The following is a 180,027-nucleotide window of genomic DNA, read 5'->3' as shown; positions in this document are numbered from 1 at the left end:
AAGGTCCCCTCCTTTCCCCCGTAGGGCGTATGCGGTATTAGCAGTCGTTTCCAACTGTTATCCCCCTCGACTGGGCAGATCCCTAGGCATTACTCACCCGTCCGCCGCTCGCCGGCAAAGATAGTAAACTACCTTCCCGCTGCCGCTCGACTTGCATGTGTTAGGCCTGCCGCCAGCGTTCAATCTGAGCCATGATCAAACTCTTCAATTAAAGTTTTGTTGTTTGACTTGCGTCAAACGGCTCAACGAATTCTGTTCGACTTCTACTTATCCGAAAATAAGTAGTAAGTCTTTGTACATATTGCTATGAACACTCATCACTCTCGTGAAAGAATTGGTTGATTTAAATTTTTGACTGCCAACCCGAGGGTTAAGCAGTTTCGATTAACTCAACACCTGTGAGTGTCCACACAGATTTGCTTGATAAATTGTTAAAGAGCGTTGACCACACACTGAGTTTTCAGCGGGTCAGGGCTGCGTATTCTACGCATTCCCGTTAATGCGTCAAGTAGTTTTTTCAACTTTCTCAACACTCATCGTTTAGCTCGCTAACCGATGAACTGCTTGGCTTTCTTTGCTTAACTTGCGTTACGCTGTCTGCCGTGTCAGTGGATGCGCATTATAGGGAGATTGAGAAAGTCCGCAAGGGCTTTTTAGCGATCATTGAATCGTACGTCGATATTTTAAACGTTATGACCATTTTTTAGCTTGTAGACCTTATTTATCAGAGATAAGTCAGCTTTTTTAGCTAATAATTGATAATTCACGCTCAATATTTCAGCAATGGTCTAGTGTAAAAGTAAATAATTCATTACCATATACTTGCTGTTAACAGTTATTTATCAATTTTCCATTCATCAGAGAGCATTCTTATGCAAAAGTCATTTCTTATTGTTTTGATTGTCGCCATTGTTGGCGCCTTTGTGCTATTTCAGTTTGCACCTACGCTGCCGGCTTATATTGCCTTCGTTGCAGGCGTTATTGTGACTAGCCTTATCTTTAAACTTGTTCCAGAGACTTCATCATCTCATGCTACAGAAGAACAATATGTTGGTCCTACTATGACCTTATATGTAGGTAACCTGCCTTATCGTGTCCATGAAGGTGAAGTAAAAGTATTGTTTGGTGAGTTTGGCCCAGTAAACTCTGTGCGTTTAGTCAGAGATCGTAAGACTGGTCGTCGTAAAGGTTTTGGTTTTGTGGAGATGTCAGAGTCTGGCGCTCAGAAAGCCATGGTTAAACTGAATGACTATAGCTTCCAAGAAAGAACCTTAAAAGTAAGAGAAGCAAAAACACAAGATTCGGAAGCTGCCGACCGTACTGGTACTGACGAGTAGCATTACCGTTTAAACTGTTTTGTTTGACGTTGTAAATTTAGTTGGTTGTGGTGATTCGTTCGATAGTTGAAAAGCCACAATCAATTAATGTTGTTGTTAAGCCTTCACTGATTTCCGCTTTAGTATAGAACGCCTGCATTGCTGACTCCCCTAATGCTTCTCTCTCATTTGTTACTCTGCGCTGTTCCACAATAAGATTCTGTTGCGTTAAAAGAGTCACGACTCGCTTAGCTATCGCAGCGCCAGAATCCATTAGCGTTACGCCCGCACCGAGCACTTGTTGTAATTCAGCTTGGATCATCGGGAAGTGAGTACAACCCAGTACGAGCACGTCCAATTGCGCGGCAACGACTGGCGCGAGTAAATCTGCCAGTCTGTGCATGTCCATTTCACCTGTCGCTATTTTCTGCTCCGCCATCATGACAAGTTCAGAACAACCAAAAAGTTCGACATGGCAATCATCGGCAAATTGGCTGATGAGCTCATGGGTATAATGACGCTTAACTGTGCCAGGGGTAGCCAAGAGTCCAATACGTTTACTCTTAGACATCTGTGCCGCGGGTTTGATAGCGGGTACAACGCCCACAACAGGAATACTGAGGTTTGCACGTAATGCCGGTAGCACAACAGTGCTCGCGGTATTGCAGGCGACGACCACTATCATTGCATTGGTGCGAGCTACAAGATCACATACTAATGCGACACAGCCAGCAATTAATACCTGCTCTTCTAACTCGCCATAGGGCAACCTCGCATTGTCGAAAAGATAACAATAATCGCTATGGGGCAAACTCTTGCGGATTTCAGCCAATACGGATAGGCCACCAATCCCAGAATCAAACACTAATATAGGTCGCGACAAGCGAGTCTCCCGTTTCGGTTATAACAAATTGGCTATACAGATTGAACGCATTACAACATTAACTGATTCGATGTTTGATGACTGAATGAATCCAACCAAATACTCATTGAATATCCATAGAATCACACTCAAGCGCGCAGATTTTCCCACAGCTTTGCATAAACAGCAAAAGCAAGATGCTGGACATTCGTGTCACCTAGTATAATATTTGCGCCCCAATTTACAGCAACGGTGAATCAAACAATGAACTTAGCAGCAATGGACCCTCAGACTTATGATACGCAGTTAGAACACAAGCGTATCAAGCTAGAACAAGCCTTTGCCCAATTTGAAACACCGAGTGTTGAAGTTTTTGCCTCAGAGCCTGCCAACTACCGTATGCGTGCTGAGTTCCGCATGTGGCATGACGGTGACGACTTATACTATTACATGTTCGATAAAGTATTGAATGAGAAAGTGCGATGCGATCAATACTTGCCAGCCAGCGTGCTCATCAATCAAATGATGTCGGCCTTAATCGCCGAACTAAAACCGAATCCTAGTCTAAGACATAAACTGTTCCAAGTGGATTTTTTGTCGACCTTAAGCGGCGAGATTTTAGTGTCCTTGCTTTATCACAGACAGCTTGATGACCAATGGCGCGCCGATGCGGCTGCACTAAAAGCCAAGTTAAGCAGCCAGTTTAACGTCAACATCATCGGCCGTGCCCGTAAGCAAAAAATCGATTTAGATAAAGACTTTGTGGTCGAGTCATTACAAGTGAATGATAAAACCTTCTTATATAAGCAAATCGAGAACAGCTTTACTCAACCGAATGCCAAAGTTTCCGTAAAAATGTTGGAGTGGGCTATCGATGCAACTCAGAACAGTCAGGGTGATTTACTAGAACTCTACTGTGGTAATGGCAATTTCTCTATCGCACTGGCGCAAAACTTTAATCGCGTATTGGCCACCGAACTCGCTAAGCCCTCAGTCGATGCGGCGCAATATAATATCGAAGTGAATGGTATTGAGAACCTGCAGATTATTCGCATGTCGGCCGAAGACTTTAGCGATGCCATGGCGAAGAAACGCAGCTTCAGACGTTTAGAAGGTATCGATCTCGACAGCTATGTGTGCAACACTATTTTTGTCGACCCACCACGCGCAGGGATTGATCCTGATACATTGGCGTTAGTACAAGGTTACGAGCGGATCTTATATATTTCCTGCAACCCTGAAACCTTAAAAGACAATCTGCAGCAACTGAACGAAACCCATAAAGTCACTCGCTTCGCCTTGTTTGATCAGTTCCCTTATACCGATCACATGGAAACAGGTGTCCTACTAGAGCGTCGTTAGTCACCTCAAATGCATTGAGCTCGACTGCATAGCAGTTAAACGCTGCACAGCACTCAAACATAAATTCGCAAAAATAATGGAGCCTCAGGCTCCATTATTTTTTGCGACTCTACATATTTCTCAAATCAGCGATGTTCGACCTTATGCTGCAAAGCCTCGGCGCCTTTGGCGACCATACGCAGTTGCATGACTAATTGATCGGCCAAGATTTTTCGATCGGCGCGTTTCATATCTAATGCTGAAGCGCCGGCGTTAAACACCAAAGTTACTAAGGCTTCTGCCTGTGCCCGAGCTAATAACGGGGTTCGGCCCGCTTTCGCTTCGGTATAGTGAGCCAATTCAGAAATAAAATGTTCAATTTCGCGGGCAACCGCCGCACGGAAAGCTGCTGAAGTTCCTGAACGTTCATGCAATAAGATACGGAATACGTTTGGATTAGAATCAAGCACTTCCATAAAAGTATCAACAGAGATACGGATCACACTGCCACCGGCTTCGGCTCGCTGACGGCCTTTTCGCATCATCTGCCTGAGTGTTAATCCGCCCTCGTCCACCATAGTGAGACCGAGTTCGTTCATATCTTTAAAATGGCGATAAAAAGATGTCGGCGCGATATTGGCTTCCCGAGCAACCTCTCGCAAACTCAGACTTGAGAAACTGCGCTCAGCACTTAGCTGATTAAAGGCCGCATCGACTAAAGCTCGACGAGTTTTCTCTTTTTGCTGTGCTCGAATACCCATTCTTAAATCCGCTAACTGAATGTAATGACGCGATAATACCGCTTTTAGGCATTAAACACAGCCCCATCGTCCTTGACCAAACAATATAGCTAGGCTAAATTAGCTTACAGATGTACGCTCAAAAGCGAATTTTGGAAACCTATAATGAAAAAACCCCCTATCATCTGGCTTAATGTCAGTCTGTTTGCCATCACTTTCCTCAGTGCGGTGATCTTAGTTCCATGGCGCGGTATTGTTCACGGCTACGGTGCCAGTGAATGGATCGCTTTTATTGTCTTAGCCTTTGCCAGTGGTCTGTCGATCACCGCAGGTTATCACAGACTGTGGTCACACAAAGCCTATAAAGCCCATCCAGCTGTGCGTTTCATGTATGCACTCGGTGGCGCTTTAGCATTACAAAACAGTGCATTACACTGGGCATCCGATCACAGAGTGCACCATAAGCACGTCGATGATAACGACAAAGATCCGTACTCGGCCAACATGGGATTCTGGTACAGCCATATCGGTTGGATGCTGCGTGAGTATCAGTCGCAACGCTATCATGATTATCAAAATGTGCGCGATCTGCAAAATGACCGTATCGTTATGTGGCAACACAAACATTACCTCGCACTCGTATTACTGATGAACATTGGACTGCCTGCCCTGCTCGGCTGGTTAAATGGCGACGTGCTGTCTATGTTATTGATGGCGGGTTTACTGCGTTTAGTGGTGGTGCATCACTGCACTTTCTTCATCAACTCTTTAGCGCACGTCTGGGGCAGCCAGCCTTATACCGATAAGAACACCGCCCGCGACAATGGCTTTCTCGCCATGTTGACCTACGGTGAGGGCTACCATAATTTCCATCACATCTTCGAAAATGACTATCGTAATGGCATTAAATGGTGGCACTACGATCCAACTAAATGGTTGATTAAGTCATTATCTTGGTTGGGGTTAGCCAAGGACTTACGTACGAGTCCACAGGAGCGTATAGAGAGCGCACGTTTGCAGATGCAGCTACTGCGGACAAAGAACAAAGTCGTGCACTTACCCAATGCCGATGAAATTATTGAAAAAGTCCAAGCTGAGTATGAATTACTCAAACTTCACTTAATGGATTACTACCAAGCGAAGAAAACCTTGCTTGAGGCCAAGCGTAAACAACTTGTCGATCAGCAGCTATTGCAGCAAGTTGAAGAGCTAAAAGCGCGTTTCTTAGTCCAGCAAAAACATTGGCGAAGCCTAACCGCAACTTATAGCTAAACCACAATTCTGCCCGAAAGTCATACGGCCACCTTGCATGGTGGCCGTATCTGATTATGATGATGCCTTAATCACTTAAATAGGCTGTTGAGATCATGTCAGATTCCCCAGTTACACTCCCAGAATCAATCAAACTAACAGAATATAGTCATGGTGCAGGTTGTGGCTGCAAGATATCCCCTAAAGTGCTCAGCACTATCTTGGCCTCACAGTTACCCGTGTTTACTGATCCTAATCTGCTGGTCGGCAATCAAAGCCGTGACGATGCCGCAGTGTATAAACTCAATGACGACATAGGCATCATCAGCACTACCGATTTTTTCATGCCAATTGTTGACGATCCCTTCACCTTTGGCCGCATCGCTGCGACTAATGCGATCAGTGATATTTATGCCATGGGCGGCACGCCTATCATGGCGATCGCTATTTTAGGCTGGCCAATCAATAAGCTACCCGCAGAAGTCGCACAACAAGTGGTCGATGGCGGCAGACAGGCCTGTATGGAAGCCGGGATCATGCTAGCCGGTGGCCACAGCATAGATGCGCCTGAACCGATTTTTGGGCTCGCAGTGACAGGACAAATTGCGTTAACTGACTTAAAACAAAATGACACTGCTAAAGCAGGCGATCGTTTATATCTCACTAAACCTATCGGCATTGGCATTTTAACCACGGCGCAAAAACAGAAAAAACTCCAAGATGAAGACTGTCACATTGCGGTTAATGCTATGTGTCAGCTGAATACTATAGGCACGAAGATTGCCAAAATTAGCGGTGTAAACGCCCTGACCGATGTCACAGGATTTGGACTGGCGGGACACTTACTCGAAATGTGCCAAGGTGCCAAGCTCACGGCAAAACTCAAATTTGATGCGGTGCCGTTACTGCCACGCGCCTTAGATTACTTAGCCTTAGGTTGCGTTCCTGGCGGGACTCACCGAAATTACGACAGTTATGGCGAGCATCTCCCCGAGCTCAGCGAGCATCAAAAAGCGATTCTGTGCGATCCGCAAACCAGTGGTGGTCTGTTAGTTGCCGTATCGGCCGAAGCCGAAGCGGAATTGATTGCTCTACTCGATGCGCATCACATCGCCCCAATTTGCATTGGATCATTGGAAACACCCACCACTGAAGCGAATGTGGTGTTGTGCTGATGTCAAACGCGATCGTCGCTGCAGAACAATATCGGGAAATTTTCCTTAATCAACATCCCATCATGGATGTGCGAGCACCCATAGAGTTTACTCGAGGTGCGTTTCCCAACTCGACCAACTTACCCTTGATGCTGGATAGTGAAAGGGAAAAAGTCGGCACTTGTTATAAGCAATCAGGTCAGCAAGCCGCGATTGCATTGGGTCATTCACTGGTTAATGGCCCCATCAAGCAACAGAGAATCGAAGCTTGGGCAAGCTATGTGAAAGCCAACCCCAACGCCTACCTTTATTGTTTTCGTGGCGGCTTACGCTCGCAACTCACGCAACAATGGCTTAAAGAAGCCGGTGTAGAAGTCCCTTATATTCAGGGTGGCTATAAGGCCATGCGCCAATATCTGATCGGCGTGATTGAAGCGGCACCAGCTCAGCAGCCGTTATTGAGTTTGAGCGGGATGACGGGCTGCGGTAAAACCGATTTCTTATTGCAGCGTAAAGAAGCGGTTGATCTTGAAGGGATAGCCAATCATAGAGGCTCTAGCTTTGGGAAGAATATCGACCCACAGCCGACGCAGATTAACTTTGAAAATCAGCTTGCCATTGCCTTGCTACAACACCAAACGAGTGACGCAGCCTGTTTACTACTCGAGGATGAAAGCTTCCTGATTGGGCGTTCGGCGCTGCCGCAGACATTTTACAATGCCATGCAAGCCGCCAATGTCTTAGTGCTAGAAGAGTCGGACGATGCGAGGCTCGAACGCTTACGCAATGAATATGTGCATAAAATGTATAGTGGCTTCTGTGAGCGCCTAGGGCCGGAAGCGGGTTTTGCGGCATTTAGCGACTATCTATTGCAAAGTTTAGTGAGCATTCGTAAACGTTTAGGCGGGAAGCAGCATCAAGAACTGCAAGATTTGATGCAACAAGCACTCGATCAGCAAATCAACCAGAATGACACTTCGCTGCACTTAGTCTGGATAAACTTGTTATTGCACAAGTATTACGACCCTATGTACCTATACCAATTACAGAATAAGTCCGAACGAGTGCTCTTTAAAGGTTCGCATCAAGCTATGCATGAATGGCTGGATAGCTATCAGACACGATAAATCACCACCCTAAAATAACCGCGAACATTAGCTTCGCGGTTATCATTTTATTTCACACTGACATAACGGATTTAAGATTTACCCAGCAGACTCGCCACTTGGACTCTCAAAGAATCCTTATTCGCGAGCTTGCCATCGACGGCATCCGTTAAATCCACCGACACCCTTGACCAAAAACGCTTGGGCATTTTAGCTAAGGCATGCCCGCCCTTGTGGCTAAAGTAAGAGCCCCATAATCCGTGTAATGCCATTGGAATGACAGGCACGGGATCTCTGGCTAAGATCTTATCAATTCCGGGACGAAAATCGCCAAGTTCACCGTCAGGGGTGAGTCGACCTTCCGGGAAAATACACACCAACTCGCCATTGGCGAGCGCCACATGAATTGCCTCGAAAGCACGATTATAGGTCTCTTCACTTTGCTTAGGCGAACAGATAGGGATCACCCCAGCGTGGCGGAACACATACTTCAGCAGAGGAATTTCGCTAATGGATTTATCCATCACAAAGCGGATCGGCCGTGTCGAGGCTCCCATAATAATCAATGCATCCACATAACTCACATGGTTACAGACTATGATGCCAGCCCCTTCCTTTGGAATTTTTTCACGGCCTGTAACAGTCACGCGATACATAACATGGCTAAGTAAGTAACTGATAAATCGCTGAGTAAATTCTGGCACTTGCGAATAAACATAAAGGGCAACGACAAAGTTCATTACGGCAAGCAACAAGAATAACTGCGGAATAGTCCAACCTGCAACGCCCAGTAACAGCATAGATAACAGTGCCGAAACCACCATAAACAATGAGTTCATAATGTTATTGGCTGCAATCGCCTGAGCACATTCACCCTTAGCCGAACGCGATTGAATAAAGGCGTATAAGGGGACGATGAACAGCCCGCCGCTAACGCCGATCATAAAGAAATCTAGCATCACCCGATAATGTTGCGACTCGGCAATAAAGGCTTTTAATCCATAGACAAAACCAGCATCCACTGGCGCAGGTGGAATAGCCCAAAGCAAATCGACACCAAAGATAGTTAATCCCAATACCCCAAATGGCAGCAAACCGAGTTCCACATGGCCGTAGGAAAAACGCTCACAAACGAAGGAGCCAACGGCAATCCCGATGGAAAACATGCCCAACAATAACGACACCACAGTCGCGCCAGAATGCAGATGCAGCTTAGCAAAGTTAGGGAATTGAGTCAGATAGGTCGCGCCTAAAAACCAAAACCAACTGATAGCGAGGATTGCCATCCAGATTGAAGGTGTTTGACGCGCTTTTTTAATACTGCGCCAAGTACCCGATAACGGCCTGAAACGTATTTTTTCGATGACGCCCTGCGGTGGTAAAGCAGGAATGGCCCGACTCGACAAGTATCCCGCTAAAGACAATACGGCGACGGTAATGGCAGCCCAAAGCGTACCGTTTACTTCAGAAACTAAGATCCCCGCACTTAACGTGCCGACCAGAATAGAGAGAAAAGTGCCCATTTCAACCCACGCATTACCTGTGACTAACTCGTCCTCTTTCAACGCTTGGGGTAACAAGGAATATTTGACCGGACCGAAATAAGCCGACTGACTACCTGTTAAAAATAACAGTAATAACATCATCATGTAGTTCTCACTCACTATCGCGATAGCGGCACAGGACATGATAATAACTTCGAGTAATTTCAATCGACGGATAAGTTTGGCCTTATCCATATTATCGGCAACCACACCTGCGTGGGCCGAAAACAGGAAAAACGGCAGGATGAACACCCCAGCGGCTAAATTCACAAACATATCGACGCTTATGGGTAAATCTTTGACTTGGCTGAAGGTCACTAACAGCAGCAACACATTTTTATAGATATTGTCATTCAAGGCGCCGAGGCACTGAGTCGCAAAATAAGGTAAAAAACGTTTTGTTAGCAACATGATAGTTCCCTCTGGTAACCCATTCCTTGTAGATAAGCCTTCACATGGCTCTCGAGTAAATCCCGCAGTGATAACGATTCAGCAAAGAGCTTATTATCGAGGGACAAAGCAGTTAGCCCATGAATCCCCCCCCACAACACACGGCTCATACTGAGATGCTGCTCCGGTGTCGCCTCAGGGAAAAGCTGCGCTAACTCACGTTCAATCAGTATGAATAACCCTGTAATCAATTGTCCTTGTGATTGCGGCAGCGGCTCAGAATCGAGTAATTGCAACTCAAAAACCAGCTTGAAAGCTTGCCGCCGCTCATTAGCAAACTGACTATACTCCCACGCCATTGCAATGATTTTACGCAAACTGTCGGCAGCACACACACCCGCTAATCGATCGTGTAAAGTCCTAAGCGTTGCCTCAGAAACCGCCAGCAACAAATAGTTATAACTGCCGAAAATATTGATCAAGGTGCTAGGGACATAGCCAATTTGGCTAGCCACTTTGCGTAAGCTCAGCCCTACAACACCTTGTTCGGTCAATAACTCAGTTGCCGCTTGTATTGCCATAGCGCGAATTTCATCATGGCTGTGTTCTTTTCGTCTGGCCATAGGTCTCACTCCCTGTTGGATAGCAAGAGACTAACAGTAGTCAAAATAAAAAACAACGTTCAAAATAAGTTTGTTTTACGTACAGTCGCGGATAAATAGTGAAGGATATCATTGAGAATGATAAATAAAGATAGACGCTCGAAATCGATTCACTCAGTAAAACTGAACTATATATGTGGGATTACACCACACAAAATAGCATAAAAAACGGCGCACTCAGTCAGCACGCCGTCCATTATTTTGGTTTAAAAATCATTCTTAATTCAAAGGTGTTTTTAATTAAAAGTGACCATGGAATTTAAGGCCTACGATAAGTCATCACCACTCTATCAGCACCAGCGCCAAAATAATCGGCCTCAAAAGCCGAATCAACGAAACCTAAATGCTGATATAAGCCATGGGCAGGATTACTCGGGTCAACCGTTAGACACACACGTTCAACAGAGACGGGTAACTCAGCTAAACACTGCTGCATCAAACGTTTGCCTAATCCCTTTCCGCGAGCATCTTCACTTACGGCAACAGATAAAATCCACATACATGTAGGATCGCTACTCTGGGCACTGAGCAAATAACCTTGCAGAAGATTATCTTCATCCACGGCAACTAAAAATTGCTCTGGCCAACAATCAAATCCCTGACGGAAGAAAAAATCGGGATAGCTATGTTCGCCAAAAATGGCCTGCTCAAGCTGATAAACCGCGAATAAATCTGACTTTAATACCGGACGTATAGACTGCATTCGAAAATCATTCACCTATTAAAATCTTATCCCACTCTAAGTTGGGTGCGCCCACTACGATAAAGTTAGGGTTTTCTAACGTCTCGCGCTCATTATAGGTTAACGGTTGCAGCTCAGTATCCATCAACTGTCCACCCGCTTCTTCGACTATGATTTGCGCCGCTCCCGTATCCCACTCGCCCGTTGGGCCAACTCGCACATAACAATCGGCTCGACCTTCGGCGACAAGACAACTCTTTAACGCTGCGCCGCCCATAACGACTAACTCGCAGTGTTTGGGATGGTTGAATAGGGTCAACACAGATTGAGGATCCTGACGACGACTCACGGCTAATCTTAGGGATACCTTTTCACGGTGCTCAATTTGGCGGCTACTAATACGCACTTCCTGTTTATCCGTGCGTTTATATGCGCCTAAACCTGCAATCGCGTAATAACACACTTGCGTCATAGGCACATACACCACGCCCATCACGGGACGATTGTGCTCGACGAGTGCAATAATCACCGAAAAATCACCACTACCAGCAATAAACTCACCCGTGCCATCGAGTGGATCAACCAACCAATAGCGCTTCCAAGATTCACGCACGCTCAGAGGAATATCGGCCGCCTCTTCAGATAACACAGGAATATCAGGCGTTAAAGCAGTTAATCGGTCACAAATGATCTGGTTCGCCGCTAAATCTGCGGAAGTGACAGGGGTATTGTCAGACTTCATTTCTCGCTCAAAATTACCTTTGAGATAAATGTCACGGATAGTTATCCCTGCATCGGTCGCAATCGCAATAACTTCGTCGATCAACTCTTCTGGCTTCATAACAACTCCAATCGCAAAGTTCGCGAATGTTTTGCAAGCGTTCCAGCTTTGAACGCTTAAAAGGAAAAAGATTATTTAAGGTATATACCCAAGCTACCTGAAGATACGAGTTTCAGAGCGCCTAGGGTGCTTCAATTCAAGGCGCATCAATGACAGAATGTCGGCTACCTTTTGAATTGATGCAACACGGAAGTGGAGTGCCCTAGGCGCTCCGTCCCGGCGGGTTTTAACGCACTTTATGCTGTGTTGGTTATTTTTAACTTAGCCCGCTAGGTCTGTAAATAACCGCCTTGCCTAAAGTGCGTTAAACTCCCGCTGAATCCTGCATCTTCAGGTTGTTTGGGTATAAATACTTTTGCGCTAAAAACAACGCGCTCACACTACGGGATTCTGAAAAATCGACATCATCGAGCAAGGCCTCCCAATCGGCGAGCGCCCAAGGCACCACATCAATGGGCTCTGGCTCATCACCTTCAAGGCGACTCTCATACAGATCTTCTGCAAGAAAAATTTGCATCTTACTGGAGAAATACCCCGGCGCTAGGCTAAGTTCTTTCAATAGCGTGAGCTTATTCGCCCCAAAGCCAATTTCTTCCTGCAATTCACGATTAGCAGCTTCGATTGGCGATTCACCTGGGTCGATAAGACCTTTAGGAAACCCGAGCTCGTAATTATCGGTTCCTGCAGCATATTCGCGTGCCAGTAGCATTTGCCCTTGATGAATAGGCACTATCATCACAGCGCCACGGCTGCCACCTTTCATGCGCTCGTATTGGCGCTCGACACCATTTGAGAACTTAAGATGCACTTGCTCAATTTGAAATAATCGGCTTTTCGCGACAACTTCGGTATGCAATATTTCCGGCTTATTCTGCCGCTGCGACATAACTGCCTCTAGATAAAAAAGCGATAAATTAAATAAGATAAGTGACAATCTTACTATCCTGTCTTTAATCTACAACCTGAATTTGTTACATGCTCCTAAGGGTAAGCCACAAATCCTTTGCGATATGCATCACAAACCAAGCCCAGCCTTAAGTGAACACCTTCAAAATATTCTCAAATATGATGTTTCTATTAGAGAGTAAAAAGGGGCGAATGCCCCTTTTGATATGCTAACGCTTAAAATTGATAACGTAGATTGAGCTGGTAACTGAGGAAGTCATTCGGCTCGATATCCACATACTGATACCCCAAGCCAACTGACCAAGCGTCGCTCACTTGATAGCTAAACCGCACACCGGCATACCAATCAATGCCATCAAGCTCTGTGGTTAAACGGCTATTGCCCATAGTGCTACTGATATCTGCTTGCCATCGAAATAATCCGATAGGTACTTCAAACCGCCAAGCATCATGCTGCAGTAAGGTTAAACGCAATCCCAACATCACGCCATCAGCCAGTACGGGGGTCACGGCTTTGACCTGCTCATGATATTGCGCCGGAGTCAGACTTGCACCCTCAATCCGCGCACTTCCATTACCAAAGTCGGCATAGCCTAATTCGATTGCCACCATGGGAGTCCATTGATAACCCACACTTAAGCCAAACGCAGTATCTTTGTCATCAACCGATGTCACTACGCCCGCTGCAGCGTCAGACTGTAACTCTCGTCTGCCGCTATCAACCTGAGCTTGGCCGACAAAGCCCTCGACATACCAGTTATCAGCGGCATTCGCTTGAGTCACTGTGCTGGCGAGCAACACAGCACCCAAGACCACTTTATGTAATTCACGGCGGCGAATTAAACCCGTCGCAACGATCAAGCCTAATGCCCACAAGGCCATACTACCTCCACCCGATTTGTTATCAATCACCACTTCTTGATAGGCTTTAACAGTAATCAACACTTGTCCTATTGCCTCACCACCCAGCCCATCACTAATCCGATAGCTCACAGTATCGACACCATCGAATCCTGTTTTAGGGATATAACGCAGCTTGTTAGTCTCAATGGATACTGTCCCTTGCTGCGCGGTTGCGCTGACTAAGGTTAAAGCATTGCCATCTGGATCGCTGTCATTACTCAACACATCGAGTAGCAAGCTCGTTCTGTCGTCGGTTGCGGCGCTGTCGTTGACTGTCGTTGGCGCGGTATTGCCACTCACTATCACAGTCAACTCACTACTTGCAGTACCACCTTTACCATCAGTAATGCTATACACCAGCACATCCGTACCGATGAAATCGGTTGCTGGCGTGTAACTTAGTTGCTGATTAGCCAAGATGACGGCGGTACCAAACTCGCTAGTCACTTGTGTAACTGTCAAGGCATCACCATCACCATCGGTATCATTGGCGAGCACATCAACATCGAGGCTCTGATTCCAAGGTAAAGAGGCCGTATCTGGGTTCGCCACCGGTAAATGGTTGCCATTGAGTATCACGGACACGCCACTTGGATCGACGATAGTACGGTTAGCGACGCCATCGTCATCGTTTGGTCCACCATCTTCTATGGTTAACTGCACACACCAATGGCCTTCAGTTAATCCAGAAGTCCAACGACTGTCTCCCGGTGGAGGACAGAAACCACGCTCACCTTCACTACTGGCGACACTATTGCGCGTATCAATCACAAAATCCTTCCAACCATTTTGGGCTTGATACTTACGATATACCGCATTGGCAGGAACTGGCGAACGTTGTGGTATCACCAGACTGTAACTCTGCCCTTGTTGTGGCAATCCCGTCGCGATGAAGTCAAAAATACCGCCGACATTGGCCGCTATGCTGTCTTCTGGGACAAGATCAGGTAATAGTTGAATACCACTTTGCTCTTGCATCAGTGCAATATTACCTAAGCGTAAGCACACGCCAGCCTGCCCCTCAGCCAAGAAGTACACAGGCTGTAATTCACCTTCGGGCATAATGTTACAGTCGTTGACCGCATCCAAATAATCAGGAATACCGTCACCATCCGTATCGGTAAAGCCTTCTTGAACATCAGGGATCAAATCACCGTCCGTGTCTGCGCCAGTCAATACAGGTAAGCTTGAACGCACCACAATGTAGACTTTCTCTGTGGTAGACAGCGCTGGCAAACCATTATCAGTAACCGTCACACTCACAGTGTAAATGCCCGGCAGGACAGATACTGGAGAGAAGAACATGCCCGCGTCATCGGATTGTAAGTTCAGCGAACCGCTTGCCCATGTTGCCGTTAAGCTATCCTGCATATTGGCGTCAGTGATATCGGCATCAATGCGTACATCACCGCCATTTTGCGCCACAATAAATTGGTGCACTCCCGCTTGAGTCACATCCAACGTTACCTTAGGCGCAATATTCGCTTCGGTGATCAACACCTGAGATTGCTGCTTACTGCCCAAGTTCAAGCTAGGATCTAGATTAATCAGCACATCCTCATCCACTTCGACCTCACCATCTTCAAAGGTGCTAAAGCGGATCTCAGCTTGTTGGCCCGATATCACTTCGACCACCCCATCAACCAAATCATGATCACTGCTACCTGCAGAGCCTGAAACGGTATAAGGCACAGAAAGTGGATATACGGGTGCGGCGCCATTAAGGTGCACACTCACCACTACCTCATTGCCCTCACCCACAAGCTGATCTTTACTCAAGGAGATCAGTGGATGTACTTTCACTTTTTGAGCCTTGATCGCCTTATTACCATCGCGGTCTACAGCTTGCCAGTAAGCTAAGTAGCTGCCAGGTGCGAAGAATAGACTCTTATTCACCAGAGAAACGGGCAATGGATGACCGTTACGATCGACCGCTTTTGCGAAGCCAAGCTTAACGCGAGTAAATAGGCCCGTCGCATTCACATCGACATCGTCAGGCAAAGTGATCACTGGCTGATTTGCCGACTCAGCGCCTTCAATTAGTACATTCACTTTGGCACTTGCACGCCCCTTGTTACCATCACTGATGGTGTAGCGAAGCGCCACAGGCCCGACATACGCTTCAGGCGCAGTAAAGCTCAAGCCCTCACTGGTGATTTGCACACTGCCGATATCCGCAGCCGCACCATCAATCGTTAAGGTATCACCATCGACATCAACATCGTTCGCGAGCACCGCAAGCGCATAAATATCGTTGGCGGTACTTGTTAAGGTGTAGTCGTCATCAACCGCTTGCGGATCATCATTCACTGGCGTGACATTAATAGTGACAGTTGCAGGCTCTGAACTCAGCTCGGCATCCTTAGCAATAAAGCTAAACACGTCTGTTCCATTGAAATCCTTCTCAGGGGTATATAACCAAACAGTGCCATGTTGCTCTAATGTGCCGGATTCTGGCTGACTCACCACTTCATAGGTGAGCGGATCATTATCCACATCCTTTGCCGCAAGGGTGATAGCCACAGAACTATCTTCCTCTAACGTCACAGTTAAACTTGTCGCCACAGGCGCATCGTTGACGTTGGTCACAGTGATGCTGAAGCTTTGCTCTGCCGTTAAGCCGTCCGTGTCGGTGACTTTCAGTGTCACCGCATGGCTGCCCACATCGGCATTGCTTGGCGTACCACTTAACACGCCCGTAGCCGCATTGAAGCTCAACCAACTCGGTTTAGTCACCGCGCTCAAGGTCAGTACATCGCCCACATCGGTATCACTCGCCACAAAGGTGTAGCTGTACGCCGCATCTTGAGTGGCAGCTGTGATGGCCGTTGAACTGATGATCGGAGCGTCATTGACGTCTACCACAGTTAAATTAAATGCAGGTAAACTCGCAGACAAAGTGCCATCGGAGACACTAATAATAATCCCGTTAGTTACACCAACATCTTGATTAGATGGCGTACCTGATAGGGTGCCTGTTATTGGGTTAAAAGTCGCCCACACTGGTTTATTTAGGATGCTAAAGCTTAGTGTATCTCCCGGAGAATCAGCCGCTGTAGGCGTAAACAGATACGAAGCACCTTGGTTAATGGTTAATATGGGTGAACCCGTAATCGTGGGCGCAGAATTGGATGGCTGAGGTGTCACACTGTTTGATGCCGCAGAAACAGCACTTGTTCCTGCAGCATTAGTTGCGGTAACGGTAAAGGTGTATGCAGTGCCATTCGTCAAGCCTGAAAACGTGATAGGCGAAGCAGTACCATTCACCGTTGCGCCCCCAGGACTCGCTATCACGGCATAGCTCGTAATTGCAGAACCACCGTTAGAGATTGGAGCTGTAAACGAAACAGACGCTGAACTATCACCTGCGACCGCAGTAACGGCAGTGGGCGCGCTAGGCTGTACAGGATTAACCGCAAATGTTCTGCTCACCTGTGTAGCAGGTAAATAGCTACTATTACCTGCTTGATCTGCATTAATAGTACAGCTACCTGCCGTCACAAAGGTCAGCACACCACCGGAGGTAATTGTACACACGCCCGTAGTGGATGAAGTAAAGACAGGTGTTAAGCCTGAATCTGACGTTGCCGTAAGTGTTGGCGTAGTACCAAAGTTTTGTGCACTAGGAGTTGCAAAAGTAATGGTCTGGGTTGCTGCCGGAGTAATCGAGTTAGATGCAACCGATGCCGCACCTGATCCAACTATGTTATTTGCTGTTACTGTAAAAGTGTAGCCCTGACCATTAGTTAAACCCGCTATCACAATTGGAGAAGCTGTACCATTTACCGGCGCCACATGTGCTGGGTTTGTTGTCACTGTATAACCTGTAATCACAGAGCCACCAATATTTACCGGAGCCACAAACGCAATGCTGGCTAGGGTATCGCCTGCCGTAGCCACTACCGACGTCGGCACACTGGGAGCAACTGGGTTAACGCTGAAAGAGCGGCTCACTTGCGATGCAGGCAGGAAGGAGGAATCTCCGGCCTGATCGGCATTAATGGTACAGGTGCCAGCAGTAACGAATGTTAGTGCACCACCGCTGGTGATGGTACAAACAGCGGTAGTCGATGACGTGAACGTTACCACATAGCCAGCGCCAGCTGATGACGTAGCCGTCAACGTCGGCGAAGTACCAAAATTCTGCGCGCCCGGATTATTAAAGGTTATGGTCTGTGGCGCCGCTGGTGTAATGGAGTTTGAAGCCGCAGATGCCGCGCCAGGGCCTGCTGAGTTGGTGGCCGTAACGGTAAAGGTATAGCTAACACCATTAGTTAACCCGGTTACCGTAATCGGAGATCCCGCCCCAGTGCCGATAAAGCCGTCTGGCGAGGACGTTACGGTATAACCGGTAATATTGGCGCCCCCTGCGCTGGCGGGCGCGACAAAGCTGATACTCGCCTCACTATCGCCTGCGGTTGCAGCGCCGATAGTCGGTGCGCCCGGAACGATGGCATTAACAGCGAAGGATTGGGTAACTTTTGTCGCCGCATTGGTTGCGGCATCACCCGCCTGGTCGGCGTCAATCGTGCAGCTGCCCGCGGTAACAAAGGTTAGGGCGCCGCCGGTGGTAATAGTGCAAACCCCGGTAGTTGCGCTGGAAAACGAGACAGCGTATCCGATGCCTGCAGATGAAGTTGCTGTCAGTGTTGGCGTCGCACCAAAGTTTTGTGCCCCCGGATTGGCAAAGGTAATTATCTGATTAGCTTTGGGGGTTACGGCGTTGGATGCACCAGAAGCAACACTGGCTCCAATGGCATTGGTCGCGGTAACGGTGAAGGTATAAGCAGTACCGTTGTTAAGCCCGGATACCGTAGCTGTACAAGCTGCCGGGCCGGCGCAGGTGCCAATGGCGCCATCAGGGCTTGCGGTAGCGGTATAAGTGGTAATGGCTGAGCCACCGTTATTCCCGGGGGCAGTGAAAGTAACGCTGACTTGTCCATCGCCTGCGGTAGCAGTGCCTATGGTGGGGGCATCGGGGGCTGTTGGAATCGCTACTGTGTGTGTCAAGCCGCTTGTATAGGCCGCGGGGGCGGAATTCCCCGCTGCATCGCTGATATTGGTAGAACCATTCAGATTGAGCTTGATGGTGCCATTACCTATGATACCGCTGACCGTCACTGTTACACTTGAGCCCGAGTTTGCGGAGACACTGGAGATAGTGCCCGTCGCTGTGCCTGTGGTACCAAGCGCAAAGTCATCCGTTGAAATATTGCTGACCGATTCACTGAACTGCACTGTGAAACCCACACTGGTGTCGGTTGATGCCGCACCACCATCAGGGACAGTACTGTTTACAAAGGGCACTGCACCATCCACAACTATCGCTTTATTATTACCCAAGGAGTTAGCAGCGCCGGGTGAAGCCAACGTAAGAGTCGCATTGTTAGTAGCGGCATCGCGGATGGTTCCGCTATTCAATGCCAAGGAGTTAGTGGCGGCATAATCTAGGTCACTGGACGTATCGCCGGACTGAATGGTGTAGTTGAATGTCAGCGCACTGGAACCACTACCACTTGCGTAGTCAATCGTTCTATCCGTTGTACCCGTATCCAGCGTTAGTTGCGGGGTACCAGTGACGATCACCACTTCGCTAAAGTTAACTTGGATACTAATGATATCGCCCAGTTTGTAAGTGCCGTCCGCGGTGCTGGCATTAACAGATGAAACCGTCGGGGCGACGCCATCGATAGTGATATTTCTATTCGCACCCAAAGAGTTTGCTGTACCGGGTGAAGGCAAGGTCAAGGTGGCGTTGTTACTTGCCGCGTCGCGAATAGTGCCACTATTTAGCATCAATGAATTGGTAGCAACATAATCTAAATCGGCCGAAGTATCGCCAGACTGAACGGTGTAATTGAATGTTAACGTACTGGAGTTACTACCGCTGGCGTAGTTAATGGTGCGATCAGTGGTGCCTGTTTCAAGTGTGAGTTGAGGTGTACCAGTCACCAATACTGCTTCATCAAAATTAACCTCTACACTAATAACATCCCCGACTTTGTAAGTACCGTTTGCAGTGCTGGCTGTGATAGAGCTTACTGTAGGGGCGACAGAATCGGTAACAAATGCACCCGTTGCGTTATACCCGATACCGCTGCTAGTACCTGTTAACATGGAGGAATTAGTCTGGCTATCGTTGACTGTCGTACCGCTGGCTTCATTCAGCTTCCAATACCCCAGCAGGCCGGATTCATTGCCTACCAACTCGATACTGCGGTTATTTTGAATCTGCACTTGCGTGCGCGCACTACTCCACATACGTATATCATCGATACTACCGACGAAATCATCTACCGCTCCGAGGTTCTGCAACCCAAACACAAGATTGGTCACTCCAAATCCCGTATAATTAGGAACGCTACTACGGGCGCCTTGATCTAAAACGTTTATTCCCTGTGCGACGCCATCAACATAAAAATCCCAAGTTCCATTATCAAATACAACTGCAATGTGATACCAGGTTCCTGTGCTTAACGACAACACATTACTTTCTGTCAGGCAACCAAAATCACACTCAAGATCGACAGTTAGTTTACTTGAGTTAAATATGAGGCCACCGGCATCGGCACCGCCAGTGAAATCCACTAAATTGATAGTCCCACTGACGTTAGTAAATTTGGCCCAAAACTCCAGTGTAAATGTTGTTCGATTAGATAGCGCAGATCCCGCATTTGTCAGCGTTACGGTATCACCAGTTGTAAAGTCAAAAGAACGGTTTTGTGCGCTAGCATAGAGGGAGGTCATCGCAAAAAAACTGCCTACAATGAACATTTTCAAATAAGAATGACAGAATCTAGTCATAATATGCTTAAAAGCATGAATCATTTTGTAAGCATGTTGCAGCATGACACATCCCCTAAATTAGCTTGTTTTAAATACAAGTAGCGCACAATCCTTGCGCGCATTTGCACTTACAGATTTAAACCATATTGTTTCAGATTTAATTACGAGAAGGGAAAAGCCCCTCAAGAGCAATAATGAAATTAACAACTTGGTAAGGTTGTACGATATGCACTGGCATATTATTACCGGCAATACCAGTATTTCCATTTACGTTAACCGTTGTGGTGGCAGTCGCAGGCGACAGTGTGGTGTCTGGTGCGGTAGTGCTAAAAGCATTAAGAGCAGTTAGCCCACTAACCACTTTGGCGGGTACCGTGGTTGGCCCTGGAATAGCGGTATTACCGTTAGCGGAGGAGGCTCCCAATGCAACGCTCGTATTTCCTGTTCCATTTAGTGCCACGGAATGAACATGCGCGGGTAATTCATTGGCAGTCAATGTCACATTTTCAGTCCCACCCGTTTGTCCAAGGTTATATTGACTCATGCCAGGGCTTTGGCCTTGATGCACAGGCACACGCCCTTGCAGGTTAGGCAGTGCAAAAGTCGTTTGGCCATTGCCACCATATGTGGTGCCTAGAATTGCAAAAAGCGCAGAGTTTTGCGAGACGGACAATAATTGCCCATCACAAAAGGCCCAACCACGGGGAGCGAAATTACCAGCGAACATAGAGATTTGACCGATAAATGGATCTGACATTGTTTTTCTCCTTAAAATCACGATTTTGTCTATTTAACGTTTTTCAACGAAATGATTACTCACGACATTTAATCGACAGCGAGTTCCTTTTGCTGATTACAACATCATCCACATCACACGATGAGAGGACTATATAGATAACCTAAATCAAAAACAAAACAAATTGATTACAATTAAACATACATTAAAAATCAATAAACACAATTATACAAAAATGAATCAGTGTAAATTATCACTCTCCACTTAACGCCATAGCATAGATTCATAGGCGCCAGAGTAACTTTCGAGCTTAAACCCATGCTGTAGATAGAGCTTTTTAGCTTGAGTATTTTCACTCTCCACAGATAAACCGACTGGTAAATGGCGTTTCATCGCTTCTTGCTTAATGGCCGCTAAAATGGCCGAACCAAAACCGCGTCCCTGCATACTTGGTATAATAATAAAATCAATAAGATGAATCCTATATTCACTGATATCAAGCATCACTTTCCCGATGGTTTGCTGTTGATAGAACAAGATATAAGTGTTGGCATTTGGATATTGTTCCCGATAAGAGGCTTGCTGCAGTTGATATTGTTGCGCCAACATAGTGTCAACCACTTCACGGGGTAAACCCAGTCCATAAAAGAAAGGTTTTGTAGAATAAAAAAGCTGCGCCATAAATAGGTTGTCGTTTGCATTAGCGGCTTTAGCACTTAAACCTATTCGTGAATTGAACTCATCAAATATCATGCTTTTTATCCCAATATAAACGCTGCAACAGTTGGTTATAGGTCATAAATAATTGCTGCCACGATGGGCTTTGCAATTCACGAAGAGGGACTGGTTCATTTGATACAACAGGCGTAAATAGTTGCCCCTGCTGTTTTGCATCAAAACGCCAATGGTGTTGCCAGCGCTCAATCTCACCTTCAGATAATGGCCATCCTAAGATGGTAGAGAATGTTGTGGGTTTAAAATCTTTTAATTGATGATAATCAAGTAGAATAGCTCGAGAAGATTGGTATAAAGCGGCAGATAATTGCGCAAAATGCTGTAAGACGGTGGTACGAAATTCATCTAAGCTAGGCTCAGTATTTTCCATCTGTTGAGTATGCAGTTCAGTTGGAAGTAAACTTTGCCCTCCAGCCATATGTCTCCCTGCAACTCGTTGATGAGAAAACATAATATCCTTAGGATTGCGTATCAAGCATAACACTCGGCTCTTAGGGTAAAGTTCGAGTAACATGGGCCAGCAGGCCAGATCCCATGCATTCCACTTGATCACTAACTCACGCTCGCCCAGCCTCAATCGCCCCTGTAGTCTTAAGCATAAATCGACGAGCTGAGGTTTTAGTGCCAAAGGCCAATGGTCATCATGCATAACATCGCTACATAGCATAGATTCAGAGAGCACTCGGCAAGTTTCTAGCAGGGCAAAGCTGCTCGACACTAGCGTCGAACCACAACGCGACCAGTGAAAAATCATCAAACTTGGATTTACGATAGGCAAACTTTCGCGTTGGGATAATAGGGGTTCGAGCAAGGTTTTAGGTTGGATAAAACTGGCGAGCAAACAACGACGAGCATCACTGATATCGTCCTCTAAGAAGGGTTTAGATAACCTATGAAATGCGGGAACCCAACTCACCGTTTTATGTTGTGAGTGATAACGACAAGGGAACCAGGCTTGACTGAAGCGATCTAAATCTGGAATAAAGCTATCTTGCTGCAAAGCAATAAATGCGAGCATGTGTTCCAAACTAAGCTCTGGCCAAGCAAGAAAATCCGTCATCAGCGCGATAAAATGTTCCACATCATTCGCTCGATGCAGTAAAAACAATGACTCTGGTTGATGTAACAATTGCCAATAGCGTTGCTCCTGTTCTTTAAAATCAACCATTAGCAAGCCATAGGATAAAAGTTAATGTATTGCACCATTCGCGGTATCGTCCCACGATTAGGACTGGCGCCGTGGGGCAAGGCATGGTGCCAAATGATTAAATCACCTGCATTTGCGGCTATGGGTTTAATAGGCCACTTGCTCCAATCCTGTTGCTGAAGCTCGATATCCGTCTTGTTTTGCTTTTTGTTTTGTTCGAGAAGCCATTCTTCTATCTTGAGATGAAATCCTGGGACACAAGAAAATGCGCCTTGGTCAACACTGGTATCGGTTAAGTAAATTAACCCTTGAGTGCCAAACTCAACGGGTAGCTGCAGTGGCATATCCCAGTGCATATCTGGCCCGGGAAAACGCCAAGTTGGCGTTTCAGGTGGATTAAAGCTGACTCTATCGGTTGTCATGACTAAATCCGTTCGCTGCCACAACTGTTCAAACACTTGACGGATTTTGGGGACTTGTCGATTCGCGTCCAGTTGAGGATGGCGAAACAGTTGTAGCATTATTTTCTGCATAAACTCATGAGCTTGATACCAAGTGGCTGGATCTTGTTCATTGGCACCTAACTGCTGCCAAATAAAATCTCGAGTTGCGGCGCATTGCTCTGCCGAGAGCACATGCGGGATCACTAAGTAGCCTTCACTACGCCAAAAATTGAGTTGTGACTCGCTGAGTACTGCAGCCGGATTTGAGTCTTCAACCTCTATTGAATTTAAATCATCGACTTCTGGCATTGTGAGCGCAAGCGTTAATCCATGGGAAATAGTGCTTAATTGCTGATTAATTCCAGCAATATCCGCGGCTGTCAGCTTGGCTATTTGCTGAATGTAAGCAACAAAAGCTGACTGATGATCGTGTTGGTATAAAGCTCTTAGACCCGGCTCTAGCCCTATGCCACAAAGATCCAGCAAGGTTTTATCTAAGTGCCATTCATTTGCCCGTTCAGTGAATGGCACTCCCCGCTTACGTAGCTGTATCTTTTGCCAAAGCCGCTGTAAATGATAAATGCCTAAGCAGCTCAGATCGTCACTCGACACCAGTACTGGTTTTTGCTCTATAACATCAAAAACAAAATCGGGATAAGCGCCCTGCTCATATCGAAAAGCAAGGCATGAAAGAGGCTTAAGCCATTGCTTACGTCGATATCGAGGTAGAGTGAGTTGGGATTGGTGTTCGCTCAGCGTGGAATTACCATAGACTTGAATGGAAGTCGTGAACTTAAGCGTTACCGCACTCGGGCTGAAATCGGGGAGCAGTAAAGTACCAGCCAAGAAGCTACGATCTCCATCGGCAAGTAAGCGCGCAGTTTGCAGGTTGAGTGCAAACAAAGGCCCTAAATAATGCGTCTCAGCTAAATCCTGCACAGTACAACACTCAAGCCAAGCGTCTAGTTCAATGTTTTGCGGAATCAGCACGCCGCCATCCGCAAGATACGCCTGTAAGTGGCTGAATATCTGGACTTGAGGCTCCTGTTGCAGCAGATGCTTCATGGTTTCAGAGACTATCATATCGAACTTTACTGCAGCTTCTGGTTGCCAAACTGTGGCGTCGGCGCAGACATACGTTGCCACACGATCTGCTAAATCAAAGTGTTCAATAAGCTTGGTGACTTTATCTAACGAGGCAGGGTGAATGTCGAGCAAGGTGACTTGAATCTGACTGGCAGAAAACAGCGGCAGTAATGGTAATAACAACCAGGCAAAAGGTCCTGTACCCGCATACAAAATCTGTATTGGCCGTTGCGGATTTAGCGCCAACTTATCCTGTATGGCCTGATAAATGCCCTGAATAAACACTCGCCCACGCTCAGGATCTTCAGCACACTGCGCCGCAGTAGTGAGCGACACAGCTTTACCAAAAGGTGTAGTACTCGCCTCAGTATCCAAAAAATACTCGGGGTGTAATTCAATCTCGGTCATGGCACATAATTGCGCCAGCATAGGGTCGATAAGTCGTTTAGCCTCCCCTGCCGAAGAGGCCTGTAATAGCGCGTTGGCGAAGTGAATTAACGCTTTAATATCTGCACTTTGTCCTGATTCAAGCTCTGATCTTTGCGGCATAGACTAACTCCCTTAGCCAAGTATTCACTTCGCAATCAATCACTAAGTTGATCCGCGCATCCTGCCCTTTATTTTCAACCCAATGGACTTGGTCGGCATTGATATACCAAAGCTCTCCGGCCTGCATAGGTACACGTTTATCGTCCACGTAAAAATTGAGTTGTTTATTCGTTTGCAGTGGCAAATGCAGTCTTGCCTCACCTTGCTCTAGGCAGAGCCCTTGATCTCTATGGGGTTTGATTTCAGCCCCCGCATGTAAGCGCATCAAACGCACTGATTTCACTGGGCAGGCTAGGGATTGCAGAAAACGGCATAATGCAGGGCTCGATTCGAGACGAGGCAGATCATGCCAGTGATCCGGTGTAGAGATTGAGAAGGCTTGCAAGATAGGATGTGCTGTTTGATACTCGGCGGCGCAGCGCAAAGGCAATACATCCCAACCGCCCAGACCCCCTTGACGATAATCACGCTGATTTACGTGGGGTAGCCAGTCTTGCAGCAGCAAAGCATTCAGCTCTTGCTGTAAACTAAGGGAGTTTGGAACTTGAGCTAATAGGGCAAAAGAACAGATATCCATATCCAACCGCTTAATTTTCACACTAAAAATAATTAGTCATCCAAGACTAGCACAAAGATGTAAGCATACAAGTTACGGGAATAATCATCATAGCGACCACTGAGAATTACCCTGCTCATACGTCAATCGCAGGCGTTGTTCATCATGCAAAGAATAGGAAATACCCAATGTTTAACTGGAAGACTATCGATACGGTTCTGCTCGACATGGACGGCACGCTATTGGATTTGCACTTCGACAACCATTTTTGGCTGAGTTTAGTGCCACTGGAATTAAGCAGGCAACGGGGTTTGAGCACGGACGAAGCGCAGCAGTTAGTTGTAAATGCCTATGAGAAAGTCGTCGGCACACTCGATTGGTACTGCCTCGATTATTGGCAGGAGCAGCTACAACTCGACATTATGGGTTTGCATCGCACTTTGGTGGATCGCATTCAGCTGCGCCAAGACAGTATGCCGTTTTTGGCGGCCTTAGCCGCTGCGGGTAAACAGCGCATTCTGGTGACCAATGCCCACCCTAAGAGTCTCGCCCTAAAGCTTGAACATACCGAGCTGGCCGCAGGGCTTGATGCCATGATCTCCAGCCACGAGACGGGCTATCCCAAGGAACACCCACAATTTTGGCTGACCTTGTTTGAAAAGTTTCAACTTGAGCCGAGTCACTGTCTCTTTATCGATGACAGCGAACCCATACTCAAGGCCGCTAAACTTGCCGGTGTGGGTCATCAATTAGGGATTGCTAACCCAGACAGTAAAAAGCCAGTCAAAGTCTTTCAAGATTTCCCCGCGATTACCGACTATCACTCGCTACTCAATGATCTAACACGATAAAAAGACAATAAAAAAGGCACCTAAGGTGCCTTCGTTTTCATTCATAGTGCAGATCTATCATCGCGCGCTGAAACAGCGCTATAGCCCAGGAATACGACCCTGATATATCACAGGGAAATAACCGTCGCTGCCGCGTTTGCCTAGCATACCCAGTGACTTACGCATATCTTCTGGTTGCTCAGCCGTTTCTTTAATCTTAGCTGCTACTTTGACCATATTGCCTTCGTCTAACTGCAAAGTGCCGACGATGCCGAGCTGATTTTTAGCTTCATCTGTGGCTAATTGCGCTTTGCCATCAACGCAACTCAGGCCAAGTTCAATATTGCCTAGTGGATAGTTGCCAAACTGGTTTTTAACATTGGTTTGATTCAAAAACAGCTTACCAGACAACTGCTCGCACCAAGGTTTACCTTGCTCTAACGTCTCGACTAATAGGCTAACTTCACCGGATATTTCGGTTTTAAAGGGCAGTTTTGCATTGCCGAGTAAAAAGCTATCTGGCGCTTCGAAACGTAAACCCTGCGCACTTAAGCCGCCCATGGACCAAGAGATTAATCCTTTAGCGCTAACCGGCGTTGCACGGCTGCCCACTTGAAAATCAACTTTCACTTTACCTAACAACAAGGCCCAAGGGCTGAGATCCCAACGCACTTGTTCTAACTGGCGTTGCGGCATACTTAAGGTTTCTATGCTGCCAGACCAAATACTGCCGCTCACACCCGAAACACTGATATTTGCAGGTAATGGCGCTAACGCTATCGCAATCTTAGCGGGAAATAGAACGACTAAAAATACTAAATAAATCAGTACGCCTATGATGACTTTTTTTATCAAACTCACAGCTACACCTTAATTTATTGCGACAGTTGGATACGTCTAACTTTGACATAGCCAGGGGCATCGGCCTCTGCCAAATCAACACTTTCGAGTGAAAGTCCTTTTTTCTGCACTAACTCACTCAAATAACCTAACAAGGCATCAAAAGGAACATCGTCCATCCACACTTGGATCTTATCGCCTTGGGGCTGCATACGAGTAATCACTAACCCATAACTGCCCGCAGTTTGGTTAACCACTGAGCTTAAACTGCCCGACATAGTCGGTTTAGCACCGTTCTGCTTCAAACCCGCAATTTTATTCGCCGTTTGTTTTACATAGTTCAACGTCTGTTGCTGTGCAGTAAGGTTACGTAATGCATCGGCCTCGGCAGTGGCGATTGGTGTCCAAACACCCCAATAAAAAATACCTATGACTAAGAATACCGAACCAAAACCGACTAACTGCTGCTCGCGCGATGCGAGCCCTTGCCACCAAGTCCGCAAATTATCCATCTTATTTGCTCCTCAAGGTTAAGGTACTGGTGACTTGATCTTCACCGCTATTCATAGTGCCGCCGTCGAGTTGGAAACGACGTCCAACGATCTCTTTAAACTTCTCGATTTGCGCGTAGTTTTTCGCACTCACTTGCATGCGGATCTCATTACGCGCGCTTTCGAATCTTAAGCTATTAGGTTTAAGTTCAGGTACTTGCTTAAAGGCATCCTGCAAACCATCGAGCATGGCAAAAAACTCGGCACCAGTGCCCTGTCCTTGCAATGCGCGTAATTGACTTTCCATCTGCGAACGCAGGTTAACAATGCGCGAATTCCCCGGCACCAGTTGCTGATAAATGGATTCGCTCTGGGCTTTAAGATCGGCAATCTGACCATTGACTTGATGTATGGTCAGCCCTTTATTCACTAAGGCCAGTACACAAGCGATGGCGATAACGATGGCAGCACTCTTCCACATCATCAACTGCTTGCTGTATTCGCGCTTAGGCGTGTAAACGCCGCCCAGTAAGTTCACTGGCGCATGCAAAATACCGCGGGCTAACACTAACATAGGCAGCTCGAGTGATTGTGGCTTAAGCTCAACACCTTCGAGTTGCATATCGGTATAACTGGCGACAGACACTTCGCCCTGTGCGGGCCTAAGTTGTTCCAGCGCAATCGGTAACCAAGGCAAAGGTAAACTCTGGCCCGTGGCTAATCCGGTACGCAGTAATAGTTCATTACCAAAATTCATTGCCGCCCATTGGCACTCTTGCAATGGTAAGGCTAAGCAGTCGGGTACGATGCGCTTCACTTTTAAACCCGCTTCGGTCAAACAACTCAGCCAAGTCTGCATTTGCTCATGGGCCACGGCGACCACGCTTAAGGCATCACCATCACGCGGGCCGACGGTAAAATGCATGGCATCGACGTCCTCGGCTAAGGCTTCTTCGAGCATAAAGGGCAAGGCTTTCAAGGCTTGGCGTTGGCCTTTTTCGGGCAAATGCACGCTAGTGAGTGTCATTGCCGCGGCGGGCACTAACACATCGACGGGACGATTACCCGCACGCTCAGTCAAGGTCGACAAACCTTGGGCATTGGCGAGCTCGCCAGAGGCGATAATTTCCTGTTCTTGCTCAGACCAAACGAGCCAAGAGCATGCTTGCTCTGCTGTTCTGCCTAAGCGAATAAATAGCCGTTCACTCACAGTTTTTCTCCACCAGTCCCAGTCAAGAAAGCGTGACTGAGCTCGTTGCTATTATTTTTGTCCACCAGATTCTGCCGGGTGAGCACTGCCATTATTTTTGGCCACCAAACTGACGGGTGAGCACTTCCATTTTGTTGCCGCCGCCCTTTTTGAGCACGCTTTCCATTCTAAACACGGCGTTATCGACTTTAGCCCCCGAGGCCAACAGAAAATATTGGCTATCGATGACAAAACTCGACTTCATGGCACCTTCCCACTTGATCGAGCCCATAGACGAGCTTTCATAAAAATCTTCGATTTTGGCAAAGCCATCGCTGGGGCGTTGGTTGATGATACTTTCTGCTTCGCCGACCGAAATCTGATTATCGAGCATGCCAGCTAATAACGCCGCTTGCTCAACTTCTAAGGTATTGACGTTAAGCAATTGACTATCATTGCCTGGGATCACACAAACATAGGGCAAGAGTTTCAAATAGATATCTTGGGTGTATCCCATCACCGCCCGTAACTCACTGCGATGATTCATCAGCGTATTGGCCGCACGGTAAGGTACATTACGCGCTTCGTATTCGGCATCTTCGGCACCATAAGGGCTGGCCGTGGTGTCATCGTCGATATAATCTTTTAAGGTCTGAGTCAGACGGTCCGCACTAAAGTCGTCCATCCCTAAGCTCACCAACAAAGCCTTATATTGCTTCGCCGCCAACGGCAGCTTAGGTTGACCGTTTTCCACCTCTTTCGTGGTCGCGGACAAGGCATTTAAATTAAAACAGGCACGCATGTCAGTGATCTTGCCCGCGATTTCACCGTATTCCGTTGGAAACACCACATCGGCCATGGCCCAATATTGTTGCCTGTGGACTCGACCTTCAGAGTCATCTAAATCTTGTTTTAAAATCTTCTTCGCCAATTCTTCGGCGGAAATCGCATACCAATAAGCTTGATCGTACTGGGCCAAGTTTAAGGTTCGGCGCATGGACAACTGATTACGGCCAGTGATATTTGTCGCGATGATCACCACCATAGCCACTATCAAGAGCACAACGATCAGTGCAACGCCGCGCTGTTTAGACCGAGATTGGGTTCTCATTCGCGGCCCTCAGCATCAGGATCACCGTCTCCGGTATCGCCAGAATCTGGGTCACCAGAACCATTGCCTGTTCCACTGCCATCGTCGTTTTTATCTTTGTTAGCATCGTCCGGATTTTCGTCTTTATTATCATCATCCTTAGACTTGTCAGGTGCGACAGCACCTAGCGGCAGCAAGAACTTACGTTGGATCTTGCCTAAGCCTTCAATCTCAATTTCCATGGCGATCGCTTTAGGCAACTTAGTCGCCTCGACTTTGCGCTCCCACTTGTCATCCATAAAGAAGGAATATTCCACCGACAATACTTTATCTATGACCACTGTCTTAATCGGCTCGGCACCAAATTCAGGCTCAGGATAAGGAAAATACCAACGCTCCAGTCGCCCTTCGTGCACCACATACGCCACAGACTGTAAGCTGCCCCGCGGTAATAAACCGTCGGGATTTAACCAACCTAAACGGTAAAACACTAAGGCTTCCGATTCCGAGTCTAAGATATCATTGCCCGTTTGGAAGACGGTCGAACCTCGACCCCCTTCAAGTAATCTGGGTGTGCGTGCCACCATTTGGGCGAGATCCCGCTCAATCGCACCAAAACCTTGCTGTAGAGCTTTAAGCCGAGTTGAAAACGCGCGCGTCACTTCATCGTTAGTCAGCACAGTGCTGAGTACCGCATTAGAAGCCAAACCTATCATGGCGAAAATCGCGATAGCGATCAGCATTTCTAGCAGGGTAAATCCCCGCTGCACACTAGTCAGTTTTAAGGACATAACTGCTCACTTGTGCTGCAATACGCTGATATCGTTCGTCTTCACTCACGCTAATCCGGATCATGCGAAAATTATCGTCCGTGGTTTTCACCACTTCTTTACGCCAATACCAATCCTTTCCTGCGAGTTCAACTTGGCCTTCTTTTTTACCGATTTCAGGAAACTGCGGCTCAAGTCTGGCATCGACCATCTGATTATCGGCCACCCACTGTGCCAAAGTGCGCGATTCCAGAATCGGCATGTTGGCCATCTGCTCACCCAAACTTTTAGTGATGGACACGGCCGCAATCGAAAACACGGCAAGGGCCACAATCACTTCGAGTAAGGTCATGCCCTTAGCGCGTTTCATCGGGACGCCCTATGGTTAATCTGCCCAGCGCATCGCCGACCACTAACGCTTCGGCCTGCTGACCTTTGTCAGTTTTGGCGATAAACGTCAGCTCAAAAGCGCTCATTTCGCCGCTCGGGAATAGCATGACCTGTGGCTCAGGATGTTTCTTCTTGTCATCGGCAGAGGGCTCAATCAGTGGTTCTTCAAACCAAGAATCGTCTTCTTCATCGTCTTGTACCAAAGGCAAACCATCGAGCACTAAGTTCATCACGACACCCGGCTCCATCTGCTTTTCAGACAAGAGCCTGTCTTTATCCAAAGGCTCCCACTTACCGTCTTTATAAAAAACAAACTGATAACTGGTTTTCTCAATCACAATACCAATAAATTGGCCACTCAAAACGGTCTCATCGAGCACCATTTCAGTGGCAGCGATAAACTGCCGCGCCGTTCTATCTAAGGCCTGTTGTGGGCCCGAATTACCGATAGACATAGTCACGGCCGCTGCCGTGAGTCCCATCAACAAGATCACTAGCATCACCTCCATTAAGGTGAAACCAGCGTGGCGCAGCTTTAACATCTTATTGGAAATTCTGTAAATTCCAGTTACCGATGTCATCTTCGGTACCTGGTTGACCATCTGGGCCTGCTGTGAATATATCTAGCTTGCCGTTTTCGCCAGGGCTGAGCAGCAAGTACTTATTGCGCCATGGATCTTCTGGCAGACGTTTTACATAACCATCTTCACGGTAATTACGTGGCTCAGGTGAAATCGTTGGCTTTTGCACTAAGGCTTCTAAACCTTGTTCGGTAGTTGGGTAGATGCCGTTATCTAACTTGTACATATCTAAGGCATTTTCGAGCGCGACTATGTCAGATACCGCTTTTTGTTGGTCAGCTTTATCTTTGTTACCCATTAAGTTAGGCACCACCATAGAGGCTAAAATCCCTAAAATAACGATAACTACCATCACTTCGAGTAAGGTAAAACCTTGATGTTTCTTGTTCATTTGCATCGACTACTTCTCCTAAAAAATCCTATGCCAATCGACTTGGTCATAATCCATAAATTCAAAAAATTAACCGCTAATCAAGTTATTCAAGGCTAAGATTGGCTGCAGAATCGCCATCACGATAAACAGCACCACACACGCCATACTCACCACCAGCATGGGTTCAAATACCCCCAGTGCTATGTTGACGTTGCCCTCGAATTCCCTGTCTTGGTTATCGGCGGCGCGTTCTAACATTTGCTCAAGCTGACCACTCTTTTCGCCCGAGGCAATCATGTATAACATCATTGCCGGAAACAACTTAGTATTAGTCAATGCCACACCTAAGCTAGTTCCTTCACGCACCCGCGCAGTCGCATCATCCACTGCAGCCCGCACACGCACATTCTGCAATACTTCACTGGCGATACGCATACCGTCGAGCAAAGGCACAGAGCTTGCGGATAAGATACTTAAGGTTCGCGCAAAACGTGCCGTATTTAAGCCCTTACTCACGCGGCCCACAACCGGCATGCTCAATAGAAAATTGTCGTACTTCATTCGAAACGCAGGCGACTTTAACATGCGGCGAAAGAGTGCGAATAGCATCACGAGGGCGATAACGACAAACACACCGTAGTTTTGTACAAAGTCAGAGGCCGAAATCAAGAAGCGTGTCGAAGCGGGTAACTCGGCGCCCATGTGTTCAAACTGTCCAACCACTTTTGGCACCACCGCCGCCAGCAGGATGGAAATCACCCCAATCGCCACTGTGGTCAATACCGCAGGATAAATCATGGCTTGAGTCAACTTAGATTTAAGCTGTTGGCGTCGCTCTGTGTAATCCGCCAATCGATTGAGCACCACTTCTAAGTGACCGGACTTTTCACCCGAGGCCACCATGGCACGGTATAAATCATCGAAAATGTGTGGAAATTCGGCCAAGGAATCGGCCAGACTATAACCTTCAACCACCCGTGAACGTACCGCCATGATCATACTCGCAAGGCGATCTTTCTCGCATTGCTGACCAACGGCTTTAAGGGATTCTTCAATCGGTAAACCCGCGGCCACTAAGGTCGCGATTTGACGGGTGATCAAGGCTAATTCAGCGACCGAGATACCCCGTTTGAAAAACGAAAAGCTGCTGCTCTTAGCTTTGGCTTCTTTTTCGGAAACAGGCAGAATTTCCAAGGGCATCATGCGCTGATCGCGCAACTGGCTACGGGCGTGTCTGGCGGTATCCGCCTCGATTACGCCCTTAAGCTGCTTTCCCTTGGCATCCAATGCCTTATATTCAAATGCTGGCATAAATTACTCCTCGCGAGTCACACGTAGCACTTCTTCGAGAGTGGTGATGCCCGCAAGCACTTTGCTCATGCCATCGTGACGAATGCTCGGCACAAACTGACGGATATACTTTTCGATAGCTAACTCACCGCGGCCGCCATGGATCAATTCGCGGACATTGTCGTCAACCAGCAATAACTCATGAATACCCGTTCGACCACGGTAGCCATTGTTACCACAGGATTTACAGCCATTGGCACGGAAAATACGTCTGTCGTCATCGGCAGCGATGCCCAGTAACTCACGCTCACGCGCATCGGGCACGTGCTCGATTTTACATTTTGGACAAAGGGTACGGATCAAACGTTGCGCCAACACACCGAGCAAACTCGATGATACGAGGAATGGCTCAACGCCCATGTCTTGCAGACGCGTTATCGCGCCAGACGCTGTGTTGGTATGCAGGGTTGAAATCACCATGTGACCAGTGAGTGATGCTTGCACCGCAATTTGTGCGGTTTCCAAGTCACGGATTTCACCTATCATCACCACATCGGGATCTTGACGCAAAATCGCGCGCAGACCTCGGGCGAAGGTCATGTCAGCCTTAATGTTAACTTGGGTTTGACCGATACCGTCTAGCTCGTATTCGATTGGGTCTTCCACGGTAAGAATGTTGGTATCTTTTGAGTTGATCTCAGTCAGACCCGCATACAAGGTGGTACTTTTACCCGAACCCGTTGGGCCAGTGACCAGAATGATGCCGTGGGGGCGACGGATAAGATCTTCAAACTTAACCCGAATACCATCGGTCATCCCCAATTGTTCTAAATCGAGGTTACCGGTATTTTTATCCAGCAAACGCAGCACAACACGCTCGCCGTGGCTCGATGGCATGGTCGATACCCGCACATCCACGGCACGACCTGCAATACGCAGGGAAATACGGCCATCTTGTGGTACACGTTTTTCGGCGATATCGAGGCGCGCCATCACCTTAATCCGCGACACTAATAGCGACGACAACTTACGGTTTGGCTTGAGGACTTCCTTGAGCACACCATCGATGCGGAAACGCACCACCAGCTGTTTCTCGTAGGTTTCGATGTGGATATCCGACGCTTCTTCTTTAATCGCTTCAGATAACAAGGCATTAATCAGTTTGATGATAGGCGCGTCATCATCACCTTCGAGCAAGTCTTCGGTCTGCGGCAGCTCTTCGGCAAGGGTGAATAAATCCATCTCGTTGCCGATGTCTTCCATCAACTGCTGCGCTTCAGACGAGTTCGCCTGATAGGCTTGAGTGAGTTTGGCCTCAAACTTCGCGACTTCGAGCTTAACCAAAGGCAAATCGACACCCGAATAACGCCGTGCTTCGAGCATGGCCGTTAACGGTGTTTTGCTGGTATAAAACAAGCTCAACTCGCCCGTTTCACCCGGCGCAAGCACCACATCGTGGCGATGGGCAAAGGCAAAGGGTAAACGCTCTTTACTGCTCGAACGAAACACCTCATCACCTTCAGCTTCCAGACCTAGCTCATTGGAGACTTGGCTGAGGTCATCGACTTGGGATAATTGTATTTCACTCATTGGTTTTATCTTTATTCTTGTTTTCTTCCAGTGACTTTAAGGTCGGATCCGTTTGGCGCATCTGGGCATCTAAACCTTTGCCTTCTTTATAACGCTCTAAAATCGCGTTAACTTCTGGCGGTAAATACTCTGATTGATTCCATTCTTCCAACACAGGCACTTTAGTATTTGGCATTAAGCTGACGCCACGTTCTTGCTGCTCAAGTTGTAATGCTCTGAAATAGTTATATTTGCGCCCAGCAATCCCTTCCATTGTGATGCCATCACGGATAATGGTTGGTTTGATGAAGATCATCAGGTTTTTCTTGGTCTTTTTGCTCGAAGAAGATTTAAATAAGTGGCCAATGATGGGGATATCCCCCAAAAACGGTACTTTTTGTATGCTTTCTTGCACTTCTTCGTTGATCAAGCCACCCAGAACCACGATTTGCCCTGAATCAGCCATAACAGTGGTGGTTAAACGGCGAGTCGCAAAGGAAATATCCACCCCTGTGTTACCGTTAACCCCTGACACTTCCTGCTCAATCGTCAGCTTAACCGCATTACCTTCGTTGATCTGCGGCACCACTTTCAGCTTAACCCCAACCTCTTTACGTTCAACGGTTTGGAATGGGTTACTGTTGCTCGAACTGGCGGTAGAGCCCGTCAGAATAGGCACTTCATCACCGACGATGAAAGACGCTTCTTGGTTATCTAAGGTGGTAATCGACGGTGTCGCCAGTACGTTTGAGTTAGTGTCACTCGACACGGCTTGAATTAAGGCACCAAAGTCGCCCATGGCCACGCCCCATGCCATACCGTTCACTTTACCCAAAGCTTGGGCGAGCAAGGTAACATCACCTTGTTTATCTGGATTTCGCTTACAATTGTCTAAATTAGTGCCAGAACAAACAAGATCCCCCTCGGTAGGCTGTGCAGCCCAAACACCCGCACCAATCTCACCGATAGTTGGGCCTAAGTTATTAAACTGAGTGCCGCCGCCCGCTTTAGCCGCCCATTGCACCCCGAAGCCAACGTTATCGCCCTCAGCCACTTCCACGATAATCGCTTCAACTAACACTTGAGCACGGCGAATATCGAGCTGATTAATCACGCTCTCGATAGTGCGCATTTGATCGGGCTCGGCGCTGATCACTAAGGCATTGGTTTCAGTATGCGCCATAATATTGATTTCATTACGGCGTTTACCACCAGCAGCCTGAGCACTTGGGTCTTTATCACCCTCTAATTTTTGGGCAAACCCTGTCAGCACTTCAACCAAATCTTCGGCCTTGGCATAACGTAAGTAACGCACCTTAGTGTTGCCCGTACTGGCTTGCTCGGCATCGAGACGATGGATAAGCTCGACCACACGTTGGCGACTCTTTTCATCACCGCTAACAACCACTGCGTTGATGCGTTCGTCGGCAACCACTTTTGGCGCTTGGCCTGGCAATTGAGCCTGGTTAGCCGTGGCACGGTAAAGGGTATCGATAATTCGTACCATTTCACCGGCGGAGGCGAACTCTAACGGCACCACTTGTACTGAGGTGTCGCCCTGCTTATCTACGCGGCGGACAATTTCAACCAACTTATTCACCACAGCAGCGCGACCAGACAACATCAAGACGTTGGAGGGATCGTAGTTCACTACGTTACCGCCACCCGCGTTATCATTTAATTGGCGTAACAGCGGAGCTAATTGCTTGGCCTCAGTGTTATACAGCGCCACGATACGCGTGACCATCTCATCGCCTATCCCAGGTTCTGCATCGTTAGCCACTCGGATTGCTGCAGTTTTGGCGTCTTTGTCTTTGATGACTTTGATGACGTTATTTTCCATCTCGACGATGGCATAACCGTAGACTTGTAATACGTTGAGGAAGAACTGGTAATACTGTTCATCGTTCAGCAGATCATAACTGCGAACGTTAATTTTGCCGCGGATCGTCGGGTCGACTATGATGGTCTTGTTCAAGTTTTTACCAACTATGTTGATAAACTCTTGAATATCCGTGCCCTTAAAGTTGGCCGCATACTGTTCAGACCAAGCGAACTGGGAGGAGAACATGGCTGCACCCGCAACAATCCCTGCAATCAGCTTGCGTCGAATCCTTTTGTTATTCATTCTTTTTCTTTCCTCTAACGCGTGTTATTGCGGCAAACTAAACATGATTTCAACCAATTGTCCTTCCCGTTCAACCATAATTGATACTTCGGTTAACTCGGATAATTGGCTCATCATTTCTAACGCCTGACTCATTACGGTCAAGTCGTATCCATTAATCGATTTGGCTAAATCATTGGCTTTAAAACCCGCCTGCTTGAACAAATTGGCGTCTTTACCCGGATTCAAACGATAACCCGCCACAGAATCGCCCTGTCTCACAGGTGAAATGGCAATGTAATCGGTGATCTTACTGGGGTCGGCTAACAATTCGGTGCGGGATTCGGCGAGTTCTTGGGAGATTTCGGCATTTTTACGTTGATCGACACGGCTCACTGCCGAGTCCGCCTTATTGCTTTTAGCTTGTTGTAATTGCTGATTAGCAGGGCTTTGGCTGGTATAGACTAAGCCATCGAGCATTAAGGTCTCGTAACGGCCAGCGTTAGTGATGATGATACGGTCGGCATAGACTTCTTTGAGTGATGCAGAAGTGCCCTTGATCTTATCACCTAAACTGTAGGTTTCTTGGCTGCCGCTGGACTCAATAATCGCTAAGCCTTTTTGGTCGGCCGTCGATGCGACAACCCCAGTCAGCTGAATTGAAAGTGTAGTCTTAGGTGCGTCGGTCACAGTCTCAACGACTTCGACTTTAGGTTTATCAGATGTCGCATCCGCCTTACCAAAGAGTCCAAGCTGCTGCAGACCTGCGAGATCAACCTGACCGGCACCTTTGCCATTCACGCTTACGGGCGTTGGGGACCAAGCACTGGCAGATGAGTGAGTAGGCACTAATTTCCATGTAATTTGCGCAGCTAACAACATGATCACAATAAAGCCCAACCAGAAGACAATCCGGCTTAGGAGTTTATGGGGCATGCCAATGGCTTTTGCGATAACTTTATCTAATAAATCCATATTTTATGTGGACCCTCGATACAGGTCTCTGTTCTGATTATAATAATTAGGCAATAACCGCCTCATGCTAACCTAGGCTGCATTTGGCAACAAGCCCATAACAGCATTCAAATTGGCGAAAATAGGCCAATTATGCTAACTTTGCCCGCCACAAAAGGGTGTGAAGCACGCCACCCTTTAACATAATAGAAATGCACTTCACGCATTTTCTTACTCGGCATGTGAACTCATCGATCTTTTAGCTGGAGACACTATGACGCAAAGTCAAAGCGACAAAACAGACATTCGACTCGATAAGTGGCTTTGGGCTGCACGTTTCTATAAAACCCGTGCCATCGCCAAAGAAATGATTAACGGCGGCAAAGTACATTACAACGGCCAGCGCGCCAAATCTAGTAGGAATGCCGAGATAGGCGCCGTCCTTAAGATACGCCAAGGATATGACGATAAAGAGATCGTCATAAAAAAATTATCGCAATTACGCCAAAGTGGTGCGATTGCACAAGAATTGTACGAAGAAACCGCGACAAGTCTGGCTAAACGGGCCATTAATGCTGAGCAACGACGTCTCCACATGCTCAATAACCCGATACCCGATCAGAAACCAGATAAAAAGCAACGACGTCAGCTCATGCGCTTTAAAGACCTTTAACAGTGAGATACACGATGAACCAAGATACTTTACACCGCTACTTGTTCGACAATGCCGATGTGCGTGGTGAACTGGTGCAGTTACAAGACAGCTATCAACAAGTGATCAGCGCCCAAGAATATCCAGCCGTACTGCAAGTGCTGTTGGGTGAATTAATGGCGGCCACCTCGCTATTAACCGCGACATTAAAATTTAGCGGCGATATCAGCGTGCAGCTACAAGGCAACGGCCCTGTTTCTTTAGCGGTGATCAACGGTAACAATCTACAAGAGTTACGCGGTGTGGCTCGCTGGAATGCTGAACTTGCCGATGATGCTAGCCTTACCGATCTGTTCGGTCAGGGCTATATGGTCATCACCTTAACACCCGACGAAGGTGAGCGCTACCAAGGTGTGGTCGCACTGGACAAGCCAACACTTGCGGCCTGTGTTGAAGAATACTTCAATCAATCTGAACAGTTACCAACAGGCATTTGGTTATTTGCCGACGGCAAACAAGCGGCGGGCATGTTCCTACAAATTCTGCCAAGCCAGCAAGATCACAACGCCGACTTCGAACACTTGAGCCAACTAACGTCGACCATCAAGGCCGAAGAGTTATTCACTCTTGATGCAGAAAGCGTATTACATCGCCTCTATCATCAGGAAGAAGTGCGCCTATTCGATCCTATCGATGTGAGCTTTAAATGCACCTGTTCCCATGAACGCAGTGCCGGCGCGATCAAGACCTTAGATCAAGCTGAAATCGAAGCCATTCTCGCCGAAGACGGCAAGATCGAAATGGGCTGCGAATATTGCCACGCAAAATACATTTTTGATGCCATAGACGTAGCGGCATTATTTGCGAACGGTCAGACGTCAACGACCCAGCAATAATCGGTTAAACGGATCATCAAAGTTAAACAATATGGGCGCCCGATTCGGCGCCCATTTTTTATTCATACCCACAATCCCCTCACACATTGCACTCGGCTTAGGCTACAATCGCCTCACTTTGTTACCTAGCAAAGCTTAGGTAATAAATAAAATAAAATCGGCAGACGATCGATAACAAAAAATAACCTTACAAATCAAATGGAGACCTCACTATGGCGGATGGATTAAACCGCGTTCACTTTAACCCCTCAACAGCACAACTTGTCGAATTTGCCCTGCTACGCGGCGAAGGTGAATTGACAGCCAATGGCGCATTAGTCGCTAAAACAGGCGCTCGCAGTGGTCGCTCACCCGGCGATCGTTTTATCGTAAGAGAACCCAGTTCAGAAGCAGACATCGAATGGGGCCCAGTCAATCAAGCTTTCGACCCCGGTGCTTTTGAAGGTTTATGGGCGCGGGTAGAAGCTTACCTAGCCGATAAAGAACTGTTTGTATCTGACCTCGAAGTCGGTGCCGATACTGAGCATTACCAACCAGTACGTGTCACCACGCAATACGCTTGGCACCAACTGTTCGCCCGCAACCTTTTTATCATCCCAGAAGAATTTAACCGTAAAGACAAGCCAGTGTGGCAGATCATCAATGCCCCTGACTTTGTTTGCGATCCCGCGCGTGATGGCACTAACTCAGATGCAGCCGTGATTTTAAACTTCGCCGAACGTAAAGTGCTGCTAGCTGGCCTGAAATACGCTGGCGAAATGAAAAAGTCTATGTTTTCTGTACAAAACTTCCTGCTGCCAGCCCAAGGCGTGCTACCTATGCACTGCTCGGCTAACGTGGGTAAAGATGGCGACACTACGCTATTTTTCGGTTTATCTGGCACAGGTAAAACCACACTCTCTGCCGATCCAAAACGCTTCCTGATCGGTGACGATGAACACGGCTGGGCACCTGGCGGCGTATTCAATATTGAAGGCGGTTGCTACGCCAAATGTATCGACCTGAGCCAGAAGAATGAGCCTGTTATTTGGGATGCGATTCGTTTCGGTACTGTGCTCGAAAACGTCGTTATGGACGAACACCGCGTACCCAACTACAAAGACAGCAGCCTAACGGAAAATACTCGCGCAGCGTATCCGCTGGAGCACATCGCCCAACGTAAAGAAGACAACTGCGGCGCCGAGCCACATGCGGTTGTGTTCTTAACCTGCGACGTGTCTGGCGTATTACCACCGGTTTCTATCCTGACCAAAGAACAAGCGGCATACCACTTCTTGTCTGGCTATACCGCTAAAGTGGGCTCGACTGAAATCGGCTCAACCTCGGCGATCCAATCGACCTTCTCAACCTGCTTCGGTGCACCTTTCTTCCCACGCCCTGCAGGCGTGTACGCAGAACTGTTAATGAAGCGCATTGAGTCATTCGGTAGCCAAGTGTACTTAGTTAACACTGGCTGGACTGGCGGCCCACACGGTGTGGGTAAACGTTTTGACATCCCCACCACCCGCGCCATCGTCGATGCGATTGTCAGCGGTGAGTTGAAAGATGTTGAAACCGTCCACTTAGACACGCTGAATCTGGCCGTGCCTGTGGCAGTCACAGGCGTAGACAGCAACTTACTCAATCCAATCAACACTTGGGGCGATAAAGCGCTATATGCTGAATACGCCCAAAAACTGGCCGAAGCTTTCACTAAGAACTTCGCTAAGTACCAAGTGTCAGATGCCATCCGTAACGCAGGCCCAAAGGCATAAGCGGTTAGCGGATTCATTTAGATAATGTAATCAAACACATTGTTGAGTAAAAAAGCGCGGGTTCAGTCATGAACCCGCGCTTTTTATTTGCCTATGGATTTTATGACTAATAGCCAGCCGCACTAAAGTCACTGCGATAGATTTTTATGTGTTTTATTTCTTATCGATTAGTTAAACCAAGCTTAAATTAATGCTGCGTTTTTATAATCACAGATAACAATCATCATTTTTTAGGAAGCGGCACCCAAATGGAAAACCATAAACCTGTCACTGGATTCCAGCGATTTCTCAATGGCGTCGAAGTCGTCGGCAATAAACTGCCCGATCCGGCGGTGTTATTTGCGATGTTTCTGGGCCTAGTCTGGCTGATCTCTTGGGGATTATCGGGTGTCAGTTTTGATGAAATCGACCCTCGTACGGGCAACCCCATTCAAGTCGTGAATATGCTCGAAGGCGGCGCACTGACTGCATTTACCTCGAACATAGTCTCCACTTTTGTGACTTTCCCGCCGCTCGGTGTCGTGCTAGTTGCTATGCTGGGGCTTGGCGTGGCTGAGCATACTGGCTTTATTAATGCTGGCCTGCGCTCGATTTTATCGGTGACCCCCAAGATGTTACTCACCCCGGTATTGATCGCCGTGGGTATCCTTAGCCATGTCGCGGTTGATGCGGGTTATGTACTGGTGATCCCACTCGGCGCGGTGATCTTCTATGCCGCGGGTCGTCATCCTCTAGCCGGTATTGCCGCCGCTTTTGCTGGCGTATCCGGCGGTTTTTCTGCAACCGTTGGCGTGCCATCGAGCCTTGACCCTATGTTAGCTGGCTTAACTCAGGCGGCGGCAAGATTATCGGCCGACCCAGCGGCTGCCACATTAACGATTAACCCACTGAATAACATCTTTTTTACTTCGGCTTCTGCCATTTTAATTATCTTAGTTGGCTGGTTCTTAACGGATAAAGTGATTGAGCCGCGCCTAAAAAACACAGCTGTGAATGGCGATCCCAGCACGCTCCCAACCCTAGATGAACTGCAACCCCATGAGCGCCGCGGTCTCAAATTCGCTATGGGCGCCATGTTGTTATGTGCCCTAGGACTGGTGTTTAGCGCCTATGGTGACAACTCTGCCTGGCGTGGTACTGACGGCGCCTTAACCAGTGCCTCGGCTCCCTTAATGCGCTCCATTGTGGCGATTATTTTTGTGTTCTTCCTCGTGCCAGGCATAGTCTATGGTTACGTCGCTGGCACGGCAAACAACCACAGAGCCATTATTCAAGGCATGAGTAAGTCCATGAGCGGTATGGGTTATTACATTGTCATGGCCTTCTTCTGCGCCCAATTTATTTATGCCTTTGGTCAATCCAATTTAGGCGCATTAATGGCGATTAAAGGCGCGTTGGCGCTAAAGGAATTGGCCCTTCCTATGGGTGTAACATTAGTGGGGATTGTGTTTCTCACCGCGTTAGTCAATCTATTAGTCGGCTCGGCGTCGGCCAAATGGGCCTTGATTGGTGCCATCATGGTGCCCATGTTGATGGAGCTGGGCGTATCGCCCGATCTGACTCAAGCCGCTTACCGCGTGGGCGACTCATCGACCAATATCATCACCCCGCTGATGCCTTATTTTCCGCTGATAGTGGTGTTTTGCCAAAAATACGTTAAGGAATCAGGCATAGGCACCCTTGTGGCGCTGATGCTGCCGTTTTCAATCAGTTTTCTGCTGCTTTGGAGCGGTTTCTTACTCGCTTACTGGGCCCTAGGCCTGCCATTAGGAATTGGCAGTTCACTCTCCTTCCCAGCACTATTTTAGCCTTAGCCTGAATATCGCTTAGCGGATACGTCGGCTGAGCGATCGCAGATAAACAAAAATGGCGCCAACTCGACAAGAGCTGACGCCATTTTTATATTCATTGAATCAAACGATTGGGCTTACTTAGTATCCGATCTCAGCACTAACTCCACTCGACGATTCTGTTGTTGCCCCGCCTCATCATTATTGCTGGCAATGGGAGCATGTTCACCAATACCCACAGCTTCAAGCTGTTGAGCTTTAATACCATGACTCGTGGTAAGCAACTTGACGACTGCAACAGCGCGGCGTTGGGATAGACCTTGGTTATAGGCTTGATTACCTTTGTCATCGGTATGACCCACCACATAAAATGCACGCTTAGGATTTGCCTTTAAGTAACTCGCAAGCACCTCGACAACGGGCTGCGCCTCGGGCAGCAACTTGTCGCTATCGTACTCGAATAGCAGCCCTTCTAAGGCAACATGCCCCTTGGCTTCGATTTGGTCGGTCAGCGCCTCAAGATTGATCCCCACGCGATCATCCTTAAGCTCAGTCTCCTCTAACACCCGCAAGTCGGTCCATAAGCCATCAATATAACCAAGGGTATAAGTGCTCACATGCACATTCCCCTCGGGGCGCGTTAAGGTATACCAAGCATAAAACTGGCTGTCTTCGTTACCAATGTTCACTAGAGAATCGATGGCTTTGATAAACCTATCCTCCCTACCACAGGCCTTTCCCTGACATTCAAATTGCGTCTCGAATCCGAGTTTAGTCAATGCCACCTTGTAGTTAGTGAACACCTCGTAACCCGAATATTCCTTTGGTATTGAATAGCCATTTTGAGTCAACTTACCCGCACGCTCCACCAGCACAGGCTTATTGCTTGCATCCATTGAAGACACAAATACTGTGCTGGCAAAGCCTTGGCGTTTAAAGTCCTGGATGTAGCTTCCATTTAGGCGGCTGATAAGCGGATGATCCTCGGCGCCATTCGTATCCTTCTTTTGATTATCTTTAAACTCGATTTGCTTAGGCGCCTGCTTTAAAAATGCGGCATTAACCGTGACTAAATCTAACGGCTCGGGGATCACCTCGAGCGTCGTAATATGAAGACCCGCAGAATCATCCATAACTGCTGCTTGTATGGCGGAATAAAACTCTTTTTGCTCATTCTTCACTCGAGCAAACAAGTAACCACTTTCAACACCAATAACACCATCCAACAGCGCAATTTTCTCTCGTAATAAGCGAGAATCACCACAAGCCTCAAGCAGACACTCGAATAGGACTTCGCCACCAAGCTTTTTAATCTGCTCACGGTAATTATCGAGAATATGCGCAGGGCTATATTCGGGCGCTAATTTGTATTTTTGCTGATGGACCTGACCGAAGATAGGCTTAAAACGATAGTCAGACCTTTGTTCACCCGCGCTGATAATAAAGGGATATTCGGCATAATGGCGCGTCAATTCATCCTTTAATTTCGCCGTAGGAAAAGGCGTAAATAATCCCTCATCCGCCGCCATTAACGACAAAGGCATTAGGCTCGTCGAAATAGCCAACAACCCCGCTAAATAACTCCGCTTAGAAACACGCATCAATATTTACCCTCCATAGAAATACTGCGGCGAAAAGTAACACTAAACGGAATGGTTCATAAGAAACATACAGAAAGTTAATACTTATGAATGACAATTAGGATAAGTATAATGAGAATCACACTAAGGCTATTGAGCACATATTACAGCTAAAACATCTCAATTCCCCTTCAACAAACACTCTCAACAATGATAAAAAATTTCAGTTCAACTTAAGTACTACAAACGAAGTAAACTTCTCATTTAGTAATGATTCATCAAACACCATGTAGATATCAAAAAACAATTGAAACAAATTGAAATAACTTAATACTTATGGTTGATTGTGTTCATTTGTTACGCAGTTAAAAATATACGCCGTATATTAATTCATCAATGGAGTGATTATGTTAAAAAGAAAATCCCGTGGTCAGGGCATGACCGAATATATCATTATCGTGGCTTTAATCGCAGTAGCCGCAATTGGCGTATATAGCTTCTTTGGCCAAACCATTCGTAACCAAGTAGCTGGTTTGTCGGCAGAAATGTCAGGTAATAGTTCATCAACACAAATTGGGGCTGCACAGAAATCGGCTACTAGTGCAACGAATGTGGCCAAAGAAAATTACAATTTAGGTAACTACGATAAAGCGGCCAATAGCAGTGCTGCTGGCACTAAATAAACGATAACTGCAAGAAGAGTACATAAATACTCTTCTTGCAGTTGTTTATTCCTATGGGTTTTCAACTTATATTCAAGATTAAAATGGATTTTAAATCATGATCTTAAAAAGACAATATGGTCAAGGCATGACCGAATATATCATCATCGTAGCTTTAATCGCAGTAGCTGCAATTGGCGTTTACAGTTTCTTTGGACAAACCATCCGTAACCAGGTAGCTGGATTATCTGCAGAAATGTCTGGAACTTCTGCCAGTCAACAAATCAGCGATGCAAAAGACTCTGCAAGTGCAGGAGCGGGTGTAGCGAATAAACAATATAACCTAGGCAACTACGATCAAGGTGCAAATAGCGCTAGTGGCGGTGCATCGAGTGGTGGCGGTGGTGGTAAAGATTAATCTTTAGTTTTATAGGGAATATGCACTAGCAAAGGAACTGTGATAGATGCTGATTCAACAAAAGGGACAAGCCATGGTACTGTCCCTCATTCTCATGTCATTTGCGATTATGGTAGTGCTGTTTAGCTTCAATTCCGCTCAATTGAACCTCAAAAGTACCAAGCTACAAAATACCGCAGATAATACAGCTTATAGCGTTGCAACAATTGCAGCTCGCGATTTTAATTATAAGGCCTATACCAATAGAGCTGCAGTTGCGAATCAAGTTGCAATCGCACAACTTGTTGGCCTGTCATCTTGGTTTAATATGACAGAGCAATTTTCAGAAACAGCCTGCGATTATTTCTGTAGTGTCCCATATATTGGTCAGGCAATTGCGGCAGTCAATAAGGTTATTACCGTTGTAAATACAGGGGTTCAACCTTTTCTGAGCGTAATGGTTACACTTGAAAATGCGATCCTTCATGCACTGAGCATGTCACAAAACATTATTCACTATGCTGGACTAATATCGACGATGTCCACAGCACAGGAAATTGTTGAAGCCAATGATCCTAAAGCAAAGCTAGATCTGATGCAAAATCCACAAATGCTGGGTGACATAAAAGATCTCTGGGTTAATTTCCAAGAACAACACACTCGAAATAATCAAAAGAATAAAACTCAATATTCTGACTTTATTGCAGTCACCCTTAAGTCTAGAGACTCATTTAGCACCAGACGAACCTACAGTCTCGACCGTCCATGGCATGGAAATTTAGGGATTGTTAAGTGGAATACAATCAAAGCAGGTGGAAGCGATTTAATTTCTAATGGAAAAAATAAAGCTGAAACGTGGACCGCCATGGATACGATCAGCACTCACTGGCGAAAATGGGGTTGCCGTCGATTTAGATGTGGCTGGCGTCACTCAGAATATACTCTTGGTTGGGCATCTACACGTGCAAATGAAGAAGTCAGCATTCGGAATACAGGTAACAACACCTCGTGGGGTGAGAGTCGACACTATAATAAACAATCTTCTAGGTATGCAGCCCGAGATGAACAAACCAGCGGTACCTATAGTGGAGTTCAACCTTTCTTTGGTCTGTCGAATACCGCCAAGGGTATCAATCAAACAGGTAATATCTCTGTTGTTGTTTCTAAACCACAGAAAGATGTTGGCACCACAAGCTCGGTAAAAGCTGGAGAGCAAAACACTAACCCAGCATTAAATGAGAAAATGCTCGGCAAGCGTTTAAATGCCCTTTCAACTGTGCAGGTTTATTATTCTCGTCCAAGAGATTTAATGCTCACATCAAGCTCTTGGAGTCGTTCGGATAACCGACATGAATACGGCAACCTATATAACCCCTTTTGGCAGACTCGATTAACCGATTCAACAAGTACTGAGCGTAGTGTTGTGCTGGCATTAACGAGGGCTTTGTAAATGACTGCACGTCACAAGCAAAAAGGGCAAGCCCTTGTTGAATCAGCTATTGGCTTAACCTATGTTGCTGTACCGCTATTACTACTTTTGCCATTTATGGCAAAGCTCACAGGGGTCCAACATCGAGTAGAGCAAGCATCACACTATACTGCTTGGGAACGTACTGTCTGGAAAGAAAGTGCACCCAGTCGCCTACCAAATCGCTCGGATCTATATCTGGCAAAAAAGACCGAAATCGACCTCGCCAAGCAAATCCCATGGCGACTTTATCAACAGGATGGCATCAAACTAAGCAGCACGAATAAGCAAGCATGGGACTGGTCAAAACAAGTACACCCAATGCTCAAGCATCAAGTAAAACAAGATGACGCTCAACAAGTAGCGATTAAATCACATAGTGAAACACCTCAAAATAGCAATGAACTCGATAGAGTGACTCAATCAAATCGTGGTCAGAAATTACCAGGTAATGTCGGTAGTGCTGTTGATAAAGCAGTAGGCCTATTGTCATATACAGGATTCGACCTTGAAACAGACCAGTTTTATCGCACAAAAGTTAACCATCAAATGGAAAATTTCTATTTAGCACCATTTGATAAGTTAGATCTAAAAGTTCAGGGTAGTAGCGCCCTACTCGCTTCAGGTTGGAATGCTGCAGGTCCTCATCATGTCAAAAATCGTGTAGAGCGCTTAGTGCTAACCAAAACGATGGATATGGGATTAATTCAGGCAGCCCAGAAAGCGCTAGCGATAATACCATTCGGCAAAGAGCTTAGTCCCAGTAAACTTAAGTTTGGGTATGTAGAACCTAATATTTTGCCTCAAAACAGGCTGTGCACATATGGCACAGCTAACTGTGGAGGATAGTGCATGAAATACTTGTTCCTTACCACGTTACTATTTTCTGGCATAGCACAATCTTCTGATTGGCCAGAGATCCAATTTCCTGATACGGCTAAAGTTGAAATTGTCGCAGATAACATGACACATAATGGTTATCCCATGAAAACATGGTTAATGACAGATAAACAAAGCCAAATGATGACCGCGAGTTATTTTAAGAATCTTTGGAAAAATAACAGTTTTCGCTTCGATGCCAGAATGTTCAACGGCGATTACATTATTAACAGCCTTCAACCCCCTTATCTACTTACAGTGAGAATACAGAGCAATTTTGATGGTGTAATTGCTTATGTTGGCATCACAAAAGATATGGATGAACAATCACTAAATCAGGCAAGGAAAAATAGCTTTCCAACACTAATGAATAGCGATGTGATTTCAGACATTCATTCTAATGATATTTACAAAAATGGGCGCACTCTCACTATTGCTAGCAAACAAAGTGTTAGCGCCAACTATTACTTCTACCGAAATCATTTTCTGCAAAAAGGTTGGATTGAAAATATTGGACTACTAGAGGCATCAATAGGTACCGCTGCACTACAGCTCAGTAAGGGAACTGATATTGTAGACATAAGTTTCAATAAAGAAAATGACGTGACATATATAGTTGCAAATCAAGTCATGGAAAGACAATAAATGAAACAGTTCAAAACCTTTAATCAAGGTCAGGCCAGCATTGAATACTTAGTTGTTTGCGGAGCTTTAGTTGCCGCCTTGTTGGTTCCTTTAGAAAATCAAAAGAACATCATGGAAATATGCATTGAGGCACTTCGAGAGTGGTATACCGCCTTTGCTTATGCCAAGTCTTTATCAGCACTCCCAAATTAAATTCAGGTATTTTAATGAAACTTAAATCGTTTGACTTCAATTGGATTTTACTTCTTATCGCACTCATTCTTGGCGGTATTAGCGCTTGGGCTACTAAAAACTATTTCATAGTAAAAGAACAAGAATTAAGAGCCGAATTATCTAAAGATAATATTCAGATGACGGATGTGGTCGTGGCGACACAAGAATTACGTAAAGGCGATATTATTTCACAGCAAAACATGTCCGTGCGAAGTATTCAAGCTGACACTCTGCCACTTGATGCTGTACCTCCGAGTCAATTTGGAGAAATTGAGGGACAAATGTTACTCGAGCCAATGTCACCTGGTCGCCCACTATTAAAGACCTATCTCCCAGGACAACGAATCTCACAATTTTCAGATATGCTAAAAGATGGTGAAAGAGCGGTAACCATCAATATCGACGATATTAATTCAAACGCAGGTATGTTAGTTCCATCTGACCATATAGATTTGCTTCTGTCTTACAAAGATCAATCCGCTAATGAAGAACGCAATAAATTACATATTTTATTAGAAAACGTCACCGTTCTAGCTACCGGAAGACAGAGCATAGATGTTAATCCCGAATTAGCAGATACCCTATTCGATAACCCAAATGCCTATAACACCGTCACCTTAGCGCTATCTATCGATGATGCTGCAAGAGTCTCCCTCGCGAAACTAAAAGGTAGCTTTATAACTTTGTTGCGTAATCAAACGGAGGAGCTACCTCTTGAATTCGTCTCCTTACACGAAGGCCAATTATTCCAAAATACAACCAATGCCTTGAATCAAGAAGTTGAAGTAATTACTGGCGGTGGCGGCATAACAACCAGCATTCAGGAATATCCTTTAACCCCGACTCACTACGAACAACTCAGCCAACATGAGCATAAAACCGCACTATGAATATTAAAAAAATAATTATCCTGTTTTGGATATTCTTCTCTATGTCTTCCATTTGCTATGCACATAACAACACGCCACTAAAACTCTATGTGGGTGCTGTTGAACTCTATAAAGCAACAGATGTAGAACGTATCGTAGTTGGTAATGGCAAAATCATCAGCGCCAAAGTAGTCGATAATAAAGGAGTTTTACTTATTGGTGAGACAGCTGGGGAATCTGACCTACAGTTGTGGCAAAAAAACGGCAAACTCGTGAAGTTAAGCATAGTTGTAACCCAAGACAATTCATTACGCACAATTAATACGGTTAAAACTATGCTCGCTGCGTTTCCCACACTTACGATCACTGAGTCTGACGGTCTTATCGTCGTTCAAGGCGAAGCTGATTTAGACCAAAAAGAACAATTAGAAAAAATAATTGAGGCAAGTCCCAATATTGTGTCCTTAGTGAAATATCTGAAATTTGCGAAGACATTAGCCCCTATGGTCAAAATGCAGGTGAAGATAGTTGAGTTCAACAAGTCAACCCTGAACAATATTGGTATCAAATGGGAAACCGCCATGTCAGGACCGGCTTATGGAGCAGCCAAAGCCTTCAGCGCAAATCCTATTTTCAGTGTAGCCTCACCGGGTCAATATTCTGGTGCGATCAGCGAAGCTATCTCAGACAGTATAGGCGTTTTGGATACTCGGGGCTGGAGCTCCTTTGGTATCGTTACAGGCATAGGATCACAAATCCAACTGCTATCAGAGAAAGGCGATGCCAGAATGCTAGCAGAACCGAATCTCACTACCCGCAGCGGCGAATCCGCAACATTTCTTGCAGGTGGAGAATTTCCTATTCGTAGCGTGAGCGGGCTCGGGGCTGTCGATGTACAGTTTAAAGAATACGGCATAAAACTGGACATAGAGCCTCTAGTTGATAGTGAACAGAATATCGTTTCCAGAGTCATGGCTGAAGTGAGCTCAATCGACCCTTCCATGTCAATCGACGGCGTCCCAGGCATGCTCACTCGACGCACCGAATCAGTTATTAACGTCAGAAATAACGAAACTATTGTTATTTCCGGCCTAGTTAATAGTGAGATGTCCAAAATAGTTAATAAATTCCCCCTATTAGGAGACATTCCTATTTTAGGCGAACTGTTTAAGTCTAGAGATTTTAAAGACAAGAAAACAGAGTTAGTAATATTCGTTACCCCTACCATCGTTTTCCCTGGAGAAGAGAGCCACGATAAACAACTAGCGAAAGGACTCGAGATGGCGCAAGACGCTACAAAACTTGAAGCGTTTTATATCTTAGATTAGGGACAGGATTAGGAGAAAGGCATGTTTAGCGTCATCGTCAGCACGACCAAAGGGACAAAAGTGGGTGAGTTCCAATGTATTCACTCCGAATGCCAAATAGGCAAAGACCCAAGCCAATTAATCGTACTCAGAGGGCTTAAAATTTCAAAAAACCATGCCACTCTGAGACAAGATAAAAATGGTATTTTCATTGAAGATAATAAAAGTATTACGGGACTAAAAGTTAACGATCAAAGATATAAATCCTATGGACCGATTGTGACTACTGACAAAATACAGGTAGGTGACTATCAACTAAGAGTACATACCAGCGATCCACAATATGATGCACAATCAGCTCCACATGAAGCTGCAGGAAACAGTGTTCATTCCGGAGTCCCAAGCCCACAGGAGCAGAGTGCGCTAGATTCAATTGTCCCTCAGGCTGAAAAACAACAATCTTCGGTAATCGACCATGAGTTGATACAGAAGATCAAAGTAAGAAATGAATGGCGCCGTAAAGTGCATACTGAGTTGCTCAAGCTTATGGACTTGCGTAGGGTCAATGTCAACGAAATGAGTGATATAGAGTTACGCACTCAGAGTGAATCTCTAATCAATCAAATTATCGCAGGTTTTAGCTTACCCGCAGATATTGAAGTTAGCTCCCTAGTCAAAGAAGTTTTAGATGAAACTATAGGCTTAGGCCCACTAGAAGCCTTAATCGCCGATCCAGACGTTAGCGAAATCATGGTTAACAGCCACGATCAAATCTTTTACGAAAAGGCCGGTAAACTCTACCTGTCTGACATAGCCTTTTCCGATGATCAAGCAGTGCTTGGAGCCATTGAGCGCATCGTAACTCCAATAGGCAGGCGAATTGATGAAAGTTCACCTATGGTTGATGCTCGCTTGAAAGACGGCTCTCGAGTCAACGCAGTTATTCCGCCATTAGCATTAAAAGGGCCTTGCATTACAATACGAAAATTTATGCAACGGCGATTAGGCTGTGACGATCTAGTAAAATTCGGCTCAATGAACACCGCCATGGCAAGCTTTCTCGAAATGGCTGTCAAACAGAAACGCAACATTGTTATCTCCGGCGGCACAGGATCAGGCAAAACGACTTTACTCAATGTATTGTCGAACTTTATCCCAGATAACGAACGCATTGTTACTGTAGAAGATGCCGCCGAACTACAACTGTATCAACCTAACTTAGTATCACTAGAGGCTCGCCCTCCGAACCAAGAAGGTAAAGGCGCAGTAGAAATTCGAGATCTGGTAAAGAACTGCTTGCGAATGCGCCCTGACAGAGTGGTGATCGGTGAGTGTCGTGGCGGTGAGGCTTTAGATATGTTGCAGGCAATGAACACTGGCCATGACGGCTCGCTCACAACGGCTCACTCAAATTCCCCTAGGGACTGCATATCACGTCTAGAAGTCATGGTTATGATGGCTGGAATGGATTTACCTGTGCTTGCTATCCGTGAACAAATCACCTCTGCGGTAAACATCATAGTACAACAATCTCGCTTTTCCGATGGATCAAGACGTGTCACTAGCATATGTGAAGTTACGGGCTTAGAAGGCTCTATAGTCCAACTATCAGAAATTTTTAAGTTTGAACAAACCGGATTTAATGAACAAGGTAAAGTCCAAGGTTACTACACTGCGACTGGCACTATGCCAGAGTTCTACGAGCAACTACGTAGGCAAGGCGTAAAAGTCCAGCTGGATATATTCGACAAGGAAGCTCGATATGAATAGCGCCCTCATTGCCGCAGCACTGGTCTTCCTGGCTGTCACACTCTTAGTTTGGTCATTGAAACATCTGTCGGAAAAGCTCGCCCACAGATATCAGGAAACCTTTACCACATCGGCCCGAACAAACCTGTTTGATATGTTCTTATTTATCGAACCTCATCAATTATTTTTGCTCAACATGGCAACGCTAATATCGGTGCCAATACTACTAAAAATCTTTTTAGGATCCTGGGTAATAGGTATAACAATCAGTATTATACTTGCTATAGTCCCACGATTTGCTTATCAGTTTCTCCATAAACGTCGCCGCCGAAAATTTGTTCATCAATTGCCCGACGGACTTAACATGATCGCCTCATCGATGCAGTCAGGCTCTAACGTCAGCAGCGCAATTGAATTTATGGCCGAGGAAATGGAGGCGCCTATGCGCCAAGAGTTTCAACTGTTTCTTCGGGAACAGCGTCTTGGTGTCGAGTTCAACCAAGCATTAGACAACATGCTCAAGCGTATCCCAGAAGATGAGTTTCAATTGGTCGTCGCAGGGATGCAAATATCAAGAGAAGTCGGCGGTAATCTCGCTGAAGTATTACTCAGGCTATCTGCAACCTTGAGACGTAAGATTGAAATGGAAGGCAAAATTGATGCACTGACCTCCCAAGGGAAAATGCAGGGCGTGGTGATGACTCTCCTGCCTATCTTCATCGGTGTAGTGCTCTATCACATGGAGCCAGAATCAATGGGCAGAATTTTAACTGAACCTCTGGGATGGGCACTTATCGCTCTCATTACAATCATGCTCATTAGCGGATATATGTCTATCCGTAAAATTGTCGCCATTGATGTATAAGGAGGCAATGCAACATGGTTAACCTAATAATTTGCGTTTTTACTCTCTCTGTAGTCTTTCTGGCAGTCAGTTGCATCCGCATTTACCGAAGAGTTCCTGCAGATAACCGTGAGTTTATGGATCCGCTATCACCCGGTCTCAAGTTATTGTGGCCGCTCGTACGCCTATTTGCTTTCTATATCAGTGAAAATCTTAGCGTTGATTATCTCGAACGTGTCGCCAAAAAATTACAATTATCTGGCTTATCCTACATGATGACCGCAGAGCAGTATTTTGCTATCAGAATCATTAGCACACTGTTCTCCGTTAGTCTGACATTCTTGTGTTGCTTATTACTCGACAACATCAGTATCAACTACATACTGCTCTCAGCCCTATTTGGCTACTTTCTACCCGTTTTGACACTCAACGATCTTCGTAAGAAACGTCAAGGTCAAATAATCAAAGCCCTCCCCGTATACCTCGACTACTTAACAATGTCGATTGAAGCGGGATTGAACATGGCAGGTGCACTTAGCCAAGCCGTTGAACGCGGTCCTGCTGGGCCACTTAGAATTGAATTTGAAAAAGTCATCCGCGACATGCGCGCTGGTATGTCCCGTGCGCAGTCGTTCCGTAACATGGCAAATCGTATCCAAGTGACCGAAGTCAACAGCCTAGTCAGTGCCCTCGCCCAAGCCGAAAAAACGGGTGCGAGCCTTGGCCATACACTTAGAATTCAGTCAGATCAACGACGGGTAGAAAGATTTCAACGAGCCGAAAAAAAGGCGTTAGAAGCACCAGTAAAATTAGTGTTTCCGCTGATTATTTTCATTTTCCCAGTCACATTTATGATCCTAGCCTTCCCTATCGCGATGAAGTTTATGTATGAGTTATAAAATGCCACACGCCATATTAAAAACTGAAACAGGCGAGAAAGTTGATGTTTTTATCGCCAATACTCCATTGCTCCGTCTGCGTGGTTTATTAGGACGACAACAACTGACACAAGAGCAGGGCCTACTCATTGCACCTTGTAATTCTGTTCATACATTAGGCATGACTTACGCATTAGACATTGTCTACTTGGATAAGCATGACGTAGTAATCAAGATTGAACCACATCTCAAACCCTATCGGGCCAGTGCTTGTTTTGGCGCGACGAAGGTACTTGAGCTTCTTGCTGGCACAACAACACAAAAAAACATCATAGAGGGAAGGGTTCTGACATGGCACGTAAGTTAATCTTGTTACTTTGCTTTATGGGTCTGAGCAATATCGTAGGATGTGCATCGACCGCAGAGCAAGAAGAAGCGAAGAACAATACGCAAATAGTGGCAATACAGGCAGAGGCAGAGCATGCCTATAAAATGGCAATGCTAGATCAAGCTGAAAGCCTGTATTTACAAGTGCTGAACAGCGTCCCTAACTATGCCCCAGCATGGTTTAGATTGGGGAATATCTATACGCGAACAAGTCGCCATGAGGCCGCTATAGAAGCCTATATGCGCTGTTTGCAACTCGAACCAGAAAACCAAAAATCCTGGTACAACATCAGCTTAGTCAGGCTCAAACAAGCCACTCAAGTCTTAGCATCAGCAAAACGTCAGGGCGATGGCAATACTCCAGTAGGACGACAAATAAACGCTTTACTAGACGCACTCAACGATCTGCAAAGTAATGATCGCTCGCCCGAGCCCCAGGAAGCACAATGAAGTTGGACAGACATAAACAACGGGGGCAGAGCATGGTTGAATTCAACCTTAGCCTGCCCTTCTTGATGCCAATCATATTGGTTGCAATGATGCTAATAGCCCAATGGGGATTTATCTATTCAGCCAAAAGCACATTAGATTCCGCCACAATTAAAGCAGTTCGAGCGGGCACCTTGTATAACGGCAACATAGTAGAGATACGTAAAGGTTTAGCTGAAGGCATGATGCCGCTCTTTGCCCACGGCACTGACATGGCCGACATCATTAAAGCGCTTGCCAATGCAAAGATCGCCACCGCTATCCAAAGTGAGATACGCATCCTAAGCCCTGACAAAGTGGTATTCGATAAATTCAAGGTTCGGAGTAAATATCCTAAAGGGTATATATATGAAATGCCGAATAATAACTTAATGTATCGCAACCCAAAGGTTGAAAACATTAGCAAGGACCGGAACCTAAATATCCAAGATGCCAATCTGTTGCAAATAGAAGTCAGGTGGTGTCAAAAACTAATAGTGCCATTCGCTAACTATGTAATAGAAAGCATAGTGACTTCACCACTATACCAACCAAACGGTGATCAAATTGCCTGTAATGCAATAGGCGTAGCAACTGGAGATATTTACCTCGCTCTTGTCTCACAAGGGCTTATGCGTATGCAAAGTCCCTTTAGGTACTAGGGTCATAAAAAGTAATCATTTAACTGAATATAAATTCAAGCTGAAACTAGGAAAATTGTTAAAAGGGAACTATGACAATGAAATATAAATCCGTCTGGCTGGCCATCCTCATCGCCAGCACTTTAAACCTCAGTGGCTGTAATGAAGATTTGCAACCAGGTGAAGGTCCTAATACACCCACAGATCCAATAATACCTCCAGATCCTATCGATCCAACAGATCCAACTGACCCTACGGATCCGAGTGATTTTGTTGGAACGTGGGTAAATAAAGATGAAGATGGTGATGGGGTACCAGATGAATTGGATGATTATCCATTTGATGCGAGTAAAAGTAAATATCCGCTATTTATCGAGCAGGAACCTAATGATAATCCTAGTGTAGCGACAGTGATTGCATTTACCGCCGGTGTAAGAGTTCAAGGTGTTATTAGTTCGGAGCTCGATAAAGGTGACCTGTTTAAATTTGAGGTTGCAGAACGTCGCTCGTTAACTGCGATCTTTAAAACACCATCATCTCGCTTTCAACCACAAGTATATGTATCAAATGCCGATGGTTTGGTTATAGATGCGATATTTTTATACAAATATGCCGCTCCTAATATCTATGTAGTTAACTTTCCTCTCTATGAACCAGGAACTTATCAATTAAGTGTTATAGATGAAAACTTTGCTGGTGGCCCTGACTTGTCTTACGAAATCATATTCTTTAATGACGAAGATGTGGATTCGTTTGATGATATAAAAGAGCGTGCTTTTGCATCTAATTTAATTAAAAATGACATGGACGAAGATAAAGTACTTGATGGCTTGGAGTACTTATTTGGTTTAGATACCGATGGGGATAATTTACCTAATTGGACTGATGAAGATGCTGATGGTGATACATTCTCTGACATACTTGAAGGTGATAGTGATATTGATGGCGATGGTATACCTAATTTTTTAGATAGGGATTCTGACGGCAACAATTTGGACGATCAACTAGAAAGCGGTTCTGCTAATTCACCATTAGACTTTGATGACGATAATATTATCGATCACCTTGATATTGATGATGACAATGATGGTATTTTTGATGTTAATGACTTGCAAAGGCTTTCACCGGCTAAAGTACAGCTATGGCAAAAACCAGGTGACTTATTTATTGAGACGATAGCAACCTTGTATGAAGATACAAAGGTTAAGTATTTTGTCAGGTCTGGTGACAAATTTGAAATTGAAGTTGATGGTTATCCAAGTTCCTCTAATTCGCCAATTTTAGTTGTAAATATTCAAGGAAAACTGTTTAATTTGCACCCTATTACAACTCGCACTGATGATGGATTAACCTATCTAAGTTTTTTAATGCCAACAGTCAAAGGCAGCGGAGAAGTTTCGCTAGCTATTGGTCAGGTTAAGTCAGAGTCATACCCTATTGAAGTTGGTAGCGCTGATTTACCTTTACTTAAAGTGAATAATGTAAAGGAAGTTACCGCAGGCGATGTGATTACACTGCAGGGGGACAATTTTGATGATGATACCTTAGTCTTTTTTAATTCAATTCCAGCTGTAACTCAATACCTTAATCGTCATGAATTAAGATTAACCGTGCCAGAAGGTATTACTGGCGGTAGTTATTCTGTCAATAATAGTGTGGGTAAAAGTAATTACATTACTTTTATCGTACAACAAAACGTACAAGTTAATGTTGACGCTCCAAATGCGAAAAAAATTACAGCTATTGGTGGGATTTATCCGGAGTTAGCTTTACCACTATCATCCGATAACTACACGATTCAGAAAATGGGGACAAGCGCTGAAGTTGTTTTTACTTATACCAATAATGGTTATGAGTTAGTTAGCTACTTAAGCGCTATTCATTATATTGGTGATACAAACCTCGAATTTTCATATCGTTCAACAGCATTGGCCAATATGGTTTTGCAGTTAAATTATTACCTTGAACCTAGAGGGCTAAATACGAAGCAAATTGCACAATTTATTGAAAAAACATCGGTATATGAAGAGTATGTTTCTGAGGTCGAAGCGCACTTAACTGAGAGCAGTGACTTTTTTAGTTTTAAAAATCGTTCAGATGAAACCGTAAAATTTTTAGCTAATTACGAAGCACGTATGCTTAAAGAATTAACGAGCATTCAAAAATCCCCCCCAACAAGTCGAAGCCAAGTTAACCCTTCTAATTATACGCTCAATGATAGAAATAACTCTGTATTATCAGCTTTAGAACCCACTATTGTCTCATACCCAGAAACCGTTGGAACCTGGAATGCTTTTGATATGACGATGGAGGCTACAACTTTTCTTGAAAACCAAGGCGAATTAGCGAATAACTGTGGTGAAGGGGTTGACCCTAAATGGTACCAAGTGCTCAATTTAGATGGATGTATAGAGTTAAAAAATCGCAGTCAGTTATATCTAAGTGCTCGAGTTTATGCGTTAGACCCAAAGACTGGATTAATGAAACAAGACTTAGCATCATTAAACTCACCTATTGAAAATCATGTTTCACAGCCTTGGGATAACGCTATGCTCGGGCCGATTACTGGGACGTTTCTTGGTGTTGATGTTTGGTCTAGTGACTCACTTATTGATAAATGTGTTTATAAAGACTGTTTATATCAAATAGTAACACCAGGTGTTGACGGTGTTTTTGGCCCAAGTCCATATCAGTTTAATGGTACTGAAGACTATAATATAAAAGCCAATAAAGCTCGCCAATACCTCGCCATAAGAACGATTATTGACAACATAGTTATTCGTTTTTATTCCATATTGTTTGATGCAGCAGGCATCGATTTAGATGCTCCGGAGCATCGCTCTAAAGATAAAGTATTAAAAATCATCAAAGCGGTTTATACCGGTGTGCCAAGTATTGGCCAAGAAGTGGCTAAGATTTTATCTAAAGATACAATTACAGAAGCGGATTGGACGAATCTTGCTAGCGCAATAGGCCAAGGCTTGTATGAGAGTGAAATTAAAAAGGTACTTAGTAATCCTTTAGATCTTGGTTCTTATGGCCCAGTGACAAAAGCAATTCTATCTACGTTAGAAATTACCCCAGAACAGTTTGCTTTAAAAATAGCTCAAAAAGTAGCAGAGAAGTTTATTCCTGGTTGGGGGCAGGTTACTGCGGCATATGAAGCAAGTACTCTCGCTTCTTCAATGATAGATATGGTGGCGACGATTAAAGATTTAATTGTGGTACCTACTAAACTTGATTTTCTTGTTACGTGGGGCCTTAAAGCATCTGACATTACCCCGCGTATGATCCAAAAAACAGGCCAGACTAAAGGTTTTACCATTGTTGGAAGTGGCATGGCAAAAATACCTAGTAGCTTAGGTTTTCCACCAACTCCGCCCCAAGTTAGGGTTTACGACCTTGGTAATAGTGAAAAGGAATTGTCTGCAAAGGTATCTGATGTTAATACGCAAGGTACGGAGTTGACGTTTTATTTGCAGTATATGAGTGAAATAGAAGCCGCTGTTGGCCCATTAAAAGTAGAGGTTGAACATCTTGATAAAATTGCAACTGTGCCTTATGACATACTCATAGGCAATGATTTAACGATTGCGGATATTACCCCCGCTAAAGCCAGTGCGGGTGAAGAAGTTGTTATTACGGGGGTTGGCTTTAGTCGCTCAGTTTCAGGTAATCAAGTCACTTTTAGTGGTGCAAATGGTCAACGCCTAACTGCCCCAGTCAAATCTGCATCTACTGACTCACTAACGGTTGTTCTTCCTAGTGGGGTTGCCTCTGGTTATGTCACAGTTGAAGTAGCTGGTGGTTTAAGCAATGAATATCCATTCTCAGGACCAGGATCTGTACTTATTACTTTTGGAGATAACGGTAATTTGAACGATGATGTGTTTAAACTGAGTGTGGATAACCGGGTAGTGTATGATAATAATCAACCAGAACGAAAGGTGGGCCCATTAACAGTTGCATTAGATGATGGTGATCACACTGTGAAATTAACGGGTATTAGGGCTGATGACGGTATTGCAACTTATTATATCGAATTTGCAGGTGATGTTATTAGTGTCAGCGGAGATGAGTTATCTGGACGAGATTTATGCCCTAATACACATAAGACGTATCAGCTAACGGTTAAAAGTGGCTCTAATGTTGTCAGTAAAAGTAAATCTAAGCTTTCAGTACCATTAGTATTATTGAATGAGTCTGCAACTGAGCCAACAGAGTGCCCTACGACTGGTAATTAATTTAACTCGCCCCGAAAGGGGCGCAGTTTTATGTATTAAACGCTTATTCGCATTATGTGGCATACATTAACCGCTGTTTACTTGTTGTCGTTTTATCTCTGCGATGGTCAGTGTAAAACTATTATGAGAATAAATTTATAGAAAGAACAAATAATCAGAAGTAAATATGGCTAAAAAAATAGAGTTAGATGATAAATCTTGGTTTTATAACCTGCACATTAAAGGGATGCGTAACTTTAATGCACAGAGTGATGTGAGTTTATATGTCGCTAATATAGCTTACCCTCTGCCTTTCGGTATTTCGCTGTCATTGCTTATTTTTATGGTCGGTTTGACTGTGTTACCTCTTAACTTCCCTAATACTGAGCTTGCTCGTGCATTAGTATTAATCAACGTGGGATTATTACCTGTCTATTTAATAGGGCGGTATTGGCTGGTGAGGCGGCATTACGGTATTAGCGGGACATTACGTTGCTATGTGAGCCAGCAGCGTCTAGCCATTCCAGCTAATGCAATAATCAAAAAAACATTGGGGACGTTGGAGTTACAACGCGATGACATTGCGCGCCTCACGGTAAAGTATAAATCTCAAATGCATCGTCTACATGTGCGCAATCATATTACCGCGTGTGATATTAAGCTAAAAAACGGTGAAGTCATTACCCTTAATGCGATGTATTTCCCGCTTAAGCAGATTGTTTATCTGCTGCGTTTTTTTGACTATCCAATGACAACGCAGCACGGCAATTGGTCATGGACTTTTTTGCCTAATATAATAGCCCTCACACTTCCTGTTTTAACCAATGTCGTTGTCACAGGCATGCTAGTGAAACATTATTTTTTTTAGTGTATATTCAACTGATTACATATATGATTGATTGTGAGTTTTTAAGAGTTAGTAAAGCAATAACGTAAAATTAAAAGGATGTTTTATGTACAAATTGATCGCTATTATTTCATTTCTACTTATATCGACGCCTTCAATGGGTTCTCCTGATGATGAAGATTTAATTCAGTGGTTGGCAGCAGCAAAAAAAATTGATCAGTCAGTGCCGAATGCATTGTGTAAAGCGTCAGTCGATGTTGTTAGAAATCAAGATGTAAACTTATTCAGAAAGGTGTTTGCTGCAATACCAGCAACGGATGAGCAAGTAAAAGTATATTTATCTGAGTTACATGATAAATATTTTAAAATCTCATATTTAGGTATCGATAATTATCAAATAGATGAAAATGAGGCGTTAGCGTTTGAAGATGCTAAAAATTCTAGCAGCAGTTTAGTTAGCGAAAACGCTAAGCAGCGTGGACATGACTTAGAGTTGTGGGTTACATACCGTTTCGACACGATATCACCAAAGACTAACAAGGCTATACAAGGGTTTGGAACTTGCAAGCTAGCCTATTTACAAAACCAGTGGAAGGTTATTACGTTATTGTAGGTAATCATATGGTACCAGATTATGCTAATTGCTGATTACCGCGAGATTAATATGGCCATATATGGACGCTCCCGGTGAGTGAAGGCACCCACTATTAAAATAATCAAGTATTGACTTAGGTCTATCGCACCGAAGCACAGGCCTCTTTCAATTTGGTTACAAAGGGCCTTATAGCCATTAGGCTATTTATTCATTACGTTAGCCATTAGTTTACCTCTTAAGTGATAATACCTCTGCTATGCCAGTTTTGATAAAATAAGCCTCACTTAGATTTTTGGTACGATATGGAATTGATAAAAAAGGATTTTAATATCAAACAACAATCACTGCAGCTGGTACTTTTAATCGCACTCAGTCTAGGCTTAAGCGCCTGTGGCGGCGAGTTGGAACCCAGCGAGGGTGGCACGCCACCGACACCTCCAACAACCGATCCCATAACACCCCCCACCACAGATCCTGTGGAACATCTGGGCAGTTGGGAAAATAAAGATGAAGATGGTGATGGGGTGCCAGATGAATTGGATGATTATCCGTTTGATGCAAGCAGAAATAAATATCCAGTATTTATAGAGCAGGAACCGAATGACAACCCATCAGTGGCCACACCAATCGAAATAGATCAAGGAGTCATAGTACGAGGGGTTATAAGCTCTGAATTGGACAAAGGAGATCTGTTTAAGTTTGTAACAACCGAACTTAATACACAGCTGTCTTCAAAACGTCATCAGCTCGATTTAAACCACAAGTGTACATTTCAAATAAAGATGGTCTTGTTATGAATGACATCTTTTTATATCGATACGCAAAACCGAATATCTACGTAGTGAACTTTCCAATATATGACCCTGGTGCATATCAATTAAGTTTAATTGATGAAAACTTTGCCGGCGGGCCAGATCTTTCCTACGAAATTGTATTTTTTAACGATACTGACGTTGATTCATTTGATGATATTAAAGAACGAGCACTGGGTTCTTACCTACTAGAAAATGATATGGACAAGGATAAAATTTTAGATGGACTCGAGTTTATCTTCGGCACTATAAATAAAAGTTTAGATATTGATAATGACTCTATTCCAAATTGGTTAGATTCTAACTCTGATGGCGACGGATTTAGCGATAAATTAGAGGGAAGTAATGATTTAGATAATGACGCCATTCCAAATTTTTTAGATAGAGATGCTGATGGCAATGGCGTCGAGGATAAGTTAGAAAGTGGTTCTAGCACTCTTGGCTAATGCCTTTTTAAATAAATGGCATATAAATCAATTGTCATTAATAACATTCTAAATTCTATCATGAATTACTTATGGTGCCGTCAAATAAAATCACTATATTAATAAGGAAGTTAAATGCTAAAACCATTGTTGTCTGCCACACTAATGCTGGTATCTAGCCATACTATGGCCTCTGAATATGATTTGGTTGCCCCCCCTGCCGAGCTTGATATCTCAGTACCACAAGCCAACTGTTTAAAAGCCGTTGATGTTGTAAAAAACCAAGATGTTGCACTTTTTAAATCGATTTTTTACCCTGTTGCGGTAACGGATACACAAGTCGCACAACATCTAAAAATAACACATGATAAATACTACACAAAAAATCATTTCGGGATAAATAATTTTAATTTAGCCGAGTATGCTAATTATTATTTCGAAGATGCTAAAAATTCAAAAATAATACAGTAAGCTCTGAAGCAAAACGTCGAGATCATAACATTCAACTCTGGATAGGTTACCATTTTGACTCAATTAACCCCCAAACCAATAAAGAAGAAGGGAGTTCAGGTCATTGTCGCTTCGCCTTAGTGGAAGATAATTGGTATCTGCTTAACTTGTTATAAAGCGTTAAATTGCGAACAACTATATTGACTCAGTTAGACTCACTATATTAAATTTAGCATTACAGTAATCCATTGGATTACTGTAGCAAAGGCGAGAGTATGCAAGAAAAGTTAACTATCAATGACAAATCTTGGTTTGAAACAACTCATTTTAAAGGAATGGAAACCCTTAGCACCACTAGCGATATGTCACTTAAAGTGGTTTCTTTTTTCTATCCCCTGTCTATGCCTAAGCAGTTACTGCTATCTTTGGGCTTGCTATTAATGTGCTTAGTGCCTTTTATCACCCCTGGTGCAATTGCGTTATTCCCACAGTTCCCGACAGTGCCACTGACACTTGTTATTATCAATATGTGCCTAGTCCCTGGACATTTTATAATCAGGCATTACTTAATCAAGAATCAATACAAATTGAATGATGCACAGCATGTGTACATCAATAGCGACAGAATTTCATTACCTGTCAACAGTCTAGTCAATGAACCAAATGGTCAATTAGAGCTAACAAAAAAAGATATCGGTCATATCGATATTGTGTATTGGGTGCAAACCAATAAGGGGGTAACCACTCGTACTATTTATGAGATCGACATCAATTTAGTTTCAGGTAAATTATTAAAGCTAGACGCTCTTCATTACCCGCTGAAACAGATGTTTTATTTGATGGTGTATTTCGACTATCCAGTGAATACAATCAAACGACATTTCTCTGCTAACTATGTTGATGGTCTAGATGACTCATTAGAGCCTGCATTCGGATTGTCAAACATAGTCATTGATACTGACAATGATAAAATATTTGATGCCAATGAATTCTATGCATATGATTATTCAAACATATACTCTCACGACGTTGACAAAGATGGGATCCCGAATTGGTTAGACGATGATAGTGATGGTGATGGCATTCTCGACAGTGTCGAAGGAGTGTTTGATTTAGAGCGGGATGGCTTTGCCAGCTTTGTCGACCTTGATTCTGATGGCAACGGAGAGAATGATGATTCCGAAGTCGGAAGCACGAATATGATGCCAAAAGACTCTGATAATGATGGTTTATACGATTTTTTGGATGTCGTTGATGACAATGATGGTTTATTGGATATCCATGATAACGATCCCCTTAACGCCTTAAAAGTTGCCATGCCTGGCGAGCCAGGTTATAGAAATATTGTATACACATCTTATATTTATAATAGGGAAGCGATACATGACATACACATTGCAGAAGAAGCCCACAGCATTAGTGGCCGCGGACTAATAGGTACAGGGTTCCTAGTATTTGATATGGGAAAAGAAATTCCACCGCTGAACATACCTGTTACCAGTAATAATTCTGAGAATATTACATTTTTAATGCCCAGAAATGCCAAGAGCATCTATTTTGTCGCTGACGGCTTTCGTTCGAATCGAGTTGCAGTTAACTATTCCAACGAACGAATTGCCATTATTAATGCACTTAATGAACAGTACTTTACTGAAGGAACTACAATAGAATTAACTGGCAAGAATTTTTTCGAAGACACAAAAGTTTTGATTGATGATTTAATAGTCGAACCTTCTATTAATTCTACATCAAGTTTGACTTTTATTTTACCTTCAGGTTTATCACCAGAAGTTAAAATATCTTTAAAAACAACCTATGGTAATAGTAATAGCCGAGTCATAAAAGTTGGGAAAAATATAGCACTAACGATTGTTGAACCAAACAGTATAAATATAGATACAACAAAACTTTTCGCAGTGTCATACCAGTCACCAACGAAGAAGCGGTATCCTGTATCCTCTATGCATTCTACTAGTGTTATCGTTGGCAGTGGTTACGATATTATTGTTGTCATGCATCAAGATGAACATGGAGTCAACTTCCCCTATCTTTACCGTGCTGTTTTTGACATACCGCTAGAGACAAGCATTTCCCCTTTAGACAGTGCTATATCAGTCGCTTGGTATAAATCGGGTATTAGACGAAGCGTTCCAACGACTGAATGGATTAATACATACAAAGCCATTGGTGAATTAGCAGCGACAAGAACTCTGGCTGAATATATTGCCAGCCATATGGACAACCTAAAATATACAGCAAACCCAGACTATATAGCGTTGGAAAGATTTGCAGTAGAAGCAACTAGATTTTTTAGTCGGGAATTATACAATGCACAAAAAGAAAACCTCAAAGCGAAAATAAATAATGTTGCTTCGTAAAATAACCAGTTGCGCAAAAGCGGAAATACTACCGAGTAAGAACGGTATATATTCAGCAGTATTTGTAGATTAAAAGAGATTAAACCTATGAAATTAAATTATCTAGCTCTAAGCCTTATATGTATTTTACCAGTTTTCGCAGTCTGCGCCGCAGACTACGAAGAACTAAATCAAAAATGCATCACACTACAAAAAGGCTTTGTCAATGGTGACCTAAATACCGTATTGAGTTATTATCACCCAGATCTTGAAAAAGACAAAACGGCATTAACTCTCCTCAAAAAAAGAGTCAAGAAAAAATCGGATGCACAAATAAAATATCAAAGAGGCGAGTTTTCTACCATCAAGATATTGAGTTCACAAGAAGAGGCCATTACAGAAAGAGATCATAGACTTCCATATGATATAAATCAAAAAATCGGAGTAAGACTACAGATTACTTTTGTCAATGACGAATTAACATGGGAACCTTATTGTTTGTTCATCCATGATAAAACAGACAATAACTGGTATGTAATCAATTAGAATACATAGTTGGCTTGGACTGTAAAATCACAAATTACATCCAAGCCTTTACCTTTAACCATATTAAAGTTAAGGATTTAAAATATAATGATTAATGACTCCCTATATAAATTCCTTTCTAAAACCAAACCCAACCTACATCATGGTATGTTCTGGTCTACTTCAACGATCCAATCACTCTGCAAAAGCGTCGACACTCATTAGCCGTTGTCGCTCGCAGCATGTTTATCACTTTTCCCTTAGTAGCCCTAGTGGCGGTAACAGGCTTGCTGTTTAAAGAGTATTTTCTGTAGATTTAACAGAACCCCAAATAGACTAATGACTTAACTATAAAGTCACGCTATATAGCGTTATGCCCACCAACTTAGGCAGGGATTTGGCAAGATGAATAACCCATTAATGAACAATCGCTTATTCTGGTGAGCAAGTTAATACTTTAGCGTGATTGTGATGACGAACTCTACACGCAAAAATAACTGACTAAAAAAACGGCAACCTGACATTAATGGTCAAACACTTAATCACTCTCTTCGCCAAGAGCAGCTTCATCACAAGGACGTTTATTTTGCCATCTTCCCGCTTAGCTCGGATCCTATCCTTAATCGCCCTTTTAACCATGCCGCTATTTGCGCAAGCAACTACTGTCACCCCCTCAGAGCATCAAGGCACTTGGGAGAACAAAGATGAAGATGGCGATGGAGTGCCCGACGAATTGGATGATTATCCGTTTGATAAATCAAGAAGTCAGTACGTCTTGGTCACTGAGGAAGAATTCAATAATAACCAAGATGTTGCGACTCATGTAGATCAAATCCCATTGCGTATATCTGGGGTTGTGCAACAAGTCAACGATCTCGATTTTTATAGGATAAAACTAGAGGCAGGTAAATCAGTCACGTTTTTATTATCTTCCAAAAATGATGATTTCTCACCAGGCATGGCAGTGCTAGATAGCAAGGGGTTAGCTATCCTTGCATGGGCGCCAAACTATCAGCCTGTCGGTCAATATAAACGAGCAATTCAGGTAAAACCAAGAGAATCAGGTGTTTACTACTTGGCCATCAATGACAAGTTATTTCGTGGCAGATCGGACTTTGATTATTCGATAGCGGCATTCTTTGATAATGACTTAGATGCCATTGATGACGCAATAGAACCAGCCTTCGGTTTTGAGTCCTATTCTCAGGATACTGATAAGGATGGTATTTATGACGGAGAAGAGTTCTATGTATATAAATCTGACAATCTGATGCTTCATGACGTCGATGGCGATGGCTTACCCAACTGGCTCGATGATGATACTGATGCAGATGGAATAAAAGATGGCTTGGAGGGTGCGGCTGACTTAGATAATGACGGATTAGCAGCGTTTGCTGACCTTGATGCCGATGGAAACTCGGTATTGGATGCAATGGAAGTAGGTAAGAATAGTCAATCTCCGCTCAATTTTGATGGCGATGCACTGGCTGATTTCATCGATCTCGATGACGACGACGATCTTATTTTAGATGTCAATGATATAGAACCTCATTCAAGAGTAAAATCTGCGGCTTACCCTTCTGAAAATTATAAAGAAATTAGAACTATCTATTATCTACACGATGGACTAATACCAATAAAAGACGTTTTCATCGCGAATAAAAAACATCGAATACTGGGTGAAGGTCTGAGTGATGGTTTACTTGTATTTGCCCGTAAGTCTGGTGGACCAATCAATATGCCAGTCGAAGTAAATCAAGATGCAAGTGTGGATTTCATTTTGCCGGCTGATGTAACCCAAATGTATTTTGTTGCCTCGAATCTAATCAGCGCCAATGGCATTGATATCCTTTATCGTAATGAAAATATCCCCATAATACTCGAGCAAACGGCTCTGCGGGCAAAACCGGGCGCTGAAATGTTACTGAGAGGCAGCCATTTTAATGAACAGACTAAAGTGGTTTTCTCTGGACAAGAGATTGTGCCTCGCTCAATCAACCCAGTTGAATTAATTTTTGATATTCCCAATACCGCTGTTTCGGGAGAATTATATGTCAAAAATACCTACGGCAAGAGCAATACCCTTAATGTGCAAGTTAATCGCTCAGTGTTACTAAAAATAGCCTCTGATGTATCCCTCAACGCCTCGACATTATCTGCGCTATCAATGGGTAGTGATAATGAAGACTCCCTCTTTTTTAGTGTTCAAAGAGAGTTACTACTGCCAGTCTCCAACAAAGGTTACGACCAAATATTGGTATTCTTAGGCGAACAACAAATACTTAATGCCGTCTATTATGGTCAGTCTGAAATCACTATTGATTATGCAACTACAGCGGTATCACGTGCTTGGCAATTTAGTGGCATTAAAAGCACGACATCCATCCCTGACTATCAATCATTCTTTGTACAAACCCAATCTCTACCCGAAGTTAAACAACTCGAAGACTATATTCGTAACCACATTACACAACCCGAAACGTTTAATCAGCCGCCTTTTTTTCAGAGGGTCGCAGCGGCAGGCGATGCAGTGAACAAATTACTCAATACGTTATAGCGAGATAACTACCTGAAATGATGAGATACCAATTAGAACCATGGCGCACTCGCAAGCTGATGCAGTAACGCGATGTTATTATTTTCAATTACAGAAATACCTTCCCCTGTTTGTAACAGCATAGCGATGACAAGCAGAGAAGAAATAGCGTATTTCTTACGAAATATAAGTCAGCTATACGGGCCTCAACCCTGTGGCATTAAACTCTTGATATTGGAACTCATATGAAATTACAGAAACTCTACCTATTTAAACTCGGTAAACCTATATCTCTACTGCTAGGGCTTGCAGCGATATTCCCCATGTACGCCACAGGTTCAGAGTTACCTGCTGAATTAATTGCCGAGCTTAAACCCCGTTGTGACAAAATGATGCAGGATATTCGCGATAACAAAATGGATGACATCATTAAAGAGTTTCATCCCATGTTACAGACATGGAATGAGGGCAAGTTAGCGAAGAAGATGGCCATGCTAAGCATCAATGGTTATAAAAATGAAATGTTCGGTCAAATTCCATTAGATAAAATCGTATTCTCCGAGCAAGAATCCAGTTTTCGAGACCCCAGTAAAGATAACATAGGGCAATATCCCGATATGACAAACATGGCAGATCTGCATTATAACTTTTACTTTGTGAGACCTGATGGCAGAAAACAAAAAGGAAGCGTGAACTGCATTCTGTTTGAAGCTGCCGGTAAATGGTATTTCGAAGATAAGCTGCCGTTTTAACCAAACCGTACCTAACACAAGTTAATACTTTAGCGTGATTGTGATGACGAACTCTACACGCAAAAATAACTGACTAAAAAAACGACACACTGACATAGGTGTCAATTACTTAGCCTGTCTATTCGCCGAGATTCGCTTTCATCACAAGGACGTTTATTTTGCCATCTTCCCACACAGCTCGGTTTCTCTCTTTAATTGCCCTATATAGTTTACTTGCCTGCAGTATTTTTCCTGCTAGCGCCGCGCTGGATAGAGATCAGGCTTTGGCGACTTTTGACAGCCAAACAGTACCACTCATAGAGCAAGCCATTGCATTAGGGGAAACAGCACCAGAGGACAGAATTGACGATGCGTTAGATCGTCACCAAGGCGATGCACTTGCCGTTATAAGGGAAGGCATTCCTCAACGTCTGGCGATTAAGGCAAAGCAACAACTCATGTTAGCGAATGAGTACCTTAGGTATTTTAAAGAATTACAGCAGCAAGTTCCGCATGCGAGTCAATGCCATCAACCAGAACTTGTGGCAGATTTCAGAGCACAAATCAAAGAGCTCAACGCCTATGTGGATAGGCTCAACACTTACCCTAAACTCCAAAACCTAGGCGACGCTTTTCCAGCCTTAATGGACATGAATATTAATCAGGCACGGGTAAACACCTTAACGAGTCTGTTTCATCGATTTCGGCTCTGTGTTTTAGGCGATGATACACCAGCCTTGGTCGAGGGGCTCAGCGGCGAGAAAGGAGATGCAATAGCCAATGCCTTTATCAGTACATTTGCAGCCAAACAGGGAGTGATTCCGCCTACTGCACCCGAATATATATCAGAGAATGATACTGAAGATATTTCCCAATTCAGTGAGATAGACGAGCCTGGGCTTATCCAAGAAAAACCAGAGCAAGATTATGGCACCTTTGATGGGCCTCAAACAGAGGCCACAAGTGAGATTTCACAGCCCATTTCAGCCCTAAAATTTAGCAACAAGCCACTGGGTGACTGTATTCAACAACAGGCGAAACTGCTCGCGATTCAACAAAGCCAAGAACTCAGCTTACTGAATTGTCAGTTTAATCCCACCGATATGGTGGCATTAGACGACCTCAACGCCTTTAGTCATCTTGACACCCTTAGCTTGAAAGGTGGCACGCTCACTTCACTTTCTAATCTGAATAACAAGAATCTGAAAACACTAATGTTAAACAATATGAAGGTTACTGATTTTAAATCGAAAAACCTACAGCTAGATAGTTTGCTAATCAGCCAAGTGAATTCTAACAATTGGTCAAGCTTGCTCTCCCTTAACGCCCAGACAATTAGTATTGATAACACCGTTGATTGCAATCAACTCAAGCCTCTATTGAGATCGGAAAAGCTGATCCCTATTCATCCAGGACTTAGCCCAACAGAAATGGCCGAACGTATGCAACAAGCAGAAGCTAATGGCATACCACTGTTAATGCTCGAATGTGCAATCTAAAAATGTATTTAACCGACATAAGCCGCTAAGAGCCCTTATCATACCTTTGTATAGTTGTATGATTTTTAAACAAAAAGGAAAATATACGCGCTACTAACTACAGCAATTTTACTCCGCTGTGTTACGACAGGAAGGATGCCAAACGTTGTCGTGAAAGGGATATCTCCAATATGCAGGGCGCGTTAGCGCACATGCTGCCAATTTATATCCCTCAGACTGATACTTACCAACCTTCTTAGCAACAGAAACTCAAGTTAACACCATTTGGCTTGGTAGTGATTAACGCTGTAACACTTTGAATAAGCAAAGTGATCAGATGGCTTCACCCTCAATAAGCACAATGGAAATTGCCGAATTAATGTAAGGACACAAGATGTTTAAACCTAAACTGCTCTCTTTGCTAATCGCCACCAGTTTGCTGACGGCATGTTCTGGCTCAGACGATAAAGATGACACCACCACGACGCCAGAGCCGACGCCTCCTACAGAATACGCACATAAAGTCACAGGTCAGGTCACTTATATCGGCGCTATCGCCGGGGCCAACGTGTGCGTCGATCTCAACCAGGACTTAAGCTGCTCTGAGGGCGAACCTAGCACAACGACGGATACCGATGGTAAATATCAAATAGATTGGAAAAGCGAGACCGAAAAACCGAACTATTACCTGCTGGCAAATTGGGTTGATAGCGCGCCGTCATCTGCACGCTCAGCATTGGCGATGAGCTCCGCCGCAGCTAACACCAGTGCCACCACTGGCGGCATGAATATCGTTGCCCTGCCCGATCATGCGGGTCATATCAACGCGCTGACCAATATTGAGTTTTCACGCTATCGCAAGATGATTGAGGCCGACTTAACGCCACAGCAAGTGATTGAGTTCCGCGCCAAACTCAAAAACCTATACGCCACTGGATTTAAACAAGTCGAAGCCGATTTATTTAGTCTTTCGCCCGAAATCACTCTGCAACCCACATTTCTCGACACCCTGCTGTTACACGATTACCTGCTAAACCTCACCAATGAGCGCACAGTGGAAATTTTGGCGGCCATCGAAGTGTTAATCGCCGCATTTGAAGCCTTCGAGAATTTAATCCTAGGGTATGGTTTTGGCACTGAGGCCTACCTGCAAACTAATCCTGTCGCCGTCACCAATAAGGTGGAGAGCACCTTAGTGTCCTTCGGTTATATGGAAGCGCCGGTTGATGACAAGGCGATGAACAGCACTGACTGGGATACAGTGTTTAGCAGCATGCTCAATCAAACCGACGCATCTCATGTGCTCAATATCGCAACCGTTCGTAACAGCCATTTTGTCAGCTTAGATTATGGTAATGCTGACCAAACTCTTACTGGGGTATTTTCAGGTGACGCTGTGATGATCTTCGACAACACATCGGGAGAGGAGGTCCCTACAGAATGCTGGAATGAGCCGATGAAGAAATGGATCAATGCCTCGCGTAACGACCAAGGGTATGTCCTTAAAGAACCTGTGATTGAAGGCAATCAATTAAAAACCGTTTATGCCGGCACTGAAGTTCCTGTCGAAATAAATTTCCATAAGTATCAAAACACGGCCGCTGACTGGCAAGATTTGCTGGCAAACCTCCCGAGCGACCTCAAACTGGCGTCACTCAGCTGGCCTTCACAAATATATCGCATGGATATTAAGCAAACGGCCGACGTGTTATGCCGCGAAGAAGATCCCACCACCTATGAAACGGGCGTAGAAACCGCGAGCGAGCTTTCTACTGGCTTGATCGTGGAGCTATTGTGGCCCTTCGCTTACCCCGAGAGTTACGTTGAGGACTCAACGAATAAGTTCACCATTCTCGATAGCTTCGGTCAGCCTGAAAGCCAACATGAATGGAGCATTAGCACCAGTCAAAATGGCGGCAAGCTGCTAACTATCACTGAAATTGTGGAGGATCCGATTGCTAGCCAGATGGTGCAACCGAGCTACTACCTTGTGACCTCAAACTTGCTGACTGAAGTTGAGCTAAACACGGCATTTGATACGACTGACAATAAACAGTTATATCGCTTTACCTACGACCAAAGCTTCAGCAATACCCTGCACAACCACTTTAAGTCGCTAGCAAAGTAAAGCTTACTCCATCCGCGCCCCTGAGTTGATTCCTCGGGGGCGCTTGTCTCAGCTTAAGTCGCGACGCCCCACAAAGAACCCATCAGAGGCTGATAAACGCATCTCGCTCATAGTAAAAGATAATAGCTTCAAGTAGTTCCTGTTCACTGGGCTGAGCTTTTTGCTGCTTAAGATTATCGATTACATCTTCGATTTGATCCATATTGAGCAGATAGCAATAACCATTGTTTATCAGACTATCTTCAAACTCATCGATTTCTTCATTAGACCAATCCCTCATATCATCGACAATTGGCAGTAGCCGCGTGGTCAGTTGGAGAATTTCATTTTCCGCAGTATCTTGATAAACAAGCCAATATTGTAAGCCTCGCTGAGTAATACACTTATTAACCCAGCTTTTTAACGGCTCTGATTCGCCAAGGAATGATCCTATATCCACCAATGTCTCCTTCATATTAACGTCAGAGTGACATGTTAACTTGCTTAAAAAATATAAGTCTATGGCTTTGAGTTAATCTGCTCCTTCCAATCACTTGCAGTCAGTTCATCCATAAATAATGGAAAAAACGGGTTGTATACCACAGAAAAAACTACGCAAAGGTTAAAATTGATACTTTCAACAGTCGTTATATCTACCCAACGCGACTGTGCAACCTAACGAAAAATCACAATTCATCAATCTGGCAACTAAAATCGCACCATTAAATAAACTTTATTCATTTTTAAGCCGCTAAATTTAAGTATTATTCATTTAATGTTGGCGTGATTTAGACTTTGGTTATTTTGAAACCAAGGTTGGTGATGTTTCACAATCCCCTGCTATGCAATTGTGGTACTTTAGCCGGACAAAAAAAGTGTCGGGCATTGGCTTTTAGCCTAGAGTAGGCCTTAATCACTAAGGTTTACGGCGTCTAGATTCAAATCTCCTACATCACACAAAATGCTGCGGCAACTGGGGAGTTTCGCAAGAATGAAGAGCAAGAGTTTATTAGGCAACATTGGTGTGCAAGTGGTTATTGCCATGATTATCGGCGCGCTAGTCGGTTTTATCATGGGCGAGAGTGCAAGCGTGTTTGCACCACTCGGAACCATTTTTATCCATTTAATCAAAATGCTAGTGATACCACTGGTGTTAGTTTCTATCATCAGCGGCGCGGCAAGCTTAGGCGATAGCCCATCGGCAGGTAAGATAGGCATTGGCACTTTTGGCTTCTTTATCGTGACATCAGGCATCGCCGTAGTACTGGCGTTGGTGATGGGCAATCTGTTCCAACCGGGCGCGGGGGTCGATTTCACTGCCCATAGCAGCCCAGATTTGATGGAAGTGACTAAGGAACACGGCGCATTGCCAGGGGTAATGGATACCTTTATCGGCATGATCCCAACCAATGTGTTCGAATCGCTGAACGGCGGTAACATCTTACAAATCTTAGTCTTTAGTATCTTCTTCGGTATCGCGCTGACCAAGGTTAAAGGCGATGGCGCTAAGCCAATTTTAGCCGCACTCAACACTGTTGTTGACGCCTTTGTGTGGATGATCAACTGCGTGATGATCATTGCGCCTATCGGTGTATTTGGTTTGATGGCCGATTCTGTCGGCACCTTCGGTTTCGATGCCTTAGAAGTCGTATTTAAGTTATTCGCCGTGTTTGTGGCCGCGATTCTGATTTACGGTTTTATCTTCTTCCCATTGGTGGTGCAGCTCTTCTCGAGAGCCTCGGCACGCCAGTTTATTTCGGCGATGAAAAAACCTCAGGTGATGGCATTATCGACCGCCTCTTCAATGGCGACACTGCCGGTGAATATGGAAACCTGCGAAGAAGATCTTAAAGTCTCTAAGGCAACCACAGCCTTCGTGCTGCCGTTAGGCGCCACGATCAATATGAGCGGCAATGCGATTTATTATGGTTTAGTGGCCATGTTCTTCGCCCAAATGTATAACGTCGATTTGTCGATGACAGCCTATGCAGCCATCATCTTCACCTCAACCTTAGGCGCAATTGGCCAAGCGGGTGTGCCCGGTCCATCATTCTTAGTGGTGGCAGTGTTGTTAGCGGCTGGCATCCCTATCGATGGCTTACCTTTGCTGTTTGCCTTAGACAGAGTGTTTGACATGATCCGCACCGCACTTAATATTACTGGCGATGCGGCTTGTGCCTTGATCATGGATAAATACACAGAAGTTAACGTTAAAGCGGATAGCGAGCGCAGCTTAAGCTAGCGAAACAGTCACTCAAGGCTTCAAATATCGGCTTGAATAGGCAAGGCTTATTCAAGCCTTTTTTATGCCCGCTGTTAGATATACCGAACTCTATCCTACTGATTTATTATCACTTAATTGAAATTAATGTGATCTTGGCGGCGCCTTGGACTAAGCTCAAACGGCGCTGCCTCGCAATTCGTATTTCTTTATCTGCCAAGCCACACGGACGCGACGTCTTTCTGCGATAATAGTTTGGCTATCATCAGCCCAAAGGAGTGTTGCATTATGTCCGTATTTGCCCCTGCAAGCCCTTTTGCCGACTTTATCTATCGCCATTTCCGCGCCATTCATGCCCTTAAACTTGGCCTCGCCTTGCTGATTGCCGTCACCATTAATGCCATTTGGTCGCCGCCACATTTTATTTGGAGCATGGTGACGATCGTGATCATTATGATGAGCCTGCCACAGGTGGGTGGTGCGATTGAAAAGTCCCTGCAAAGGGCGGTAGGCACTTGTTTAGGTTCTGCTTATGGCGTGATGTTAGTCGCCACTATCGACAGTTATTGGCTGATTATGGGGCTACTGATCTTAGCCGTCAGCTTGATTTGTTTTATCTCGGCGGGACGCTACAGCTACGCCTATCTCGTGGCAGGATTTACCATCATCATAGTGGTCGGCGATGCTAACCATGATACTTCTGAAGCGCTGTGGCGCACAGCCAACATACTCTCAGGCTGCGTGATTGCTATTTTAGTCTCGCTATTTATTTTCCCAATCAAGGCCAAACAAGACTGGCGCAGCCAGCTCGCCAATGCCATCGACAATATGGCAAAGGTGCTCACCCAACATTTACACGCTCCCGCTAACCATGATTTAGATTTTCGCGCCGAACTCGAAGCGGCCATGAAAGCGGTATTAACCCAAAAGAAGCTGTTTTTCTCCCTAGAGTGGGAAAGCCAAACCTTAAAAAAACATAAAATACTGCTGGCGGAATTGGTCAATAAACAGGTTCGGCTGATCACCCTACTCGAATTGTTGCCTTTGAGTCGCTGGCAGGAAGCCGACAAAGAGGCATACCACCAAATCAATCGCGTCGCCGCCGAGCTTACCGCCCATCTTCAAAGGCTGAGTGAATTTGTCGCAGGTAAAACCGCATCTTTACCCACGCTGCCCACCGCCCTAGGGCAAGAGTTGCAACTCAGATTACAACTCAGCTTGGCCGCCCAGACGCCGAATTCAGCCCCTTTGACAAATGAAGTCGCGCAGGGATTTGCCCTCACGGGATACGGCTGGCTTATCTATCAACTCGCCATCGCCGTCGAAGCCCTCTACGCCGATATCGAGATTATCGAAATCGCCTATAGCGGACAAACCGTGTTACACAAAACTGCCAAGCGTTCATAAGCCGTTACCACGGGGAATCACAGCTAAAAATCACTCTCGCGAACCAAGATAACCCCTTGACCGCCCTTGCGTTAACGGGGCGTTTAATGAAAAGATACCGTCCTAATAAAAATTCGATATATGGACTCTTTTCATGCGCTTATTTTCCCTTTCCGTTATCGCTATTGCCTGCCTTTCTGCGGGCAGTCTCTACACTGTCGATGCTGTTGCCAACGATGCAAAAACCTTAGCTCAAGCATCTACTGATTTGCCAACCTCAACGCCAGTCGCTGCGGCGCAAACCGTCACCGACAAAACGCCAGTTGAAACCCCAGTAGCAACAGCGCCACAAGATGTAAGTCCAGCTGCGAATACCCAAGCAACCGAACCCGCTGCGGCTGTCGCAACCGATGCCACCACTGTAGCGCCAGAGCCCGCGCCTAGCCCTGAGCGAGCCAACACCTTTGTCAACGATGCCATTTTACCGCCGAGTATCACTTGGCATGGCGCCAGCGAATCGCTCATGTTGAGTGTCGATAACGAGTGGGCTACGCCCTTTGAGCAAAGTAGTGGCATTGAAAGTCCGAGCTACGATGCCACTATCGCTTGGCTCGACAAACTTGCGGGCGAGTCAGATAAATTACAAAAGGTTAGCTTAGGTAAGAGCCCACAGGGCCGCGATATTTGGATGTATATCGCCAGCAGTGAAGGCATTAATGAGTCGGCGCGCCTCAAGCAAAACACTAAGCCAACGGTTTTAGTGCAAGCAGGGATTCATGCAGGAGAAATCGACGGTAAAGATGCCGGCATGATGCTGCTACGCGACATCATCAAGGGCGATAAAAGCGCCCTGCTGGATAAAACCAACCTCTTGTTTGTGCCTATGTTTAGTGTCGATGCCCATGAGCGCAGCGGCGAATTTAATCGCGTGAATCAACGTGGCCCAGTGAATATGGGCTGGCGCACTACCGCAAATAATCTCAACCTTAACCGCGATTATGCCAAGGCCGACAGCTTAGAAATGCAGCACATGCTGCGCGCAATCAACGTGTGGCAGCCAGACTTGTATATCGACGTGCATGTCACCGACGGCATCGATTACCAATACGATGTCACCTTTGGTTATAACCTTGCCCAAGGGTTAAGCCCAGCCAGTTACCGCTGGCTCGAAAACAGCTACAGACCCGCAGTTGAAGCGGCATTAACCGAGCAAGGCCATATTCCCGGCCCGCTGATTTTTGCCGTGGATAACGCCGATATCACCAAAGGCATGTCGCTGTGGAATCCAAGTCCGCGCTTCTCTAACGGTTATGGTGATGCGCGCCATTTACCGACTATTTTGATTGAAAACCACAGCTTAAAATCCTTTAAACAAAGAGTGCTCGGCACCTATGTGATGTTAGCGCAAACCCTCAAAACCGTGGGTGAACAGGCGACGAAACTTAAGAGTGCGATTCAAGAAGATAAATACCGCGCCTCACCGCTAATCACCCTTACTTGGAAATTAGCACCATTAGAAAAAGGCTGGGATTTTAAAGGCATAGATTATCTACTTGAAAAGAGCCCCATCAGTGGCGCTGAAGTTGTGCGCTGGACAGGTGAACCAAAAATTTACCCTAACTTGCCTGTGATGGCTGAAACAGTGCCCGACATTAAGGTCACTCGTCCGAGTGCTTACTATATTCCAGCGCAATGGACTCAAGTGATTGATCGTCTTAACGTGCATGGCATTCGCATGACCACGCTCAAAAAGCCAACCGAGTTGAAATTGCAGCAATATACCCTCAGCAATCCCGTGTTTAGCACTAAGGATTTTGAGGGGCGCCAAACGGTCAAAGCCGAGTCAGAGTTAACCAAAGTCAGCACCACTCTGCCCGCTGGCACCATTAAAATCAGTACAGATCAACCGCTAGGCGATCTGGCGATTTTACTGCTTGAGCCGCAATCACCAGATTCTTTACTGCAATGGGGTTTCTTCAATCCTATCTTCACTCGTACTGAATACATTGAAGATTATGCGGTAGAGCCACTGGCGGCCAAGATGCTGAAGGAAGATCCTAAGCTACAAGCGGAGTTCGACAAAGCACTGACCAATGCCGAGTTTGCCGCCGATCCTGAGGCACGCCTACGCTGGTTCTATGAACGTAGCCCTTACTACGATAACCAATACCTTAAGTATCCGGTTTACCGTAGTCGTTGATCATCGCGATTACAAAAGGCTGTGATTAAGCGGGTTTACGCGCACTGATGCTATACACCAAGGGCACCTTCTGCCCTTGGTGTGTTAACACATAACGACCATCGGCTTGCGCTTCGAGCCCTTCAAAGCAGTTATAGGGGCTGAAATCAAACTCGTGGAAGAACTCCAACACTAAGCCCGCCTGCAATAACGCATTGATCACTTCAGATAGACTGTGCGACCAGCACATTAAGGTTTGCTGATCATCACCGGTATTTTCGGTATATGTGCCTTCCTGCTCTATGTCTGGCTCACCCCGATTAAAATAGCTATAGCCATCGAATAGCTGCTGCGCAGGATGGAACTCGGCTATGTAAAACTGTCCGCCGGGTGTTAAACAGGCAGCCACTGTCTGCGCCCATAGAGTTAAATCCGGCAACCAAACAATGGCACCATAGGACGTAAACACAATATCGTGAGGCTCAACCTTGCTCGCCACACTGTAAACATCGCTACAGATAAACTCGGCGGACAACTGTGTCCGTTCTGCCAGTTTTTGCGCTTCAACAATCGCGACCTCTGACAAATCGACGCCTGTGACTCTGGCTCCCATTCGCGCCCACGACAAGGTATCTAAGCCAAAATGGCATTGCAGATGCAGCAAGCTTTTACCTGCAACCTCGAGTTCACCTAGCTCAATTTCCCGCAGCGAAGTCTTACCACTAAGAAAGCCCGCCACATCATAAAAATCAGAAGTTAAATGTACCCGAGTGCGCGCATCCCAAGCCGTCTTGTTCGTCGTTAAATAATCCATCTGCATCCCTTCTTATGTTTTTTGTATTTTCTGTATGTTTGCCCGGCCAGACCTATGAGGCTCAAGCTAACTTAATAAATGAGCAATTTCACTAATCTGTGAGTAAATCCCTCATTCGGCGGACATGTCCGCACAGCCAAGTGCGGACACTTTTAGGTTAACTAATTGATTATGAATGAAACTTAAAATTGGCATGGGCTGTGCAATGTCTTGTCCATCGCAAGACGACTCAGCGCTCACCCGAATAACGAGTGCCAGATAAACAAGGAAGCTAACATGTCACTACGCCCATTTATATTCACCCTCGCTTTTATATTGGTGTTTACCGCAGGGGTATCGCTCACTGGCTGCATTATTAATGTCAACGCCGCTGGCATGCCCGATTTAGACCACCAGCAACGCGAACTCACACTCGATAGCCAAGACTTACAAGGTCTGATTGCCGAGACTGGCGCAGGCAGCCTCGAAATTATCGGTGTCGAAGGGCTAACCCAAATTAAACTCGTCGCCGACATCTATAGCAATAAGGACGGCAACGACGACAGCAAAGTCATTCTCACTCTTGAAAAAAAGGCCAACAAGGCCAAGCTCAAGGCCGATTTTGAACAAAGCGGTTTTAATAATTACTCGCCCTATATCGACCTAAAACTGCAAGTACCTGCGAATTTAGCACTGGATATCGATGACGGCTCAGGTGCCATTTTGATCAGCAAGATGACAGCAGATATCAATGTCAAAGACGGTTCAGGCGAACTCATCATCAACGGCGGTAACAATGTCAGCATTGATGATGGTTCAGGGGATATTGAAGTCAGCCGAATCAACGGCAGCCTCACGATTGACGATGGCTCTGGCGCAATCAAGGTAACTGATATTCGCGGCAATATCGCCATCGATGATGGTTCAGGCAACATCGAAGTCGCCAATGTGCAGAGTCCTGTGACCATCACAGACGGATCAGGCGACATTAATGTCTTTAACACTAAGGGATTAACGATTCTTGCGGCAGGTTCTGGTGATGTGAAATTTAACAAAATCGACGGCCCAGTAAGCATGGAATAACGCGCCGTTTTACCACCCTACACCCAAAGGTTTTACCCACTTCCCGGCGTAGAGACTGATGTTGCAACGGTTCCCAGCCAAGATGTCAGTCTTCTACCCACCCTTTTAAGCGTATGCCCGACTTATGCATTTATGCCACTAACCCCTTGTAGTGGCATTTTTTTAGCTCTCGATTCTTACTTCTTCAGCTCAAAATCAGGCCTAAATTTGATGGCGACGAAATCTTAAAAAATTGATTTATCATGGAATTTAATCGTTAAGCTATTAAGCACTGTCATTCCAGTGACTCGCCGTGAATATGTCCCTATAGGCTCGACCGTGGCATCCATGCCACGAACGGTCACTTCCATGACAGTGCTTAATTCCGCGAGCTAAATCGTATTCTGTTAGCCTTAAACGGCGCCTAAGTGTAAGGTGAGAACCGAGCTAAAAATCTCAGAAGGTGCCATATCTTTGAGCAAGTTAGCCCTCCGAGCAGCGCTCGCTGTTTACTGAACTCGTTTGATAATAGCTTTAAATACATTGCCAGCCTTGTCGTCAATAAATTCAATATCGGGGTAAGCTCTTATCGCCCGTTTTATGCCGCTCCCCAAACCACGATATGGCAACACTTTTGGAGCGAAAGAAGCCAAAATTGGGTTTCTAACGTTTGAGTTGCCCATCTTAATATTTTCTATCGTTAAATTATTAGGCAAGTGACCTGGGCTAACTATTTCAATCCGATCTGTAAACACCAAAACCTTAACTGGTGCAGATACGAAGTAGTCACGATGAATAAGCGCATTGGCAATAAGCTCTTCAAGCACTATTCGCGGTATTTCAGGCTCACCCACAGAGTTGATGCTTTGCTCATTCTGTACATGGCGAATGTTAGACAGCACAAAGCCGAGAACCTTTTGGAACACATCCGAAAGTTTGCCGTTAATATCCTGACTGTCGATGTAATGCTCATCTTCAATATCAACACCAGGGAAAGCGACCGCTTTTACAATAAAAACGGGCAAGCGTACTTGCGGTCTTGAAGCGAATAGAAGAGAACCACAAATGTTTAGTTGACCGTTTTTTGCCAAGTTCATGTTTTCAAGTAATTGAACGCGAGATACTTCTTGGTCTTCAACCCGTTCGCTGTATTCTCTCTCGAAAAATGCGTCAAAAAACTCTTGGTCGATGTCCGCAACTGAACTTCCGCCTACAGGGATCTCATCAGCATGTATCAGTGCTGCTTCTTGAAACATTCGTTGGAGCTCTTCGCGTGCTGTCACTCTGCGTTTATCAGAGCCACTTTTAACCCAGATATACCCATTAGTATCCATGTAAGGCTTGTTCAAACCAGCTTCGACGGTTACTAGCAGCACCTTCCCAGTTGGCAAAGTGAAATTTTGAGTCATTGGATTTATTGCTGGCCTAACGTTATTAGATGCAGCATTAGAGATCCGATTATTAATCTCTCGGATATTTTCGTCAGTCAACCCTGAAATAGATCCATCGTCGTTTACACCAACGAGAATGTAGCCACCTTTAGAGTTGCAAAATGCGGCCATTTCAGAGGCCAATGAGTTCTCATTATTAATGGTGGCTTTAAACTGATGCCTTGAGTCTTCACCGTTGGCAATAATAGCTAAGAGTTCTTCGGTTTCCATGCTTCATATACCTGCTTACGTTTTTCGAAGGCTTCGGCACCGCCTTCCATAATACTAACAATGCGTTGCTGAACTTCAGCACAGTCAATGCTGCCAGTGACTAACGCGATGTGGTCATCTTGATACTCACAGGCTATCACCTGTTCCGCATCACCCAGTACAGGAATATTGGCGTTGTGTGTTGCAAAGATAAACTGAGTAAAGGGCTTGATCTCTCGAATAAGCTTGATGACATCATCATAGATGGTTTGGTTATCCAAATCGTCTTCTGGCTGATCAATAATCACCACATCATTTTCTTGCTGGCTCAACACAAACAGCATCAAGGCAGATGCTCGCTGCCCCAAAGAGTGGTGTGCCAGTGCTTTACCATGATATTCAATAGTGAACACATTAGGGACTTGCCAAGTTAATAAAGAGTTCAAATGTTCTTCAAAGTGCTGCCAAAAAGTATCAGAAGAACCACCAAGTAAGATATCTACTTCTACTTTATCGCGATAGACAGCAGCAAAATCACTAAAACTATTCACCACTCCCTGCAACGTTGCTTCACGAATACGGCTCCCTCGATACAAATCTTGTATGTGCTTCAGCATGGCGGCTTTATTCGCCTTAAACTGCGGCACAATTTTAAGTGGAGAATCAACCCGATTTATCTTGCCCAGCACCTGCTCAATGGTGCGGTACTCTTCCAGCCATAGATCGTTAAGCTGTGCTAATTCACGTTCCAGCGATTGATTCAAATCCGCATATTGCTGCTCGCTTTTGTCTAGCACGGTTATCATTTGTTCGGCTTGATCTAATAGGCTTTTAAGCTGCTTAAACTCCTGTGGGCTAATTGCCTGTGCACCAGCTTGCTTAAGCTCTGTGGCCAGCTTGCGTTCAATCTCCGCGAACTCTTCCTTCAGCGCCTGCTTTTGTTGCACAAAACCAGACAGCTTCTGCTGTAATAGCGCAACAGTATTGTGACCATTTAACACCGTTTGCTTGATGCTATCAAAGCCTGCAATCAACTGCTGATAAGTTTCAAAAAAATCATCAAAAAACACCTGATTCTGGGCAGATTTATACAACGCCTGATTCTTTAGCTCATCCTCAAAGCTGGCGACAAAACTATTGAGATCAGAAAGATAATGCTCGGCACCTTGAATAACTTGCTGCGCTTTGCGTTCGTCGCGGTCAAAATCAATTTGCTTTTGCAGCTTGCTCTCTACACCGTGTTGCTGATAGAACTTGAGCTTAAATACAGCATCTTGCTTTTTCTGCAACCATTCTTGCTTTTGCGTTGCCGCTCGGGTGAGGCGTTTAATCTGATTAATCACATCAACCACACGTTGACGGCCTTGCTCAATTTTTTGCCGAACGGGCACCAGCGCTTCGCCAAGTAGCTTTTCAATCAAATCCTTTTCAAAGCCAGCACCCGTGCTGGAAAGATCTTTCTGGCCAAAATAAATCGGCTGATGCAATACCGTTTCACGTACCGACACTCCCGGTTGCAACTGACCATTCACATACACATCGGGGCGCTCACCCAATATACGGCGAATTTGATAGGGCTGACCGCGGCGGTCAATGGCGTCGATGGTAATTTTTCCACCACTGCGCAGTAAGTGCTTTACTAGACTCTCTTTGTATTCCACATCCGACGACTTATCGCCAAAGGGAATATTCAGCGCGTAACGTACCCCTTCCAACACGGATGATTTACCACTGCCACGAATGCCAATCAGGGTATTGAGCTCAGGCGAAAGGCAAATTTCTGTGCCACCTAAAGTACCAGCCCCTTCAAAGCAGATTTTTTGAATATAAGAATGCTTATAGCTGGGCAACTCGGTCCGGACTCTGGAAGCTTTGTCGCGCAGCGCAAACTTCACCGCTTCAAAGCTGAATGAACCAAGTTTTAGGTAGCTTGCCTCTTTACGGGCCGCCATATACGAAAGGTTCTTGGCATCACAACCTTCCACTTCCGCTGGGTATAAATTACCTAATACCTGCAGAACCTTCGCGCGCTCATCACGGGTTCGCACTTTTTGAAAAGCCAACGCTCTGCGTCTTACTGCCGCGTTATCAAATAGCTCTTTTATGCGCCCTGGTGCAAGGCCGCCCCATAAGCCATTGGGCGCTTCAACGTGAGCAAAAATGAGAAAATAATCTTTATGGAATTTATCTAACTCTCGAACAGAGTCGACAATATCATGGTTCGATCGTGCATTTTCTTGTTCAAAGTTTGCTTGGCCTGCGAATGTAACACTAAGAAAACTTTGGATGTAATTCTCATTCTCTTTGTTATGAAACCATTCATCGGAAAATACCACTAAAGTATGCACACCAGCTTGTCCATCTTTAATGGATAGCTCAATGCCAGGCAACAAACCAATGCCTGACTTTTTGGCATTCTTGCGCAGAACTTTAAATTCATGCAGATCGAACTTATTGTGGTTGGTAATCACACCAAGGCCAATACCAGCGTTAGCTAGCGCCGTGACATACTGGTTTGCATAGTCGTTCTCCTCACCACTATAAGTAAACTCTTTATCGGCGCGAGTATGGAGGTGGAAGTCAGCCTTTAACCAGCGACTTCCATATTCAAAAACTTCACTATTCATCATCAAACTCCTGCAATCCAATCAAGCTATTTCGAGTTAAAGTAGCTTCATATTTAGCTCTGCCGCTTCAAATCTAGGAGTTAAGTTCCTCATTCTACTAAACTCAGCACAGAAACTTTGACTAATTCCTGCACCTTCACAGAACTATTTTGCTGTAACATGATTAAGAACATTCGCATATTTCAACATTTGTAAATTCAACTAAACGCTGGACGGGTTACGCGGGCAGTGTTCGGAGCGACTCGAGTATTCTTATAGATTTCAGCTCCATCATTCTACGATGTCCCACTGTTTTTATGTAATTTATATAAAAACAACTAAGTATGAATAGACTAATTAAATTGAACCGAAATATACAAAGATTTTGACTTGCCTTTACTCGGATGCGAGAAAGTGCTCACTATTGCTCTATATTTGTCCTATTGAATAGCAACCGGCACAATTTATCGCTACGACAATTGCTAAATTCTACTACTTAGCAACAGAGTTGGAATATATGTAAGCTTACAGAATACTCTGTGCTTAATCATTGTATTCAAATACCAATGACTTAACCGGATTTTGCTCTTTTATATCGCACTACGATCGACAATATCAATCAACGCCAGCTTTTGAGCACGACTCAGCTTTTTAACTGCTATTTCACGGCGCAGTGCATCGCCGTGACTACCAACCTGCTCTTGATACATCAGCGTTAATGGACCTTTACCCCGCAGATACTTAGCGGATTTGATGCCACCCGACTGATGCTCACTAAAGCGTCGCGCTACGTCAGTGGTGACGCCTGTGTATAAATGCCCGTTGGCGCAGCGGACTATATACAAGTACCAAAGGGCTGATTCGGTCACTTACGAATGACCTACTTCGCCATGCCTAACAGACTCAAGAAGAAGGCATATTCTTGGGCTGTGTCTTGGTATTGGCGATAGCGACCACTCTTACCGCCGTGTCCGGCTTCCATATCCACGTTAAGTAACAAGACTTTATCGTCGCTCTTATACCATTGGTTTTTAACATCGCGCAGCTTAGCGACCCACTTGGCGGGTTCAAAATACTGCACCTGTGAATCATGCAAACCCGTCGTCACTAACATGTGTGGGTATTCTTGCTCGGTGACATTGTCATAGGGCGAGTAACTCAGCATGTAATCAAAATAGGTTTTCTCGTTCGGATTGCCCCACTCGTCGTACTCATTGGTCGTCAGCGGAATCGACTCGTCCAGCATAGTGGTCACCACATCAACAAACGGCACATGAGCGGCGATGGCAAAATACTTATCCGGCGCTTGGTTAGCAATTGCGCCCATTAGTAAACCTCCCGCGCTGCCGCCAGAGGCGACGACCTTGTTTTTATCGCCATAACCTTGTGCCGTTAATGCCGTTGTTACATCGATAAAATCATTGAAGGTGTTTTGTTTATTCAACAGCTTACCGTCGTCATACCAAGGGCGGCCGAGCATTTCTGAACCGCGCACATGAGCGATGGCATACACAAAGCCACGATCGAGCAGACTGATAACAGATGATGAAAAATCGGGTTCAACTGTGTAACCGTAAGATCCATAACCGTATTGATACAGAGGGTTAGTGCCATCTGTCTTGAATTTATCTTTACGATACACCAAAGAAACGGGCACTTTCACACCATCACGGGCGGTAATAAACACACGTTCGGCACGATATTGGCTGGCATCGAAGCCACCTAAGACTTGATCTTGTTTCAATAAATCCCGTCTATCTGGATTCACTAGCGAATATTCGTATACGGCTTCTGGCGTTGTCAGGCTAGAGTAGAAAATGCGTAACTTATTGCTGTCTTGCTGAGAATTAACATCTAAACCCATCACATAGGCAGGTTCATCAAAACTCAGTTCGAAAGGCTTTTGACCATTGAACGGCATCACTTTAATTCGCGTCAGGCCATTTTCGCGGGTCTGAATAATCAGATAATCCTTGAGTACCAACTCGTCTTCAATACGGGCATTGGGGTTATGCGCAACCACTTCTTGCCACTTAGATTTGTCCGCCGCATCTTTGATGGCGACTTTCATCAAACGGAAGTTAGTCGCCTGCCAGTTGGTGAGAATGTAATAAGTATCACCCAGCTTAGACACACTGTATTCGTGGCCTTCTTCCCGCGCTAACACTGGCTTGAATAAACCCAAAGGTTCGCTGGCATCGAGCACTGACACTTCGCTCGTCGTGGTGCTCTCTTGGAACAACACAATTTGCGACTCATCTAAGGTTTTGCCCAGCGAGATATAAAAAGAATCGTCTTGTTCTTCATACACTAAAACATCGCTCGACTGCTTAGTGCCCAGCTCATGGCGATACACTTGGTAGCCAAGTAAGGTCTGCAAATCTTTGGCGATATAGAACACATGTTTGTTGTCGTTCGCCCACACTACGCGACCTTCGGTGTTTTCAAGCACGTCGACGATCATGTCACCCGAGGCCAAATCTTTAAAATAGATGTGGTATACACGGCGACTGAGGACGTCTTCGCCAAAGGCCAACATGGTTTCATCTGGGCTCACACTCGCGCCGCCTAAGCCATAAAACTCATGGCTCTTAGCTCGCTCGTTAACATCCAGCATCACTTGCTCAACGCCATCGGCGCCCTTACGGCTGATTAGCGGATATTCGCCGCCTTCTTTATAACGACTGTAATAGCTGTGCTGGTGCCATTGGTACGGCACGCTCGACTCATCGGCAACTAAGCGCTCAGTTAACTCTTTAAAAAGGCCATCTTGCAGCGGCTTTAAGGGTTTGAAATAAGCCGCAGTGTAGCGATTCTCAGCTTCGAGATGGGCCAACACTTTAGGATCTTTGCGTTCATCGTCACGCAGCCAATAGTAATCATCGGTGCGCGTTACGCCATGCAAGGTCATCACATGGGGAATTTTTTCAGCAACTGGGGCGGGTACTTGCCCTTTTGAGGTCGAACAACCGGATAACAACATGGCAATACCTAAAGTTAGCAGCAGAGATCGCATTTATACGTCCTTGTGACGTCCATAACGACCGTCGCAGAATGCAACGGCAAGTCAATAAGCTTATGTGTTCAATATGATAGTGGTCAGGTGTGCACTAGCGCAAACATTGAACGCGAGAAGTTGCCATTCGCGGTAAATAAGAGCAACATAACGGCGTTTTTGAGCGCAAACGGCTCAAAAGCAAATTCTCAGGGCGGGGTGAAACTCCCCACCGGCGGTAAATGGGTAACGCTAAGTGATTATTTAACTGAGCATCCCCAAAGCCCGCGAGCGCCCGAAATCACTTTCGGGGTCAGCAGATCTGGTGCCTTAGATTTTGCCTAGTGCAAAACTGACTATTCCAGAGCCGACGGTAATGGACTGTTTGCTTTAATGGCGACAGTGCTGAGTCCGGATGGAAGAGAATGTAAGACAACATTGTGGTATTTAAGTGCAACGCGCTTGTGTATCGCAGTGTTAGCCTCATGTTTTGCAATAACTTCACCCCAAGTGAAGCGATATTGCTACAGCAAAATCGAGCCATTAGGTTTGATTAAGTTGTATTTCTGCACGCCCTGATTCTGGATATTCCAATGTCGTATTTTTTAAGGATATTAACCATGAATCAGTCTTTACTTGCTCCTTTTGGTACTGCTATCGAACGCGTTGAAGCGGGTCTTAATGCCCTGCGTCAAGGCCAAGGTGTGTTAGTGGTCGATGACGAAGATAGAGAAAACGAAGGCGATTTAATTTTCGCTGCCGAGACGCTGACGAACGCCCAAATGGCCATGCTCATCCGTGAATGTAGCGGTATTGTTTGCCTGTGTTTACCCGATGAAAAAGTCAAAGCCCTCGAACTGCCTGCTATGGTCGAGCACAACTCGAGCCAATACGGCACAGCTTTTACTGTGAGTATCGAAGCAACTGTCGGTGTAACGACTGGGGTTTCTGCCGCTGACCGCGTGACCACCATTAAAGCCGCGATTGCCGACAACGCTAAACCAAGCGATCTCGCTCGCCCTGGCCATGTGTATCCACTTCGCGCCCAACAGGGCGGCGTGCTAACCCGCCGCGGCCACACCGAAGGCACGATCGATTTAGTGCAACTCGCTGGCTTAAAACCCGCTGGCGTGTTGTGCGAAGTCACCAATCCCGACGGTACTATGGCGCGTTTACCCGAAATTATCGCCTTCGGCGCACTGCACAATATGCCTGTGCTGACGATTGAAGACATAGTGGTCTACCGTAAATCGTTATTGGCTAAGGTCGGTTAAGTCAGACCTCAATGGCCTAAACTTGGGTCATTAGCTAAAAAATAAAGGACGTTTCGCTGCGGCAAACGTCCTTTTTATTGGGCGTTATTTGCAGCCCAACTTCGCCTATCCCACTTTTTAGATCTTCCCTAAATCACTGCCCATGAAACATGAAATAAAGTCATTCTTTCGAATGATTAAAAACAGCCTCACATCACAGACAAATGAAATGTTTGTTTGATAGGCAAAAAATACACTAATAAAAATAGTTGCTTAGCTCGATATATAACAATCTGCTTAATTTCGTGACCTAGATTAGATATCCATAAACTAAAGGTCGCCGTGACTGGCCGCCTATGTTAAATATTCTCACCCTGTGCCTAGTTCCATTTTCAACTCAAGTTCAACGTGATGACGTTGAATTTCTTTTTTAGCTAGGCGAACGAGTGGAGTGATCTTTAATGCCGTCAGCGCTACACCACCTCAGTTTGAAGCAAAAGCTCATTCTGTTTTCGCTTGTCCCCTTGTTGATGATGAGTTTTTTTATTCTGACTCGCATGCATGGCTTAATAAATGAATCACACTCGGCCAAGCACAACCATCTTGCAGTGCAGACGACGGTACAAATCACTGAATTACTTTATCAGTTGCAGAACGAATATGGTCTGAGCACCAATCAACTGCCCGCCGATAACGCGCTAGTCGCGCAACAACAGGCGACCTCCAACGCATTCAATACGTTACTTAATAGCGAACCTTTAGCCCACCTCAGTGAGGCGCTCGATCCTAGCAGTATTGAAGCCAGTCAGATGAACGCATTATTAGATGCCATCACACTCACAGGCCACAGACTCGCCAACGCACGCCAAACCCTTGCGAGCGAAACACAAAGCCCGTTTACTGACCTCTATAGTCAACTGCACACTCAGCTGTTGCAGCTCATTCAGTTATTGCAGTTACTGACCAACGAAATCAGCCAATCCCGCGCCTATACCGATTTATTAAACCTGCTAATGGTGCAGGAACTCGCCGTAAAAGAACGTAGCGCAATTAATCATTTGCTGCTCAGCGACTCACTCAATCTGAATGATTACCGCACCATAGGCTCCTTCATGTATGAATATGGCCGAGCTGTGATGCACGCGAGCAATGCAGCGATTTCCGATAGAAAATCGTTACTGAAAAACCTGCAAGATTCGCCAGAGAATCAACGTATTCTGCAGATAAGCCAACAAATTGAGCAGCAAACCCGCATTAGCGCACTGGCACAAAATATTAATGCCAACTTAGGTTACGGTGGCTTAATGGGGAGTTTTCAGGACTATCTGCTAAAGGGCGATGACGTTTCACTGCAAAAATTTAATAGCGCGCTGGCGACGATTCACCTCAACTTAGATGAACTCAATCACGAGACCCGCTTTCTTCCCAAATTTAAGCCAGCGCTGAAAACCCTTGAGGACAGCATAGATCAATACCAATTCAGCATGGCCAAGCTGCAGCAACTGAAGCAGCAAGGCTTGCCGATGGCGGAGATCAACGCCATTGCGCAAGTCCCAGCCAGTGAGGACAAGTTAAGCCAAGCGATGACACAGTTGCTAATGCCGCCACATCCGATTGACAGCCAAAAATGGTGGGCGCTCACCACCCAGCGTATCGAACAACTGCATCAACTCGCCAAAGACATCACCCAGACCATGGCGCAGCAGAGCGAGTATCAACAAAACCAAGCCCTGACCTTCCTTGGCCTGTACTTGTTATCAGCCCTATTTACCGCAACCGTTACACTCTGGCTCGGACAGAAGATCATTCGCAACTTTATGGATAAAATCACTAAGATTGCCAATGATATGCAGCAAATGGCGGAAGATCCCAAGCTCAATATCAATATTCGCGTCTCAGGTACCGATGAACTGGCTCGCATGGCTCGCGCCATGAACCGCATGATCAGCGAACGGCAGAAGGCAAACCATGCCCTCACCCGCGCCGCTGCGGTATTTGACTATTCTGCCGAGGGCATAATGGTGACTGATGCCGACAACCATATCGAACTGGTCAATCCGGCTTTCTGCAATATTACTGGCTATACATTGGAAGACGTGAAAGGCCGCAGTCCATCCATCCTCAGTTCTAGCCGCCATTCGCAGCACTTTTACACCACCATGTGGGAGTCGCTTCAAACAGAAGGAAAATGGGAGGGCGAGGTTTGGAATAAGCGCAAAAATGGCCAAGTGTATCCCGAGTATTTAGCCATTACTGTGGTGCGAAATGAGCAAGGACAAATAATCCAACACATTGGTTTATTTATGGATATCAGTAAGCGTAAGCAATATGAGCAAGATCTTTGGTATCAAGCCAACTTCGATACGTTAACGGGACTGCCTAATCGTAAGCTGTTTAATGAGCGCCTGCAGCACGAAATCCATGTGGCGCAGCATGACTCACGCAAACTGGCGATTCTGCTGATAGATTTAGACCAATTCAAATACATCAACGATGTGCAAGGCCATGCCACGGGCGATCTATTACTTAAAGATGTGGCCAAACGCTTAGAAGGCATTGCGGGTAAAACCGACTTTATCGCCCGCATCGGGGGGGATGAGTTTGTGCTTATATTGCCGCGACTGACCAACGAACTCGCCATCGAACACATGGCAACGCGTATTATCGAAGCCTTAGGCATACCATTTGACTTAAATGACCGCGAGATCCAGATTTCAGCCAGCTTTGGTATCGGCGTCTATCCCGAAGATGGTTTGGATACCAGCTCACTCACCCGCAATACCGAAACCGCCATGTATCAAGCCAAAGATGCGGGACGGAATAATTTTAAATACTTCACCGCGGGTATGAATCAAGCCATGTTCGCCCGGATGGAATTAGAGCAACGCCTGCGCCGCGCCGTGGCACAAAATGAATTTGCCCTGCATTATCAACCCATAGTGGATATGCAAACTGGAGTGGTCTGCAGCGTCGAAGCCCTTATCCGCTGGCAAGACCCCGACTTTGGCCTGATCCCACCGGATCAATTTATCCCGCTGGCCGAAGAAACCGGACTGATAGAACCTATGGGCGAATGGGTGCTCAACCAAGCCATGCATGATCTCAGGCAGTGGCAAAAAAGTGGCTTAAAAATCAATGTCGCGATTAATGTTTCCGGTCGCCAATGCATCAACACCCGCGGCATGGGATTCGACCAAGTGCTGCAGGAATGCTTTAACCGCCACCATGTAAACCCACGCAATGTGCATATTGAGATCACTGAGAGCATGCTGATGGGCGATGCCAGCCATTGCTTGAGCACGCTCGAATCGATTCGCCATTTAGGCTCGCAAATCTATATCGATGATTTCGGCACAGGTTATTCTTCCCTGAGTTATTTGAAAAAATTCCCGATTTCAGTGATTAAAATCGATCGTAGCTTTGTGGAAAATGCCCTCGAAAGTAACGCTAATGCTAACTTAGTCAAAGCTATCGTCATGATGGGGCAAAGTCTCGAAATGGAGTTAGTGGCCGAAGGCATAGAAACCGAGGCCCAGTGGCACTTCCTGCGGGATCTAGGTTGCCACTTTGCCCAAGGATATTTGATCTCTAAACCACTGCCCTTCGACGAGATCACGCCCTTGCTGCACATCAAGCACACAGCACTGCTCAATCATGATTACCAAGATAGTTGTGTGAATATCTAAGCTTATAAAAAATAAAATGATAAAGAACAAAAAAGCAGCCTAGGCTGCTTTTTTGTGGCAAATAAAACGGACTTAAGCCTGTGGTTGGCCTTGACCGTTCATTATGCTTTCGCCGCCCTTAGAGGCTAACTTAGCTAAATCTTTATCAATAAAGAACAGCGCCTTACCATCTTCACCCACTAAACGTATCTTATCGACAATCGACTTAAACAGCTTTTCTTCTTCGTGCTGCTCGGCCACATACCATTGCAGGAAGTTGAAGGTTGAATAGTCTTGATTCGAAAAGGCAGCATGGGCCAAGGCATTGATCTGACTGGTAATCAACTGCTCATGTTCATAGGTGAGTTCGAACAGAGCCAGCAGCGAATCAAACTGTGACTGTGGCGCTTCAATCGCCCCCAACAAAGGTAAGCCACCGGTTTCACTCACATAAGTGAACAAACGACGCATATGGCCCATCTCTTCGTCCGCGTGCTCGCGCATAAATTTAGCTGCACCTTCAAATCCCTGATCTTCACACCAAGCGCTCATTTGCAGGTATAAATTTGAGGAGAAGAACTCCATATTAATTTGTTCATTCAACTTTTCGATCATAGTGGCTGACAGCATAGTAAATCCTCTTTTGCGTTCGAACTGAATCATGGGGCACATTGTCATCAAGGGGGTCGACAAAAGCAACAAAATTTACCTTTAGATTTTTAGCTAAGTTAATGATTCATTGATAAAAATGATTTTCATTTGTCCAGCGACTCGCGTTCAGCCTTCGACTTAGCTGCGCAAATTGCGTTACTTCTTGCTAGGTTATCATCCAAAGTGGCAGGAAAAACTGACTGGCCTATCACAGAAACTCACATGCAAATCATAGCCATCGCCGATCACCGTGGCATAATAGCCAATCATAGTCAGGTGGAAATTCATTCAGCGTCATCACGACCCATTGCATATAAGGCAGACCCTCATGTCCGTAAAAGCCGATCCTTGTTCGCAACCTAGCTTAATGCATCCAGATCAAGCTATTCCCCTTTTGCTCGAACAAGTTAGCCCAGTGTCAGAGACAGAAGTCGTATTGCTTCCCCATGCTCTTGGCCGCGTCCTTGCAGAAGATCTCGCTTCCTGTATAGACCTGCCCCCCTTCGACAACTCCTCAATGGACGGTTACGCCTTCCGTTTTGTCGACTTGAATACGCAAACCAATCGCACCTCATTACGCCTCATCGGCACTTCCTTCGCCGGCCATGGTTTTGAAGGTGAAGCCAAACCTAATACCTGCATACGGATCATGACGGGCGCCCCCATGCCTGCGGGTTATGACACAGTGCAAATGCAGGAAGAAGCCGAAGTTGAAGGTGAGATTATTCATATTCGCCACCCTAAGGCACAAGGTGCCAATGTGCGTTGCCGTGGCGAAGAACTGACCCAAGGCACTAAAGTACTTACTGCTGGTATTCAAATTGGTGCTGCCGAACTCGGCGTATTGGCCACTATTGGTATCAGCCAAGTGCGAGTCTATCGTCAACTTAAGGTGGCGTTTTTCTCCACGGGTGACGAACTGCGTCCTGTTGGCAGCGAACTCGCGCCGGGGCAAATTTACGATTCAAACCGTTACTCGATTCAAGGTTTACTCAGCCGCGCTAATGTGGAATGGCTTGATTTAGGCGTAATAGCCGATGATCCTGAAGCCATACGTCAGGCATTTCGCCAAGCCGCCAGCCAAGCAGATATGGTGCTAACCTCGGGCGGCGTGTCGGTAGGCGAAGCGGATTTCACGAAACAAATTCTCGATGAAGAAGGCAAAATCACCTTCTGGAAACTCGCCATCAAACCAGGCAAGCCCTTCGCCATGGGAAAAATTGGCAAGGCGGTATTCTGTGGTTTACCGGGCAATCCCGTGTCTTCTATGGTGACGTTTTATAAGCTCGTTTGGCCTATCCTGAACAAGATGCAGGGTTTAACCCCAGTTGAACCTTTGATGTTAGACGCCATACTCACCACACCGGTGCGTAAACAACCGGGCCGCGTCGAATATCAACGGGGCATTTTAAGCCGTAATGCAGAGGGCAAACTCGAGGTTGCCATTACTGGTAGCCAAGGTTCTGGCATGTTGACTTCAATGAGCCTAGCGAACTGTTTCGTTTTATTGGAACAATTCCAAGGGGATACTGCCGCTGGCACGCAAGTGACGGTCGAGCCCTTTAACAGCGTGCTCTGCTAGGAAAATCTCTATGAATGTGCCTGACGATATTCTCAGCGACAGCGAACTCTTAAGATACAGCCGTCAGATCTCCATCAAAGCCATGGATATCGACGGCCAAGAACACCTAAAACAAGCGAAAGTGTTGATGATAGGTGCAGGCGGATTAGGCTGCGCCGCCAGCCAATACCTCACAGTTGCAGGGATTGGCGAGCTGACCTTGGTCGATTTTGATCACGTTGAACTCTCTAACCTGCAGCGCCAAGTGCTGCATCAAGATACCAATGTCGGCCAGCCAAAAGTCGAATCGGCCAAACAGAGCCTGAGTCAGCTCAATCCCTTTATTAAGATCAACATTATCAATGCAGTATTAGATGATCATGAGATTGACGCCCTTGTCGCCAATCACAATCTAGTGCTCGACTGCACCGATAATGTCAGTGTACGCGAACAACTCAACCTCAGCTGTTTTAAGCATAAAGTGCCCTTAGTCTCCGCAGCGGCAATTCGCATGGAAGGCATGGTCACAGTGTTCGATTATCACAGCGAAACACCTTGTTATCATTGCTTTAGCGCCCTATTTGGCGAGCAACAACTCAGCTGTGTCGAGTCGGGCATCCTAGCCCCTGTGGTCGGCATGATAGGTTGTTTACAGGCGGTTGAAGCCATCAAGGTCATCACTGGCATGGGTAAAACCTTAGCGGGCCGCATTTTGATGATCGATGCGATGACGATGGAGTTTCGTGAGATGAAACTACCGAAACACGCCAACTGCAGTGTCTGTGGTACTCAGGCTTAAGATATTCTCGCTTGAAAAACGGCTTTACTTGCCTTAACTTAGCTCGACGCTGGTGAGGCTGAACGACCAGTTAATATAAGGAAATCACAAGGAAAACATATGGATTCGGAAAACAGTGTATTTGATCGCATGACCACAGACGATCCCATCGTTGGCGCAGGCATGTACAACCTCGTTATCGGCCTCACGCTGATTTGGGGTTTTGCGGTTAACTATTGGATGGTCACCAATATCGACCCAGAAGCGATTGCCAGCGTGAATCCTTGGATTTTCTTTATCGGCTATTTTGCCTCCTGTTTTTTCGGGATTTATCTGTTTCAAAAATCGAGCAATCCCGTCGTCAGCTTTATTGGCTACAACTTTGTAGTCGTCCCCTTCGGCTTGATTATCAATATGGTAGTCAGTCAATACGACCCTGAGTTAGTGACGGAAGCCATTCGCATCACAGGCCTAGTGACCATTGCCATGATGTGTTTGGGCACACTCTTTCCCGCCTTTTTCCAAAAAATTTCCGGCGCACTCACGATTGCTTTGGTACTCGTCATCGTCGTCGAACTGATTGAAGTATTTATCTTTAATACCCACCACGGGATTTTAGATTGGATCGTCGTGCTGATTTTCTGCGGGTATATTGGGTACGACTGGGGACGGGCGAATCAAATTCCGAAAACCATAGATAATGCCATCGATAGCGCAGCCGCTTTGTATATGGATATCATCAACTTATTCCTACGCATTCTGCGAATTTTAGGGCGTAAATAAGTGTTCAAGGAGGGTCTATGAAAGTCCTATTACCGCTTGCTGCAACTTTACTGCTGGCAACTGTGGCACTCGTGGGTTGCGGCGAAGCTGAAAAGCCTGCTGCGCAAGTTAAAATTGCCAATCCAGCCTCAGAGTATTGCATCTCCCAGGGTGGTAGCTTGGCAATAGAGAAAACCGCCGAAGGTGAGCATGGCATCTGTACCTTGCCAAACGGTGAAGCCATGGAAGAGTGGGCGTTATTCCGCCGAGATCATCAGGAAGAAAAGCCGCAGTAACAGTGGTTATTTTTACCTTTAATCAAAACAGGCGCCATTGGCGCCTGTTTTGTTATTAAGTAAACTGAAAATCTTAATTGGCTAAGTGTTCAGCGCGCCAGATTTTGCGCTTAGCGGCCGACTGAAAGCTCCACGCTAAGACCCGCGTAATTTTATTGCCTTGCTGCATTTCAATCGTCTTTACGGTATCGACGTTCAACTGTGCTAAGGCTTGATAACAAGGTTTCAGGTTTTCTTGCTTCGATACTAGGCTAGTAAACCACAAGCATTGGTCTGCAAACATCTGACTCTCACGGATCATGGTCGCCAAGAACTGTCGCTCTCCACCTTGGCACCAAAGTTCTGCCGCTTGGCCGCCGAAATTCAGCTTAGGTGCAGCCTTTACTGAGTTCCCCCGATTAAGCTGTAGATTATTCACCTTACGCTTTGTACCTTCGCTCGCTTCGGCCATAGAGGCATGAAACGGAGGATTACACAGGGTTAACTCAAAACGTTCTTCGGCTTGAATAACTCCCTTGAATACCGCCTTGTCATCTGGCTGTAATCTTAAGCTTATCCGCCCTTGCAGCACTGGGTTTTGCTCGATAATACTCTGCACATTGGTGAGTGAATGGGCATTGATATCCGAGGCAACATATTGCCAGCCGTACACTTGGCAGCCCAATATGGGATAAATGCCGTTCGCGCCTGTGCCAATATCCAGCACCCTCGCCTTATCCATGGCACATGACTTATCGCCTTCGGCTAACAGATCTGCCACGTAATGCACATAATCGACGCGACCGGGGATCGGAGGACATAACGCTCCTTCAGGAATATTCCAAGAACCAATTCCATAGTGATGTTTGAGTAGCGCCGCATTGAGGGTTTTAACTGCCAGCGGGTCGGCAAAATCTACCGATAGCGCGCCATAGGGCGTGGGCCGCACAAAGGTTTTCAGCTGAGGAAATGCACTGATTAGCGCCGGAAAATCATAGCCATTCAAGTGGGCGTTACGCGGATGCAGGGCTTTTTTGATTTCTACTCTTGGTTTGTCTTTGCTTGGCCTTACTCTGCCTTTAGCTTCAGGTTTAGCCTGCTTTGGTGCTTTAACTTTTTGGCGGATGTTAACTGCACGGGTTGCGGTTTTCGCAGTCGCTGATTGAACGGATTTCACGGCAGGTTTTGACATAGCAGCTCTTGTAACGCAATGGGCCGAAATAAGTCAGCCCATAGAATAAGACAATGAATTAATCGTACAGATAAGAGGTAAAGAGTAAGTTTACAATCAAGGCCTTGCCCGCTTCTTTGGTGAGCAGATTATTGACCATATCGAAGCACTCACGACGGATTTCTTCACGGCCAGTGAGTGACTTAATCTTTTCTTCTGATTGATTACCTAACACTTCAACAATCGCGGCGCGCAATAGCGGATCGTGACGCTCAACTGTGACCAAATCATCTGGGCTCTTAACCATTAACTCGACGCTGATCTTCACAAAACCTAATTTCTTGCGGTTAGAAATGTAGTTAGTGACGATTTCGGGCTCAAAACCATAGTAGGCGTACTCACCCGTAGGCGTCGCTGCAGGTGCCGCTTCTTTTTCATCGGCCGCATAAACACTGAAAACACTGGTAAACAGGATCAGACAGACTGAGAGTAATTTTTTCATAGCGGCTTACGGCTCCCTAAAAACAATAATGGTAATGGAAGAAACTTCCCAATCTATCTGCTCGCGTCGCGACATGTTAAACTGCCGACGTTTGCCTATATTGTAACGAGTATTTAATGAATGTGACTAGCTTAAGCTTCCCCTATGGTGAATCTATTCAGTGGTTTTCAGCCGAACTAGCCGACAAACTCCCAAAATCGCCCTTGAAAGAATGGTTGCTAGCTACAGGCAGCCTAACTCAAAAACTCAAAACTTGCTGCACTCAATTTGAAGTCAAAGTCCTTGGCGAAGGGCTGCATGCGCCCTTAGATGGCGAATATCCCCAGCAAGGCTCAGTATGGATCCGCGAAGTGTTACTTTGCCTCGACTCAATCCCTTGGGTGTTTGCCAGAACCTTGATCCCCGAAAAGTTAATGGCCGAGCGCCAAGCGGATTTTTTAGGGCTGGGCACCCGCCCCTTAGGTGAACTACTGTTTAGCCAAGATCATTTTGTCCCTGGCAGAATCGAAGTCGCCAGTTTTGAGACCTGTAGTCGCCTAGCGCATTTAGCCGAAAGTTTAGATCAGAGTGTCGAACATGAACTCTGGGGACGCCGCCGCTATTTTCACCACGGTGAACACGAAATGATTGTCAGTGAAATCTTTCTGCCTGCGGCCGAGCAAGCTATCCGTAAGCTTGAATCCGAGCTTTAGCCAAAGCTGCACTAATGACTGATGACAAATAAAAATGCCTCTAAATTAGAGGCATTTTTGATCTGCTATCACGCGATTCACTTAGCGAATATTTAACTGGCGACGCCAAGTCAATAAGCCAAGGAAAACAAGGCTCAACCAACCTAGACTACCACCGCCAGAACTCTCATTCGCCGGCGGAGTCACAGGAGGTGTGACAGGGGGCGTAACTGGTGCGGTAACAGTCACTATCAAACTACTAATATCCTTAGTATTTTGCGCATCAGTTACTGTAAGCGTCACAGTATAAGTGCCCGCCTTCGCATAGGTATGGGTTGGCGAAGCCGCTGTACTTGTGGTGCCATCACCAAAATCCCAAGCGTAGGTTAATGCCCCCATACCACCATTAATATTACTGGTGAAGTTTACAACTAATTGATTGACTGTATTAGTAAAACTGACTGTTAACGGCGCTACAGCATCAGAATTTGCATTTGCTAACCGAATAACCGCTGTGCTGTTATTACTGGCTTGCGATAGTACCTGCATCGTCAAACCTAACTGCTGCAATACCATACCTGACTGGGGTTGTAGCGGCGCACTGTAATCTAGACTATCATCAAATAAACTGACAGCATCGCGATTATTGTCACCTGCATAGAAGGTTTGTTTTACTGTGCTAAAGGCTGCATCGCGGATTTGTACCTCGGTAGAGCGAGTGCCAATCAGGTTTTGGTCAGCATCAATCACGCCAATCAAGCCATGGCCCGCATGATCCGAGACATTATTGTCACTGTAACCAAAATCTTCTAACCAGACTAATACACCAGGATCAAAACTTGCCACGTTTAAGCCAGCATCGACACCGTTATGGCTACGCAGTTGGATAAGATAGCGAGATGCTGGCCCAGGACGTGAGTCCTTAATCCGACTATAACCATAGAACGTCACTTTATCCGCAACTTCGGCGTTATCACTATAGAACTCAGTGGTATTTTGTTTAACGCTGATGTTATCGAGGGTGATCCCTGACCCTCCGGTATAGTCATCGGTGACATAATTGATCTCGACCGCAATCGTTTTCCCTGAATAGGCAGATAAATCATACTCTAACGTTACCCAAGCATCATTGCCTTCCGCCTGAGCAATCGCAGACGACTCGCCAGTAATAATATGACGAGCGCTATTTACCCCATTGTTAAACTTAGTGTAATTACCCGCAATAGCCTCACCATCCACTTTCACCTGCATGTAGTCATAGTCACGTTCAATACTCCAACTGGCTTTCATACTCAGGATCAGTTTATCTGTCGTGACTGCGGGCAAAGTAACATTGAAATTCATGCTGTTATTCAGCATATCCCCTTGACCAGAATAATACTGATAACTGCCCTGATAAGGTTTTTTAAAGGGGATTGGCGTTGGAGGAAGTGGAATAGAGACTTGGTTAACCGCCTGATGATTAACCGCTTCATTCAACGTTACTTCCATGCCTGATTTAGGAATGCTATCTAAGGTGATTTCACGCTCATTCAACCACTTACCTTTATATCTTTCCTGTAGGTAAGAGCGCGCATAGGGACTAAAGCCACTCGGCTGGGCACCAGCGATAGCGCCAGCCCAACTTCCACCAGACATCAAAGACCATAACCCTACTGGCGAGCCGTCTTTATTATCATTTTCAGTGGTATCGTATTCATCTGGCAGACCTAAATCATGGCCAAATTCGTGGGTACACACGCCCGTGGCCGCATCGATAGGCTGAATGGTATAACCGAATACTTTTTTATCCGTACCAGGAAGCGCATAGCCATTAGTTGCTTGGTCGACAAAAAATCGATGCGACCAAATTGCACTCGCACCTAAGGCTCCACCACCGGCTTCTTCACCTATGCTAGAGTGGAAAATCATCACATGGTCGATAATGCCATCGGGCTCGTTGTAATTACCGTTGTTGTTAAAATCATTTTGGTCTTCAACATCATAGCTAGCCAACTCTGCAGGAGACATATTTGCGACGGCTTGAGATACGGCTTCTTTTACCAATAGTTCGACCTGTGAATCACTACGAGTATCTGGATCATTAGCACCATAGTATTCGGCATTTTGTGAGGCGGTATACCAACCCTTTACATCCCCAGTAAAGGAGAAGGTTTGCCCTGAAACCGCTTGATAATATTGATAAGCCGAATCTAGCGTCTGCCCCTGTGGACCATTAAAGCCAGTCGTCGAAAAGAGTAATGCCTTGTAGTGGGACGCAGGATAACTTGGGTAATACATGGCCGTATCGCCCGCACTTAAGCCATTGTTATCATGTTTTAAATCAGGAAAATCCACTAATATAGAGAGTACTTTAACGGTTTTTTTTACATCCGCATCAACCAGTAAACGCTGTGCAGGTGATCGCATCATTTGCGATGACTTAGCTCTTTGCAGACGCGCATGTTCGGCTTCAACTTCGATGCGCGGCGCCTTAGGTTGAGCCAAAGTGGCACGATGAATATACGCTTCTATCGCTTCCTGCTTGACGCTATCACTGGCATCGGCGGCCACTTCGCCACGTTTAATCAACCAATATAAAATTCGATCTTTATTAATCACACCCGCATCAGCAGGCGTATGATTCGGAGCCGCAATACTCGCGCCGCTAATCAATGCCAACATCAGTCCAAACGCTGTCACGCCTTTTGTACTTCGCATTTTTAACATCCTTACTGTAACAGCCAACACCATTCTATTTATTAAGACTAGTGTCTCTTTGTATTAAGACAAATTTGCCTTTATGAGTCATCTACTCAGGGTTTATCTATCTCAAGATAGAGAGACAGAGTTTTTGACATTATCAGCACTGCGTTGAAGTAACAACTTGATACATTGCTTCGCTGGCACGATTTACACTTTTGTCAGCGTTTATTCAGCAAACCTCTATGCTGAGGGCATTCCAGCCAAATCCCTGCCATAAAAAAACCGCATTAATAGCGTTAATGCGGTTTCGATTTAAGCGAGCGAGATAAATTTAGCCGGCGGTTTTTAGATAATTTGAAATACCGTCGAGGAACATTTGTACTGAGATCATGACCAATACCATGCCCATCAAACGCTCAACCGCAGTGAGGCCTTTTTCACCCAGCACACGGGTGAAGAGTTTATAAAACATTAAGATCACTGCGCTTGCCCCCCAAGCAGACACTAATGCTATGGTCCAATCGCCCATGCGTGAGCTATCGGTATGCGCCAGTAGAATCAAAGCGGCAAGAATCGATGGACCTGCCATCAAGGGAATGGCCATAGGTACGATAAATGGCTCTTCTCCCGCGGCTAATCCAACGACACCACCGGGTTGAGGGAAAATCATTTTAATCGCGATAAGAAACAGAATAATCCCGCCTGCAATACTCACAGACTCAGAGCGAAGATTTAAAAAGCTTAAGATAGCCTCACCCGCATAAAGGAAAGACAGCATGATCACTAAGGCGAAGAGTAACTCGCGGATCAATACCTTACGGCGTTTCTTAGGATCGATATGCCGTAGAATCGACGCAAAAATCGGCAAATTCCCCAGAGGGTCCATGATCAAAAACAACATTACCGCAGCAGAAAATATATCCATTTAACGTATCAACACCCAAGCCAACATAAGCCCATATTGTATAACCTTTTCTCGTCTTAGATCTGAAAATTTCTCCGCAAAATGGCCAAAGTGAATAAAATTCGCCCCCGAAAACCCCAGCGCAAAATGTCAGTTTGGTAAATTGCCAGCAAGTCACTGCTCACTTTGACTTACAGCTGGTATACTATGGCGTTTTTTCAGCAAATTTCCGTGGAATCCATGCTCTATCTTCTTGCTAGCTGTATCGCACTCTTAATTGGACCACTGTTTTATCGCTACTTTTCATCGGGCAGCGGATTACAGAAGGGGCTCGATGGCTTTATATTCGTCTCATTAGGCGGATTAGTGCTGATCCACATCTTGCCAGAGCTACTTCAGCATGGCGGTTTGTTAGCCGTAGTCTTTGTATTCCTAGGTATCTGGGGACCGACCGCTAGCGAGCGCCTTTTCCACCGTTATTCAGAAATCACCCATAATCTCACCTTATCCCTAGGGATTGGCGGCTTGCTACTGCACACCATCACCGACGGTGGCGCTATGGTATTGGCGCAGCAAGATGGCAATTCGATTTTACTCGCCCTCGGGGTCATTATGCATCGCCTCCCCGTCGGCCTCGCCATTTGGTGGTTACTCAAACCTCAAGTCGGCACCCGCTGGGCTAGCTTAGTGCTGGTCGCTATGATGCTGCTTACGGGTGTAGGTTACTTTGCAGGCGAGCAATTAATCACTCAGCTCAGTTTAGAAAATACCGTTTATTTACAAGCGTTTGTTACCGGTTCGATTTTGCATGTGGTGCTACATCAACCCCACGGTCAACACGATACCGACAAGCAAGGCAAATACGAATACCAAGCTGGCATAGGTAGTTTGCTCGGCATAGGCCTGCTCGTGATGCTGCTCTTGATGGATTCTGGCGGCCACGAACATGCCCACCATGATCACAGCACAGAACAATTAATGACTTGGTTACTGACACTCGCGCCCATATTACTGCTGAGCTATGGTGCGGCTGCGCTGCGCTTCAAATTCGGTTTAACACCGCAGGATAGCAGCTTAGCCCGCCGCTGGTTTCAACGCTTAGCGGGGCCAGAAGCCTTAGTGATCACCGCCCTGTTACTCGGTCCTTGGATAGCGTTATTCCAGTTACTTGTGGTCTTTATTCTTAGCGCTTATTTAAGCCACGCTAACGTCACTATTACCGATCCGCATACTAAATTACCTAGCAATGCCCTGCGTTTCGGCTTTGCACATTTAGTCGATCGCAGCGCACCATGGATTTTACTCAGCCTAGTCCTAGTGAATTTAATCGGCCATCCTTCGGTGCCATTAAGCAATCCGCTGCTGCAGGTTATAGTGCTGTTACTCGTATTTTTACCTATGCGTTTCTGCAACTTAGGCGCAGCGGTGCTGGCTCTTGCACTGGCCTATAGTGGCTGGAGCCCTATCGCGATTATCATGCCGCTGATTGCCGCACCAGTGCTTAACATAGCGCAGCTTAAGTTAATGACATGGCCACAAAGGGCAATATTACTGAGTATTATTGCGCTGAGTTTAGTCGCTGCACTGCGTCTACCACTGTGGTTCTCGCTGTTCACTTTACCGGAAGTGGTGAACTTAATCGCGCTGCTGATCCTGTCGGGATTATTTGCCGCCAGCTTACTACGCTTAGGCCCACGTAAATTTTTACGCCGCTTAATGCTGAGCAAACCGGTAGCGAACTCGCATAGTCATTCACACGCGCATGGACATTCCCACGAACATGCACATAGCCATGAACCTAGCGCTTCGCACGCATCTGTTCAAAGCACGACTGAAATACCTAGTGCCCATGATCATTCCGATGAACATACACACGAAAAAGCAAAAGCGGATAAGCACTCGCACCACTAACACTGTTCATTTGTGAGCAGACAGGCTAAGTTAATCTACCTTTGGATTAATTTAGCCTGCTATGTGCATACTCTTTGTCGCCATTAATGCCCATCCTAAGTATCCCTTAATCATCTGTGCCAACCGTGATGAGTTTCACCATAGACCGACCGCACCAGCACACTTTTGGCCACCGGAAGAAAACATACTCGCAGGAAAAGATCTGCAGGCGGGCGGCACTTGGTTTGGGGTGAATAAGCAGGGACAAGTCGCCGCTGTGACGAATTTACGCGTACCGCAAAAGCCCCCAGAAGCCATGCGTAGTCGTGGTGAACTCATCACTATGACACTCAACTCTGGGTCGCTCGTGTGCCCAAATTGGCTCGTTGAGCACAGTGACAATTATCAACCATTCAATCTCATCTTCGGCCAAGGTACTGACTTATATTGTTTTAACAGCATCAATAAAGACACAGTTAAACTCGCCGATGGATTTCATGCCATTAGCAATGGCGCACTCGATGATATTTGGCCGAAAATGGCGAAGGGACAACAAGCGCTAGAAGCCGTGATCAATCAGTCAGACAACCTAGAAGTGCAAGCGCTGTTACAGCTGATGAAAGACGACTCTCAACCACAAGATAATGAATTGCCGAACACGGGAGTGGGGATAGAGTGGGAACGGCGCTTAGCCGCAATTTATATTCGTCACCCCGACTATGGTACGCGCTCCACCAGCATTCTACTTGAGGATACTGAGGGCGGCATGCATTTCACCGAAGTGAGATACGACGGTAAAGGTAGACAGCTCGGACAGCAGGATTTCCATTTAACCCTGCCCGCCGAGCCACCCGCTAAGCCAGACTGTTTACTATCGTAAAGCTCACCTTCTGTGCTGAGTTAAACGCGCACTTTAGTCAGCGCTGTTGTTCAATTAAAACTGCGACTTAGTCCGAACTGTGATCCATAGTGATCACCCAGCGGTCGTCAATTTTCTCAATCAACAGGGTAAACACGCCCGTTGGGGCATCTTTTATCCGCCGTAAATCCCAGCGCCCAACGACCATAGCGGCGTAATTGCTGAGCATTTTGATTTCTTTTATCGTGAACTTCAGCTCACCAAGCGCTTCTTTATTGGGGTAATTTTTCTTATAAGCGGCAAGGGTTTCCTCCCAGCCGTAACGAAACTTACCGTTAGAAACAAAACGCAATTGCTCACTCTTCCAGTAACCTTGCATATAAGCATCGAGATCGCCGCGATTCCAGGCGTCTTCTTGGCCTTTGAGCATCTGCGTAATTTCATCCGTCGGCACCGCACTCACATGGCAAGTCACTAAGAATAAAAGTGTCGCAAAAACACGCTGCCAGCTAGCCTTGTTTAATCGTCCATTTTTCAACATAGTATTGTTCCCCCACAATCAGGTTAAACTGTACTATAGCGAATTCAGCACAGACTATCTTGCTTAAGCCAATTTAAAATCTAAAAAAGCTGATGATATTATTAATTTTTCGACTCTGGGCACCGAACTATGTTTACACCACTTTGCCGTTGGCTACTTAAGCTTTCAGGCTGGCAGATAGAGGGCCAACTGCCCGACAGCGCTAAATACATCATCATAGTCGCGCCGCATACCAGTAACTGGGACTTCATCGTGGGTATCTTAGCCCGTGGGGCGCTTGGCACTCGAATTCACTTTCTCGGTAAACACCAACTCTTTATCCCGCCTTGGGGCTGGTTCTTCCGCGCGATTGGCGGCAGCCCGGTGGATAGGCGCAAAAACAATAACTTAGTCGATGCTGCTGTGCAGCTGTTTGAGTCGAAAACCGATTATAAGCTAGCGTTGGCGCCCGAAGGCACCCGCAGCCCAGTAACACGCTGGAAATGCGGCTTCTACCATATAGCCTGCAAGGCTCACGTGCCTATCACTCCCGTTGGCTTAGACTTTAGCCGCCGCACTGTCGTTATCCGCACGCCACTGCAACCCAGTGGTGATATCGCGACCGACATGCACGAGATTTTGAGCTTCTATCGCACCATTAAAGGCCGTCATCCTAAGGTGATCCCTGATTTTGTGGCGAGTGCGAAACATTAATCTTTCCCCCTATTTAGAGCGGCACACATGCAACCCGAAACTTGGTTACTCTATCTCTTGGCCATTGTATTGATTGGGATCTCACCCGGCCCCATCGCTATGTTGTCTATGTCCCACGGGATCCATTTCGGCAAGATGCGCAGCATAGCCACAGGCCTTGGCAGTGTGAGTGCCGCTTTAGTCTTGATGATGGCGTCAGCGGCGGGATTAGGCGCCATTATCAGCACCTCAGAATACGGTTTTACCTTGCTAAAATGGTGTGGCGCAGCCTATTTAGTGTTTTTAGGCATCAAGTTGTTGTTGACTAAGAACCAAGTTCAACCCCTTGAGATCGGCCAATCAAAAGGCAAAGGCACGCCAAGACAACTTTATCAGCAGGCGTTTCTAGTGGGGATCAGTAATCCCAAGGATTTACTGTTTTTTGCCGCGCTGTTTCCGCAATTTATCGATCTTGCCGCGCCGCAATTACCGCAACTTATGATACTGGCAGCCACTTGGGCAATAGTGGATTTTAGCTTTGTGATGATTTACGCCAGCATGGCCAATGTGCTTGCGCCCAGCCTAAAGGCGAGCAACAAGCTGCATTGGTTTGACAGAAGCAGCGGCGGTGTCTTTCTTACCTTAGCCGCGATTCTGATCAGTCGAGACTAACCCTCGACCTTTACCGATTTCAAGCTGCGAATATCGTTACCCGTTGGCGCTTGGAAAGCCTGCAGACCAAACTCAGGCAATATTGCAAAAACATGGTCGAAGATATCCGCTTGTATCGCTTCATAAAATGCCCAGCGAGTATCGTTAGTGAAGATATAAATCTCGATCGGTAGACCCTCTGTGGTTGGTGCGAGCTGACGCACCATTAGGGTCATGTCCTTGTGCACTTTATCGTGACGCTGTAGGTATTCCTGCAGGTAAGCGCGGAAGGTGCCGACGTTAGTCAAATGGCGACCATTCACTTTCATATCAAGGTCAGAGACTCTGGCATTCGCCTCGCGGATTTCGTTGATTTTGGCAGGGAAATATTCTTTTAAGCAATTGATCTTACTGAGACGTTCGTGCTCTTCCTCGCTCAAAAACTTAATGCTGTTGATGTCGATATTAACAGCGCGTTTGATCCTACGCCCACCCGACTCAGACATACCACGCCAGTTGCGAAACGCATCCGACACTAAGGCATAGGCGGGGATCATAGTGATGGTTTTGTCCCAGTTGCGCACTTTTACTGTGGTCAGCGAAACCTCTTCTACCGCACCGTCGGCTCCGTATTTGTCCATCTGGATCCAGTCGCCCTTGCTCACCATACGGTTAGCCGCTAACTGAATGCCCGCCACGAAACCTAAGATAGTGTCGCGGAACACTAACATCACAAAACCCGTCGCCACACCTAAGCCGCTGAGGAAGTACACAGGCGACTGATCGGCCAAGATGGAGATAGATACGATAATACCGACAAAGAATAAGAACAGCTTAGTTAACTGCACAAAGCTTTTAACGGGTAAACGTCGGCTCACCAGATTGACATCTGAAATTTCATCGACCGCATCTAAACCCGCATAAATAGCGCGGATCATCAGCACCACCAGCCAAATACTCAGCAACCGGTCGATTAAATTACTTAAGATTTGATGTTCGGTTAAGGCGATGGGCACTAATAGATTGAGCACGATTGCAGGCACTAGCATGGCCAGCTTTTCGAGCACTTTGTAACGCATGAACACATCGTCCCAGGTGACTTTGGAGCGCAGGATCACCATGTTGACAGCGCGTATAACTACACGTCGAACAATGAGATAAGCGATACCCGCCAGCAGTAAGCAGGCAATGATCATTATGCTGGTTGATATGCCGTCCGAGGGTTGGCTATCAATCCCAAAGCCCGCTAACCATGCCGAAATTTCGAGCCTTATTTCCTGATCCACAATTCCACTCCAACCTAGGCGCTAGCGCAACAAACCCATACAAAGGTAACCGCCGAGTTGACCTCGGTTAATGTCACCCTAGAAAATACTGATATCCAAACACAATAAATTTACAAACACTTATTTTAAAAGAAATTTTAGCATTTTGAATTGACCGAGCACAAAGGAAAATGAACAATCTTCAACCTGTTCCCAAGGAAATTATCCCATGAGTCGTTATTCATCTATGCTAGCCTGTCTTAGCTTTGGACTATTGAGCCTAAGCCAACCACTTCAAGCTGACGAATATAGCAATTCGAAGCCATTGGTAATCTCAGATAAATCAGAGAAAACCGCCAATCCTTCTTATATCGCCCTCATGCTGGATTACGTTCCCGCCGCAGACAATCTCTACGGCATTACATTAGCACCCTATCATTTCGATAATAATTACCAGCAATGGGGCTATTACCTCGGCTATGCCCGCAGCCGAGAAACCGATGTAATAGTGCCAGAACCCGCGCTGTCATATCGCCAAGAAAGCCTCTTTCGCTTAGGGTTAAGCTACAGCCTCACTGCCGACTTAAGCTTTTATGCGGGCGGCAGCGGCTATATCAGCACTGTGTCTTACACGAATAATATTTCACCCAAAATTGTCGATGGCAAACCCACATGGGAAGAAGATAAAACCACCCGTTGGGGCGCAGAAGCTGGGCTAAGATACCGCATTACAGAACATTTCATCCTGAGCGCGGGCTATAACTCCAGTACAGAATCCACAGTTTTGAGCATAGGTTACGCGGGCTAAGCCTAATGCTTATCCAAACGACTGAGCCTAGGCGACTTATTGGGTTAGCTCGGCTCGCGCCTTAGCAAGCTCCAATTCCACTTCGGCGACCTTATTGCGTTTCTTATTGATTTTATCCATAGAACGACCTTCTTCTATGGCTTTAGCCAACTCGTTTTGGCGCTCAGTCAGTTTTTCTTCTAAAGCCGCAACTTTAGCGACGCGCTCGGCATATAAACTGTCGTCATCACAATGGGTTGAGACTTCGTAATAGGCCTTTTCGAGCCCGTCGACTTTATGTTTATTACCTGCTGCTTTGGCTTGGGCAAGTTCGGCACTGATGGCCTCTAATTTCGCCGCGCAGCCGACTTTAGGGGCGTCATCGGCCCATGCCGCTGCGCTCAATACCAAGCCAATAACGACGCCATAAATTCCATGTTTAATCTGCATCTTAATCTCCTCTCGCTAAATTGATTGATAATGCCGCTATCTGACTGTGTCCTGTCACCGCGCTATCAATATAGTGCCACACTCAGTGAACTCAATCTGTATTCGAGTCAGTATCTTCCAGCTAAATCCACTTTATTCGTCAAAACACGACTTAGACAGTGACTAATATGCGGCAAATTGTTTATGTTAGGGCAGAATATTGACTCAGACGGATATCGGAGCCAGAAAATTAATGCAAACTTCATTACGCCTTAGCGCACTTAGCTCATTGTTATTGCTAACATCATCGGTTATGGCCGCCGACGTAGCTCAAATCACCCTAGAAAATGGCGCCCAAGTCAGACTCAAAGACGACTTTACCTGGGAATATGTGATCACAGAAACCAAAGCCGCGCCCAATGCCTTAGCTGCGACGGCAGTAAGCACCTCAAGCAATGTTGCCAGCGTCCCAAGTGTTGCACTCGCCACTCAAACTGTGGCTGAACCTGTCACCACCTTGACTGCCACCGCAATTGCCCAACCCGAATTATTAGGCTCAACCGGTAAAGATGGCATCAAAGTCAGCTTTACCGGCGGACAATGGAAAGGCGATAAACTTGGACTCAGTTTCGACCTTGCTAGCACCAGCAATGAGCACGTGACCTTAGTCGAAGTCGAAGCCAGCTTCTTCGCCGATAATGGTACTTTATTAAAAACCGAAAAACTCGAAGTCTGGGAAGCCATTTTCCGCATGCCTGAGACCTATCTACGCAAAGGCGAACAGCGTAAAAGCAGCGTCATTTGGGTCGAAGGCATAGATAAAGCCCAATGGCAGAAGCAGCTCATTAACCTCAAAATAACCGAAATTAACTCACGCTAACTGGCAAGGAAGTAAGGGATTGCGAACCAGTTTTCAATCCCTTATCAACACTTTTATCAAATGTTATTGCTTTGTAGAGCCTGTGTTCGAGTAGAATGACAACACTTACTCTCCCTTTATTTTGAGCCCACGAGCAAGATGCATAATCTGATATCCAATCCAGCATTGTACCTTGCTGCTACGCTCTGTAGTCTCAGCCCCTTGTGCTTAGCCGATACGGTTTTCTTGCTCAATGGCGATAAAATTAGCGGTGAAATCAAAGAATTCAACGATCAAGATTTAATCATCAAAACCAGCTATGCCCCTAAGATTGCCATTCAGCGCAGTGCTATTCTCAGTTTTGAAGTCTCAACGCCTAAACCTTGGAGTGTCGGCCGCTCAATACAGGACATCAGTATTCAGGCTTCTGAACAACATGGCATGGTATTGATTAATCACCAACAAACCCCAGTGGATGAGCTGAGATTTTCCCAACACTATACGGACTCAGCTTGGAATTATAACGGCAGCGTAGAAACCACACTCGATGTCACTAAAAACAAGAAAAATAGTCAGAAGCTACATATCAAAGGCGATATCACAGCGGAAACCTTGCAATGGCGACACACTATTAAGACCGAAGTACGCTACGAAACCGAAGATGATTTAACTAAGCGCAATACCCTCGAAGGACACTACTCCTTAGACTATCTAATCAATGAGCATTGGCTGTTACGGCAGGAAAATTTTTATCAAGAGGACAAACTCGGCACAGATACCCATAGCTTCTATGCCGCACTCGGCCCAGGTTATCGTTTTTGGGGTGCGGGCCGTGACAAACTCGATTTTGTCGTAACCTACAACCATTTTTGGCTTGGACAACAGTCTTTTAAGCTAGAGCTTAACGCTTGGGCAGCATCGCTTAATTATAAACAATATTGGTTTGATGGCATTTTAGAGTCCTACGCCGATCTGCAAATTGCCTTCCCAGATATACCAGCGATTGATTACATCTCAAACTCGACCGTTGGACTTAAATATCTGCTCACTCAGCGGATTTATTTGTCATTTAAATATGACTTCAACGACACTCAAACAGTGATAGGTAATACCAGAGATACCAGTTACACCTTAGGATTAGGGGTAAACTTCTAATCCTGAATCCTGATACGCTAACCTGTACGCCATAGGATGCCCATCATTCAATTGCAGTAAATCCCATAAGTTACCGTAGAGATCTTTAAACACAGCGACTGTGCCATAGTCTTGCTCTTGTGGCTCGCGCGCAAATTCGACGCCATCGGCGACCATGCGGCGATAATCACGCCAAAAGTCATCAGTATTCAAGAATAAGAACACCCGACCACCCGCCTGATTACCGATAAAATCGAACTGCTCTGGCTTAGAAGCCCGGGCTAACAAAATAGACGCGCCCTTAGAACCCGGCGGCGCAACGACGACCCAGCGCTTATCTTGCTCGGCTTGATAAGTGTCCTCGACTAATTCGAATTTTAATTTATTAACATAAAAATCAATCGCCTCATCGTAATCTCTTACGACTAAGGCGATATGCACTAGAGCTTGTTTCATGGCAACCTTAAATCAATCCTATTTGGTCACCAGTTTACACGTCATTTCTGGCGCTTCGAAGCCCCAAACCACTTTCGCTTCGCCTTGATGTTCCCAAAGACTTTCATTGCGGCCTTGATACTTAGCACCACTGCCGCTGGGTTGTGCAAACATCAATGAAGTACTATCACCATGTTCAGCAATTAGAGTCGCGGGTTCGGTTTTAAAATAAGTTACTACGACTTCATTAGCAGGACTGCCGTCACAGGCATAAAACACTGGGCCGGTCATATCGACTAAACGGTACTGCGCCTGCAGTTCGGCAATACGGGTTTGATAGCTAGCTTCAATACACGCGTGTTTATCCTCGCTCTTCCAGCACTCATTACGGCCTTTCACCCAACCACGCTGCATCGCTTTTAAAGTCGGTGGCTGTTCATTTTTTGCTTTTTCAAGCGCTTGGCTGTAAACCTCAGCTAACTGATTATCGAGTTGGCTCAGTCCCGCATCCTTACAAACCATAGCTTCGATACTGCCCGCATTGACTTTTGCGCAGTCAAAGGAAGGCGCATCGGCCGCCATGGCGCCTGTACTTAACGAACTCACCATCACAACGGCGGCGCAATACCTAGTGAAGCCCAGTCGATTATTCAACATCTTATTGATTAACTTTACCATCTCAATTCCTTTATATTCTGTGGTTTACTTCAACGCTTGCCATAGCTAACCCTAGATCGGCTTAACCTAACCTGACTCAAAGAGTCATGCCTTAAATTGCATTCAAAATAGTGTAAAAATCGTGATTAAATTCACCTTTATCTCGACCCCACAAGCACTTCATTCTAGTGCTAACAATCAAATTCGGCGAAAGAAATACATCGACTTAGCCACCCGTGTCCACCAGCTTGAACGGACACATTAGCGGACACTCTTACGCCTTCTCGGCAACAATGCGCGGACACTTAAACAATTATTACATTGATAAGTAAGATTAAATTTTTATGGCACAGATTCTGCTGTGGCAGGTTAATGCAACTCTGGCATAACCCGCCGATCCACACAGCCATACAAGGAAACACTATGAATACGCGCACTCAACTTATGGGCAGTCTGTTTATTCTCGCTCTGATCCCAACCGCCATTTGGGCGACTCAAACAAAGAGCCAAGCAACGAGCAGCAGTGCCGATGGAGGTATATCAGTCATCAGCAAATCGGTGCTCAGCCAAAGTCAGCCAGATTTCTCATGGATTTATGTTCAGCAAGATGGCGAAATGACTATTGGCGCTGGTCACAGTGACGATTGGGAGCAACTTGAACGCCAAGGTAATCCTTATCATACCGATTACCTATGGGTGAAAAAAGCAGGCACGCCTTATGTCATCACAGATCCCGCCATAGTGGCGCAAATAAAAACCGCCATCATGCCCATGCAGCAACAGGGTGAGAAAATGAAAGTGTTAGGCGAACAGATGCAGCAAAAAGGCGACGCGATCAACAGCCAAACTCAGCAACTTCTACTCAATATTGCGGCCGATAGAGAAGATCCTCAGATACAGATGGAGATCGACAACCTGAGCACATCAATGGATATGCTTAGTCAACAAATGGATGAGCTAAGCAAAGTTCATGAAAGCCTTTCCAATACCGCAGAGAAGCAAATTGTCAGCCTCGCTCAAGCAGCCATTAAAGCGGGCACGGCGATAAAGGCACCTTAACCGCCTTTGAAAACAGCCAGCACATTTGCCAACAGGCTAAAAGCCGCAAGATCCTGACACAAGCTTCCTACCCCAGTTGCGCTTAATGCTGATTTAACCGAATCACAGAACGGTTAATTTTGGCATTACGCGTGATAGTGGTTGAATTTTCGAGCGAAATTGACTATTTTCACGCCGCTTGTCACTTCACTAGGAAAAGGATCAACATGGAACAAGTTATTACCCCAACCGCAGGGAAAGATAATCCCATCCAAATGACAGATATTGTCTATTCGAAGGAAAAATCGCTGTTCACTCTGTTAGCGATTATCTCAGGGATCGTCTGGGCAGCATTGATCATAGGTACTTTGGGCATGGCCCTGCTCTATGTGTTGATGTTTTTCATTATTTATCTTTTCAGCCACTCCGCTTTTATTAGCTACCTAAAAGGGACGGCTGTCGAAATCAATGCTGAGCAATTCCCTGAATTACATAAACAATATTTAGCATGCTGCGATCGTTTAGAAATGAAAGAGCCACCACGGGCTTACTTGTTGGCCGCCGATGGCATGCTCAACGCGCTGGCAACCCGCTTCCTCGGCCGTAACTATATCGTGTTGTTTTCATCGATTGTGGATGCGCTTGAGTCCGATAAAGATGCACTTAACTTCTATATCGGCCACGAATTAGGCCATATTCGCCGCAATCATATTGGCAAAGCGCCCTTTTTAGTCTTCGCCACTTGGTTGCCTTTAGTTGGCGCGGCTTATTCTCGCGCCTGCGAATATACCTGCGATCTCCACGGGTTACGTTGCTGCAACAGCTTACGTTCTGCCACCAATGCCGTCGCCGTATTAGCCGCTGGCGTAGAGCAATGGAAACGTATGAATGTGGATCAATATATCCGCCAAGCTCGCGAATCGAGTGGTTTTTGGATGTCACTGCACGAGCTTAACGGCAGCTATCCTTGGCTGACTAAACGTATGGCAAGAGTCGACGCCAAAGCGCAGGGAACGGAATACACGCCGCCATCACGCAGTGCGTGGGCATTTGTATTTAGCCTCTTTATGCCACGCATGGGCACAGCTGGCGGTGGACTCATTATTTTTGCTGCAATTATTGGTGTTGCCGCCGCAGTTGCGTTGCCAGCGTACAAGCAATATCAAGAAAAGATGAGTGCAGCCACGAGTTATGAAGCCCCGGCCGCAACCGAAGCGACACCAGCAGCTATGACTGTGCCTGACGCAACACTCGCCATTGCCAGTATCGATCAGCAGCACCAAGCATTAACGCCGATCACCGACATCTTAGTTGGCTATTATCAAACCAACCAAGCATGGCCAACTGAATTAGATGCCCTAAAGCTGACGGACGAGCAGATTGCGACATTTAATTTGTACACAGATGGCATAGTCGGCTTTGTCGGAGGCGAAGCCCTCGGTGATTATCAAGGCTACGAAGTCTATCTATCGCCACAAGTTGATGAGCAAAGCAATATCACTTGGGTATGCAGCAGTAGCGACATTCCCGACGAATATCTGCCAATAGATTGCCAAGGCTAAGCCTGAGTTAACTCGGTTAGATATCGACTAAAGGAAACTTTTCCAAAGGAAGTTAATTGTATTTCCAAAGGAAATAGTAAAAAGGCACAAACTTATGTTTGTGCCTTTTTCAGTTTTACGCCTCAGTGAAAATCAGTCACTAACGCTGGATCAGATAACGAATAGTCGGACCATTCTGCTCAATTTCCAGCACTTTATAACCATGATTTTTAGCATCGAGGGGAATGTTGTTAATAGACTGCGGGCAGTCACTAATCACCTCGAGAATTTCACCGGGCTTTAACTTTGGCATAGCCTCAAGAGTAGCCACTGCGGGATAAGGGCAAGGTTCACCCACCATATCGAGTTGATAATCTGGAATATATTGAGCCATTACGCCGCCTCCGCTAGCAATTGTTCATCCCGCTTCGCCTTACGAGCAAAGAAACGTTTTTCCCACAGCAACATAGCGCCAAAGGAGAGCCCCAGCAGCACATAGGTAAGCAATAATCCGCCTTTATCGCCAAAGCTGGTCAGTAAATTAACTTTGTCCCAGTTCGTTGCTAATGGCTGAGCGATATCATCCCAGTAATACGCCAGTAAGGTTGAACCCAACACGTTACCTAAGCCCACCCACCAGAAATGCACTTGGCCTTCGACTGCACGATACATCCAACCCGTTTCACAACCACCAGCCAGTACAATACCAAAACCAAACAGTAAGCCGCCGATCACCGCATTAGGGCCAGCCCACATGATTTTGGGGGGCACACCCAGTTGCACATAGCTGTAAATGCCTATCGCACTGACCGCCATGCCTAAGATAATCGCCTTCGCCATGTGAGTACGACCAGTGATCCACATATCGCGGAACGCTGAGGTAAAGCAGATTTGCGCCCGTTCGATTAATAAACCAAAACCAACACCACAGAGCATAGCAATGCCTAGTTTAGGCGCATTGAACATAGTCAATAAACCCCAACCGACGATGCCTAAAAACACCAGCATACCGATACGGAAACGACGTCTAGCTTGGTTTTCGTCCTGCTTGATTGAAGTCGCTTTATTTACCTTTTTCAGTTTTATCGGAATACGGAACATAGGTAGTAAGGTAAATCTTGCACCAAAGTAAGAGCCTGCTGCGGTCGCCAAAGCAAAGAACCAAGCATGTAAAGAGAACTGCGGAATACCCGTGAAGAAGGCGGCAAGGTTACAACCCATAGCTAAACGGGCACCAAAGCCAGCAATAATGCCGCCGATCAGTGCCTGAGCAATACGGATACGGCTCTGTGGCATACGCAGTTTGACGTTATTGGCCCAAAGCGCAGCGGCAATACAGCCACCAAACATACCGATAATCATCATGCCGTCGATACGATCTAGAGGAGAGCCCTGCAGACCTATCACTTTGAAATAACCCCAGGTTTCAGGCTCTGCACCTAAAAACTGCAGTAAATGACCACCCCAACGAGTGAATTCCCCAGTAACGGCCCAGAAGGTTCCGGTCAAACCAAAATAGTAAGTAGAAAGGATACCTGCAGCGATAACCGCTGGCATAGGCGCCCAAAAACGGACTAAATATTCTTGTTTAAATTGTTGCCATGTCATGTCATTACCCTAATGAACGAGACTATAAAAAATAAGCGCAATGCGCTTATAACCTGTGTGCCAGAATGATTGAAGTCGTTCGACAACTTCAATCTCAAGTGGCCTCACGCTTAAATGGCTTTAGCTAAGCTGACACACTGCTGCCCCAACAGGCGATAACCGTGGGTGTAAAGCGTTGCCCTGCCATTACGGCAAAAACCGATAAGCGTGATATTGCTTTTCTCTGCTAATTCCAACGCCAGTGAAGTCACGGCGGACATAGCAAACAGAATTTGGATATTGGCACTGGCGGCCTTTTGCACCATTTCAAAACTCGCGCGACTGGTGAGCAATACGGCCACTGGACGTTCCACATTGTGAGCGGAAAAGGCGCCAATTAACTTGTCGAGTGCGATATGCCTGCCTATATCCTCATAGGCGGCGATGATCTGTCCTTGATGGTTAAGCCCCATGGCAGCATGCGTCGCGCCCGTCAGCTTAAAATGCTGTTGATTATCTTTAATTTGCCCAAGTGCGACTTGTAAGTGGCTGATGTCGAATCTGGCATCTGAGTCCACCCGCATAACAGGCTTGACCGCCTCTTCGAGCTGGGCGACACCGCACAGTCCACAACCCGTGCGCCCCGCCATATTGCGCCTTTGTTGTTTGAGTTCCATAAAGCATCGTTGGTTGATTTCCACTTGGATCAACACGCCTTCACGGGTGAATTCGAGTTCTACCCCTTTGATGTCATTGATATGGGAAACGATACGTTCAGACAGCGTAAAACCTATGGCAAAGGCTTCTAAATCTTGGGGGCTCGCCAACATAACGGTATGGGCGATGCCGTTATAGACCAGCGCAACCCGTACTTCATTGGCTAAGTAATCAGTCAGCTCAGATGCGTGTCCATGCTCTAACAGGACCACGTTTCTTTCAGTAACCACTTCATGTGAATGATATTCCATAGCGCCCCTCTAAAACTATAAAATCAAATAAAAACAATTAGTTTGATGACAATTTAAGACTTGTATCACAAACCCATAAACTAAATACGAATCGCCTTGAATCATCTTTAAGCATTTTCTACTATCCCTAAGTCTTCTATTGGAAGAACGTCGTCTCCGGTGAGGCGTCCGGATTTCAAATCCGGGTAGGGCTGCCAGCAGTCCTGGGTAGGTTCGACTCCTATGTTCTTCCGCCAATTCTCATGGGAAAAAAACAACTCCGCATCCCGAACTTCTCGGCTATTACTGCGATACTTCCTACGGGTAAAACCACTTCTGTCAAAGAACTCAAGCAGTTGAATACTCACCTTACGCCCAAGCCCAACCATGTCTTTAAATTCTGCCGTTTCGAGCTTACCGTGTTCTGCAATATGAGTACGTACTAAGCTGGCGTAGTAACAGATTTGCTCGCTGAGCAAATATCTGTCCTTCACCACAGCAGTAATAAATCCCTGCTGCACCAGCTGGAAACACAGCAGCCTTAATTTGGCAGGTTCAAGCTCAAGGTATTCGCCCATTTCGGTGACCCACACGGGGGCGGTTTGCTCGGCAAGCCAAGGCGCAAGTGCCTGCCAACAATGCTGCGCCTCAGCATCTAGCACTATTTTGTGTTCAGCGAGCTGCAACAAGGCACCACGCAGCACCATGCGACCTTCTTGGCAAAGCGTGTCGAGCACTTTATTGGCTAATTCGGGCGGCAAAGCGCTATGGCTCATGCGCTGCAGGCGATTACGCCCAAGCCCAAGTTGGTCAGGATGCTGTTGATGGAACTCGCTAAGTAAAGTAATAAACTGTTGTTTTTCTTGCTCAAGTAAACGTGTGGCCACGGCAAACTCGCCAAGACGGACTAAACCCGCTTGGGCTAAGAGCATAGCGAGCCCTTCGTCGGTTAATTGCCAACGCCACGCAATTTCAGCAAGTTCTAGTGCCTGAGTTTGCCCGAGTAAAGCCACCACATGGGCAGGATTATCCAAGCGCGCTAATCGCTGTAATCTCTCGACTCGTTCAGGCGTGCGCTTCTTACGATTAGGGACTTTAAGTGCCAACACTCGCCCTGCACCTAAAGTCTGTTTACCGCCAATGTGGCGCAGGACGATACGGTCGTCTTGACATATAAGTAGCGGCTTTTCGAGTACCAACTCTGCTAGATAACAACCTTCTGCATTAGCTTCATTTAACAGCGAAACTCGCCCTAAAGTATGATCAGCGCCATGGTGACAGTGGACATTTTGCCAATGCACCAAGGGCTCAATACCTAATAAATCGAAGACTCGAATATGCACCACAGGGCGGCTACAGAGCTCGGCTTGAGGCAAGCTGCTCAACCAATCGCCGCGCTCTGGCGACCTATGGTTATCAACTCCGGTTAAATTGAGTGCTACACGTGTCCCCGTGACGGCCCTTTGGGCTTCATGTCCCTGACAATGGATGCCTCGTACTCTCAGCTTGGCCTTTTGTCCTGAGCTAAAAAGACTATCACCCACGCACACATTGCCGCTGATCACTGTGCCCGTAACCACACAACCTGCACCCTTCACACTAAAGGCGCGATCGAGCGTCATCCTAAAACTGCTGGCATCCTCAGCCCGCTTAGACTCCTGCTCAGCTAAATCAAGAATATGCGCCTTAAGTGCGGCCACACCATTGGATGCTAAGTCGGCAGTTTCACTTGCCGACACCTGAAAAACACCACTGGCCTCAATGCCATACTCGGCCAGCAAAGTGAGTCCATCGGCGACAAGCTGCTCAGCCATATCACTATCAACCAGATCCCGCTTAGTCAGCACTAAGGTCAAACTGTGAAGCGGTAAGAGCGCTAGGATTTGCAGATGTTCGCGGGTTTGCGGCATAACGCCATCATCACAGGCCAGCACGAGTAAGGCATGGCGAGCATGACTCACGCCCACCAGCATGTTGTTGATAAATTTTTCATGCCCAGGCACATCAATAAAAGCGAGCCGCGAACCATCCTTAAGCGGCATAAACGCATAGCCGAGATCGATCGTCATACCGCGGCGTTTCTCCTCCGGCAGACGATCGGTATTCATCCCAGTCAAGGCGCGAATAAGCGTACTCTTGCCGTGATCGACATGACCCGCAGTAACAATGATCACAACTGCACACCTAACGTGCTTAACTCGGCGAGTAGCTCGGCTTCACGATCAAGACCGCGTAAATCTAATCTGAGTTGATCGTTACTCATGCGACCGATGACAGGACGTGCCGCCTGCTTAAAGTGTTGTTCTAACAAACTTAAACTGCCGCCATCGCGTGCTATAAAACACAGCGCTACAGAGGGTAAAAAAGTATCGGGCTGCGAGCCACTGCCGACCTGTGTTTGGCACTCAACTAATTCAATGCGATAACGAGGTTCAAAGTGAGCTGCTAAAGCTTGCTGTAAGCGACGACCAATCTGCCATAACGTCTCTTGGCTGCGGGCAAATTTCGCCATAATGGGCAGCTCAGTGTCTAAGGTTTCAGGGTTAAGATAGTGGATTAATGTTGCCTCTAACGCCGCCAAAATCAGCTTATCGCAACGTAGGGCCCGCTTGAGTGGATGACTCTGTAACTGCTTAATCAGCGACTGTTTACCGACAATTAAACCCGACTGAGGGCCACCCAATAGTTTGTCGCCAGAAAAACTCACTAAATCGACACCATCGGCTAGCATAGCTTGGGGCGTAGGTTCTTGTTTTAGCCCAAAGCGGCGCAGGTCCGTCAGTGAGCCACTACCAAGATCCGAAATGAGTGATATGCCACGCTCACGGCATAACTGACCCAGCCTTGCCTCCTCCACTGCGGCAGTAAAGCCACTGATATGATAATTACTGGTGTGGACCTTCATTATTGCAGCGGTATTTTCAGTAATCGCCTGCTCATAATCCTTAAGATGAGTCCGATTAGTGCTGCCGACCTCGACTAAAGTGCAGCCTGCTTGGCGCATAATGTCAGGGATGCGAAACGCGCCGCCAATTTCCACCAACTCACCACGGGAGACTATGACTTCTTTCCCCGCAGCCACCGCTGACAGCATCAACAAAACCGCAGCGGCATTGTTATTCACGACACAACAAGCCTCGGCACCCGTTAAGCGCTGAATTAAAGCACTGATCGCATTATCCCTGTGACCACGTTCACCTGCCGCAAGCTCAAACTCCAGCGGTGTGGGGTAGCGCATAACAGAAGTCACGGCTCGAATCGCCGCTTCTGACTGCTGCGCTCGGCCGAGGTTGGTATGCAGTATGGTGCCAGTAAGATTCCACACAGGTATTAAGCTGTGGCTGTAATCTTTAGACAGTTGATCAACCAAACATCCGTGCAATTGCGCAAGCTCGCCACACCATGTCGGCAACCGGCGCTCACTGCCGATTAAGCTACGCGCCGCCTTTAACTGGCTATCCAGCGCCGCCTTTACTGCCACTTTGCCGTAAGACTGCTGCAATACAACAAAGCTAGGCTCCGCCAGTAAGCTGTCCATTGAGGGCAAAGCGCGGTACAAGGCTTGTGGCGTTTCGGGTGCTTGGGTCATCATCTGTGTCATCTTGTTTAAGTTATTGTCATCTGTTGGATAAAAAGCAGGAAGAGATCAGCAACCCGACTCCCTCCTGCATTGACTTAAGCTATTTGGCTTACGTGGTTTCGTGGGCCATTAGCAGTGGGTTCAATGTTGTCGCCCCAAAGCCTTTGGCATTTAGCTCACTGTCTAACATCAAGGTCGCGAGATCGTCAGCCGCCACATCCATAGAAGGTGACATTTCAACAAACATCATCTTGGTGTAGCCATGACATTCATCGCAGCTTTCGATCCGCACTTGAGCCTGAGCATCATCTAGCGACCAAATCGTCATCTCTTTGTCCTGACCGCAACTGGTGCAATGGGCGCGAATGTAATGCCACTCGCTTTCACACAAACTGCAATGCAGATAGCGCAAACCAGCACGGGGCTGATCGACTATCACGCTCGCCACGGGATGACAGCCACATACGGGGCACATACTCTGTTGTGCCACCTTACGTTGATCCATCCGCTTGATGACCATAGGTGCCCAATGCGACCAGTAGACGCCCATCGCCGCCCAGATGAATAAGCTAAAATGGGCCGGCACTTCACTGACATGTCCTTGGCGCAGTGAACGCCCCCACGAACTCAGCTGCTCGGGAGATTGCTGCATCAGCAAACGCACTACCCGAGCAATGGATTCATCCACTTGCGGCAACAAATCACTTAACAGTTGCTGTAGCAGTCCTTGCCAATAGCTATCTGCCTCTGAGCCCAACAGAGAAAGCGGAGTCGCCTCATCTTTCCCCCAAGCGAGAAGCTGACCGAAGTCAGCCTCCTCCGCCAATTTGGCCTGTATAGAGACCAGACGGCGGCACAGCTCAAAGTAGTCAGCCAGCGGCGAGTCCTTGGCCAATGACAGCAAACGCTGCGCCCTTCTGTGATACACAGCTTGGGGATCTGCCGCTTTTAACGGTTTTAGTTCCAGCGGCGATTCGCTGCCGGGGACCAGAGGTATCTCGGCTGTATGACTCATTATTTTTTCTCCACGTCCGAATGTTCATCCAACATCACTGGGTGATGTTTGCGGCACCAAGCCTTAGAGACTTTGCCGTAAAGCATGCCCGTGACCGACCCTTCCACCCATGTCGCCATCCAGAAATGCACCATCACAAAAATCAACATGATGAGCGCACAAATGGCGTGCAACAGAATGGCCCAACCCACCACAGTGGCGGAGAAATAGGGCGCAAAATAAGGCTGCCACATGATGATCCCCGTCACGGTTAAAGTGACAGACGTCAGCACGAAGGCGCGAAACAATACCTTTTGCCCTGGATTGTAATGACCGATAGGCGGGATTTTCTCCTCGTTCTCGAACATCACATCCTTAATGGCGAGCATCCAAGCGAGGTCGTGTTTTTCCCATTTGTTGTGTTTGTAGTAACGCACCAACATCAACATCAGCGGTAAGCACATCATCAAGCCCGCAATGGGATGAATGAACTTCGCCAATTGCGGTGTGCCCGCTATCGCCCCCAACCATTGAAACGACGGATAAAAGAAGGAAAAGCCAGTGAGAAAGGTCACTAGACCAACCGCCACAATGAACCAATGACAGATGCGATCGAACAGCTTGTGACGCACTATCATTTCTTGCTTATCATGCTTGCTCATTTGTCGCCCTCCTCTTCCTGCTTAGCCTCTTCCTCTGGCGGTTGATAACCCGGCTGGTCCTCTTCCACTATGTTGCGACCGACGGTGATCTTATGCAGACAAGCGACAGCGGCAGTGGCAAGAATGCCCATAGTGCCTAAAGGTTTGACCCAGTCTTGCCACAGAGTCAGTGACAGCGGGATCTGCGGGTTATCAGGCATGTTGTAGCTTTCGGGCTGATTGATATCGTGCAATATCATCATCATACCCGTACCACCTACGCCCTCAGGGTTATAGAGTCCTGCCTTAGCGAAGCCCCTTTCCTTCAGTTCTTCAACCCGTTTTTGCGAGTAAAACAACATGTCCTCACGGGTGCCAAAACGCAGCGCCCCTGTGGTACAGGACTTAACACAGGAAGGTTCCAATCCCACGGCCAAACGGTCAGAGCACATAGTGCACTTGTAGGCCTTGTTGTCCTTAGGATCGATTTTGGGCACATCGAAGGGACAAGCACTGGCGCAATAACCGCAGCCGATACACTTGTCCGAATCGAAGTCCACCACACCATTGGCGTGCTGGATAATCGCACCCGAGGTCGAACAGGCAGTTAAGCAGGCAGGGTCGGCACAGTGCATACAGGCCGAGTGGGTAAATTGCCAACGCAGCTTGTTGCTTTCCATCACCTCATGGAACTCCATCAGGGTCCAACATTGGCCCGATAGCGACATAGGGTTTTGATAACTGCCTTGGAACGTGCCCACTTCTTCCCGTAAATCATTCCACTCAGAACACGCCACTTGGCAGGCTTTACAGCCATTACACTTAGTGGCGTCGAACAGCTTGGCGACCTTTTCTGACGAATTACGCCCCTTTGCCGCAGGCGTCACCGCTGAAGTACCAGAGCGGCGGATAATGTCTTGTGATGCCATAATCAGAGCCCCTTCGCTTTAGTGATGTTAACCAAAAATGCTTTGAACTCAGGCACCTGTGTATTTGCATCCCCCACTTCCGTGGTGAGCACGTTACAGGAGTAACTCTTACGAGTGAGCGCATTATGGCTGCCGTGACGGGGTAACCCGACGGTATGAACTAACTGACCATTCACCTTTAACGGCTGCAGACGTTTAGTCACTAAGGCTTTGGTTTCAATGCTGCCACGTTTAGAGCTGACAGTGACCCAATCCCCATTGGCGATACCTTTTTCTGCCGCCAACATTTCATCGATTTCGACGAAGGTTTCCGGCATAGAAATCGCTGCCAAACGGGCATGAGTAGACCAAAAATTAAAGTGTTCAGTCACACAGTAAGTGGTTGCCACATAAGGGAAGTCCTTATGGGAACCTAAGGTTTCCTTCACACCCGGTAGCATACGTACCGCAGGGTTACTGGTGACCTTGTGTAACGGGTTCACCCCAATAGGCGACTCCATCGGCTCGTAGTGCTCAGGGAACGGACCTTCGGCCAACAACTTAAGGGCAAAGAAGCGACCCACACCTTCAGGTTGCATGATGAAGGGACCTGCGGATTCCTGTGGGGTTAACTTCATATTGAAGTCGCCCACATCGATACCATGCCACTTACCATCAACCCACTCGACGATAGTACGTTTGGGATCCCATGGTTTGCCGTTGATATCGCAAGAAGCGCGGTTATACAGCACGCGACGGTTGGCTGGCCAAGCAAATGCCCAGCCCGGAGTGACACCTTTACCCGAAGGATCATGGTTGTCGCGGCGAGCCATCAGGTTGCCCTCTTCGGTCCAAGAACCGGCATAAATCCAGCAGGCGCTAGCAGTACTACCATCAGCTTTGAGTTCAGAGAAGCTACTGAGCTGACGCTGAGTCACGAGATCCTTACCGTTAAGCTCGCGAGCAACTTCTTCGGCATGCGGCGAGTAAGGATTGTGGTAATCCCAACTTATCGCTTGCACTGGCTCAGGCAACTTACCGCCCTCTTGCTTGTACAGTTCACGCATTGCCATTAAGACACCGGAGAGAATCTCAGCATCTGGCTTGGCTTCACCCGGCGGGTTAGCGCCCTTCCAATGCCACTGCATCCAACGTCCAGAGTTGACGATGGAACCTTCTTCCTCAGCAAAACACGTCGTCGGTAAGCGGAACACTTCCGTCATGATTTCAGCGGGATTCACCTCGTTGAAGCCATCGGCGTTTTGCCAGAAGGTTGCGGTTTCCGTTGCCAAGGCATCCAGCACCACCATGTACTTAAGATTACTCAAGGCTTTGAGTACCTTATTGCGGTTCGGCATAGAATTAATGGCGTTAACCCCTTGGATAATGTAGCCATTCACTTCACCGTGGAAAGCCATATCTAAGTGCTTAGTAAAGTCGTACTGTTTATCCCACTTAGGCACCCAGTCATAACCAAAGTCATTTTCAACCGTGGCGTTATCGCCCCAGAAGCTCTTCATTTGCGAAATAAAGAATTTAGGGTAATTCTGCCAATAGTTGGTTTGGCCCGGACGCAAGGCGACAGGCGTGTAACGATCGAGATAGGTCTTAAGATCAGTGTCTTTTTCACTAGGTAACTTCAAGTAACCAGGCAAGCTTTGGCACAATAAACCCATATCGGTCGCGCCTTGCACGTTAGAGTGACCACGCAGTGCGTTAACACCACCGCCCAACACCCCAATGTTACCCAGCAGCAACTGCACCATAGCCATAGAGCGAATGTTCTGCGCCCCTTTAGTGTGGTGAGTCCAACCTAAGGCATACATAAAAGTCGCGGCTCTATCGTGGGTATGAGTGCTACCAATTTGTTGGCAAACCATCTCATAGTCCGCAATCGGCGTACCGGTAATATTGCTTACTGTTTCAAAGTCATAGCGCTCTACATGTTGCTTCATTAAGTTCCACACGCAGCGTGGATGCTCGAAGCTAGGATCGACTTTCGCGTAACCCTGTTCGTCTAACTCGTAGTACCAAGACTCTTTATTGTAGCTATCGGTTTCTTCATCGAAACCACTGAACAGACCTTCACTAAAAGAGAAGTCTTCGCGCACTATGTAACTGGCATTGGTATAAGCCTTCACATAGTCGTAGTTCACTTGTTTGGTTTCAATAAGATAGCGGATCACCCCGAGCAGGAAGGCGATATCTGTGCCCGAACGGATCGGCGCATAATAATCGGCCACAGCGGCGCTACGGGTGAAGCGAGGATCGACCACCAAAAGTTTAGCGTTGTTATGTTGCATTGCTTCTGTAACCCAGCCGAATCCGACAGGGTGAGCCTCTGCAGCATTACCGCCCATGATAATGATCAAATTAGAATTTTTAATATCGATCCAGTGGTTGGTCATGGCACCACGTCCAAATGTCGGAGCAAGACTTGCTACCGTTGGAGAGTGTCAGTTACGCGCAATAGTATCGATTGCAACTAGGCCCAGTGCCCGTGCAAATTTCTGGGTGATATAGCCGCCTTCGTTCGGCATCGCCGACGAGGTCATCATCCCAGTGCTAAGCCAACGGTTAACCGTCGTCCCGGCAGAATTCTTTTCAATCAAGTTAGCATCACGATCATCTTTCATCAGGCGGGCGATGCGTTGGTAAGCTTCGCTCCAGCTGATACGTGTCCATTCATTGCTGCCTGGCGCACGGTACTCTGGGTATTTAAGCCGATTAGGGCTATTTACATAATCCACTAAACCAGCGCCTTTAGGACACAAGGCCCCACGGTTAACTGGATGGTCTGCATCCCCTTCGATATGGAAAATACTCTGTTCGGCGTTCTTGCCATTACTTCCTTTGCTGTACATCAGCAATCCGCAACCCACTGAGCAATAGCAGCAGTTATTGCGGGTTTCTTTCGCGCTAATGAGTTTGAATTCCCGAACGGCCGCATAGGCCTTTTCGGACATCAATCCCAACGCAGAAATTGCTGAGGTGGCAGCTCCGGCAGCACACAGTCTAAAAAACTGGCGTCTGTTCATTGCGTCCTCTCACACTCTTGTCGTTATGAGTCTAGTGGTTGCTGTGGTTAAAATTGCAACCGATCGAGTGGGCCCACTTAAAGACCACACTTAATTTAAGATTATCCTTAAAGAGGAAATAGATAACAAATAATGACATGAGATCGAGATCGCAAATAACCAATCACAAAACTTAAATCCAAATAAATAAATAATATTGAAATTAAAAACCTTAAATAATGTAAAAAACACTTAATTCAAGAGTTAAAACCCAATAATACCAAAAGGACAATTTGTCTAAAAATGCAGGTACATATTGTCCCACAACCTAACCATATGGTTATTAAAAATAGTTTTAGATATTAAAATGTGTATAACGATGGCGGATAAAAACACAAAAGTGACGGTTTATTGAGGGGTAAGTAGCCACTGAAATTGACAATGTAAAGATCAGCGCAAAAAGTGCAGAGTCGGCGGTGTTAAACACACCAAAAGGGCAAAGATGAGGATCGAGCTAAAAAGGGGAAACACTCAATAAAAAGGCATAAGCAATCCACTTATGCCTTCGTTTTGTTTTATTTCAGCAGTTATGTTTAGCAAATTGGGGAGTGAATCGTGAGTATTTCAGCAAAAGCGCCCCAATACGCCCAACTCAACCGAGTCAACATCGACTGAGTCGTTTACTCACTCGGAGCTAAAACGCTTAAAAGCTCGCTAGCGTTCCTGCTGGCAGGTAAGCGTTAAAACTCGCTGTATATAACAGGTCTGTCGCGGCTTCGATATCTGGTGCGAAGTACCTGTCTTTATCGTAATAGGCGACGACTTCACGCAATTCGGCTTTGGCCTTAGCCACTGCAGCACTTGGCATTAAAGGTGCGCGGAAATCTAAACCCTGCGCCGCCGCTAACAATTCAATTGCCAGTACACCACGGGTGTTTTCGCTCATATCGCGCAAACGGCGCGCCGCAAAGGTCGCCATAGAGACGTGATCTTCTTGGTTAGCAGATGTCGGTAAACTGTCTACCGACGCTGGATGGGCGTAGGTTTTGTTCTCAGACGCCAATGCCGCCGCTGTTACTTGAGCGATCATAAAGCCTGAGTTCACGCCGCCATTTTTCACTAGGAAAGGCGGCAGTTTCGACAGGCTAGAATCAATTAACAGTGCGATACGACGCTCGGCAATAGAACCCAGCTCGGCAATCGCAATCGCCAGATTATCCGCCGCCATAGCCACAGGTTCAGCGTGGAAGTTACCGCCCGAAATGATATCGCCTGTGTCTTGGAACACCAGTGGGTTATCGGTTACGCCATTCGCCTCAGTGCCTAACACATCGGCCGCATGGCGAATTTGCGTTAAACAAGCACCCAACACCTGTGGCTGACAGCGCAGTGAGTAAGGATCTTGCACCTTTTCACAGTTTGCATGGCTCACGCTGATCTCAGACTCTTCGCCCAATAGATGACGGAAAATCATGGCCGAATCGATTTGACCTTTCTGACCACGGGCCGCATGGATGCGTGAATCGAACGGGCTACGGCTGCCCATCGCCGCTTCGACGCTCATGGCGCCGATCACTGAACTCGCCGCAAACAAGTCTTCGGCGTGGAATAAGCCTTCCAGCGCCAGCGCAGTCGAGGCTTGTGTGCCGTTAAGCAAAGCGAGCCCTTCTTTAGCCGCTAAATCGATTGGCTTAAGGCCGGCGATTTCTAAACCTTCGGCGGCGGAAATTAACTCACCTCGATAGCTCATCTCGCCTTCGCCCAGCATAGGCAAACACATGTGCGCCAGTGGCGCTAAATCGCCCGATGCGCCCACTGAGCCTTTTTCTGGCACGCAGGGATACACTTCGGCGTTCACTAAACTGATTAAGAAGTTAATCACTTCTAAACGAATGCCCGAGAAGCCACGGCTTAATGAATTGATTTTTAACACCATCATCAAGCGCACTGTGGCGTCTTGCATGTATTGGCCTGTGCCAGCGGCGTGCGACAACACGATTGAGCGTTGCAGTAATTGCAGATCTTCGGGCGCTATCTTGGTATTGGCCAACAAGCCAAAACCCGTGTTGATGCCATAAACGGTGCGACCTTCATCCAACACTTTTTGCACGATTTGCGCGCTGGTGTTGATGTCAGTAATGGCCTCTGGCGCGAGTTCGAGTGTCAGCTTATGGCGGCTGATTTCGCGTAATTGCGCTAGGCTCAAGCTACCCGGCGTTAACACTAAGTGATTCACAGATTTCATATTTTTAGCTCCAAGCTTTTAGTTATTATTGTTATTTTAAGAAGTTAGCATCGGCTACTCTTGCATAGGTAAGTCGAGGCCTTGCTCTTTGGCGCAGTTTTTCGCAATCTCGTAGCCCGCATCGGCATGGCGCATCACGCCTGTCGCTGGGTCATTCCACAGCACACGGCCAACACGTTTTGCCGCCGCATCAGTACCGTCACACACAATGACCACACCCGAATGTTGGCTAAAGCCCATGCCGACGCCGCCGCCGTGGTGTAATGACACCCAAGTTGCGCCACTAGCCGTATTGAGTAGTGCATTCAATAATGGCCAATCGGATACCGCATCTGAGCCATCCAGCATAGATTCGGTTTCGCGGTTCGGGCTGGCCACTGAGCCAGAATCTAAGTGGTCGCGACCAATTACCACGGGCGCCGACAACTCACCATTTTTGACCATTTCGTTAAAAGCTAACGCTAAACGAGCGCGATCTTTCAAGCCGACCCAGCAGATACGCGCAGGCAGACCTTGGAAGGCGATGCGCTCGCGTGCCATGTCTAACCAATTGTGCAAGTGTGGATTATCAGGAATAAGCTCTTTCACTTTAGCGTCGGTTTTATAGATATCTTCTGGATCGCCAGACAGTGCTACCCAGCGGAACGGGCCAATGCCTTCACAGAACAGCGGACGAATGTATGCAGGCACAAAGCCTGGGAAATCAAAGGCGTTTTCAACGCCCATCTCAAACGCCATTTGGCGAATGTTGTTACCGTAATCTAAGGTAGCTGCGCCGGCAGTTTGCAAATCGAGCATGGCTTGTACTTGCACCGCCATCGAGGCTTTTGCGGCCTTAACCACAGCAGCTTCGTCGGTTTTACGCATAGCTGCGGCCTCTGCCATAGTCCAACCCTGCGGCAGATAACCGTTTAATGGATCGTGGGCCGAGGTTTGGTCGGTTACGACATCAGGAGTAACGCCGCGCTTAACCAGTTCGGCAAACACATCGGCGGCATTTGCCAGTAAGCCAACAGATACAGGCTTGCCAGCTTGGTTTGCTTCTTCAATCATGGCTAATGCTTCATCGAGCGAAGTAGCTTTTTTGTCGACATAGCGAGTACGCAGGCGGAAATCGATGCGGGTTTCGTCGACTTCACAGGCTAACACTGAGAAGCCAGCCATAGTGCCCGCCAGCGTTTGCGCGCCGCCCATGCCGCCTAACCCGCCAGTGAGGATCCATTTGCCTTTAGAGATGCCCTCAAAGTGCTGTTTTGCGACCGACACAAAGGTCTCGTAAGTGCCTTGGACTATGCCTTGAGTGCCGATATAGATCCAAGAACCCGCCGTCATCTGGCCGTACATGGCCAAACCTAGCTTATCTAACTCGTTGAAATGTTCCCAGTTCGCCCAATGTGGCACTAGGTTTGAGTTAGCAATCAGTACGCGCGGTGCATCTGCGTGGGTGCGAAATACACCCACAGGTTTGCCCGATTGCACTAATAAGGTTTCGTCGTCTTCGAGGCGTTGTAAGACTTCGATGATTTTGTCATAACAATCCCAATCGCGGGCGGCGCGGCCGATACCGCCGTAGACGACTAAGTCTTCTGGGCGCTCGGCGACATCGGGATGTAAGTTGTTCATTAACATACGCATTGGCGCTTCTGTGAGCCAACTCTTACAGCTTAATTGTGTGCCATGCGGTGCAATAATGCGGCGGCTTGGGTCGTGGCGCTTATCCATTGAATTTTCCTCTTTCAACCTGTGGTGCTAAGTCGCTAATACGGGTTAGCACTATTGTTTTTATTGTGTTTTTATCTTTTAACTTATAAGGGTACAGCTATTTAAATTACTGATTTACATTGTTAATCACGCCACTGGCGTTACTTGCTAAAGGTTAAGTGGCCGCCGAGTTTAAAACGGCTACCTGGATGAACTAATTTTGCGAAACTCACGACGCCTTGGCGTGACCAAGTGCGTCGTAAAATCTGTAAACAGGGCTCAGTGGCGGGGATTTCGAGCCTTTGCTGTAATTCTTCACTGGCGATAATCGCTTCAATCGTGTGATGCGCCTCGGTCAACGGTGCCACTTGTGATAAATATTCGTGGGGCGTCTGCAAGGTAAAATCCTGCAATAAATAATCGGACACTAACTCGGGATTCACATAACGCTCTTCAACTTGCAACGGTAAGCCCTGCTCGCAATGCACTAATATCGAATGAAATACCGTTGCACCGCGCTCAAGCCCAAGGGAAATTGCGATACTCGTACTCGCCGCGACTTGTTCTAACACCCATTGCTGCACGCTATAGCCGTGGCCGCGGTCTTTTATCTCATCGGCAATATTGCGGATCGCCAACATAGACGACTGGGATTTACACCCTGCGACAAAGGTGCCTAACCCTTGAGAACGCTCAAGCACACCGCTATCCGTCAGCTCGGTTAGCGCACGTCGCGCCGTCATTCGGCTGCAGGTAAACAAATCGGCAAGCTGATTCTCAGAAGGCACGCGAGCATGCTCTTCCCACTCACCCGACTCGATAGAGGAGGTAATGTATTGCTTAATTTCTGCAAACTTAGGAGTAGCCAAAACATTTCCTCAATATAAAGCACTAGAATCTAGGTACTATTCACTCTTTCAAACGTTCAAAATTGCGGCTACAATCCTAGCTTGTATATACAAGTAAATACAAGCCAGCTCACATAAATTTAATAAACCGTTAATCACTTGGTTAACATCTGCCAGCACAGCGAGGGGAATACATGTCTTGGGATCAGGTTTGGATAGACGTTAACTTAGCCACAATGGACCCTTCCGTATCAGCACCTTATGGTGCGATCACCAACGCGGCCATCGCAGTAAAAGATGGTAAAATTGCTTGGCTTGGCCCCCGCAGCGAACTGCCCGCCTTCGATGTGTTGTCAATTCCCGTTTACAGGGGCAAAGGCGGCTGGATCACCCCAGGATTAATTGACGCCCACACCCACTTAATCTTTGCCGGTAATCGCGCCAATGAATTTGAGTTACGCCTACAGGGCGCCAGTTACGAAGACATTGCTCGTGCAGGTGGCGGCATTATTTCAACCGTTAAAGCTTGCCGCGAAGCGGATGAAGCAGAATTATTTGAACTCGGCCGTCAGCGTTTAAACGCGCTGGCCAAAGAAGGAGTGACTACGGTTGAGATCAAATCGGGTTACGGCTTAGATACTGAAACTGAATTGAAAATCCTGCGAGTCGCCCGCGAGCTCGGCAAACATCACCACGTAGATGTGAAGACCACATTCCTTGGCGCCCATGCGATTCCGCCAGAATATAAAGACAATAGCGACGGCTATGTCGACTTAATTATCAATAAGATGCTACCCGCAGTGATCGCCGAAAATCTTGCCGATGCGGTGGATGTATTCTGCGAGAATATCGCCTTTAACCTTGAGCAAACAGAACGCGTACTCAGCGCAGCCAAAGCAGCGGGATTAGAGATTAAGCTCCATGCCGAGCAGTTAACTAATATGGGTGGCAGCGCACTGGCCGCACGTCTTGGTGCTAAGTCTGTGGATCATATCGAATATTTAGATGAGGCAGGCGTAAAAGCCTTAAGTGAAAGCGGCACCTGCGCCGTACTGCTGCCCGGCGCGTTTTACTTTTTGCGGGAAACCCAAAAGCCACCTATCGATTTACTGCGCCAATATGGCGTACCTATGGTGCTCGCCAGCGATTTCAACCCAGGTTCATCCCCCATTTGCTCAACCCTGTTAATGCTGAATATGGGCTGCACCTTGTTCCGCTTAACGCCAGAAGAAGCCTTAACAGGACTCACCTTAAATGCCGCCAAGGCACTCGGGATTGAAGATAACGTCGGCAGTTTAGTCATTGGCAAACAAGCCGATTTTTGTCTGTGGGATATCGCCACACCGGCGCAGTTGGCCTACAGCTATGGCGTGAATCCCTGCAAAGATGTGGTGAAGAATGGCAAGCTAGTTCACCAGTAGCCTAAGTGCATCAATAATAGGTGCATCAGCAGCAAAAACGGCATAAGCGAAAGGTTAGATAAGGTCGTTAAGTCAAACTTGGCGACCTTATCTGGATTTAAACACTGGCCCCATTTTCTAACTGTTCATCTTCTTGTTTTACCAGCTTATGCTCACCTTCGTTACAACCTATTTTCCAATAGCTCGAGGTATAAAAATGACTCTTAGGCAATGAATGCGCTTGCTTAAAGTGTCTTCTTAACGCGCGCATGCTATTAAATTCACAGGCAATCCATACGGCGGGCTCGCCAGCAAGCCAAGGTAATTGGGCAATTCGCTCGATCAAAGGGCGACCTTCGGGATCGGCCTCAGGATTGATCACCCAATGCAGCTCCACGTGTTCAGGATGTACGAGAGGCTGAATGTCAGCCTCGCTTAGCACTTCAATCACAGCGTAACCCACGGCATTGTTTGGTAATTTTGCCAGATTCACGCTAATGGCGGGTAAGGCTGTCATATCACCTGCGAGTAAAAACCAATTTGCCTCAAGGTTAATCAGTTTTTTAAGCCCAGGTCCGCCGATTTGAATAATATCGCCCACCTGCGCCGTTTTCGCCCAACTCGATGCGGGGCCGTCGGTATCGTGCAGTACAAAATCCACATCAATTTCATCATTGCGTTGCTGGCGAATTGTGTAGGTTCGCATTAATGGACGCTCACCCGCTTGTGGGAATAACAACTTAATATAGGCACTCTCTTGATCAATAGGAAATCCAGCGAATCCCGCACCGCCTAAGGTCATGCGTAACATATGCGGAGTGATATAAGTGGAGCGGATCACTTCTAGCTCACGTGGTGCAGGTTTATTCATTATGATTTTCTCCTATGGCGTTTTCTGCCGTTAAGCGCAACTCAATGGCTCCTTTGCCAGCCGTATCTTTTGGCTGACTAGATGGTCTTTTTTGAGTAAGGCAATCAGTTTCACTTTTGGCGGCAGTCGCCTCATCCACACTTTTGCTAATCCGATTGGCAAGTTTAATAAAAATATCGACTTCGGCTGAACTGAGCGCCTGCGTCATGCGCGCTACAGTTTTGCGTTCTGAGGTACTGATCTGGGTCATGATCTTTTCCCCCTCAGCCGTGGGTCGCAGCAACTGGCTGCGGCCATCCTTTGGGTTATCGATTTTAGTGATCAACCCGCCCTGCTGTAGCTCATTAAGAACACGGGTAATTTGTGCTTTATCCCGCTGCATTCGCAGGGCAATAGACTGGGCTGTCGATTCAGGATTGCGACACACCCCCTTCAAGGCACGGATATGAGTGACAGGTAAATCAATCTCTTGTGCAGCAATATCGCTACGCAATTGCTTTTTGTAGGCATGCACTAATCTGTGCAAAGTTTCACTGAGTGACAATGAAGGCATAGAAGGCTCTCGATATAGTTGACTTAATCAACCATATCGAGATTGGTTGATTGTGTCAACTAAGTAACCCTGTACTGAATGTGCGGCAATGTGCAAATAATCAGAAAATGATTAAGCACTGGCTTTCCAGTGACACGCCATAAACTCATCCTTGAGGGCTCGACCGTGACATCCCTGTCACGAACGGTCACTTACAAGCCAGTGCTTAATCTCATCAACTCCCGTGCATATTGATGACCTAATTTAGCCATTAGCCTGATGCAATTTGCGTTACAGGAAACTGCGCCACCATCATAAACTCGTTATGTTGATAATGTGCCGTCATCAAGTGAGCTTGAATCAGTTCTTAAGAGATTTGATTCATTTTAGGGTAAAAAAATGCCCTCAAATAGCCGCAAACAGGCCGTGAGAGCGGGTTTTAGCGGTTGGCGTGAATCAGTCTGGTACAGAGTGATTCACGGGCTAACTTTTGAACAAAATTCAATTAGTACAATAATACTAAATAAACCTCAATAGATTACAAAAGTGTCTTGAAACCCTAAACGCTGGTTATCTGAATTGTGACCAAAATGGCCTATTAATATATAGGTGAGTAGCACTTACTGATTGTTCTCTCGGAATTGAATTTTGGTCGAAGTAACTAACCCAAAAAGTTACCGTTTTAAGAACATAATCATTTAAAGTTACCTCTGTACCATCTTCAAACCGGACGAGGTAGCTAGGTTTTGCTTGACCTTCCGATTCTCTAAATGTTTTGTCATTAACTGCTTTTTGCAATTTTTCAGGAATGTTTTCACCAACACAAAAATTAACAACATTTGCTTTTTGTGCTTCTGATTCTTTAAGTTTAGGCTGATAGAGATCGATACCAAAATGTTTAACCGAGTTAGCAATATCTTTAGCAATTACTAAAAAAGGTTGCTTATCCCACTGCTGATTTAACGTCTTTTTTGTGGCTTGTTGGTTCTGATACTTAATGCACCAGTCACGAATTGAATGCGCAGTGACTGAAAAGTTAAAAAAATGATCTGTTAGATTTTCAGGTTCTTCTTCAAACGTAATCCTGTTCCCCTCACGGATAAGCTTAAGAAGCATATCCTTGGGTTCTGAGATACTTTGTATAAACGACATATAACCTCTTATTCAACGCCCTATTATGGTATTCGACTTTTGAGCAACGCAATACTAAACCTGCTGTGTGACGCTTAAGTGCATAAATATACGCACAGTGGAAATGCCTCGCGTGCCGAATCATTTTTAAATAACTGATATCGATGACACTGACTCCCCACCGCAACTTGCTAACGTTTAGAGGCTAACTTAGTTTGAATATGTTCTAAAAACTTTACGCTATCTCCAACATATCTAACGTAAACATCAATATAGTTGGAATCAAAATGGTGTAGTAATGTGACAACCTCAAAATACAGACCAGACTGATTTAAGTATTCACCAACTTTAGGTGGCAACGGAGAAATCACCTCTTGGTCTCTTTCAAAGTTGTCAAATTGACTACCTGTTTCAATATCAACAAGGTAGTACTTTGTACGTTCATCATCACTTAAATGTGTCATTTAAAAATCCTTCTTTAGAACACGGAATAAGAAGAGTACAAGTAGCATATCAATTTGTATAGAAAGAAGGCTAGGATTCGTGAAGTTTCCTCCTTCTGATAATTTCAGTAAGGCAAACTCGTTTTGACAGGATATGTATGAGCAAAAGTACTAACGAATCAAGGGGCAAAAGCGCATTAGCCCAAAGCCAGCGTAAAATGGCAGGATTTTATGCGTGAATCAGTCTAGGCAAGTTTGATTCGCGGATTTTAACGAGGCTAGATGTATACGCAGGTCTTAACTAGATTAAGCACTCGCATGGATGCCACGTTCGAGCATACACGGATGTACTTGCTGCGAGTCACAGTAATGCGAGTGTTTAATCTCCGAGTCCGAGTTTAAGTCCATACGATTTTGATTTTAAAAAGCCACAAACTAACACTCTAAATCCCCTATCGACTCCCGACTTTTTCCTTGTAATATAACGCTTTCACTCATGTTGAAACCCAAGGATGATAATGTATACCCCTAAGAATATGGCGATGACAGATCAGCAGGCCATCACAGGTTTTATCACGCAAAACAGCTTTGGTTTGCTGGTTTCGAGCTCACTGAATGCGACCCATATTCCCTTTGTACTCGATGCAACTGTGGGAGAGAAAGGCGTCTTGTATGGCCATGTTTCGCGAGCAAACGCACATTGGCAAGAGCTTGAAAGTCAGCGGGTATTAGTGGTTTTCAGCGGCGCACACGCTTACATTTCCCCAACTTGGTATGATGCTAAACCTGCGGTGCCTACATGGAATTATGCGGCGGTGCATTGTTATGGTGTCGCAAGTCTGTTGAGTGATACCGAAACCCAAGACATGTTGGACAAGTTAGTGGCGAAGTACGAACCCAAGCTATTGCAAGATAAACAAATTATGCCAGATGAGTATCAGCAGAAACTGCGCCAAGCTATCGTCGGCTTTAAAATTGTGATTGATGAGATTCAAGCAAAGGAAAAGCTCGGCCAGCATAGATCCATTAGCGATCAACAGGGTGTGTTCAGCGGCTTAAGTGCCAGCCCCCATGCCGATGCGACACAATTAGCCCACTATATGAATCAACGAGATATCGGCAAAGGCAATGGCTGAGCCCATGCAGCTAAACCAATACTTTGATTAGTCACTTATACGTCTTCTGTAAAATCATTGAAAAGAAGACTTTAACGGCCTGCCCATATCTAAAACATTGCACCAATGACTAACCGTCAACCTGAAACGCTGCTAAATTACAGTCCTAACTCGCACGAATAAGGAAGCTGCATGCTCAATCCTGAACACAGTTACTGGCATGACACGCTTAAAGCCATTCGTCGTTGCGGTAGAAAACTCATTGAATTTGAACTGCTATTTACCTTAGTGTCGGCGGGCATTATCGTCCCGTCTTTTGGCTGGCTACTGCGCCATCTGATTGCCAAAACGGGCAATGTCACCATAACCAATTACGACTTAATCGCCTTCGCCATGTCTCCCTATGGCTTGCTATTTATGATCATTACCCTATTCAGCAGCTTTACCGTGTTTTTTACCCAGCGCGCTGGGGTCACGATTCTCGCCGCATCAGGGTTATACGATATTCCCATTGGCCCAGTGCGGGCACTGATTTTCGCCACGGCGCGCTTACCCGTATTCATTCGCCTTGGTTGCATATATGCGGCTTGCTTACTGCTGCTCAGCGTACCTTTTATGGGATTAGGGTATCTCATTTTCAGCGTGTTTCTACAGGGACACGACATCAATTACTACCTGTATTTCAAGCCAGTAGAATGGTATTTAGCCTTATCGAGCATGGCCTTCTTAGCATTACTCTATTTACTTATTAGCTTATATCTGTGGGCCAAAGCGGCCTTTTCCCTGACGATAATTGTCAGTGAAACAACCGATGCATTAACGGCACTCAAACGCAGTTGGCAGTTAAGCGCGGGCAATGAACGCGCGATTATGTGGCACGCGGCGGGATGGTGGTTAAGGATAGGGGCTTTGCTGTACCCCTTAATGCTGTTGATCTCATGGGGGGCCGATAGCTTACTCGACCGGGTTTCACTGACACTTTCGGCAGAATTAGCCATGTTGGCCCTCGTCTCTGCACTGATTTTTATGCTGAGTGCAACCTGGTCCTTACTCGGCATGTTTGGCGAAGCCTTTATCATCTTGTTGTTATACCGCCAACTGGGAGAGAAACCTGCAGGGTTAGAACGCCTTGGACGAGAGACAGTAAAAAAGACTTCAGAGCTGTCGATTTACACTCTAAGTGGCGTCTTGGTTACGACTTTTTTAATCATGCTGGGATTTGGAGTGTACGCCCTAAGCAGTGAGCCACAAAGGGATGAAATCCTCATTTCAGCCCACCGAGCGGGGGCCGCTAGGGCACCAGAAAATACCCTTGCGGCTTTGCGTTTAGCGATTGCAGAAAAGGCCGATTATGCTGAAATAGATGTGCAAACCGCCGCTGACGGCACCTTAATGGTGCTGCACGATGCGGATTTAATGCGTATCGCGGGCGATCCACGGCGAGTAGCCAATCTCAGCGCCAGTGAAATACAACAACTCGATGCGGGTCGCTGGCACAGTGCCGCCTTTGCAGGTGAATCCGTGCCGACACTACTACAAATGCTCAATGAGGCGCGCAATAAGATAGGTTTGAATATTGAGCTTAAATATAATCAAGCCGATCCCACCTTAGCGCAGGCTGTTGTTGCCCTACTGCAACAACAGAAAATGACACAACAAGTAGTGATTACCTCGCTCGAAGCAAGAGCCATTGAAGAAGTGCAACGACTAGACCCTTCAATCCAAACAGGGTTGATTGTCACCCAATCTATCGGCGACCCGATTAAGTCGAATGCGCAATTCCTAGCGATAAATCAGTCGATTACCAATGAGAAGTTTATCGCCAGAGCGCATAAGGGCGGCAAGCAAGTGCATGTATGGACAGTGAACAATCCACGGCAAATGCTACGCATGTTAGCACTGGGAGCCGATGTACTGATCACCGACTATCCACAGGAAGCGGTGGAAATACGAGAACAATGGCTATCACTGTCACCCGTTGAGCAGACGGCACTGCGCCTACGTTATGTACTGTAAATGCCGCAACGATTAGCTGGACATAGCCTCAAGGCGCTTAGCTCTTCGCTGCAGTAACCAGAAGATGACTAATACTCCAAAGGAAGCGGCGAAGGTAGTCAGCGTCAGCGCAAAACCTTTGAATGACAATAGGTTTAAGCTAACACCATCTAACGCCAGCACAGCTAAACCCAGTGGCATTTGGATGGACACAGCGGTGAACCAATCGAAGGGGAGTTTCGGGATTCATTGTTATGGTGTCTCAAGCCTGTAGAAAGCTTCGACAGGCTATATTGAAGATTGTGATTGATATGATTCAAGCGAAGGAAAAGCTCGGCTAGCATAGACCCAACCCATTAGCGATCAACAGCGTGTTCAGTAGCTTGAGTACCTGCTTCCATGCCTATGCAGTTTGACTCACCGCTCACAGTAGGCGCTGAACATATCTACCGCAGCAAAGTTGTACTGACGCTAAATAGCCCTAGAACACTAGGGCCAATAGATACCATGCACTTATTCGTTAATAACCTAACGCACTAGAGCCCAGTATGCTTATCAAGCTTTAAAGTATTGATTATTGAGAAGGTGTAACCTAACTCGGTAAACATTTGCTCGATATTACGCTTAAAATCGATGGGGCGATCTAAATCGAGTTGATTAATAAAGAAGTGGTGTTTTGTCGGGATCTTAATCAGCAACTGTTTTTGATAAAAACAGGCTTCAACCTCAGCATTTAACTCGCGGCTCAAAGCCAACAGATTTTCCATCATCAAGGGATTGAGTAAGTAGCGCGCCTCGACTTGGTCGCTGCTATAAACCTCAAAGCGCCGCTCGAACCTTACGTCCTCAAGCTTGACGCGCGACAGCTGAGTCTTAAAACCCTCAAGGCGATTTTTTAAACTGCCCTTATCTGTGACTAACAGCGTAGTACTATTGAATCGCTTAGGAATATTGCAAACCAGCAGCACACCATTGAAGATGGTTTCCCGCTGAACCGAGCCATTATTGTTCGACTTAGTGTTGTAAGCATCGACCTCATAAAACTGGAACGGCACCTTGTTATAGGTTCCCTTAAGGCAATTTTGCGCATACTGCTTATCGGTTTTAGGCAGCAGCCCCAGCTCAAGGAAGAGAGAGAAATCGACCTTAGGCTCCCTCGTTAACGCAAAGTCATCGCCAAAATACTTAAGGCTAATAGGATAGAGTTTTTCAAAGGCGGCATTATAGAGCTCATTGCTTTCCTTACCCGAGGCAATGACCGCTAACACTATCACGGGAGCGGGCAAGAACGCGACAATCATCAAAGGCACAAAATAATCCATAGGCACCAGCATAAACTGGACCCCGAGCAGCCCGGCGAAGGCGCCCAAAATAATAGTGATACCTATATAGTAGATTGGGGTGGTGAACTTGGCATTTTCACGCCGCCTTTGGTTCACGCCTTCACGTTTAGCTTCAAATGGTGCGCATTTAGGGGCGACTTTTTGTTTGTAATACTTCTGAAAAGCAATACGGTGATCTTCGGGAATATCAAATTTAATCGAACTCATTGGCTCCTACTCTTACGATTCAAATCCATTTAGGCCAATGATTTTACATAATTTAGTGACCGAAAAACAGTTAAGCAGCCTGTTGGAAACAGTTACTAGTAATAAACAATAAGTAATACCAATCACATTAAATCTCTAATTTAGTTCAGAGCCTCACAGGCATTTCAATCCTAAAATCCAGCGTCCATTTTCAACTCGGCAATCCCTCATCTTATAAAATATAAAACCATCCATACAAAACACATTTACTTTGTTTGAACAATGTAAATTAAATGAGAATCGTTTGCATTTATGCGTTACAAGCTTAGAATCTCTGCGATTTTTAAAGCCTCTCTATAAAAGGACTTAGTTGTATGAAAGCTCATCCATATTCTCCTCTCTATTATGCTTTACTTCCCTTTTTATCCTTCCACGCAGTTGCAGAAGATATCCATAAGAAGACAGAAGAAGCCACTAAACTAGAGGTCATACAAGTTATTGGAACTAAACTCGATTTAAAACAAAAAGCACTTGAAATTCCTAGGTCTATTACTGTTATTACTGATAAATATATCGAAGATACCCAAGCGTCCGAGCTGACCGATGTATTAATGCAAACCCCAAGCATCAGTGTAAATAATAACGATAGGCCTCTTATGGGGGATATCAGTATTCGCGGTTTTGGAAATGAAAGGATTAACCTCCAAGTTGACGGGGTAATTTACAAACAGTATAGCGATGGAAGCAATACTAATGGTTATATTAGCCCGCTCGATTTAGACCCCAGTGTCGTTAAAGCAGTAGAAGTCACTCGTGGAGCCGACGGCATATCAGCGGGAAGCGGTGCTATAGGGGGACAAATTAAAGTTGTCACTAAAAATGCGTGGGATTATACCGCTGGAAACGCGGGGGCAGGCGTGTTAGTAAGAGCTGGTATGGGTGATGTCGACTCCATGCGGCGCGGTGGAATGACCGCTTACTATGCGACTGAAGATTTAGGTATCGCATTGCATGCCAATAGACGTACCTTTGGCGATGTCGAAGTTAATCCAAGGGATGATGAAGACTCACTTAGAGGTCAAACTGAAATATTAAAAAATGATGGCAAAAATGATGACCTGCGCTTAAAACTCAATTTGGAAACTCCAATAGGCCGTTTCGACTCGGATACCTTTTACACTAATTCCAAAATAGCAGAACTCCCCTTTGGTAATAACACTAATTGGATTGATCAACCCTTAAACGAAAGTGAAACGGGTAAGCGTTTAAGCCAGTCATTGGCCTATCACCTCGATAGCCACTCCCCTTGGGTCAATCTGCAAGCACAAGTCTATTATCAAGACTACCAAAGAGTTCGCGAACAGCAAGGCAAGATCATACTCAGCCCAACTGAATATCAATTCGATAAAAATGATACTTTTGAGGATAAGAGCTTCGGCCTTAACTTGAGTAATGGCATAAGTCATGAAGTTAACCATTGGCATGGTGAAGTTACTCTATTTACCAATCTTGATTACAGCCAATTTCAAGACGAAGAATTTAATCGCCTCACGAATACCAATGGCACTTACTATGGTAAAAGCCAAGGAGAAACCTTCGCTCTTGGTCTAAGACATGAATCTGACTACAGTACTTGGCTGAGCACAGAAGCGGGATTTCGCTTTGACTCCTACCAAAATGAATCAGATAACTATCCACAATTTGGTGAGAATAGTGATAATGCATGGTCAGCTAATGCAGGCTTAACCATTCGTCCGACTGACTGGTTGCGCCTATATGGTCGCTATACTGAAAGCTTTCGAGGGCCAAATTTAAGGGAGCTATACAAGAAAGATGAATGGATTTGTCATAGACCAAGCAAACAATGCTACAGCGAACCGCAACCTGGCTTAGAAGCCGAAAATAGCCGTAACTATGAAGTTGGATTTGGCTTAGTATTCAACGAACTTGCTTATGCTGATCGGCTCTTATTCAAACTAAACTGGTTTGATACCCAAGTCGAAAATTATATCGACACGGCACCTTATATGTACAAAATTGTTGATGGCCAAAAAGAACCTGCCTCCCCAACAGAAGCCACACACAGAGATTATTCCAGTAAAAATATTGGCATGCTCTATTCAAGCGGTATCGAAGCAGAATTGACCTATCAATATAATAATATTGATATGTTTGCTAATTACAGCAAAGTGAAAATGGATGTCGAGGGCATGCCCAACTTCTACCTAGGCACCATTGAAGATATTCGCCAGCCCTACAACCGCGCCCCCCAAGATAAAATCAATCTAGGGATTAGCTGGCAGCTGATATCACAACTGAGACTGTCATGGACATCGAGTTTTGCTATGGATATGACCCGTCTTCCCGAAGCACAACTCAAAAGAGGGATGGATGCAGAAGGCTATCAACTTCACAGTGTATACCTAACTTATCAAGCGCCTTGGTTAGCGAGCCTAGAACTCAGGGCAGGTATTGAGAATCTTATGGATGAGAATTACTCAGTTTGGCCTGATGATGAGGAAAAAACCTTACCTGGACGTAACTACAAACTGGCACTCAGTTATGAATTCTAGAAAATGCATCAACGAACACTATCTTCTGACTAAATTGTAAATTCACAAAATCAAGGCCATTGAAAACAACTTTAATGGCCTTATTTTTTGGTCTTCTCAATTTTTTAGCTCAACCTCGCCTCGGAGCGCTTAGCTCTGCGTTGGAGCAACCAAAAGAGGCTTAGCACCCCAAATGAAGCGGCTAAGGTGGTCAACGCTAGAGCAAAACCTTTGAATGATAATAGGTTTAAGCTAAAACCATCTAACGCCAGCACAGCTAAACCCAGTGGCATTTGGATAAACACAGCGGTGAACCAATCGAAGGGAAGTTGAGGGAAAATCCTGTGGTAAGCGTAAAGCACTAAACCTGCTAGCAATATCAGCAAACTCGCATCGTGAGCCCCTAACAGCAGGTACTCCACACTGTTTGGCGTAATCTTGGGCACTGCACTTAACATATCCAGCATATAACCCGCGCTCGCGACTAATGAGAAACTGATAAAACTCAATAAAGCTAATAAGATACCAAAGCCAAGAGCGGGTAAATATTTCATTTAAGGTCTCTCTATTTGCAACTGAAAATAGGCAGTCTCATCTCCCGCAAAACCACTGCATGCAAGCCACAGAATAGAAAAGGGACTTTAGCTACAATAGCAGGCTAAATTTCCCTTAGCTATTAAGACCATAGTCTTATGGTAGCCACAAACTTATACACATGAGTACAGTTAACGACAGGCAAAAACGTGAGCGTTTACACTTAATGCTTCGCCTGATACTCAGCTAACTGTTTACTGTATTTGTCTTGGAAGAATGGATGGTCAGTTAATTCAAGCGCTTGCTTTTCATACTTAATCGCTTCAACTAGCTGACCCTGGCTCGCATAGGCGCTTGCCAATGCATGGCTGGCCTCGAATGCTGTTGGAATCGCTTTTAAGGTTTGCAAATAAATATCGATAGCTTTGGCGGGATCAGTCGTCTCGACAGAACTTGCCAACGCGATAAGCGAATCGGTAGCGGGCACGTCAAAACCATATTTGTCGTTCGACAGGGTTTTATAATGCGCCAAAATAGCGGCTACACCTTGACGTGATATTGCCGAGTCAGGCTTAAGCACTTGGTGTACATCGTTAAAAATAGCTTCAATACCATAAGCCGTCGCCAAAATAGGTTGCGTCATATAGTAAGTGCCATCGAAGCGCTTGATGCGATAATCGAGTAAATTCGTAGCGTTCGCTTTGATAATGGCTTCAAGCTTGGCAAAGTCAGCTAATTGATTTTGTTCGAAATCACTGTCGCTAGTGCTCATAAAAAGGAATCTTGGCTTCCCTTTCATACCTGCGAGCTTCTTTGCAGCATCTGCCATTACAAAAGCGTAGTTATCATCCAGTACGGGACTTGCGGCGATGTAAGCATTAAATAGGCTTGGGCGATTCAAAAGCGTGTAGAGGCTAAAAGTGGCATAGCCAGTGAAGCCATTGAGGATCCGAAAACCATTTGTGCGATACTGTTTATCGATGGCGGGCAGTAGATCTTGCTCCATAAAATCTAAAAACTGCTGATTTTCTTGCTGCTTAGTGGCTAAGCTTTTTAACTCACCCAAGCCTGCATGACCATCTGGCGCCGTCACGATAATGGTTTCCAGCCAAGGCCAGCCACCGTTATGACTCATCCAATCTTCCATTCCAGCGAGATAGCCATGACTACGAGGATGTAAATCCACCAGTACCACGTAACGTTTATCAGTATTGGACTGGTAACTGGCCGGCAATGTCACCTTAAAGTCAGCAGGCTCAGTTAACAGGCTCGAACTGACCTTTAACATCAGTGGTTGAGCGGGAAAAGTATCATCGGCATTTGCTGACACATTGAAGAATGCAAAACTGTAAATCACCAGCAGAATTAATAGCGTACGCATAAATTTCATTCCTTGAAAATCAACTATATAAGTATTAGCCGAAGTTAACACCCGTATTATTGAAAGTAAATTCGATCTCACGGCCTAGTCCTTCTGCCAAGCATATCGCAAACCCTAAGTATTCCCATTTAGGCTGTGATAGCTGTGGTAAGACTCGCGAAATAGACTAGCCAATTTAGCCAATAACGCTTAGGATCGGAGTTGCATTTTTTAGCCAACATATTGTGGAGTATCAAAACATTATGGGTATCAGAGCCATAGTCGTAGACACAGCAGGCACCACGACAGACCTAAACTTTATCCAAGATGTACTATTCCCCTATTCTGTCAAAGCCTTGCCAGACTTTTTAGAACAGAACCAACACAATGTATTGGTTGAAAACTGTATTTGCGACACCCGAGATATCGCCCTAGAGCCAGATGCGGACTTAGCACGCGTGACTGAAATTTTGCAGCAGTGGGTCAGCGAAGATCGTAAAGCGACACCACTCAAAACCCTGCAAGGCTTGATCTGGAAGCAAGGCTACGCCCATGGCGAATTTAAGGGCCATATCTTCCCTGACTTTATTGAAGCGGTGAAACGTTTTAGCGCGCAAAATTTGCGTATTTACAGTTTTTCATCGGGCTCTGTTGATGCGCAAAAACTGTTATTCAGCCACAGTGACGGCGGCGATTTAACCGAGATGTTCAACGGTCATTTTGATACCCGTACAGGCAACAAATTAGATAAACAGGCTTACTGCAATATCCTCAACACTATCAGCTTAAGCCCTAAGCAAGTGCTGTTTGTGTCTGATGTGATTGAAGAATTAAAGGCTGCAGAAGCTGCAGGCATGATGACCTGCCAAATGGTACGCGATAGCACACAGCGCACGGGTGAGTTCCGTAAAATCAGCAGCTTCGATGAGTTGCTGATTGAATAACGTGATTGTTGAAGAACGCAATAGTCGACTAACTCACCCAAGCTGATTTAGCCAAAAATGAAAGCGACCTTATGGTCGCTTTTTTTATTAAGCAGCTTATTTGCCCTTTTCCGTCAGTGGAAACGCGGCCGAGATACACTTTTTCACTTCAAAACGATAACCATAATCCGCTTTCTTATCCGGCGTGATCTGCAAAATCTCATAGTCATTTAACTCGATCACATTCGATTCGGCGGGCTTCTCACAACGCGAACGGCTATTGGCTTCAAGCGCAAAGGCAAACGTCGCTAACCATTGCCGCACGAGATACTGATATTGCGCCCGCACCGACGCATAGGTTTGCTTGCGTTCCGCTTCTTCGCGCTCATCGGCGGTTTGTTTGTCAGCCGGTTTGTCGGCTTCAAGCTCGGGCTTAATCTTAGCTAACTCAGCAATCGGTGCCGTCAGCACATCGGTCGTATGCGGCATAAGCCCTAATGCTGGCTCGACGGGATTATGTTCAGAGGCTTCTTGAGTTGTTGTAATAAAGTCTGCGAACGAGGTTTGAAGGCGGGTTTCTAAATCAATCAGTAAGCTCAAGTGATACAAGACCACAGCCGCCAACACGATACGGATCGTAAAGGTCGTTTTACGAAAGGATGTATGTGAGGTGATCCGTAACGATTTGACACCCAAAGGTTTAAGCAAAAAAATTAATACTAAATAGATGGGGATAATCAACTGCAATGCCAGCAGCACAATTGCGCTCACCATTAAAAACCAAGCGGGCATATAGAGTAAAATCGCTAAGTTATGGGTGTAATCCAGATGACTTGCCGACACCCCGACCACTTCGTTAACTATGGCGCCAGACCAACCTAAGGCAAAGTTGGCAATAATGGCGTAAAACAGCAACAACACAGCCTTGCCTGCCAAACTGTGCCAGACCCGCTCGAACACGGGCCAAAACTCGATGGCCATCGCGATAACCGCAATCACGGCGACCACACCCATCAAGTCAGTACTAAAGGCCAATATCAAGGCAATAAGATACAGCTTTTGCGCAAAGGATAACTTAGCAAACCCTTGGCTTAGGTAGCGCCACAACTTGCTCAACCCTAGCTGGAGCTCGCTAGGCAAAGGCTTGATGACTTGCCGTAAGTGCTGGCGGGCAGATTCAGTGTAACGACCTAAATTCATTATAATTTTAAATTCCGGTTGCGATTAAGACACGCTTGAGTTGCCGATGTAAGCTGCAAAATCTATGGCGACACTCGCGTCAACTATGCCAGTGTAGCGACTAACTTTGGCAATTCACTAACAAAACTTGCCGAATCGTCCTTTAGCGGCGAAATGAATCTCCCACGAGATTCTATGTCGATGATGCGGAGCAGAAATATCGTTTAAAGGGATTTAGAAGTAATAGCTATGAGTAAATCAAAGCGACCTTAAGATCGCCTCAATGAAGTGTTATGAAGCTGACTCAGAATAGACTCAAACGACATTTAACTCCCGCTCGGCAAAGACAGCTTTCGCGACGAACATGCCATTCAGTGCTGCGGGGAAGCCAGCATAAACAGACATTTGCAGTATCACTTCGACGATTTCCTGCGGTGCACAACCAACATTCAACGCGCCATTAATATGGACGTTAAGCTGCGGCTGACAATGCCCCAACGCTGTGAGCGCCGCGACCGTGACTAACTCACGCGTCTTAAGATCGAGTCCTTCACGTTGATAAATATCCCCAAAAGGATATTCGATAATGTACTTGCCCAAGTCGGGGCAAATATTTGCTAGACTGTTGATCACTTTCTCGCCCGCTTCGCCGTCGATTTCAGTCAGCTTAGCTAAGCCCTGCACATACCTTTGATTACTCATTTTGACTCCTTAGGATTTGACCACAGAAGTCAGCTTACGCCTTAGAGTTAACTCTAAGTCAACAGTTGATTGATGAATAGCATAGGCAGCCCTTTGATTGAAGTAAAAAGACAACAGAGGCAGATATAAGTTAATACTATTAATAATTTATGACCTAAAAACACAACTTAGCGACTCAGCCGAATCGCTAAGCTTAATCACTGAAATGCGTTTGGTAATAGCGGATTTTTTGCTCGAGGGCAATCAGATGCGCCTGCTCTTGGCGAATACGCTCAGCCAATTGTGCGGCATGTTGCTCAAGTAATTGCTGTCGCTCGCCTGCGGTTGTATCGCCTTGAGCACGCAGTTCGGCATAGGTCAAAATCTGCTTTAGTGGCATGCCCGTTTCTTTTAAGCGATTGATAAATCCAATCCATTCTGCTTCTTTTTCCGCATAGTCGCGGTGCCCGCTCACATTTCGCACCACAGACCGTAGCAAACCGATTTTCTCGTAATACCTGAGCGTATGCGCCGACAAACCTGTGAGTGCAGCAAACTGACCTATGTTCATAATCTAACGATCCGCAGGATGATTAACGCCATCATTCGTGGGCACATTGTCTAAATCGAATGGATTGACCCCTTCGAGGCAACCAATGTTGTAACCATATTCATGGGGATTGGAACGCCGCTGGTGATGGGTGTAAATGCCGCAGTTGGAGCAGAAGTAATGCTTAGCGGTTTTGGTATTGAATTCATAGCATTTCAGCACATCTTCACCCTTGAGGATCTTGATCCCCGCCAGCGGTACAGAGCCGACAATCGCGCCCTTACGGCGGCAGATAGAACAATCGCAGCGGCGCGGATTTTCGATGCCATTGGGCAGCGATAATTGCAACACCACAGCGCCACAGTGGCAAGACGCTTGGTGTTCAGCTTGAATATGGGTGTTTCCGACTCGTTTAATCATGCACTGCTCCTTGTTTCGCTTAATGTTATCGCTAAATGCCTATAACGCCATGGCTTGTCGCTTGTTCTTTATGCTGCTAGTCTGACCATCTTAAACGAGCGTTTCAACTCGCATTTTTAGATCGGCAATTCAATGCCAAACACACTGGAAAACACAATGGAAAAGTTTCTCGCACAGCACCCTATAGTGACCGAAATCCCCGTAGCTTGGGGCGAAATGGATGCGTTGCAACACGTCAACAACGTCGTCTATTTCCGCTATTTTGAAACGGCCCGTATCGACTTTTTCAATCGCCTTTTCCCGCTAGATACCCTGTATAAATCAGGTATTGGCCCTGTGATCAGCGAAAATCAGGCCCGCTATAAACGCCCAGTGACCTTCCCCGATACTCTATTAGTGAGTGTCAGCATTAGCGATATTCACAGTGATAGATTTACCATGCATTATCAGGCTTTTAGTAAACAGCAGCAGGCAGTAACCACCTTAGGTACTTCAGTCGCGGTGATGTTTAACTTTAAAACCGGCAAAAAGGCCGACTTACCGGCAGAACTGCTGGCGATTCTCAAACAGCACGAACTCGCCTAAGCTAACCAAATCGATAGCTAAATTGCCAGCACACTTTAGCCCATACCTTGAGGGAAGCATGTATGTCAGATAACGAAAATATCGAGATAGCCATTGAACATCAACAGGATAGACAGCGTTTTATTATCCCTGTCGATGGCTATGAAGCCGTGTTGGAATACCAATTATCAGGCAAGGATATCGATTTTAGCCGCACCTTTGTCCCCAACGATCTGCGCGGTAAAGGACTTGCCGAACGCTTAGTTCGCCACGGGCTTAAATGGGCAAAAAGCCAAGACTTGGCTATCCAAGCCAGCTGCTGGTATGTGCAGAAGTTTTTGAAAAATTAGACTTAAAACATAAGCAAACACATCGCAGCAAAGGAGTGCCGCTAAATGACAGTCGCCCTATGTCGTAAAAGTTTACTGCTTGTAAGCTTACTTATCTTGTCCGCCTGCCAACAACGCCAAGCCATTCTTATTACCCAAGGTATTGAACCCTTTAAGGTAAAAGCCATTGAAACCGCCTTGATCCAATCTGGCTGGCAAGTAAATCAGAGTACCATCGCCATTCCGGCAGAATTCCCTAATACGGCCATTGCCACCAATCCCGCTTATCGCGATTCCCAAGCCATCACTGAGATAGAAAATATCCTCAAAGGCCAAGGTTTTGCCGAACCGACAGAGTATAAATTTGCCGAAGGTAAGCACTTTTTCAGTATGAATAATATCGGTATTTACTTACGTAACAGTGAACAGGCTTTGCAACCTTTACCACCAGACTTTATCAGAACAGATCATTGTACTGCGGGTGATGCAACCCTGAATCTTTCGCCTCAAGGCCAAGCCATGCTCGAATATGAGAGGCCCATTAATGATAATTTTAAATTAGAACAACACACAGGAACTTGGCAATTCGATGGTGCGCAACTCAGTGTCACATTAGACCGAGCCCAGCAGGTGTTTAAGTTAACCCACGAGCAAAGGCCTATTTGGCGTGGACTCAGCCCTGCGGATATCTACACGCCAATCCAAGATTCTGATTTTAAAGTGCTTAACTGCACCTTTTTGCTTATCTATCTTGAGTAGGTCCTTAAGCCGCATCCGAGCTTAAACCTTTATTTTTACATTTAAAAACACTTGTACTGTACAGAGCTAAATCCAATACACAGGGTAATGGCGCTTGGGATCGGTGGAGAGGTTATTGACTACCAGCGCGACCAGTAAGAGTAATACTGAGCCGAGAAATACTGGCATTAGCGCGTAGAGAAAGCCGAGTTGATGTACGTTCTCACCGCCTATCACGGCAATCAGTGCCGTTGCACCGCCCGGTGGATGCAGAGTGCGAGTCAGGTACATGAATGCGATAGACAGGGATACTGCTAAGGCGCTGGCTAGCACCACATAATCGCCACACACTTGGTACACTGCGACCCCAATTAAGGCCGATAACACACTGCCACCAATCAAATTACGCGGCTGAGAAAATTCCGCCAGCGGTGCGCCGTACACAAGCACAGCAGAAGCGCCGAATGAACCAATCACAAACATAGTGCCAACGAGGTTTTCGCTCATATAATTTGCGAGACTCGCGACCAAGTAAATGCCACAGAAAGCTCCCACCCATGACCACACAATCTTTTTAAGTGGCTGTCTTGGTGGGCAAATGTCCTTCGAGCGCATGCGGGTAAAATAGAATCTCATGGTTAATCCGAACCGATAAAAATGAGGCGATACAGATAAGTGATCTGCATCACAGTTAACGGGTCGACAAATTAACGCTTCAGCAGCGCAATTGCAATTGCGCTGACCGAGAGACGGAAAAGATTAAGCACTTTCACCATTCAGGTTGGCGAGCATTTCGCGGATATCTTCAGGGATAGGGCGACTTTTTTCGCAGCTGTAGTCGTAATGTACCAATGTGGTTTTCACTTCAGCGGTTTTATTGCCGGCTTGCCAACAGGTTTGCGTCAGCTCGAAACTGCTGTTGCCGGTGCGGCTCACATAGGTTTTCACTGTCACGCTTTTGCCGTAATAGGTTGGCGCAATAAACGCCACGGTAAAACCCGCGACAATTAAGTTCCATTGCTGCAAATCCAACTCTGGATTAAAAATTTCGAAAATTGGCGTACGCGCGGCTTCGCACCATACGGGGATCACTGTGTTGTTGATATGGCCTAGACCATCGGTTTCTGTGAATCTTGGGTGGATTTCGAGGCTGTATTCGGTAACTGACATTCGGACTTCCCTTTTATTGTTATTCTATAAGCTGATGAATTTAATGCTTATCGCGATTAAGCTACCCGCACCAAATTCATCCTTTATCCCAAGCCTACCAGACCCTAAAGGCTAAACAAACCTAGATCTTAGAATTGGCAACTGGCAGTTTCTGCCGTTTGCTTGCCATTGGCATCATACTTTTTCATGCATCCTGCCTTACCCATATCATAAATTTTTTCATATTCTAACTTGCCACTATTGTAGGACTTAAACACGCCATGGCTTTTTGGGTTTTCTAAGTGATAAATAGTGCGACCTTTGACCATTTTAGAATGAGCAGCAAACCCTGGGTCTTCCTGATAGATCACACCCTTGATATAACGCTTATGGACCACATGCTGTTCATCGATGCGCAGCATTTCTTGCGCGATTTGGCCATTAGAGTCGTAACACACTTTATCCACGGCATAATTGCTATCTAACTCTTCGATGCAATTCACAGCACCGTTATCAAAATATTCCCGCTGCATACCGCAGCGCGCAATGGCGTTATCCCAGAAATAAGGTTCACCGTTCCAGGTTTCACCTTCTTGCTGGCAGTAGTTCCAAAAATGCTTTAACTGGCCATTCGGATAGAAGCTGTAATGGGGGCCAGAGAGACGGTTATTCACCAGTTGACCATATTGAGAGAGTGAGTATCCACCATCGGTGGAATAACTGATACTTGGGCCATATTCCTTACCCGCTTTAAAGGCCTTCATATACTTTAAACGGCCGTTGGAATCGAACTGATATTCTTTATCTACGGCGCCATTAGTGTAATAGGACAATTTATATAACGTGCCGCTGTCGAGATATTCACGCTGCTCGCCGTGTTTTATCGATGAGGTTGTTTCACTTTTATTATTGATCACCCCTTCACAATCATCTGAGTAGGGATTCTCACGCATGATACATTCATCGTGCGAAGGCTTTAGCGCCACCGCTTCATTAAATTTATAACTCGTTAATTCAGCCAGCTCACTGCTCCGGGGGTTAAAACGCATTTGCTGGCCATCTAACTCACCTTGGCGATAGTTAGAAATATCTACCATAATATTCTGACTGGAATACCAAATACTCTGACCATTAAGCCTACCTTGCTCATAATGGCGGATATTAAACATCCGATTATTCTTGTCGAATGATTTAGACTCACCTTGACGCAAGCCGTTGATATAATTCACTTCAGTACGAGCCCCGTTCTCGGTTTTAAATATCCAAGGACCAGTGCGTTTTCCTCCAAGGTAAGCCCCTTCGCCGACCTGATCGCGAAAATGTCCGCGGGTCTCTTTATCGACCCAAGGCCCTTGTTTTACGCCTTGTTCATAGCGCCCTTTCGTCCCATCTTGCTCTAACCATTCACCGTCTTTGACTCCGTTGCGATAAATGCCTTTTTCCATTAATTGCTTAGCACCTTCGGTGCTGGAGCCATAATCTAGTGCATAAATTTCGTAGGGGCCGTCGAGCACATCCTGATTGTAGTGGGCAAAACCGAAGTTATCGGCCTCATCGAATATCGACTGTGTAATCCATTTACCTTGTTTTTTACCGTCAAGGTATTCGCCTTCCCAATAGGTTTCTCGGCTATCGGCTTCCATCCACTTACCGACTTTTTTACCCTGCTTGTAATCGCCCGAATACATCACATTGCCATTGCGGCCATCGTAAGCAACATAGGCACCATCGAGCAGACCTTGGGCATAATGACTTTCACTCGCAAGCCCTGCCCAAGTGCTACCCATGCCCATGCTCATAAAATTGTAGAATGGGCCTGTGCGGGGGATTTCAGCGCCGCCGCTTTTAAGCCAGTCGAAGTGATCAGCCTCAAAGGCCACACTCACCAATACAAAACTACCGTCTTCTTCGCTATAACCACTGCGATCAAAGGTGGTCACTAAGCTGTATTGGCGCTCAATGCCTTGAGCATCTTTATCTTTGCGAGTCAGTGGATAACGTAATTTATACTCGACGGCGGTTTTTACATCGACGGGTGAACCTTCGGAATTTCGATAACCCACTAAGGTTGGCCTGAGCTTAGTTGAGCCATCGACAATCGCTTTAATGGCAGGATCTTCAATTGCTTCAACATCATAGGTCATACGGTATTGCTGTGGCGGAATCTGGCTTAGCACTTTACGGACACCGCCCACGGTAAACGTGGTTAAGGTTGGGGCCACTTCATCGAGCACAACTTGTAGGCGCGGTAGTTTAGTCAGCTCTTCCCCATCAAAACCATAGCCGCGCAGGTGCTGACCATCTTCATCCTTGAGCATGACGATCACTTCTTTAGTGCCGCCTTTATCAAAATCATAGTAAAAAACTGCCACAATTTCAGCGCGGCCGTAATCGTCAATGCGCACGCCTGGCGCATCGCCGTAGAGCATTTCGCTCCATACGTGCTGGTCTTTTTGGTAGAAATCGAGCCATTGGCCGTTAGGAAGATCCACGGGACCGTGAACCACTTTGTCGAAATCCGCCGCCACCGCAGCAGGAATGACCGCAAAAGAAGAAAGTAACACAGCACCGACAGCGGCGCATAAATGACGAATCGAAAGTTCCATTTAACTATCCTTTACACCGACACCTTGCGCCTCGTGCGCACCAGTAAACGGGGCGAATTTTAAGCTAAGTTAGGCGCTTCAGGAAGTAGCAGAAACAAAAAAGGCCGCAATAGCGGCCTTTAGCAACAATAACTTAACAATCAGTTGTTATACATAGCATTTATTTCATGGGCATATTTATGGTAAATCATCTTGCGGCGCAACTTAAGCGTTGGGGTAATTAAACCCGCTTCCATCGAGAAAGCTTCAGGCAAGAGGGTGAACTTTTTAATCTGTTCAAATCCCGCCAGCTCATGCTGCAACTGCTTTAAGCGCTGCTCAAAATGTTCAACCACATGGCTATGGCGCAGCAATTCTAAAGGAGACTCATACTTCAGCCCTTTGTCCTTCGCCCACGCTTCCAGTGACTCAAACGCTGGCACAATTAAGGCGGTCACATAGTTACGCGCATCGGCAATAATCGCCACTTGTTCGATAAAAGGACAACAACCCACAGCGCCCTCAACCCGTTGCGGCGCAATATATTTGCCGTTAGAGGTTTTCATTAACTCTTTGATACGGTCGGTAATAAATAAGTTACCTTTCGCATCGAAACGCCCTGCATCACCGGTTTTTAACCAACCATCTTCAAATGCTGCAGCGGTATCTTCAGGACGATTGTAATAACCACGCATCACAGTGTCGCCACGAACTAAAATCTCATCGTCCTTACCCAGCTTAATTTCGATTTCAGGTAGGACTTTACCGTTTGATCCGGCAACACGATTGTCCAAGGTGTTACAGGTCACAGTGGCGTTGGTTTCGGTCATGCCGTACCCACAAAGTACAGGAATATTAATCGCATGAAAGAAACTGCCAACATTCACATCTAATGCCGCGCCACCGCAGGGCATAAACTTCAAACGTCCACCGAGCACAGCTTGCAACTTGCTATACACAAGTTTGTTAGCTAAACGCCATTGCAGCGATAACCATAATCCGCCCTTAGCACGACCTTGGCCGACTTCGAACTGACGCCCGCCAACGCGCATAGCCCAAGCAAACAGCCTCTTACGGCCATCGGCCGACTTGGCGACTTTATCTTGTACAGCGCTGTACACTTTTTCGAGGAAACGCGGCACCACACACAAGGTATGTGGACGTACGGCGCTAATCGCCTCTTTCACTCTTTGGGTATTTTGCAGATAAACGTTATGACCGCCACGGCACAAAACGTAGAAACTCCAACTGCGCTCAAATACGTGACTTAATGGCAAAAATGCTAAAGACACATCGCCAGCTTTAAAAGGCAAAATATGATCGTGTTGACGTATAGTCGAGGCCATATTGCGGTAATCCAGCATCACGCCTTTAGGATCGCCCGTGGTGCCAGAGGTATAAATTAAGGTCAGTAAATCATCGAGATTAGCCGCCTGTAAAAGCTGGTTAAGCTCAACTTCTTGCTTAATCGCTTTCGCATCGTCCGCTAGTAGGGCATCTAAATGCCAATGCTGAAAAGCTTTGTCGGCTGCGAGTGCCACGCTGGCATCAAAAACAATTACATGCTCTAGGCTTGGGCATAAGGCTTGCAACTCACACGCCATAGCATATTGCTTAGCATCGTCGACAAACATAACCTTCGCCGCGGCATCGTTAACGATAAAGCTTGCCTGCTCGACGGTACTGGTGGGGTAAATCGGCACCACAACGGCGCGACTTTTAAGCGTCCCGACATCGGCACAGGTCCACTGTGGGCAGTTTTGCGCCAAAATAACGCAACGGTCTTGCACTTGTACGCCAAGTTCGATCAACACTTGTGCAATTTTACTGCTAATTTGGTCAAAGGCCTGCCAACTCACCTGATGCCAAGGAGCGGCCATTTCAAAACCTTCCAGCGCTATTGCGTCTTTTAAAGACTCGCTCTGCTGCTGTAATAGTCGAATAACATGATATTGATCGAGAGACATAAGAGACTCACCTTTTAGCTTACAAGTGTACCGCTTTTGCGCCATTCTACCTGAAGGCCAGCCAAAAACTAAGAGTTTTTGCTCTAATCTTGTGCAAGCTAAGTCCCAATATCGCAATCTATATCCGTTTAGCCGCTAATGACATCTCCCTTCCAGAGGGTTTTCTTGCCCCAAAACAAGACTATGCTCCCAAGTATCATTAAGAGCATATCCCAGATAAACCAATCACCTAGATTGCCGCCATCCCGTAAAGATGCAAGGCTGATGGAAACCCACAGGGAATGTCCCGCGACAACCATCATAGTGAGCGTGACATGCAACACTCGGCGACACATACAGCCAAAACCTAAGGTCAAAGCGCAGGCCCAATAAGTGCTGAGCACCAGATGACCCACTAACGGCATATTCAGATCACCACTGAGCCAACCCAGCAGTAGACTACACGCCAGCATAATGCCGACGACCACATTCAGCAGTCGTTGCTGCCCACGGCAAAAAGCCGCAATGAGCCCTTTTCGGCCATCAAACCCAGGCATCAGCAATAAGGTTTCGGTCGAGCGCGAACGCTGCACTCGACTCCAATGCACCAGAGCACAGCTAATCACGCTGAACTGTGCCAATAGCAGTAATACAGGGAAATTCTGATGGAATTGGTGCGATAACACCCCAAGCACTAGGCAGACTGCCGGTATAAGCAGCAATAAAATCGTCAGCATAGGGCCGATAAAAAAATTGGTGGGATGCAGATAACGCTCAAAGCGGCTCAAAATGCGCATCGATTGCAAATTTGGCAGCCAGAACCAGCCCATTTCGAGGCCATTGAGGTACACGGTTCTCGCCTCAGCACGCCAAGGTAAAGCACGGCAGGTACGGACAATAAGCGCACCTAATACCACCAGTGCAATCGCACTTAACCATAGGGAAATATAAGCTGTAATCAAGGAGATAAACGGCACTAAAACAAACAATAAAAAGGAAGCGTAAAACCACTGAGTGCTGAGTAAACACAGGTAAATAAAGGCAAAACTCATCACCAAGGCCAGCACTAAGGTGGACAGGCTAGACATTGAACCCAGAGCCAAACAAATTAACACGCCTATGCCAAACACGCTGGTTAACACCACAGCACTTTGAATATAAATATGGCGACGATAATGGGGAATTAACTGAGCGCACTCGCTCGCCATCAAACGTATAAGTTGCCACGCCACCGCCGCCGAGCTTGAAACGATTCCCATACAAAACAACAATTCAACACTGTCACTTTTGCCCTGCAACGCTGTAATGCAACCTAAGACCATTCCCAATAAGCCGGTACCCAAAAAGCTCAAACTGCCGACATCAAAGCACCAAAGACGCAGCATGCCTTTAAAAGGATTCATCAACCGCGCGCCTTTCATTTTAGCTGTCGGCGTGATGTTTAGTTCTGGCGCACTCATCTGTGTAGCTCCATAAAAAGCTGTTCCAGATTAAGGGCTTCGTTCTTTAATACACCCGAGATTGGCGCGCTGTGCTCGCCTAAATCCACCAGCACAGAATCACCGACACGGCTGAGCACAGTGACCGACTCAGGCAAAACTGTTGCAGGCGCGAGTGTGAGTAAACGCACTTGTTCCCGTAGAGCATCGATTTCTTTAAACAGCACTAATTCGCCGCGTTTAATCAGCGCCACATGGCTGGCAACTCGCTCGATATCTGAAGTGATATGGGATGAAAACAGTACAGCGGAGCCGGATTCGAGGGCGAGCTCGAACAAATCGACCATAAATTTGCGCCGCACAATCGGGTCGAGACTGGCAACCGGCTCATCGAGGATCAATAGCTCAGGACGATAAGCCATCGCCATAATCAAGGCTAGCGACTGTCTTTGCCCCACAGATAAACGTTGCACCTGTTGGGTCACATCTAACTCGAACCGTACTAGCCAATCTTGTTCTAATTGCCTGTCCCAATTGGGATAAAAGCTGCGGTGTAAATCGAGGGCGCGCTCAATGGTAAACCCTTCATAACCAAAAGGTTGCTGCGGCACATAACCTAAGCGCTCCTTTGCCTTTGAGGTTAAGTTTTCGGGCATTTCGCCTAAGGTAACAATACTGCCAGAATCCGGCGTAAGCACGCCTAAGGCGCAGCGCATTAGGGTCGATTTACCCGCCCCATTTTGCCCCAATAGCCCGACCACCATGCCCGCGGACAAGGTTAACGATAAATCCTTAAGCGCCCACTTTTCACCCGCGTCTTTGCCGCGAAAGACTTTATTCACTTGGCTAAATTCAAGTATTGGTGTGCACGCTTGGTCCATCGAATTTCATCCTTTTTTATTCTATTTATCGATAATTGACAGTAGGTTAACGCTAGTCTTGCCAGCGTTCATTTATCAATTGTATTAACTCAGACAAGCTGACGCCTAACTGTTTAGCCTGCGATAACAAAGCATCGAGCTGGGGTTCGAGCATGCTCGCCCCCGATGCCATAGTCTCAGTGCGCAGCGCAACTTTTGTCGCTTGGCCGCGGCGGCGTTCGAGCCACCCCTGATCGACAAGCTGCTGAATCGCACGGGAGACAGTCATAGGATTCACTGCAAGATGCTCGGCAATCTGGCGCACAGAGGGCAAGACATCATCCACTTGCAGTTGACCGCCCACAATTAAACGCACGACTTGCTCGTGTAATTGTTTATAAATGGGTTCGCCACTGCTGGGGTTGACATTTAAAAGTTCTAACATTAGCCTTTACACACTGTATTAATACATTGATACACCGATACACTGGTATTTAAATTAACACACTCGTCCTGAAATGCAAAAAGGAAAGCGCGCATGATAGATAGCATGACACACAGGAAGTTAAGCAACACAGTTCAACGCCTTGTGCCAACTCAGCCACGGCATGGTGCCACATGGCGCACGCGTACTTTGAGAATGAGCGCCCTCATACTGGCAATGGCAAGTACGGCGACGTGGGCGAGTGATGTGAAAAGCCAAGAGACACAAGCGACGGCAGATATCGCTAATAAGATCGAAACTTGTTATGTAGAAGGCGTTTCCGATCGTCTAAACTGCGGTTTTGTGACTGTGCCAGAAAACCCTAACAAACCCGATGGCAAACAGATCCAAGTGCATTACGTTGTTTTGCCTGCGGTGAAAAATGCCAATCATGAAGAAGCCTTGCTGGCGATTGCAGGCGGCCCAGGACAATCGGCCATAGAGAACGCGGCAGGTTTCGATGCCATGCTGAGCAAAGTCCGCCAACAGCGGGATATTCTACTGATCGATCAAAGGGGCACAGGCCGTTCGAATGTGCTGGCCTGCGATGAAGGTGCTCAATCTCCACTGTCCTTCGATGACGATAATGTCGATACCTTAGCCGAAACGCAAAAATGCTTAGCCAAAATTGATGCCGACGTGACCCAATATGGCAGCCTCAATGCGATTAAAGACTTCGAAGCCGTACGAGCGCACTTAGGCTATAAAAAACTGCATATTTACGGCATCTCCTACGGCACTCGTATGGCGCAGCTTTACATGCGTTTATACCCGGCACACTTAGCCACAGTGACCTTAGACGGCATAGTGCCGATGCAACAAAGCGTATTAGAAATTGGCTCGGCGATTGATCGTGGCTTCGACTTATTGTTTAAGGATTGCCAAGCAACCGCCGCCTGTAACAGTCAATTCCCCGAGTTAAAAGCGGACTTTGAGCGAGTCGACGCTAAGCTCGCCACAGGCCCTGTGATGGAAAACGTTTACGATCCCGTCACGGGCGAAAAAACCATGTTAACCATGACGCGCGGTAAATTCTCTGGCTCGATCCGCATGGCACTGTATCAAGCCAATGTGCGCGCCCTCTTGCCCCATGCGATTCATCAAGCATCGAAAAACAACTTCCAACCTATACTCGGCCTCTATGCCCTCACTATCGACAATGCTGGCATGGCGATGGGCATGCACGCCTCTGTGGTCTGTGGCGAAGATATGCACCGCATTACCCCAACCATGCGCGAGCAGGCCAAAAAATCCTTTATGGGCAGAACCATGCTCGAAGGCTTAGGGGCGACTTGTTCAATATGGAAAGTGCCTGCGGTCGATATCAGCTTTAGCGAGCCCATTAACAGTAACATTCCGACCTTGTTGTTATCCGGCGAAATCGACCCCGCTACCCCACCAAGCTGGGGCGAGTTAGCCATGGAAAAACTCACCAATGCCAAACACTTTGTCGCTCCTTATGCGACCCACGGTGTGGCCTATCAATCCTGCGCCAATAACCTGATTGCCGATCTCGTCCGCTCGGGCTCAGTCAACGATCTCGACGGCGAATGTTTGAACAAAGATGTGCGCCGCAGCTTTTATTTAAATGCCAGCTCGGTAGAACCGCTTAATGCAACCAGCACAAAACCACCACAACAGATGACCACGCCAGCACTGGAGCTAAGGAATAAGCCATGATTAAAGTATCCCATATTTCCAAGCGCATCGGTGACGTGCAGGCGCTGAATGACTTAAGTTTTGTCGCACAAAACGGCCAAATCACAGGACTACTCGGCCCGAACGGGGCAGGTAAAACGACCTGTTTACGCACTATCTTTGGCCTGCTGAAACCCGATAACGGCAAGGCTGAAATCGAAGGCATAGATGTCGCCATCGACCCTATTGGCGCTAAGCAGCAACTCGGGCTATTCCCCGACCCTTTTGGTCTGTATGAACGCTTAACACCACGGGAATACATTCGCTATTTTGCCGAGCTAAGCGGCTTATCATCCAAGGAGGCCAAGGAAGCCACCAGCCAAGTGATTGCGAAATTGCGCCTCGAAGACATTAGCGATCGCCGCTGCAAAGGCTTCTCCCAAGGACAAAGGATGAAAACCGCCCTCGCACAGGCAATCGTCCACAGCCCGAGCAATATTATCCTCGACGAGCCGACCCGTGGGCTGGATGTGATGAGTACTCGCCTATTGCGCGACATTCTTATCGACCTTAAAAATCAAGGACATTGCGTGCTGTTCTCGAGCCATGTGATGCAGGAAGTCGCCGCGCTATGTGACCAAGTGATCGTTATGGCCCAAGGCAGAGTCGTCGCCATTGGTAGCCCAACAGAGCTTTGCATTCAAACGGGCAAAGACTCGCTCGAAGAAGCCTTTATTCAACTTATCGGCACGGATGAAGGGATAGCGGCATGATGACTCAAACTAACAAGAATGCAGGCAGCATCAATGATGTACAAGCTCAGATAGATAAGATCATGGATAAGGGAATGACAGCATGAATAAAATAATCGCTATGGTTCGTAAAGAACTCATCGATGCCGCCCGCGATAAGCGCTCTGTGATGGCGGGTCTGTACTACGCCATAGGCACGCCGCTGATCATGTGCGGCCTATTTATGGTGTTAATTGGCCAGCTAACCAGCCCCGATGATTTGAAAATCACCATTAAAAATCCCGATAAAGCACCGGATTTAGTAAGATTTTTATCAAATAAAGGCATCACTCAAGGCGCAGCCGATGGCTCTGACGCCAAAGACCTTAAAGCAATAGAACTGATCATCAGCACCGACTATGCCGCGCAGATGAATCAAGGTAAAGGCGCCGAGATCACTATCGTGGCCGATAATTCCGATGAAAAACTGCAAAAATCAATTCGTAAACTCGAGAAACAACTGCAGGCCTACAGCGCTGAAATGGGCAGTTTACGTTTAATCGCCCGCGGTATCGACCCGCGTGTGGTACAGCCGCTCAAGGTCAGTGTACACGACCAAGCTACCACAGACTCTAAGGGCGGAATGATTTTAGGGTTTGCGATTTTCACTATGATTTACTCGGTATTTATCTCGGGCATGAACCTAGCGATCGACACCAGTGCCGGTGAGCGCGAACGCAACTCCTTGGCGCTACTACTGAGCCATCCGCTGACCACTCGCCAATTAGTGCTATCAAAAATAATTGCGGTAAGCCTGTTCGCTTTGCTCGGTTTAGTGCTGATCTTGCTGGTGTCTAAAATCGCCTACGCCTTTGTGCCATGGCAGGAATTAGGCTTTAGCGTCAATATCACCACAGAATTTATGCTGCTGATGTTAGTAGTCGGTATTCCCGTGGCGTTAATGGCCGCTTGTCTGCAACTGTTTGTGTCTTTTATGGCAAAAACCTTTAAAGAAGCCCAGTCCTATCTAACTATGGTGCTGTTTGTACCTTTAGCCCTGTCGATGGCCGCCAGTTACAACATAGCGCCAGATATGCTGCAGTGGTTGCCCGTCTCGGGTCAGCAACAGGCATTAATGGACTTTATCAAAGGTAAAGACTTGCCCATGTTGCAGTTACTGGTTTCGACCTTAGGCACACTCGCCATTGCGGTATTGCTCGCCTTTGGCATGGAAAGGTCACTCAAGAGTGAAAAAGTGATCTTCGGTTTATAGGGCGCTTCAATTGATAAACTTGGGGACGACAAACTTGAGGAGCGATAACTAAGTCGCTCCCAAGTTGAAAACCTCAATAGCTACGGGAGTTTGTTATGGAAAACGAATTTGTCTTAATGGTGATTATGGTCAGCTTCATTATTGGCCTCAGCGCCACTGAAATGTTTAAACACTATCTAAAGGCGCGCCAACTTGGAGTGGGCACCGCAGACGATAGGCACCTTGAGGACAAAGTGACTCAACTCAGCCTACAAAACCAAGCACTAATTGAGCGAGTACAAGTGCTTGAAAAAATAGTGACAGAGCCAGAGTACGAGCTAAAGCAGCAGATTAATCAGTTATGAACCCTAAGCTCCTCAAACAACAAAGCCACTGGATTTTCAGTGGCTTTATTTTTTTTACAGGCTAGATAGAAGCTTACTTAGCCTTAGGCCTGAATGCTTTGATAACCGACTCATTGCACTCTAAATACGGGCCTTCCATCAAGTCGATACAATAAGGAATGGCGGGGAACACGGCATCTAAACATTCGCGAATCGATTTGGGTTTGCCGGGCAAATTCACAATCAATGAATCGCCACGTAACCCTGCGGTTTGACGAGACAAAATGGCGGTAGGCACAAATTTTAATGACTCGGCGCGCATCAACTCACCGAAGCCTGGCATCATGCGATCGCAGACGGCTTCTGTAGCTTCTGGGGTGACATCGCGTTTCGCAGGTCCTGTGCCGCCCGTAGTGACAATCAAACAGCAATCCTGCTCGTCGGCCATTTTGATCAGCGTCGCTTCAATCACATCCTGCTCATCGGGGATCACTTGATAAATCGGCTCCCACTCGCTGGTGAGATAGTCGTTGAGCGTGTCGATAATCGCCTTGCCTGAGATATCTTCATAAATTCCCGCGCTGGCGCGATCGCTGACCGTCACAATACCGATTTTTGCTTTGCTCATAGGAAATCCCCAATGATGTTGAAATGAAACATGCCGAAGTGAAAATTGTCCACATCAAGCATGGAAGAAGCCGCGACAGCTTCGACCTTAAGCCGCAGCTAAAATAGCATAAATGCCTAACCAATGGAGCGACTAAAACGTGATGAGGTTCGCGCAACACCGTTTAAACACTCGGAATTTAAAAATTGTTCATTGATGACAAACGTCTTCCCCAAAGCAAAGCAGCATTGGGCCGATAAAAACATGCCATAAAGGGAGATTGGCTCAGGCACTCTCACTGCAAGTTGAGCCATTCAAAAGATAAAAACGATCAAAGGGCTAAATCCGCCGTGCATTCCAATACTTAGACGCCCAATAACTGTTATGCAGGCTCGAAATCTTCACCCCTTGGCTAGTGGAAACGTGGAGAAAATTATCGTCTCCCACATAAATGCCGACATGGTGTGTGCTCCAGCCCGTCTTGAAAAATACCAAGTCACCCTTGCGCAGTTGATTTCTCGGCACAGGTTTACCTAAGGCTTGCTGTTCTTCAACCGTGCGCGGCAGCGTCATACCCAACATCTTCTGATAGGCGACAGACACAAAGGCCGAGCAATCTATGCCCCGCTTAGTGCCACCGCCTAAACGATAGGGCACACCGCGCCACTCAGAATGCAGTTCGGAGATATTGCTATCATTCCAAACCGTGGCGGGTTCAACTTGCTTTACCACAGGCTTAGGTTCTGGCGCGCTAGCACAAGCGCCAAGGCCTAAGGCTAAGATAACTATCAGTAATCGTTTCATAGCTTCAAACTCATTGCAGGCAGATTTCACAGTAACGTAATTTTGAGTTTTTATCAGGTAAATTCAGGGCGGCTGGGGATCAAAACGCCCCAACACCCGCGCACTCTAGCAGACTAATATAACCTAAAGCTTAAAACTATAACGCCGTCCACAATAAACGCACACCCACCAGCACCATTAAAATCAAGATGATGCGTTTAAATAACCTATCGTCAATTTTATCTTGAATGAACAAACCTAACTTTACCCCTAACCATGCAAGCGGCACCAATAACAGAGAAACGATAATATTCTCTTGGTTAATCTGCCCAAGCAAACTGTAAGGAACAAGTTTAACCAGATTCACCACAGCAAAAAACACCACGGCAGTGGCTAAAAACTCTGCCTTGGCCAAGCGCAACGGCAACAAATAAGCGTTGAGTGGCGGCCCGCCCGCATGGGCAACAAAGCTCGTAAATCCGGCGGTTAAGCCACACAAGCGCCCAATCAGAGGTGAAGATGATGCTTGAGTTTTATCCCCAAGGATCAAACCATACAAACCAAAACCGAGGGACACACAGCCTAGAATCGCCCGTAAGTAATCTTCGTTTAATCTATCAAACAACAGATAAGCGATAAAAATCCCCACAATCGCCGCGGGTAAGAGGATCCATAAATGACGCGGATTATGTTGCCCCCACCAGGAACGTACACTTAAAAAATCCATATAAATCAGAAGTGGTAACATGACTGCCGCCGCTGTAGCAGGGCTAATGGCCAGCGCCAATAGCGGGACAGTTAACCCGCCCACGCCACCCGCAAAACCGGATTTAGAAATCCCAGTAATCAATACTGCAGGTATCGCCACCAACCAAAAAAGAGGGTCCGTTAACATCAACACATCCTGAATAACGCTTTAAGGTTATCAAGTTACCTGTTGTTGAGGTGATAAAAAAGTAAAAAATCCGCAGCCATTTGACTGCGGATTTTTGTTTTAGCTTTTGGCTAAGCCGGACTAAGTGTTTGTGCTTAAACCGATTCTGCCGTCATGTTCACTAAGCGAGGCGTACTCTTAGTCGCTCTCTTAGCTGACGCAGGGGTTTTGGGCTCTGGCATACGAATGGTTAATGACATGACTAACGCCACCACCAGTAGCACTAAAATCACGTTAAAGGTTGCAATAAACCCACCAAATAACGAGGCGACAATCGAACCGATAATACTGCCGATACCGAAACCTAAGTAGATAACGCCATAGTTTTTAGTCAGGTTATTCAGGCCGAAGAAGTCGCTCACCAGTGAGGGATAAACAGTAATAGTGCCACCAAAACTAAAGGCAACGCAGGCAACCGCGACGAAGAACAAGTTTGCATTCAAAGGGATAAACAACAGTAACACCATACCAACTAGAGTGATGATCTGCGCCAGCGAAATAACCCGAATACGGGGGATTTTGTCCGACAGTATACCCAGCACCAAACGACCACTGAGGTTCGCCATAGCAATTACCGCAACCGCATTAGCAGCGACCAATACTGGCAAGTCGACCATCTTCTCACCGATATCTTTCGCTACACCAATCACATACAAACCACTCATACAGGCGGACAGGAACATCAGCGCCAACATCCAGTATTGTGGCTTACGCATGGCTTCAGCGAGGGTGAAGTCGCGGCTTTCGGCTTGCTGACTTGCGGCTGATTGTGCAGGCGCATCTTTCATCAACATGCCGCCACATAACACCAGCGCCATGGCGATTAAGCCCCACAGTTGGAAGGTGGTTTCAAGACCGGTATTTTCGAGTAACAGCACGTTGATGTATTTAAACCCAAGGCTACCTAGACCATAAGCGCCAATCGCTAACGCCGAAATCAGCCCTTTGCGTTCGGGAAACCACTTCACGCAGTTAGACAAAGTCATTAAGTAGCCAGTGCCATCGGCAAAGCCCACTAAAATCCCGGCACACAGGTAGAGCATCATCAAGTTACTGGCTTGGGCAGTGAGTAAAAATCCCAGCCCGAGTAATAGGCCTGCGCCTAAGGTGACATTACGTACGCCGAAGCGTTCCTGTAATTTGCCCGCCATGGAAGATGCCACAGCCAAAGACAAACTCAGCAAACCAAATACAAACGCCACCTGGCTGACAGGCTCGTCGAGCTTCGCGGCCAACTGCGCATTGAACAGGCTCCAAGTGTAAACTGAGCCGAGTGCAAACTGGGTGATAATAGTACCAACTAAGGTCAGGTACCGAGTACGGTTCATCTCTTTAGTCATGATGCATCTCGCTTTAGGGGATCAGGAATTGAGTCCACTATAAGAGAGATGCCATTCGCGCCGATCAATTAAGGCATGAAATACAGATCTGCAGGAATGAATGACAATTACAGCCTCATCAGCTGTCGAAAAGCCTTAATATTACTACGGCTAACGGGCACCTCGAACGACAAATCATGCAAGCGGATCAGGTAAGTACTATTGAACCAAGGCACGATTTCGCGGATCTTGTTGATATTGACGCAATAGGAACGGTGGCAGCGGAAAAAGCCCTCGGCGGGCAAGCGGCTGACAAACTCGCTAATGGTCATCTGCATCACATAACGGTCGGTGCGGGTATACACATAGGTGAGTTTTTCATCGGCCTCGGCGTAATAAATTTGCTCGCAGGGCGTGACGATAATCCGCTCACCCTTGACTAAATTCACGGTACGACTGGCATTACTCGCCGCTTCATGTTGCGGCTTTGGCGCTTGTCGCCCCGCCTGTTCAATCTTCTGCAATAAGCTGATGATCCGCGGCTCATTGTAAGGCTTGAGAATATAATCGAAGGCTTCGAGCTCGAACGCTTCTACCGCAAATTCTTTATAGGCAGTCACAAACACCACATGGGGTGGATGGGTCGATTTATGCAGATTCTTCGCCAGCAATAGGCCATCGATGGACGGAATTTGGATATCCAAAAACACCACATCAACCTCGTGATCCTGCAGATATTTAAAGGCCTCCAAGCCATCCTCAAAGCTTGCCACTATGTCTATTTCACTGTGGCTCTTTACTAAATACTCCAGCTCCTCACGGGCCAGATATTCATCTTCAACTATGATGGCTTTTAACATACTTGCGCCTCATTTTCCGGTAAATAAAAGCTGACTTCAGTCCCAGGTTCAAGCCGTTTAAGCTGTAAACCTTCGCCGTACAATAACTTCACCCTCTGGTGCACATTCATTAGCCCAATACTGCTGCTTTCTATGCGACCCGCGGCGACGCCATCTATTACCTCCTGGCTGATGCCATAACCAGTGTCACGCACGGCCACGCGAATGCCAGCATCGAGTTTTTTCACTTCTATGGTCACTCTGCCCGGCGCACTACGTGGCTGAATGCCGTGCAAAATGGCGTTTTCCACCAGCGGCTGCAACAAGAGGCAAGGTACACAAAAATGCACATCGTCGACATCGAACACCACTTCAAGCTTGTCGCCAAAGCGCGCCTGCTCGATCGCCACATAATCGCGTACTTGTTTGACTTCCTCTTGGATATCAATCAACTCATCGCCCTTGGCTAGGTTATAGCGCAGATAATCGGCCAGATTGGCAATCAACTCCCGCGCCTGCTGCGGCCGAATACGGATCAAAGAAGAAATCGCATTGAGGGCATTAAACAAAAAGTGCGGGTTAATCTTGCTCTGCAGCGCAGTAAACTCCGCCTTGCGGGTCATCTCTTGCAGTTGCTCAATGCGCGACACTTCCATCTGGGTCGAAATCAACTGCGACAAGCCCACCGCCATTTCCCGCAGCGAGCTGGTAATCCGATAGTTATTGCGATAATAAATCTTCAGCGTACCGCTCACAGTGCCGTTTTCACGCAGCGGAATTATGATGACCGAATGAAAATCCGATAAATGATATTGGCGTAAGTCGTTGTTAATAATGTTTTGATCTAGCTCTATCGCCCTTTGAGTCATCTCGCTAATCGCTTGATGACCATCGACCTCGTAGTAATCTTTGCCAACGCCCATATAGGCTAATACATCGCGAGTATCGGTAATCGCCACGGCATCAGCATGGATTTCATTACGGATCACGCCGCACACTTGCTCTAAGGCATGGCGGTCAATTTTGCGGAAGAAAGGTAAGGTTTTGTTGGCAATATCCAACGCGAGCTTGGCCTGCTTGGCGGCAATGAGCTCTTTCTCATCATCGAGATCTTGCACTAGCTTAATAATCAGTCCGATACACACAGTGCCCGCAATCATGGGATAGGCAATATGGCTCACTATCTCTACACCTACTTGGTGCGGCTCTGTCAGCAGCCAAATCAACAACATGGTCAGTGTTTCGCACAACATGCCCGCCACAATGCCATAAATCCATAACTTAGATTTGGGGCATTTGTAGTAAATCCAGGTCGCCATTAGACCAGCAATAATGCTGGCGATTAAACACGGGATAGAAGTATCGCCATCCATATCAATCAAATATCTATGCAGCCCCGACAACACGCCCGCGGGAATGCCGACCCAAGGGCCAAATAAAATTCCACCGGAAATAATCGCAATAATGCGCACGTTAACCAGCGCACCTTCAACCTCAATACCGGTATAAGTACTAAACACCGCAAATAAGCAAAATATCGCCGCCACAGAGACCAGCTCTGCGGGGGTGTGATTACGCTTTTGGAATAAACGCTGGAACGGTCGAGTGCGGGTTAAAAAGAACAAGGTCATCAGCATCAAGGCCGCCCGTTCAAATACCGCCAGTAACATCATTTGATTTTCGAGCACGCTTTCCCCTTAATCAATCACGCTGAGTGACAGCCTAATTCTATATGTGAATTCTATCTGTGTTAGTGTTAAGCAGTATGCTGAATGGATTACGGCTTAGGCTGGCAATGTCGCCGCCAACGCCTGTACCGATAAAAGATAGACTCGATTTTGCAGATCTGACTTAACGCGTGAAGGATAAAAATCACCGAGACTAACCCTGAACTCGTCCGCTATTTACGGCTCGAGTAAAACATCAAACGCTAATGCCCCACATAAATACAGGCTTGCTAAAGTAAAGGACAGCAAAAACTCCCATACACGCGGGCTCAGTCACAGATTCACGTTTGAATTGGGTTAACAGAGTTATCCAAGGGCGATATTAACAGCTCAATTACCCAGCCATATGACAGCGTCGATTTGCAAAATCCACGGGAATACCCGAAGCTAAAACCTTCGGCTCGAATGCAAGGTGGGATCTGAAACCAGTTCAGCATGCCAGACTAACACTAACTAAGTGTGTCCTCGCAAAGGAATAAGGAGCGAACATGAGTGAAGTTCAAGCACAGTTTTATGGTGGCCCTAAGGAATGCCCTATTGAAAATGGCCGCATTCAAGTTCAACGAATTTCCCCCAAAATCAGTGATGTCGGCGGCATTCCCGTCGCACGGGCGATCCCACAAAAAGAGCGTCGTCTTATCGGCCCTTGGTGTTTCCTCGACCATATTGGCCCAGTCACCGACGGCCCTGAGCTAAACGTTGGCCAGCATCCGCACATTGGGCTGCAAACTTTTACTTGGATGCTCGAAGGCGAAATCATGCACAAGGACAGTCTCGGCAGCGCCCAAGTGATCCGCCCTAAACAAGTTAACTTGATGACCGCCGGACACGGTATCGCCCACACCGAAGAATCCGTCGCTGGCCATAGCACTATGCACGCGGCGCAGCTGTGGATTGCCCTGCCGCTTGAGCATAAAGATACAGCGCCGAGATTCGATCACTATCCCGAACTCCCCACGTGGCACGATGCGGGCGTTGATTTCACACTCCTAATCGGCAGTTGGCAGCATCAACAGGCGCCCACATTGCACTTCTCGCCGATTGTGGCGATGGATTTGTTTGCCGCCGAAAACACTGAGCTCACCCTGACTCTCGACCCGAGTTTTGAATATGCCCTCATGCCACTCGAAGGCTTTTTCCGTATCGATGACCAAAGCTTCAACAACAACGATCTCGCCTATCTGGGGATGTTACGCGAAAGCGTCACGGTCGAACTCGACGCGGGTTGCCGCATACTGTTGATTGGCGGCGCACCACTGGCCGACCCTGTCAGTATTTGGTGGAACTTTGTTGGCCACAGCAAAGACGAAATCGCTAAGGCTCAAGCGGATTGGGAAGCCAGATCTCCACGCTTTGATACTGTGCCAGGCTATGACGGTAAGCGCTTAGTGCCACCGCCGATACCTTGGTGATCTTTAGGCAGATAAATAGATGGGCAAATACTTGATAGCTAGCCCATTAGCATCAATCCGATAACGGCCCACGCCTAGAATGGCTTACCCCATGAGTCTATGGGGTAAGCCTGATTATTAGCTCGCAGCTTGATATGAGTGCGCGAGAACAGCCCGAGCAAACTGCACGCTAAGCCACTCACAGGGCTATAAATTTTACGGATTTTTTACGCGCTATCTTAAAATGGCTTTGCTAGAGTACAGACACTTTCTTTATATGCGTCTTTCTATCCATGACTTCATCCATAGCGGCTCCCATGACTCAATACTGGCGTTCGCACCCAACATTTTTTACCGGCACAGTGCTAGTTATCGCGATTTTTAGCAGTGCTTTTATCGATTATTTTGCTGGTTCCACCATAGCCGTGCTGCTGATCTTACAATTGGCCGTGGTCGCTGTGGCCCTGCAATGCAACGCTAACTTTGCCTATTTTGCAGCTGTGTTTGAGGCGACTAGCTTTAATTTTCTGTTTACCACCCCGCGCTATTCGCTACAGATGTTCAATCTTGAGGACATTCTCAATCTAACTGTGTTTTTACTTGTCGCCCTGACCACCAGCAAATTAGCCGAACTTTATCGCCGCCAACAAGCAGCACTCGAACAGGCTCAGTTACGCAACAGCATCTTATTGTCGGTTTCCCATGACTTACGCACCCCGCTCTCGACCATCATAGGCACCCTGACGACCCTGAAGGAATACATGCCTAAGCTCAGTGCGTCGCAAAAGACTGAGCTGATTGATAGCGCGGCTGCCGAGAGCCATCGTCTGCATCAATATATCGAAAACCTGTTACAGGCCACTAAGTTACAACACGGCGCACTCAAGTTCAGCCTGAGTGAAGACGCCATGATGAATGTATTGCATCAAGCTATCGGCCGCTTTCCCGCCGCGCAGCCACGAATTGTTATCGACAGCGAGGCCGAACTGCCGCCACTGATGATCAGCAGCTCTTTGATTGAACAGGCCATTTTTAATGTGCTGGATAATGCGCTGCGCTATTCGCCCTTAGATAAACCCGTCACAGTAAAAGCTTACCAGCAGGGCGATATGCTGCGGTTAGATATTCAAGATGAGGGCGTAGGCATCGCCGCCGCAGAGGCGCAGGCTATTTTTGAACTTTTTTATCGCCAGCATCCCTCCACTGATGGCGGCGCAGGCCTTGGGCTTGCCGTTGCTAAGGGCATAATTACCGCCCATGGCGGCCAGATCAGCGCCGAACCTGTGGCTAAGGGCAGTCTTATTTGTATTGCTTTGCCGATTAAAAAGGGGGAGCAATAAATGGCTTACAAGGTGCTGGTTGTCGATGATGAAGTGCAAATTCACACTTTTATGCGGATATCGTTAGAAGCGGAAGGCTTTGAATATCATGGCGCCGCCTCGATTGCCTCTGCCCTCGCCCAATATCAAGCACAGCGGCCACACGTGTTAGTGCTCGACCTTGGCTTACCCGACGGCGATGGCATCTGCTTGCTGCAAACCCTACGGCAGCATGACAAAGTGCCCGTGCTTATCTTAACCGCCCGCGATCAAGAGGAAGAGAAAATCCGCCTATTGGAAGCGGGCGCCAATGATTATCTCAGCAAGCCATTTGGGATCAGGGAGTTAATCGCGCGCATTAAGGTATTAGTCCGCGACTTAGTGGACGAACCCGCCTTGAGTGATGTGCTGCAATTTGGCGCACTTAAGCTGCAAAAAAGTACCCACCAGCTTTGGCTCGACCAGCAAGAAATCGCCTTAACTAAAAAGGAATTCGCCCTGATTGAGACCTTAATGTCTCACCCCGGCCAGTTAGTAAAACAAACTGAATTGCTGCGGGATATTTGGGGCGAAACCCATACCGATGACAATCATTATCTGCGGATCTTGGTCAGTCAGTTACGCAAAAAGCTTAACGACAGCACAGAGCAACAGCTGATCAAGACAGAAGCGGGACTCGGTTATCGCTTGACTGACATGAGTCAAAAATAACGTTTTTATCATCAACCACACTTTCAAAAAAATCGTAAAAGGATGTTTGTATGGCACATTTTACTGTCATCGGATTAGGCCGCTTCGGCGTCGCTGTTAGCCGAGAACTGATCCACTTAGGTCATACGGTCACTGGTGTCGATAATGACCATAAAGCTGTTGAAAAATATGTAGAAGTTCTTACAGAAGCCGTAATTTGCGATTGCGCAGATGAGGCGTCGCTAAGGGAACTCGATCTTGCCAGTAGCGAAGTTGTGATTGTCGCTATCGGTTTTGATATGCAATCGAGCCTGCAGTGCACACTGGCACTGAAAAATCTCGGCGTGCAAAATATTTGGGTTAAAGCCAGTAATAAGGCGCACCACACCATATTGTCTAAACTCGATGTTACTCGGATTATCCACCCTGAAGAAGATATGGGGGTCCGCGTCGCCCAGTCGCTAAACTATCCCATGGTGAATAACTTTCTCGCCATCGGCGATGGGCTCTATATTGTTGAAATCCATATTAAAGCCCATTTGCATCAAGCCACTGTTGGCCAACTGCTGGGGAGCTTGCAAGAGAAAAACACTGATGAGCAAATCAACGTGCAACGCAGCCCTAAGGGCAAAGTCGCGCCGTTAATGGTCAAACGAGAGCAAAGTGTATTTAGCAAGATTGATAGCGATTTTACCTTGCACACAGAAGATGCCCTATTCCTTTGCGGTAGCCGTGCCGAGTTAAAACAGCTCGCGCCAAGGTTGGTGTAAGGTGGTTCAATGGCATCCTTCGCTCACCCTAGAGCACACTCCTAAAACCGGCAAAAAACTCTTTGGCGCGCCGCCCTTTATCTTAAGTGCAAGCTTTGCTCTGTTAATCCTCGTCGGCACATGTTTACTTAAACTGCCCATCGCCACTGTGTCGCCCATTACTTGGCTGCAAAGCCTGTTTACCGTCACCTCGGCGGTGACAGTAACAGGGCTTGTGGTCGTCGATACTGGAAGTGTGTTCACGCCCTTTGGCCAAGTGATAATCGCGCTGTTAATTCAATGCGGGGGTTTAGGCTTGATGACCTTTGCGATTGTCACCCTTATCGCCCTTGGCGGTAAGATTGGCTTCTTGCAGCAAACCGTCGCAAAAGAGGCGTTTAATCAAACCGATACATCGACATTAGTCTCGACCGCCAAAGCCGTATTTGTGTTTTCGCTGTTGGTTGAAACCGTAGGCATGCTGATTCTATCAGTGCATTGGAGCCATGAGCTCGGCTGGCAAACCAGCTTATTCCACGGTTTTTTCTATACGATTAGCGCCTTTAATAACGCAGGTTTTGCCCTCAGTGCCGACAGCCTAATGCCCTATGTGGCCGATCCCGTGATCAACCTAACCATCACAGGTTTATTTATCATTGGCGGTTTAGGATTTTCGGTGTGGATAGATCTGCGTAGGAACAAACGTTGGTCAAAACTCACCGTTTACAGCCGCATGATGATTACTGGCACTATTGTTATCAACGCGGTCGCCGTGATTGCGATTTACCTTATCGAGTACAACAACCCTAACACCTTGGCGCCCTTAAGCGAACTCGGCAAATGGTTAGCCTCATGGTTTCAAGCCGTTACACCGCGCACCGCAGGCTTTAATACCCTAGCGATTGACCAACTCGAAGACGCCAGTACCTTGCTCATACTCGTGCTGATGTTTATCGGCGGCGGCTCATTAAGTACCGCCAGCGGCATTAAAGTCGTCACCTTTATGGTGCTGATTTTGGCCACTTATGGTTATTTACGTCGCGACGAAGCCATCTATGTGTTTAAACGGGAAATCCCCAAAGATACCGTCAGCAAAGCCTTAGCGCTGACCATCATCTCTCTGGTCGTATCTTGGCTGGCCATTTTCATATTGGTATTAAGCGAGAAAGCGCCGTTAATCGATATCGTCTTCGAGGCCATATCCGCACTGGGCACTGTCGGTTTATCCCGCGGTTTAACTGGTAACTTAACTAGCCTAGGCCAAGCCATCATCATCTTTATGATGTTCATGGGTCGCCTCGGCCCACTCATGCTCGCCTATTTCCTCGCCAATCCAAGGGTGAAAAAACTGCGCTACGCAGAAACCAAACTGGCGATTGGTTAAAGTGATTGGTTGGAAGGCTGGCACTGAAAAATAGTCAGTGCCGCTATTGGTTCAACTCAGCTTAGCTGTGGGCGATCAACAACTGGCACAGCGGGGCGTTAATGTAATAATTAGCGCGCCCCACTTTTTGTTTCGTTAAAAATCCGTACTCGACCAGTTGCTCTAAATATTTAGTGACGCCAGTAGTAAGTAAAACAAACGAGTCTATATAGATAAATTTCGCTCTTTTTTATACTTAAGAGAGCCAATATGTATAATTTTCCTCAAAAATTATACATGACGGAGAAAACACGTATCGTTTTTCAATTTTTCTATACATTACACCTAACTCGTTCAACTCAATGGCAAGAACGTCAAATAGCAACTAACTCAGCAAAATCAGTTACTTTACACATAAACATGGCTCATTTAACATCTGCTGCTTCTTATTTTAATGTAGAGTGGCCAACCTAAACTGAAAGGGCAGATCACCAGTACAATGTGCCAAGATCAGCGTCGAGTAATACGAACCGTCTTGCCAGCAATATTTCACGCTCTCTTGCTAACTCGTCCAGCCTTGCATCAATTGCCCTTAACTCTTCAGCAAACATACGCCCTCCATAAATACCATCTAATCAAATTCATCCTGACACAAAGTTAGCTGTAAACCATATAATTAATGAGCTACAATAAAGTCACATCAATAATATCTGTCAGGATTAAAGCTTTGTCAGTCTCAGCGTTAGTTGCCAATAGACTATCTCGAATGAAACGAGGCGTCCCATTTTCTATAGAGAACTTTTATTCTCTAGGCACGACGACATCTGTTCAAAAGGCAATGAGCCGACTAGCCCAAACAGGGGAAGTGGTTCGTGTGGCAAAGGGGTTCTATTCCCGCCCCAAACCCTTACCTAGCATTCCGTCTATCAAGATTACGGCAAAGGCAGAAGACGTCGCGCAGACATGGGCACGGACTCATCACTATAAAATAGCGCCTCAAGGACTCGAATCGGCTTATCGACTTGGCATGCAAACGCAAGCGCCCGTTAAAGCCGTATATTGGACGACAGGACCCAGTCGTGAGTTCCATGTTGGTCATCAAACGGTACAAGTCAAACATACGACAGAAACCAAATTGCAGTGGATAAATAAGCCAGAGGGAACCTTATTGAGAGGCTTGCTCTCTTTATCGCCGGAACACACTTCTGTCGCGACCCTGCTGATGGCGATAAAGCGTTTAAATCTTCTTGAAAATGAAGCAATTGAAGTTATTCGAAAACTCAGTAACAGCCCAATATTGAAAATGTGGCATTCCAAGTTACATCAACTAGAGAGCAACCTCAGATGATGAGCATTTTTGACTGGTACGCAGATAAATCCAAACATACGGAACTCGCCGCCATGTTTGAATATGCAGCTCAGCAACATGAGCATGGCTTAGTGGCTAACTTTTTAGAAAAGGATGTTTGGGTGGCTGAAATACTCCGCCTACTCTACGACGAAAGGCTGCTCGGAGACTGCTCTGTTGCCTTTAAAGGTGGAACCGCCCTCAGTAAATGTTGGGGTGCTATTGAGCGATTCTCAGAAGACATCGATTTATCTATCCACTGGGCTGATTTATCTGGGTTATCTGAAGAAGATGAGTTAACCGCGTGGAAAACAAGCACTCAAAGCACTAGCCAAAATAGAAAGTTTAGAGATGCTCAACAAAAACGCTTAGTGCAGTGGAGCAATAACTTAGTTGAAACACTGAATGCTCGATTCGCCCAGTACAACATAGCAGGGCTCTGCGCCAACGTTGAGCCTGACTCTCATGGTGAAAAAATTGATATCCATTTCCCGCGAGTCACCCATAGCGCTAATGACTATCAACTTGATCATATACTATTAGAATTTGGTGGTAGAAATCGCGGCAAACCAACGGAAGTCATCGATGTCGCATGCTACATGGATAGCATTACGGCTTTCCAATCCTTGGCATTGCCCAAAGCAAAAGTGATGGCATACCAGAGAGACTTTATTCTTTGGGAAAAATTAACGGCACTCCATCAATTTGCCACCCAAGAAAAGGAGCCCAATCCAAACAGACTCGCTCGACATTGGTATGATGTCGATTGCCTGTTAAGGATGGGATTTGCAGATCCTTATAATACGCCAGAGGCGATGCTGGCCGTCATTGAAATGAAAAAATACCGCTTCGCAAACCCAGGTGTCGATTACGAAAAAATCCTTCAAGGGCAGCTAACACTGATCCCAACACCTAAAAGATTAGACGAGATCGCCAAGGATCACGCCCAGGCTATCGCGGGAGGGATGTTTTTTACCACCCCGGTATCGTTTGACAGCATAGTGATGCGTCTTAACGTCATGCAAAACGACCTAAATAAGCATCTTGCTGCATTGCTCAAGTAGTATGAGCCTACGTGATCCGCACCGCAGGGGATCCATCACACTCACTCAGGTATAGCTGTCGAGCAGAGTCTATTCATTATCTTTTTATGGATTGTAGCGACGGGTTGAACGGACCAAAGGTGGTTTTGCTAACGAGAACGGTTTATTCAAGCTGCTTTACGCGGGTATATTGAAGACATCAGAGCGCTGGACGCATCCCATCCAAAATTGGAATTTGACACTGTCACAACCGGAAGTAGAGAGCAGTATGCACAATTAAGTGCAAATTTTCTGGTCTTGAAACCGGACTATTCGCTAGCAACAGCTCAAATTGAAAACGCTCCAAATGTGGTCAATTTCCGAACGAATAAGCTATTAGCGGAAAAGTGGAAAAAGACGAAACGTTGATAATCAGCTTTATTTAAACCCATAAAAACGAAGACGATCCTTTTACCTTTTAAATCAATGTTATAAGGTAGATTCTATCAATTTATACAAAAAGATTGTCTTCGTTGAATTCAAATGGTCTTCGTTCGAATTTCATCTTTACAACTTGTATTGGAACAATAAAGTTTGTACACTAACGGGGTTGTGGAATAATAAAGTTTGTACACTAATACCAAATCTAAAAAGATTCTGGATGACGAGCACTACAAGACCAAGCCGCAGCAAACCACCGGAAACACAGAATTATGAACAGCATCAAGCGTTGCGAATCTACTTAAATTGTCTGTTATGTCACATATGATTGAGCAAAAAATCTTCGACATCTCGAATCATGTTTTCTACATCTGTTTCTGAAAACAGTTCTGGATTTCCATGTGCAGCACTATTGCGAATATCAGCAATTGCCGTAATTCGCTTTTGTTGAAGCTTGGTATATAGCCCTTGCTTTGCTAACTGTGAGTTCATTGTATCAAGCTTACCATGAGGTATATTATTATCTGAGCACAAATCCCTCAGAGCAGTTTCTAATACCACACCAGCAATTACAGCTGATGCCAATTTATATCCACTTTTAAGAAGTTCTTCAGCTTGCTCCAACTCACTGTCAAAAACTTCAGCTTGAACAAGCTGCTTAAGTGAGTTTAAATACCCACCTTCGAAATCTTCTTTAGCCGCATCAAAAATAGCGCCTAGCCGTTTCTTGATAGAATACTCAGATTCCCCAGAATAGCTTTTCTTTTCACTCGCTGTGAACGCTTGGAAATGCTGAGATTTTTCTCCACACGCAGTGACAAGCAAGTTCCTTACTTTTACCTTCCAACTAGTAAATAATTCCGAATCTATTTTATCTATGGTGCCTCCCATTGCACCATTTACGCGTTGCTTAGTATGCTCAATGGTGTCCAATTGATCTTTTAGCTCATTAAACCTTTGTGCCAATTTCTTATTCATTCTATTTCCTTATTTCTAGCCTACGCTTTTGACATAACGCCCAATTAAGGTGTGAACCACGCGACCACAACACTCAATTATGCATTTTGTTTAATGCTGATCATTTTTGGCATCGTAAACGTGTACATAAGAAAGAGTTCACAAAAATCGAGCAGTTCTTGAGCATGTGTCGCACTGACGGGCTCTACTTCGTGAGCAGCTTCGTTACCATCGGTTCTGATAATGTGCGCCCACTCTTTTAGAGATGATGTTATCTTTTTATCAACGTAAAGTTTTTCAATGCGCTGATACAAATTCCCACGCCCATCGGGATCTAAGGTTTTTGTCGCCACTTCTAACACTTTTCGACTCATCATAGCTGAAGCGTCATATGAGTTTTGCTTCAAAGAATTTTCTGCCTGAATATAGAATGACGCTATATTGCTTGGAACATGCTCTGGGGCTTCGGAATCTGCTGGTTCTGGGTAAGTATCAAGGATTTTGCAGGCCTCAGTATTGCTATCAATATTGCCCATAATCTGATGAGGAGTAGGTCCCCAAAAGTGCTGAACTTCAGCAAATAAGCCACTATTGCAACCACTGCACACCATTGGCACTAAATAATGGGTAGAATGGTCCTCATATCGGCCTGTGCCTAGCTCGCCGAGAGAGACAAACGTCATTTTTAATGCATTACAGTGTGGACACGTTCTTATTAAAATTGACACTAAATTCTCCTAAAAATGCATAACGCCCGCCTAAGGGACTGACAACACATAACACTAAACTCAAACACAACAACCATAGGCACTGCTGTTCATTGGGACAGGAAACCCCACGCGTTGACAGTCCATCTTGAGGCGTTTGTTGAACGAAGCCGCTTTGCGGCAGGAACAAGATAAA

154 protein-coding genes, 1 tRNA gene, 1 rRNA gene, 5 pseudogenes and 1 riboswitch are annotated in these 180,027 nt (G+C 46.2%); of the genes and pseudogenes, 76 read left to right on the top strand and 85 right to left on the bottom strand.

The genetic code is table 11. The annotated features are described in order from the left end of the window. A 16S ribosomal RNA gene (locus Q4Q46_RS09615) occupies positions 1 to 211 on the bottom strand; the annotation flags it as partial. A gap of 661 nt (positions 212 to 872) precedes the next feature. Between Q4Q46_RS09615 and Q4Q46_RS09610 the strand changes: the two genes are divergently transcribed. Continuing rightward, on the top strand, positions 873 to 1,337 hold the full coding sequence (locus Q4Q46_RS09610; RefSeq protein ID WP_006083618.1) for an RNA-binding protein: 465 nt from the start codon (positions 873 to 875) through the stop codon (positions 1,335 to 1,337). Between the two features lie 37 nt (positions 1,338 to 1,374). On the opposite strand, the gene murI is transcribed toward Q4Q46_RS09610, so the two are convergent. Beyond that, positions 1,375 to 2,199, bottom strand: coding sequence for a glutamate racemase (gene murI, locus Q4Q46_RS09605; protein ID WP_311905837.1), 825 nt, complete (start codon positions 2,197 to 2,199; stop codon positions 1,375 to 1,377). 243 nt (positions 2,200 to 2,442) lie between these two features. Here murI and trmA point away from each other — a divergent pair, with 243 nt between their 5' ends. Beyond that, positions 2,443 to 3,540, top strand: coding sequence for a tRNA (uridine(54)-C5)-methyltransferase TrmA (gene trmA / locus Q4Q46_RS09600; RefSeq protein ID WP_115335998.1), 1,098 nt, complete (start codon positions 2,443 to 2,445; stop codon positions 3,538 to 3,540). Between the two features lie 125 nt (positions 3,541 to 3,665). On the opposite strand, the gene fabR is transcribed toward trmA, so the two are convergent. After that, entirely contained in the window at positions 3,666 to 4,280 is a 615-nt protein-coding gene (gene fabR / locus Q4Q46_RS09595) for an HTH-type transcriptional repressor FabR (RefSeq protein WP_006083621.1), read from the bottom strand. Positions 4,281 to 4,424: 144 nt separating this feature from the next. Here fabR and Q4Q46_RS09590 point away from each other — a divergent pair, with 144 nt between their 5' ends. The 3 genes from Q4Q46_RS09590 (at position 4,425) to mnmH (ending at position 7,791) form a co-directional block, all read left to right on the top strand. Next, positions 4,425 to 5,531 carry an acyl-CoA desaturase gene (locus tag Q4Q46_RS09590; protein ID WP_063884298.1) on the top strand — a complete coding sequence of 369 codons (1,107 nt, stop codon included), beginning with the start codon at positions 4,425 to 4,427 and terminating at the stop codon, positions 5,529 to 5,531. A 95-nt stretch (positions 5,532 to 5,626) separates the two neighbouring features. Next, the gene (selD, locus tag Q4Q46_RS09585) at positions 5,627 to 6,685 is read left to right on the top strand and encodes a selenide, water dikinase SelD (RefSeq protein WP_259544462.1); all 1,059 of its coding nucleotides are present in this window, start codon (positions 5,627 to 5,629) and stop codon (positions 6,683 to 6,685) included. Next, the gene (gene mnmH, locus Q4Q46_RS09580) at positions 6,685 to 7,791 is read left to right on the top strand and encodes a tRNA 2-selenouridine(34) synthase MnmH (RefSeq protein WP_311905836.1); all 1,107 of its coding nucleotides are present in this window, start codon (positions 6,685 to 6,687) and stop codon (positions 7,789 to 7,791) included. Before selD ends, mnmH begins: the two co-directional genes overlap by 1 nt. Positions 7,792 to 7,862: 71 nt before the next feature. On the opposite strand, the gene Q4Q46_RS09575 is transcribed toward mnmH, so the two are convergent. The 11 genes from Q4Q46_RS09575 to Q4Q46_RS09525 form a co-directional block, all read right to left on the bottom strand. Continuing rightward, complete coding sequence (locus tag Q4Q46_RS09575; protein ID WP_311905835.1) at positions 7,863 to 9,725, bottom strand: MFS transporter; 1,863 nt, start codon at positions 9,723 to 9,725, stop codon at positions 7,863 to 7,865. Then, on the bottom strand, positions 9,716 to 10,327 hold the full coding sequence (locus Q4Q46_RS09570; RefSeq protein WP_311905834.1) for a TetR/AcrR family transcriptional regulator: 612 nt from the start codon (positions 10,325 to 10,327) through the stop codon (positions 9,716 to 9,718). The genes Q4Q46_RS09575 and Q4Q46_RS09570 overlap by 10 nt, the downstream gene beginning before the upstream one ends. 298 nt (positions 10,328 to 10,625) lie before the next feature. Then, positions 10,626 to 11,069 (bottom strand): GNAT family N-acetyltransferase, encoded by a 444-nt coding sequence (locus Q4Q46_RS09565; protein WP_311905833.1) that lies wholly within the window; start codon positions 11,067 to 11,069, stop codon positions 10,626 to 10,628. A gap of 7 nt (positions 11,070 to 11,076) precedes the next feature. After that, positions 11,077 to 11,889 (bottom strand): 3'(2'),5'-bisphosphate nucleotidase CysQ, encoded by an 813-nt coding sequence (gene cysQ / locus Q4Q46_RS09560; RefSeq protein ID WP_106648480.1) that lies wholly within the window; start codon positions 11,887 to 11,889, stop codon positions 11,077 to 11,079. Positions 11,890 to 12,193: 304 nt separating this feature from the next. Next, positions 12,194 to 12,775 carry an ADP compounds hydrolase NudE gene (nudE, locus tag Q4Q46_RS09555; RefSeq protein WP_311905832.1) on the bottom strand — a complete coding sequence of 194 codons (582 nt, stop codon included), beginning with the start codon at positions 12,773 to 12,775 and terminating at the stop codon, positions 12,194 to 12,196. 236 nt (positions 12,776 to 13,011) lie between these two features. Further along, a complete protein-coding gene (locus Q4Q46_RS09550; protein WP_311905831.1) occupies positions 13,012 to 20,547 on the bottom strand; it encodes an Ig-like domain-containing protein in 7,536 nt (2,511 codons plus the stop codon). Positions 20,548 to 20,641: 94 nt separating this feature from the next. Further along, on the bottom strand, positions 20,642 to 21,241 hold the full coding sequence (locus Q4Q46_RS09545) for a phage tail protein (RefSeq protein ID WP_006083631.1): 600 nt from the start codon (positions 21,239 to 21,241) through the stop codon (positions 20,642 to 20,644). A gap of 243 nt (positions 21,242 to 21,484) precedes the next feature. Beyond that, on the bottom strand, positions 21,485 to 21,973 hold the full coding sequence (locus Q4Q46_RS09540) for a GNAT family N-acetyltransferase (protein ID WP_311905830.1): 489 nt from the start codon (positions 21,971 to 21,973) through the stop codon (positions 21,485 to 21,487). Then, entirely contained in the window at positions 21,963 to 23,123 is a 1,161-nt protein-coding gene (locus tag Q4Q46_RS09535) for a hypothetical protein (protein ID WP_311905829.1), read from the bottom strand. Before Q4Q46_RS09535 ends, Q4Q46_RS09540 begins: the two co-directional genes overlap by 11 nt. Then, the gene (locus Q4Q46_RS09530) at positions 23,123 to 25,180 is read right to left on the bottom strand and encodes a phytanoyl-CoA dioxygenase family protein (protein ID WP_311905828.1); all 2,058 of its coding nucleotides are present in this window, start codon (positions 25,178 to 25,180) and stop codon (positions 23,123 to 23,125) included. The genes Q4Q46_RS09535 and Q4Q46_RS09530 overlap by 1 nt, the downstream gene beginning before the upstream one ends. Then, entirely contained in the window at positions 25,158 to 25,757 is a 600-nt protein-coding gene (locus Q4Q46_RS09525; RefSeq protein WP_311905827.1) for an aspartyl/asparaginyl beta-hydroxylase domain-containing protein, read from the bottom strand. The genes Q4Q46_RS09530 and Q4Q46_RS09525 overlap by 23 nt, the downstream gene beginning before the upstream one ends. 167 nt (positions 25,758 to 25,924) lie before the next feature. On the opposite strand from Q4Q46_RS09525, the gene yrfG reads away from it, so the two are divergent. Beyond that, entirely contained in the window at positions 25,925 to 26,587 is a 663-nt protein-coding gene (gene yrfG, locus Q4Q46_RS09520) for a GMP/IMP nucleotidase (protein ID WP_311905826.1), read from the top strand. Between the two features lie 78 nt (positions 26,588 to 26,665). Here yrfG and Q4Q46_RS09515 read toward each other — a convergent pair whose 3' ends face one another. From Q4Q46_RS09515 to gspC, 12 genes are all read right to left on the bottom strand, one after another. Then, positions 26,666 to 27,427, bottom strand: a complete 762-nt coding sequence (locus Q4Q46_RS09515) for a type II secretion system protein N (RefSeq protein WP_259513003.1) — start codon at positions 27,425 to 27,427, stop codon at positions 26,666 to 26,668. Between the two features lie 14 nt (positions 27,428 to 27,441). After that, entirely contained in the window at positions 27,442 to 27,918 is a 477-nt protein-coding gene (locus tag Q4Q46_RS09510; RefSeq protein ID WP_006083638.1) for a type II secretion system protein M, read from the bottom strand. Between the two features lies 1 nt (position 27,919). Then, positions 27,920 to 29,107 carry a type II secretion system protein GspL gene (gspL, locus tag Q4Q46_RS09505; protein ID WP_311905825.1) on the bottom strand — a complete coding sequence of 396 codons (1,188 nt, stop codon included), beginning with the start codon at positions 29,105 to 29,107 and terminating at the stop codon, positions 27,920 to 27,922. Between the two features lie 91 nt (positions 29,108 to 29,198). Next, positions 29,199 to 30,197, bottom strand: a complete 999-nt coding sequence (gene gspK, locus Q4Q46_RS09500; RefSeq protein ID WP_311905824.1) for a type II secretion system minor pseudopilin GspK — start codon at positions 30,195 to 30,197, stop codon at positions 29,199 to 29,201. Beyond that, a complete protein-coding gene (gene gspJ, locus Q4Q46_RS09495) occupies positions 30,194 to 30,967 on the bottom strand; it encodes a type II secretion system minor pseudopilin GspJ (RefSeq protein ID WP_311905823.1) in 774 nt (257 codons plus the stop codon). Before gspJ ends, gspK begins: the two co-directional genes overlap by 4 nt. Next, positions 30,948 to 31,316 (bottom strand): type II secretion system minor pseudopilin GspI, encoded by a 369-nt coding sequence (gspI, locus tag Q4Q46_RS09490; protein WP_006083643.1) that lies wholly within the window; start codon positions 31,314 to 31,316, stop codon positions 30,948 to 30,950. Before gspI ends, gspJ begins: the two co-directional genes overlap by 20 nt. Continuing rightward, positions 31,303 to 31,878: a type II secretion system minor pseudopilin GspH gene (gspH, locus tag Q4Q46_RS09485; protein ID WP_011848173.1), complete on the bottom strand. Its 576-nt coding sequence runs from the start codon at positions 31,876 to 31,878 to the stop codon at positions 31,303 to 31,305. Before gspH ends, gspI begins: the two co-directional genes overlap by 14 nt. 1 nt (position 31,879) lies before the next feature. After that, positions 31,880 to 32,314, bottom strand: a complete 435-nt coding sequence (gspG, locus tag Q4Q46_RS09480; protein WP_006083645.1) for a type II secretion system major pseudopilin GspG — start codon at positions 32,312 to 32,314, stop codon at positions 31,880 to 31,882. 63 nt (positions 32,315 to 32,377) lie between these two features. Next, positions 32,378 to 33,601 carry a type II secretion system inner membrane protein GspF gene (gene gspF / locus Q4Q46_RS09475; protein ID WP_311905822.1) on the bottom strand — a complete coding sequence of 408 codons (1,224 nt, stop codon included), beginning with the start codon at positions 33,599 to 33,601 and terminating at the stop codon, positions 32,378 to 32,380. Positions 33,602 to 33,604: 3 nt separating this feature from the next. Then, positions 33,605 to 35,170 carry a type II secretion system ATPase GspE gene (gene gspE / locus Q4Q46_RS09470; protein ID WP_311905821.1) on the bottom strand — a complete coding sequence of 522 codons (1,566 nt, stop codon included), beginning with the start codon at positions 35,168 to 35,170 and terminating at the stop codon, positions 33,605 to 33,607. Continuing rightward, positions 35,163 to 37,277, bottom strand: a complete 2,115-nt coding sequence (gene gspD, locus Q4Q46_RS09465) for a type II secretion system secretin GspD (protein ID WP_311905820.1) — start codon at positions 37,275 to 37,277, stop codon at positions 35,163 to 35,165. Before gspD ends, gspE begins: the two co-directional genes overlap by 8 nt. A 24-nt stretch (positions 37,278 to 37,301) precedes the next feature. Continuing rightward, the gene (gene gspC, locus Q4Q46_RS09460; protein ID WP_311905819.1) at positions 37,302 to 38,231 is read right to left on the bottom strand and encodes a type II secretion system protein GspC; all 930 of its coding nucleotides are present in this window, start codon (positions 38,229 to 38,231) and stop codon (positions 37,302 to 37,304) included. 253 nt (positions 38,232 to 38,484) lie between these two features. Between gspC and hslR the strand changes: the two genes are divergently transcribed. From hslR to Q4Q46_RS09440, 4 genes are all read left to right on the top strand, one after another. Then, entirely contained in the window at positions 38,485 to 38,883 is a 399-nt protein-coding gene (gene hslR, locus Q4Q46_RS09455) for a ribosome-associated heat shock protein Hsp15 (RefSeq protein ID WP_107946231.1), read from the top strand. A 14-nt stretch (positions 38,884 to 38,897) separates the two neighbouring features. Further along, positions 38,898 to 39,758, top strand: a complete 861-nt coding sequence (hslO, locus tag Q4Q46_RS09450; protein WP_115335977.1) for an Hsp33 family molecular chaperone HslO — start codon at positions 38,898 to 38,900, stop codon at positions 39,756 to 39,758. Positions 39,759 to 39,970: 212 nt separating this feature from the next. Next, complete coding sequence (locus Q4Q46_RS09445) at positions 39,971 to 41,512, top strand: phosphoenolpyruvate carboxykinase (protein ID WP_259483935.1); 1,542 nt, start codon at positions 39,971 to 39,973, stop codon at positions 41,510 to 41,512. 248 nt (positions 41,513 to 41,760) lie between these two features. Further along, the gene (locus Q4Q46_RS09440; protein WP_311905818.1) at positions 41,761 to 43,320 is read left to right on the top strand and encodes an AbgT family transporter; all 1,560 of its coding nucleotides are present in this window, start codon (positions 41,761 to 41,763) and stop codon (positions 43,318 to 43,320) included. Between the two features lie 119 nt (positions 43,321 to 43,439). Here the strand turns inward: Q4Q46_RS09440 and Q4Q46_RS09435 are convergent, their stop codons facing one another. After that, complete coding sequence (locus Q4Q46_RS09435; RefSeq protein WP_311905817.1) at positions 43,440 to 44,903, bottom strand: OmpA family protein; 1,464 nt, start codon at positions 44,901 to 44,903, stop codon at positions 43,440 to 43,442. A 386-nt stretch (positions 44,904 to 45,289) separates the two neighbouring features. Between Q4Q46_RS09435 and Q4Q46_RS09430 the strand changes: the two genes are divergently transcribed. From Q4Q46_RS09430 to Q4Q46_RS09305, 26 genes are all read left to right on the top strand, one after another. Continuing rightward, positions 45,290 to 45,565, top strand: a complete 276-nt coding sequence (locus Q4Q46_RS09430) for a Flp family type IVb pilin (protein ID WP_311905816.1) — start codon at positions 45,290 to 45,292, stop codon at positions 45,563 to 45,565. Between the two features lie 97 nt (positions 45,566 to 45,662). Further along, complete coding sequence (locus Q4Q46_RS09425; RefSeq protein WP_311905815.1) at positions 45,663 to 45,962, top strand: Flp family type IVb pilin; 300 nt, start codon at positions 45,663 to 45,665, stop codon at positions 45,960 to 45,962. Between the two features lie 46 nt (positions 45,963 to 46,008). Continuing rightward, complete coding sequence (locus tag Q4Q46_RS09420) at positions 46,009 to 47,391, top strand: hypothetical protein (protein WP_311905814.1); 1,383 nt, start codon at positions 46,009 to 46,011, stop codon at positions 47,389 to 47,391. Next, a complete protein-coding gene (locus Q4Q46_RS09415) occupies positions 47,392 to 48,258 on the top strand; it encodes a hypothetical protein (protein ID WP_311905813.1) in 867 nt (288 codons plus the stop codon). A 3-nt stretch (positions 48,259 to 48,261) separates the two neighbouring features. Further along, the gene (locus tag Q4Q46_RS09410) at positions 48,262 to 48,933 is read left to right on the top strand and encodes a hypothetical protein (protein ID WP_311905812.1); all 672 of its coding nucleotides are present in this window, start codon (positions 48,262 to 48,264) and stop codon (positions 48,931 to 48,933) included. Further along, on the top strand, positions 48,934 to 49,125 hold the full coding sequence (locus Q4Q46_RS09405) for a hypothetical protein (protein ID WP_311905811.1): 192 nt from the start codon (positions 48,934 to 48,936) through the stop codon (positions 49,123 to 49,125). A 14-nt stretch (positions 49,126 to 49,139) separates the two neighbouring features. Beyond that, positions 49,140 to 50,036 (top strand): Flp pilus assembly protein CpaB, encoded by an 897-nt coding sequence (gene cpaB, locus Q4Q46_RS09400; protein ID WP_311905810.1) that lies wholly within the window; start codon positions 49,140 to 49,142, stop codon positions 50,034 to 50,036. Continuing rightward, positions 50,033 to 51,343 (top strand): type II and III secretion system protein family protein, encoded by a 1,311-nt coding sequence (locus Q4Q46_RS09395; protein WP_311905809.1) that lies wholly within the window; start codon positions 50,033 to 50,035, stop codon positions 51,341 to 51,343. The genes cpaB and Q4Q46_RS09395 overlap by 4 nt, the downstream gene beginning before the upstream one ends. Before the next feature lie 21 nt (positions 51,344 to 51,364). Further along, positions 51,365 to 53,092: a TadA family conjugal transfer-associated ATPase gene (locus Q4Q46_RS09390; RefSeq protein WP_311905808.1), complete on the top strand. Its 1,728-nt coding sequence runs from the start codon at positions 51,365 to 51,367 to the stop codon at positions 53,090 to 53,092. Beyond that, positions 53,085 to 53,936, top strand: coding sequence for a type II secretion system F family protein (locus Q4Q46_RS09385; protein ID WP_311905807.1), 852 nt, complete (start codon positions 53,085 to 53,087; stop codon positions 53,934 to 53,936). The genes Q4Q46_RS09390 and Q4Q46_RS09385 overlap by 8 nt, the downstream gene beginning before the upstream one ends. A 14-nt stretch (positions 53,937 to 53,950) precedes the next feature. After that, complete coding sequence (locus Q4Q46_RS09380; protein ID WP_311905806.1) at positions 53,951 to 54,814, top strand: type II secretion system F family protein; 864 nt, start codon at positions 53,951 to 53,953, stop codon at positions 54,812 to 54,814. Beyond that, positions 54,804 to 55,160, top strand: a complete 357-nt coding sequence (locus Q4Q46_RS09375) for a DUF192 domain-containing protein (protein ID WP_311905805.1) — start codon at positions 54,804 to 54,806, stop codon at positions 55,158 to 55,160. Before Q4Q46_RS09380 ends, Q4Q46_RS09375 begins: the two co-directional genes overlap by 11 nt. After that, positions 55,145 to 55,630, top strand: coding sequence for a tetratricopeptide repeat protein (locus Q4Q46_RS09370; protein WP_311905804.1), 486 nt, complete (start codon positions 55,145 to 55,147; stop codon positions 55,628 to 55,630). The genes Q4Q46_RS09375 and Q4Q46_RS09370 overlap by 16 nt, the downstream gene beginning before the upstream one ends. Then, a complete protein-coding gene (locus Q4Q46_RS09365) occupies positions 55,627 to 56,310 on the top strand; it encodes a TadE family protein (RefSeq protein ID WP_311905803.1) in 684 nt (227 codons plus the stop codon). The genes Q4Q46_RS09370 and Q4Q46_RS09365 overlap by 4 nt, the downstream gene beginning before the upstream one ends. 77 nt (positions 56,311 to 56,387) lie before the next feature. Beyond that, complete coding sequence (locus Q4Q46_RS09360; RefSeq protein ID WP_311905802.1) at positions 56,388 to 60,533, top strand: IPT/TIG domain-containing protein; 4,146 nt, start codon at positions 56,388 to 56,390, stop codon at positions 60,531 to 60,533. A gap of 166 nt (positions 60,534 to 60,699) precedes the next feature. Next, a complete protein-coding gene (locus tag Q4Q46_RS09355) occupies positions 60,700 to 61,380 on the top strand; it encodes a hypothetical protein (protein ID WP_311905801.1) in 681 nt (226 codons plus the stop codon). Between the two features lie 85 nt (positions 61,381 to 61,465). Further along, on the top strand, positions 61,466 to 61,972 hold the full coding sequence (locus Q4Q46_RS09350; RefSeq protein ID WP_259544504.1) for a hypothetical protein: 507 nt from the start codon (positions 61,466 to 61,468) through the stop codon (positions 61,970 to 61,972). Positions 61,973 to 62,256: 284 nt separating this feature from the next. Beyond that, entirely contained in the window at positions 62,257 to 62,751 is a 495-nt protein-coding gene (locus tag Q4Q46_RS09345; protein WP_311905800.1) for a hypothetical protein, read from the top strand. Next, positions 62,748 to 63,212, top strand: coding sequence for a hypothetical protein (locus tag Q4Q46_RS09340; protein ID WP_311905799.1), 465 nt, complete (start codon positions 62,748 to 62,750; stop codon positions 63,210 to 63,212). The genes Q4Q46_RS09345 and Q4Q46_RS09340 overlap by 4 nt, the downstream gene beginning before the upstream one ends. Before the next feature lie 114 nt (positions 63,213 to 63,326). Next, positions 63,327 to 63,662 carry a hypothetical protein gene (locus Q4Q46_RS09335; RefSeq protein ID WP_311905798.1) on the top strand — a complete coding sequence of 112 codons (336 nt, stop codon included), beginning with the start codon at positions 63,327 to 63,329 and terminating at the stop codon, positions 63,660 to 63,662. A gap of 254 nt (positions 63,663 to 63,916) precedes the next feature. Then, positions 63,917 to 66,019, top strand: coding sequence for a thrombospondin type 3 repeat-containing protein (locus tag Q4Q46_RS09330; RefSeq protein ID WP_311905797.1), 2,103 nt, complete (start codon positions 63,917 to 63,919; stop codon positions 66,017 to 66,019). 87 nt (positions 66,020 to 66,106) lie between these two features. Beyond that, positions 66,107 to 66,544 (top strand): hypothetical protein, encoded by a 438-nt coding sequence (locus Q4Q46_RS09325; protein ID WP_259544510.1) that lies wholly within the window; start codon positions 66,107 to 66,109, stop codon positions 66,542 to 66,544. Positions 66,545 to 67,109: 565 nt separating this feature from the next. Next, positions 67,110 to 69,080 carry a hypothetical protein gene (locus Q4Q46_RS09320; RefSeq protein WP_311905796.1) on the top strand — a complete coding sequence of 657 codons (1,971 nt, stop codon included), beginning with the start codon at positions 67,110 to 67,112 and terminating at the stop codon, positions 69,078 to 69,080. A gap of 224 nt (positions 69,081 to 69,304) precedes the next feature. Continuing rightward, entirely contained in the window at positions 69,305 to 69,811 is a 507-nt protein-coding gene (locus Q4Q46_RS09315; protein ID WP_311905795.1) for a hypothetical protein, read from the top strand. A 158-nt stretch (positions 69,812 to 69,969) separates the two neighbouring features. Then, a complete protein-coding gene (locus Q4Q46_RS09310) occupies positions 69,970 to 71,289 on the top strand; it encodes a hypothetical protein (protein ID WP_311905794.1) in 1,320 nt (439 codons plus the stop codon). Positions 71,290 to 71,662: 373 nt separating this feature from the next. After that, on the top strand, positions 71,663 to 73,396 hold the full coding sequence (locus Q4Q46_RS09305) for a hypothetical protein (RefSeq protein WP_311905793.1): 1,734 nt from the start codon (positions 71,663 to 71,665) through the stop codon (positions 73,394 to 73,396). An 82-nt stretch (positions 73,397 to 73,478) separates the two neighbouring features. Here the strand turns inward: Q4Q46_RS09305 and Q4Q46_RS09300 are convergent, their stop codons facing one another. Continuing rightward, complete coding sequence (locus Q4Q46_RS09300) at positions 73,479 to 73,835, bottom strand: DUF7716 domain-containing protein (RefSeq protein WP_300479586.1); 357 nt, start codon at positions 73,833 to 73,835, stop codon at positions 73,479 to 73,481. A 531-nt stretch (positions 73,836 to 74,366) separates the two neighbouring features. Between Q4Q46_RS09300 and Q4Q46_RS09295 the strand changes: the two genes are divergently transcribed. The 3 genes from Q4Q46_RS09295 to Q4Q46_RS09285 all read left to right on the top strand — a co-directional run bounded on the left by Q4Q46_RS09295 (position 74,367) and on the right by Q4Q46_RS09285 (position 79,182). Beyond that, positions 74,367 to 75,617, top strand: a complete 1,251-nt coding sequence (locus Q4Q46_RS09295; RefSeq protein WP_311899454.1) for a dicarboxylate/amino acid:cation symporter — start codon at positions 74,367 to 74,369, stop codon at positions 75,615 to 75,617. A gap of 267 nt (positions 75,618 to 75,884) precedes the next feature. Further along, on the top strand, positions 75,885 to 77,003 hold the full coding sequence (locus Q4Q46_RS09290; protein ID WP_311905792.1) for an FUSC family protein: 1,119 nt from the start codon (positions 75,885 to 75,887) through the stop codon (positions 77,001 to 77,003). Between the two features lie 133 nt (positions 77,004 to 77,136). Then, the gene (locus tag Q4Q46_RS09285) at positions 77,137 to 79,182 is read left to right on the top strand and encodes a M14 family metallopeptidase (RefSeq protein WP_311905791.1); all 2,046 of its coding nucleotides are present in this window, start codon (positions 77,137 to 77,139) and stop codon (positions 79,180 to 79,182) included. Between the two features lie 25 nt (positions 79,183 to 79,207). On the opposite strand, the gene Q4Q46_RS09280 is transcribed toward Q4Q46_RS09285, so the two are convergent. Next, positions 79,208 to 79,975, bottom strand: coding sequence for a class I SAM-dependent methyltransferase (locus Q4Q46_RS09280; RefSeq protein ID WP_311905790.1), 768 nt, complete (start codon positions 79,973 to 79,975; stop codon positions 79,208 to 79,210). A 276-nt stretch (positions 79,976 to 80,251) separates the two neighbouring features. Between Q4Q46_RS09280 and Q4Q46_RS09275 the strand changes: the two genes are divergently transcribed. After that, complete coding sequence (locus Q4Q46_RS09275; protein WP_311905789.1) at positions 80,252 to 81,037, top strand: DUF4097 family beta strand repeat-containing protein; 786 nt, start codon at positions 80,252 to 80,254, stop codon at positions 81,035 to 81,037. Between the two features lie 488 nt (positions 81,038 to 81,525). On the opposite strand, the gene Q4Q46_RS09270 is transcribed toward Q4Q46_RS09275, so the two are convergent. The 5 genes and pseudogenes from Q4Q46_RS09270 to Q4Q46_RS09255 all read right to left on the bottom strand — a co-directional run bounded on the left by Q4Q46_RS09270 (position 81,526) and on the right by Q4Q46_RS09255 (position 88,278). Continuing rightward, complete coding sequence (locus Q4Q46_RS09270; RefSeq protein WP_311905788.1) at positions 81,526 to 82,677, bottom strand: RNA/DNA-binding domain-containing protein; 1,152 nt, start codon at positions 82,675 to 82,677, stop codon at positions 81,526 to 81,528. Then, positions 82,656 to 85,283: a TrlF family AAA-like ATPase gene (locus Q4Q46_RS09265; RefSeq protein ID WP_342455070.1), complete on the bottom strand. Its 2,628-nt coding sequence runs from the start codon at positions 85,281 to 85,283 to the stop codon at positions 82,656 to 82,658. The genes Q4Q46_RS09270 and Q4Q46_RS09265 overlap by 22 nt, the downstream gene beginning before the upstream one ends. A gap of 36 nt (positions 85,284 to 85,319) precedes the next feature. Next, positions 85,320 to 85,415: pseudogene (locus tag Q4Q46_RS21355) on the bottom strand (hypothetical protein); the annotation flags it as partial. Positions 85,416 to 85,852: 437 nt separating this feature from the next. Continuing rightward, positions 85,853 to 86,122: pseudogene (locus Q4Q46_RS09260) on the bottom strand (GIY-YIG nuclease family protein); the annotation flags it as partial. Between the two features lie 20 nt (positions 86,123 to 86,142). After that, positions 86,143 to 88,278: a S9 family peptidase gene (locus tag Q4Q46_RS09255; protein WP_311905787.1), complete on the bottom strand. Its 2,136-nt coding sequence runs from the start codon at positions 88,276 to 88,278 to the stop codon at positions 86,143 to 86,145. 180 nt (positions 88,279 to 88,458) lie between these two features. Continuing rightward, positions 88,459 to 88,688: riboswitch (FMN riboswitch) on the top strand. Positions 88,689 to 88,877: 189 nt separating this feature from the next. Here Q4Q46_RS09255 and ribB point away from each other — a divergent pair. Both ribB and Q4Q46_RS09245 read left to right on the top strand, forming a co-directional pair. Further along, positions 88,878 to 89,531 (top strand): 3,4-dihydroxy-2-butanone-4-phosphate synthase, encoded by a 654-nt coding sequence (ribB, locus tag Q4Q46_RS09250; RefSeq protein ID WP_311905786.1) that lies wholly within the window; start codon positions 88,878 to 88,880, stop codon positions 89,529 to 89,531. A gap of 440 nt (positions 89,532 to 89,971) precedes the next feature. Further along, positions 89,972 to 93,196 (top strand): EAL domain-containing protein, encoded by a 3,225-nt coding sequence (locus tag Q4Q46_RS09245; protein WP_311905785.1) that lies wholly within the window; start codon positions 89,972 to 89,974, stop codon positions 93,194 to 93,196. A 72-nt stretch (positions 93,197 to 93,268) separates the two neighbouring features. Here the strand turns inward: Q4Q46_RS09245 and ftnA are convergent, their stop codons facing one another. Continuing rightward, positions 93,269 to 93,805: a non-heme ferritin gene (gene ftnA / locus Q4Q46_RS09240; protein ID WP_107946218.1), complete on the bottom strand. Its 537-nt coding sequence runs from the start codon at positions 93,803 to 93,805 to the stop codon at positions 93,269 to 93,271. A 349-nt stretch (positions 93,806 to 94,154) separates the two neighbouring features. Between ftnA and moeA the strand changes: the two genes are divergently transcribed. From moeA to Q4Q46_RS09220, 4 genes are all read left to right on the top strand, one after another. Next, complete coding sequence (gene moeA, locus Q4Q46_RS09235; RefSeq protein WP_311905784.1) at positions 94,155 to 95,408, top strand: molybdopterin molybdotransferase MoeA; 1,254 nt, start codon at positions 94,155 to 94,157, stop codon at positions 95,406 to 95,408. A 10-nt stretch (positions 95,409 to 95,418) separates the two neighbouring features. Then, positions 95,419 to 96,186: a molybdopterin-synthase adenylyltransferase MoeB gene (gene moeB, locus Q4Q46_RS09230; protein ID WP_259524512.1), complete on the top strand. Its 768-nt coding sequence runs from the start codon at positions 95,419 to 95,421 to the stop codon at positions 96,184 to 96,186. A 99-nt stretch (positions 96,187 to 96,285) separates the two neighbouring features. After that, the gene (locus Q4Q46_RS09225) at positions 96,286 to 96,948 is read left to right on the top strand and encodes a Bax inhibitor-1 family protein (protein WP_006084906.1); all 663 of its coding nucleotides are present in this window, start codon (positions 96,286 to 96,288) and stop codon (positions 96,946 to 96,948) included. Positions 96,949 to 96,965: 17 nt separating this feature from the next. After that, positions 96,966 to 97,223, top strand: coding sequence for a putative hemolysin (locus Q4Q46_RS09220; RefSeq protein WP_259582584.1), 258 nt, complete (start codon positions 96,966 to 96,968; stop codon positions 97,221 to 97,223). 73 nt (positions 97,224 to 97,296) lie between these two features. Here Q4Q46_RS09220 and rlmF read toward each other — a convergent pair whose 3' ends face one another. Continuing rightward, a complete protein-coding gene (gene rlmF, locus Q4Q46_RS09215; RefSeq protein ID WP_283630837.1) occupies positions 97,297 to 98,394 on the bottom strand; it encodes a 23S rRNA (adenine(1618)-N(6))-methyltransferase RlmF in 1,098 nt (365 codons plus the stop codon). A gap of 58 nt (positions 98,395 to 98,452) precedes the next feature. Next, positions 98,453 to 98,875 carry a flagellar basal body-associated protein FliL gene (locus Q4Q46_RS09210; RefSeq protein WP_012586415.1) on the bottom strand — a complete coding sequence of 141 codons (423 nt, stop codon included), beginning with the start codon at positions 98,873 to 98,875 and terminating at the stop codon, positions 98,453 to 98,455. 116 nt (positions 98,876 to 98,991) lie between these two features. Between Q4Q46_RS09210 and Q4Q46_RS09205 the strand changes: the two genes are divergently transcribed. Continuing rightward, on the top strand, positions 98,992 to 99,567 hold the full coding sequence (locus Q4Q46_RS09205; RefSeq protein ID WP_107946211.1) for a chorismate--pyruvate lyase family protein: 576 nt from the start codon (positions 98,992 to 98,994) through the stop codon (positions 99,565 to 99,567). 81 nt (positions 99,568 to 99,648) lie between these two features. Here Q4Q46_RS09205 and Q4Q46_RS09200 read toward each other — a convergent pair whose 3' ends face one another. Together Q4Q46_RS09200 and Q4Q46_RS09195 are read right to left on the bottom strand one after the other, a co-directional pair. Beyond that, entirely contained in the window at positions 99,649 to 102,246 is a 2,598-nt protein-coding gene (locus tag Q4Q46_RS09200) for an immune inhibitor A domain-containing protein (protein WP_311905783.1), read from the bottom strand. Between the two features lie 316 nt (positions 102,247 to 102,562). Then, entirely contained in the window at positions 102,563 to 103,156 is a 594-nt protein-coding gene (locus tag Q4Q46_RS09195) for a YhgN family NAAT transporter (protein WP_011848195.1), read from the bottom strand. Positions 103,157 to 103,375: 219 nt separating this feature from the next. On the opposite strand from Q4Q46_RS09195, the gene Q4Q46_RS09190 reads away from it, so the two are divergent. Next, positions 103,376 to 105,046, top strand: a complete 1,671-nt coding sequence (locus Q4Q46_RS09190; RefSeq protein WP_311905838.1) for a ZIP family metal transporter — start codon at positions 103,376 to 103,378, stop codon at positions 105,044 to 105,046. A gap of 61 nt (positions 105,047 to 105,107) precedes the next feature. Then, entirely contained in the window at positions 105,108 to 105,905 is a 798-nt protein-coding gene (locus tag Q4Q46_RS09185) for an NRDE family protein (protein ID WP_311890548.1), read from the top strand. Between the two features lie 67 nt (positions 105,906 to 105,972). Here the strand turns inward: Q4Q46_RS09185 and Q4Q46_RS09180 are convergent, their stop codons facing one another. Then, positions 105,973 to 106,425: a YybH family protein gene (locus Q4Q46_RS09180; protein WP_311905782.1), complete on the bottom strand. Its 453-nt coding sequence runs from the start codon at positions 106,423 to 106,425 to the stop codon at positions 105,973 to 105,975. 129 nt (positions 106,426 to 106,554) lie between these two features. Here Q4Q46_RS09180 and Q4Q46_RS09175 point away from each other — a divergent pair, with 129 nt between their 5' ends. Both Q4Q46_RS09175 and Q4Q46_RS09170 read left to right on the top strand, forming a co-directional pair. Next, on the top strand, positions 106,555 to 107,118 hold the full coding sequence (locus Q4Q46_RS09175; protein ID WP_261271974.1) for a lysophospholipid acyltransferase family protein: 564 nt from the start codon (positions 106,555 to 106,557) through the stop codon (positions 107,116 to 107,118). Between the two features lie 27 nt (positions 107,119 to 107,145). Then, positions 107,146 to 107,769, top strand: a complete 624-nt coding sequence (locus Q4Q46_RS09170) for a LysE family translocator (protein ID WP_259544538.1) — start codon at positions 107,146 to 107,148, stop codon at positions 107,767 to 107,769. On the opposite strand, the gene Q4Q46_RS09165 is transcribed toward Q4Q46_RS09170, so the two are convergent. Beyond that, the gene (locus tag Q4Q46_RS09165; protein WP_106648587.1) at positions 107,766 to 109,034 is read right to left on the bottom strand and encodes a mechanosensitive ion channel family protein; all 1,269 of its coding nucleotides are present in this window, start codon (positions 109,032 to 109,034) and stop codon (positions 107,766 to 107,768) included. The genes Q4Q46_RS09170 and Q4Q46_RS09165 overlap by 4 nt on opposite strands. A 208-nt stretch (positions 109,035 to 109,242) precedes the next feature. Here Q4Q46_RS09165 and Q4Q46_RS09160 point away from each other — a divergent pair, with 208 nt between their 5' ends. Then, positions 109,243 to 109,821 carry a TonB-dependent receptor gene (locus Q4Q46_RS09160; RefSeq protein ID WP_126490905.1) on the top strand — a complete coding sequence of 193 codons (579 nt, stop codon included), beginning with the start codon at positions 109,243 to 109,245 and terminating at the stop codon, positions 109,819 to 109,821. A gap of 36 nt (positions 109,822 to 109,857) precedes the next feature. Here the strand turns inward: Q4Q46_RS09160 and Q4Q46_RS09155 are convergent, their stop codons facing one another. Next, positions 109,858 to 110,250, bottom strand: a complete 393-nt coding sequence (locus tag Q4Q46_RS09155) for a DUF1090 domain-containing protein (RefSeq protein ID WP_311905781.1) — start codon at positions 110,248 to 110,250, stop codon at positions 109,858 to 109,860. A gap of 232 nt (positions 110,251 to 110,482) precedes the next feature. Here Q4Q46_RS09155 and Q4Q46_RS09150 point away from each other — a divergent pair, with 232 nt between their 5' ends. Both Q4Q46_RS09150 and Q4Q46_RS09145 read left to right on the top strand, forming a co-directional pair. Next, on the top strand, positions 110,483 to 111,109 hold the full coding sequence (locus tag Q4Q46_RS09150; protein ID WP_063881930.1) for a DUF3157 family protein: 627 nt from the start codon (positions 110,483 to 110,485) through the stop codon (positions 111,107 to 111,109). Positions 111,110 to 111,247: 138 nt separating this feature from the next. Continuing rightward, positions 111,248 to 112,243, top strand: a complete 996-nt coding sequence (locus tag Q4Q46_RS09145; protein WP_311905780.1) for a DUF481 domain-containing protein — start codon at positions 111,248 to 111,250, stop codon at positions 112,241 to 112,243. On the opposite strand, the gene Q4Q46_RS09140 is transcribed toward Q4Q46_RS09145, so the two are convergent. Together Q4Q46_RS09140 and Q4Q46_RS09135 are read right to left on the bottom strand one after the other, a co-directional pair. After that, a complete protein-coding gene (locus Q4Q46_RS09140) occupies positions 112,226 to 112,678 on the bottom strand; it encodes a VOC family protein (RefSeq protein WP_311905779.1) in 453 nt (150 codons plus the stop codon). The two genes, Q4Q46_RS09145 and Q4Q46_RS09140, sit on opposite strands and share 18 nt — an antisense overlap. An 18-nt stretch (positions 112,679 to 112,696) precedes the next feature. Next, positions 112,697 to 113,335, bottom strand: a complete 639-nt coding sequence (locus tag Q4Q46_RS09135) for an MliC family protein (RefSeq protein WP_311905778.1) — start codon at positions 113,333 to 113,335, stop codon at positions 112,697 to 112,699. Between the two features lie 402 nt (positions 113,336 to 113,737). On the opposite strand from Q4Q46_RS09135, the gene Q4Q46_RS09130 reads away from it, so the two are divergent. Both Q4Q46_RS09130 and Q4Q46_RS09125 read left to right on the top strand, forming a co-directional pair. Beyond that, positions 113,738 to 114,373, top strand: coding sequence for a hypothetical protein (locus tag Q4Q46_RS09130; protein ID WP_311905777.1), 636 nt, complete (start codon positions 113,738 to 113,740; stop codon positions 114,371 to 114,373). Positions 114,374 to 114,579: 206 nt separating this feature from the next. Then, a complete protein-coding gene (locus Q4Q46_RS09125) occupies positions 114,580 to 115,914 on the top strand; it encodes a M48 family metallopeptidase (protein ID WP_106648601.1) in 1,335 nt (444 codons plus the stop codon). Positions 115,915 to 116,053: 139 nt separating this feature from the next. Here the strand turns inward: Q4Q46_RS09125 and yedF are convergent, their stop codons facing one another. The 3 genes from yedF to fdhD form a co-directional block, all read right to left on the bottom strand. After that, on the bottom strand, positions 116,054 to 116,287 hold the full coding sequence (gene yedF, locus Q4Q46_RS09120; RefSeq protein ID WP_107946196.1) for a sulfurtransferase-like selenium metabolism protein YedF: 234 nt from the start codon (positions 116,285 to 116,287) through the stop codon (positions 116,054 to 116,056). Beyond that, positions 116,287 to 117,501 (bottom strand): selenium metabolism membrane protein YedE/FdhT, encoded by a 1,215-nt coding sequence (gene yedE, locus Q4Q46_RS09115; RefSeq protein ID WP_311905776.1) that lies wholly within the window; start codon positions 117,499 to 117,501, stop codon positions 116,287 to 116,289. The genes yedF and yedE overlap by 1 nt, the downstream gene beginning before the upstream one ends. A gap of 110 nt (positions 117,502 to 117,611) precedes the next feature. After that, positions 117,612 to 118,448, bottom strand: coding sequence for a formate dehydrogenase accessory sulfurtransferase FdhD (fdhD, locus tag Q4Q46_RS09110; protein ID WP_311905775.1), 837 nt, complete (start codon positions 118,446 to 118,448; stop codon positions 117,612 to 117,614). Between the two features lie 141 nt (positions 118,449 to 118,589). Here fdhD and Q4Q46_RS09105 point away from each other — a divergent pair. Further along, a tRNA-Sec gene (locus tag Q4Q46_RS09105) sits at positions 118,590 to 118,684 on the top strand. Between the two features lie 69 nt (positions 118,685 to 118,753). Here the strand turns inward: Q4Q46_RS09105 and selB are convergent. The 9 genes and pseudogenes from selB to hutC form a co-directional block, all read right to left on the bottom strand. Further along, positions 118,754 to 120,601 (bottom strand): annotated as a pseudogene (selB, locus tag Q4Q46_RS21330) (selenocysteine-specific translation elongation factor); the annotation flags it as partial. Continuing rightward, a complete protein-coding gene (gene selA, locus Q4Q46_RS09100; RefSeq protein WP_311905774.1) occupies positions 120,598 to 122,019 on the bottom strand; it encodes an L-seryl-tRNA(Sec) selenium transferase in 1,422 nt (473 codons plus the stop codon). The gene selA and the pseudogene selB, both read right to left, overlap by 4 nt. A 97-nt stretch (positions 122,020 to 122,116) precedes the next feature. Further along, positions 122,117 to 123,022, bottom strand: coding sequence for a formate dehydrogenase accessory protein FdhE (fdhE, locus tag Q4Q46_RS09095; RefSeq protein ID WP_311905773.1), 906 nt, complete (start codon positions 123,020 to 123,022; stop codon positions 122,117 to 122,119). Next, a complete protein-coding gene (locus Q4Q46_RS09090) occupies positions 123,022 to 123,663 on the bottom strand; it encodes a formate dehydrogenase subunit gamma (RefSeq protein ID WP_006084873.1) in 642 nt (213 codons plus the stop codon). The genes fdhE and Q4Q46_RS09090 overlap by 1 nt, the downstream gene beginning before the upstream one ends. Continuing rightward, positions 123,660 to 124,571, bottom strand: coding sequence for a formate dehydrogenase subunit beta (gene fdxH / locus Q4Q46_RS09085; protein WP_011982053.1), 912 nt, complete (start codon positions 124,569 to 124,571; stop codon positions 123,660 to 123,662). The genes Q4Q46_RS09090 and fdxH overlap by 4 nt, the downstream gene beginning before the upstream one ends. A gap of 2 nt (positions 124,572 to 124,573) precedes the next feature. Next, the gene (gene fdnG / locus Q4Q46_RS09080; RefSeq protein WP_311905772.1) at positions 124,574 to 127,588 is read right to left on the bottom strand and encodes a formate dehydrogenase-N subunit alpha; all 3,015 of its coding nucleotides are present in this window, start codon (positions 127,586 to 127,588) and stop codon (positions 124,574 to 124,576) included. Between the two features lie 682 nt (positions 127,589 to 128,270). Continuing rightward, on the bottom strand, positions 128,271 to 129,812 hold the full coding sequence (gene hutH, locus Q4Q46_RS09075) for a histidine ammonia-lyase (RefSeq protein ID WP_311905771.1): 1,542 nt from the start codon (positions 129,810 to 129,812) through the stop codon (positions 128,271 to 128,273). Positions 129,813 to 129,866: 54 nt separating this feature from the next. Then, a complete protein-coding gene (gene hutU, locus Q4Q46_RS09070; protein ID WP_311905770.1) occupies positions 129,867 to 131,534 on the bottom strand; it encodes a urocanate hydratase in 1,668 nt (555 codons plus the stop codon). A 140-nt stretch (positions 131,535 to 131,674) separates the two neighbouring features. Beyond that, complete coding sequence (hutC, locus tag Q4Q46_RS09065; protein ID WP_311905769.1) at positions 131,675 to 132,382, bottom strand: histidine utilization transcriptional repressor HutC; 708 nt, start codon at positions 132,380 to 132,382, stop codon at positions 131,675 to 131,677. A gap of 173 nt (positions 132,383 to 132,555) precedes the next feature. Here hutC and hutI point away from each other — a divergent pair, with 173 nt between their 5' ends. Continuing rightward, positions 132,556 to 133,782, top strand: a complete 1,227-nt coding sequence (hutI, locus tag Q4Q46_RS09060; RefSeq protein ID WP_311905768.1) for an imidazolonepropionase — start codon at positions 132,556 to 132,558, stop codon at positions 133,780 to 133,782. A gap of 97 nt (positions 133,783 to 133,879) precedes the next feature. Here hutI and Q4Q46_RS09055 read toward each other — a convergent pair whose 3' ends face one another. From Q4Q46_RS09055 to Q4Q46_RS09040, 4 genes are all read right to left on the bottom strand, one after another. Further along, a complete protein-coding gene (locus Q4Q46_RS09055; protein ID WP_311905767.1) occupies positions 133,880 to 134,632 on the bottom strand; it encodes a siderophore-interacting protein in 753 nt (250 codons plus the stop codon). Further along, positions 134,625 to 135,185, bottom strand: a complete 561-nt coding sequence (locus Q4Q46_RS09050; RefSeq protein WP_311905766.1) for a MarR family winged helix-turn-helix transcriptional regulator — start codon at positions 135,183 to 135,185, stop codon at positions 134,625 to 134,627. Before Q4Q46_RS09050 ends, Q4Q46_RS09055 begins: the two co-directional genes overlap by 8 nt. Before the next feature lie 549 nt (positions 135,186 to 135,734). Then, the gene (locus tag Q4Q46_RS09045) at positions 135,735 to 136,316 is read right to left on the bottom strand and encodes a hypothetical protein (protein WP_311905765.1); all 582 of its coding nucleotides are present in this window, start codon (positions 136,314 to 136,316) and stop codon (positions 135,735 to 135,737) included. Positions 136,317 to 136,486: 170 nt separating this feature from the next. Beyond that, positions 136,487 to 136,759: a hypothetical protein gene (locus tag Q4Q46_RS09040; RefSeq protein WP_115335940.1), complete on the bottom strand. Its 273-nt coding sequence runs from the start codon at positions 136,757 to 136,759 to the stop codon at positions 136,487 to 136,489. Between the two features lie 497 nt (positions 136,760 to 137,256). Between Q4Q46_RS09040 and Q4Q46_RS09035 the strand changes: the two genes are divergently transcribed. Both Q4Q46_RS09035 and Q4Q46_RS09030 read left to right on the top strand, forming a co-directional pair. Continuing rightward, entirely contained in the window at positions 137,257 to 137,874 is a 618-nt protein-coding gene (locus tag Q4Q46_RS09035; protein ID WP_311905764.1) for an FMN-binding negative transcriptional regulator, read from the top strand. 171 nt (positions 137,875 to 138,045) lie between these two features. After that, positions 138,046 to 139,869: a glycerophosphodiester phosphodiesterase gene (locus Q4Q46_RS09030; RefSeq protein ID WP_259529361.1), complete on the top strand. Its 1,824-nt coding sequence runs from the start codon at positions 138,046 to 138,048 to the stop codon at positions 139,867 to 139,869. A gap of 12 nt (positions 139,870 to 139,881) precedes the next feature. Here the strand turns inward: Q4Q46_RS09030 and Q4Q46_RS09025 are convergent. Together Q4Q46_RS09025 and Q4Q46_RS09020 are read right to left on the bottom strand one after the other, a co-directional pair. Continuing rightward, a pseudogene (locus tag Q4Q46_RS09025) lies at positions 139,882 to 140,091 on the bottom strand (hypothetical protein); the annotation flags it as partial. Positions 140,092 to 140,384: 293 nt separating this feature from the next. After that, positions 140,385 to 141,398, bottom strand: a complete 1,014-nt coding sequence (locus tag Q4Q46_RS09020) for a DUF3137 domain-containing protein (RefSeq protein ID WP_311905763.1) — start codon at positions 141,396 to 141,398, stop codon at positions 140,385 to 140,387. 353 nt (positions 141,399 to 141,751) lie between these two features. Here Q4Q46_RS09020 and Q4Q46_RS09015 point away from each other — a divergent pair, with 353 nt between their 5' ends. Further along, entirely contained in the window at positions 141,752 to 143,950 is a 2,199-nt protein-coding gene (locus Q4Q46_RS09015) for a TonB-dependent receptor domain-containing protein (RefSeq protein ID WP_311905762.1), read from the top strand. A 104-nt stretch (positions 143,951 to 144,054) separates the two neighbouring features. Here Q4Q46_RS09015 and Q4Q46_RS09010 read toward each other — a convergent pair whose 3' ends face one another. Both Q4Q46_RS09010 and Q4Q46_RS09005 read right to left on the bottom strand, forming a co-directional pair. Continuing rightward, a complete protein-coding gene (locus tag Q4Q46_RS09010) occupies positions 144,055 to 144,483 on the bottom strand; it encodes a hypothetical protein (RefSeq protein ID WP_311905761.1) in 429 nt (142 codons plus the stop codon). Positions 144,484 to 144,686: 203 nt separating this feature from the next. Continuing rightward, on the bottom strand, positions 144,687 to 145,844 hold the full coding sequence (locus tag Q4Q46_RS09005; protein WP_311905760.1) for an alpha/beta hydrolase-fold protein: 1,158 nt from the start codon (positions 145,842 to 145,844) through the stop codon (positions 144,687 to 144,689). A 242-nt stretch (positions 145,845 to 146,086) separates the two neighbouring features. On the opposite strand from Q4Q46_RS09005, the gene mtnC reads away from it, so the two are divergent. Continuing rightward, the gene (gene mtnC / locus Q4Q46_RS09000; RefSeq protein ID WP_006083735.1) at positions 146,087 to 146,767 is read left to right on the top strand and encodes an acireductone synthase; all 681 of its coding nucleotides are present in this window, start codon (positions 146,087 to 146,089) and stop codon (positions 146,765 to 146,767) included. Between the two features lie 96 nt (positions 146,768 to 146,863). On the opposite strand, the gene Q4Q46_RS08995 is transcribed toward mtnC, so the two are convergent. From Q4Q46_RS08995 to Q4Q46_RS08980, 4 genes are all read right to left on the bottom strand, one after another. Further along, positions 146,864 to 147,946 (bottom strand): hypothetical protein, encoded by a 1,083-nt coding sequence (locus Q4Q46_RS08995; protein WP_012586387.1) that lies wholly within the window; start codon positions 147,944 to 147,946, stop codon positions 146,864 to 146,866. A gap of 294 nt (positions 147,947 to 148,240) precedes the next feature. Further along, positions 148,241 to 148,627 carry a carboxymuconolactone decarboxylase family protein gene (locus Q4Q46_RS08990; protein WP_006083736.1) on the bottom strand — a complete coding sequence of 129 codons (387 nt, stop codon included), beginning with the start codon at positions 148,625 to 148,627 and terminating at the stop codon, positions 148,241 to 148,243. Positions 148,628 to 148,820: 193 nt separating this feature from the next. Continuing rightward, on the bottom strand, positions 148,821 to 149,177 hold the full coding sequence (locus tag Q4Q46_RS08985) for a MerR family transcriptional regulator (protein WP_311899399.1): 357 nt from the start codon (positions 149,175 to 149,177) through the stop codon (positions 148,821 to 148,823). A 3-nt stretch (positions 149,178 to 149,180) separates the two neighbouring features. Further along, positions 149,181 to 149,576, bottom strand: a complete 396-nt coding sequence (locus Q4Q46_RS08980; protein WP_006083738.1) for a GFA family protein — start codon at positions 149,574 to 149,576, stop codon at positions 149,181 to 149,183. 156 nt (positions 149,577 to 149,732) lie between these two features. Here Q4Q46_RS08980 and Q4Q46_RS08975 point away from each other — a divergent pair, with 156 nt between their 5' ends. From Q4Q46_RS08975 to Q4Q46_RS08965, 3 genes are all read left to right on the top strand, one after another. After that, positions 149,733 to 150,161 carry an acyl-CoA thioesterase gene (locus Q4Q46_RS08975; protein WP_006084846.1) on the top strand — a complete coding sequence of 143 codons (429 nt, stop codon included), beginning with the start codon at positions 149,733 to 149,735 and terminating at the stop codon, positions 150,159 to 150,161. A 62-nt stretch (positions 150,162 to 150,223) separates the two neighbouring features. Continuing rightward, on the top strand, positions 150,224 to 150,490 hold the full coding sequence (locus tag Q4Q46_RS08970) for a GNAT family N-acetyltransferase (protein ID WP_283630901.1): 267 nt from the start codon (positions 150,224 to 150,226) through the stop codon (positions 150,488 to 150,490). Positions 150,491 to 150,535: 45 nt separating this feature from the next. Further along, positions 150,536 to 151,228, top strand: a complete 693-nt coding sequence (locus tag Q4Q46_RS08965; RefSeq protein ID WP_311905759.1) for a hypothetical protein — start codon at positions 150,536 to 150,538, stop codon at positions 151,226 to 151,228. A gap of 66 nt (positions 151,229 to 151,294) precedes the next feature. Here Q4Q46_RS08965 and Q4Q46_RS08960 read toward each other — a convergent pair whose 3' ends face one another. The 7 genes from Q4Q46_RS08960 to Q4Q46_RS08930 form a co-directional block, all read right to left on the bottom strand. After that, positions 151,295 to 151,843 (bottom strand): HPP family protein, encoded by a 549-nt coding sequence (locus Q4Q46_RS08960; protein ID WP_006083741.1) that lies wholly within the window; start codon positions 151,841 to 151,843, stop codon positions 151,295 to 151,297. Between the two features lie 123 nt (positions 151,844 to 151,966). Beyond that, complete coding sequence (locus tag Q4Q46_RS08955) at positions 151,967 to 152,377, bottom strand: acyl-CoA thioesterase (RefSeq protein WP_259590904.1); 411 nt, start codon at positions 152,375 to 152,377, stop codon at positions 151,967 to 151,969. 128 nt (positions 152,378 to 152,505) lie between these two features. Beyond that, the gene (locus Q4Q46_RS08950) at positions 152,506 to 154,962 is read right to left on the bottom strand and encodes a toxin-antitoxin system YwqK family antitoxin (RefSeq protein ID WP_300476183.1); all 2,457 of its coding nucleotides are present in this window, start codon (positions 154,960 to 154,962) and stop codon (positions 152,506 to 152,508) included. A 140-nt stretch (positions 154,963 to 155,102) separates the two neighbouring features. Continuing rightward, positions 155,103 to 156,908 (bottom strand): AMP-dependent synthetase/ligase, encoded by a 1,806-nt coding sequence (locus Q4Q46_RS08945; protein WP_311905758.1) that lies wholly within the window; start codon positions 156,906 to 156,908, stop codon positions 155,103 to 155,105. 128 nt (positions 156,909 to 157,036) lie between these two features. Further along, complete coding sequence (locus Q4Q46_RS08940; RefSeq protein ID WP_311905757.1) at positions 157,037 to 158,347, bottom strand: ABC transporter permease; 1,311 nt, start codon at positions 158,345 to 158,347, stop codon at positions 157,037 to 157,039. After that, a complete protein-coding gene (locus Q4Q46_RS08935; RefSeq protein WP_311899389.1) occupies positions 158,344 to 159,207 on the bottom strand; it encodes an ABC transporter ATP-binding protein in 864 nt (287 codons plus the stop codon). Before Q4Q46_RS08935 ends, Q4Q46_RS08940 begins: the two co-directional genes overlap by 4 nt. A gap of 52 nt (positions 159,208 to 159,259) precedes the next feature. After that, on the bottom strand, positions 159,260 to 159,631 hold the full coding sequence (locus Q4Q46_RS08930) for a GntR family transcriptional regulator (RefSeq protein WP_106648657.1): 372 nt from the start codon (positions 159,629 to 159,631) through the stop codon (positions 159,260 to 159,262). Positions 159,632 to 159,724: 93 nt separating this feature from the next. On the opposite strand from Q4Q46_RS08930, the pseudogene Q4Q46_RS08925 reads away from it, so the two are divergent. From Q4Q46_RS08925 to Q4Q46_RS08910, 4 genes and pseudogenes are all read left to right on the top strand, one after another. Beyond that, a pseudogene (locus Q4Q46_RS08925) lies at positions 159,725 to 161,343 on the top strand (alpha/beta hydrolase). A 3-nt stretch (positions 161,344 to 161,346) separates the two neighbouring features. Beyond that, complete coding sequence (locus Q4Q46_RS08920; protein WP_311905756.1) at positions 161,347 to 162,081, top strand: ABC transporter ATP-binding protein; 735 nt, start codon at positions 161,347 to 161,349, stop codon at positions 162,079 to 162,081. Between the two features lie 82 nt (positions 162,082 to 162,163). Continuing rightward, on the top strand, positions 162,164 to 163,312 hold the full coding sequence (locus Q4Q46_RS08915) for an ABC transporter permease (protein ID WP_311905755.1): 1,149 nt from the start codon (positions 162,164 to 162,166) through the stop codon (positions 163,310 to 163,312). Between the two features lie 95 nt (positions 163,313 to 163,407). Continuing rightward, a complete protein-coding gene (locus tag Q4Q46_RS08910) occupies positions 163,408 to 163,656 on the top strand; it encodes a hypothetical protein (protein WP_263201256.1) in 249 nt (82 codons plus the stop codon). A gap of 73 nt (positions 163,657 to 163,729) precedes the next feature. Here the strand turns inward: Q4Q46_RS08910 and mog are convergent, their stop codons facing one another. The 6 genes from mog to Q4Q46_RS08880 all read right to left on the bottom strand — a co-directional run bounded on the left by mog (position 163,730) and on the right by Q4Q46_RS08880 (position 169,805). Further along, positions 163,730 to 164,263, bottom strand: a complete 534-nt coding sequence (mog, locus tag Q4Q46_RS08905) for a molybdopterin adenylyltransferase (RefSeq protein WP_105250920.1) — start codon at positions 164,261 to 164,263, stop codon at positions 163,730 to 163,732. Positions 164,264 to 164,581: 318 nt separating this feature from the next. Next, a complete protein-coding gene (locus tag Q4Q46_RS08900; protein WP_006083761.1) occupies positions 164,582 to 165,046 on the bottom strand; it encodes an NlpC/P60 family protein in 465 nt (154 codons plus the stop codon). Between the two features lie 136 nt (positions 165,047 to 165,182). Continuing rightward, entirely contained in the window at positions 165,183 to 165,920 is a 738-nt protein-coding gene (locus Q4Q46_RS08895; protein ID WP_311905754.1) for a sulfite exporter TauE/SafE family protein, read from the bottom strand. A 134-nt stretch (positions 165,921 to 166,054) separates the two neighbouring features. Next, complete coding sequence (locus Q4Q46_RS08890; protein WP_311905753.1) at positions 166,055 to 167,299, bottom strand: L-lactate MFS transporter; 1,245 nt, start codon at positions 167,297 to 167,299, stop codon at positions 166,055 to 166,057. Between the two features lie 107 nt (positions 167,300 to 167,406). Next, positions 167,407 to 168,138: a LytR/AlgR family response regulator transcription factor gene (locus Q4Q46_RS08885; protein WP_006083764.1), complete on the bottom strand. Its 732-nt coding sequence runs from the start codon at positions 168,136 to 168,138 to the stop codon at positions 167,407 to 167,409. Next, on the bottom strand, positions 168,132 to 169,805 hold the full coding sequence (locus Q4Q46_RS08880) for a sensor histidine kinase (RefSeq protein ID WP_297895283.1): 1,674 nt from the start codon (positions 169,803 to 169,805) through the stop codon (positions 168,132 to 168,134). The genes Q4Q46_RS08885 and Q4Q46_RS08880 overlap by 7 nt, the downstream gene beginning before the upstream one ends. A gap of 527 nt (positions 169,806 to 170,332) precedes the next feature. Between Q4Q46_RS08880 and Q4Q46_RS08875 the strand changes: the two genes are divergently transcribed. From Q4Q46_RS08875 to Q4Q46_RS08855, 5 genes are all read left to right on the top strand, one after another. Continuing rightward, entirely contained in the window at positions 170,333 to 171,256 is a 924-nt protein-coding gene (locus Q4Q46_RS08875) for a pirin family protein (RefSeq protein WP_311890507.1), read from the top strand. Between the two features lie 272 nt (positions 171,257 to 171,528). After that, a complete protein-coding gene (locus tag Q4Q46_RS08870; protein ID WP_311905752.1) occupies positions 171,529 to 172,575 on the top strand; it encodes a sensor histidine kinase in 1,047 nt (348 codons plus the stop codon). Next, the gene (locus Q4Q46_RS08865; protein ID WP_311890506.1) at positions 172,576 to 173,265 is read left to right on the top strand and encodes a response regulator transcription factor; all 690 of its coding nucleotides are present in this window, start codon (positions 172,576 to 172,578) and stop codon (positions 173,263 to 173,265) included. It abuts the gene before it with no gap. A gap of 50 nt (positions 173,266 to 173,315) precedes the next feature. After that, positions 173,316 to 174,014, top strand: a complete 699-nt coding sequence (locus tag Q4Q46_RS08860) for a potassium channel family protein (RefSeq protein WP_311905751.1) — start codon at positions 173,316 to 173,318, stop codon at positions 174,012 to 174,014. 1 nt (position 174,015) lies between these two features. Then, positions 174,016 to 175,377 (top strand): TrkH family potassium uptake protein, encoded by a 1,362-nt coding sequence (locus tag Q4Q46_RS08855; RefSeq protein ID WP_311905750.1) that lies wholly within the window; start codon positions 174,016 to 174,018, stop codon positions 175,375 to 175,377. 61 nt (positions 175,378 to 175,438) lie between these two features. On the opposite strand, the gene Q4Q46_RS21325 is transcribed toward Q4Q46_RS08855, so the two are convergent. Continuing rightward, a complete protein-coding gene (locus Q4Q46_RS21325; protein WP_342899039.1) occupies positions 175,439 to 175,585 on the bottom strand; it encodes a hypothetical protein in 147 nt (48 codons plus the stop codon). 450 nt (positions 175,586 to 176,035) lie between these two features. Between Q4Q46_RS21325 and Q4Q46_RS08850 the strand changes: the two genes are divergently transcribed. Then, complete coding sequence (locus Q4Q46_RS08850; RefSeq protein WP_012196480.1) at positions 176,036 to 176,704, top strand: DUF6088 family protein; 669 nt, start codon at positions 176,036 to 176,038, stop codon at positions 176,702 to 176,704. After that, complete coding sequence (locus Q4Q46_RS08845; protein WP_311905749.1) at positions 176,701 to 177,768, top strand: nucleotidyl transferase AbiEii/AbiGii toxin family protein; 1,068 nt, start codon at positions 176,701 to 176,703, stop codon at positions 177,766 to 177,768. Before Q4Q46_RS08850 ends, Q4Q46_RS08845 begins: the two co-directional genes overlap by 4 nt. Positions 177,769 to 178,485: 717 nt before the next feature. Here Q4Q46_RS08845 and Q4Q46_RS08840 read toward each other — a convergent pair. From Q4Q46_RS08840 to Q4Q46_RS08830, 3 genes are all read right to left on the bottom strand, one after another. Beyond that, positions 178,486 to 179,145 carry a DUF4145 domain-containing protein gene (locus Q4Q46_RS08840; RefSeq protein ID WP_311905748.1) on the bottom strand — a complete coding sequence of 220 codons (660 nt, stop codon included), beginning with the start codon at positions 179,143 to 179,145 and terminating at the stop codon, positions 178,486 to 178,488. A gap of 77 nt (positions 179,146 to 179,222) precedes the next feature. Further along, positions 179,223 to 179,807 (bottom strand): DUF4145 domain-containing protein, encoded by a 585-nt coding sequence (locus tag Q4Q46_RS08835; RefSeq protein ID WP_261738074.1) that lies wholly within the window; start codon positions 179,805 to 179,807, stop codon positions 179,223 to 179,225. Between the two features lie 10 nt (positions 179,808 to 179,817). Continuing rightward, the coding region (locus Q4Q46_RS08830) for a hypothetical protein (protein ID WP_311905747.1) at positions 179,818 to 180,027 on the bottom strand (210 nt) is incomplete at its 5' end.

The organism is Shewanella vaxholmensis, from assembly GCF_031932135.1.
Taxonomy (GTDB): domain Bacteria; phylum Pseudomonadota; class Gammaproteobacteria; order Enterobacterales; family Shewanellaceae; genus Shewanella; species Shewanella hafniensis.
The sequence above is the reverse complement of the archived record's forward strand: the minus strand, read 5'-3'. Positions and strand labels throughout refer to the sequence as shown.

Coding starts and splice junctions, on each gene's coding strand:
- Q4Q46_RS09535 (WP_311905829.1), bottom strand. CDS start 23,123: ATGGTTGATTTTAAAGAACAGGAGCAACGCTATTGGCAATTGTTACAT.
- Q4Q46_RS09005 (WP_311905760.1), bottom strand. CDS start 145,844: ATGCGTACGCTATTAATTCTGCTGGTGATTTACAGTTTTGCATTCTTC.
- Q4Q46_RS09540 (WP_311905830.1), bottom strand. CDS start 21,973: ATGATATTTGATGAGTTCAATTCACGAATAGGTTTAAGTGCTAAAGCC.
- Q4Q46_RS09055 (WP_311905767.1), bottom strand. CDS start 134,632: ATGAATAAACCTGCACCACGTGAGCTAGAAGTGATCCGCTCCACTTAT.
- Q4Q46_RS09220 (WP_259582584.1), top strand. CDS start 96,966: ATGAAAGTCCTATTACCGCTTGCTGCAACTTTACTGCTGGCAACTGTG.
- yedE (WP_311905776.1), bottom strand. CDS start 117,501: ATGACATGGCAACAATTTAAACAAGAATATTTAGTCCGTTTTTGGGCG.
- Q4Q46_RS09440 (WP_311905818.1), top strand. CDS start 41,761: ATGGAAAACCATAAACCTGTCACTGGATTCCAGCGATTTCTCAATGGC.
- Q4Q46_RS09610 (WP_006083618.1), top strand. CDS start 873: ATGCAAAAGTCATTTCTTATTGTTTTGATTGTCGCCATTGTTGGCGCC.
- Q4Q46_RS09575 (WP_311905835.1), bottom strand. CDS start 9,725: ATGTTGCTAACAAAACGTTTTTTACCTTATTTTGCGACTCAGTGCCTC.
- Q4Q46_RS09280 (WP_311905790.1), bottom strand. CDS start 79,975: ATGGATTATTTAACGACGAACAAGACGGCTTGGGATGCGCGCACTCGG.
- Q4Q46_RS08930 (WP_106648657.1), bottom strand. CDS start 159,631: ATGTTAGAACTTTTAAATGTCAACCCCAGCAGTGGCGAACCCATTTAT.
- gspI (WP_006083643.1), bottom strand. CDS start 31,316: ATGAAACGCGCTAAGGGCATGACCTTACTCGAAGTGATTGTGGCCCTT.
- trmA (WP_115335998.1), top strand. CDS start 2,443: ATGAACTTAGCAGCAATGGACCCTCAGACTTATGATACGCAGTTAGAA.
- Q4Q46_RS09130 (WP_311905777.1), top strand. CDS start 113,738: ATGAATACGCGCACTCAACTTATGGGCAGTCTGTTTATTCTCGCTCTG.
- Q4Q46_RS08865 (WP_311890506.1), top strand. CDS start 172,576: ATGGCTTACAAGGTGCTGGTTGTCGATGATGAAGTGCAAATTCACACT.
- Q4Q46_RS09315 (WP_311905795.1), top strand. CDS start 69,305: ATGAAATTACAGAAACTCTACCTATTTAAACTCGGTAAACCTATATCT.
- Q4Q46_RS08835 (WP_261738074.1), bottom strand. CDS start 179,807: ATGACGTTTGTCTCTCTCGGCGAGCTAGGCACAGGCCGATATGAGGAC.
- Q4Q46_RS09545 (WP_006083631.1), bottom strand. CDS start 21,241: ATGTCAGATCCATTTATCGGTCAAATCTCTATGTTCGCTGGTAATTTC.
- Q4Q46_RS09350 (WP_259544504.1), top strand. CDS start 61,466: ATGTACAAATTGATCGCTATTATTTCATTTCTACTTATATCGACGCCT.
- Q4Q46_RS09550 (WP_311905831.1), bottom strand. CDS start 20,547: ATGCTGCAACATGCTTACAAAATGATTCATGCTTTTAAGCATATTATG.
- gspK (WP_311905824.1), bottom strand. CDS start 30,197: ATGAGAACCCAATCTCGGTCTAAACAGCGCGGCGTTGCACTGATCGTT.
- Q4Q46_RS09010 (WP_311905761.1), bottom strand. CDS start 144,483: ATGAAATATTTACCCGCTCTTGGCTTTGGTATCTTATTAGCTTTATTG.
- hutH (WP_311905771.1), bottom strand. CDS start 129,812: ATGAAATCTGTGAATCACTTAGTGTTAACGCCGGGTAGCTTGAGCCTA.
- Q4Q46_RS08985 (WP_311899399.1), bottom strand. CDS start 149,177: ATGAACATAGGTCAGTTTGCTGCACTCACAGGTTTGTCGGCGCATACG.
- moeB (WP_259524512.1), top strand. CDS start 95,419: ATGAATGTGCCTGACGATATTCTCAGCGACAGCGAACTCTTAAGATAC.
- fdhD (WP_311905775.1), bottom strand. CDS start 118,448: ATGGAATATCATTCACATGAAGTGGTTACTGAAAGAAACGTGGTCCTG.
- Q4Q46_RS09150 (WP_063881930.1), top strand. CDS start 110,483: ATGCAAACTTCATTACGCCTTAGCGCACTTAGCTCATTGTTATTGCTA.
- Q4Q46_RS09375 (WP_311905805.1), top strand. CDS start 54,804: ATGAGTTATAAAATGCCACACGCCATATTAAAAACTGAAACAGGCGAG.
- Q4Q46_RS08920 (WP_311905756.1), top strand. CDS start 161,347: ATGATTAAAGTATCCCATATTTCCAAGCGCATCGGTGACGTGCAGGCG.
- Q4Q46_RS08970 (WP_283630901.1), top strand. CDS start 150,224: ATGTCAGATAACGAAAATATCGAGATAGCCATTGAACATCAACAGGAT.
- Q4Q46_RS09370 (WP_311905804.1), top strand. CDS start 55,145: ATGGCACGTAAGTTAATCTTGTTACTTTGCTTTATGGGTCTGAGCAAT.
- selA (WP_311905774.1), bottom strand. CDS start 122,019: ATGATGACCCAAGCACCCGAAACGCCACAAGCCTTGTACCGCGCTTTG.
- fabR (WP_006083621.1), bottom strand. CDS start 4,280: ATGGGTATTCGAGCACAGCAAAAAGAGAAAACTCGTCGAGCTTTAGTC.
- ftnA (WP_107946218.1), bottom strand. CDS start 93,805: ATGCTGTCAGCCACTATGATCGAAAAGTTGAATGAACAAATTAATATG.
- yrfG (WP_311905826.1), top strand. CDS start 25,925: ATGTTTAACTGGAAGACTATCGATACGGTTCTGCTCGACATGGACGGC.
- selD (WP_259544462.1), top strand. CDS start 5,627: ATGTCAGATTCCCCAGTTACACTCCCAGAATCAATCAAACTAACAGAA.
- Q4Q46_RS08845 (WP_311905749.1), top strand. CDS start 176,701: ATGATGAGCATTTTTGACTGGTACGCAGATAAATCCAAACATACGGAA.
- gspE (WP_311905821.1), bottom strand. CDS start 35,170: ATGAGTGAAATACAATTATCCCAAGTCGATGACCTCAGCCAAGTCTCC.
- Q4Q46_RS09405 (WP_311905811.1), top strand. CDS start 48,934: ATGAAACAGTTCAAAACCTTTAATCAAGGTCAGGCCAGCATTGAATAC.
- Q4Q46_RS09530 (WP_311905828.1), bottom strand. CDS start 25,180: ATGCCGCAAAGATCAGAGCTTGAATCAGGACAAAGTGCAGATATTAAA.
- nudE (WP_311905832.1), bottom strand. CDS start 12,775: ATGTCGCAGCGGCAGAATAAGCCGGAAATATTGCATACCGAAGTTGTC.
- mog (WP_105250920.1), bottom strand. CDS start 164,263: ATGAGCAAAGCAAAAATCGGTATTGTGACGGTCAGCGATCGCGCCAGC.
- Q4Q46_RS09285 (WP_311905791.1), top strand. CDS start 77,137: ATGCGCTTATTTTCCCTTTCCGTTATCGCTATTGCCTGCCTTTCTGCG.
- Q4Q46_RS09160 (WP_126490905.1), top strand. CDS start 109,243: ATGAGTCGTTATTCATCTATGCTAGCCTGTCTTAGCTTTGGACTATTG.
- Q4Q46_RS09390 (WP_311905808.1), top strand. CDS start 51,365: ATGTTTAGCGTCATCGTCAGCACGACCAAAGGGACAAAAGTGGGTGAG.
- Q4Q46_RS09385 (WP_311905807.1), top strand. CDS start 53,085: ATGAATAGCGCCCTCATTGCCGCAGCACTGGTCTTCCTGGCTGTCACA.
- Q4Q46_RS09340 (WP_311905799.1), top strand. CDS start 62,748: ATGAATGACATCTTTTTATATCGATACGCAAAACCGAATATCTACGTA.
- Q4Q46_RS09435 (WP_311905817.1), bottom strand. CDS start 44,903: ATGCGTGTTTCTAAGCGGAGTTATTTAGCGGGGTTGTTGGCTATTTCG.
- gspJ (WP_311905823.1), bottom strand. CDS start 30,967: ATGTCCTTAAAACTGACTAGTGTGCAGCGGGGATTTACCCTGCTAGAA.
- Q4Q46_RS08990 (WP_006083736.1), bottom strand. CDS start 148,627: ATGAGTAATCAAAGGTATGTGCAGGGCTTAGCTAAGCTGACTGAAATC.
- Q4Q46_RS08900 (WP_006083761.1), bottom strand. CDS start 165,046: ATGAAACGATTACTGATAGTTATCTTAGCCTTAGGCCTTGGCGCTTGT.
- Q4Q46_RS08935 (WP_311899389.1), bottom strand. CDS start 159,207: ATGGACCAAGCGTGCACACCAATACTTGAATTTAGCCAAGTGAATAAA.
- Q4Q46_RS08980 (WP_006083738.1), bottom strand. CDS start 149,576: ATGATTAAACGAGTCGGAAACACCCATATTCAAGCTGAACACCAAGCG.
- Q4Q46_RS09290 (WP_311905792.1), top strand. CDS start 75,885: ATGTCCGTATTTGCCCCTGCAAGCCCTTTTGCCGACTTTATCTATCGC.
- Q4Q46_RS09125 (WP_106648601.1), top strand. CDS start 114,580: ATGGAACAAGTTATTACCCCAACCGCAGGGAAAGATAATCCCATCCAA.
- Q4Q46_RS09425 (WP_311905815.1), top strand. CDS start 45,663: ATGATCTTAAAAAGACAATATGGTCAAGGCATGACCGAATATATCATC.
- Q4Q46_RS09295 (WP_311899454.1), top strand. CDS start 74,367: ATGAAGAGCAAGAGTTTATTAGGCAACATTGGTGTGCAAGTGGTTATT.
- Q4Q46_RS09265 (WP_342455070.1), bottom strand. CDS start 85,283: ATGAATAGTGAAGTTTTTGAATATGGAAGTCGCTGGTTAAAGGCTGAC.
- Q4Q46_RS09225 (WP_006084906.1), top strand. CDS start 96,286: ATGGATTCGGAAAACAGTGTATTTGATCGCATGACCACAGACGATCCC.
- cpaB (WP_311905810.1), top strand. CDS start 49,140: ATGAAACTTAAATCGTTTGACTTCAATTGGATTTTACTTCTTATCGCA.
- Q4Q46_RS09045 (WP_311905765.1), bottom strand. CDS start 136,316: ATGTCGTTTATACAAAGTATCTCAGAACCCAAGGATATGCTTCTTAAG.
- Q4Q46_RS09185 (WP_311890548.1), top strand. CDS start 105,108: ATGTGCATACTCTTTGTCGCCATTAATGCCCATCCTAAGTATCCCTTA.
- Q4Q46_RS09040 (WP_115335940.1), bottom strand. CDS start 136,759: ATGACACATTTAAGTGATGATGAACGTACAAAGTACTACCTTGTTGAT.
- fdhE (WP_311905773.1), bottom strand. CDS start 123,022: ATGAGTCATACAGCCGAGATACCTCTGGTCCCCGGCAGCGAATCGCCG.
- gspH (WP_011848173.1), bottom strand. CDS start 31,878: ATGTTAAAGCTGCGCCACGCTGGTTTCACCTTAATGGAGGTGATGCTA.
- Q4Q46_RS08940 (WP_311905757.1), bottom strand. CDS start 158,347: ATGAGTGCGCCAGAACTAAACATCACGCCGACAGCTAAAATGAAAGGC.
- Q4Q46_RS09355 (WP_311905801.1), top strand. CDS start 60,700: ATGGCTAAAAAAATAGAGTTAGATGATAAATCTTGGTTTTATAACCTG.
- Q4Q46_RS09525 (WP_311905827.1), bottom strand. CDS start 25,757: ATGGATATCTGTTCTTTTGCCCTATTAGCTCAAGTTCCAAACTCCCTT.
- Q4Q46_RS09205 (WP_107946211.1), top strand. CDS start 98,992: ATGAATGTGACTAGCTTAAGCTTCCCCTATGGTGAATCTATTCAGTGG.
- Q4Q46_RS09155 (WP_311905781.1), bottom strand. CDS start 110,250: ATGCAGATTAAACATGGAATTTATGGCGTCGTTATTGGCTTGGTATTG.
- Q4Q46_RS09090 (WP_006084873.1), bottom strand. CDS start 123,663: ATGAGCAAGCATGATAAGCAAGAAATGATAGTGCGTCACAAGCTGTTC.
- hslO (WP_115335977.1), top strand. CDS start 38,898: ATGAACCAAGATACTTTACACCGCTACTTGTTCGACAATGCCGATGTG.
- Q4Q46_RS08960 (WP_006083741.1), bottom strand. CDS start 151,843: ATGAGATTCTATTTTACCCGCATGCGCTCGAAGGACATTTGCCCACCA.
- gspD (WP_311905820.1), bottom strand. CDS start 37,277: ATGAATAACAAAAGGATTCGACGCAAGCTGATTGCAGGGATTGTTGCG.
- Q4Q46_RS09365 (WP_311905803.1), top strand. CDS start 55,627: ATGAAGTTGGACAGACATAAACAACGGGGGCAGAGCATGGTTGAATTC.
- hutU (WP_311905770.1), bottom strand. CDS start 131,534: ATGGATAAGCGCCACGACCCAAGCCGCCGCATTATTGCACCGCATGGC.
- Q4Q46_RS09410 (WP_311905812.1), top strand. CDS start 48,262: ATGAAATACTTGTTCCTTACCACGTTACTATTTTCTGGCATAGCACAA.
- Q4Q46_RS09020 (WP_311905763.1), bottom strand. CDS start 141,398: ATGAGTTCGATTAAATTTGATATTCCCGAAGATCACCGTATTGCTTTT.
- Q4Q46_RS08975 (WP_006084846.1), top strand. CDS start 149,733: ATGGAAAAGTTTCTCGCACAGCACCCTATAGTGACCGAAATCCCCGTA.
- moeA (WP_311905784.1), top strand. CDS start 94,155: ATGTCCGTAAAAGCCGATCCTTGTTCGCAACCTAGCTTAATGCATCCA.
- Q4Q46_RS08915 (WP_311905755.1), top strand. CDS start 162,164: ATGAATAAAATAATCGCTATGGTTCGTAAAGAACTCATCGATGCCGCC.
- gspF (WP_311905822.1), bottom strand. CDS start 33,601: ATGCCAGCATTTGAATATAAGGCATTGGATGCCAAGGGAAAGCAGCTT.
- Q4Q46_RS09245 (WP_311905785.1), top strand. CDS start 89,972: ATGCCGTCAGCGCTACACCACCTCAGTTTGAAGCAAAAGCTCATTCTG.
- Q4Q46_RS08965 (WP_311905759.1), top strand. CDS start 150,536: ATGACAGTCGCCCTATGTCGTAAAAGTTTACTGCTTGTAAGCTTACTT.
- Q4Q46_RS08910 (WP_263201256.1), top strand. CDS start 163,408: ATGGAAAACGAATTTGTCTTAATGGTGATTATGGTCAGCTTCATTATT.
- Q4Q46_RS09200 (WP_311905783.1), bottom strand. CDS start 102,246: ATGCGAAGTACAAAAGGCGTGACAGCGTTTGGACTGATGTTGGCATTG.
- Q4Q46_RS09590 (WP_063884298.1), top strand. CDS start 4,425: ATGAAAAAACCCCCTATCATCTGGCTTAATGTCAGTCTGTTTGCCATC.
- Q4Q46_RS08890 (WP_311905753.1), bottom strand. CDS start 167,299: ATGACTAAAGAGATGAACCGTACTCGGTACCTGACCTTAGTTGGTACT.
- Q4Q46_RS09050 (WP_311905766.1), bottom strand. CDS start 135,185: ATGCCTTCATTGTCACTCAGTGAAACTTTGCACAGATTAGTGCATGCC.
- Q4Q46_RS08860 (WP_311905751.1), top strand. CDS start 173,316: ATGGCACATTTTACTGTCATCGGATTAGGCCGCTTCGGCGTCGCTGTT.
- Q4Q46_RS09380 (WP_311905806.1), top strand. CDS start 53,951: ATGGTTAACCTAATAATTTGCGTTTTTACTCTCTCTGTAGTCTTTCTG.
- Q4Q46_RS09135 (WP_311905778.1), bottom strand. CDS start 113,335: ATGGTAAAGTTAATCAATAAGATGTTGAATAATCGACTGGGCTTCACT.
- Q4Q46_RS08870 (WP_311905752.1), top strand. CDS start 171,529: ATGACTTCATCCATAGCGGCTCCCATGACTCAATACTGGCGTTCGCAC.
- Q4Q46_RS08895 (WP_311905754.1), bottom strand. CDS start 165,920: ATGTTAACGGACCCTCTTTTTTGGTTGGTGGCGATACCTGCAGTATTG.
- Q4Q46_RS09195 (WP_011848195.1), bottom strand. CDS start 103,156: ATGGATATATTTTCTGCTGCGGTAATGTTGTTTTTGATCATGGACCCT.
- Q4Q46_RS08875 (WP_311890507.1), top strand. CDS start 170,333: ATGAGTGAAGTTCAAGCACAGTTTTATGGTGGCCCTAAGGAATGCCCT.
- yedF (WP_107946196.1), bottom strand. CDS start 116,287: ATGGCTCAATATATTCCAGATTATCAACTCGATATGGTGGGTGAACCT.
- Q4Q46_RS09170 (WP_259544538.1), top strand. CDS start 107,146: ATGCAACCCGAAACTTGGTTACTCTATCTCTTGGCCATTGTATTGATT.
- Q4Q46_RS09030 (WP_259529361.1), top strand. CDS start 138,046: ATGCTCAATCCTGAACACAGTTACTGGCATGACACGCTTAAAGCCATT.
- Q4Q46_RS09305 (WP_311905793.1), top strand. CDS start 71,663: ATGTTTAAACCTAAACTGCTCTCTTTGCTAATCGCCACCAGTTTGCTG.
- ribB (WP_311905786.1), top strand. CDS start 88,878: ATGAATCAGTCTTTACTTGCTCCTTTTGGTACTGCTATCGAACGCGTT.
- Q4Q46_RS09510 (WP_006083638.1), bottom strand. CDS start 27,918: ATGGATAATTTGCGGACTTGGTGGCAAGGGCTCGCATCGCGCGAGCAG.
- Q4Q46_RS09360 (WP_311905802.1), top strand. CDS start 56,388: ATGAAATATAAATCCGTCTGGCTGGCCATCCTCATCGCCAGCACTTTA.
- Q4Q46_RS09175 (WP_261271974.1), top strand. CDS start 106,555: ATGTTTACACCACTTTGCCGTTGGCTACTTAAGCTTTCAGGCTGGCAG.
- Q4Q46_RS08885 (WP_006083764.1), bottom strand. CDS start 168,138: ATGTTAAAAGCCATCATAGTTGAAGATGAATATCTGGCCCGTGAGGAG.
- Q4Q46_RS09145 (WP_311905780.1), top strand. CDS start 111,248: ATGCATAATCTGATATCCAATCCAGCATTGTACCTTGCTGCTACGCTC.
- Q4Q46_RS09330 (WP_311905797.1), top strand. CDS start 63,917: ATGCAAGAAAAGTTAACTATCAATGACAAATCTTGGTTTGAAACAACT.
- hutI (WP_311905768.1), top strand. CDS start 132,556: ATGTCTTGGGATCAGGTTTGGATAGACGTTAACTTAGCCACAATGGAC.
- Q4Q46_RS09015 (WP_311905762.1), top strand. CDS start 141,752: ATGAAAGCTCATCCATATTCTCCTCTCTATTATGCTTTACTTCCCTTT.
- Q4Q46_RS09140 (WP_311905779.1), bottom strand. CDS start 112,678: ATGAAACAAGCTCTAGTGCATATCGCCTTAGTCGTAAGAGATTACGAT.
- Q4Q46_RS09270 (WP_311905788.1), bottom strand. CDS start 82,677: ATGGAAACCGAAGAACTCTTAGCTATTATTGCCAACGGTGAAGACTCA.
- gspC (WP_311905819.1), bottom strand. CDS start 38,231: ATGGATTTATTAGATAAAGTTATCGCAAAAGCCATTGGCATGCCCCAT.
- Q4Q46_RS08840 (WP_311905748.1), bottom strand. CDS start 179,145: ATGAATAAGAAATTGGCACAAAGGTTTAATGAGCTAAAAGATCAATTG.
- Q4Q46_RS08995 (WP_012586387.1), bottom strand. CDS start 147,946: ATGAATTTAGGTCGTTACACTGAATCTGCCCGCCAGCACTTACGGCAA.
- Q4Q46_RS08955 (WP_259590904.1), bottom strand. CDS start 152,377: ATGTCAGTTACCGAATACAGCCTCGAAATCCACCCAAGATTCACAGAA.
- Q4Q46_RS08850 (WP_012196480.1), top strand. CDS start 176,036: ATGAGCTACAATAAAGTCACATCAATAATATCTGTCAGGATTAAAGCT.
- Q4Q46_RS08945 (WP_311905758.1), bottom strand. CDS start 156,908: ATGTCTCTCGATCAATATCATGTTATTCGACTATTACAGCAGCAGAGC.
- Q4Q46_RS09570 (WP_311905834.1), bottom strand. CDS start 10,327: ATGGCCAGACGAAAAGAACACAGCCATGATGAAATTCGCGCTATGGCA.
- Q4Q46_RS09430 (WP_311905816.1), top strand. CDS start 45,290: ATGTTAAAAAGAAAATCCCGTGGTCAGGGCATGACCGAATATATCATT.
- mnmH (WP_311905836.1), top strand. CDS start 6,685: ATGTCAAACGCGATCGTCGCTGCAGAACAATATCGGGAAATTTTCCTT.
- gspG (WP_006083645.1), bottom strand. CDS start 32,314: ATGCAAATGAACAAGAAACATCAAGGTTTTACCTTACTCGAAGTGATG.
- Q4Q46_RS09190 (WP_311905838.1), top strand. CDS start 103,376: ATGCTCTATCTTCTTGCTAGCTGTATCGCACTCTTAATTGGACCACTG.
- Q4Q46_RS09565 (WP_311905833.1), bottom strand. CDS start 11,069: ATGCAGTCTATACGTCCGGTATTAAAGTCAGATTTATTCGCGGTTTAT.
- Q4Q46_RS09345 (WP_311905800.1), top strand. CDS start 62,257: ATGGAATTGATAAAAAAGGATTTTAATATCAAACAACAATCACTGCAG.
- mtnC (WP_006083735.1), top strand. CDS start 146,087: ATGGGTATCAGAGCCATAGTCGTAGACACAGCAGGCACCACGACAGAC.
- Q4Q46_RS09210 (WP_012586415.1), bottom strand. CDS start 98,875: ATGAAAAAATTACTCTCAGTCTGTCTGATCCTGTTTACCAGTGTTTTC.
- Q4Q46_RS09255 (WP_311905787.1), bottom strand. CDS start 88,278: ATGCGATCTCTGCTGCTAACTTTAGGTATTGCCATGTTGTTATCCGGT.
- Q4Q46_RS09275 (WP_311905789.1), top strand. CDS start 80,252: ATGTCACTACGCCCATTTATATTCACCCTCGCTTTTATATTGGTGTTT.
- rlmF (WP_283630837.1), bottom strand. CDS start 98,394: ATGTCAAAACCTGCCGTGAAATCCGTTCAATCAGCGACTGCGAAAACC.
- Q4Q46_RS09035 (WP_311905764.1), top strand. CDS start 137,257: ATGTATACCCCTAAGAATATGGCGATGACAGATCAGCAGGCCATCACA.
- hslR (WP_107946231.1), top strand. CDS start 38,485: ATGACGCAAAGTCAAAGCGACAAAACAGACATTCGACTCGATAAGTGG.
- Q4Q46_RS09325 (WP_259544510.1), top strand. CDS start 66,107: ATGAAATTAAATTATCTAGCTCTAAGCCTTATATGTATTTTACCAGTT.
- Q4Q46_RS09180 (WP_311905782.1), bottom strand. CDS start 106,425: ATGTTGAAAAATGGACGATTAAACAAGGCTAGCTGGCAGCGTGTTTTT.
- cysQ (WP_106648480.1), bottom strand. CDS start 11,889: ATGAAGCCAGAAGAGTTGATCGACGAAGTTATTGCGATTGCGACCGAT.
- Q4Q46_RS09445 (WP_259483935.1), top strand. CDS start 39,971: ATGGCGGATGGATTAAACCGCGTTCACTTTAACCCCTCAACAGCACAA.
- Q4Q46_RS09395 (WP_311905809.1), top strand. CDS start 50,033: ATGAATATTAAAAAAATAATTATCCTGTTTTGGATATTCTTCTCTATG.
- Q4Q46_RS09420 (WP_311905814.1), top strand. CDS start 46,009: ATGCTGATTCAACAAAAGGGACAAGCCATGGTACTGTCCCTCATTCTC.
- Q4Q46_RS09335 (WP_311905798.1), top strand. CDS start 63,327: ATGCTAAAACCATTGTTGTCTGCCACACTAATGCTGGTATCTAGCCAT.
- Q4Q46_RS08950 (WP_300476183.1), bottom strand. CDS start 154,962: ATGGAACTTTCGATTCGTCATTTATGCGCCGCTGTCGGTGCTGTGTTA.
- fdxH (WP_011982053.1), bottom strand. CDS start 124,571: ATGGCATCACAAGACATTATCCGCCGCTCTGGTACTTCAGCGGTGACG.
- Q4Q46_RS09415 (WP_311905813.1), top strand. CDS start 47,392: ATGACTGCACGTCACAAGCAAAAAGGGCAAGCCCTTGTTGAATCAGCT.